Origin of the sequence: Haloparvum alkalitolerans, assembly GCF_050122995.1 — an archaeon.
Taxonomy (GTDB): domain Archaea; phylum Halobacteriota; class Halobacteria; order Halobacteriales; family Haloferacaceae; genus Haloparvum; species Haloparvum alkalitolerans.
Genome location: NZ_JBNLIA010000001.1, coordinates 1 through 222,450, shown reverse-complemented (window position 1 = coordinate 222,450; position 222,450 = coordinate 1). Strand labels below are relative to the sequence as shown.

Genomic DNA, 222,450 nt, shown 5'->3' with positions numbered 1-222,450 from the left:
AGGCGGTCGTCGCGAACGCGATAAAGCCCGCCGCGACGAGGAACCCGACCTCCGTCGAGAAGACGTCCATGATGGACCCGACCGCGACAGGGCCCGCGACCTGCCCGACCTTCCACGAGATGGAGCGGAGCGACATGGCGCTCGCAACCGAGTCGTACGCCTCGCCCTCCTCAACGAACAGCGCCATGCTCGCCGGCAGGCGGATGGAGTCGGCGACGCCCAGCAGCGAGTAGGCGGCGAACAGCGCGAAGAAGGCGCCGCCGAGGGTCTGGGTGTCCCCGAGGTAGGAGACGGTGACGGGGGCGAGCGTTCCCTCCGCGAGCGCGGCGAGCGGTACCATCGCCGTGCCGATGCCGTACAGCAGCGCCCCGACCGCGACGAAGCGGTGCTTCCCGCCGAAGCGGTCCGTGAGGTCGCCGACGTACCCCTGCGTGAGCGCCTTCGTCAGCTTTCCGCCCGCCATGATCCAGCCGATGGCGAACGCGGAGATGCCGAACTCGGTGCGCGCGTAGATGGGGAGGAAGATGATCACCGCCATCTTCCCCACGCTGAAGGTGAACCGGAAGGTGACGAGCGAGCGAAGCAGGGGGAGCCCGATGAGGGAGCGGAACGTCTCGATCCCGCCGGACTCCTCGGGGTCCTTCCGGCCGCCGGGGTTGTCGCGCAGGAACGCGAACACGAGCGCGAACGCCGCCAGCGTGACCACCGTCAGGACGACGTAGGTCGTGGTGAAGTCGTACGCGTACAGCAGGTACCCGCCGACCAGGTCGCCCGCCAGCGAGGAGAAGGAGGCGAACTGGTTGTAGGAGCCGAGCCAGCGCCCGCGCTCGCCGTCGGGACTTATCTCGCCGATGATCGTCGCGCCGGTGATCCAGAGCACGCTCGCGCCGAGCCCCTGCACCATGCGGACGAGGATGACGTGGACCGGGTTCGACACCGCGATGAACCCGAGGAAGACGACGACGTTGAGCAGGAAGCCCGCCAGCAGGTAACGCTTCGCGTTCCCGGTGTCCACCTTCCGGCCGAGCGGGAGGACGATGACGAGTTGGACGAGCGCGAAGGCGGTGCCGAACAGCCCCTCGACGAACCCCGTGGTGCCGAACAGATCCGCGTACAGCGCCAACGCGATCAGGATGGTCGAGTACGCCTGACTGCGCGCGAACGCCGTGCCCGCCAGCGCCGCGAACTCCTTGTCCTTCAGGAGCGCGACCGAGTTGCCGATCCGTGCCACGGAGGATTCCCCTTTCGGTTCGAAACGCCACGCCGGTGCCGCAAAAGGCTCTCGAATCCGGCCGCGGCCGCCGGGTGATCGCGCCGTCCGCGCACGGCGGGCGGCCGTTCAGAGCTCGATCCGCTCGACCAGCACGTCCTCGGCGTCGTCCTTCGTGTTGACCGCGACGATCCGGACCTGCTCCTCCAGCGTCGACCGCTCCAGTTTGCTCTTCAACAGCGAGTCGACCTGGTAGACGCCGGCGGCGTTGTTCATCCGGATCTCCACCTCGACGGGCTTGGTCTCGCCGGCGTGAAGCGTGACGCGCTCGATGGCCTGCGAGGAGATGGTGTTGATCCCGCGGCCACCCTTCTCGTAGGGGATCCGCGACCGGCCGCGCTCCATGTCGAGCCCGTCCGCGATGCGGATGACCCCTGCCTCCTTCGTCAGCGGTTCCTCCTCGGTGTGGTGACAGAGGATGGCGTGTAACACCTCCGCTTTCACGCGCACCGTCTCGGACGTGTCGTAGAACTGCGGGAGGAACCGGTCGAGCAGGTCCGCGGCCAGCGGGATGGAGTAGTAGGAGTGGTCGTCCCGGTGGACGACGTGACCGATGTCGTGTAGCGTCGCGGCGAGCGCGACGATCACCGCCTCGTCGGCCTCCTCGAGCCCCTGGTCGGCGGCACCGTTGAACGCCACGCCGCCGCGCTTCAACAGGTCGTACAGCCGCAGCGCGCGGTTCCGAACGATCTCGATGTGTTTCGCCCCGTGGTCGTTGTATCCCTTCCGCGTGACGGCGTTGACGTTCTGCGCCTTCAGGTACGTATTGATCTCGGGGTCCTCGTGTATCGCGGCCAGCACCTCGTTGACGCGCTCGTCCGGGAACGCGTGGTCCGCGTTCGGGTCGTACGTCCCGCGCTCGTTACCGTCCGGCGTTTCGTCGGCGTTGCTCATCCCGTTCCTCCGATGCGCCGGAAGCGTAAAAATGACCGGCGCGCGGTCGGTGACACCGCCCGGCCGGTCCCGGTCCGCGACTCAGGCGGCGTCTACGGTCGCGGACGCGACCGCTTCCTCGACCGCCTCGTAGGGCGGCTCCTGCCCCGGGTCGTCCGCGAGCCAGCGGTACCGTACCTCCCCCGCCGGGCCGACGACGAAGACGGCCCGGCGCGCGACGGTCTCGACGCCCGTGCCCGCGAAGGAGTCGTCGGCGACGCCGTACGCCGTGACCGCCTCGTGGTCCGGGTCGCCGACGAGGCCGAAGGGAAGGGCCTCCTGCTTGCGGAACTCGCGGAGCGCGAACGGGAGGTCGGTGCTGACCCCGAACACGGTCGCGTCCAACTCGTCGAACCGGGCGAGGCGGTCCCTGAACGTGCACAGTTCCGCCGTGCAGGTGCCGGTGAACGCCGCCGGGAAGAACGCCAGCACCACGACACCGTCGCCGAGGTGCTCGCCCAGGTCGAACGGTTCAACGTCGTCGGTCGCGAGCGACGCCTCGAAGGTCGGAGCGTCGTCGCCCTCCTCGATCATACGGGCGGGTCGGTCGCCCGTGGGTTATCGGTTCCGACCGCGGCGAGGGACGACCCCGTTCGCTGTCACCGGTCGCGACCGACGGCGCTCGAGGCGGGCGGCGCGACCGCTCCGCGTCGTGAGAAAACCCGAGAAGGAAGCCGCGACCGGTGGGTCAGAGAACCGTCCGAGCCGCCGGGGTCACGGCATCGCGATCTCCTCTTCGGCCTCGAGGAGCTCGTGGTAGCGGTTGCGGATGGTGACCTCGCTGATGTTGGCGACCTCGCTCACCTCGCTCTGGGTGACCTTCTCGTTGGTGAGCAGCGAGGCGGCGTAGACGGCCGCCGCCGCGAGGCCGACCGGCGACTTGCCGGAGTGGACGCCCTGCTCCTTCGCGGTCGAGAGGAGCTGTCGGGCGCGGCGCTCGGCCTCCTCGGAGAGGTCGAGGTCGGAGGCGAACCGGGGGACGTAGCTCTCGGGGTCGGCCGGCTTGATCTCCAACTTGAGCTCGCGGACGATGTACCGGTAGGTCCGCGCGATCTCGTCCTTCTCGACGCGGGAGACGTTCGCGATCTCGTCGAGGCTTCGCGGGGTCCCGGCCTGCCGCGCGGCCGCGTACAGCGAGGAGGTGGAGACGCCCTCGATGGAGCGGCCGGGGAGGAGGTCCTCGTCGAGCGCGCGGCGGTAGATGACGGAAGCGGTCTCGCGGACGTTGTCCGGGAGGCCGAGCGCGGAGGCCATGCGGTCGATCTCGCCGAGCGCCTGCTTCAGGTTGCGCTCCTTCGAGTCGCGGGTGCGGAACCGCTCGTTCCACGTCCGCAGCCGCTGCATCTTCTCGCGCTGGCGGCTCGACAGGGAGTTGCCGTAGGCGTCCTTGTCCTGCCAGCCGATGTTCGTCGAGAGCCCCTTGTCGTGCATCATGTTCGTCGTCGGGGCGCCGACGCGCGACTTCTCGTCCTTCTCGGAGGCGTCGAACGCGCGCCACTCCGGCCCGCGGTCGATCTCGCCCTCCTCCACGACGAGGCCGCAGTCCGCACAGACGGTCTCGCCGTGCTCGGTGTCCGTGGCGAGCTGGCCGCCACACTCCGGGCAGACGAGCCGCTCCTCCTCGTCGTCGGTCGTTTCCTGCTCGGTTTCGTCGGCGTGCTCGCCAGTGTACGTTCGGACGTTGTCGCTCATTGTGTGGGTGGGGGTGGGGACCGACAGATGGGTCTGGGTTCCGTGTTCCTCGCTCCAACAAAAGGTTCGAGGACACTTAAACTTGCCGGAGATTTCCGATCTGCAGGATCGAGAAAAATGGATGACTGCGTCGGGGTAGTGAGGGATCATGATGGATCCGCGGTGAATTCGGTGTGAAGGTCACCTCACCCCGGAGGGATATTTAACGGTTGCGTCGAGGCCGCCGCCGGCCCGAGGTTCCGGGAGGCGAACCGCTTTTTGTCCGGCCCGCGGACCCGGGGACATGGATCCCGACCTCTCGCGGCTCGACGAGTACCTCGCGGACGTCGGCGCGGACGGCTACCTGATCGACGCCGACCAGGACGACTCGAACCAGCTCTACCTCTCCGGGTTCACCGGGCCGGACCCGTTTCTTACCCTCTATGCGGACGGCGAGACGCACCTGCTCGTCTCCGGGCTGGAGTACGGCCGTGCGCGGGACGAGGCGCGCGCCGACACCGTCGAGCGACACGCCGACTACGGCTTCGAGTACGGCGGCCGCGACGAGCGGCTCGAGATGTACGCCGACTTCGTCGCCGACAAGGGCGTCGAGACCGCGGTGATGCCCGAGCGCGGCCCGGTCGGCACCGCCGACGGCCTCCGCGACCGCGGGCTCGACGTGCAAGTCGACGCCGAGGACGTGCTCACCGAGATCCGGGCCACGAAGACCGACGCGGAGGTCGAGCACGTCCGCGAGGCCCAGCGGGCCAACGAGGCCGCGATGGCCGCCGCCGAGGACCTGATCGCCGCCGCGGAGGTGGCCGACGAGGGCGACGACGCCGACGCCGGCGTCCTGCTGTTCGAGGGCGAACCGCTGACGAGCGAGCGCGTGACGGAGGCGATAGAGGTGACCCTGCTGCGACACGGCTGCTCGCTCGACCAGACCATCGTCGCGGGCGGCGCGCAGGCCGCGGACCCGCACAACCGCGGCTCCGGGGCGCTCCGGGCGAACGAGGCGATCATCCTCGACATCTTCCCGCGGGACAAGTCCTCCCACTACAACGCCGACATGACGCGGACCCTCTCGAAGGGCGAGCCGAGCGAGACGGTCCGCGAGTGGTTCGAGCTGACCGAGGAGGCCCTCGAGGCTGCCCTCGAGGCGGTGGAGCCGGGGGCGACCGGCGAGGACGTCCACGCCGCCGCCTGCGAGGTGTACGAGGAGGCCGGCGAGCCGACGTTCCGCACGGACCCCGAGACGGAGACCGGCTTCATCCACTCCACGGGGCACGGCATCGGCCTCGACGTCCACGAGCGCCCGCGGCTCGCCAGCGGCGGCGAGGAGCTCCAGCCCGGCCACGTGATCACGGTCGAACCGGGACTCTACGACCCCGCGGTGGGCGGCGTCCGCATCGAGGACCTCGTCGTCGTCACCGAGGACGGCTACGAGAACCTCACCGACTACCCCGTGGAACTCGTCGTCGAGTAGAGCGGCCACCTCGCCCCCGGTGTGGTACCGAGGCGCACGCCGTGCCGCGACCGCAAGCCGCTTTTCCCGACCCCGCGAAAGGCGGTCGTGCGCTGGCGCTACGCCGACACCGCCCTGACGCTGTGTACCCTCGCGTTCTTCGCGACGATGGTCGCCAGGCTGGCGATCAGTCCCGTCGTCCCCCTCATCACCGCGGACTTCGGCGTCACGAACGGGACGGTCGGGCTCGCGCTGTCGGGCATGTGGGCCGCCTACGCGCTCGCGCAGTTCCCCTCGGGAGTGCTCGGGGACCGGCTCGGCGAGCGAACGGTGATCCTGATCGCGGTCGGCGCGACCGCGGTCGCGAGCGTGCTGCTGGCCGCCTCCCCCTCCGTCGTCGCCTTCTTCGCGTTCGCGGTCGTGCTCGGCGGCGGCGCCGGCCTCCACTACTCGGTGGCGACGACGTTCCTCGCCCGGCAGTTCGACGACATCGGCCGCGCCATCGGGTTCCACGTCGCGGGCGGCCCGCTGGCCGGACTGATCGCGCCGCCGGTCGCGGCGCTGATCGGCGCGCGGTACGGCTGGCGCGTCGCGCTGCTGTCGGGCGCCGTCGTCGCCGTGCCGGTGTTTCTGCTGTTCGCGTGGCGGATCCGCCCCACGCCGGCGGCGCGTCCGGACCAGCCCGTCCGCGAGCGGTTCGCGATCGACCCCCTGGTCGAGTTGCTCTCGCGCCCCGCCATCGCGTACACGACCGCGCTGGCGACGATGGGCGCCTTCTCGTGGCAGGCGACCGCGTCGTTCCTCTACACGTTCCTGCTGGTGGCGGGCGAGTTGGACCCCGGGACCGCCGGCCTGCTGTTCTCGCTGTACTTCGTCGTCCACGGGCTCACGCAGCCGCTCATGGGGACGCTCTCGGACCGGCTCGACCGCGACTCGGCGGCGATGGTGACGATGAGCGCCGGCGTCGTCGGCTACGGCGGGCTGGTGCTGGCGACGACGGTCGGCGCCTCGACGCTCGCACTCGCGGGCGCGACGACGCTGGTCGGCCTGGCGATGTCGTGGGGCGCGCCGGTCCAGTCGCGGTTCATGGACAACCTCGGCGCGGCCGAGCGCGGTGCGGGGTTCGGCCTCGTCCGAACCGTGTACATGGTGATGGGCGCGACCGGGAGCGTCGTCGTCGGCGCGCTCTCCGACGCGGCCGGCTGGGGGGTCGCGTTCGGACTGCTGGCGGGCGTGATGGCGCTCGGCCTGACCGTGCTCGCCGCGAACCGGCTCCTCGGCGCCGACCTGTGACCGCCACCGCTCCCGGCAACTGACGTGGGGTTCGGCCCGAAAGGCTACGTGTCTCGATGCCCGATCGGCGTCCACCATGCCGGAATGTCGGAACTGTAGCTCGTTCGTCACGGAGCGCTACGTCCGGGTGTTCTCGCCGCCCGAGGTGGAGGGCGTGCGGGTCTGCCCGGAGTGCGAGGACAAGGTTCGCGACGGCGCGGGCGTCCGCGAGGCGCGGTCGAAGCGCGTGTAGGGCCGGGGCGCTCGGTCCCCCGCTCCCTGACCGCCGTCCCGGGTCGCGGCGGTCGGTCTCGGTGGGCCTAAGTGCGCGTGGCGCCGAATGCGACCATGCGAACCTCCCGACGGGTCTTTCTGTCGAGCGCGGCCGCCGCGGGCGCGACCGGCGTCGCCGGCTGTCTCGGCGGCTCCGGCGGCGGTCCCTCCGAGTACGACTGCGACACCGCCGAACCGGAACCGGTCTCCGAGCTCCCGCAGCCGGTCGCGGGCGACCCGGAGGCGGACGTGGTGGTGGCCGCCTTCGAGGACTTCGGCTGCCCCCACTGCGCGACGTGGGTGCTGGAGGAGTACCCGACCGTCGAGTCGGAGTACGTCGAACCGGGCGAGATCCGGTTCGAGCACTGGGACTTCCCGATCCCGGTCACGGACTGGTCGGTGCCGGTCGCCAACGCCGGCCGCGGCGTGCAGGAGCGCGCCGGCGACGAGGCGTTCTTCGCGTTCGCCAAGCGGGCCTACGAACTGCAGGACGACCACTCCCTCGACGCCGTCGGCACCGCGGCCGAGGCGGCCGACGCCGACCCCTGCGCGGCCATCGCCGACGCCGAGCACGAGCCGTACGAGGCGGTCGTCTCCGGCAACCGGTCGGAGGGCGAACAGCGCGGCGTGGGCGGGACGCCGACGGTGTTCGTGAACGGCGAGAGCGTCCAGCCGACCGCGGACGCCGTCTCCGAGGCGATCGAGAACGCGCTGTAAGCCGATCCCATGAGCGACGTGGCGCATCGGAGCGACCGCCGCCGCCTCGCGGTCGTCGTCTGGGCCGTCCTCGTCTCGCAGGTGTTCCTCTATCCCGGCGTCCCGACGCTCGTGGACGCGCTGGGCGCGCCGAGCGCCGGCATCGACGCCGGCATGTGGTTCCTCGTCGCCGAGTTCGCGGCGTTCGTGGCCTTCGCCGGCGTCTGGGGCGCGATGAGCGACGCCACCGGCCGGCGCGTGGCGCTCGTCGTGGTCGGGGCCGTCGGCGGCGGCCTGACCTACCTCGCGGTACCCGCCTTGCCCGGCCTCGGCGTCGGCTTCGGCGGCGTGCTCCTCCTTCGCGTCGTGGGCGGGGCGTTCACCATCGGCGCCTTCTCGCTCGGCATCACGATGCTGATGGACCTCCGCGGCGGTCACGGTCGGAACATGGGTGCGGCCGGCATCGCCATCGGCTTCGGCGCGGCGGTCGGCTCCGTCGTCGGCGGCCGCCTCGCGGACGCGGACCCGTTCTACCCGCTCTACGCCGGCGGCGCGGTCCTGCTGGGCGCGGCGCTCCTGGCCTCGACCGTGTCGGACCGCACGGAAGCGGCGACCGCGGGTGCGGGCGGAGCGGCGGCGGCGCCGACCGACGCCGACCGCCCCGGATTCCGGGAGATCGCCCGGCGGATGCGCGCGATGCCCGGTCTGCTGGTCCCCTTCGCGTTCGGCTTCATCGACCGCCTGACCGCCGGCTTCTTCGCGCTCGTCGGCGTCTACTACTTCCAGGACCCGGCGGTATTCGGCCTCTCGGCGTTCGGCGCGGGGCTCACGCTCGCGCTGTTCTTCCTCCCGTTCGCGCTGCTGCAGTACCCGATGGGCGTGCTCTCGGACCGGATCGGGCGCTTCTACCCGGTCGTGGTCGGCTCGCTCGCGTACGGCGCGGTCATCGCCGGCGTCGGACTGGCGCCGACCTACCCGGTCGCCGCGCTGTTGATGGTGCTCGTCGGGGTCTGCGGCGCGCTCGTGGCGCCCGCGACGATGGCGCTCGTGACCGACCTCGTCGCGCCGAGCGAGCGCGGGGCGGCGATGGGGCTGTTCAACGTGTTCGGCTCGCTCGGCTTCCTCACCGGCTTCCTCGTCGGCGGCACCGTCACCGAGGGGTTCGACTACCTGACGGCGTTCCTGGTCGTCGGCGGACTCGAACTCGCCATCGCGGTCCTGCTGTTCCCCGCGGTGCGGGTCATCACCGCGGAGACGGGGCCCGGACCCTCGTAGCGACTGCCGGTCGGCCGATCGGCCGGGCAGCCGCTCACTCGTCCTCGCCGGTGCCGCCGCGCGGGGCCGGACCGGTCACCAGGTCACCGTCCCTGGCGCGCCACTCGGTGAGGCTCCCCTCGTAGATCCCCACGTCTCGGAACCCCAGCCAGCGCAACACGACGTAGGTGTGGCTCAGCCGGCGGGCGGTGTTACAGTAGAGGATGACGGGGTGGTCCGGCGTGACCCCGCGCTCCGCGAACAGCTCCCGCAGCGTCTCGCGGTCCCTCACGCCGCGCGTCTCGGGGTCGACCGCCTCGGTCCAGTCGAACCGCACGGCGCCGGGCAGGTGGCCCGCCTCGTACTCCTCGCGGTCGCGCGTGTCCACGAGCACGCCGTCGCCGGCGACCGCGGCCCGCACGCGCTCGGCGTCGACCAGGGGGGAGTCGCGTCCAGTCACGCGCTCCGGCTCCACCGCGACCGGATCCGGCGAGGCGGCCTCGTCGCTGACCTCGTGCTCGCGCTTCCACGAGCTGAAGTCGCCGTTCAGCAGGCGCACGTCGTCGTAGCCGTACACGAGGGCGGTGACCAGAAACCGGGCAGCGAAGACGCCGTTCGTGTCGTCGTACGCGACGAGGGTCCGGTCCCGGGACAGGCCGGCCTCCCCCAGCAGGTCGGCGAACGCCTCGGCGCCGGGGAGGTGGCCGGCGTCGGCGTCGCCGTCGCTCCGGAACGCGTCGAAGGGGACGTTCACCGCGCCGGGGACGTGGCCGAGCGCGTCGTACTCCCAGGCGTCGCGCACGTCGACGACGCGAACGTCGGGGTCGTCGAGCCGACCCGCGAGCCACGACGCGTCGACGATGATCTCGTCCATGCCTGTGCCACGGTCGCGAGGGGTTAGACTCCTCGGCTCCCGACACGGCCTGCCGCGGTCGGGGACGCCGCGTCCGAGGCCAACGACCGCTCCGACGATCTGGCAAAAACCTCCGATTGATCGGACGAGAGGCGGCTTTATCCTCCACAGGGTACACTTTACCCGGGCGGCCCGTACACCGACGCGTATGGTCGACGATTCATACGCGAACGACGTGCTCGTGTCCGCCGACTGGGTCGAGGCGCGTCTCGACGAGTTCGAGAGCGACGACCCCGACCTGCGACTGGTGGAGGTCGACGTTGACACCGAGTCCTACGACGAGGCCCACGCGCCCGGCGCGGTCGGGTTCAACTGGGAGACCCAGCTCCAGGACCAGACGCAGCGCGACATCCTCGAGAAGGACGACTTCGAGGACCTGCTCGGCTCCCACGGCATCTCCGAGGAGTCGACGGTCGTGCTGTACGGCGACAACGCCAACTGGTTCGCGGCGTACGCCTACTGGCAGTTCAAGTACTACGGCCACGACGACGTGCGCCTGCTGGACGGCGGCCGCGAGTACTGGGTCGAGAACGACTACCCGACGACCGACGAGGCGCCCGACTTCTCCGCGGTCGAGTACGACGCCGCCGGCCCCCACGAGAGCATCCGCGCGTACCGCGACGACGTGGAGAAGGCGATCCGACGCGGCGTGCCGCTCGTCGACGTGCGCTCGCCCGAGGAGTACCGCGGCGAGGTGCTCGCCCCGCCGGGACTCAACGAGACCGCCCAGCGCGGCGGCCACATCCCCGGCGCGAAGAACATCTCGTGGGCGGACGTGACCGACGACGACGGCCTGTTCAAGGGCCGCGACGAGCTCGCGGAGCTGTACGCCGACGAGGGCATCGAGGGCGAGGAGACCACCGTCGCCTACTGCCGCATCGGCGAGCGCTCCTCGGTCGCGTGGTTCGCGCTCCACGAACTGCTCGGCTACGACGCCGTCAACTACGACGGCTCCTGGACCGAGTGGGGCAACCTCGTCGACGCGCCCATCGAGACGGGCGACGGCGCGTAAGCGGTTCGGCCCGCTCGTCGGCCCCGCCGATTTCTCCGCCGCCTTCTGTCGTCCCGGCGGTCGTTCCCGCCACCTTCTGCCGCCCCCGCCGGACTTAGGAGCGACCGCGCCGTGGTCCCATTTATGAACGCTGACGCGCTGCTCGATTCGGTCCGCGAGGCGACCGCGACGGAACTGTCCAGGCTCGGCTCCTCGAAGGCGCTGTACGCCGCCACCGGAGGCGACCTCGACGCCGAGAGCGTGTTCCGCGCCGCCGCGACCGCCGAGCGCGCCGCCGCCGAGACGTTCGAGGCGTGGGCCGACGCGGAGTCGACCGAGGCGGCCGCGACCGCCTTCCGCGAGACCGCGGCCGAGGAGCGCGAACACGCCGCGCGCGTCCGCGAGGAACTCGACGGGGACGCGGCCGGGGACGCCGGCGGCACGCACGCCGACGACGAGCCGCCCGCGCTCGCGGCGCACCTCCGCGGCCTCGACGACACGGTCGCACGCGCCGGGGGATTCCTCGGCCGCGTGCTGGTCGCGGACGAGTCGAAGTCGCAGTACGTCGGCTACTTCGTCGGCGACGCGGACCCGCAAAGCGCCGCCGTGTTCCGCGAACTGCGCGAGGACCTGGCTGGCCAGCGCGAGCGCGCGCTCGACCTGCTGGACGCAGTCTGCGAGACCGAGGCGGACTGGGAGCGCGCCGAGGCCGCCGCGGTCGCGGCCGTCGAAGCGGCCTACGAGGCCCACGTCGAAGCGCTCGAGTCGCTCGGCGTGGACCCGAAGCCGGTCTGTTGAGCGCGGACGGGGATCACCCCGCAGCAACCGGAACAAAAATCGCCCCGCAGCAACCGGAACAGAAATCGCCCCGCAGTCACGACGCCGCGGCGACCGCGCCGCTTTTTCCCGCGGGCGCCGCAACGGGGGGCATGAGCGCCGACCTCGAGGAGAAGACGGACCGCTACGAGCGGATGCTGGCCGACGCGCTCGACGCCGCCGAGCCGCGTCCCCCCGCCGACACGCACCTCGGGCGGGCGGCCGCGGACTGCGCGGAGATGGCCGAGTCCTACCTCGCGGACGGCCGGCACTTCCGCGAGGCCGACGACCCCGTGAACGCGCTGGCGTCGTACTCGTACGGCTACGGCTGGCTCGACGCCGGCGTCCGGATGGGGCTGTTCGAGGTGCCCGAGGACACCGAGTTGTTCACGACCTGATCGGGGAGCGTCGGCCGGCCGACCGCGCCGCTACTCCTCGGCGGCGTCCTCGTCGCGCTCCACGATCCCCTCGACGCTCTCGACGATGGCGAGGTCCGCGGCGCGGAACGCCTTCACGACGCGGTGGCAGACGAAGTAGCTCGGCACCGCGGCGACGACCGCGAGGATGAGGTTGCCGACCACCAGCCGGATCACCACGTCGTTGGCCGCCGAGAGGGTCGGCGCGGTCGGCGTCGCCCCCTCGACGGGCCCGAGCAGGAGGGTTCCGAGCGTGAAGCTCGCTCCGTAGACGCCCCACTTCACCGCGGGGTTGAACACCAGCACCGAGGCGAACAGCGCGATCTTCGAGACGCGCTCGAAGAGCCACGCGATGAGGAAGAACAGGAGCACGCCCGTCCCGAGCGTCGGCAGCATCGTGATGAAGACGCCGAGCGCGAAGCTCCGCGAGACCTCGACCGAGGAGTACTCGTCCGCGAAGGCGCGACGGAGCTCCGCCCGGATCCGCTCGGCCCACCGGTCGAGCCGGCGCCGGAGCCGCTCCGTCCAGCGACCGATGCGCCTCCGAATCATTGTCGTCCGATAGCCCGGCTCACCTCAAGTAGCTGTCGACGGCGACAGTTCGTCCGGCCGGGAGGAGACGGGACGCGCCCCGCTACTCGAAGCGGTACGTCGGTCCCTCGGAGGAGTCCTCGACGGTCACGCCGACCGCCTCCAGCGCGTCCCGGAGTTCGTCCGCGCGCTCGTACTCGCCCGCCTCGCGGGCCGACTCGCGGAGATCGAGCACCAACTCGACGAGTTCCTCGGCCAACTCGACCTCGCCGCTCGCCTCGGCGCCGGCCGCGCCGTCCGCCTCGAACTGGAGACCGAGCACGTCGCCGCCCAGTTCCTCGAACGCCTCGACGGACTCCCGGAGGCCGCGGTAGTCGTAGCCGGCGAGGGCGCCCGCGCCGTCCGCCCCCTCCGCCTCGTCGGCCGTCTCCACCGCGTCGACGTGTCTGTTCACGGCGTCGGTCAGGTCCAGAAGCGCCGCGGTCGCCTCGCGGAGGTTGAGGTCGTCGTCCATCGCGCGCTCGAACTCCTCGCGAGTCTCGGCGACGGCCTCGCGGAGGTCCTCGTCGGCCACCTTCGCGCGGGCGTCGACCGAGTCGACCGCCGCGACCGCGCGGTCGTACGTCCGGGAGAGTCGGTCCCACCGCTCCTCGGCCTCCGCGACCGTCTCGTCGGTCAGCGCCTGCTCGGAGCGGTAGGCGGCGCCCGCGTAGAAGGTGCGGAGGACGTTGACGCCGAGCTCCTCCAGCGCGTCCGGGACGGTCCAGAAGTTGCCGATGGAGGAGGACATCTTCTCGCCCTCCATCGAGAGCAGGCCGCAGTGGAGCCAGTAGCGCGCGAACGTCTCACCCGAGGCGGCCTCCGACTGCGCGATCTCGTTCTCGTGGTGGGGGAAGACGAGGTCGCGGCCGCCCATGTGGATGTCGAGCGTCTCGCCGAGGTGCGTCGTCGACATCGCCGAGCACTCGACGTGCCAGCCCGGCCGCCCCTCGCTCCACGGGGATTCCCACGTCTGGCCGTCGGGCGTCTCCGCGCCGTGGTCGTGTTTGGCGTGCTCGCGGGCGGCGGTCTCGCTCACGCCGCCGGCCTTCCAGAGCGCGAAGTCCGCGGGGTTGCGCTTCTCGGAGCGCTCGTCCGGTTCGCCCTGCGCCTCCAGCTCCTCCGGGTCCTGATTCGAGAGCTTGCCGTACTCCGGGAACTCGGTCACGTCGAAGTAGACGGAGCCGTTCGACTCGTAGGCGTAGCCGGCCTCCACTAGCCGCTCGACCAGTTCCACGATCTCCGGGACGTGCTCGGAGACGCGCGGGTACACCTCGGCGCGCTCGAGGTTGAGCCCGCGCATCGACTCGAACACCTCCGCGGTGAACGTCTCGGCCACGTCCGCCTCGCCGGTCCACGCCTCGCGCTCGCCGACGCGGGCGGTTATCTTCTCGTTCACGTCGGTGACGTTCTCGACGTGGCGCACGTCGTACCCCTTGTAGGCGAGCCAGCGGTGCAGCACGTCCGCGTGGAACCACAGCCGAGCGTGGCCCAGGTGCGGGTCGTCCGAGACCGTCAGCCCACAGACGTACAGCAGGACCTCGTCGTCGGCCGAAAACTCCTCGCGGTCGCCCGTCAGGGTGTTGGTCACGGACAGGGTCATCGCCGGAGCGTACCCGTCCGCGAACTTTGAAAGCGTCGAAAGCGCGCCCGCGGCGTCAGCACTCGCCGTACAGCGTGTCGCCTCCGCCGTAGAACTCGGAACTCGCCGCGAGCGACTCGATCTCCCCCTGCACCTGACAGACCGCGTTGACGCCGGAGTCGATCACCTGATTTCCCATCCCGAAGACGGTCGTCGAGACGATCCCGACCAGGATCACCACGATCGCGAGCATCAGCACCGACCCGATCACGGAGTCCACCCCGCGGTCGTCCTTGAGAAACACCCACATGTCCTGATGACGTGTTCGCGAGTAGTTACTTATTTCTGGCGTCCGCTGGCCGCTCTCGCCGACCGGCGGCGGTCGCGGGAAGGGCCCGTTCGGCCCCGGTCACTCCGGGGGCGCGTTTCCGGTCTCGGCCTCCGCGGTCGTGTGGCGCACGTCGAACCCCTCGCTCCGCAGGGCCGCGAGCACGCGTTCGGTGTGGGCCGGCCCGTTCGTCTCCACCTCGAAGACGAGGTCGGCGTCGCCGACCGGGAGGTCCGGACGGCTCCGCTCGTGACGCACCGTCCTGATGTTGGCGCGCTCGGCCCCGATGACCGTCGAGATCTCGCCCATTTTCCCCGGTCCCTCGTCGATGCGGACGGTGACCTCCGCGAGCTGTCGGCGGTCGACCAGCGCGTGGGTCAACACCTCCTGCAGCGACGTGATGTCGATGTTCCCGCCGCACAGCACCGGGACGACCGTCTCTCCCTCCACGTCGAGGGCGTCCGACAGCAGCGCCGCGACGCTTACGGCGCCCGCGCCCTCGACCATCTGCTTGGCGCGCTCGAGCAGCAGCAGGATCGCGGCGGCCACGTCGTCGTCGGACACCTCGACCACCTCGTCGACGTGTTCCCGGATGAGCCCGAGCGTCAGCTCGCTCACGCCGCCGGTCGCGATGCCGTCCGCGATCGTGTCCGGCTCCGCGAGCGAGACCGGTTCGCCCTTCTCCAGACTCGCCGCGACGGTCGAGGCACCCTCCGTCTGGACGCCGACCACCCGCACGTCGGGGTTCCGGGCCTTCACCGCGGTCGCGATGCCGCCGATCAGGCCGCCCCCGCCGATGGGCGCGATGACGGTGTCGGCCTCGGGCACCTGGTCGAGGATCTCCAGCCCGAGCGTCCCCTGCCCGGCGACGATGTCGGGGTCGTCGAAGGCGTGGATGAACCGCACCGCCGGGTCGTCCGCGAGCGTCCGCGCGTGGCTCATCGCGGCCGGGAACGCGCTCCCGTGGAGGACGACCTCGGCGCCGTAGCCGCGCGTGGCCTCGATCTTCGTCCCCGGCGCGGACTCGGGCATGACGATGGTCGCGTCGATGCCGGCCTCCCGCGCCGCGATGGCGACCCCCTGCGCGTGGTTGCCCGCGCTCGCGGCGACGACGCGTTCGACCGGCGGCTCAGCCGTACCGTCGGCTTGGCCGTCTTCGGCGCTCCGGCCGTCGACCAGCCGCGAGACGGCGTTGTACGCCCCGCGCGTCTTGAACGACCCCGTGCGCTGGAGGTGCTCCATCTTCAGGACGACCTCGGCGCCGCACCGCTCGCTCAGCGACCGGCTCCGCTCCGTCGACGTGCGCTGGACGATCTCCGCGTCCGCCGCTCGCTCGGCTGCGCGTTCGATGTCGGAAATTGTCACGCCGGGCATGGTCCTCGACTCTCCGGCGGCGCTCAAAAGGTTGCGGATCGCGGCGTCTACTGGTTCCCCTTCTCGCGGACGTTCCCCTCCCGCGCCTCGATCCCCCGGTAGATCCAGATCGCGACCACGTACACCGCGAGGAACAGCAGGTATCCGGTCACGATCCCCACGAGGCGACCGCGGTCGAGCCCGTCGGGCAGCGTCGCGTCCAAGACGATCAGTCCGACGACGAAGACGACGAAGCTGAAGGCCCCCGAGAGGAGGTAGACGCCCAGGTCGGACGAGAGCAGGCGCTTCACGACGCCACCTCGGGGCGGTCGCACAATAAACGCCCCGGAGGCCGCGGCCCCGACCGGTCCCGCGCGGCCGGACTACTCCTCCCCGACAAGCGCCTCGAACGCGGCCTCGTCGACGCTCGCTCGCCGGACGTGGTCGGAGTCCGTGAGGTCGAAGACCGCCTCCGGTTCGAGGTCGGCCGCCTCGGCCAGGTCCGCCACGCGGTCCGGGTCGAACGCCTCCGCCTCGTGTGGGTCGACTCCCGCCCGGGCGAGCGCGCGTCGAACCGTTTCGTCGTCACGGAGCGAGCGCCGCGTTCCCGTCGACCGGTCGACGCTCCCGAGTTCGCCCTCCAGTTCCGCCTCCCCCTCGACGCGGTCGATGATCGCGGCCCGGACGTCGCTTCGGACGCTGCTCGCCCGGCTCGACAGCACCGAGAAGGCCACGAACAGATCGACCAACTCCTCCGTATCGAACCCGTCGAGCGCCTCGACCCCCTCGGCGCGCTCCTCGGCGACCGCGGCCGCGCGGAACGCCGGTTCGGGGTCGAACGGGTGGTCCGGCTCGTCGCCGTCGGACTCGCGTTCGTCGGGGACGGTCCCGTCCGGCGCTTGCCCGCCCGGTTCCCCAGCCGCCGATTCCGGTCCGGTTGCCGGGGGGAACGCCGCGGCGTTCGGGTACTCGAGCCGGCGCATGTCGTGGTCGTCGTCGCGCTTGCCGCTCACGTGTGCCGCGACCGATTTCGGCGGGCCGGCGTACGAGCACCCCTCGACCGGACAGCGCACGCGGTCGGGGGCCGATCCGGACGCGGAGCCGTCGGCATCGTCCTCGTCTCCCTCTCCGCCGCCCGCGCCGCCGTCCTCGTCGGGCGCGTCGACGACGCCCGACGGCCCGCTCCGCGACTCGGTCTCGCCCGACCGGACCGCCGACAGAAACGCCCCCGGTCCGGCGTAGGGGAGCCGGTCCCAGTCGTGTGCGTCGTCGTCCGTGCCGTTGACGTGTGCGGCCACGAGCGAGGGAACGTCGGAGAACCCGCACTCCTCGACCGGGCAGTCGGCTCCGTTCGCCATGTCCGGCCGTACGTCGGCATCCGGTTTGAGGGTTCGGGCGCGGGGCGGCGGCCGCGCCCGTTGACCCCGCCGAGCGCGGGCAACGATTAACCGGCTCCCGGTGCTCTGCGGTGTATGAGCGAAAACGGGGATTCCGGGCGGGAGACGGGGGACGACGTGCCGGCCACCGACGCCAGCGGCGGTCCGAGGTCGGGGGCCGGGGACGACGATCCCGAGCCGTTCCGGTTCGACCGGGACGTCGACCCGGGGGAGAAGCGGCACCTCAGGTACGAGGTGTCGGAGACGTACCTCGGCGACCCCGTCGCGATCCCAGTGACGGTCATCAACGGCGAGCGCGGCGGACCGACGGTGTTCATGACCGCGGCGATTCACGGTGACGAACTCAACGGCGTGAAGGTGCTTCAGGAGGTCGCGGCGCGGTACGACCCCGCGACGATCCATGGCACGCTCGTGTTGATCCACGTGGCGAACGTACCTGGATACCTCGCACAGCAGCGCTACCTGCCGATCTACGACCAGGACCTCAACCGGTCGTTCCCGGGGCGCGCGCGGTCGAACACGGCCGAGCGGATGGCCAACGAGATCTACTCGCGGTTCGTCTCGCAGTGCGACTACGGTCTCGACTTCCACACCTCGACGCGAAACCGGACGACGATGTACCACGTCCGCGCCGACATGGGGAACCCGGAGGTGGAGCGGATCGCGCGGGCGTTCGGCGCGAACCTCGTGCTCTCGGGCGAGTCGGACCCGGGGAGCCTGCGGGGGGCCGCGACCGCGAACGGGATCCCGACGATCACCGTCGAGATGGGGAAGGCGCACCGGTTCCAGCTCCCCCTGATCGAGCGCGCGCTCGACGGCGTCGAGTCGGTGCTCGCGGAGGTGAACGTCCTCCCGGAGGAGCCCGTCTCGTGGCCCGGCTGGTTCCGGGTGGTCGACGCGACCGCGGACAAGACGTGGGTCCGCTCGGACACGGGCGGGCTCGTCGAGATGGAGTACGACCATCCGCTCGTCTACGAGGGGGACGCGATCTGCACCGTCTCGGACCACTTCTCGACGCGGGAGAAGACGGTTCGGGCGCCGTTCACCGGGCTGCTGGTCGGCGTGTTACAGAACCCGGTCGCCGCGCCTGGCCATCCCCTCTGTCACCTCGTGAGCGTCGACGACGAGACGCTCGCGGAGATCGAACGCGAGATCGAGAACGGGGAGTTCTCGGAGCTCCCGTGGGCCTGAGTCGGGAGACGGTCAGCGTGCTTCGGGCAGGTCGTACGCCACGCCGGTCCACGCCTCGGACCGCTCCCACAGGTCCGCCGCGGCCTCCCGGTCGCGGGAGAGTTCGTTCGACTCGGTGACCTCGGGGGCGCCGCGCATACCGAGCAGTCCGCCCGGTCCGACGAACTCGCCGCCCGACAGGTCGGGCGCGGTCGCCGCGTAGACGGTGGGGAGCGCGCCGGCCGCGGCCGACTGCGCCAGCACCGCGTTCGCGGCCCGCATCGCCAGTCGCTTCACGCGTGAGCCGTCCGCCTCGGGGCCCCGGAGCTGGAGGTTCGTGTCGGCGTACCCGGGGTGACAGGCGAAGCTCCGGACGGACGCGCCCGCGGTCGCCAGCCGCCGGTCGAGCTCGTAGGCGAACAGCAGGTTCGCGAGTTTGCTCCGACCGTACGCGTCCCAGCGGTCGTAGTCGGCCGCGGCGTCCTCGCCGCCCGCGGCCGCCTCGAACTCCGCGTCGCCGCGCTCGTGGAGGCCGCTGGAGACCGTCACGACGCGAGACGGGCCGCGACCGTCGTCGTCCGCCCCGGCGCTCGGGATCCCCTCCCCGGCCCGGAGGTCGTCGAGCAGGTGGCCGGTGAGCGCGAAGTGCCCGAGGTGGTTGACGCCGAACTGGTACTCGAAGCCGTCTCCGGTCTCCTCGTAGGGGAGCGCCATCACGCCCGCGTTGTTGACGAGGAGGTCAAGCCCGTCGTACGCCTCGTCGACGACGGTCGCGAACGAGGCGACGGAGTCGAGGTCCGCCAGGTCCAACTCGCGCACGTCGAGCGACCCGGACGCCGTCGCGTCCCGGATCGACGAGACCGCGTCCGCGCCGCGGTTCACGCTCCGGCAGCCCATCACCACCGTGGCGCCGTGGTCCGCGAGGATCCGGGTCGCCTCGTAGCCGATGCCGCTGTTCGCACCGGTCACGACCGCGGTGACGCCGTCGAGGTCGGACACGTCCGTCTCGTTCCAGCCGCTGCCGAACATGCCCGGGGTTTGGCCCCGAGCAGTATCGGTCTGTCGCCGCCGACGCGGGCGTCGGCTCCTCGCCGGAAGGGTACGCTTTAGGCGACCGCCTCGGAACGCCGGGACATGGAACGAGTAGCGATCATCGGCGCGTCGATGACGCGCTTCGGCGAGCGGGACGGCTGGGTCCGCGACCTCCTCGCGGAGGCGGGGGAAGCCTGCCTGCGGGACGCGGGCGTCGCCGGCTCCGACCTTGACCACCTCTACGTCTCGAACATGGCGAGCGGCGAGTTCGAGGGCCAGACCGGGGTCCCGAACGCGCTCGCACACGATCTGAACGCGATGCCGGCGTACACCGCCCGGATCGACCAGACCTCCTCCTCGGGCGGCGCCGGGGTCTACGCCGCGTGGCAGTCGGTCGCCTCCGGCGCGTCCGACCTGACGATGCTCGTCGGCGGCGAGAAGATGACCCACCGGACCACCGCCGAGGCGACCGACGTCATCGCCTCGCTGACCCATCCGGCGGAGTACAAACACGGCGTCACGCTCCCCTCCTTCGCGGGCATGACCGCGCGGCTCTACCTCGACACCTACGACGCCCCGCGCGAGAGCCTCGGCAAGGTCGCGGTGAAGAACCACAGAAACGGCGTAGACAACCCCCACGCGCAGTTCCGGAAGGAGGTCGACCTCGAGACGGTCCTGGAGTCGCCGATCGTCGCCGACCCCCTCCGGCTCTACGACTTCTGCCCCATCACCGACGGCTCCGCGGCGCTTTTGTTCTGTCCCGCGGACGTGGCCGAGGAGTACGTCCCGAAAGACGACTACGTGACGATCGAGGGGATCGGGGGCGCGACGGACACCCACGTCGTCCACGAGCGCGCGGACCCGACGACGATGGGCGGCGTCGCCGACTCCTCGGACGACGCCTACGAGATGGCCGGCCTCGGCCCCGACGACGTGGACGTGGCCGAACTGCACGACATGTTCACCATCCTCGAGTTCCTCCAGAGCGAGGACCTCGGCTTCTTCGAGAAGGGGAAGGGATGGAAGGCGGTCGAGGAGGGCGTGACCGATCGCGACGGCGACCTCCCGATCAACACCTCCGGCGGCCTGAAGTCGAAGGGCCACCCCCTCGGCGCCTCCGGCGTCGCGCAGGTGTACGAGATATTCGCCCAGCTCACCGGCCAGGCCGGCGACAGACAGGTCGAGGCCGACGTGGGACTGGCGTGTAACGTGGGCGGGTTCGGCAACTGCGTCACCACCGCGGTGATGGAGGGGCACCGATGAGCGACGCGGACGAGGCCGGCCGCGACGAGCGGGGCGCCCCCGCCTTCGAGGCCGCCGAGTACGCCAGCGGCGCGGTGTCGTACCCGCCGCATCCGGTCGGGCCCGAGGGCACCGAGCGCGTCGGGGCCGTGGACCTCTCGGACCGCGAAGCGACCGTGATCACGTGGACGGAGTCGACCGCGACGCCGCCCGGGGTCCGCCAGCCCAACACGCTCGCCATCGTCGAGTTCGAGATGGACGAGGGCTACGACGGCCCGCCGGTGCGCGCGCTCGGGCAGGTCGTCGAGGGGCAGGACGTGGAGATCGGCGACACTGTCGCCCCGACCTACGCGGAGGAGCTGCGCGAGCCGGGCGCCGGCATCCGCGAGCCGGCGAGTCAGGACTGGGACGGCTTCCGGTTCGAGCCGGTCGAGTAGCGCGGGTCAGGCGTCCGCGTCGGAGTCCGCCTCGTCGGAGTCCGTTTCGTCGCTGTCGGCTTTTCTGACGCTCTCGTCGCTGTCGGCTTTTCTGTCACCGCCGCCGCTGTCGGCTTTTCTGACGCTCTCGTCGCTGTCGGCTTTTCTGTCACCGCCGCCGCTGTCGGCTTTTCTGTCACCGCCGTCGCTGTCGCCGCCGTTCCTCCCGTCGGCCTCCCGGCCGCGCTTCCGCCGGTCGAGTTCCCGCTTGATCGAGTCGAGTTCCGACTCCACGTCGACCGTCGGCTGGTCCTCGTCGTCCTCGGTTTCGTCCCCATCCGCGTCCGTATCGCCGTCGCCGTCGCTCTCCCCGCCGCCAGCCGCCTCGTCGGGTTCTCGGACGTCGATGCTCACCGGGCCGGTGTCGCCACGGGACTCGTCGCCGGGTGCAGAGGATCCCCTCCGACGGCGCTCGCCGTCGCGGTCGGCGCGCCGCTCGCGCTCCTCTCCGATGCGGGCCTCTATCTCGGCGGAGAGGTCCCGCGCGTCCTCCAGGATCGACCGCGAGGCGGCGTCTTCCGGAAGGTCGGCGTCGTCGAGCGCGCGCCGGAGCTCGGTGAGCGACCGGGCCAGCCCGCGCTCGGCCTCCGAGCGCACGCCCGCGAGCCCCTCGCGCGTCGCGTCCGTGGCCGCTCGTCCGAGCACGCCGCCGCTCGAGCGCGCGTCGTCCCCCGACTCGCGGAGGTCGCGCTCGGGGTCGACCAGTCTGAGCGTCGCCCGAAGCAGTTCCAGCGACTTGATCGTCGTCTCCAGGGTCGCGATCAGCGTCGGGATGGTGTACTGCTCGGTGAACCGCAGGAGCTCGGAGAGCCGGGGCGGTCGCGGCAGTCCCGGCGGCTTCGGGGGGCGTGGGAGGGGGCTTGTGGTGGGCGGGCCGCGTCGGCCGCGGTCGCGTCGGTCGCGCGTCCGTCTCTCGCTCGCTGCACCGTCCCGGAGTTCCGCCCGGAGGTCGCGGAGCGTCGCCTCCAACTCGTCGAGGCGCGCCGCCAACTCCGCCTCCGTGGGCTGTCGGTCGGAATCGTCGCTGGCGTCCTGCGGACCGTCGGCGTCGTCGCGGGGGCTCATGACCTGACGGTTGGAACGCCGGGGTGAAAGCCCTCCCGGCGAGTCGCTTCGACGGCGCCGCCCGGACGCCTAAATACGGGAGCGCACCAGACGGAGCGTGGTCTGAGAACGGCCCGCGTCGGTCACGGCTGGAGCGCGGCGCGCCGACGCGAGCGACCGGGACACGCGCCGCCTGTTCGCCCTCCACACCGCCAGCTGCGGCTCCGCGTGCGTCGGCCGGGTTATAGCTCCAGCCCGCGGATCGCCACGCCCTCGCCGTCCTCGACGCGGCCGATCACGCGGCCGTCCGTCGCCTCGGCCAGCGCCGCCGCGGCCTCGGGGTCCAGCGCCGCCACGAAGCCGGTGCCCATGTTGAACGTCCGGTGCATCTCCTCGTCGGAGACGTTCCCCTCGGACTGGACGAACTCGAAGACCGGCTGTACGTCGAAGGGATCCTCGACGACGTATCGGTGGTCGCCGAGCCGCTCCAGGTTCGTCCAGCCGCCGCCGGTGACGTGCGCGGCGCCGCGGACGCCGTGCTCGCGCATCGGGGTCAGGAGGTCGGTGTAGATCCGCGTCGGCTCCAGCAGCGCCTCGCCCAGCGTGTCGTAGCCGTCGAAGGGACACGGGTCGTCGTAGCCGTGGTCGCGCGTTACGGCCTCGCGGGCGAGCGTGAGGCCGTTCGAGTGGACTCCGGAGGAGCGCCAGCCGACGAGCGCGTCGCCCGGCTCCGCCGCGCCGTCGAAGACGCCGTCCTTCGCGGCTAGCCCCGCGCAGGCGCCGGCCAGGTCGAGCCCCCGGATCACGTCGGGCATCACCGCGGTCTCGCCGCCGACGAGTTCCACGTCCGCCAGCTCCGCCGCCCGGTCGAGCCCCTCGCCGACCTGCTCCGCGAACGTCTCGTCCGGCTCCTCGACCGCGAGGTAGTCGACGAACGCTACCGGACGGACGCCCGCGGCGACGAGGTCGTTGACGTTCATCGCCATGCAGTCGATGCCGACCGTCGAGTAGTCGCCGAGCGCCTCCGCGACCAGCAGTTTGGTCCCGACGCCGTCGGTCGCCAGCGCGAGGTAGCGGTCGCCGATGTCCAGCAGGCCGGCGTAATCGCTGCCGTCCCCGTCTCCGGCGCCGACTGCGCCCACGAGCGCGGCCGTCGCGGCCTCGCTCGCCTCGATGTCGACGCCCGACTCCGCGTACGTGAGCCCCTCCTCGTCGCCTTCGCTCATGCAGGTGAGGCTGCCGCCGCGCGACTAAAGCGCGTCGGTATCAGCACGAATATCTACAGGTCTACGTCTAAACGAGGACAGAAAAGGCACGTTCTTGGATCGGAGCGGCTACTCCGTCTCAGAGCGCGTACGCCGCGCCGCCGGCCATCAGGAACCCGACGGTCGCGGCCGCGGAGACGGCGAAGGAGACCGCCCACACGGGCTTGCTCCACCCCAGGACGGTCTTCCCGTCGAGCGGGCCGTAGGGGATCAGGTTGAACGCCGCGAGGAACAGGTTGATCGCCACGCCGCGGGCGCCGACCAGCGCCAGCAGCGGCGACGAGACCGCCAGCCCGGCCGCGAACGCCGGCAGGAAGACGACGCCGAGCGCGAGGTTGACGGCCGGCCCCGCGAGCGCGATGTGACCGTGCTCCTCGGGAGTGAGCCGGCCGCGGTGGTGGACCGCTCCCGGCGCCGCGAAGATGAAGCCGATCATCGCGGACATCACGGCCAGGAACAGCATCCCGCGGTCGGCGCGGAACTCCGCGACCTGTCCGTAGCGGACCGCGACCGCCTTGTGGGCCACCTCGTGGAACAGAAACGCGACGCCCGCGGTGAGCAGGCTGACGACGAACAGCAGGGCGCCGGTCGGCGAGAGCAGTCCCGTGACGGCGGCGATCCCGCCGCCCTCGAAGAACACCGCGAAGGCGACGCCGAGCGCGAGCCACGCGACCAGCAGGTCCCGGATCTCGGTCCCGCTGAAGCGCAGGCCAGCGACGGTGCGCCCCTCGGTTCGGGCGCTCATCCCGCGACCACGCTCCAGATCAGGTCCGCGCTGTTTCTGGCCCCCTCGACCATCAGCCGCGAGACGGCCCCCACGCCGCCCAGTTCCGCGCCGAACAGCGGCAGGACGTAGACGGCGAACAGGAAGCTCGCCACCATGCTCCCGACGTTGGTCATCGCGACGACCATGATCAGCCGGAACAGCGGCACGTCGAACATCTCCGAGAGGATCTCGGTGACCGGCCGCGTCTCGTCGCTGAGCAGGTCGTTGAGCGTCCCGATGTCGCCGACGTTGACCCGGAGGTGTCGCAGCTCGACCCAGCCGGCGAACCAGCCCGGTGCGAGCAGCGGGTTGATCGAGGTCATCCACGCGACGGCGCCGCCGACGCCCGCGGAGAGCCAGCGCGCGCCGGCGAGCTTCGCGCAGCCGAACGCGAAGACCGCGTTGATCAGGAACCACGCGCCGAACAGCCGGAGCAGGAAGCCGTCCTGCACGCCGGCCATCGCCAGCAGGACGAAGAACGTCACGAAGGCGATGCCGATGGCGTAGCCGAGCGCCTTCCCCCACGGGAAGCCGCGACCGGTCTCTTCACCCACCAGGTCGTCCATCGGGGGGAGACTCGCCGGGTCCGCGAGGTAGCCCTCGATCCCCTGCCGGTGGCCCGCGCCGACGACGGCGAGCACGTCGAACCCCTGCTCGCGGAGCGCGACCAGTTTGTGGGCGATGAAGGCGTCCCGCTCGTCGATCAGCGCTTCCGCCCCGCCGGGCGAGAACTGCCGGAACTCCTCCATCATCATCGTCACCACGTCGGTGTCGGTGAGGTCGGACATCTCCAGCTCCTCGATGCCGCCCGCGTCGGTCGGCTCCGGCCCGGTTCCCACGAGTCCGATCAGGCCGGCCGCGAGGAGGCCGATGGTGAGCCCGCCGGCCAGCCCCAGCCCGAGGCTCCCGACGATGCGGATCGCGAAATCGCCGAGGGACGCGGCGACGTAGGGGTCGAGGACGCCCGAGAGGGCGACGGCGCCCGCGGTCGCGAGCCCGGTTCCGACCCCGGCGTAGAGCCGCGCGTCCGGTTCCAGCGCGACCGCGCCGGCCTTCTCGACGAGCACTCCCGCGAGCACGCCCGCGGCGACTCCCGCCGTAACGCTCGTCAGCAGGGCGTCGGTGACGCCGAGGTAGCCGCCGAAGAGGCCGATCGCGGGCCCGAGAACGATACCGACGAAGAGCCCGGCCATCACGCCGACGATTCGGGGGTCGGTCACCCCGAACGCGAGTCCCCCGATCATGCGGAGCTTCTCGGGGATCGTCATCCGGGCCCAGAAGCGCTGGATCGTGGTCTGGATGTCGCGGTCGACGAGCGCCACGTCGATCCCGAGCGACTCCGCGGTGTCGACCGCGGCCAGCATGTCCGCGCCCGGCTCGATGTCGAAGCGGTCGCCGAGCTGGGCCTGCACGTACGAGAGCATCCAGTAGGCGAGGAACTGGAAGACGGTGTTCCCGCGGAGCAGGTCGCTCGCGTCGAGGTCCTCCGGCGTCTCGCCCTGCATCTGTCTGTACCGTCCCTCATCGAGTTCGACGGCGACCACGTCGGGGCGCTCCCGCTCGATGGCCTCCTCGACCTCGGTCACGGAGTCGGCTGAGACGTGTGCCGTGCCGACGACGGTGACGGAGCCGTCCCCGTCTCGCGCGGCGGCCGCGTTCGCGGAGGCGGCGTCCGTGGTCGGACCGGGAGGCGGGCCGTCCGCGCCCGGGTCGTCCGGCGTCTCGGTCATTGGCGTCCGCTACTGTTCCCCCGCGTATAGGGGTTGTGAGTCGGACGCGAACCGGTGACACGGCCGGGAGCGGGCGGTCGGGCGGTCGACCGCGCCGAAATCCCCCTCATCCGTCCAACAGATTTGTTACGGTGCACGACCGAGAGGCGGTTATGTCCCGGCTGTTGCCCTCCCCGCCGGACCTCTCGCTCGGCGACCGCGACCCCCGCGTCGTGGGCGTCGAGGACGAGGACGCCGACGAGCTCATCGCCGCCCTCTCCTCCGAGACCGCGCGGAACGCCCTGACCGCCCTCCACGACCAGCCCGCGACCACCTCCGAGCTGGCCGACGAGCTGGACACCTCCCTCCAGAACGTCCAGTACCACCTCGGCAACCTCCGCGATGCCGACCTCGTGGAGGTCGTCGACACCGTTTACTCCGAGAAGGGCCGCGAGATGAGCGTCTACGCCCCGGCCGACGAGCCCCTGGTCCTTTTCGCGGGACGCTCGACGGATTCCGGCGGTCTCAAGACCGCCCTCAAGCGGCTGCTCGGCGGCTACGGGCTCCTCGGGCTCGCGGCGCTCGCCGCTCAGTCGATCCTCTCCGTGACGGTCCCGGGCGGCGAGGCCGGCGCCGGAGGCTACGACGTCCGGTCGACGGACGGCGGCGCGGAGTCGGCCGACGCCGGATCGGGGGGAGACGACGCGGGGATCTCCGCCGAGGAGACGCCCGCCATGACCGAGGAGGCCTCGACCGCGGGCGACGGCGGCACGTTCGAGGTGGTGTTCGACGGGAGCGCGGCCGAGCGGGCGGAGCTGGCCGCCGAACACGCGGTCTCCCTGCTTGAACCGGGCATCGTCTTCTTCCTCGGCGCCGCGCTCGTGTTCACGCTCGCGTGGGCCTACTGGTACCGGCGGGACCTGCGTCGGCCGTCGTAGATCGCCGGGGGCTGAGCCGGCCTCGTAGCCGGGGCTCCCCCCGCCGACGAACCGGGCGGGAGGGACGCGACGCGTAACTATACCCGTCTGCGGTCACAAAATAGGGTATGAACCACGACGCGGAGGTCGTCGCCATCGGCGCCGGCGAGAGCGCGGAGGGGGACAGCGTTCCGGCGGTCGTCCTCGCCGTCCGCGAGGAGGTCCTCCCCATCTTCGTCACGCCGAGTCAGGCCCACTCGATCGGCATGGTGCTCCGCGGGGAACCGTTCGACCGCCCGCTGACCCACGACCTGCTGACGGAGGTGTTGACGGAGTTCGGCGGCGCGGTCGACCGGGTCCGGATCGACGACCTCTCCGAGGGGACGTTCTTCGCGAAGGTCGACGTGGAGCGCTACGACGACGGGCGCGCCGAGCGGTTCGTCTTCGACGCGCGCCCCTCGGACGCGCTGGCGCTCGCGGTCCGGAGCGAGTGCGAGATCGTCGTCAGCGACGAGGTCGTCGACGAGGCGGGGCGTCCACCCGAGGCGATCGGGTTCGACGTGGAAGACGAGATCGACGGCTTCGGCTCCGACGAGGACGACGGTCCCTCGTTCGGGAGCGACCCCGACGACCCCTTCGGTCGCTGAGTCCGCGGCGATCGCCCACATTCTTGCCCCGGCCGCGCCGAGGAGGCCCATGGCCGACTCCGCGACGCTGTCCGACTCGCACACGGAGATGACGGAGCTGCTGTTGCCCAACGACACGAACAACCTCGGGCGGGCGCTGGGGGGCGCCGTGCTCCACTGGATGGACATCTGCGGCGCGATCGCCGGAATGCGCTTCGCGAGCCGCCAAGTCGTCACCGCCTCGATGGACCATGTCGACTTCATCACGCCCATCGAGATGGGCGAGGTCGCCGTCGTGGAGGGGTACGTCTTCAACACCGGACACACCAGCCTCGACGTGAAAGTCGACGTCCGCGCGGAGAACCCGCGGACCGGCGACGAGCGGCGCACGACCACCTCCTACTTCACCTTCGTCGCGCTCGACGAGCGAGGCGAGCCGGCCTCGGTTCCGGAACTGGAGTGTCCCACGGCGGCCGAGGAGGCGCTCCGAGAGGAGGCGGTCGAGGGGCGCCGCGAGCAGCTGGAGGAAGTCGTCGACCGCTACGACCTCTGAGGGCAGCGTCATTCACCGCAACGCAAACCGTTAGGGCGCCGGTGACCGGATCGAAGGGCATGGAACTCACCGACCGACTGCGCGGCGTCACCCCGCCGCTCGTCACTCCCTTCTCGAACGGTGCAGTCGACCACGACGCGCTGACCGCGGTCGTCGAGCACGCGGTCGCCGGCGGCGTCGCCGGCCTCTTCCCGAACGGCACCACCGGGGAGTTCGCCAGCCTCGCGGACGCGGAGCGCGCGGCGGTCGTCGAGACGGCGGTCGCGGCCGCGCCGGCGGACGTACCGGTGCTGGCCGGCGTCGCCGACACCGCGGTCGCGGACGTGCTCGCGCACGCCGACCGGGCGGCCGACGCGGGCGCGGACGCGGTCGTCGTCACGCCGCCGTACTTCCACGGGCCGAACGGCGGACCCGAGGCGAGCCGAGGGGACGGCCTCCGGTCGTTCTTCGAAACCGTAGCCGACGAGGCGACGCTGCCGGTGTTCCTCTACGACATCCCGTCCTGTACCGGGACGGCGATCCCGACTCCGACCGCGCTCTCGCTCGCGGAGCACCCGAACGTCGTCGGGCTGAAGGACTCCTCGGGCGACTTCGGGAGCTTCTGCCGGCTGGTGCGCGAGGCGCCCGACGACTTCCTGGTGTTGCAGGGGTTCGACAACCTGCTGTACCCCTCGCTGCGGGTCGGCGCTGACGGCGGGGTCCACGCACTCTCGAACGTGGCTCCGGAGGCGTTCGCCGACCTCTACGCGGCCGCGACCGCCCCGGAGGCGCCCGCGGAGAACGCGGACGGAGACAGGGCCGTCGCCCTCCACGAGGCCGTCGGCACGCTGTTCGACGCCTGCCTCGACGGGGGGTTCGCGCCCGCGACGAAGGCCGCCCTCGTCGATCGCGGCGTCCTCGAGGACGACGCGGTCCGGCCGCCGCTCTCGACGCTCGACGACGACGGGAGACGTACGGTCGCCGCGGCGCTGTCGACGCTCGACGGCGTCTGAGAGCCGGGAACGACCCGTGGACACCGACGACGCCGGTGTCCGGCGCGGAGGAGGGTGCCTCTGACGACCGCCCTCGGAACCACAGTAGAGGGGACCACGAATAAGAGCCGACCCTACGATGTTTGGGTTCCGTCGCTCTCCAGGTAGGCGGCGACGAGCTTTCGCTGTGCGTGCCGGAGGTGCTCGTGAAACGTCGGCGCCGCGATGTCGAGCAGGTCCGCGACCTCCTCGGCGGTCGACACGCGGGGCCACTCGAAGAAGCCGGCGTGATGGGAGGTCTCGACAGCCTCCCGCTGGCGTGCGGTCAGCGACTCGTCGAGCCCCTCCCGGAACCGCAGCCCCGAGACGCCGACCGGTTCGCCCTCCCGCTGGGCGCGGAGTGAGACCCGGCCGCCGTACGCCTCGTCGATCCGGTCGATGAGGCCCCGAGCGCTCGTCCCGGTCGGCAGGGCCACGGTCGCCGACCCGCGACCCGACTCGGCGGTCCCCCCCGTGAGCGTGCCGCCGTAGTCGGCGACGAGGGCCGCCAGTGAGCGGTCGTCCACGCGGACCCGCACGACGCCCTCGTCGCCGCGCTCCGCAACCGGCGTGACCGCGACGCCCGCTTCGGCGGCGTGGGACCGGAGGTCTCCGACGCGGTCGGCCGGGACTCGGAGGAACTCGACGAGCCCGCCGTCCCTCTCGACGACCCCGTCCAGCCGCACGGCGGCGTCGATCGCCGCAGAGGCGTCCACGTACGTCGCTCCCGGGGCCTCGAGCGCGAGCTCGACTTCGGTGACTGCGTCGGTGAGTAGCGCGTGACGCCGCTCCGCGGCGCTGATCGCGTACCCGATGGTCTCGCCGAGCTCTCGGAGCACGGAGCGCTCGCGGTCGTCGAAGGCGCCCGGTCGCGGTGCGTACACGCAGAGAACGCCGTACGTGCGACCGCGGTACCTGAGCGGGATCCCCGCGGCGGAGTGGTGGCCGTGTTCGACGGCCTCAGCGGGTCGCGCCGCGTTCTCCGCGTCGGCGGTCATCCGATCGACGACCTTCACCTCGCCGTCGCGCATGGCCGCCGCGGCGGTCGCCCACTCCGAGGGCGCGTCCGCTCGTTCCACGAGGTACTCCCCTCCCTCGCCGGCGTGCGAGCGCGGGACGACGCCGTTCCCGCCGTGGTCGAACTCGCCGATCCAGACGAACCGGTACGGCTCGGCGTCGGCCAGTCGCTCGCAGACTGCGGTCTCGATGCCTTCGCGCGTCTCGGTCCGGACGAGCGCCTCGTTCACCTCGCGGATCACCGCGTTGATGTGGTTGAGCGTCTCGAGGCGGTCGGCCTGCCGTTCCAGCACGCGCTCGCGACGGCGCCGCTCGGTGATGTCCCGACCGGTCCCGGCGATCACGGTTCGGTCGTCGCCCGTCTCCAGTACCGCCCCGGTGAACTCGTAGGGGATCCGCTCGCCGTCCGCGGTCAGCAGATCGGCCGTTGCCTGCGTCCGGCCGGCCTCGACCGTCCGACCGATCGCTGTCGCGATGCGGTCGCGGTCCTCCGGTGCGATGAACGACGTCGGCTCCATCGTGGCGATCTCGTCCGGGTCGTAGCCCGTCACCGCGACCAGTCTGTCGTTCCACGACAGCATCGTGCCGTCCGGCTCGTAGACGTAGAGCAGGTCCGACAGCCGGTCGGCCACCGCCGGAAGGAACTCGTCGAACGCGGTCGACGCGCCGTTCTCGAACGCCGTCGTCGATCCCTCGCCCCGCGGCACGGCGGCCGTGTCCGCCTCTCCCGTGTCGGTGCCGGGTGCGTCGGCGAGGGCGTCGAACGCAGCTGCGACCTCGTCCGCCGCGTCACGAAGAGCGGCCGCGGGAGGGCCGTCGGCCGCGTCCGAGGACCCGCCGCTCGGGAGCCGGGTCGCGTGCGACGCGCCGGCCGCGAGCGTCGCGCCCACCTCGCCCGGGTCCTCGTGGAGTGCGACGACCGGGAGGTCGGGGGCGCGGTCGCGAACCGCGCGCACGCCCGCCCGGCCCGCGGCGGGCGCTACGAGAGCGCCGACGACCTCGGTCGACGCGGTCCCGGTCGACACGGCCGCGGCCACAGCGCCCGACAGTTCCGGGCGTCCGGGCCCTTCACTCGGGCCGCCCACCGACTCGACGCGGTACCCGTGTCGTGTCCGAAGACCCTCGTGAATTAGCCGGGTGCGCTCGCTCGCGCCGACGGCGAGCAGCGTCTGCCGCGTGTCCATCGGTCGACAGGTATTCCCCCAGCGACATAACAGTCGCTGGTCCGCGTCTGCGGGACGACGCGAAAATGAGGATCCGAGAGTCAGCCCACCAGCTCGTCGACGTTCGCGTGGTCCGCCAGCAGGTCGGCCATCGTCTCCACGGTGCGTTCGTCCCGAGTGCGGCCGCCCCGGACGATCGACTCCACACGCCCGATGGTCGTCGCGGTGTCGGCGTTGACCGCGAGGACGGGGACCCCCGCCTCTGCGGCCTTGCCGAGCACCGCACCGGAGGGTCGCTGGCCGCCGGTGAGCACCAGACACCGGACGCCGGAGGCGTCGAGCGCCGCGGTCTGGACGTCCGCGCGGTCCCCGCCCGTGATCACGGCGGCGTCGCGGGCGCGTCGGAAGTGGCGCAGCGCCTCCTCCCCGCTCATCGCGCCGACGAGGAAGCGCTCGACGAAGCCGTCGGTCGGGGCGTCGGTGAGCACCTCGGCGCCGAGCTCGTCCGCGAGGTCGCCGACCGTCACGCCGGCCAGTTCGCGGACGCGGGGGAGGACGCCCAGCACGGGGACGCCCCGCCCCTCGAGGAACGGGACGGCGTCCGCCTCCAGCCCGTCGAAGGCGGCGTCGGCGACGCGGTTGAACACGACGCCCGCGAGGCGGTCGCCCAGCGCGTCCGCCGCCGCCAGCACCTCGTCGAGGTCCCCCGGCTCGTCGTAGTCGGTCACGAGCACGACGCGCGCGTCGAGCAGTTCGGCCACGTCGGCGTCGGTGAGGTCGACGACGCCGCCGGTGGTCCACCGGCCGCCCCCCTCGACGAACATCGCGTCCGCGTCGGCCGCGAGGGCGTCGAACGATTCGCGGACGCGGTCGCGGAGCGCGCCGGGGTCCTCGGTACCCCGCACCGCGCCCTCCACGAACGTCGGCGAGTAGACGACCGGCTCCATCTCGTGGACCTCGGCGTCGAGGTCGAGCACCTCGCGCGCGAGCATCGGGTCGCGGTCGAGCGTCTTGCCGACGCTCGACTGAAGGCGGGTGCCCTTCGGTTTCATGTAGCCGACCGTCGCGCCGCGGTCGCTCGCCAGCCGAGCGAGCGCGAGCGTGATGGCCGTCTTGCCGGTGCCGTCGCCGGTCGAGGTGACGAGGGTCGTGTCAGTCATTGTCGGGGAGTTCCGCGGGGTCGACGGTAAGTCTAACGTCGACGGCGGCGACGCCGCGGTCGCCGTCGTCCGGACCGGTCGCTCCGTCCGCACCGCCGTCGGTCGGTTCGCCCTCAGCGGCGGCGCTCGCGTCGCCGGCCGCGTCGCCGCCCGCGTCGGCCGCAGGGAGCGCTACGAGGGGGTTCACGTCCAGTTCAACGATCGCCGGGAAGTCGGTGACGAGCTGGGAGAGGCGACCGATCGTCTCCACGACGCCGTCGACGTCCACCGGCTCGCGGCCGCGAGCACCGCGCAACAGGGGCGCCGACTGCACCTCCTCGGTCATCGTTCGGGCTTCCCGGTCCGAGACCGGCGCGACACGGAAGGTGGTGTCCTCCATCACCTCCACGAAGATGCCGCCGAGTCCGAACATCAGCAGGGGCCCGAACTGCGGGTCGCGGTTCATCCCGACGATGGTCTCGACGCCGTCCTCGAGGTCGACCATCTCCTGGACCTGCACACCGAGGATGGTCGCGTCCGGCTGGTAGTTCCGCGCTCTGGTGATCAGCGTCTCGTAGGTCTCCGCGGCGTCGGCCGCGCTCACGCCGACCGCCACGCCGCCGATGTCGGACTTGTGGAGGATGTCCGGCGAGACGATCTTCATGACCGCGTCGCCGTCGATCTCCTCGGCGACCATCTCCGCGTCCTCCGGGGAGTCGACGATCTCGCCGTCGGGCGTCGGGATGCCGTACGCGTCCAGCAGGTCCATCGCCTCGACGCCGAGGCGGTTGTCGTCCCGCTCCCGGACGCGCTGGAGGACCGAGAGCGCGCGCTCGCGGTCCACGTCGTAGGTCGTCGGCTCCGCGTACTCGCGCTCGCTGATCTCCCGGTAGCGGACGAGCGCGTCGAGGCTCCGGACCGCTCTGGCCGGGTCGAAGTAGCACGGGACGCCGACCTCCTGGAGGCGACGTTTGGGCTCGCGGGTGCGGTCGCCGCCCATCAGGCAGGCCGCGACCGGGACCGCGGCGTCGGCCTGTAGCTCCGCGAGGCTCTCCGCGAGGTCGTCGAAGGAGAGCACCGCGGTCGGCGCGGACAGCACCAGCGCGGCGCCGACGTTCTCGTCGTCGAGGACGATCTCGATCGCCTCGCGGAAGCGGTCGAGGTCCGCGTCGCCGATCACGTCGACCGGGTTGTGGACGTTCGCCTCCTCGGGCATCGCCTCGCGGAGGCGCTCGGTCGTCTTCGCGGAGAAGGAGGCCATCTCCAGCTCGGCGTCGCCGACCGCGTCCGTCGCCATCACGCCGGGGCCGCCGGCGTTGGTGATCACCGCGACTCGGTCGGTCTCGGGCAGCGGCTGGCTGCCGAGGATCCCGGCGGCGTCGAACAGTTCCTCGGTCGACTCCGCGCGGAGGACGCCCGCCTGGTCGAGGCCGGCCTCGTAGGCCTTCTCGGAGCCCGCGAGCGTCCCGGTGTGCGAGGAGGCGGCCTGCGCGCCCGCGCTCGTCCGGCCGGACTTGACCAGCACGACCGGCGTGTCCGCGGTCGCCTCGCGCGCGGCGTCGATGAACGCGCGGCCGTCCTCGATCCCCTCGAGGTAGCCGATGATCACGTCCGTCTCCTCGTCGTCGCCCCAGTGCTCGACGAAGTCCGTCTCGTCGAGGACCGCCTTGTTGCCCAGCGAGACCACGTCCTTGAAGCCGATCCCCTGGTCGTTGGCCCAGTCCAGCACCGCGGTGATGAACGCGCCCGACTGGCTCATGAAGGAGAGGCCGCCGGGGAGGGCGTTCTCCGGTCCGAAGGTGGCGTTCATTCCCGACGGCGTGGACATGACCCCCAGCGAGTTCGGCCCGACGACGTTGAGGTCGTACTCGTCGGCCAACTCCGCGAGTCGGCTCTCGCGGGCGGCTCCCTCGCCGCCGGTCTCGCCGAAGCCGGCGGTGATGACGACCACGTCCGTCACGCCGGCCTCGCCGCAGGCCTCCACCGCGTCGAGGACGATCGTCGGCGGGACGACGACCACGGCCAGGTCCGCGTCGGCGTCGGCCACCTCGGGCACGCACGGTTCGCCCAGCACCGCGTCGTAGTTCGGGTTGACCGGGACCGTCTCGCCGTCGAAGTCGGCGAGCAGGTTCTCGGTGATCGCGCGACCGATCGACCCCTCTCGGGGGGTCGCGCCCACCACCGCCACCCGGTCGGGCGTGAACAGGTCTGTGAGCGTTCCCATCGGTCGACGTTCGTCGGGCGGCGGTTTAAACCCGGTGTCACGGAGATCTATCGCTGATACACCCACGATCGATCAGTATTAATGCGAGGTTAGGGTGGAGATGTGGATCGATACTCCAGAGGCGGCGTGGTCCGAGGTGGGCGGTGTCTCGTTCCGCTCAGTGTGAGTGCACGACGGAGACCTCGATCGACTGCACAGCGTCGGGTTTTCTGTCTGCAAGCGACCTGCTGTGCTTGCCGTCACCAGTCAGAAGTCCCTCGACCGCTCGCTCTACGCTTTTTCCGGATCAGTCGAGCATCCTGCTGTGCTTGGTGCCAACACCCAGAAAGCCCTCGACCGCGGCCGGCCTCGCCCTTTCAGTCCGCCAGGGCCTAGCTCGTGGAGTTGGTCGTCGTAGCCGGTTGCTCGGTGATTTGCCACACCGGCTGTCGCCTTGAGCGTGGCCTCACGCCTCCCCAGCCTCAGCCGACCGCGGCCTCCGCGGTGCTCCGGCCGCGGTCGGGCTTCCCTCGCGCGCGTCAAGTCGCGCGCGCCAAGTGTAGGACAGCCGGCGAAGCGACGCGCCGCAACCGGCGAAGTTGGGCTGCACTCACGGCGGGAGTTCTTCGGGAGCCGCAAAAAACGTTCATCCACCGGCGGTGCGGTCGCAGTGCTGTGGCGGGGGTGTGCGGTCGGCGCGCGCCGCCGCGACCGCGCGAGGTCGCCAGCGCGCTACTGCACGCTGGCTGCTCGAAAATCTCCGATTTTCGGTGGAGGCCGCGGGCCGGGCGCACTGCGGTGCGTTGCGGTTCTGCGCCCGGCCCGTGGCCGAGGCTGGGGAGGCGTGAGGCTGCTGTGCGGTGCGGTCGCGGTGGGACTGAAAGGGGCAGCCGGCTCGATCCGGCCCCGGCACCGTAAGCACCGCAGCGAGCTGTGCGGGGAGCGAGGAGCGCAGCGCGTGTCGCGGCCGGTCGAGCCGGCTGGGGCTTTCTGGGCGTTACTGTCCAGATCAGCAGGAACAGCGGAGACAGATCCAGATCAGTAGTAGCGAGGGTTGTCTCGACCGTCCAACCGCATCCATCGCGATCAGCACCGCCAGTCGCGGTCGGTGTCGTTCAAACGCTCGCACCCGTCCTCGGTCACGACGACCAGGTCCTCGATGCGGACGCCAAACTCGTCGGGCAGGTAGATCCCGGGCTCGACGGAGAGCACCATCCCGGGCTCCAGCTCGCGCTCGTTGCCGGCCACCGCGTACGGTTCCTCGTGAACGTCGAGGCCGACGCCGTGGCCGGTTCGGTGGACGAACGCATCGCCGTAGCCCGCTGCCTCGATGACCTCGCGGGCAGCCGCGTCGACCGCCTCGGCGGGGACGCCCGGGCCGACGGCCGCGACGCCGGCCTGCTGGGCCTCGCGAACGACCTCGTGGACCTCGCGGTATCTCGCCGGGGGCTCGCCGTCGAAGACGAGCGTCCGGGTCTGGTCGGAGGGGTAGCCGTCGACGCGCGTACCGAAGTCGAGGACGATCGGCTCGCCGGCGCGGATCTCGCGGTCGCCGTGGCCGTGGTGCGGCTTGGCGCCGTTCGGTCCCGAGCCGACGATCGTCTCGAAGGAGGTGCCGCTCCCGCCCCGCTCGGTGAGCCGGTCCTCGATGAACGCCGAAAGCTCCGCCTCCGTCATCCCGACCGCGTCCGGGCCGAGGTCCCGAAGGTCGCCGACGACGGCGTCCGCGACCGCGGCCGCGCGGCGCATGGCGTCCAGCTCGGCCGCGTCCTTCCGGACCCGCAGCTCCGAGAGCACCTCGCTGGCGAGGCCGAACGACGCCGCGGGCGCCGCCGCGCGGAGGTCCTGCGTGAACGTCGCCCACATCGTGTCGTCGACGAGCAGGTGGCCGCCCCGAACGCCACAGTCCGCGAGCAGGTCGCGGACGCCCGCGACCGGGTCCTCCCCGTCGCTCCACGTGCGGATCTCCGCGACCGCGGTCTCCTCGCGCAGTTGCGTCTCGTAGAGATCGGGAGCGAAAAACGCCGCGTCGCCGTCGGCGGGCACCAGGAAGAGCAGATGGCGCTCGTCCGGCGACTCCGCGAAGCCGGTGAGGTACTGGAGGTTCCGACTCGGGAAGAGCACCAGCGCGTCGCCCGCGCCCGCCCGAAGCGCGCGCTGCGTCCCCTCGACGCGTCGGCGTCGGAGTTCCGCCTCGGTCCCGTGGTCGTCCGCGTCCGTCTCGCTCATGGGTCGTCGCTGTGGCGGCCGGCGCTTAGCTCCGACGGTACGGTGCGGCGCCGGAGGGTTCTGGACGCTGCCGGACGGTAGAGCGGCGGTTTCGAACCATCGAACCGGCCGTGAATCCCCGGTTCGTGACCGGTAGGCAGTCATTACCCAAGTGAGTGGCGCACGTTGTCACGTCCATGAGCACCGACGCGCCGGCGTTCGACTGTCTCGCCTGCGGAACGCGCGCCAGCACGGAGCGGGTCGAGTACGACGCGCTCGGCTACGCGGTCTGTCCCGTCTGCGGTCGCTCGACCGCGCCAGCCTCGGCACCGGTGCGGACACCGTCGAGTGACGACCGTGACGCGGGGCTTCCGACCGCCGACGGCGCCTTCGAGTGGGGCGAGACACGCTGATCGGAACGCCGAGGCCGTCGGCGCCTCCGACGGCGGACCGCGCCCTTTTACTCGCCCGCGGGCGGACCGCCGGACATGGACTGGAGCGTCAGCCGCGACCGGGACGGCGTGACCGAGTGGGAACGAGGCGACGGGCTCGCGACGGTACGGGTCCGCGAGAAGGGCGGAGCGAGCGGATGGGTCGTCCGGATCGACGTGCTCGAACAGGCGGCTGACGGTCCCGACTACCGCCGGGAGTCGGTGGCCGACGAGGACGACGCCGCGGATCTCGCCGAGGAGTGGCGCGAGGCGTTCGCCGACCCGGCGTGACCGGCGACGCTCCCGAGCGTGACCGGCGGCGCTCTCGAAGTCGTCGTCGGTGTGAGCGCCGGCGACGGTCGCGAACTACTGCAACCGCTCCGTTCGCTCGACGAGCGGATGGCGTGCGTAGTCGACGATCTCCACGTCCGATAGGTCGTCGAGCCCCTCCTTCTCGGCGGTTTTGGCCATGCCGAGGTCGACCGGGTCGTCGAGGACGATAACGTACGCGTCCATCTCCTCGATGTCCAGTTCCGCGGCCGCCATCACGCGGTGGTGGCCGTCCGCGAGGTAGAGCGTGCCGCCGTTGTCGATGACGACCAGCGGCTCCGCGAGCCCCCGCTCGAGCTCGTACTGCCGCCCCTCAAGCTCGTCGGCGTAGACGCGTCCCTGCGTCGGCGTGAGCGCGGACAGGCGGACGGTCCGCCGGTTCTGGTCGAGGGAGACGTCGTGGATCTGCTCGAGCGTCCGCATCAGCTTGCCGACCTTCCCGGGCGTCGCGCGCTCGATCTGCGACCGGATCACGTCCGTGTTCGAGATGATCCCCACGAGGTTGCCCGCGTCGTCGACGACCGGGAGCTTCTGGATACCCGACCGCAGGATGACGCGCGCCGCGTCCGTCACCGCCATCGCCGGATGCGCGACCACGAGGTCGTCGCTCATCACGGTGAAGATCTGCGCGTCCGGGTCGGCCAACAGCAGGTCGCGGGCGCTGACGAACCCCTCCACCTGCCGCCCTTCCGTGACGGGGAAGCCGTTGTGGCCGTCGCTGTCGACGATCCGCTCGGAGACCGTGGCCACGGTGTCGTCCGGCGCGACCGTCTGCACGTCCCGCGTCATGTACTCGCTGACGGTCGGCTTGCCGCTCATAAGCGACCCGTACGCCACGGCTGCGTAAAAAGGCGTCCTCGTCGCCGCCGCGTGTGCGGACGGGCTCTCGACCGCCGTCCTGGGTGGAGTCCCGACCGCCGCCCCCGGCCCGACGTCGATCGGCGCTACGTGACAAGAACTATCTCGCCGGCCGCCCGTCCCTCTTCCATGCCGAAGTTCTCCGACCGCGTCGAGCGGATCTCGATCAGCGGGATCCGCGAGGTGTTCGAGGCAGCCGGCGAGGACGCGATCAACCTCGGGCTGGGTCAGCCCGACTTCCCGACTCCCGACCACGCGCGCGAGGCCGCCGTCGAGGCGATCCGCGCCGGGGAGACGGACGCCTACACCGGCAACAAAGGGATCCTCCCGCTCCGAGAGGCCATCGCCGCCAAACACGAGCGGGACCAGGGGATCGACGTCGACCCCGACGACGTGATCGCCACCGCGGGCGGCAGCGAGGCGCTCCACATCGCGCTGGAGGCGCACGCCGACCCCGGCGACGAGGTGATCATCCCCGACCCCGGCTTCGTCTCCTACGACGCGCTGACGAAACTGACCGGCGCCGAACCGGTCCCCGTCCCGCTCCGGGACGACCTCACGCTCGACCCCGCGGCCGTCGAGGAGGCGATCACCGACGACACCGTCGCCTTCATCCTCAACTCGCCGGGGAACCCCACCGGCGCCGTCTCGCCGCCCGAGGACATCAGGGATTTCGCACGTATCGCCCGCGAGCACGACATCCTCTGTGTCTCCGACGAGGTGTACGAGTACACCGTCTTCGACGGCGAACACCGCTCGCCCGCGGAGTTCGACGACGGCGGCAACACCGTGATCGTCAACTCTTCCTCGAAGCTCTACTCGATGACCGGCTGGCGGCTCGGCTGGGTGACGGGGGCCTCCGAGCGCGTCGAGCGCATGCTCCGCGTCCACCAGTACGTGCAGGCGTGCGCGTCCGCGCCCGCGCAGTTCGCCGCGGAGGCGGCGCTGACCGGCGACCAGTCCATCGTCGCGGAGATGACCGAGTCCTTCGAGCGCCGGCGCGACCTGCTCGTCTCGGGACTGGAGGCGGTCGGCATCCACGTCCCCACGCCGCGGGGCGCCTTCTACGCCATGCCGGAGGTGCCGGAGGGATTCGTCGACGAGTGCATCGAGCGCGGCGTCGTCATCGTTCCCGGCGAGGCCTTCGGCGAACACGGCGAGGGGTACGCGCGCATCTCCTACGCGACGGACGAGGAGGAGCTCCGCGAGGCCATCGACATCATGCAGGACGCCTACGAGGCCGTCACCGCACAGGCGTAGCGCGCCGGCCTACTGGAACATCCCCCGCGTCGACACCTGTTGGCCCTCCTCGGCCGCCTGCTGGAGCTGTTGCATCAGCGCCTCGCGCTGCTCGACGATCTCCTCGGCCTCCTCGACCAGCCGATCGGTGTCGATCGACACGCCCGCGATCGGCTCGATCCCCGCGTCGATCAGTTTCTGTGCGCCCTGCGGGTCGGGGAACCGCGGGTCCGACTCCACCAGCAGCCCCACGGCGTCCACGTCGCGCTCCTTCGCCTCCTGAAGGAACGCCCCGCCCGGCCCCTGCACCATGCCCGTCTGTGCCGGCGGCGGCACCTCCGCGTCGTCCAGGAGCCCCTCCGCCTCGCCGGTGGCGATGCCGTGCACGTCCGGCACCGCTCCCGGTTCCCGTTCCTCCGCGACCCCCGCGAGGTAGATCGGCGTCGCGGCGTTCTCGATGACCCAGTCGGTGAACGCCTCCACCAGTACGTCGGCCTGCACCGCCTCGATGGGGACCGCACTCTGTAACACGACGAGATCCGCCTCGGGCGCCGCGAACAGCCGCATCGGCGACTTCACCGCGCGCTCGTCGTTCTCGAACACCGCCACCGGCGGAAGCCCCTCGTTGGTTATCTCGCCGTACTCGACCATGTCCAGTTCCTCCACCACGTGGTCGGCGGCGATCTTGCCCACCAGGCCGACGCCGGGCAGGCCCTCGACGAGCGTCGGCGACTCCAGTTCCACGTCGTCGCGCGTCCGGATCTCGACCATGCCCGAGGTCACGAGCGCCGGTGAAAAAGGCGTTCGGGCCGGCGGGCCGGTCCGCGCCGCGTCCGGAGCCTCCGTCCGTCTACCGCCCGGATCAGTCCCCGTGCCGCCCGTGTTCCACCTTCAGACACCGGTCCTGCACGACCGCGATCCCCGCGGCCTCGGCGCGCGCGGCCGCCTCGTCGTCGCGAATGCCGAGCTGCAGCCAGAGGCCGTTCACGTCGCCCGCGGCGTCCCGCCGCGCGAGCGCGTCGTCGACGATCCCCGACACCTCATCGCTCGGCCGGAACACGTCCACAACGTCGACGTGGACCCCCTCCGGCACCTCCGTCAGTCGGTCGTAGGCCGGCTCCCCGAGCACCTCGTCGGCGAAGGGGTTCACCGGCACGATCCGGTAGCCGTGCTCCTGCAGGTACCGCGGCACGTCGTGGGCGGCCTTGCCCGCAGTCGTCGAACAGCCCACGACCGCGATCGTGTCGGCCGCGAGCATGTCGCGTATCGTCGCCTCGCTCGCGGTCCCCGCGTCGCCGGCACCGTCGGCGCCGGTTCTCCCGCTATCGGTGCCGCCGCTGTGCTCCGAGTTCTCGTCTCCCATAGCGCCGGATACGCGGCGCGGCGACAAAAAGCTACGACTGGGCCAACCGGACGGTCGGCTCCCCGTCCTCCTGGGTCTCGACGATGCCGTCGAACAGCTGTTTGAGCGTGTTCATCGTCTGGTCGTCGTGGGCGGTCGAGTCGATGCAGAACAGCCCCAACCCGTCGACGCTCTGGATACGGCCGGTGAACACGTGCAGGAACCGGAAGACGGTCTGCAGGTCCGCGTACATCAGCAGCGTCGACAGCGAGTGGACCATGATCCGGTTGCGCTCGATCCCCTGGTTGCGGTAGAACGCCTCGAGGAACTCCGAGAGCTTGATCCCGATCCCGGTCATGTCGACCGGCGAGGAGGCGTACTTGATGCGGTCGTCGTCGCGGACGTCGCTGACTCCCTGCTGGCGCGTGACGCAGTCGACGACCGCGACGGGTTTGCCCTCGTAGCTCACGCGCTTGGCGTAATCCTTGAGGATCCGGTCGGCGGAGTCCTTCGTGGTCACGACGATGGCGGCGTCTCCCCCCTCGGTGCCCTCGGCGAGCAGGTCGAGCGCGAGGCTGCGCTTGCCCGTCAGCGGAGGACCGGTCAGGAGCAGGTTCGTCCCCGGTTCGACCTCCGCGTCGAGGCGCGGACGGAGGTCATACATGTAGGGGCCTCGCCGTCGGACCCGCGGCCTGTCGAGGCACGGTCGAAGGACGCACCATCCTACCGGGAGTCATCAACTGATGTGAACATGCTCTGTGCGGATAATATTCTTTTTGATCGCCCTGTCCGAGACCCGCGGTTACAGCAGTACGACGACCCGCCCGGCGATAAACCCAACGACCGCGATCAGCATGCCCGCTTTCAACTCTCGCTGTGCCGTCCCCGGCGCCGAGAACGACCGCGCGGTCGCACGGAGCATCACCGCGTCCGCGGGCACGACGAACGCCAGATAGACAGCCCCGAACGTCCCGTTCAGGAAGGGGATCACGCTCGCGGCGACCGCGACCGCCATCGCGACCGCCCCCGCCCACAGCGCCCGTCGCTCGCCGATCGCGATCGGGAGCGTGTTGAGCCCCTCCTCGCGGTCGCCGGCCACGTCCTCGACGTCCTTGACGATCTCCCGGGTGAGCGTGGCGATCCCCGCCAGCACGAACAGCACCCACGCCCCGAGCGGCGCGCCGACCGCGGCCCCGCCGAACAGGAACGTCGACCCGGTGAGGAAGCCGACGACGAGGTTGCCGACCCCCGGCAGCCCCTTGAACAGCTTCGTGTACGCCACGAGCAGCAGGAGGTTGAACACCGCGATCGCGATCGCCGTGACCGGGAGGACCGCGGTCGTCGCGACCGCGCCCGCAAACAGCGCGCCGGAGAACCACAGCGCCTCTCGCGCCGACACCGCGCCCCGCGGAATGGGCCTGTCCGGCCGGTTCACCGCGTCGATCTCGCGGTCGAAGTAGTCGTTAACCGCGTTGCCCGCCCCCGTCGCGAACCCCGTCGCGAGCACCGCGGCCGCGACCGCGACCGCGTCCGCGACCGTCGCCCCCGCCACGAACGCGCCCGTGAACGTGAGCACGCCCGCCGCGACCGCGTTCCCCGGCCGGGTCAGCTCGAGGAACCCCCGAGCCCGACTGCGCCACGACATGCACGCCCATGTCCGGCCCGGCGAGTTAAAGGGCGTGGACTCACGAACCCCGATGGCGGAGATCGCGGGAGTTAAAAGGTCGTACGGAGTAGGGACGCGCGTCGGGCGCTTAGCTCAGCCTGGACAGAGTACTTGGCTTCGGACCAAGCTGCCGCGGGTTCAAATCCTGCAGCGCCCATTCGTTTTTCGAATGGATCACATTCGCAAGACGGCGGTACATCGTTTATAAATGAGCCGTCGTGCGCGCGCTTGATTTCATTCGATTATCGAACGGGCCCGCTGCTGTCCTGCGATTCGTCAGTATTTGCTGGGCAACCCGGGACATAGATCTCGGTTCTGACCTCGCGCCCGCCAGAAACGGTAAGCCTCCCACGGAATTGCCACAGATGGTTCCTTTTCTTGCGGAAAAACGTGGTTCCGACCTCGTCTCCGTTATGCTGGTGTGTTAGCTTCTCTGACCAGATTCTGTATTTCGACAAACGTGAGTGGGGAGATTTTCCGACGGTCTCCCGTCTCAGTGTAGAGAATGCTGGTGGTGATTTCTCGATCCGGGTAGACCTCGTTGGCGACGTGGTAGTAGACGCTCAGTTGCTTGCGGTACTCTTTTTCACCGTGTCGCCCACGGTCGGTCTTGTAGTCGACAATCTCGACACGGTCCGGCGTCACGTGAACCAGGTCGACGACTCCAGAGATGGTTACACGTTCTCCATCAACCGTGAGCGGCAGGTACGCGTCCTCCTCGACTAACAACTCGCCGTCAAGCTCATCGAGGAACTCCTTGACGTGCTCTTCGTCAGTATTCCGCGGCTCGACACCCTCACCGAGCACGTACGCCTCGGCGAAGTCGTGGACCTGCGTCCCGAACTCGGTCCCGCGGCCGCCTTCGACGTCCTCAAAGACGTCGTCGCGCATGAGCGTGTGCGGAGTGTGGCCGCGTGGGCCCTCCGGGACCGGCATCTCGACCTGGAGCGCAGTCTGTTCCGTCTCGTCTCGTGTGCTCTCCGCGACGTCGGGGGTGACTGTCTCCACCTCGACTGGGAGTTCTTCGATGAAGGTGTTCGGGTCCTCGCCGGCGGTGAAGACGACGTGGCTCTCGGCACGCGTGATGGCGACGTAGAGGAGCCGGCGCTCCTCGTCGTAATTGCGAGGCAAACACTTCCGGAGGACGTCGGCCTGCCAGTTGTCGTAGACGTGCGGCAGCCCGTGCGCTTTCTCCGAGTACACTTTTCGCTGCCGCAAGCCGACCGGGTCGTCGTAGCGAATCACCCCGCCACCACCGCCACCTGGCGGGAATCGCCCGCTGTTCATGTTCGCGAGGATGACGATGGGGTACTCAAGACCCTTGGTGGCGTGAATCGTCTGGACTGTCACCGAGTTCGTTCCCGCGCCGGCGTGCACTTCGTGGGTACTCCCGGCCTCGATGGCGCGTTCGATGAACCGGATGAGGTCACCACGCGTCTGCGTGGTCGCGTTGTGGACGGACTGGAGCGTGTGCAGGACCACGTCGGCGGTCGGCCCGTCGTAGCCGTAGCGGGCGAACACGCGCCGCGCGACGCCGCCGAGCGTCTCCATCGACCCTAATTCCTCGCGGAACGCCGCCACGTTCTCGGGGTACGCTTCGCGTTCGAGGATCGCGTCGATCTCGTCGAGCGTGTAGCCCGCTCGCTCGAGCACGACCGCCCAGCCGCGGTCGATGTCGTCTTCGAGGATGCGCAGCCAGGCGAGCAGGAGCTTCGCCTGATCAGTTCGGAAGAGCTCGATGCCGCCCTCGTACGCCATCGGCAGGCCGTACTCCTCGGCAGTCCCGAGCAACTCGCGGCCGAAGTCACGAGTGCGCGTCAGGACAGCGATGTCACCGTACTGCGGCGACCGGAGATCCCCGTCCTCGTCCTCGACGCGGTAGTCCTCGTTGCCGACGATTTCCTGTACCTTTGCCAGCACCGCCTCCTGCTCCTCGTCGCTCTGGACGGCCTCGATGGTGGTGTTCTCGTAGTCCGCGTTCGACTCCAGCGAGACGATGCGATCGTCGACCGCCCCGACGTCGACGTCGTCGCGATTCGCCGCAGGGACTCGCAGGCCGTGTTCCGAGAAGTCGAGGATCTCCTGGGTGGAGCGGTAGTTCTCGATGAGTTCGATGGTGGTGACGGGCCTCGTCGGGAACGAGATGCGTTCGTGGTCGCTGTTCAGCTGGTCGACGAACCGATCGAGGCGGGCTTCGAACTCGACGATGTTGTCGACGTCGGCGTACTGGAAGCTGTAGATGCTCTGCTTCCAGTCCCCGACGACGCAGACGTTGTTCGTCCCCGCGAGCAACAGCGCGAGTTTGAACTGGATCTCGCTGGAGTCCTGGAACTCGTCGACCATCACGTACTCGAACGCGACGTCGTCGCGCAGCTCGTGGTTCTCACAGAGGAGGACGAACGCGAACAGCTGGAGCATCCCGAAGTTCAGGTAGTTCCGCCGCAGCGCGAACCGCAGGTACTCGTGGTAGACGTCGTGGACGAATCCCTTCAGTTCCGCCCGTTCCTCCTCGAAGACCCGCTGGGCGAGGTCGTCGGGCACCTGCTTGCCGCTGCCGCGAATCTCCGACTTCTCGGGTGCATCAGGCAGGTAGGTCTTATTTCGACCGTACCGGCCGAGTTTCGACCGGAGCAGCGACTGCTTGCTCCCGCCGTTCCGCGGTTCGTTCAGCTCGTCGAACAGCTGTTTGAACGCGGCGAAGTCGCCGTCGAGGTGCTGCTCGCCGTCACGGTACCAGCCCTCAGCGTCGGGGAACACACCCTTCGCTGCGAGCTGATTGACGAGATCGAGCAGCTCGTCCGGGTTCGAGAGCGCGCGGAAGACGTCGTCGTACTCGGGATGGTCGTCGCTGAACCGGTCGATGAACTCGCCGAACAGCGCTTGCTCGACGAGTTCGTCCTCGATGATTCGCGTCGACCCGGTGATGCGGTCGTCGATGCCGAGATATGTTGGCGCGGCGTGACCGTGCTCTTCGAGGACGTCGTGGCACAGCGAGTGGAACGTCTGGATGGGGGCGTCCGCGAGTTCGCGCATCCCGTAGTGACAGTGGCCCACGATGCGCTCTTTCATCTCCGCGGCCGCGTTGTTCGTGAACGTCACCAGCAGGACGTCATCAGGATCGACGCCGTCCTGGGAGACGATGTTGGCGTAGCGGCGCGTCACGGTGAACGTCTTGCCGGTTCCAGCGCCGGCGTCGACGAGGTGGAGACCGTCCGTGCTATCGATGAGTTCCTGTTGCTGATCGTTCGGTTCGAGGTCGGTCATCGGTCACCCTCCAAGAGTAGATCGCGGTTGTCCACGTAGCGGTAGTTCGGTTCGCCGCCGAGTCCGTCGATCGGGAAGCGCTCTGCCCCAGCGCGTCGTCGGTTCAACTCCTCGAGGCGCTCGTCGACGAACGCCTCGAACGCGTCCAGGTCGTTCTCGAAGAACGTCCGTCCACGGACGCGCGTCAACTGGCGCATCGCCTGCTTGCAGCCCGACTCGACGTACTTGTAGTCGCCGACGCAGTCCTTCATTCGTGCCGTCAACTCCTCGCCGAACGCCGACGCGATGAGTTCGTCGCTGTCAGTTGTGTCCGGGAGAGGGGCCTCGCCGAAGACCGCAGCGTAGTCCTCGTAGGCCACCTGCGAGAGCGTCTTCTGGCAGTTGTTCGCGCCGTCCGCGACCAACTCGTCGAAGAACGTCTTCGAGCGGGCGTACTCGTCGAACGGCATCGGGTGGTACGAGACCGTCGTCAGCGTGTCGTCGAGGTCGACCTCGCCCGCGACGACGTCGTCGAGCGTCTCCAAGAAGTGGAAGAACGTGAACTCCAGTTCCTGGTCGGGGTACTGCGAGCGCCAGTGCGTGAGGTACAGTAGTGCCTGGAAGTTCGGCGAATCGCTCGGCGGGTTGAGTGCCGAGTTCTTGACGACCTGGGAGGCGCTCTTGCGACGGCCGCTCTTGTGGTCGACCAGCCGCGACGGCGAGTGAATCAGGTCGATCTTGCCTTTCAGGCCCAGGTCGTCGTTCTCGAACCACCGTTCAGTGATGGGAGAGTCGACGGGCCGGTCGAAGCGTTCGGCGAAGACGTTGCTTCCCCAGTCGCTTGTGGTGGTGAGGAACTCGCCGTCGACCGGCGTGTTCTCCTCGAAGAAGGCGACGATGGTCTCCAGGCCGGCGCGGTACTTCGTTCGCCTCGTCGCTTCGTCGACCGACCGGACGAACGGTCGCGTCTCTTCGAGAATGTAGTCCACGACGTCGTCGATGACGTCCTCGTCGACGAACTCGGGGTGGTGGATGTAGAACTCGGCGAAGTCGTGGAAGAGATTTCCCTCCGTGAAGTAGTCCTTGTCGGGGCCGTCGACGAGCCTGCCGAAGAAGTGGTCGCGGGGCGAGTTGATGTACGTGCCGAGGCTCGACTGGCTGATCGTCGAGACTTCGCTGGTGGTGGCGTCGACCGGTTCCTTCTCGAAGCCGCCCCCGGAACGATCGAACTGTCGCGTGTGCGTTTCTGAATCCAGGTCGCTGAATCGTTCGAACTCCTCGTCGAGCAGTTCCTCGAAGTAGAGACACGGCGTCACCGGCGAGCCGCCTTTCGCGTCCTGCACGAGGTAGTATTGTGTCGTCCCGCTCTGAAGGAGGAGCTGGAACTGCTGGATGTTGCGCGTGTACTGGGCGTCCTGATCGACCCAGGGACGTCGCGGCGCCGAGTGCGTCCAGTCCTCGTCGAGTCCCAGGTAGAAGACGACCGGGCGATCGACGTACGCGGCCGACTTCGCGTCGGCGAGCAACACCCCCTCGTCGTCGCGGTCGACGGGGACCTCGTAGCTCTGGAGGTAGAACACGAGCTGGTCCACGGCGCGTTCGGTCGCACGCGTGTCGGCGATGCCGAGCGTCTCCAGCTCATCACGGAACGCGTCGAGTCGGCGATCTGCCCTGTCCTCGAACCTGTCGAGTGCCTCGGCGAACGTCCGGTCCCCGATGTGGTCACAGAAGTCGACGACCCAGTCCAGTTCGCGGTCGTCGAGTTCGTACAGCCGTTTTTCGTCGTGTTCGACGTCAAGAGAAACGTCGAGTCGTGCGAGGAGCGGCCGTACCTCGCCGACGCGAGTGTCGGTCCCGCCGTGTGCCGCGCGAAGCAACTGGACGAACGTGCGGTGGTCGGGGTGGTCGACGAAACCGGGGCCACCGTAGAACGGGACGTCGTCAGCCTCGAAGGCGGACTCGACGAGTGCCGAGAACTCACTCCCCTGATCGAGCACGACGGCGACGTCGTCGGCGTTCTCCTCGGTGACGGCGTCGACGACCGTGTCGACGATCGCCGTCGAGGAGTCGAAGATGTGGAACGGCGGTCGGTCGAACTCCCGGTCGTCGAACGTGTCGTACGTATCGTAGTCGTCGGGGAGGATCGAGCGCTCCAACCGGGTCAGCTGGTCGGCGCCGACGACCGCGACATCCCGGTCGGCGTCGATGCGGTAGTCGGTGAGTCGCTGCGACGTCGTCTCGAGGTCGGCGATGTACCCGACGGCTTGTCGTGTCGCGTCGTCGACGTACGCGTCGTAGTCGAGAATCGCCTCGAGGCGGCCGCGGTGTTCCCAGCACTGCAGAATGTTCCCAATGGCGTAGGCGCCGCGCTTCCAGTCCAAATCGGTCTGCTCGACGAGTTCGAGGAAGGCGATGCGGTCCTCGGCTTCTTCCCGGCGGCCCGCCGCGAGACGACGCGGCGTGATCGCGAACGAGCCGAGATGTGGCCGGTCGATACGGCGGTTCAACGCGCTGGCCAGCGGCGCGTCGGGCACGACGACGAGGTCGTATCCGGCGACCTCCTCGTAGAGGCCGTCGATCGATTTTGCCCGGGGAAATGACACGACAGAGACCGTCGGCTATCAACTAATAAAGGTTCATAGAACCACGAGATATCGACACCGCCATCCTGGAATCCGTCTCGGAGGTCTTCCTTAAGCAACGTCTTCTTCGCGTTCGATCGACACGTGTCTCACCTGTTTTGTTGAATCCGATGGCGAGGTCGGGGTCACCGTTTGAGCGCTTGTTCGAGGTCGTAGACTGTGACGGCCAACACGAGTTCGCGGAGCTCGCCCCTGTTAGGTCGAGCGATCCGCCCCGTCAACCGGGGAACCACAGTTAGCCAGTCTCGAACGCGCCCCCGCCAGTAGCGGTGTGACGGCTGCTAACCGTGGAGCGGCGCCGCTTCGAGCGGCGACCGTCGCCACACCCCGGCGAGCAGCGCGGACCAGACGACGCCGATGAAGGAGAACGCGAGGACCGTCGTGAGGACTCTCGGGTCCGAGAACTCGGTCGTCGCGATGAACAGCGCGATCGCCGCGTTCCGGGCCGCGGTCGTCGTCGCCAACACCTCCCGCGTCGCTCGCGCCGGACCGCCGAGGCCGTACCCGGCGAGGAGCGACGCTCCGACGGCGACCGCCGAGAGCCCCAGCGTCCCCGTCCCGACGAGGGACGCCAGGCTGTCGCTGTAGACGACGACCAGCAGAACGATCAGCCCGACGAACGTGTAGTCGGAGAGCCGCTGGACGGGGGGATGGAGCCGGTCCGCGAGCGACGGCACAACGGACGACGTCCCGAGCCCGAGCAGTAGCGGAACCAGCTGGATGCCCAGAACCATCCGGCCGATCGCGACGGGATCGACGGCGGCATCGCCGGGGAGCAGCAGCCACAGGGAGGCGGGGATCGTCACGACCGAAAGCAGACAGAGGATCGCCATGAGGCCGCTCGCGAACGCCACGTCGCTGTCGGAGAGCTCCGCGAGCTTCGGGCCGAACGGGGCTCCGGGCGACACCGCGAGCAGCACGATCCCGGCCGCGAACCCGGTCTCCACGGGAACCGCGTGCACGAGGAGGGCGGCGAGCAGCGGGACCGCGACGAGGTTCACCGCCAGGGAGTTCGTCAGCAGCCGCCGCTTTCGGAGCGCGTCGGTGATCTGGCTGACGGAGAGTTTCACGCCCATCGAGAACATCGTCGAGAGGACGAACACCGTCGTTACGGCTTCGACGACCGCCTGTCCGGAGGGCCCTGCCATTCCTCGTCTCGTACACGTTTCGGTGTCCGGTCGTTTGTCTGCTCCGGTTTTCGATGGTCGGTCCGTTCCGAGGGCTGCGGCGCGGCCGTCGCCGCGAGCAACAGCGTAATGGTCGCCCGGACTGTTTGTCGAGGTGACACGCTCATGGAGGATCCCCGCCGACTCGTGGCGTTCGAGGCCGACGGGTCCAGCCTTCGCGTCCGGGACACGTTACACGGGGAGGCGATCACGCTCCGGGCGGGACGGGACGTGGACCCGAAGCCGGCGCTGACGGACCTGTTCGTCGTGCCCGTCGACGACGCGGTGTCGTTCCGAACGGACGGTCTCCGGATCGGCCCGCACACGGGCGCGATCGTCCGCAGCGACACCGGCGACCACATCGGCGGCTTCTCCGAAGACTGGGTCGACCATCCGCGCGGCACGTACGTCGTCGACATCGGTGGCCCGGTGAAGCTGTACGTCCGGATCCCCGACACCGGGCTGTCGGGCGGGTACGAGACGCTCGAACGCAACGGCGGGACGCTCCACCTCGAGTTCGACGGGGACCGCACGGTGACCGTCGGTGCCCGCTCGCACCACGAGCGACCGGAGGCGCGGATCACCGTCCCGGACGACCCGACCGCGCTCGCGGAGGCGTTCTCCTACCTCGGGTCGTCGATCAAGGAGTTCTCGCCCGAGCGCTCCTGGCCGACCCTCCGCGGCCATCCCCCGGCGATCGCTCGCGGGGACGAACTCCGGATCCCGGACGCGCTCTCGAAGCCGCAAAGCGGGGTGACGGTTCGGGTTCCGCCGACGTACGCGGCCCTCTACGAGGTGGCGCCGCTCGCGTTCTACCTCGGCGCCGAGGTGGTGCCGGGGGAGCGCCCCGAGCTGCACCTCGAAAACGGCTACGTCGAGCCGCTGGAGACCCCGACGGAGCCCCTCGCGGACCGGGTCGACGCCCTGTTGGGCCGCGTGCTGTTGCTGGACTCGGTCGTTCGCGTCGGCGGGTATTTCTCGAACGCCCGGCACGAGTACGACGAGATCGCGGGCGACCTCCCGTTTTACCCCCCGGAGCTGTACGACGCGTCGCTGTCGGCCCAGCTGATGGAGTACCTGGAGGTCTCCCCGTCGCTGCTCGACCCCCACGTCCCGGAGCGACCGCTGCGGGCGACGCTCCGGGACGACCCGGTCGACGCCGAGCTGATCCCCCACCTGCTGAACGACCTCGCGTCCGTCTCGGTCGACCGGGACGGCGAGCGGTCCTCGATCGGGACCGGCGACCGCGACGCACTCGCCGTCGGGCGGACCGGTCGTCCGGTTGCGAGCGGCGAGACGCTCCTCGTCCCCGGCGCCTACGAGGCGGGGCTCGACCGGTCGCCGCGCGAGGTGTCGGACGGTGAGGTGCTGTTCGTCATCGACGGCGAGCAGGCGGCCGCGTGGCGCGGGGTTCGCGATGCGGTGACCGAGGAGTTGGACCCCACCGTCTCGGTCGGCGACGTGCTGGTGGACCCGACCAGCGAGGCGCTCGCGGCCGCCCTCGGCGACGGGTACGACCTCGTCTGCTGTCTGCGTCCGGCGGTCGACGGCGGCGTCGCCTGCGCCGACGGCGTGCTCTCGCCGGACGAGGTCGACGCGGTCGACGCGTGGGGGCTGCTGCTCGCGGGGCCGGAGGCGCTCGACGTCTCGGCGGCGCTCTGTGACCGGGAGGTCGTGACGGCGCTCGCGACGGCCGACCCTCCGACGCCGACGACTGTCCGGCGGTTGCTCCGATGTCTCGTTCGGGGGCACGGCTTCGCGGAGGCCGCGCGGTTCGTCGGGAGCCAAGAGCTCGGCGACCACTGGACCGTGGGCGCGCAGCCGCGGCCGGTGTTCCGGCGCGAGGGCGGGTCGATCCCGATCCGGGTCTCGGTCGAGTCGGAGGCGCCGGACAGCTACCGCCTCTCGGTGTGGACCCACTTCGTCCGGGAGAACCGGCTCGGTTCCGTCACCGCCCTCTACGACGACGCCACGCCCGACGCGTTCCAGCTGACCGGGAGCGACGTCGAGCAGCCCGTCGCCCGGTCGGCGGAGAAGGTCGCCGAGCTCCTCCGAGACCCCGACTACATCGTCCGCCTCGACGGGACGCCCTATCACGGCGAGACGGAGCCGACTCCGGCGTTCGTCCGCGAGTTCGTGAGCGAGCGGCTCGACGACGAAGCGTCGCGCTGACGGGAGCGGTCACTCCTCGAACGACGCCATCCGCGCGAGCGTCTCGGCCAGCCGCGAGCCCTCCGGGACCGCCTCGCGGAAGGCGTCCGTCCCGAACGCGACGCCGTCGTTGACGGTGAGGAAGCCGAGTTCCTCCGGCGGCCCGTCGAGCCCGGTCAGGAACGCCACCTTGCGGACCGCTGGCACGTCCGCGACGCGGCCGCGGCTCTCGACGGAGGCGTACAGCGAGGCGTGTTCGGCCACGTGGTGGACGCAGGTCGGCGTGGGCGCGAACAGCAACAGCAGTTGGACCGCAGGCGTGGTCCGGCCGAGCGTCGGCCGGACGGCGTGGTCCTCGTCGCGGTAGAAGTAGCGCTCCATCCGGCGGTACTGTCGCAGCACCTCGTTGGCGCCGGTCGATCGCCTGACCGCGGCGTCCGCCTTCAGTTCGACGAGGTAGTCGACGCGCTCCGGCGTCCGCGCCCGGACGTACGCGTCCGCGACGCCGTGGGCTCCCTCGGCGTCGTACGGCTCCTCGAGTCGGACCTCGGCGGCGTCCGGGACCGCCTCGAAGTGGTCGACGAGCGCGGTCGCCAGCTCGTCCTCGCGCATTCGTGCGGATCCGCGGCCGCCTCGGATAAATCGGTGTCCATCGGTTGCCCGCCGGTCGCGGGGGGCGGACCCCGCCGGTCGCAAAGGGCGAAGCGTTGACCGCCCACTTCCCCGGTCGCGGGGGGCGGAAGCGCTGACCGCCCACTCCCCCGGCCGCGGCGGGCACCCTTTTGTCCCGGGCGACCGCACGGCACCCCATGACGGCCGTCTGCTTCGACATGTACGGAACGCTGTGTGACACCGGGAGCGTCGTGGACGCGCTCGCCCGCGAACTCGACGTCTCCGACGCGCTCGTGAGCGAATTGGACGCGACGTGGCGGACTCGCCAGCTCCAGTACAGCTATCAGCTCGCGCTGATGGACGAGTACCGCCCGTTCTGGCAGGTGACTCGCGACGCGCTCGACTACGCGCTCGCGCGGTACGACCTCGATCCCGACGAGGAGACGCGGCTCGCGGTGCTGACCGGCTACGAGGAGCTGACGCCGTTCCCCGGCGCGGTCGACGCGCTGGAGACGCTCGGCGACGCCGGCCACACCGTCGCGGTCCTGTCGAACGGCAACCCCGCGATGCTGGAGACGCTCGCGGAGAACGCGGGGCTCGCGCCCCACCTCGACGAGGTGATAAGCGCCGACGCGGTGGAGACGTTCAAGCCCGCACCCGCCGTCTACGAGCACGCCGCGGGGGCGCTCGGGGAGCCGATCGAGGACTGCTGGCTCGTCACCAGCAACGCGTGGGACGCTGCGGGCGCGGGGAGCGCCGGCATGCGGACCGGCTGGGTGAACCGCGCCCGCGACCCCCACGAGCGCATCGGCCCGGCGGTCACCGCCGTCGCGCCCGACCTCCCGGGGATCGTGCCCGAGGTCCTGTGACTACTCCTCGGACTCCGAGTCGGCTTCGTCGGTGACGGCCCCCTCCGACCGGTCCGTCACTCGGTCCACCGCCGCCGCCGCGCCCGCCGCGCCCGCGAGCCCGACCGCACCCGACACGACGCCGAATCCCGGCACGCTGCCGTCGGTCGCACCGCTCCCGGTCGCGTCCGTCGCGCCCGACTCCGTGGCGGTCGACGCCGGCGTCGCGGTTCCGCCGTTCCCGCTCCCGCCGTCCCCGCTCTCGCCCGTACCGCCTGCACCGCCCGCCGACAGATCCTCGCGAGAGAGGTCTCCGACGGTGACGTACGGGAGCACTGCCGGCGAGTCCGGCCCGTACTCGGAGAGCACCGCGGCGCGGTCGACGCCCTCCGGCGTGACGGCGTCCATGACGCGCGGGTCGTTCTCTCCGGTGCCGCCGCCGATGGTGTGTTCGCCCGCCTCGGCGGCGACGGCGCGGAGGCCGCCCTCCCCGAAGCCGTCGAAGGGACAGACGACCGCGGCGAGCGCGACGCCCGTCCCCTCCGTGTCCCAGCCGATGGGGTCCCGCGGGACGCCGACGGTGATCGTCGTCTCGCCAGACGTCACCGTCACGTCCGTGGTGACGCCGTCGCCGGCGGCGTTCTCGACCGTGGCGCCGGACTCGGGATTCACGTTGATCCGGTAGTTGTACGGCGCCTCGAAGGCGACGTTGGTGGCGGTCCGACCCCGCGTCGTCGCCGGGTCGTCCGTCTCGGGGTCATTTATGTACACCTGCGGGAGCTGGTGGCTGAACCCCACGTCGAACCCCCATGGGTTCCGCAGGGGCTCGGCGAACTCGAACTCGAAGCGGACGCGGTCGCGGGACTGGCGGACCGTCAGCCCCGCGAGGTCCCACGCGCCCTCGTAGTAGTCGCCGCCGGTCGGCGTCTCGTAGTTCCCTGGCCCCGGCGGCGTGCCGGTCGGCGCGTCGAACGACGCCACCTCCTCGAACGGCGTCACGAGCGGGACGTAGCCGATTTCGGCGGGCCGGCTCTCCGTGTACTCGAGCGCCTTCTCGCGGTCCACGTCCGCGTCGACCAGCAGGTCCACGACGTTCGGGTTCGCGTCGTCGTCCCGGCCGCCCCCGAACGCGTGGGCGCTCGCCTCGGCGTTCACCGGGACGACGTTTCCGGGCGCGTCGGGGTCGTAGCCGAGCAGGAGCGGGACGACGTTGAGGTCCTCGACGCCGCGCCCCTCGGCCGCGGCGGCGTCGACCGCCGCCTTCGGCACCGACGCGACGACCGCGTCCGTGGCGTCGTTGGTGGCGACCTCTCCCTCGGCGACGACGTTCCCCTCGGAGTCCTCCAGCCGCGCACCTCGCTGACCGTCCACGACGAGGCGACGCCGGTACGGGGCCGCGAGCGTCGCGTTGACGCCCTCGCGCGCCGCCGTCGTGCCGCCGTCCGCCTCGGGGTCGCGGAGGTACACCTGCAGGTGCTGGTGGGAGAAGCCTTCGGGGTAGTCTCGGGGGTTCGTCAGGTCGCTGTCCACCTGCGCGCGGAACTGGTAGGCGTCGGCGGTCTCGCGCACGTCGAAGGCGACGAGGTCGAAGGCGCCCTCGGCGTACTCGTCGTCGGTCGGGTAGGTGTAGCCGCCGGGACCGTGGTCGGTTCCCGAGGGTGCCTCGAAGGCCGCGACCTCCTCGCCGAGGTCCAGCAGGCTCGGCGTCTCCAGCACCGCGACCGTCTCCACCTCAACGGCGGTGGCGTCGGAGGGCGTCTCGACGCTCACGTCGGCGCCGGAGACGAGGTCGGTGCCGCCGACCTCCGGCCTGAGGTACACCGTCGCGGGGCCGTCGTCGAAGTTGATCAGGACGACGACGCGCTCCGGGCCGGCGACGTCGCGGTCGTCGAGGTCGCTCGCGTCGCGGCCGAACGCCAGCACGTCGCCCTGCCCGCTGTGCCACGCGCCCGACAGCGCGGCGCCGGGTTTGAGCGCGTCGAGGTCGTGATACGCGCCGATCAGGTCCCGGTAGAAGGCGAGGTGGGCGTCGTCGTACTCCGTCCAGTTCATGAACGCGCGCTTGCGGCCCCCCGGAGACACGTCGCCGCTTCTGGGGTCGTCCGAGCCCCGGTGGCGCCCCTCGCCGAACTCGGAGATGGCGCGCTCCTGTCCGTAGTAGACGTGCGGGACGCCCGGTAGCGTCACGCCCGCCGCCCACGTCGCGCGCTGGGCCTTCCTCGGGTCGCCCCGCGAGCCGTCGAGCGCCTCGTTGAGCGCGCGGAGCTCGTCGTGATTCTCGATGCAGTTCAGGAACAGCGTGTGGTCCGGGAAGCCGCGGGCGGGGCGGTCCCGGACCGCGTCCAGCAGGGTCTCGCCGCCGGCCTCGCCGCGGGCGACCGCGTGCGCGCCGGTGGTGAACCGCCCGGTGTCGAAGTGCATGTCGAACTCGTTCTCGGCGAAGGCGGGGTCGTTGGGGATCGCCTCGTCGAGCAGGAGGAACTCCGCGTCGTTGGCCCGACAGACCTCGCGCACGTCCTTCCAGAACGAGTGGGGGACGCCCCACGCGATGTCGCAGCGGAAGCCGTCGACGCCGACCTCGCCCGACCAGAAGTCCGCGACCGCGAGCATGTACGCGCGGAGCGCGACGTTGTCGAAGTTGAAGTTGGGGTGGAGCCGCAGGTTCCAGAACCCGGTCGCGTGCGGCGCCGGTTCGACGGTCTCCCCGCCCTGGACCAGCGGCGCGTCGATCCGGTCGAACCAGTCGAACGTGTCGGCGTCGGTCGCCCACGACTCGACGGTCGGCCAGAACTCCGGCTCCGTCGACCGGCTCGCGATGGTCTCCTGAAACTCGGGCATCGAGCGCCCGCAGTGGTTGACCACCAGATCGAGAACCACCCGAATGTCGCGCTCGTGGCAGGCGTCGATGAACTCCCTGTAGGCCGTCAGGGGGTCCGTTCCCGCCGGCGCGAGGTCCTCGGCGACCCCGAAGTAGTCGGTGATGTCGTAGCCGTGCGGGCCGCCGCCTGGCAGTTCGCGCTCGGCGCTGACCGCGGGGTGGATCGGCGTGAGCCACACCGCGTCGACGCCGAGTTCGTCGAGGTAGTCGACGCCGCGGGCGGGCGGGGGCTCCTCGCCCTCGCCGACCGCGTCCGGGTCGACGCTCCCGTCGACCAGCGTCTCGAAGGTGGTCCCGCCCCGGACGCCGGCCCACGAGCGCGTGAAGATCTGGTAGACGACCCCCTCGCGGATCCACTCGGGCGGGCGGTTCGGCAGGTCGACGCTTCCGTCGGGGTGGAGTTCGACGGTGTCGACCACGCTCGTCCGCTCGCCGTCGTGCGCCACCGCGTGGACGCGGGCGGACTCCCCGTCGAGCGCGCTCGCGTCGACGGTCGCGGTCGTTCCTGCGCCCTCCCCCTCCGCGACGACCTCGACGTCGGTCGTGGCGAGCGCGTCGCGGTCGTCCGCGAGGAAGTGCGCCGAGAGGTCGTCGGGCGTCGCGTCGCTGTCGGGGGCGAGTTCGGCGTTCGAGTCGACCGTGAACGTCCCCGCGGCGTCGTCGTAGGTCGCGCCGAGTTCGACGCGCGGCGGCCCGCCGGCTGCGTCGGGGCTCGGCGCCGGCAGCGCCTCGACGGTCAGCCGGTGCGTGCCGTCGGGGGCGTCGAGTTCGAGGACGTAGGTGCCCGGCGCGTCAGCCTCGAACTCCGCGACGTTGTCCCGGCCTTCGTCGTAGCGCGGCCGGTCCTCGTACAGCGAGGATGCGAAGGTGAGGCCGGTCTCTCCGTTCGCCTCACCGTCCCCCTCGCCGCCCGTCTCCGCGCCCGCATCGCTCGCGTCCGGACGCTCGATCACCGACCACTCGAAGTCGTCGGCGGCGTAGCCGTCCGGGTCGCGGGAAGGGGACGGAATTCCGGGCGCGAGGTTGTCGCGGTCGGTGATGTGGTCCGGGCCGACCCACGCGCTGTTCCAGAGCTTCTCCCCGACCGTGACGAACCGGGGATGGCCGGGGTGGAAGGAGTCGGTGCCGGTCGGCGTTCGCGCGGCGGGCGCGGTCCCGTCGGCGTCGATACCGCGGTCGTCGGCGCTCCCGGCCGCGGTGGTCGCACCGGGGACCGCGCCGAACACGCCGAGTCCGGCGATGCCGCCCAGAAGCGACCGCCGGTGGATCGCGGTCGCGTCGCGGTCGCTGCTTCCTCGCGCTACGTCGGTCAGTCGCGTCGCGTCGTCGGTGGGTGGGTCCTCGCTCATGGCTGTGAGCGCGAGCGCCGTGCCAACGCGTGGCGCGCTCGCGGGATACCTTCCGGTCCTCCGGCACCCGGTTAAATCTTTATGTGATTTTACTTCACAAGTACTCGCTCCGGCCGTGCGCATGCGGTGCTGTCGCGGTCGGCGCGCGCCGTGGCGACCGCGAAGCGTGTCGCCGCGGCCGAGGCTGGGGAGGTGTGAGGCAGGGGCGGCGTGAGGCTGTGGAGGCGTGAGGCTTCGGTGCGGTTGCAGGGCGGTTGCGGTGCTGTGCGGAGCGGTTCGGGGTAGGACTGAACGAAGCGGGACGGCGGCGAGCGCGCCGCCCGGTCAGTCCTGCGCCTCCCAGGGCGTCCGCTCGGCGTCGACGAACTCGAACAGGGACGCGTAGTCGTCGGGGAGCTGGTCGCGGAGCTGGTCGGTCTGGCCGCCCGGCAGCTGGTCGGCGACGAGCGCGACGACCGCCTTCGCGTAGAAGTCGGCGTCCGACGGGTCGATGGCGCCGCCCTTGCCGAAGGACACGTCGACGTCGTCGTAGTTGGCGCGGTCGGTCACGCGCTCGATAAATTCGTCATAGTCGAACCGCTGCCCGTGCTCGACCGCGAGCAGGAACCGGTCGATCTCCATCGGGAGGGGGCTGGCGAGGTCGGTCGCCCCGCCGGCGTCGACGCGTTCGCCGAGCGTCGAGAGGACCGCCCGCGTCGCACGCACGGCCTCCCCCTGCGTGCCGCCCTCGATGCGGTGCTGTACCTCGCCGGTGAAGTCGTCGAAGTTCATGGGTGATCCCCCGCTCGGGAGTGCTCCCGACGCGGGCCGGTTCGAGGTTACTCGCCTCGCCGGAAAGGGTTGGTGGCCAGACACGACGGCGGGGCGCGTCGACCGCGGACCGGACCGTCGGTCCGCGACCGGCGTTCACGACCGCCGGACGCGGACCACTTTCGCCCCGCCGCCGGAGAGGTTTTAACCCCCAGCGAGCAAGAACCGCCACAGAATGAGCTTCCAGTCGACCCTCGGCGAGGGGGAGGGGATCGCGGACGAGCTGGCCGAGAACCAGCGCCAGATCTCCATCGCCGAGTTCTTCGAGAAGAACAAACACATGCTCGGGTTCGACTCGGGCGCCCGGGGGCTCGTGACGGCAGTCAAGGAGGCCGTCGACAACGCCCTCGACGCGACCGAGGAGGCCGGCGTCCTCCCCGACATCTACGTCGAGATCACGGAGGTCGGCGACTACTACCGACTCGTGATCGAGGACAACGGGCCCGGGATCACGAAGGAGCAGCTCCCGAAGGTGTTCGGGAAGCTGCTGTACGGCAGCCGGTTCCACGCCCGCGAGCAGAGCCGCGGCCAGCAGGGGATCGGTATCTCCGCGGCCGTGCTCTACTCGCAGCTCACCTCCGGCCAGCCGGCGAAGATCACCTCGCGGCCGAAGGGGCAGGAGGAGGCCCAGTACTTCGAGCTGATCATCGACACGGACGAGAACGAACCGGAGATCAGCGTCGACGAGACGACCACGTGGGACCGCCCGCACGGCACCCGGATCGAGCTGGAGATGGAGGTGAACATGCGCGCCCGCAACCAGCTCCACGACTACATCAAACACACCGCGGTCGTCAACCCGCACGCACGGATCGAGCTCCGCGAGCCGGGGCTCGACGAGCCGCTGAAGTTCGAGCGGGCGACCGACCAGCTCCCCGCGGAGACCGAGGAGATCCGCCCGCACCCACACGGCGTCGAACTCGGGACGCTGATCAAGATGCTCGGCGCGACCGATTCCTACTCCGTCTCCGGCTTCATGCAGGAGGAGTTCACCCGGGTCGGCAAGAAGACGGCCGACTCGGTGCTGGACAACTTCCGCGACCGCCACTTCGGCCGCGAGATGGCGTGGTCGCCGCCCGAGGCGCACGACGACGCGGACGTGGCCCGCGCCGTGCAGTCCGCGGTCTCGAACAAGGGGAAGGAGGCGACCGCGGCGTTCGCGGACGGCGTGGCTGATACGGTCTCGAACAACGAGCACCTCACCCGGTTCGAACTCCGAGCGATCGTCGACAACGTCGCCGACGGGGTCGAAGAGGATACGGGACGCACCTTCGGGGCGACGGTCCGCGAGAACGCGACCGCGGCGGCGTGGGAGGCGATATCGGGCGCGAGCGCCGACGGCGAAGCGGACGACGAGCGGCTGATCCCGGACCTGTACGCGCTCACGGACGAGGCGACGAGCACGCGCAAGGACGACGCCGACGTGGAGGCGCTCGCCGAGGCGCTGGCGTATCGCTTCGCCGACCTCGACGACGACCGCTTCCGGCTGAACCGTGACGACCTCGACCGGCTCGTCGCCGACGCCGCGGCCTTCGTGGCCGAACAGCGCGAGGCCACCTTCGGCGAGACCGCCCGCGAGAACGTCGCCGACGCGCTGTGGGCGCGGATGCGGACCGTGCCCGACGAGACGCCGAACGTGGGATCGGTCGCGGAGGACCGCGACGCGGCGGCCGAGCTGCTGGAGGCGATGCGCGAGACGGACATCCTCGCGCCGCCGACCGACTGCCTGGCGCCCATCACCGAGGAACTGGTCGAGGCCGGCCTGCGCAAGGAGTTCGACGCGGACTTCTACGCGGCCGCGACCCGCGACGCGGAGGTCCACGGCGGCGACCCCTTCATCGTGGAGGCCGGCATCGCCTACGGCGGCGAGATACCGGCCGACGGCACCGCGCAGGTGATGCGCTTTGCCAACCGCGTTCCCCTCGTCTACCAGCGCGGCGCCTGCGCGACGACCGACGTGGTCAAGCGCATCGGCTGGCGCAACTACGGGCTCGACCAGCCCGGCGGCAGCGGGATCCCGAAGGGCCCGGCGGTGATCATGGTCCACGTCGCCTCGACGAACGTGCCGTTTACGAGCGAGTCCAAGGACGCGCTCGCGAACATCCCGGAGATCGAAGACGAGATCGAACTCGCCATCCGGGAGGCCGCCCGCGAGCTGAAGTCGTTCCTCAACAAGCGGCGCTCGATGCAGAAGCGCCGCGAGAAGCAGGACGTGCTCGGCCGCATCCTCCCGGAGATGGCCGACAAGGTCGCGGAGGTGACCGGGCGCTCGCGGCCGGACATCGACGGCGCGCTCGCGCGCATCATGAACAACGTCAGCGTCGAGCGCGAAATCGACGACGGCACCGTCACGCTCCGGGTCGAGAACTACTCCGACACCAACGAGGACCTGGAGGTCACGGAAATCGTCTCCGCGGAGCCGACCGACGCCTCCGACGGGACGGTCGTCGACATGGACGGCGAGTGGTTCCTCCAGTGGAAGCCGACCGTCGCGGCCGGCGAGGAGGCGACCCTGACGTACGCGGTATCGGACGACGCCGACTTCGACGTGAGCGTCGACGGCGTCGAGACTGAGAAACTCACGGTGAACGCCTGATGGCTACCAACGAACAGGAAGCGCGAGAACAGCTCATCGACCTGGCGGCGGAGTTCTACGACCAGTTCGCGGGCGGGCAGATCCCCGAGATGACCCTGCCCACGCGGACCAAGAGCAACATCGAGTACGACCCCGAAAGCGGCGTCTGGACGTACGGCGACCGCACCTCGACGCGCAGCGCCAACTCCGTGCGCGGCGCGCGGAAGCTGCTGAAGGCGGTGTACACGATCGAGTTCCTCGCCGACCAGTTGGAGGAGGACCGCTCGTCGACCCTACGTGAGCTGTACTACCTCTCGGAGTCGTGGGACAACGACGAGGCGCAGTTCAAGAGCCAGGACGAGTCGAACGACCTCGTCGAGGACCTCGAGATCGTCTCCGGGGTCACCCGCGAGGACTTCCACATGCGGCCGGAGGAGTCCGGCGCGACCCTGATGGGGCCGCTGGAGCTCCGCGAGCAGACCCGCCGCGGGGAACGCGAGATCCACTGTCAGGAGGACGTGGGCGAGGGCGGCTACCAGATCCCCAACAACCCGGACATGATCGAGTTCCTCGACCACGACATCGACTTCGTGATGTGCGTCGAGACCGGCGGCATGCGCGACCGGCTGGTCGAGAACGGCTTCGACGAGGCGTACAACTGCCTCGTGGTCCACCTCAAGGGCCAGCCGGCGCGCGCGACCCGGCGGATCACGAAGCGGCTCCGCGACGAACTCGAGCTTCCGGTGGTCGTCTTCACCGACGGCGACCCGTGGTCGTACCGCATCTTCGGCTCGGTGGCGTACGGCTCGATCAAGTCCGCGCACCTCTCGGAGTACCTCGCGACGCCCGAGGCGCGCTTCGTCGGGATCCGGCCCGAGGACATCGTGGAGTACGACCTGCCGAGCGACCCCCTCTCCGACTCCGACGTGAACGCGCTGGAGTCCGAGCTGGAGGATCCCCGGTTCCAGACCGACTACTGGGAGGAGCAGATCGAGCTCCAGCTCGACATCGGCAAGAAGTCCGAACAGCAGGCGCTCGCCAGCCGCGGGCTCGACTTCGTGACCGACACCTACCTCCCGGAGCGGCTCGACACGATGGGCGTGATCTAAGAGGGAGACTCTCGTCGGTGCGGTTTCTGTGACGGTGCCGGGGTCGGATCGGGCCGGCTACCCCTTTCAGTCCCACCCCGTACCGCCCCGCTCCTCCCCCACAGCACCGCAGGCCTCACACCTCCCCAGCCTCGGGCTGGACGCGGCCGCGGAGCCGCAACGCACCGCATCGCGGCCGCGTCCAGCCCTCCCTCGCGCGGTCGCGGCGACGCGCTTCGCGGTCGCCGCGGCGCGCGCCGACAGCACGGCACCGCGACCGCACCAGCACCGCGACCGCACCAGCACCGCGACCGCACCAGCACCGCGACCGCACCAGCACCGCACCTCGGAGGTCGCTGTGGCGACAGTTTCTCGGCCGGACGCAGGTTTTTAAGCGGTCACCCGCCATAGACGAGACGAATAGATGTCGGGGGACGTCCGCCGGGGTGGGGAGCCCGAAGACCGGATCGAGATGCTTCGCCGTCGCGTGGTCCGGACCTGGGAGATGCTTCGCGGCTCCGACGTGGAGGTCCGACCGTTCCGGCCGGGCGAGGACGGCCCGCTCGCCACCTTCTCGGCCCCCGACGGGCACGACGAGGTCGACCGCTACTGGGTGAACGCCCCGTACGCGTACGTCGTGATCACCTACGACCGCGAGGCGAGCGAACACCAGTACCACGCGGTCGAACCAGACCTCGACGACTTCGAGGTGGACCTGCTGCGACGGATCGTCGACGACATCCGCGACCCGCTGCTCTACCGCGAGAGCGTGGGGACCGCCGACGCGGAGACGCTGAAGGACGAACTGGAGAACCTCCTCGAGCAGTACGGCGTGGAGGTGGGGATGGACACGTTCCACACCCTGCTGTACTACCTCTACCGCGACTTCCGCGGGTTCGGGAAGATCGACCCCCTGCTGAACGACGGCCACATCGAGGACGTCTCCTGTGACGGCTACGACCTCCCCATCTTCGTCTACCACACCGACTACACGGACATCGAGACCAACGTCCAGTTCGCCAGCGAGGAGCTCGACAACTACGTCATCCGGCTGGCCCAGCAGTCCGGCCGCCACATCTCCGTCGGCGACCCCATCGTGGAGACGACGCTGCCGGACGGCTCGCGGGCGGAACTCGCGCTCGGGGAGGAGGTCACCCCGCGCGGCTCCGCGTTCACCATCCGGCAGTACGCCGAGGAGCCGTTCACGCCCATCGACCTGATCGACTACGGCACGTTCTCGGTCGCGCAGATGGCGTACTTCTGGCTCTGCATCGAGCACAACAAGAGCCTCATCTTCGCGGGCGGGACCGCCTCGGGGAAGACCACCTCGATGAACGCCGTCTCGATGTTCATCCCGCCGCGGGCGAAGGTTCTCACCATCGAGGACACCCGGGAGCTGTCGCTGTACCACGACAACTGGCTCTCCTCGGTGACGCGCGAGCGGCTCCACGAGGGGTCGGACATCGACATGTACGACCTGCTGCGCTCCGCGCTGCGGCACCGCCCGGAGTACATCATCGTCGGCGAGGTGCGCGGCGACGAGGCAGTGACGCTGTTCCAGGCGATGAACACCGGCCACACCACCTTCTCGACGATGCACGCCGACTCCATCGAGACGGTGATCAACCGGCTGGAGAACGAGCCGATCAACGTGCCGCGCGCGATGGTCCAGTCGCTGGACATGCTGTCGATCCAGACGCTCTCGCGGTTCGGCGACGAGCGCGTCCGCCGCGCGAAGGTGATCGGCGAGATCCACGACATCGACCAGCGGACCGGCGAGCTCGACTACTCCTCGGCGTTCACGTGGAACCCGAGCGACGACGAGTTCTCCTCGAACGACTCGGAGCTGCTCGGCGAGATCCAGGAGGAGCGCGGCTGGAGCCGCGCCCAGTTGCTCCGCGAGATGAACCGCCGCGAGCGGTTCCTCGAACTCCTCGGCGAACTCGGCGTGACTGGGTACCGGCGCTTCACCGCGCTGGTCAACGAGTACTACGCCGACGCCGACCGCGTGATGGAGAAGCTGGAGGACGAGCTCGAGGGCGCATGATCCAGTACGTCCCGCTGGCGCTGGCGCTGGCGCTGTGTGCCGGGCTGGCGTTGCCGTTCGTCAGCCGACGTGCCGACCTGCTGGTCTCCCGCGTCGCGCTCTCCTTCTTCGGCGACTACGTGGCCGACGAGAGCCCGCGCAAGCGGGAGCAGCAACAGCGGATGCGGGCGGCCCACGCCGGCGGGACCCACCGCGTCTACGCCGCGCGGACGCTGCTGTACGCGGGCACGCTCGGGGCCGCGGGGAGCGTCCTCGGCGTCTACGTCGCCGCGGCGTTCCTCGCGCTGCTGGAGGTCGGCGGCGAGGCGATCCGGAGCGCGCTGCCGAGCGCGCTGGGGTTCCTCGCGGACCTCACGCGACTCGAACAGCTCGCGCCCGGCGATCTGTTCGTGCTGCTGCTGTTCTTCTCGGCGACCGTCGGGTCGCTGCTGGCGCTCGGCACCTACTGGATCCGGTGGGAGGTGTTGAGCCAGCGCGCGGTGGCGCGGGCCTCCGAGATCGAGGCCACGCTGCCGCGGACGGTGGCGTTCGTCTACGCGCTCTCGCGGTCGGGAATGGCGTTTCCGAAGGTGATGGACACGCTCGCGAAGAACGAGCGCGTGTACGGCGAGGCCGCCACGGAGCTCGGCGTGGCCGTCCGCGACATGAACACCTTCGGGACGGACGCGCTGACGGCGCTCCAGCGGACGAGCGAGCGCACGCCCAGCGAGAACATGGAGGAGTTCGCGGAGAACCTCGCCTCCGTGCTCGGGTCGGGTCGGTCGCTGTCGGACTTCCTCCACGAGCAGTACGAGCGGTATCAGGAGGAGGCGGAGTCCCAACAGGAGCAGTACCTCGAGCTGCTGTCGACGTTCGCGGAGGCGTACGTGACGGTGCTCGTCGCCGGGCCGCTCTTTTTCATCACCATCCTCGTCGTCGTCGGGCTGGTGATCGAGGACACTCTCCCGCTCCTGCGGATCGTGGTCTACGTCGGCGTGCCCCTCGCGAGCGCCGCCTTCATCGTCTACGTCGACAGCGTCACGCAGTCGCTGCAGTCGCCCGGGGAGGCCGCGCTGCGCGCCGACGAGGACGGCGACCCCGCGAACCCGAACGGGGAGTTCACGCTGCCGGACGGCGGCGCCGTCGCGGACGGGTGGCGGGCCGACCGCGAGCGATTGGCCGAGTACGACCGGTTCCGCACCGCCCTCGACTGGGTCGAGCGGCCGGTCGAGCTGCTGCTCCGGAGCCCGGCGGTGACGGCCGTGATCACGGTTCCGGTCGCGCTCCTGTGGATCGTGAACCGCGCGGCACCGATCCCCATCGACTCGCCGCTCACGGTCGCGACGGCGGTGGACGTGCCGCTCGTGGAGGCGACGCTGTTCGTCCTCGGGGGGTACGGGCTGGTCTACGAGATACAGAAGCGCCGGACGAAGAACATCGAGGCGCAGGTCCCCGACTTCCTCGACCGGCTCGCGTCGATCAACGAGGCGGGGATGGCGGTCGTCGAGAGCTTCGAGCGCGTCACCAACTCGGACCTGGAGGACCTCACGCCCGAGCTCGAGCGCACCTGGCGGGACATCAAGTGGGGCGCGGACGTGGAGACGGCGCTCCACCGGATGGACCGCCGCATCCGGTCGCCGATGGTCGGGCGGTCGGTGGCGCTCATCGTCAACGCGATGCGGGCCAGCGGCGACATCGGCCCGGTGCTCCACATCGCGGCGGACGAGGCGCGGGCGGCCAGACAGCTCCGCCGGGAGCGCAACCAGGTGATGATGACCTACCTCATCGTCATCTACATCTCCTTTTTCGTCTTCATCGGGATCATCGCCGCGCTCACCGTGGCGTTCATCCCGGCCATCGAGCAGGCCGGCGTGGCGACCGACGGCGGCGTGAGCGGCGTCGCGGGCGTCGGGGGCGGCATCACCGAGGGGCTCGGCGACATCGACGTCGCCGCCTACGAGGTCATCTTCCTCCACGCCTCCGTCGTGCAGGCGGTCTGTTCCGGCCTGATCGGCGGACAGCTCGGGGAGGGAACGGTCCGCGACGGCGTGAAACACGTCGTGATCCTGCTGGCGATCACCTACGTGAGCTTCCTCGCGATGGGGCTGATCTGACCGGGGCGATATTCGGCGGACGGTAACACAAGAATTGTATTCCCGGACGCGGACTCCCAGGTAATGTCGGCGCCGCGCCCCTCCGAGCTCCCCGCCCCGCTCGACCGCCTCTCGGACGACGGGCGGACGCTGCTCGCGCTCGCGGGGGTCACGGTCGCGGCGCTACTGTTGAGACTCTACGAGCTCGGCGGCCGCGTGTTCCACTGGGACGAGGGGCGCGTCGGCTACTGGACGCTTCGCTACGCCGCGTCCGGGCAGCTCGAGTACCGCCCGATCATTCACGGTCCATTCTTGCGGATCGTCAACGCGGGCGTCTTCGAAGTGCTGCCGGCGACTGACGCGACCGCGCGGCTGGTGGTGGCGCTCGTCGGCGGGCTGCTCCCGCTGTCGGCGTGGCTGTTCCGAGAGCACCTCGACCGCGGGGAGCTGCTGGCGCTCGGCGGCCTGCTGGCGACGACCCCCCTGCTCGTCTACTACTCGCGGTTCATGCGCAACGACGTGCTCGTGGGCGGGTTCGCGTTCGTCGCGCTCGGGTTCGTCGTCCGCGCGCTGGACACCCGGCGCGTCGGGTACCTCTACCCCGCGTCGGTCCTGCTGGCGATCTCGCTGGCGACGAAGGCGAACACGCTGCTGTACGTCCTCTGTTTCCTCGGCGCCGGAACGCTGGTGGCGGACCACCGGCTCGTCCGGCGCGTTCGCGGCGGCGAGGACCTGTCGACCGCGCTCCGGGCGTGGGGGAGTCGCGGGCTGGAGGAGCTTCGGGCGGCCGCTGGCGACCGGCGGCCGGCCGCGTTCCTCGTGGGGCACGCGCTCGGACTGGGGCTCGCGTTCCTCGCGGTCACCGTCTTCTTCTACGCGCCGCGACCGGACCTGTATCAGGCGTTCGGCGCGCCCGGGATGTGGGGAGGCGTCCTTTCCGAGGCCACCGTCGGCTCGGCCCGGAAGCTGAGCGACCTGTGGCTCTCGGGGAGCATGCAGGACAACCCGTACCTCCAGTACGTCGGCCACGAGGCGGAGACGCTGATCCACACGGCGGGCGTCCTGCTCGCGCTCGCGCCGGTCGGCGTCGCCGCCGACTGGTACGGGCGGGGCTCGCGGGAGGGTGCGGCGGACGCGGGGGCGGACGCTGGCGGTGGCGAAATCCGAGTCCCAACCGGGCGGAACCGTGCGTTCGTCGCGTTCGCGACCTACTGGGCGCTGGCGAGCTTCGTCGGCTACCCGGCCGCGACGGACATCAACGCGCCGTGGTCCGCGGTCCACATCGTCCTCCCGCTTTCGATCCCCGCCGCTGTCGGGCTGACGTATCTGGTCCGGGAGGCGGCGAGCGCGGTCGCGACCGCCGACCGCGAGACCGCGGCGCTCGCGGCGGTGCTCCTGCTGGTGGTCGGCGCCGGGCTGGTCGGCCCGAACGTCACCTACTGGAACTCGGCGAATCCGGACCACACCGAGATGGTCCAGTGGGCCCAGCCGCACAACGACGCGCGGTCGACCATCGAGGACGTGGAGGCGGTCGCGCGAGCCCACGAGGGCGGCACCGACGTGCTGTTCGTGGGCATCGAGCTCCCCTCGCGGGAGGACACCTTCTACGTCGCCGACGAGTCGGCCGCCGACCAGGGCGGCGCGCCGGGCGGCTGGTACGACCGTCTCCCGCTGCCGTGGTACTACGAGCGGGCGGGGGCCGAGGTCGACAGCCTGCCGCCCGACGCGGACTACGACGAGGCCCTCGCGGACGCCCCGCCGGTCGTGATCGCTCACGAGGACGACCGCGAGACGGTCGCGGCCAATCTCGACGGCTACCGCGCCACCGCCCACGAACTCCGCCTCTGGAACTTCGAGGTCGTCTTCTTCGTGGAGGAGGACGCGCTCGAGACGGCCCGCGAGGGCGGCGCGGGCGGTGCGTGAGGCGCGGGGGCGACGAGGGGCGCCGCACCGCGAGCTCGCGGTACGAGGTCGGCCGCCGGTCGCGCGAGCGCACGCGTTCCAAAGCCCCTTTATCCGAAGCCCGCGGACTGAACCACATGACAACTCAGGTCGTCGTGGTCGGCTCCGGGTACGCCGGTGCCGGCACCGTGAAGGCGTTCGAGGACGAGATACGCGACGGCGAGGCGGAGCTGACGTGGATCTCCGAACACGAGTACCACCTGGTGCTCCACGAGGTCCACCGCGTCATCCGCGACCCCGCGGTGGAGTCGAAGGTCACGGTCCCGGTCTCGGAGATCAAGTCGCCGAGCACCGACTTCGTGAAGGACCGCGTCACCGGCGTCGACACCGACGATCGGGTCGTCGAACTCGAGGACGGTGACGGCGTCGACTACGACTACCTCCTGCTCGCGGTCGGCTCCACGACCGCCTTCTTCGGCATCGACGGGCTCCGGGAGAACGCCCACCAGCTCAAGAGCCTCCAGGACGCCCACGACATCCACGAGGACGTCCGCGAGGCGGCGACCGAGGCGACCCAGTCCGACCCCGCGCAGGTGCTCGTCGGCGGCGCCGGCCTCTCGGGCATCCAGACCGCCGGGGAGATCGCGGAGTACCGCGACAAGCACCGCGCGCCGATAGACATCAAGCTGATCGAGGGGCTCGACGAGATCTTCCCGGGCAACGACCCCGAGATCCAGGGCGCGCTCCGCAAGCGCCTGTTGGAGAAGGACGTCGAGATCCTCACCGGCGACTTCATCTCGAAGGCCGACGAGGAGTCCGTCTACCTCGGCGGCGGCGAGGACGAGGACGCCGAGGAGCTGCCCTACGACGTGCTGATCTGGACCGGCGGCATCACGGGGCGCGAGGAACTGGAGAACGTCGACGTGGAGAAGGACGACCGCTCGAACCGCGTGGTCGCGGAGTCCGACTTCACCACCAGCGACGACAACGTGTTCGCCATCGGCGACACCGCGCTCGTGGACCAGGGCGAGGACGACGTGGCCCCGCCGACCGCGCAGGCCGCCTGGCAGGCCGCGGAGGTCGCCGGCGAGAACCTCGCCCGCGCCGTCCGCGGCGCGCCCCTCCAGACGTGGCGCCACGAGGACAAGGGGACCGTCATCTCCGTCGGCGACAAGGCGGTCGCCCACGACGTGCAGGGCGTCCCGATCAAGACGTTCGGCGGCCCGGGAGCGAAGATGCTGAAGAAGGGGATCGCCTCGCGCTGGATCGCGAAGGTCTCCTCGGTCGGACGCGGCTTCGACGCGTTCGGCGACATGTAAGGCCGGCCGCCGGCGTCACCCGCCGCCTTCGGCAGCGTCGTCCCACCGCGAAGTGCCGGGAGGCTTTTTGTGGTCGTTCGAGAACGCGGAGACGTGCCCTCCACCGTATCCGACCCTCCCGTGACGGAACTGCTTCTGGTCATCGTCTTCCAGCTCGGCGTGTGTATCCTGTTTCTCGCGGAGGTCGCGGACGCGGCGCGCGGCTACGAGACGCTGTCGAGTCTCGCCGGCCAGCTCGTCGGCACCGCCACGGCGGTCGGGGGGCTGGCGCTCCTGTTCGTCAGGCGCAGGGTCAGATGACGGGCGCGGCCGGTCACCGTCGCTCGCTCGAGCGGAGCGGACGCTCCCGGCGCTCCGATCTTCTGGCGGACGAGTCCCCGCCCCTCCCACCGACAGTTCCTTGTCGGCCGAGCAGCACCCTCGACCGATGCCCTCCAGACGCGTACTCGTGACTCACGGACTCGTCGCGCTCGCACTGCTCGCGACCGGCGCCGTCGGCCTCGGTGCCGCGGTCGCGCCCCCGCAGGCGGCCTGCCTCGTCTGTACGGACGCGCTCGACGACGCGGCCGCCGACCGGGGCGTGGCCGTCGAGCGCGGCGCGACGAGTCAGACGGTTCGCGTCGGCGCGGACGCGACGACGACGTGGACCGCGCGCGTGGAGTTGGAGACGGGGGCGACGCCCCTGGCGAACGACTCGCTGCGCGATGCGGTCGTCGACGACGCGCTCGACGACCTCCGGACGGCCGCGGAGCCGCGGAACGTGACGACGCGCCTCGCGGGAGAGACGCTGGTGGTCAGCTACGAGGACCCGGACGCGGCGGTCGCGGTCGGCGACGAGGTCGTTCTCGTCGCGTTCCACGCCTCGTCGGGGCCGCCGTGGGCGATCGGCGGCGAGGGGTCGCCGTACGTCGGCGCGGACGTCCTGCGCGTCGTCGGTCCCGCGGACCACGTCGCCTCGGCGGGCGGCGACGCGCGGGTCGACGGCCGGACGGCCCGCTGGAACGCGACCGCGGGCGACGAGCTGAAGCGGTCCACCACGGTCGGATTCGCGGCCGAGTCGCGGCACTTCGCGACGTGTCGCGCGACCGCGGCCCGCTACCGATGGCGGCTCGCGAACTAGCCGCTCTTCCCGCCGCCCCGCACGGTCAGAACCGGCACGTCCGCGGTGCGGACCAGTTTCTCCGTGACGCTGCCGAGCAGGTATCGGTCCAGCCCGCTCCGCCCCCGCGTCGCCATCACGATCAGGTCCGCCTCCGCGTTCGCGAACGACCGGATCTCGCGGAACGGGTCGCCCTCGACGACGTGCGTGACCGCGTCGAGACCCGCTTCTGTCGCGCGGTCGGCCAGTTCTGCGACCGCCTTCTCACCTCGCTCGCGGAGTTCCGACCGAGGCGTTCCCGTGGCGCCCACGTCCGAGTAGGTGGTGTTGACCACGTAGAGGGGGTGCACGCGGGCGTCGAACCGCTCCGCGACCGTCAGCGCGTGGTCGTAGGCTGCGGCGGCGCCCTCGCTCCCGTCGGTCGGGAGCAGGATCTCGTCGTACACGTCAGTCGTCCCCCGCCGGGGCCGCGGTCTCGGTCCGCTCGGGCGCGTCGACGATCCACCCGCCGGTCGTGGCCCGCTCGGCGACGTGCGGGCGGAACACCCACGCGGCCAGCCCGAGGATCGGGACCATCGTCGCTGCTGCGACCGCGTAGCCGACGTGGAGGTTGGGCAGGAGCGCCGCGCCGAAGATCAGGGGGTACAGCGACCCGCCGGAGGAGCCGATCCCGCCGACGACGCCGGTGACGGAGCCGGAACTGTCGGGGAACATCGCGGGCACCTGCGCGAAGATGGCGCCCTCGGCGAACGCGCAGCCGAGGCCGACGAGGAAGCCCGCGGCGACCGCGACGTAGACGTTGCCCGTCAGCCCCGCGCCGGTCATCCCGACCATCGCGAAGACGACGAAGACCAGCGTCGCGAACGTCCACTGCTCGCGGTGGCGGCCGTCGAACCACGGGAGGAGTTCGGTCTCGTTGCGCGCGACCACGTCGCTGACGTAGCCCCCGATGGGACGGAGCAGCCCCGCCGCGACCGAGAACGTCGCCGCGAACGTGGCCGCGATCACCACGTCCCCCTGGCCGAACGCCTCGCGGTAGTAGGTGCCGAGCCAGCCGTTCATCGCGAGCTCGAGGCCGAACGTCATCACGTACGCGGCCGAGAGCGCGACGGCGCCGTAGCGCGTGGCGATGTAGAGCCACTCGCGAACCCCTGCGCTCTCCTTGGTCGCCTGCCGCTTCGCGTCGGACTTCGCCGCCTCGCCGAGGAGGAAGTAGACGACCCCCACGAGCACCGCGAACGCCCCGGTGTAGAAGAACGCCGCGCGCCAGTTGGTCGCGAACAGGGGGCCGTTCCATCCCGCCCCGAAGATTCGGGGGAGCGTGAAGTACGCGCCGAGACCGGCGCCCGCGTTGCCGACCCCTGCGAAGATCCCCTCCGCGAGCCCGAGGTTCTCCTCCTCGAACCACTCGGAGACGTGCTGGATGCCGATGACGAAGGTGATCCCCGACAGCGACGCGACGACCCGCGAGCCGATGAACACCTCGTAGGTCGCGGCGAACGCGCTGATCACCGCGAACGTCCCGACGAGCACCATCGTCGCCCCCGCGGTCACCGGCGCGCCGTACCTGTCCGTGAGCGGTCCGACGACGATCCGACCGAGCGGCACGGCGATCACCGCGGCGCTGGAGACGACCGCGAGGTCCGCCACCGAGAGCCCGAACTCCTCCGCGATCCCGCCGGTGAACGGGGCGAAGGAGAACCAGATGACGAATCCGAGGTTGAACATCACCGTGGCGAGCACCAGCGTCCGCCACTTCCCCTCCATCAGGCGAACACCTCACCACCGACTTCGAGAAGAGGTAAACGATCACCTACGGATGCACTCGGATCATGGATGTACGACCACATTTTCGTCTACCGCTCGCCCGAACACGCACTTAACGGCTGTGTGAGTATCGGTATTACTCGTTGGATCCCTCCCGATATCTCCCGACTCGGCGGGGGATACCCCCGGAATATAAGGCCATCCCCTCACGTTTCGGACGGATTACCGGGATTTACCGACCGTTCGGTCACCAGCGCCGGTCCTCTGAGAACGGCTCGCCGAGAAACGTCCGACCGCGGACGGGGACAAAAGTGGCCGGCGCGGATGGAGACGGGGACAAAAAGGGCCGGCGCGGACGGGGAAAGAGGAGAGGTGAGAAAGGGCCGACGCGGCGGCGCGACGGTCGGCTCGTCGGTGCGCGCGGGGCGCGGGAGGCGGGAGGGCGAGGTCAGTGCGCCGGTTCCTCGGCCGGTGCGCGCATGTCGTCGATCCGGAGGATCAGGATGTTGGCGGTGTCGTCTTTCCCGTCGACGGTGCCCTCGATGAGCAGTTTCGAGAGCGGCGTCGGACCGACGGTGACGGAGTCGCCCTCGTGGAACTCGCGGACCGAACCCTGAATGTGGACCTCCGCGCGGCAGAGCTCAGGATGGTGGACGCTCGAGAGGTCGATCCCCTCGACGTTGACCGACTCGACCGGCTCGCCCTCGTGTTCCAGCGGGACGAACGCGGGCTCGTCCATGCGCTGGACGTCCAGCGCCTCGTAGGCGTTCGCGGTCGGCTTGTAGCCGCCCTTCGGACCGGGGACGCCCTCGACCAGCTGGAGCGCTTTCAGGCTCTGCATCTGGTTGCGGATGGTACCGGGGTTGCGGTCGACTTCCTCGGCGATCGCTTCGCCCTTTACGGCGTCCTCCTCCTCGCGGTAGAGGTTGATCAGCGCAGTCAGAATCGTCTTCTGACTGGACGTCAGCTCGATCGATGACATGCGACCTACTACTCGGCCGGCCCGCTTAAACCCGGTGGAAGGTTCGACCGCCCGACCGGGCCGGCCGGGGGACCGGGGTGCGACCGGTCGTGGAGATGCGGGGGCTTGAAGCCTCACGGCGGTCGAGTGACGGACATGCGCACAGTTCGGATCATCGGCGCGCCGACCGACTACGGCGCGAACCGACGCGGCGTCGACATGGGACCGTCAGCGATCCGCTACGCCGGCCTCGCCGACCAGCTCGCGAGCGCCGGCGTCGACACCGTCGACTCGGGCGACCTCCTCGTCCCGCGCGCCGAGGAGCGCGACCCCGACGCGGAAGCGCCCGCGGAGGGTTCCGCGAAGTTCCTCCGCGAGACGGCCGACGTGTGCCGTCGCCTCGGCGACGAGGTGGCGGCGACGCTCGCGGACGGAGAGGTGCCGCTCGCGCTCGGCGGCGACCACTCCATCGCCATCGGGTCGCTGGTCGGATCCGCGCGCGACGCCGAGATCGGCGCGGTGTGGTTCGACGCGCACGCGGACCTCAACACGCCGACGACGACGCCCTCCGGTAACGTCCACGGGATGCCGCTGGCGGCCGCGCTCGGCGTCGGCGAGTTCGCGGACACCGAGTGGGCGAACGCCGCCGGGCTCAGTCCCGAGAACGTCGTCATCGTCGGCCTCCGGAGCGTCGACGAGGCGGAGGCGGAGTTCATCCGCGAGAGCGAGGTGACCGCGTTCACCATGTCGGAGATCGACCGCCGCGGCGTCACGCCGGTCGTGGAGGAGGCGCTCGCGATCGCGGGGACCGGCGTCGACGGCGTCCACGCGAGCCTCGACCTCGACTGGCTCGACCCCCACGAGGCGGCCGGCGTCGGGACGCCCGTCCGCGGCGGGGTCACCTACCGCGAGGCCCACTCCGCGATGGAGCAGGTCGCCGAGAGCGACCTCCTCCGGTCGATGGAGCTCGTCGAGGTGAACCCCACGCTGGACCAGCACAACGAGACCGCGGAGCTCGCGACGGAACTCGCCGCCAGCGCGTTCGGCAAGCGCGTGCTGTAGCGGTCGGCGCGCGCGAGAAACGCGTGCGAGGGAGGCGGTAGCGCGGCCGCGATGCGGTGCGGTCCCGCGGCCGCGCCGCCGCCGAGGCTGGGGAGGTGTGAGGCTGCGGTGCGGTCGCGGTGCGGAGCGGGGCAGTCGCGGTGCGGAGCGGGGCAGTCGCGGTGCGGAGCGGGGCAGTCGCGGTGCGGAGCGGGGCAGTCGCGGTGCGGAGCGGGGCAGTCGCGGTGCGGAGCGGGGCAGTCGCGGTGGGTGGGACTGAAAGAGCCGGCTGGGGTTTTCTGTATGTTGCCGTCCCCAGCAGCAGGAACTGCAACCGAGACGGACACAGAAGTCGCTCCGTGGCGAGCGTGTCAGCCGATCGCCGTTACAGCGGCACGTCCGCGGGGTCGAGCGCGGCCGGCTCGGGGGCCTCGCCCGCGGTTACCGCGACCTCGCCCCGGACCGGTGCCTCGGCCCCAGTCTCGGCGGGATCCGCGAGTACGGCCGTCCCGCCGACCGACAGCGGGGCGAGGAGCCCGGCGACGACCGCGGCGGGGTCCGACAGGGGCGCGCGGAGGACGACCCGGGAGTCGGCGTCGAGCCCGTACCGCTCCGTCACCTCAGCGGCGGCCGCGAGCCCGCCCCCGTGGCTCACGGCGTCGCGCTCGGTCCCGTCGGCCGCAGTCCCGTCGCGTCCGGCCCGGTCACGGCCCGCCGCCCCGGCCGACAGAAGGAGCGGCGTCTCGGGGTCCAGATCCGACGGCGGAAAGGCGGGGTTCTCGCTCCAGACGGACTCCTCCCAGTCCGTCGTCTCGGGGGCGGTCGGGTCGCCGCCGAAGACCGCGAGCTGCGTTCCGGGTGCCGGGTCGTAGGCGGCCTCCTCGGTCGCGGGGACCAGCAGGACGCGGTCGCCCGCGTCGGCGCCAGCGGCGGGGTCGAACCGCGTCGCCGCGCCGAGTTGGGCCGCGCCGAGGAACGCCAGCACCGGCGGGAGCGCGGGGACGGGCGCGGCCGCCAGCGTGCGCCCGGCGCCGAGTCCGAGGTAGCGAAGGACGTTACCGGCCTTGTAGGCGTTCGTGATCAGCTCGTGATAGCTCCGCTCGCGCCCGTCGGGCGTGACGAGCGCGGGGGCGTCGCTCCGTCGGTCGCGTGCGAGCAGGTCCCCGACGACGTGCATGTGGGGGACGTCGTGGGGAGGGCTCAAGGCTCCGGCGGTCGCACACGAGGGCGCGGCCGAATGCGGAGGGCAGACCGGACCGGTGGGGGCGGGTCAGGGCGCGCCCGCGATGACCATCCGGGAGTCGTCGGCCCCGAAGGAGAGGCTCCGCGTGTCGCTCCCGTCGACGCGCACGGCGTCGCCCGGTTCGAGGTCGACGGTCTCGCCCTCGACGGTCAGCGTGGCCGAACCGTCGACGAGCAGGTACACTTCCTCCTGTCCGTCCTCGGCGTGGTCGTGCTCCATCCCCTCCCAACCGTCGTCGGCCTCGACGAGGGTGATCCCGAGGTTCTCGCAGTCGAGCGCGTCCCGGAGGAAGTGCATGCCGGGCGCGCGCGGGTCCACGTCGGTCGCGGTGACGCTGTCGTAGCTCATTGCGACCGCGTGTTGGGTCGCCGCGAGCAAAAAGGGGACGGCGGGAGCGAGGGCCCGGGAGGCGGGACGGTCGCGGACCCGGCCCGAGAACGGCCGCTGGCTGCCGCCCTCAGAACGTGTTCTTCAGCTTCTCGAAGAAGCCCTGGTCGACATCGATCTCCTCGCCGCCGGCCTCGGCGAACGCCTCCAGCGCCTCGCGCTGCTCCTCGTTGAGCGAGTCGGGGACGACGACCTGCACCTGCACGAAGAGGTCGCCGCGACCGCGGCCGCGGATCTTCGGCATCCCCTTGCCGCGCAGGCGGAACGTCTCGCCGCTCTGGGTGCCCGCGGGCACGTCCATCTCGACGGTGCCGTCGACGGTCTCGACCGGCACCGTGTCGCCGAAGACCGCCTGCGGGAACGAGACCGCCTCGTGGACGTGGAGGTCGGCGCCGTCGCGCTCGAAGCGCTCGCCCACGTCCACGTCGACCTCCACGAGCAGGTCGCCGTTCGGGCCGCCGTTCTCGCCGGGCGCGCCCTCGCCCTCCATGCGGAGGCTCTGCCCGGAGCGGATGCCGGCGGGCACCTCGACGGTCAGCGTCGCCTCGTTGCGCGCGACGCCGTCGCCGCCGCAGGTCGAACAGGACTCGCTGTACGTCTCGCCGGCGCCGTCACACCGCGGACAAGTGGTGGTCTGCTGGACGCGCCCGAGCGGCGTCTGCTGGACCTGCGTCACCTGTCCCTGCCCGCCGCACTGCTGACAGGCGGAGACGTCCGCGTCCTCGGGGTGCCCGCGGCCGTCGCACTCGGGGCACGTCTCCGGTCGCGTGACCGTGAGCTGCTTGGTCGTTCCCTCGAACGCCTCCTCCAGGTCGACGGTGAGGCCCGTCCGGAGGTCCTGTCCCTTCCGCGGCCTGTTGTCGCGACCGCCGCGGCCGCCACCGCCGCGACCGCCGCCGAAGAACTGGTTGAAGATGTCCTCGAAGCCGCCGGCGCCGCCCGCGCCGCCGAATCCGCCCGCGCCGCCCGCACCGCCGCCGGTCGCGCCGTGTTTCTCCGCTTCCTGGAACCGCTCGTGGCCCATCTGGTCGTACTGGCGGCGCTTCTCTTCGTCGGTCAGCACCTCCTTGGCCTTCTGGATCTTCTTGAACTTCTCCTCGGCGTCGTCCTCGTCGCTCACGTCGGGGTGGTACTGGGCGGCCTTCTTGCGGTAGGCCTTCGTGATCTCGTCCTCGTCGGCGTCCCGCGAAACCCCGAGCACGTCGTAGAAGTCCTCGCTCATTCGTTATCGCCCATAGCCAGTTGAAACACTTGAAAAGACGGGTTGCGCGGCGGACGCGCCGGATACCCCGGACCGACCGTCACGTCCGCCGTACCGCACGTCTTGTCACGCGCGCCGCCCGCACCAACCGTGACACCGAAACGCACATTGCGGGTCCCCGTCCGTTCTCTCACATGTTCGACAGCAAAGGCCGGGTCGATGCCGCGGTGCTCGTTCCGCCGAACGCGCCGCGGACGGACCTCCCGGTCGGGCTCGGGCTCGCGGCCGAGCGAAGCGACGCCGAGGTGTCGATGAACACGGACCTCGCCAAGGCCGTGACCGCGTGGACTGGCGGCGAGGAGCCGGCGCCGCCCGCCGACGGCCGGGACATCGCCCACTACGAGTTCACCGTCGCGGGCGGCGGCCTGTTCGGGTCGGAGACGGAGATACGGATCTGGCGGAGCGAGACGGAGGCGAGCCATTTCGACGACGTGGTCGACGGACTCCTGGGGAACGCCGAGGACGACCGCGATCCGGCGAAAGTGTACGGGAGCCAGAGCGAGGACGCCGATCCCGGTCGCCGGCTCGCGGTGCTCGCCCGGAACGTCGACGTGATCCTCGGGACGATTCCGGCGTCGAAGCTTCTGAACGGCGGTGGCCAGAACGGATCGAGCGCGGCCTCCTCCGAGTACGCGCCCGACGGGATCCCCGCCTACGAGGTGCTCTACCGGTCGACCCCGCTGTCGATCGTCCCGGTGCTGACCGACTCGCGGTCGGTGCTGCAGGCCGACGAGGAGTGCGCCCCCGGGGCGGTCCCGTCCCTCCGTGCGTCGTTCCCGCGGCTGGATCGCCTGCTCGAACTCACCGACGAGCGGCTCCATCCCGTCGATCTGCCGGAACCCGGCACCGCGAGCGACGATCACGAGCCGCGGGGCGAGGGGTTCGACAGCCTGCTCTCGAGGCTTCGAGAATAGCGTCCGTCGACCGGGACGGTCTCCGGTCGGTCGACGGTCAGTCGTTCGAAAAAGCTCGCCCGCGAACGGTCGCGGCCGCGTGAAGCGGTCTACTCCTCGTCGGCCTCGTCGTCGACGTCCTCGAAGTCGGCGTCGACGTACTCCTCGTCGTCGCCGCCCTCGGGGCCCGCACCGCCGGGACCGGCTGCGCCGCCGGGACCGGCCGCACCGCCGGGGCCAGCGCCGCCCGGCCCGCCGGCCGCGCCGGCGCCGCCGGCGGCGGCCTGCTCCTGGTACATCTGCTTGCCGATCTCCTGGAGCGCCTCGGAGAGCGACTCGGTTGCCTCCTCCAGCTCCTCGATCGAGGCGTCCTCGTCCTCGAGAACCGCCTCGAGCGACTCGATCTCCGCCTCGATGTCGTCGATCAGGTCCGCGTCGAGCTCCTCCTCGTTCTCGTCGATGAGGGTCTCGGCGCGCTGGACCGCGCCCTCGGCCTCGTTGCGGGCCTCGATGCGCTCGCGGCGCTTCTCGTCCTCCTCGGCGTGCTGTTCGGCCTCCTCCTGCATCTGCTCGATCTCCTCGTCCGAGAGGCCCGCGCCGCCCTCGATGGTGATCGACTCGGCGTTGCCCGAGCCCTGGTCCTCGGCCTCGACGTTGACGATGCCGTTCTCGTCGATGCTGAAGGAGACCTCGATCTGGGGAGTGCCCGCGGGCGCCGGCGGGATGCCGGTGAGCTGGAACGCGCCGAGCAGCTCGTTCTCCTCGGCGATCTCGCGTTCGCCCTGGAAGACGCGGACCTGCACGGAGGTCTGGTTGTCCGCGGCCGTGGTGAACACCTTCGACTCCTCGGTCGGGATGGTGGTGTTCTTCTCGATGAGCCGCTCGAAGAGCCCGCCCTTCACCTCGATACCGAGCGAGAGGGGGGTCACGTCGAGCAGGACGATGTCGTCGACCTCGCCGCCGAGCACGCCGCCCTGGATGGCCGCGCCGAGCGCGACCGCCTCGTCGGGGTTGACGTTCTTCTTCGGCTCCTGGCCGATGAGCTCCTCGACCTGCTCCTGGACCTGCGGCATCCGGGTGGAGCCGCCGACGAGGATGACCTCGTCGATGTCGCCCTTGTCGTAGCCGGCGTCTGAGAGCGCCTGCTCCGTCGGCCCGACGGTGCGGTCGATGAGGTCCTCCGTGATCGACTCGAACGTCGCGCGGGTGATCGACTCCTCGAGGTGGACCGGACCGGAGTCGGTCGCGGTGATGAACGGCAGGTTGACAGTCGTCTCCTTCTTGTTGGAGAGCTCGATCTTCGCCTCCTCGGCCGCCTCGGTGAGCCGCTGAAGGGCCTGGCGGTCCTCGCGGAGGTCGATGCCGTGGTCGTTCTCGAACTCGTCGGCGAGGTAGTCGATGATCGCCTCGTCCCAGTCGTCGCCGCCGAGGTCGTTGTCCCCGTTCGTCGCGACGACCTCGTAGACGCCGCCGCCCAGGTCGAGGATGGAGACGTCGAAGGTGCCGCCCCCGAGGTCGTAGACGAGAACGGTCTGGTCCGAGTCGTCGTCGAGCCCGTACGCCATCGCGGCCGCGGTCGGCTCGTTGACGATGCGCTCGACCTCGAGGCCGGCGATCTCGCCGGCGTCCTTCGTGGCCTGACGCTGCTTGTCGTTGAAGTAGGCGGGGACCGTGATGACCGCCTTCTCGACGTCGTCGCCGAGGTACTCCTCGGCGTCGTGTTTGATCTTCTGGAGGATCATCGCCGAGATCTGCTCCGGCGTGTACTCCTCGTCGTCGACCTCGACCGTGTAGTCCTCCTCGCCCATGTGCCGCTTGATGGACTGGATCGTCCGGTCGGGGTTCTGAACCGCCTGGTTCTTCGCCGGCTTCCCGACGAGCCGTTCACCGTCGTCCGAGAACCCGACGATGGAGGGCGTCGTACGGTCGCCCTCCGCGTTCGCGATGATCTCGGGCTCGCTACCCTCCATCACCGCAAAGGCGGAGTTGGTGGTACCGAGGTCGATACCGAGGATTTTGTTGCTCGCCATCTTGCCCAACAGTATCGGCTAGCGTCGGTTAAACGTTACTAGACGAGGCGACACGCCGCGCGAGTCCATCCCGCCGCTTGCTGTCGGTTTTCTCATTCCGTCGTCTCGTCCGGTCGGTGTATTTATGCCGATCCACAAGCACAGTCGCGACCGGTTCGATCCGCGGTCGGTTCGATCCGCGGCCGGTTCGGTTCGTGCCGTGGAGACGACCGCGGCCGGGGGCGCCGAGCTAATGCACGAGCGGTTCCGACTGCCGCGGCTCCCACTCCAGTCCGCCGCAGTAGTGGACCACGGCGTCGTCCTGCTCGGGATCCACGACGGTCAGCGAGATCCAGCCGTTGTCGACCAGGTCCGCGACCTCCTCGTGCCGGCGGAGGACGTCCGTGACCCGGTCGACCGGGGCGTGGATGACGGTCGTGAGCCGGAGCGGCTGGTGGTACTCCCGCTCGTCGTCCGCCTTGAGCGACTGGAGCGGGAGCCCCGTCATCAGGTCGCCGCCGTTGCCCTGTACGACGCCGATGTTGCCGCGGGGGTTCTGCGTGACCTTGGAGCCGCTCCCGTACACGCCGTTGTCCACGGTCGCGAAGTAGTACTGGTTGTTGATCCACTGGGTGACGACGAGCGGCCCGGTCATGATCGCCTCGAGCGCCTCGCCGTTCTGGTCGGTGGTCCAGTCGTAGGAGTGTAGGAACGCCCGACCGTCGAGGTCCCGGTCTTCGGTCAGCTCCCGGGAGCCGACGACGAACGAGGCGTTGCCGGCCAGCCCCCACTCGGGGCGGGTCTCCGCCCAGTCGGCCGTCCGGCGCTCCGTCTCGCGGACGCCGTCCTCGGGATCCGCACGGGTCATCGATTCCGCGCGCTCGGCCGCGGCGGCGGTCCGCGCCCGCGAGAGGTCCGCACGGAGCCGCTCGAGGTCCTCCCGGTGGCTCTCCGGAACGTCGCCGTCGAACAGCGTGATCTCGTCGGTGGTCGTGTTGTGCTCGCCGGCCAGGAAGACGGTGTCGGCCGAGATGTCGATCCCCCGCTCCCGGAGCGCGTCGCGGACGTCCTCGTCGTTGCAGATCGCCGCGAGGACGCGGGCGTTCGGCCCGCCGGGATTGCCGGCGCAGGCGCCGCAGTCGAGGCTGGAGGCGAACGGGTTGTTCGTCGTCTCGCTCGCGTGCCCCGTGAAAACGACCAGCCGGGCGAACTCCGTCCAGCCCATCAGGTCGAACGCGGCCTCGGCGTAGCCGACCTTCTCCTCGAAGGTCATCCCGCGCGGGAGCCCTCCGTCGGCGTGCTCCTCGGCCGGGCGGTCGACGGCGGGCGCGCAGTACTCGGAGGGGCTCGGGATCCTGTCGTCGACGGCGTCGGACAGGTCGGAGACGGCCCCCGGGAGCAGCGTCCGTGTCGCCATCGCCGCGCCGTAGGCGCTACCCCCGCCCTCGACGAAGGTGAAGGCGGCGGCGATGTTGGTCTTGAGCGCCTTGATGTGCTTGTGGGCCGCCCCGACGACCTGGCTCCACCGCCTGTGAACCGCCTCCTCGTTCCGCCGGTCCGGCCTGGGGCGGTCGATGATGTGGTGTTGCGGTTCGACGATCGGCGGGCAGGCGTCGGTCTCGATCGCCGACCGGTACCCCTGGTACCGCATCGGAATCCCGAAAAAGCCCGCGTAGCCGAACGTCTCGTACGAGCCGGCGGACTCGACGTGACGCCGAATGATCTCCGAGCGAGTGTCGATACAGAAGACGAGCTGTGCGTCCGGCCGCGGGCCGTCCTCCGCGCTCGACGACTCCGTGGCCGTCCGGTCGACGCCCTCGAGGAGGCGGTCGCGGTAGCTCTTCTCCCACGCGGTCAGCCAGATCTCCGCGAGCGGGGGACCGTCCGCGTCCGCGCTCTCGCCGGTGCGTTCGCCCCGCTCCTCGGGGTCGACGGGCGCACCCAGCAGGTCGGCGAGCGTCAGCCGCACCGCGAGATACTCGAGCAGCGAGATCGGCGCCGCCGACTGCCAGCCCCCGGCGGACCCGCTGGCCCGCTGTTTGATGAACCCGGTCCAGCCCGGCAGCGCCGCGAGGTGGCGTTCGAAGATCGCCTCCCAGCGCTCCTCGGGGTGGTCGGCCAGCGCAGCCTCCAGCGCCTCGGTCGGGGTCTCGGGGAGGTCCGACGGCTCGCGACAGTCGGGGACGCTCCCGTCGTACGGCGCGAGTTCGCGCCAGGCGGCGTAGAACCCGCGGTCGCGGTCCGGCATCGGCCACTCCGCCCGTCCCTGGTCGAGGAACGCGGCGAGCCACTTCGAGACGAGCCGGTCGAGCGTCTCCGTCGCGGAGTCCGGCTCGCTCTCCCGGCTCGGCTCGCTCTCCCTGTCCGGCCCGTTCTCCCGGTTCGGCTCCGCCGCCGCCATCTCGTCGAGCAGGGCCTCCGGATCCCCCGAGACGCCGTGTGAGTCGAGCTCAGCGGTCAGCACCTCGGGATCGATCCGGCCGTCCTCCCACGCACGCCGAAAGACGGCGGGATGCGGGTAGCCGCGGCCGCCGAACAGCCGTTCGGCCTCTGCGACCGCACGGTGGAACGGGCGGTCCTCGAAGCCCGAGAGGGGGTTGGCCGTGACGAACGAGTGGAGCGGCCAGACCGAGCCGACGGCGTCGGCCGCGCGGTCGATGCTGTCGGCGAGCGCGTCTCCGTTACGCGTCATCGTAGTCCTCCTTGCTCGTGAGGAGCGTGTCCGGACTCGGCTGTGACACGTTGAGCAGCGCGACGTAGAGCCGCTTGTTGGACCGATGCCAGCCGAGCTCCGTCGCGAGGTACGACGCGACGAACGCGGCGGCGACGCCCAGGTGCACGGCCGTCAGGTCGGTCGGCGCCTGCGCCATCGGTGTGCTCGCGATCACCGCCGAGATGGCGTCGAACAGCACGGCGTAGGTGCCGATGGCGGTCAGGACGACGAGGGGCACGCTGACGAGCCGCAGCGACGGTGGCAGCGCCGTCCGCCGGAGAATGTCCCTGGTCGCGTGCATGGTCGTCACGACGACCACGAACGTCAGGAAGAGCCCGCTGTTCAGTTCCGTTCCCTTCCCGGTGAGGAGGGCGAACAGCACGCCGCCGCCGACGGCCGTGAGGAGGCTGACGGCGACGCTCGGGAGGCTCGTGCCGGCGCGGTGGTGGCCCTCGGGAGCCGTCTGCTCGACGGCGGCCCCCGACGAGAGGAACAGGTACGCCTTGTAGAAGCCGTGAAGGATGAGGTGGGTGATCGCGGCGGCGAAGAACCCGAGCCCGCACTGGAGGATCATGAAGCCCATCTGCGCGATCGTGGAGGCGCCGAGTTCGCGCTTGATGTCCGTCTGGACGAGCAGCAGCGCCTGTCCGAGCAGGGCGCTGAAGGCGCCGACGACGACGAGGAGCGACATGACCGCGGGCTCGTCGGCCAAAAGCGGCGCGAAGCGCGTCAACAGGATGCCGCCGGCGTTGACGAAGCCGGCGTGCATCAGGGCCGACGCCGGGGTCGGCGCCGTCATGGACGACAGCAGCCAGGTGTGAAACGGGAACAGCGCCGACTGGATGATCGCGGCGAGGAAGAGACAGCCGACGGCGCCGAGCGCGACCGGCCGCGGGACCGTTCCGACCTGTCCGAGGATGCCCGCGATGGAGGTCGATCCCGTCGCCCAGGTCAGCGCGACCAACCCCGCGCCGAGCAGTCCGCTGCTCGCGAGGAAGTAGCGGCGGGCGGTCCCGGCGGCGGCCTGCGCCTGTTTCCACCCGCGGACGTGGCCGATGAGCGACGCCATGCAGAGGCCCATCGCCAGCCACATGACCGCGAAGAGGGCGACGTGGTCGGCCGCGGTCATCGTCATGACCGCGAGCGTGAACGCGAAGATCCGCGCGTAGAACCCGTCGAGATGGCGGTCGCCCGCCATGTAGCGGCGGGAGTAGCTGTGGACGATGCCGCTGAAGAAGGTGACCACGACCCACATGATCGCGGTCAGCCCGTCCACGACGAGGACGCCCCCGACCGTCCACCGGCCGCCGCTCGTGACGGCGAGCGCGAGCACGCCAGAACAGAGCAGGAAGAGCGCCCACATCGCGACGGTCGACACCCGCGGAACGAGCGACGGCGACGGTGTCGCTGTTTCGGAGAGTTGTACGGTCTCGTTCGATGGTGGTTGACTCGCCATTATTCGGATCCTCTCCGTGACCAGCACGGGCCGGGCCGTACCGCCGACCGACCGGCGCCCTTCCCGGCGCCACTCGCACGGGCTGGTCGTCTTCACCCTCTCCTATACCAGACTGGTTATTATAGCCACCGGTGGTAACAATTCGTTCGAACAAAGAGCATGAAAGAACATTATGGTCGTGTAAGCGTCACAGCAGCGCCGACCGGCAGGTCCGCTCGCGAGGCGCCACACGAGCGGGGCGGGCTGAGTGGATCGGCCGCGGGAACGGCAGCGGGGAGGGTCGTTCTCTGTTACGACGGGAAGTCGTCGAACGGGGTCGACTCGTGGCTGCGGACGAGCACTTCGTCGGCCACGGTCAGTCCCATGTCGAGCAGTTCCTGCGCGACCGGGGTGATGTCGCCGTCCGTCTCCCCGACGGCCGTGACGAGGAGGTTCTTCTCGCCCGTCACCAGTTCCTGTACCGAGACGACTTTCGGGATCTCGAGTATCTCGTCGATGAGGTCGCCCCGGTCCGGGATCGGCGCCGTACAGAACAGCAGCATTCGGAGGGGGTAGCCGGACCGCTGATAGTCAACCTCGGCGCTGTACCCCTTGATGACGCCCTCCGACTCGAGCCGCTGGATGCGTTTGCGAACCGTGCTCGATGAGGCGCTGGTTCGCTCCGCGATCTCGCCGGACGAGAGGTTGCGAGCGTCTTCCTGTAGCGCGTAGAGGATCTCGCGGTCGACGTCATCGAGTTCGTAATCCGCCATACCCCCGAATTTCCCGCGGAGATTATAAGGAACTTCGCCTGGCCGCGGGTCCCGGCTCCGCACGCGGGACCGGCGACCGTCGTCCCGCTCGCGGCCCCACCGCCGACCGAGAGATCGGAGCCGAAGGGAAGAGGTATCGCTACCGACTCTCCCCCTGCTTCACCTTGTTCAAGGAGTCGAGATTCAGTATCTCGTACCCTGAACGAAAGTTGCGCATTGGGTCGGTGGTCTCTCCCCTCTCAGCTCTTCTTCGAGCGAAAAGGATTTAGATATGAATACGATATGAATACGCATGAGCCGGAGCGAGGAACGCAAGGTCGGTGAACGGGGGCAAGTAACCCTCCCGAAAGAACTGAGAGAGAAACTGGGTATCCGCGGCGGGGACGAGGTACTGGTTCACGAAGAGGACGGGAAAATCACCATCGAGAAACCGCTGACTCGTGAGGAACTCGCTGAGGGGTACCAACGGCGCGCAGCAGAGGCTGAAGCCCTTGCGGAGGAGATGGACGACGTGTCCCGCGAGGCCGGCGAGTATCTCGGTGATGTCCCCGAGTGGTAATCGATGGACGTTCGACGCGGAGACGTCGTCATCGTCAAGCTCGACCCGACAGAGGGGTCAGAGCAACGGGGAACACGACCGTGTCTAGTCGTGCAAAACGACGTTGGGAACGAGAACGCGCCGACGACCATCGTCGTCCCGTTTACGACCTCGCGAGGAGACGAACTGTACCCGTTCGAGGTACTCGTCTCGGCTGCCGAATCTCCGCTCCGAGAGGACTCGGTCGCTCTCTGTAGTCAGATTCGCACGGTGTCAATCGAACATCGCATTAAGACCACTCTCGGTTCCGTGCCGGCATCCCGTCTGGAGGAAGTCGACGAGGCACTCGAATACAGCCTCGGTCTGAGAGAACCCTAACGACTCTCCCGCTGCTCCACTTTGTTCAACTCGATCAGCAGCCGGAAGATCGCCTTCACGAGGTTGGCGTCGACGTCGAAGCGCTCGGCGTTCTCGCCGGCGCGTTCCATCACCTGCTGTTCCTGTCCCTCGTCGGTCGTCGGCAGGTCTCGTTCCTCCTTCACCTGCGCGACCGTGTCTGCCACGTAGGTGCGGCGGGCGATCAGTTCGACGATCTCGCGGTCGATCCCCTCGATCTCCGCGCGTAGTTCGTCGAGCGACATCTCCTCCGGGTCGGGTGTGTTGGTGCTCATGAGTGTCTCTCCTGTGTGGTTGGTTGTCGTGATCAGTCGAGAATTCGGGCGCCGTCGTTGCGGGTCGTCGTGCGGCGGACGTCGCCGGGGCGCTCGCGCCACAGTTCGCCGACGGCGTCGAGGTCGGCGGCCGGGTCGTCGGGGGCCGCGACGGCGACGACGCTCGGTCCGGTGCCGGACAGCGAGACGCCGGTCGCGTGCGGCATCGCCTCCACGGCGGGGTCCGCGGAGAAGCCGAGCGCCGCGGAGAACGCGAGGCCGTTGACGGTCATCGCGGACGCGAACCGCCCCTCGAGCGCGAGGTCCGCGACCAGCTCGGCCATCGGCGCGACGTTCGCGCAGCGCTCGGCGTCCGCGTCCGCGCTGTAGGCGCGCTCCGGCGGCGTCCAGACGAGGGCGTCCCACGCGACCGGCTCCCGCGCCAGCAGCGCGTCCGCGTCGTTGTCGGTGACGGTGACGCCGCCGAGCATCGACGCGGAGGCGTCGTCGAACGCGCCGGTCACGGTGACGCCCGCCTCCCGAGCGGCCCGGACGCCGAGCCGACAGGCCGCCTCGCGGGTGACGTCGACGGCGGGGTCGTCCGGGTCGTCGCCGACGGTCAGCCCCAGCGCGTCGCAGGTCGCGAGGACGGTCGCGTTCGCGGCCGCGCTGGAGCTTTTGAGCCCCGCGGCCATCGGCACGTCGCTGTCGGTGGTGACGGCGCCGCCCTCCCCGGCACCCCAGCGCTCGGTCGCGAGCGCGACACAGCGCTCCACGAGCCCCGTGTCCGCGTCGGGCGCACCCGCGACGGTCCCGTCGACGCCGTCGCTGGCCGGGTCGAGCGTCACCGTCGCACGCGTCTCCACGTCGAGCGCGAACGCCGAACCGGTACCGGTCGCCAACGCGTTCAGCACCGTCCCGGCACCGAGCGCCGCGGCGCGTCCCTCCATACCGGTACGGGGCGTGACGCCGACAAAGGCGTGGCGGTCGCGGCGAGTTCTATCCGACCGTCTCGACGCGCCGAAGCGCCAGTTCGAGGTGGAAGTCCGCGTCGTTGGTCGACCGGTTCGCACGCCCGTCGCGGCGAGCGCGCAGGTTCGTCGCGAGGTCCGCCGTCCCGCTCGCGAAGCCGTCGTCGAAGCGGCGTTCCGCGTATCCCGAGACCACTCGGGTCTCCTCGCCCCCGACGGGGTCGGTGTAGATCACGTCGATCCGCACCTCCAGCCAGCGGTAGGTGTACGAGCCGGTGTTCCGGAGCGTCACCTCGGCGTCGACCCGGGTGTACCCGTCGTCGGCCCGGACGCGGTGGCGGGTGCCGACGACCTCGATCCCCTCCTCGGGGCCCGACGGGGCGCGCGTCTCGATCGACGCCGGCGTCTCCGTCGGCGTGGCCGGCTCCGGCGTCGCCGTCCGCTGTGCCGTCTCGGTCGGTGGGCCGTCGGTCGGCGTGTCGACCGCCCCGGCCGGGTCCTCGCCCGACGTGACGAGGCCGCTACAGCCCGCGAGCCCGGCGGCTGCGAAGACGGCCAACACGCCGCGGCGCGTGCGTCGATCCTCGGACACGCCCCGCAGTACTCGCGGAGCCCCGATAAATCCCTCACCCGAGACGCTGCCCGACGACGCCGGCGACGGCGCCGACCGTACCGGACGCGAGCGCGGCGACCGCTGCCGGCCGAAGCGCCGCGCCCAGGCTGTGCGCCTGCTCGGCGGCGGCGCCCTGCGAGGCGACGACGAGTCCGACCGCCGCCAACAGGAACCCGAACCCGCCGACGAGCGCGCCCGTCCCGCAGACGAGCGCGGCGTCGCTCGCCTCGCGTGCGCGGGAGCCGAAGGAGAGCCCGAGCGGCGCCGCGACCGCCGGGGCCACGGCCATCGCGGTCGCCGACGCGACGAAGTAGAGCTGCGCGACGAAGATCGGACCGAACCGCGCGGCGTCGCCGCCCGCGTCGGTCGCGAAGGTCGCCTCCGCCCAGCCGGTCGTCACCGCGCCGACGGCGCCGACGGCGACCCCCGTCGCGATAAACAGCCCGGCCAGCACCGCGGCCGCGACGGCGCGGGTCATACGGTGGCGAGCCAGCAGTCGGTCAGCGGGCCGCGCCAGCTCACGCGCTCCTCCCACGCGGTCCCGGAGAAGCCGAAGGCGATCAGCGCCTCGCCCGCTCGCGCGACGTATCCGTACATCACGCCGTTCCCGTGGGGGAAGTAGTAGCGGTGCCACGGCGTCGACCCGAGGGGGTCGTCGCGCCCCTCCGTCGCACCAGCGGCGACCACCCTGTCGAGGGCCGCGGCGGCCGCCTCCGCGTCGGTGTACCGCTGCACGTGGACGACCTGTCCGCCCAGTCGGTCGGGATGGCCGTCGAACGGGCGCGTCGGCCAGCGGGCGACGGAGACGTACAGCTCGTCGGTTCGGTCCGCCGACTGCCTGACGGGACCGAGTCGCTCGTCGACGCTCGCCCGTCGCTCCTCGGCCACCGGGTCCCCGCGGAGCCGCATCGGCGCGGTGTCCTCGAAGTTCACGTGCGTCGGGTCGTACGCGAACCCCGCGAAATCCTCGGTCGGGTATCGGAGCCCGAAGACGAACGGGTCGGTCGGGTCGTCGGTCAGCCACCGACGGAGCCGGTTGTTGATGGGGTCGCGCGGGTGGCGCTCCGTCGCCGCCTTCGCGCTGGAGAGGCTCCGGAAGGAGGTCTCCATCCGTTCCAGCTCCTCGACGACGCGTTCGGTGTCCCCGCGCCGCACGAACCGGCGGACGATCTCGAGGTGTCTGTTCGCGGTCTTGTTCAGAAACGCCTCGGGGGAGAAATGCGGCTCAAGCGGGTCGCTCGCGGTCGGGATCTCCTCGTCGGTGGTGCCCGCGAGCGCGTCGACCCACTCCGGGTCGGTCTTGCCGGCCGCGACGATCCGCTCGCGCGTGTCGATGATCGCCTCGACGATCCGGGTGGTCGCCGCGACGTAGGTCCGGATCGCGTCGGGATAGCGTGTCGCGAACCAGTGTATCTCGTCCAGGATGTTCGCGGTCACTTCAGCGAGCGCCTCGTTCTCGACTCTCTCGCCGACGCGCTCGTTGACCGTCCCGTCCGCGGCCGTGTCGGCAGCCGCGCCGCCGGAAGCGGCGCCGCTCTCGTTGTCGGGATACTCGACGCCGGAGCCGCCGCCGAGGCATCCGGCCGACGACGCCCCCGCGAGTCCCGCGCCCGCGGCGAGCAGCCGGCGTCGCGTCGGATCCATGGTCTTGCGTCGTCCACGCGTGCCCTTAAGTCTGCGCCCGAGGACCTGATCGCGCCCGCGGCCCGGCCGTTCCCCGCCGCCGGCCGCTCGCCGCCGCCGGACGCTCGCCGCCGTCGAACGCTCCGTTTTAGGCCGCGGGCGCGCAATCACGTGTATGTCCTCGCCATCGCGAAGCGACGTGTCCCCGCAGACGCTCCCCATCGACCTCGTCGAGGAGGGCGTCGTCGTCGAGTACCTCGACGGCCGGAACACGCTCTACCGCGGCGCGCCCGACCCCGTCGAGGGGACGCTCCGTACCGGCCCCGGCAAGGAGGTCCACGTCCTCGTCACGGACCCCACCGAGACGGAGGGCGTGATGACCTACGTGAACGACTACAACACCCACGACGAGATCCTCGCGGACACCGGCGTCGGCCGCGTGATGCTCGGCGCCGGCGAGTCGGAGGAGCTGTTCCCCGGCGTCGCGGTCCGCGCCGCCGGCGAGCGCGTTCACGTCGAGGCGGACCCGGAGGTCGCGGGCGGCCGCGTGTTCGTCTTCGTCGAGGACGACTGGGGTGAACGGAGCTTCGAAGTCGTCGAACCGCCCACCGATGGCGTCGGGAGCTTCACCGAGGAATGAGCCTCCGCAAGCCGTGGCGGGACCTCGACCGCAGCACCGTCGCCGCGGCGCCCGACGCGCCGGGGGTCTACGAACTCGGGGACGCGGACGGCGAATCGCTGCGGATCGACAGCGGGATCGTCCGCGACGAACTGAAGGAGGCGCTCGCGTACGGCGACGGCGAGGCGGCGCAGGTCCGGTGGACCGTCGCGCAGTCGCGCGACCACGCCGACCGCCTGCTGAGGGAACACGAAGGATAACGGCGCCCCGCCGCGTCCGCGGAGACCGCCGGCGCGCGCCGAGCACAACGCTCTTGCGACCGCTCGTCCAACGGACTCCCATGAGCGACTGGACCGACGCCGTCGTCGGCGAGCGCATGGCCGTCGACCGCGAGTTCAACGACCGCGTGGCGAACTCCCGCTTCTCGAGCCAGGAGTGGGGCCTGATCATGACCGCCGCGGAGTTCGAGATCGAGGACGCCGACGACCCCGAGGCGGCGCGGGTCGTCGCCGACACCTCGAAGCTCCCCTCGATCATGCCGGAGCTGGGGAACATCCGCGAGGGGATGGCCGCCATGGGCGGCGCCCCGAGCGACGGCGGCGGGGGCGGGGACGGCGGCGTGCTCTCCTCGATCAAGGGCGCGCTCGGCCTCGGCGGCGGGGGCGACGACGGCCCGAGCGACGAGGAGCTGGCCGCCGCCGAGGCGCTCGTTCAGGAGTACGCCGACGAACTGCAGGCGCGGCTGGAGGAGACCGGCAAGTGGGAACAGGTGCGGGTCGCGTACCAGGAGTAGCCGACCGCGGGCTGTGGTGCGGGTTTTCTGTACAGCGGCGGTCCCGGCGGCCGCGGCGGGCTACTCCACGTCGCCCCCGTGATGGATCGTCATCTCGTTGGCCTCGTAGATGTCGATCAGCTCGTTGACGAGATCGTCGTACTCCTGTCCGTCGACACGCATCGCGTCGAGGCGCTCGACCGTCTCGTCGTCGAGGTGGACCTGCGGCATACCTCCGAGTTCGGCGTCCCGGCTCATAAGCGCGGGGGCCGAGCGCCCCGCCGGGGGCCGGGTCCGCGGTCGATCCGGAGAGCGGTCACCGCCCGAGCGCGTAGAACTCCTCGTTCGGCCGCCAGTCGGCGAACGTCGCCATGCGGTTCGAGAGGTTGAAGAACGCGGCCACGGACGCGACGTCCCACGCCTCCTCCTCGGAGTACCCGGCCTCCAGCAGCCGGTCCCGGTCCGCGGCCGTGACGGCCGAGGGCGACTCGGTTATCTTGGCGGCCACGTCGAGCATGACGCGGCGCTTCTCGCTCACGTCCGCGGTGCGGTAGTTGGAGACGAGCTGGTCGGCCAGCTCCGCGTCCTTCGCGTAGATCCGGCAGAGCGCGCCGTGGGCGACGTTGCAGTAGAGGCAGTGGTTGAGCCCGGAGACGGTCACGACGATCATCTCGACCTCCGCGCGGTCGAGGTCGGTGTCCTCCACCAGCGCGTCGTGGTAGGCGACGAACGCCCGGAAGTGCGAGGGCTTGTACGCCAGCGCCGCGAACACGTTGGGCGTGAAGCCCGCGCGCTCCGCCTCCTCGCAGATCCGGTCCCGCAGGTCTTCGGGCAGGTCCTCGAACGCCGGCACCGGGAAGTTCCGCTGGGCGTCGTCCGCGAGTGTGGGCGTCGGTCCGTCCGCGTCGGCCGAGCCGTCGGTGGTCTCGTCGTCGCTCATGGCTCTCTCCGCGCGCCCCACCGACAAAAGGGTTCACCGGCGCCGGATCGCGAACGCCTTAGGCCCGCCGACGCGACCATCGGAACATGGACGTGCAGGCGACGTACGACCGCATCGCGGCCCACTTCGCGAAGACGCGCGAGTACGCGTGGCCGGAGGTGGAGTCGTTCCTCGACGGGCGCCGCGCGGACCGCGCGCTCGACGTGGGGTGCGGGAACGGCCGGCACACGGAGCTGCTGGCGGCCCGGGCCGACGCCGCGGTCGGGGTCGACGTGAGCCGCGAGCTCCTCCGCGAGGCGGTCGCCCGCGCGACGGAGCGGGGGTTCGACGCCGCGTTCGTCCACGGCGACGCCGCGGCGCTCCCCTTCGCCGACCGGAGCTTCGGGCTGGCGACGTACGTGGCGACGCTTCACCACCTCCCCTCGCGCGAGGCGCGGGTCCGAAGCCTCGACGAACTCGCCCGCGTGCTCGAGCCCGAGGGCGCGGCGCTCGTCAGCGCGTGGTCGACCGCGCACGACCGGTTCGCGGAGGCGGCGCCCGCCGGTGCCGACGCGGAGACGGGGTTCGACACGACTGTCGACTGGACGCTCCCCGGCGGCGAGACGGTGCCCCGGTTCTACCACATCTACGCGCCCGCGGAGTTCGAGGCCGACGTGGCCGCGAGCGGCCTCGAGTTGGCGTCGCTGGAGCTCTCCAGCGGGAACTGCTACGCGGTCGTGACCCCGGCCGGGGACGGGGCCGACGCGGCCGGGAACGGCGAAGAGTAAAACCCTTATTCCGTGGGGGGTTTCTCCAAAACGCGCGCCGGTGGTCTAGTGGTAGGACCTGAGCCTTCCAAGCTCATGGCCCGGGTTCAAATCCCGGCCGGCGCATCTTTGTCAGACGCAGACCGGGGATCCAACGGGACCTCTTCGGTCGTCTCTTCAGTCGTCGTCTCCGCGATACGCGTCTCCACCGCGCTTTCTGATCGCGACGATGTAGAGAACTCGTTCCTCACGGTCGACGCGACAGCCGAGGCGGAACTGTCCGACCCTGAGCTTCTGGTGTGGCGTCCCCGCCAGCGGTTCGAGGTGATCCGTCGGGTCCCGCCACTGATCGGTGACGACCTCGTCGAGCTTCGAGAGGATACGGTCCCGTGCGTAATCATCGAGCTTGTCGAGTTGTCGCTTCGACCGGTCCGTAAACTTCCAGTCCCACCTCTCACTCATCGATCGCCATCGTCCGCCCCGTACTCGGCTCTGATCTCCTCGCTGGAGTGGGTCCGTCCCTCCTGAATGTCGACCTCGCTCGCGGCGATCGCCTTGAGGTCGGCGCGGTCGAACTCGGGGTGTTTCACCGCGTCACGGAGCACGTCGCGCACGAACTCGCTACGGCTGTTGTACCCGAGATCCTGCCACGTGGCGTCGACGTCCGCCAGAAACGTCTCCGTTATCCGGATGTTGACCGTCGTCTTCTCGGGCGGTGAACTGGCTTCGGACATGCGTCTGTGTTGAATTTGTGTATCAATAACGGTTACGACAGTCCGAATGCCTCCGCGAACCGATATTCCGGCGAGCCCGAGTTCCTTCTCTCGACACCATTCATCCGCGACCGGTCGGGCGCGGAAAACGCACGACCGCGGCGCTCAGAGACGGCCGGCTTCAAACGATATATACCCGCCCGCGGTGAACACCTCCCTGATGGACCTCGGCTCGCGGGACGCCTTCGACCGGATGGGGACGCTCGGCATCGAGGAGGAGTTCTTCATCGTCGACGCCGACGGCGAACCCACCTCGGGCACGGACGACCTCGTCTACGGTTCGGAGCCGCCCGCGGCGATCCCGGAGGGGCTCGACCACGAGCTGTTCAAGTGCACCGTCGAGGTGCAGACGCCCCTCCTCCAGGGGCCCGAGAACGCGGCCGCGGAGCTGGCGACCGTCCGCGAGGCGCTGGTCGAGCACGCCGCCGAGCAGGGCTACGGCATCGCGGCCGCGGGGCTCCACCCCGCCGCGAAGTGGCGCGAACTCGACCACGCGACGAAGCCGCGCTACAAGTCCCAGCTCGACCGGATCCAGTACCCGCAACACCGGAACACGACCGCGGGCCTGCACGTCCACGTCGGCGTGGACGACGCCGACAAGGCGGTGTGGGTCGCCAACGAACTCCGGTGGCACATGCCCGTCCTGCTGGCGCTGTCGGCGAACTCCCCGTTCTGGAACGGCTTCGACACGGGGCTCGCTTCGGCCCGCGCGAAGGTGTTCGAGAACCTCCCGAACACGGGGATGCCCTCGGCCTTTTCGGACTTCGAGGCGTTCCAGCGCTACGAGCGCCGGATGGTAGAGTACGGCTCCATCGAGGACCGCGGCGAGCTGTGGTTCGACGTGCGGCCCCACACCCAACACGGGAGCGTTGAGGTGCGCGCGCCCGACAGTCAGCGCGACCCGGCGGTCACCGTCGCGTTCGCGGAGTACGTCCACGCGCTCGTCGTCGACCTCGCCGAGCGCTACGCGGACGCGGCCGACCCCGACCGCGCCGGGGCCGGTCCCGCGACCGCCGGCACCGACCTCCGGCGCGAGCTCCTCGACGAGAACAAGTGGCGCGCCACCAGACACGGCCACGACGCCGCCTTCATCGCCCGCGACGGCGAGGGAACCGTCTCGCTCGGCGAGGCCGTCGACCGCGAGTGCGACCGGCTCGGCGTCGACGGCATCCGCGACGTGTACGACCGGGAGAGCGGCGCGGAGCGCCAGCGTCGCCTGCTCGAGGAACAGGGGCCCGAGGCGCTGTACGAGGACCTCCGTCTGGATCCCTGACTTTTCGTCGCCTCGCAGCCGACGAGAAACGCTTTTCCGCGCGGAGAGCCGAACGTGAGACATGGCCACAGACGACGACACACCGGAGGACGACGACTCCTCGCCGACGGACCGGACGCGCGAGGAGCTCCGGAAGACGCGGGAACGGCTCGGCGAGGGCGCGGACAAGGCGGTCCAGGAGTTCGACGACGGCGTCGTCGACCTGCTGTCGTGGCTGCTCGACACGGAGACCCGTGCGCGCATCTACGTCTACCTGCGCGAGAACCCGAACAGCACCAGCGAGGAGGTCGCCGACGGCACCGGCCTCTACCCGAGCACGGTCCGCGAGGCGCTCGCGGAGCTCCACGAGGAGGGCACCGTCGACCGCGGCAAACGCGAGTCGAGCGGCGCCGGCAACAACCCCTACGAGTACGTCGCCATTCCGCCGAGCGATCTCGTGCGCGGCGTCGTCGGGCAGGTGCAGTCGGAGCTGAACACCGTCTTCAACCTCGACCGCCGCCTCGGCGACCAGTCCGGGGAGGGCGACGAGGAGCCCGTCCAGATCTCCGTCAGCGGGGCGACGGGGGAAGACGACGACGCGACGGCCGACGACACGTCGACCGACGACGCTGCGAACGCCGGTCCCGACGCCGACGCGGGCGAGCCCGCGGTCGATGTATCGGACGACGACGAACCGACCGACTCCGACGACGCTTGACCGGCCGATCCGGCGACGCCGATCGGTCGCCCAGGTTCGCGACGTTTTAAGGGCCGCGGCCGTCACTGGCGGGTATGAACGTCGCGTTGGGTGGGACGTTCGACCCCATCCACGACGGCCACCGGAACCTGTTCGAGCGCGCCTTCGAACTCGGTGACGTCACCGTGGGGCTCACCTCCGACGAGCTGGCGCCGAAGACGCGCCACGTCGAACGGTACGTCCGTCCGTTCGCGGAGCGCAAACGCGACCTGGAGGCGGAACTCGCGCGGTTCGCCGAGGAGTACGGCCGCGACTTCGAGATCCGCGAGCTCACCGAGCCGACGGGGATCGCCACGGAGCCGGGCTTCGACGCCCTGATCGTCTCCCCGGAGACGGCGGAGGGCGGCGCGCGGATCAACGAGATCCGCCGCGAGGCCGGACGGGACCCTCTCGAACTGGTCGTGGTCGATCACGTCGTCGCGGAGGACGGCGACCGCATCTCGTCGACGCGGATCGTGAAAGGCGAGATCGACGAACACGGCGACGTGACTCCCGACCGCGAGGGGCGGGAGGCGACGCGCCCGGAATGACCGCGGCCGACTCCCGCTCGGACGCCGACGCCGCGGGCCTCCGCGGCACCCTCCTCGGCGCCGGCGTGGCCGAGCGCGCGGTCGCGTGGAGCGCGGTCGGGTTCCTGATCTCGCTGTACCTGACGCCGGTCGTCGCCGATACTCGTCCGGACCTCCTCGCGCCTCTCGGCCTCGTCACCGCCCTGCTGCCGACGCTCGGCGCGGTCGCGCTCGCCGCCCGCGGCCGAGGGCTCCTGCCCGCCGTCGTCCTCCCGTTCGGTCCCCTCGCGGGCTACTTCCTCCGTACGCTCGACCCCGCGCTCCTGTCGGTGCCGTACGTCGAGGCGCTCGGCGCCGCGCTCGCGGGGGCGGCCGCGCTCGGTCTCGCGGCGTACGTCGCCGGGCGCTCGGCGGCGATACTGGAGCAGGCCGGGTAGGCGTCGGCTCCGGACGCCGGCCGCCTCACCACGTCGGCGGCCGGAACCCGGCGCTCTCGAGGATCGGCTTCCAGCCCCCCTGGACCGAGAGCCGCGTCACGTCCATCGCCTCCGCAACCGCCGACTGCGACCGTTCCTCGCCGCCGATCAGCGCCGCGGCGTAGAGGCTCGCCGCCGCCGTCGCCGGCTTCGACCGCTCCGCCTCCGGCACGTGCGTCAGAAAGAGGTCAACCGCGGTCGAGCGCGTCTCCTCGTCGAGGTCGAGCTCGTCCGCGGCCGCTTCCAGCCGCTCGACCCACTCGTCGTTCTCCACCCGGTCGCTCGCTCGGTACACGCTCGTGGTGACGGGCCCGAGGTACAAAAGCGCCGCGCGGCCGGCGCTCCGTTCCGCGTCGACCCCCCGCCCCGCCGGCGGTTCGACAGGTTCTTTGGCGGCTTTCGTGTACCCCGGGACGCGCGCGGGTAGCCAAGCCAGGCCAACGGCGCAGCGCTTAGGACGCTGTCCTGTAGAGGTCCGCCGGTTCGAATCCGGTCCCGCGCATGCGACCCGGCCGACAGTATTTATCGCTAGCCGTACTCACTGATCAGCATGAATCGCCGTCGCTTCCTCGGCTGCTGTGGATCCTCCGTGCCCCTCCTCCTGGGCGGCTGTGTCCGGCCGCCCGGAGCCGGTAACGGGTCGTCCGACGTGACCGTGTCGGTCGCCGCGCGGGCGGAGCAGCCCGACGCGCCGGTCGAGTACGCCGTCGAGACGGTCGCCTCGCGACCAACCGAGGAACAGCCCGCTCGACTCCGCGTCACGGTCACCAACCGGTCGGACGAACCGGTCGTGATGGGCGAGGAGCGGGCGGTCCAGTTCCACCACGTCGCCAGCGCGGAGCGGACGCTCTACCTGCATCCCGCGGGCGACGAGGCGTGGACCGGCCCCGTCGAACCGGGCTGTTGGCGACTCACCGAGGCGGTCGCGGTCCCCGAGTACTACGGGACCGTGGCGCTCGACCCCGGCGAGACGGTCCGCGGCGAGTCGTACGTGTACGGCCATCCCGACCTCCCCGAGGACGCGTGTCTGCCGACGGGCGACCACGAGGTGCGGACGCAGGGGTCCGTCGGTGACGACGAGGAATCGGTCGCCGGCGGGGAGGGCGCGGCCGCGTTCGAGTGGGGGTTCACGCTTCGGATCGAGGCGTAGCCCGGCCGGGGGTCTCGCGGCCCCGCCTCGGCGGCGCTCGGACGGATCACTCCCGGTTCCACGGGGCGTCCGGAAAGTCGACGACGCGCTCGCGTCGGTCGACGTCGTCGATCCGCGCGATCGCGTCGGCGTCGAGCGACACCCCTCGGGTCGCGTAGTTCTCGCGCCGATGTGTCGGGGAAGTCGACCGAGGAATCGCGGCGGTCGACTCCTTCGAGAGCAGCCACGCGAGCGCCGCCTGCGCCGGCGTGACACCGTGTTCCGCCGCGGTGTCGGCGACCGCCGGAACCTCCGTCACTGCGCCCTTCGCGAGCGGCGAGTAGGCGACCAGCGTGTGCCCCTCCTCCCGCGCGAGCCGCCGGAGGTCGCGCTGTGGACGCAGCGGGTGGCACTCGACCTGATGGGCGAAAAGCGGGGTGTCCAGTACCTCGACCGCCTCCCGGAGGAGCGCCGGCGTGAAGTTCGAGAGGCCGACGCGGTCGATCAGTCCCCGGTCGACGAGGTCGTCGAAGGCGGGCAGCGTCTCCTCGGGGTCGTAGCTGTTGATCGGCCAGTGGACGTACAGCAGGTCGATCGTCTCGACGCCGAGCCGCTCCCGGCTCCGGCGGGCGGACTCGATCACGTCCCCGTACGAGAGGTTTCGCGAGTGGACCTTCGTCGCGACGAAGACGTCCTCGCGCGCCACGTCCGCGGCCGCGATGGCGTCGCCGACCGCGGCCTCGTTCCCGTACATCTCCGCGGTGTCGACGTGGCGGTAGCCGACCTCCAGGGCGTGTCGCACCGCGGCGCGACACTCCGCCGCCGAGAGGTCGTAGGTGCCGATGCCGAGCGCGGGAACCCCGTTACCGCCCTCGCTGGCCGTCATCGGGGTGACACCCCTTCTCGACCCGTCCCAACGCGGCTCATGGGTCACGATCTCCCGGTCGTGATAAATGCCTTTCCTGAAGATCGGTCGTGTGCGTGGGGCGCCACCCGCGAACGGTGCGCTTCTCGGGGATCCACCCGTCCCGGACCGACGCGCCTTTCCTCAGCGCCGCCCGCGGTCCGACATGGACGCAAACGGGCACCACGTCGGCGTCACCGTCTCGGACCTCGACCGCGCGGTCGCGTTCTACCGCGACGAACTCGGCCTCGACGTCGCCGCGGAGTTTTCGGTCGGCGGCGAGGCGTTCGCGGACGCCGTCGACGTCCCGGGCGCGAGCGCGGCGTTCGCGCACCTCGACGCCGGGGGCGTCCGACTCGAGTTGGTCGCCTACGACCCCGCCGGCCACGCGGTCGAAACCCCGGCGCTGAACCGACCGGGCGCGACGCACCTCGGGCTCTCCGTTCCTGACGTGGACGCGGTGTACGAGGGGCTGAGCGACGACGTGGAGACGCTGAGCGAGCCGCGGACGACGGAGTCGGGGACCAGGATCTGCTTCCTCCGCGACCCGGAGGGGAACCTCGTGGAGTTGTTGGACGCCTGATCGGGAGCCGCCACCGAACGAGCGGCCGGCGGACTCAGAGAAGGTCCTCGAGCGCCGCGATCATCACGACCTCGTGGCCGTCGCGGTCGTCGCTGGTCTCGCGGTGGGAGAACCCCTTCGCGGCGAAGAACTCGCGGGCGCTGGCCGCGTCCGCCGCCGCGGTCGTGCGGAGCCGCTCGATGCCCTGCTCGCGGAGCGATCGAGCGACGCGTTCGAGGAGGCGCGCCGCGATGCCCTCGCCCAGGAACTCCGGATGGACCCACAGCGAGAGGAGTTCGGCCTCCGCGCCCTCGTGGTCGGGATGGGCCAGCGCCAGCCCCACGGGCCGGCCCCCCTCCTCGACCAGAAAGCAGCAGTCGGCCGCGGCCGCGGCCTCGCGCACGCCGGCCGCGGAGACGTCGAGGATCGGTGCGCCGGTGTCGTCGAACACGGTAGTCTCGCCGCCGCGGGAAACCGCCGTCCGTAGCGTCTCGGCGTCGCCGGGACGCGCCGGTCGGACTCGCATTGTGTGCGTGTGGAGGCGAGACAGCGACGAATACCTTTCGCCCGGTGCAACGGGCGCACACGAGCGAGTGGTGCGGAGCGGCACGCCGCGGGGGACGAGCGCGGAACGCGGCCGGAGGGCATTTATCGCCCGCGGGGCGTACGCGCTGGCGTGGACCCAAACGACGTGCGCCGCGACTGGGCCGAGCGCACGGGCGACTACTCGCCCGCCTACTACGCCGACGAGGGCGCGACCGAGACCAGCGAGTGGCTCCGCTCGATCCTCGACTTCTACGCCGACGAGGACGCCGCGATCCTCGAGGTGGGCTGTAGCTCCGGCCGTCACCTCGAACACCTCCGACGGGCGGGCTTCGAGAACCTGACCGGGATCGACATCAACCCCGACGCGTTCGACGTGATGGCCGAGCACTACCCGGACCTCCGCGAGACCGGGACCTTCCACGCGGGCGCCATCGAGGACCTCCTGCCGGAGTTCGCGGACGGGCGCTTCGACGCGGTCTACTCCGTGGAGACGCTCCAGCACGTCCACCCCGAGGACACGTGGGTGTTCGAGGAGGTCGTCCGCGTCGCCGACGACCTGCTCTGTACCGTCGAGAACGAGGGGAACGGCGCGACGCGCGGCCGCGGCGAGGAGGACGTGAGCTACGTCGAGGGCGAGTTCCCGCTGTACCACCGCGACTGGAAGGCGGTCTTCTCGGAACTCGGCGCGGTCCAACTCGTCGCGGAGCCGAGCGAGCGCGACACGCACCGGGCGTTCCGCGTGCCGTAGCACGCGCAGGCAGTTCGTATCCCGCCGTCAGCGGATCCTCACTCCTCGTCCAGCAGGTCGCGCGAGGAGTTCGTGACGACGAGCAGGCTGCTCGCGCCCATCGCGGCCGCCGCGAACAGGGGGTTCAGCGCGCCCGACAGCGCCAGCGGGATGGCGACCGCGTTGTAACAGAAGGCCCAGCCGACGTTCTGCTTGACGCGCGCGCCGGCGGCCGCGGCCAGGTCGAAGACGGTCTCCACGGAGCCGAGGTCGTCGTCGACGATGGCCACGTCCGCGGCGTCGGCGGCCATCGCCGTGCCCGATCCGAGCGCGACCCCCAGGTCCGCGCGCGCCAGCGCCGGTGCGTCGTTCGTCCCGTCACCGACCATCACCGTGGTGCCGGTCGCGGCGAGCCGACCGACCGTCTCGGCTTTCCCCTCCGGCGGGACGCCCGCGAACACCTGCGAGATGGCGGGGTGGTCGGAGAAGGCGGCCGCCGCGCGCTCGTCGTCGCCCGTCAGGACCACGACCTCGACGCCGCGCTCAGCGAGCCCCGAGAGCACGTCCTCCCAGCCCTCCCGGAGTTCGTCGCCGACCACGACCACGCCCTCCGCGGTTCCGTCGCGCCCCACGGCGACCGGGACGCGGCCCGTCTCGCGCGCCTCCGCGACCGCCCGCGCGACCGCGTCCGGGACTGTCCAGCCACGGGCCGCGAACAGGTCCGGATGCCCGACGACGACCTCGCGGCCGTCGACGACGCCGGAGACGCCCTTCGCGTGGGTTCGGAACTCCTCGACCGACGGACCGTCCCTTTCGGCGCCCGAGGCGTCCGCCGCTCCGGCCTCGGAGGGCTTCGATCCGGACGCGACCGCGCCGCCGTCCGCGGCGACCGCCGCCTCCGACTCAGCAGCGGCCGGGTCGGCGTCGGCGATGGCGGCCGCGACCGGGTGCGAGGACCGCCGCTCCAGCGCCGCGGCCGCCGCGAGCAGGTCGTCGCCGCAGTCGGTCTCGACGACCCGGAAGTCCCCGGTCGTGAGCGTCCCGGTCTTGTCGAACACGACGGTGTCGGCGTCCCGGAGCCGCTCGAACACCGTCTCGTCGAAGACGACGATGCTCCGCCGGAGCGCGTCGCGTAACCCGGACGCGACCGCCAGCGGGGTCGCGAGCCCGAGCGCGCACGGACAGGAGACGATGAGGACGGTGAGCCCGACGAGCATCGCGTCGGGGACCGCGGCGCCGAGCGCGAGGTAGCCCGCCGCCGCCAACACCGCCAGCGCGAGCACCAGCGGGACGAAGACGGTCGCGAGCCGGTCGGCGAGCCCCTGCACGCCGTGGTTTGAGCTCTGGAGGTCCCACACCAACTCGGCGATGCGGTCGAGACTGCTCGTGGCCTCGGCGCCCACTTCGACGGTGATGGCACCGTCGGCGACGACCGAACCGCCGACGACGCGGTCGCCCGGCGCCTTCGCGACCGGGACCGACTCGCCGGTGACGACCGCCTCGTCGACCGGCGCCTCGCCCTCGAGGACCGCGCCGTCGACCGGGATCCGTTCCCCCTCGCGGACGAGCACGCGGTCGCCCGCGGCGAGGTCGTCGACCGCCACTTCCTCGAACGCCGCCGTTCCCGTTCCGTCCCCGTTCACCTCGCTCGTCACCCGGCGCGCCTCGTCGACCTGTACCGCGGTCAGGTCCGAGAGGAGTTCGGTCGCGCGGCGCTTGACCGACGCCTCGTAGTTGTTCCCGACGGTGACGATGACGATGATCGCGACGGTCACGTCGAAGTAGACGTGCGGGTTGTCGGCGACGATGAGCGCCAGCACGCTGTAGACGTACGCGCTGGAGGCTGCGAGCGCCACCAGGAGGTCCATGTTCGGCGACCGCGTCCTGAGGCTGACGTACGCCCCTCTGAGGATCGGCTTCCCGGTGAACAGCAGGACGATGGTCGTCAGCACCCCGACGACGATGAAGAAGTAGTTGCCGCCGGAGGCGCCCATCGCGGACTCCAGGTAGTCGAGCGTCCGCTGGTCGTAGAAGGGGAACGCGAAGTAGGTCGGGTAGATGATGACGATGTACTGGAGCATGACCGCCATCCCGACCATGACGCCCGCGGCGAGGCGGGCGGTCGCCATGTTGTCCGCCTGCCGGCGCGCGAACGCGTCGTCGCGGGGATACGCGGAGTAGCCCAGTCCCGAGACGGCGTCCTGCAGGTCGTCTCCCGAGACCGCGTCCGGGTCGTGATCGATCCGCACCGTCTCGGTGACGTAGCTCGCGCTCGCGGCGGAGACGCCCTCAGTCGAGGTGGCGACCGACTCGATGAACGCCTCGCAGGTCGCACAGTGCATCCCGTCCACCTCGAGGAAGGTCGCCTCGTGGTCGGCGGGGGCGTCCGTGTCGGCCGTCTCTGGGTCGTTCGCGCCGGACTCTCCGGCGCCGCGATCCGCCGCGCGCTCGCGGACATCGGCCGCGTCGACCGCGTCGGTCTCGCCGAGCGCGTCGTGGACCTGGAGACAGCCCTCACAGCAGAAGGGATTGCCGGCGTCGTCGCGGAACGTCTCCTCGTCCGCGGGGAGGTCACACAGCGTGCAGGTGGTGTCGTTCATGGTGTCTCTCTCGATGCGGGCTCTCGGTCGGGTCTCAGTGCGCCATCCCCGTCTCGAACGGGCTGTAGAACGGCACCGGGAAGTGCGGCAGGTGGATCCCGAACTCCATCAGGCCGTGTGAAAGCGGGATGTAGCCGAGCAGCAGGAACGCGACGCCGAGGACGCGGTGGACCCGCCGTCGCCGCGCCGCCGAGACGGAGTCGATCAGCGTGCCGTACGCGAAGACGGTGGGGATCGTTCCGAGCCCGAGCGCCCCCAGCAGGACGAACCCCGTCGTCGCCGACCCGGCCGCGAACGCGTAGAGGTACGCGGGGTAGAGGATCGGGCACGGCAACAGGCCGTGGAGGCCGCCGAGCGCGACGATCCCCGGGCCGCCGGCCAGCCGGTCGATCCGGGTCGTCAGCACCCCGAACAGGCGGTCGAGCGAGAGCCCCGGAACGTGGAGTCCCGCGGCGCTCCGGCCGAGCGCGTAGTTGACCCCGACGAGGATCACGGCGGCGCCGACGAGGACGCCGACCGTCCCCCGAATCGGCGCCGCGGCCGCGGTCAGCTCGTCCGCGCTCAGGAACACCGCGCCGCCGAGCGCGCCCATCAGGCCGCCGATCAGCGCGTAGCTGGTCGCCCGCCCGACGTTGAACAGCGCGTGCTGTCGCACCTCGTAGAGCGTGAGGTGTCCTCCGCGGGCGTCGGTCGCGGTCGTCCCCGAACCGGGGGCGCCCGTCGCCGCGCTCCCGCCGTCGGTCGCCGTCCCGTCCATCCGCTCGGCGTACATCGTCACGAGCGGGCCGCACATCCCCAGACAGTGTGCCCCGGCGAGCAGCCCCACGGCTACGAACAGCAGCACGTCGGAGCCGAGGAGCGCGGATCGTTCGATCATCGCACGGGTGGGTGTCGTCGTTCGTGGTTGTGGTCCATCGCGGTTATGGGTTCCGTCGCCTCACTCCTCGACGACGACGGTGCCGAGCATCCCGCCCTGCTCGTGGGGGATACAGACGTAGTCGTAGGTGCCCGCCACCTCGAAGGTGTGGCTGAACTCGTCGCCGTTCTCCAGCGCGCCGCCGCGGTCGCTCCACCACGCCTCGCGGGCAGTCTCCTCGTCCTCGAAGCCGCCGGTGGCGAAGAACGCGGCGCCCTCCGGGAGCGCGCCCTCGTAGGCGGTCACGGTGTGGGTCCGGGAGCTGTTGTTGTGCCAGACGACCGTCTCTCCGACCGCGACGGTCACCTCCTCGGGCGCGAACGCCGTGGCGGTCATCCCCACGTCGTAGTCGGCCGCGGAGCCGCCCCGCGCCCCGAGACACCCCGACAGCGCACCGGTCGCGGCGGCGCCGACCGCGCCGGCGGCCGCGAGGAAGCGTCTGCGGTCCATACCCCCACGTGAGGCCCGGCGGCGCTTATGTAACCCGGATCGGTCCCACGCGGCGAGAACGCGGTCGCGAGCGTCGGGCGAGGGTCCGCTCCCGAGGGACACCTATGCGTACGCCTCGAACTCCTCGCCGTAGACGAGGAAGTAGCCCGTTCCGACGACGCCGACGACCGCCGCGAGGGTGAACGCGGCCTCGGGGGTGACGAACTCCCAGAGGGCGCCGCCGATCGCCGCGCTCGGGATCACGACGAGGTTCCGGAGCAGGTAGTAGGTCCCGGTGACGCGGCCGCCGGCGCCCCGCTCGGCGGGGCCGACGATGAGCGCCTTATGTGACGGCAGCCCGGCGAACCGGAGCCCAGAGAAGGCGAAGACGAGGACCAGCGCCCACTGGACCGACAGCGCCGGCGAGAGGAGTTCGGGGCCGTAGATCAGCACCACGGGGAACGCGCCGTACACGAGGAACCCGAGCGCGACGACCGGCTTGAGCCCGACGCGCTCGGCCAGTTTCGCCGCGGGCGCCATCGTCAGCAGCGCGACCAGCATCTCGACGCCCAGCAGGTAGCCGAAGAACGCCTGCGGCGAGAGGTCGACGGCGTACGAGAGGCCGCCGACGGCGACGGTCGTCTCCACCCCGACCGCGAACACCTGCGTCACGACGAGCACGAAGAAGACGTACACCATCCCGTTCGCGAAGCGGACGAGCGTGTCGCCGATCAGCAGCGGCCGGAGCGGGGCCGGCATGTCGCGGAGGTCCGCGCGGATCCGCGCGACGCCCTCGAACGACCCGCCGCCGAGCGAGTCCTCACTCGCGTCGTACAGGAGGTGTTGGGCCAGCGTCCCCGCGGCCCCGAAGAGGACGCCCACGGCGAGCACGTACCGGAAGCTCACGGTGAACGCCGGGTGGAGACCGATAAGGACCGCCGCGAGCACGGGTCCGATCAGGAACGCCGTCCGGCGGAACGTCTCGGTGCTGGCGAAGCCGGCCGCCAGCCGGGAGGGGGCCGTCGCCTGCTTGACGACCGCGAACGTCGCGCCGAGGCCGAACGACTTCCACGCCTGCGCGAGGAGCAGCCCCACGAAGACCCAGACCCACGGCTCGACGGTCACGCCAGCGACCGTGACCGCCCCGACGCTCGGGGCGACCAGCCAGACGGCGAAGCCGAGCGTCGAGACCAGCCCGAACGCCGTCAGCGCGTACCGCGATCCGATGCGGTCCGAGATCGCCCCGCCCGGGTACGGGTAGACGGCGGAGATGACGTTACCGACCGTCCCGAACAGCCCGACGACGAACCCGGATGCGCCGAGCGCGACCAGGTACTCCGGGAGGAACCGGCTGGTCATCTGGAAGCCGAGGCTGAAGGCGAACATCGCCAGCGACAGCACCAGCACGTCGCGCTCCAGGGCGAAGAACCGGCGAAAGGCGTCCATCGCCCCCGCCTCGGCGGCGTCGTCCGGCGCGTTGTCCTGATCCATCGTGGCGTCTCGCGGCTCACTCCCTCCGTCGCATGCGGCCGATAAAAACCCCCCGAGGCGACGCCCGCGTCCTCCTCGGTCCGTGCGGCCGGCGGCCGTTCATCCCCGGCGCCGCGTCGGCGGGGCGGGAGTATAAAGACGTAAACCCGCGCTCGGTCACCCAGGGGATATGCAACCGCGGTTCGTTGGGCGACTCGGGCTGGCGGACGCGGTCACGGTGACGAACGCCGCGGTCGGGTTCGTCGCCGTCGTCGCCGCCAGCGTCGACCTCGGCCTCGCCGCCAGACTGGTGCTGTTCGGCGCCATCGCGGACGGGCTGGACGGCGTCGTCGCCCGCCGCCGCGGGTCGACGCCCGCGGGCCCGTACCTCGACTCGCTGGCGGACGTCGCCTCCTTCGGCGTCGCGCCGGCGATGCTCGTCGCGGTCGCCGCGACCGAGGCGTGGACGCTCGCGGACGAGCCGGTCCGGCTGGCGCTCGGCGTCGCCGTCCCGGCGCTGTACGTGGCGATGGCGGTGACGCGGCTGGGGCTTTACACCGCCTACGACGCCGAGGAGGACGAGACGGAGGGCGTGCCGACGACACTCGCGGCCAGCATCCTCGCGGCCGCGGTGCTCGCTGGCTACACGGCGCCGGTCGTCCTGGTGCCCGCCGCCGGGCTCTTCGCCGCGCTGATGGTCTCGACGATCACCTACCCCGACCTCCACGCGCAGGACGCGCTCGTGATGGGCGTCGTCCAGGCGCTCGCGGTGGTGCTGACGGGGCACCTGGGACGGATATTCGCGTTCGCGCTGTTGTTCCTGGCGTCGGCGTACCTCGTTCTCGGCCCGCGGTTCTACTGGCAGGACGCGCTCGGCTACGCGTCCATCGGCGAAAGCCCGCAGCGGAAGTGAGCCGCCGCGGATCCGGGCGCGGGCCGACGGGGATCAGCCGTACAGCAGCACGACCAGCGCCGCGGCGGCCGCGAGCGTGAGGATCATCACGCCGCGGCCGATCCCCGTCCTGATCTCCGCGTCGACGCCGACGCGGCGGGCGGCGGTTCGCGGGTGGGTCGCGGCCCACATCACCGCGCCGGCGACCCCCATCGTGACCCGGTCGACGACCGCCCACACCTCGGTGACGCCCCAGACCGCGCCGCGGCCGGCGTAGAACGCCGCCGGGAACAGCACCGCGTCCACGTCGCGCATGTAGTGCGAGAGCGTGCCCAGCGGTCCCTTCAGCGCGAAGAAGCCAACGAAGCCGGCCGTCAGCAGCCACGCCGACTCGGTCAGGTGGCTCGCGCTGTACGGCTTGAAGTAGACGTCCTCGCTCAAGATCAGCTCCGTGAACGGCATCAGCTCGATCAGCTGGTAGTAGAAGACGCCGAAGAAGAGGCAGGCGCCGGCCGCAAGCGCCATCCCCACGGTCTGGAACGCGGTCGCGTCCCGCGGACTGCTCGTCGCCTCGCCGTGGAAGAAGACGTAGTAGCCGAGCTTGATGAACGACATGAACGTCCCGACGCCGCCGAGGATGAGCAGCCACCAGAGCAGCCCCTCGCCGAACAGCAGCTCGACGTTGTGGACCTCGTGGGCGGAGTCGATCACCATCCCCTTCGAGATGAAGCCGTTGAAGCCGGGGACGGCCGTAATGGAGGCCGCGCCGGCGACGTACAACAGGAACGTCAGCGGCATCTCCCTCCAGAGCCCGCCCATCTCCCTGATGTCCTGCAGGCCGGTGCGGTAGACGACCGCGCCGACCGCCATGAACAGCAGGCTCTTGTAGAGCACGTTGTTGAACAGGTGGGCGAAGCCGCCCGTGACCGCGAACTCGCCGACGTACGTCGCCAGCCCGATGCCCGCGAGCATGTAGCCGACCTGGGCCTGAATGTGGTACGAGAGCAGCCGGCGGGGGTCGTACTGGAGCAGCGCGAAGAACGCGCCGTAGACGGCCATGATCCCGCCGAGGTACGCCAGCCACATCCCGCCCTCGGGGAACGCGCGGTACATCACGTACACCGCGGTCTTGGTCGTGAACACCGAGAGGAACACCGACGCCGCGACGTGCGGTCGCGGGTAGGTGTCCGGCAGCCACGTGTGCAGGAAGACGAACCCGCAGTTGATCCCGATGCCGAGCGCGGCCAGCGTCGTCGCGGCCGGGTGGATCCCGTCCGTCTCCGAGAACAGGAAGATGGCGTCGAGCGGTACGGTGCCGAGCATCGACGCGCCGTGGACGGCGACCGCGCCGAGCAGCAGCGTCCCGCCGATGCCGTGGACCAGCGCGTAACGGTAGCCGGCCCGGACCGCCTCGCCGCCGTAGTGCCAGACCAGCAGCGTCGAGGTGACGGCCATCAGCTCCCACCAGAAGATCAGGGTGAGCCAGTCGCCGGCGTAGATCGTCCCCACGGTGGAGCCGACGTACGCTAACGCGAGCCCGGTCGTCCACCGCGGCGCGTCGCTGCCGTAGGCGTACGCGACCGCCGCGGTCGCGAGGAAGCCGACGACGACGCCCATCAGCCGGGAGAAGTCGTCGACGTGGAGGAAGACGGCGTCGAAGCCGAGGAACGTCGTCGCGAGGTGGGCGCCGTCGCCGATCAGCAGCGCCTGCGCGAACACGAACGCCGTCGCCGACGCGCCCAGCAGGTGCCCGACGCCGCGCGGCAGCAGCACCACCAGCGCGGCCGCGACCGCCAGCACCGCGAACGGCGGAACCGCCTCGAACATCAGGGCATCACCCCCCGAGTCTCGACGATGAGCTCGATCAGCTCGAGGAAGCCCATCCGCGTCGGGATCACCCCGAGCAGCACCGCGAGCGTCATCGCGGTCAGGATCGGCGCGAGCATGAACCACGTCGACTCGCGGCCGAGGACCGCGTCGAGGCCCCGGATCCGGTCCCAGCCGCCGGCCGGCGGGCCGCCGTGGTGGCCGTGGTCGTCGTGGCCGTGGTCGTCGTGCGACGCGTCCGCGTCGTGGACTTCGCGCGTCTCGTCACCGGTTTTCTCACCGCTCGCTTCGTCCGCGGCCTCGACACCCACTCCGAACGGCACGTCCGTGTCGGAGGGCTTCTGATCGACCGCGTAGTTCCCGGTGTCGACGCGCTCGGCGGGCTCCGAGAAGTCCCGTTCGCTCGTGTCGAAGTCCGGGCGGACGACGCCGTCCTCGTCGACGTTCAGGTCGTCCGGGAGGTCCGCGTCGTCGGCGTCCGCGTCGGGGATGTCGGGCGCGTCGTCGGCCGCGGCCGTTTCTGTCTCTTCTCCCTCATCGCTCTCCTCCGGCTCGCGGCCGCCGTCCGTCACCGGGAGCGAGGATTTCCGCTCGCCGCCGAACGGGAAGTCGACCAGCGGCTTCGCGTCGTGGTCGTCCTCCGCCTCGAAGAAGGCGGTGTAGACGACCGGCCAGAAGTACGCGATGTTGAGCACGCCCGAGAGCAGCAGCGCGCCGACGAACCAGTAGGCGACGGGCGTCAGCGTCGCCCCCATCTGCACCCCGCCGATCAGCATGTAGTACTTGCTCACGAAGCCGGCCAGGAGCGGGATGCCGGCCATCCCCGCGGCCGCGACCGTGAACGCGGTCATCGTCAGCGGCATGCGCTTGCCGATGCCGGCCATCTCCGAGATGTAGTCCGTGTGCGTCTCGACGTGGAGACAGCCCGCACAGAAGAACAGGGTGAGCTTCATGAACGCGTGGGCGGGGATGTGGAGCAGCCCGCCGACGAGCCCGTGCCAGCCGAACAGCCCGAGCCCCAGCAGGATGTAGCTGAGCTGGCTCACCGTCGAGTAGGCGAGCCGCTGTTTGAGGTGGTCCTTCCGGAGCGCGATGAGGCTCGCGGCCGTCAGCGTGAACGCGGCCGCCGCCGAGAGCCACAGCCCCACCCCGAGGTCGAAGACCAGTTCGGGACCGAACACGTCCAGCACCAGCCGCGAGACGCCGAAGGCGCCGGACTTGACGACCGCGACCGCGTGGAGCAGCCCGGAGACGGGGGTCGGCGCCACCATCGCCTCGGGGAGCCACTGGTGGAGCGGCATCAGGCCGGCCTTCACGCCGAACCCGACCGCCAGCAGCACGAACGCGATCTTCGCCATGAGCGGGTCGGTGCTCGCGGCGGTCGCGAGCGCCTCGATCCCGCCCTCGCTGAAGGAGACGGTCGGCTCGCCGACGAGGCCGGTGAGCCAGTAGACCACGACGGTACCCGCGAGCACCAGCACGCCGCCGCCGAACATCGTGTACGCGAGGTACTTCCGCCCGGCCGAGCGCGCCTCGGGCGTCTCGTCGTGCGCGACCAGCGGGTACGTCGCGATCGACAGCAGCTCGTAGAAGACGAAGATGGTGACGAGGTTGCCGGCGAAGGCGATGCCCATCGTCGCCGATAACGACACCGCGAACGCGGCGAAGTACCGCGTCTGGTTCGTCTCGTCGTTGCCGCGCATGTAGCCGATGCTGTAGAAGGACGTAACGATCCACAGCCCCGACGCGAGGAACGCGAACAGCATCCCGAGCGCGTCGGCGCGCAGCGTGAACGTCACGTACGGCAGGAAGTCGCCGAGGTGGGAGACGTAGGTCGTCCCCGCCAGCACGCCCGGCAGCATGGAGGCGACGGCCGCGAACTTCGCGACCGCAGCGAGCACCGTCCACCCCTCGCGGAGGTTCGGACGGCGGTACGACGCGACGATGAACCCCGACGCGACGAACGACACCAGCACGGCCAGAAGCGGTCTGAGATCGACTATTTCGCTCATGCGAACACCCTCCCGAGGAACGGCTCGAACGCCTCGGCGGCCGCGAACCCGGCGAAGCCGAGCGCGACGACCCCGAGCGTCACGGCGACGAGCACCAGCAGGCTCGCCGGCGGCACCCGGTCGGGAACGCCGGGCGCGCGCGGCGCGTCGGAGAGCGGAGCGAGCGGGCGCTCGCGGCCGCCGTCCGCCGCGGTCGATGCGGTCTCCGGGCGATCGGCCCGGTCAGCCGGCCGGGGCTCCGGTTCGCCCGCGTCGCCGGCCCCCGCGAAGTAGAGCGCCTCGAGCAGGCGCGCGACGTACGCCAGCGTGAACAGCGTGCTCAGGAAGATGGCCCCGACGACGACGTAGCCCGCGGCGTCGGTGGGTCCGGCGACTGCGCCCGGCCCGCCGGCACCCTCGACCGCGCCGAGCGCGACGTACCACTTGCCGAGGAAGCCGACCGACGGCGGGATGCCGACGAGCGAGAGCCCGAGCACGGCGTACGCGCCGGCCGTGAACGGCGCGCGCTCCGCGAGGCTCGCGAGGTCGCTCACGGTCCGGGCGCCGTAGCCCAGCCCCAGCAGTCCAGCGGCGAGGAACAGCCCGAACTTCATCAGGCCGTGCCCGAGCAGGTGGACGATGGCGCCCAGAAGCGCCGTCTCGTTGGCCAGCGCGACCGCGGCGACGACGATGCCGAACTGGGCCACGGAGGAGTACGCGAGCATGCGCTTGAGGTCCGACTGCATCGCCGCCAGCGCCGACCCGGCGACGATGGAGACCGACGCGACCAGCAACAGCCCGGTCGTGATCGCCTCGTTGGCGGCGAGGAACTCCACCGTGAACACGGTGTAGGTGATCCGGATCAGCGCGTACGCCGCGGTCGTGGAGACGAGCGCCGCGACCAGCGCCGTCACCGCGTCCGGCGCGCGCTGGTAGGCGTCCGGCTGCCACGAGTGGACCGGGAACAGCGCGATCTTCAGCGCCAGCCCCGCGACGATGAAGGCGTAGCCCGCGCGGACCAGGGGGTCCGCGTAGCCCACCGAGGCGATGGCCCCCTGCAGGTCGATCATGTTGAGCGACCCCGTCGCCAGGAAGACGTAGCCGACGCCGATCAGGTACAGCGAGGCGCCGACCGTCCCCAGGAAGAGGTACTTCAGCGAGGCGTACGCGCTCGCGGCCGAGCGGTCGGCGGCGATCAGTCCGTAGGTCGTCAGCCCGACGATCTCGAGGAAGACGAACATGTTGAACAGGTCGCCGGTGAGCGAGAGCCCGAGCAGCCCGCCGGTCAAAAGCAGGTAGCCGGCGTAGAAGGGGTTGCCGCGCGGGCCGGCCACGCGCGCGAAGACGAGCGTCAGAACCGCGACGAGCGCGACGAGCACCGCGACCGCCGCCGACAGCTCGTCCGCGACCAGTTCGATGCCGTACGGGCGCTGCCAGCCGCCGAGCGCGTGGACGAGCCGGTCGCCGGCGAACACCTCGCGGGCGACCGCCAGCGCCATCCCCAGCACCGAGAGCGTCGTGACCGCCGCGATCGGCCAGCCCGCGTCCTCGCGGACCAGTCCGACCAGCAGCGGGAGCGTGGCCGCGATTATCGGCACCGCGACCAGCAGCGGGAGGAGGACGTCGCTCACGCGGTCTCACCTCCCTCGGATCCCCCGGCGGCGTCCGTGCCGCTGGTCCCCGTTGACGGGGTCGACGCCTGGTCGTCCGTATCCGCGGCCGCGTCTGCGCCGCGCAGCCGCTCCGTCTCGCCGGTGGGGAGCGTCCCCTCCTCGCGCATCACGTCGCGGAGGGCGTTCACGTTGAGCGTGCCGTACTCGTCGTAGATCCGGATACACAGCGCCAGCGCGACCGCGGTCAGGCTGACGCCGACGACGATGGCGGTCAGCACGATGACGTGCGGGAGCGGGCTGACGTACAGCCCCTCGGCCGCCTCGCCGGACGACAGGATCGGGATCGCGCCGCCGTCGACGTACGCCGAGGCGATGTAGAACAGGAAGATCGCGGTCTGGAACAGGTTCAGGCCGATGATCTTCTTCACGAGGTGTTCGTTGGCGATCATCATGTAGATCCCGGTACACAGCAGCGCGACGAACGCCGCGTACGCGGTCCGCGTCGCGAGAACGTCGATCAGTAGTGGGTGGGTACTCATTCGGATACCTCCGTCTCGTCGCCGTCGAACCCCGCCGCCAGCAGGAAGAACAGCCCGATCAGCACGCTGGCGACGATGGGCGCGATGCCGAGGATCTCGACCCCCTCCATCCCGTACTTCATCGGCTCGGGGATGGGGAGGAACGAGTAGTCGAGGAACGTGCCGCCGCCCGCGAGACCGACAAGCCCGATGCCCGCGAACACGAGCACGCCGCCGACCGCGAGGCCGACGAGGACCGAGTTCGAGAGCCACTCCCGGGTGGAGTCGATACCGAAGGCGAAGGCGATCATCAGCACGACCGCGGCCACGATGGCGCCGCCCTGGAAGCCGCCGCCGGGCGAGCCGCCGCCGTGGAACGTGATGAACAGCCCGTAAGTGAACACGAACGGGGCGACCGCCTTCACCGTGGTCATGATCACCTGGCTCTCGGTGTAGGGGGTCCCCTGCCGCTCGACTGCGGAGAGGTGCGGGCGCTCCTCGTGGCCCGAGTACTCGGTGCCGAAGCCGCGGTATCCGGTCGAACGCTCGGCTCTGTCCGGTTCGTCCGCCGCGTTCGAATCGTTTTCCGCGGCCGCGTCGTCGTCCGCGGCCGGGTCGTCTCGGCTCACGCGAACACCTCCCGTCGGAGGACCAACATCGTGACGATGCCCGCCGCGAACACGACGACCGCCTCGCCGAAGGTGTCGAACCCGCGGTAGGAGGCCAGCACCGACATCACGGCGTTCTCCACGCCGGTCTCGGCGTAGGCGTTCGCGAGGTAGTACTGGGTCACGTCCGGGTTCGACCAGACCGGCGAGTCCGTGTCGCCGACCGCTGGGAACTCCGCGAGGGTGCTCGCCATCGCGGCGCCCAGCAGGCCGACCGCCCCGACCGCGGGCCAGTGGACCGACTCGAACGCCTCCTCGTGGTCGATCCGGCTCGTCTTGGCGATGGTCAGCAGGAGCAGGACGGTCGTGACGCCCGCGGAGATGGCCGCCTCGGTCATCGCCACGTCCGGCGCGCGGTAGAACGTGTACAGCGCCGCCATCCCGAGGCTGTACGCCCCGAAGACGATGATCGACGAGAGCACGTCCCGGGCCAGCGCGGTCACGACGGCGGTGAGGATCACGAAGGCGAAAAGCGAGACCTCGACCGGCGAGACCGCGAGCGGGACCGGCGCGGCCGAAAGCAGCGCGCTCATCGGCGCTCGTCCCCCTCGGTCCACGGCACGTTTCCGTCCTCGAAGGCGGCCCGCGCGATGGCGTGCGCCGCGGTCGGGTTCGTCACGAAGATGAAGAACAGCAGGAGGACGGACTTGAAGCCCGACCCCGCCCAGCCGACCGTCAGCGCGACGGCGGCGAGCGTGAACCCCGCGCCGAGCGTGTCCGCCTGCGAGGCGGTGTGGGCCCGCGCGTACACGTCGGGCAGCCGGATCACGCCCGTCATGGAGACGAACGTGAAAAAGAGGCCGAGCAGGACGCAGACCACGATGGCCCCGACCCGCAGCGCGACGAGCGGGTCCATCAGAGCACCCCCCCGCGCTCGACGGTGAACTTCGAGATGGCGATGGCCATCAGGAAGTTCAACAGCGCGTAGACGATGGCGATGTCGAGGAACGTCGGTTCGCCCAGCCCCGCGCCGAGCAGCGCGAGGATGACGACCGTGTTGGTGCCGAGGACGTTCACCGCGAGCACGCGGTCCTGCATCGTCGGCCCCTTGACCGCCCGGTAGGTCATCCCGAGCGCGAGCACGACGAATCCGGCCGCGGCGTACAACAGGAAGTCCCCGACCGTGAGCCCGCCGGCGACGACGGTGTCGGCGACGGTCATTCGTCGGTCACCTCGCTTTTGCGCTCCGCCGCGGCCGAGTCCTCGACCCGCTTCCCGCCGTCGGTCTCGGCGAACGGGAGGTCGGCGGTCGCGTCCGGCCCCTGCAGCACGTCGCAGTCGCCGCGCTCCTCCGGCGTCGGCAGTCTGGCCGCCTCGCGACCGTAGAAGATCAGCCGCGTCCAGCGCTCCAGGCTCCCCTCGAAGAGGCCCTCTCGGGCCCACGGGATCAGGGTGTGGACGATCAGGTCCTCGTCGCTGGCGCGGACGGTGAGCGTCCCCGGCGTCAGGGTGATGGAGTTCGCCAGCGTCGTGAGCGGGAGCCCCGAACCGACCAGCACGCGCATCCGGGTCGTCGTCGGCTCGATGGGCAGCGACGGCGAGAGGATGACGCGCGCGACCACCACGTTCGATTTGAGGATCTCCCACAGCAACACCGGGACGTACACCGCACCGCGGACGAGCCGCTTCGGCGTCTCCGCGGTCGGGTCGTGGTCCAGCGTCACCTGCGAGAGCGTGATCGCGACGACGGCGGCGCTCGCGACGCCGGTCACGACGTCGAAGGGATAGGTCGGATCGCCCAACACGAGATAAAACAGCAGGGAGACGACGAAGACGGCCCCGAACCGCAGCCCGGTCAACTCGGAGACGAGCCGCTCGCGCCGGGAGGGGCGGTCGACGGGCGCCTCGCGGACCACCAGGCCGGTCGAGGAGAGCTCGAACTCCATGGGCTGGAGGAGCGCCGTGTTGCCGACCGGCGTGTACTCGGGGTCCAGAAGCACCGTCCCGAGCCCGTTCGCGTCCGCGTAGTCGTGGAGGCGCGCCGCGTACTGGCCAGGGCCGAACAGGTAGGCGTCGGTCCCCAGCGTCGCGGTCTCGACGCGCACGTCGAGCGCGTCGGCGTCCTCGAGGTCGTACTCCGCCCAGACCGCGACCTGTTCGAGCAGGTCCGTCGCGTCCTGCCGCAGCTGTTCGACGTGGGGGTCGTCGTCGCGCCAGGCGGCGAGGTAGACGAAGTGGAGCGCGTCGGCGTCCGCCTCGGCCGCCTCCGCGGCGGCGTAGCCCACGGTGGCCCGCAGCGTCGCCGTCTCCTCGACCGGGACGACGATGCCGTCACCCACCGGGGTCACCCCCGCCGTCGCTGCGTGAGACTGTTCGGGTCGACATTCGTGGTTCTCACCGAAGCCGTCGGTCGGACCACCCAAAACAGTTCTTATCCTCGTGGCGTCTGCCGGAGTTCGCGGCCCGGTCCCGGCGTCCTCCGCGTCGCCGAGGGCTACGCGTCCGGCGCCAGCACGGTCGCGAGCCGGTCGGCCACGCGTCCGCCGACCGCGTGTTTGGGGCCGACGACCTCCTCCGGATCGGTCCCCTCGGCGCCGACCAGCAGGACGCGGGACTCGTCTTCGCCCATCACGCTCGCGTCGTTGGCGACGACGAACGCCAGGCCGACGCGGTCGCGGATCCGTTCCGCCTCCGCGACCATCGCCGCGTCGTCGCCGGAGGTCTCGGCCTTGAACCCGACGATCGGGAGGTCGGGATGGGCCTCCCGCACGGTGTCTATCAGCTTCGGCGTCGGCTCCAGGTCCAGCGAGAGCGGCGACCCGGACCGGATCTTCTCGCCGACCGCGTCGGCGGTGAAATCGGAGATGGCGGCCGCCGAGACCAGCGCGTCGGCCGTGTCGGCGGCCGCGGTCGCCGCCTCGATCATCTCGTCCGCGGTCTCGACCTCGATTACGTCCGCGTATCCCACGTCGGGGCCGTCCTGCACGAGCGTCACGTCCGCGCCGCGGACGTAGCAGGCCCGGGCCACCTCGCGGCCGGTCTTACCGGACGCGCGGTTCGTGAGGACCCTGATGGGGTCGATGCGCTCGCTCGTCGCGCCGGCGGTGACGACGACCCGTTTGCCCGCCAGCACGTCGGGCGTGACCGCGCGGGCGACCTCCGTGAGCACCGTCTCCTCGGCGGCGATCTTCGCCTTCCCCTCCTCGATCCGCGGATCGGCGAACGTCACCCCCCACGCCGCGAGCCGGTCGAGCGCCTCCGCCACGCCGGGGTGGTCGTACATCGGTTCGTGCATCGCGGGCGCCATCACCACCGGTACGTCCGCGCCGAGCGCGGTCGTCGCGCAGGTGGTGACGGGCGTGTCGTCGACCGCGGCCGCGACTTTCCCGGCGGTGTTGGCGGTCGCGGGCGCGAGCAGGAGCACGTCCGCCCAGCCGTCGCGGCCGCACAGCTCGACGTGCTCGACCGCGCCGGTGATCTCGGTGACGACCGGCGCGTCGGTCGCGAATTGGACCGCCCACGGGCCGACGATGTCCGTCGCGGCCGGGGTCATCACCGCGCGCACCGCGGCGCCGTGCCGGCGCAACTCGTGTGCGAGCTCGACCACCTTCACCGCCGCGATGCTGCCCGAGACGCCCAGCGCGACGTTGACCCCCTGAAGCATTGCCCGCCGGTTCGGGCGGGGGTCGTAAATAGCCTCACGAAGCGGGGCGCTCGCGTCGCCCCTCGGCAGCGCCGGCGCTCAGTCGTTCTCGGGCAGCCGCCCCGACTCGTCGTCGACGAGGCTCGGGTGCGTCCGCTGGCGCGAGTCGTGGGGCTCCGCGAAGTACTCCCGCATCGCCGCCATCGACTCCCGCTCGCGCGCGCGCCGCTCCGTCTCGGAGATCTCCTCACACCCCGGCGGCACGTCGCGGCCGCGGTCGGTGAAGTAGCCCTCCGGCGTCACCCAGTCGTGGTAGAAGGGGACCTCGGTGTCGTGGATCAGCGTGATCGCCGTGCGCGCGCCGTCGCCCGCGGCGACGACCGCCTGGTGGTACCGCTCCGCGAGCCGACCCGCGGCGTAGAGCCCCTCGACGGTGGTCCGTCCGTCGCCGTCGTCCTCGAGGTAGGTCTTCGAGCCGGCGTCGCGGGTGTCCGCCTCCAGCGGGTCGAGGTAGCTCGCGTCCGACCACGAGGCGGCGACGACGCGCTCGGCCGCGAGCGCGTACCGCTCCGGGGTGGCGTCGCTCGCGTCGCCCGCGCCGTCCGCGTCGCCCCCGTCCGACCCGCGCTCGACCGTCGCGACGAACCGCGCGTCCGACCCCGCGTCGATCCCGGCGTCGGCCGCCCGGCGCAGTCGCACGACGCGGCCGTCGCGCAGGTCCGCGCCGTTCCTGGTCGCCCCGGAGCGCTGCATGTCGAGGAACAGCCGCGGGTTGACGCCGGCCGGGAAGCCCGGCAGGTTCTCCACGTGGGCGTTGCGGGCGAGGATCGGCTCGCCGGCGTTCACGACGACGGTGTCCAGGCTGGCGCGGGCGGTGAACGTCGCGGCCGAGAGCCCGGCGACGCCGCCGCCGACCACGAGCACCTCGTAGGTGCCCTCAAGCGTCGGGAGTTCGCTCATGCGGGGGCCTCGCGGACGCGGGGATTTAGCAGGGTCGATCCGGCGCGAGAACCGGCTCCGAAGAGACCGATCGCGTCCGTCGCCGCAAAAACGCCTCCTCAGGCGCCCAGAACCGTGTAATTACCGGACCGACTGAGGCAAAAAGCCTATAATCACCACAAGGCTACTCGGAGACAGAGATGGTAGGTACGATTCCCCTGATCGGCCCGATCCCCGGTGGACCGGAGCTGCTCATCATTCTGCTCGTGCTGGTGCTCCTGTTCGGCGCCAACAAGATCCCCAAGCTCGCCCGCTCGACGGGGCAGGCGATGGGCGAGTTCAAGAAGGGCCGCGAGGAAGTCGAGGAGGAGCTACAGGAGATGCAGGGCGACGACCTCGAGGAGGGTGCTGACTCCGACGCGGGCGCCGTGTCCGGCGCGGACGAGGCCGACGAGGAGACCGAGGAAGCGACCGAGAAGAACGAGTAACCCGCCGATTTTCGGGCCGTTTTCGGACCGCTTTCGGACCGCTTTCGGACCGACCACGCCGAGAGCCGTGGGCGCGTGGCCTAGTGGACAGGGCGAGAGGTTCCTAACCTCTAGACCGCGGGTTCGAATCCCGCCGCGCCCGTCCGCCGACCGCGAGCGCGTCGGCGCCTCGACGGCCGGGGAGCGTCACTTCACTTCGGGGAGCCGCCGACGCATCCGGTCGAGTTCCCCCTGGTTCACGCCGAACTCGGAGTCGATCGTCACCTCCGCCGCGACGCCGGAGTCCGGGTTGCGCGCGGAGACGTCGAGGATCCCGTTTTCGTCCAGCTCGAAGGTGACCTCGACCTTCTGTTGGCCCGCCGGAGCCGGCGGGATCCCCCGCAGCGAGAAGGAGTCGAGGAGCTCGTTCTCCGTGGCGACCTGGCTCTCGCCCTGATACACCTCGACGGTGACGACCTCCTGGTTGTCCTCGACGGTGTAGTACTCGTTCGTCACCGTCGCCGGGATCGAGGTGTTCTTCGGGATGAGCCGACTGAGCTGGTTCTCGCGGCCGTCCAGTTGCGCGCGCACGCCGAGCGTCTTCGGCGTGACGTCCAGCAGGACCACGTCGTCGACGCCGTCGGCCTCGTCCGCCGGGACCAGCTCGCCCGGGTCGCCGCTCGGGAGCGCCGACTGCGAGAGGATGCCGGCCTGCGTCGCGGCGCCGAGCGCGACCGCCACGTCCGTGTCGATCCGCTTCGAGGGAGTGTGGCCGAGCGCGTCCTCGACCGCCGCCGCGATGTGGGGGTTTCGCGTCGATCCCCCGACGAGCAGCACGTCGTCCACGTCGTCGACGGTCGCGTCGGTCCGGTCGAACAGCTCGTAGCAGATGTCGATCGTCGCGTCGGTGAGGTGTGCCGTGGCGTCGACGAAGGTGTCGCGGTCGATCCGCATCTCCAAGTCGTAGGCCCCGTCGGCCGTCTCGAAGAGGAACGGGAGCGACACGGTCGCGGTCCGGGCGGCGGAGAGGTCGTGTTTCGCCTCCTTGGCCGCCTGCCAGATGCGCTCCATGGCCTCCGGGTCCTCCGGAACGACGCCGGTGTCCCGCTCGACGCGGTCGAGGATCACGTCGACGAGGCAGCCGTCCCAGTCGTCCCCGCCGAGCTGGGTGTCGCCGTGCGTCGCGACGACCTCGATCACGCCGTCGGAGATGGAGACGAGCGAGACGTCGAAGGTCCCGCCCCCCAGGTCGTACACGAGAACCTCCGCGTCCCGCGAACTGTCCAGCCCGTAGGCGAGGCACGCCGCCGTGGGCTCGTTGATGATGCGCTTCACGTCCAGCCCGGCGATCGTCCCGGCCCGTTTCGTCGCCTCCCGCTGTCGGTTCCCGAAGTACGCCGGCACGGTGATGACGGCGCTGTCGATCCGGTGGCCCAGCTTCTCCTCCGCGTCCTCCTTCAGTTTCGTCAGGATGAGCGCCGAGATCTCCTCGGGGGAGAGGGAGTCGCCGCTCGGCGTCCGGTGTTCGTACTCGCGGTTCCCCATCTCGCCTTTGATCGAGTAGATCGTGTGGTCCGGGTTCCGGACCGCCTGGTTGTCCGCCTCGCGGCCGACGAGAACGTCCTCGCCGTCGAACGCGACCACCGACGGGGTTTTTCTGTCTCCGGCGGCGTTCTCGACGACCTCCGGTGACCCTCCGACCGGCGCGGCGAGCACGCTGTTCGTCGTTCCCAGGTCGATACCGACGGTGATGCCACGATCCATGTGGCGATGTGTTCGCAAGCCAAGATAAAGCTCCTTCGGCGGGCGGCCGCTACAGGCCGATCGCCGCGCGGACGTCCGACCGGCGGTCGGTCGCGAGGAGGTACCCCGTCGCGACCACCGGCGGGACGAAGAGCAACACGACCTCGCCCACGTTGCCGATGCTGGCCTCGCTCAGGAGGGGGAGCGCGATGATCGTCACGCGCGAGGCGGCGTCCCACGCGACCGGCTGGCTCGTCCCCTCCGCGTTGAACCAGTCGCGCACGAGCGTCTCCTTGAAGTACCGGAGACAGAGGAACAGCCCGATCAGGATCGCCACGACGGAGAGTCCCTCTCCCGTCGCGCCCCCGATCTCGAGGCCGAGCACGACGGTGCCCGCGACGACCACCCCGATGCCGACCGCGAGGCGACGGACGACCGTCTCCCACCCCTCCGGCGAGGTCCCCTCGCGGAGGATGCGGTCCGTGTACTTCATCCGCCGGTACTGGTAGTAGACCGGGAGCAGCGCGGCCGTGAGCAGGATCGGACTCACGACGGACGCGAGCCACCAGTAGACCAGCAACGCCGGGTACTTCAGCAGTTCCACGTCGGGGTTCAGGGGGCTCCCGGTCGCGGACGGCTGCCCCCATCCGGGGTTCCCGCGGGCGGAGGCGGTGCTCGTCTCGGCGGTCGACCCGCCCGAACTCGCCTCGGCGGACGAGCCGCGGGTCCCCGTCTCGGCGGTCGACCCGCCCGAGCTCGTTCCGCCGGCGGAATCGGCGCCGGAGCCACCCGAGTCGGCCGTTCCCGACCGGCGGCCGCCGGAGCGGTGGTCGTTCCGCGACCGGCCCTGTCGACCTCGGGTGCGCTGGTGGCGCTGCCGGTACTCGTCGGCCGTCGAGCGCTCCTGCCGCGAGCGGTCGCGGTCCGTGCCGCCGCTCCGGTCCGCTCCGGTCCGGTCGTCGCGGCCTTCGCGGTCGGTCCGGCCCCGGTCTTCGTCCCCGCCGGTCCCGGAGCGACCCGACTCCTCACGCTCGGCGTCCGCGCTCCCCCGGCTCCCGGTCGCGCTCCCGTCGCCGGTGTACTCCGCGTGGCCCACCCGGTCGTACCGCTTCCGCTCGGCGTCGTCGGTGAGCACCTCGCGGGCCTCCTTGATCAGGAGGAACCGCTCCCGCGCGTCCGGGTGGTCGCTGACGTCGGGGTGCCACTCGTGGATCAGGCTCCGGTAGGCGGACTCGATCTCCTCCTCGTCCGCGTCGTCGTCGACCCCGAGGACGTCGTAGTAGGTCTCCGTCATGCGACCTGTTCACCGTCGAGGTAGAGGTCGATGTTGACCTGCAGGAACGGGTCCGCCGCCTCCCAGAGCACGAGCGCCTTCCGCCGGTCGATGTCGTCGTAGCCCGTGACGAAGTTCACGAACTCGTCGCGGACGTCGCCGACCGCGTCCTGTCCCTTGATCGGGAGGAGGTAGACGTGGTCGCGGCCGACGAGGTACGGGTGCGCGTTCTCCCAGGTTCCGACGAACAGCGTCGAGAGATACGTCTGGAACTCGAACATGGCCTCGGAGAGCGCGTCCGCGTTCTCCGTGAGGTAGTCCATCGCGTCGTCGGAGTGTCGCTTCTTCAGCCCGCCGTGCGAGCGCTCCTCCGCCGCGTCCGCGGCCGCCTGCCGTATCTCGTCCGGGTCGAGGATCGTCGGCACGACGTACGTCTCGGCGAACGCCTGCGAGTTCGTGAGCACCTCCTCGTCGCTGACCAGGAACCCCGCGGTGGTGACGTACTCCCGGGACACCGGCTCGCCCGAGTCGTCGGTGACGTCCCAGGCGTGGAGGACGCGGCCGGCGGACTCCATGGGGGAGATGCGCTCGCCCTGCTGGGCCCGCTCGCGGAGTTCACGCCCCGTCAGGGCGAGCCCGTCCTCCGAGCAGATGTACATCATGTCGTCGTCCGCTTGTGGCTCCATCGGTTACCACCCCTCCCGGTCGTCGCACGACTCGGTCGGCGTCTTTGCCCGCGTCGCCGCCGGCGCCTCGGTCGCCTCCGTCGGCCCCGTCGGAACGAGTGAGAAACGCGCCGACATCAGTTGGGCATCTCCAGGTCCCGGATGCGTTCCTGCACGACGGTGACCCACGCCTCCTCGGGGACGCCCAGCGCCGCCCGGCGCTTCCGAAGGTAGTAGATGGCGACCGGGAACGGACCGAAGTAGATGAAGAACGGCGAGACGAGCGCCGCCATGACCCACCGCAACGTCTGCGGCGTCCAGCGGCTGGCCTGCCGAACGTACCGGATGTCGGCGTAGACGACCGCGGCGAACGCGACGCCGATCCCGGCGATCGACCAGAGGATGTAGGTCTCCACCGGCCCCCCGGACCCCGACTCGACCCCGCCCATCGCCGCGTAGAGGACGAAGTACACGAGGAGCGCGACGAGGCTGGCGATCGGAACGAAAGCGATGACCATCCAGTACGGCACGTGCGTTCCCGGAACACGCGGCTCAGTTGGCATGTCATCTTGGTGTATGATAGGCGGTATAAATGTTATTATGGGTGATATCGATGCCGCAAGAGAGAACGGACGGCCGTGGAATTGTCAGCCCGAACTTATATATAATCTATCCACACAAGTTGGCTACCATGGCAACTACTGGGGACGACCAAGACGTGGGCGGTGACGACGGGTTCATCGAGGGTGCCGAGACGGAGATCCTGGAGCAGTACGCGGACGGGAACTGGGGCGTGGTGAACGACCTCGTCGACGAGGCGGAGCCGACGAACCTGGAAGGCGTCGAGTGCACGAAGCGGATCCACCGCACGCTCGCGGTCGACGACGAGGACCGGTTCATCGAACTGGCCCCGAACGAGGCGCAGCGGACCGACGTGCAAAGCGAGTTCATGGACGTCCACGCGGCGGACCGGGACTCGTTCGTTCCGGACGAGTTCGAGTCGCTGGAACTGGACTTCCCGATCCCGGAGTCCGAGCGCGTCGACGTCTGTACCAACTGCGACGGGAACGGGCGGAACCGATGTACCAACTGCGACGGGAGCGGCGCGAACCGCTGTGGACGGTGTAACGGAAGCGGGACGAACAGCGACCAGTCCGCGACCTGCTCGAAATGTGGCGGGAGCGGGACCGTCGTCTGCGACTCCTGTAGCGGCAACGGAAGCACGACCTGCGGGACCTGTGACGGCACGGGGGAGACGTACAAGATGGACTTCGTCCGGCGCACGTACGACCCGACCGAGACGGTCGAGGTCGAGACCGACCGCACCCCGGACAAGTACGTGGAGGACGCCGAGGGGCAGAAGATCACCACCGAGAAGAACGCGCCCGCGGACGACGAGATCCGGAACGAGACGGAGATCCGGGAGGTCCCCGTCTCGATCCTCGATTACGAGTACGACGGCGACGAGTACACGGTCTACCACGTCGACGGGGAACCGCGCGCCCGCTCGTACCCGAAGAGCACGACCAGAAAGGTCCTGCCGTTCGCGGTGGTCGGTATCGGCGTGGTCGTGGCGGCGCTCTGGTACTTCAACATCATCTGACGCGGCTGGCCGCGTCCAGCCGGCGGAACGACCGCGACGCGACCCACGTCGCGAACAGGCTCAGGGCGACGGTCGCCGCCGGCAGGACGAGGCCGGGCTCGTACTGCAGCGGCGGGTGGTAGCCGAACCCGTAGTCGAGCAGGTCGTTGGCGAGCGAGAGCGCCAGCGCCAGCGCCAGCGCGCCGCGGGTCGTGCGACCGACCGCGGGCAGGAGAAGCGCCAGGCCGACGAAAAGCAGGTGCGTCCCGAGCACCCCCCAGTAGTAGACCAGCGCGTCCGGCGCGGCGAGGTAGGTCCCGACCGCGAGGTTCAGCGAGACGAGCGGCCAGAGTCCGTACTTGACGAGCCAGACGAACGCGAGCGTGTGCAGGTACGCAAGCGGGCGGCTCGCGGGGGGGTCCGTCACCGCCCGGTCGAGCGCGAGCAGGGGGAACAGCGTCACGAGCGCGAGCGTCGCCAGCGCGACCGCGGTCGCGGAGTCGGCGTAGAGCGGCCATAGCGCCGTCGGAACGCCCGGCATCGTCGAGACGTAGTACCGCACGCCGACGAGGAACATGAACGCGGTGAAGCCGACGACGGCGGCGAGGCTGCGCGCGTCGCCCAGCAGCACCTCGGCGAACGCGTCGCGGACGCGGCGGCGCACCGCGGGCTCCCGAAGCGGGGCGAGCCGGTCCCTGATCGCGGCGAGACGTGTCACGTGCGGGCATCGGACCGGCGGGCGAAAAAGGCCCCGCGTCCGCGCGGCGCGTGCCTCTCAGGACTGATAACGGTGTGCCCCGACCGCCGCCGACCGGATCGGAGCAGTACCCCACGGATCGGGAGACGGAACCGGGATCGAAGCCGGAACCCCGACCGGAAACGGTTGGGGTACTGACGGGAAACGGTGGAAGGGTTTTTGCCCGGGGACGGAGTTCCATGGACAATGGCAACCGAGGACGACGCCGCGACGCCGGAGCTGGAGGGGGAGACCGCGGCGTCGGGGTCGGCGACGGAGCCGCTGTCGGCGTCCGTCGGCGCGCGGGTGGGCGAGTACACGTGGGACGACTTCCTCCGCGAGCACGGCCACGAGGCCGCCGCGGACGCCCTCTATGAGCGGTTCGACGCGGCACCGGGCAGCGACCGCTGGGGCGAGGCGGACGCGACCGAGGAGCTGACCGCCGAGGACTGGGAGCGGGCGGGGGTCGACCCCGCGGAGTTCCTGGGGTTCCACCCCGACGAACTCCCCCGGCGGCTCCGGGCCGCGGACGCGGTCGGCGAGTCGCTCCGCGAGCTCTGTGCAGCCCAACACCCCCTCGACCGGACGCCGGTCATCAAGGGCTACTACGCGTGGGAGGATTACAAGAAGGAGTACTTCTACGACGAGGAGGGGAACCCGCCCACCGACGAGGAGGGCAACGAGGAGCCGTTCGACCGCGGCGAGGCGCTCGGGTTCGACCCCGACCGGATCGAGAACGCGCTCGCCGCGGGCGCGCAGGCGGCCGAGGAGACGCTGGAGCTGGAGGACGAGCGGACCGTCGACGTGAACGAGGAGCTGAACGAGGACGCGTTCTTCTCGACCGAGTCGGGCGCGACGACGCTCACGAACCGCTACGACCTCGAGCGGGCGGTGCCGATGTCGAAGAAGTCCCACTTCCGCGAGATCGAGCGCTACTGGGTGAACAAGCCCTACTCGTTCGTGATCATCTTCCACTCCACGAAGGAGAACGAGAAGAAGTACTACGCCGTCCAGCCGTACCTCACGGAGATCGAGGCGGACCTCCAGGAGTACCTCACCGGCAAGCTTCGCACCTCGATCAAGTACTCCGACGAGTCGGTCGCGGGCGGCGACGAGGAACACCGCAAGCGGGTGATCTCCGAGGAGACCTACTCGCTTCTGGACCGGTACGACCTCTACAGCCGCGAGTCGGACGGCGGCGGGTTCGTCAGCGACCTCGCGGACCGGTTCGGCTTCGAACCGACCGAGGGCATCGCGGGCCGGATCGCTCAGTCGCTCGGCTACGCGCCCCCCGAGGAGGACGACGGGGAGATCCGCGGGATCGCGGCGCGCCCGGAGCCCGCGGTGCTCGCGGAGGACGCGGCGACGCTCACGGAGTATCAGGTCGAGAAGCTGCTCTACTTCCTGAAGCGGGACTTCATCGGTTACGAGCGGATCGACCCGATAAAGTACGACATCAACGTGGAGGACATCTCCTGTGACGGGTACGACTCCCCGGTCTTCGTCTACCACTCCGACTACGAGCAGATCATCTCGAACATCTACCACGACCGCGACGAGCTGGACGACTTCGTGGTGAAGCTGGCCCAGCGCTCCGGCAAGGGGATCTCGAAGCGCCGGCCGCAGGTCGACGCCACCCTCCCGGACGGCTCCCGTGCGCAGCTCACGCTGGGCAAGGAGGTCTCCGACCACGGGACCAACTACACGATCCGGCAGTTCAAGGACGTGCCGTTCACGCCGATCGACCTGATCAACTGGAAGACGTTCTCGCTCGACGAGATGGCGTTCCTCTGGCTCTGCATCGAGAACCACAAGAGCCTGATCTTCGCGGGCGGGACGGCGTCCGGGAAGACCACGAGCCTGAACGCTGTGTCGCTGTTCATCCCCTCCAACTCCAAGATCGTCTCCATCGAGGACACCCGCGAGGTCGAGCTCCCGCAGCGCAACTGGATCGCCTCGGTCACGCGGCCCTCCTTCTCGGACGACGACAAGGGCGACGTGGACGAGTTCGACCTGCTGGAGGCCGCGCTGCGTCAGCGCCCGGACTACATCGTGATGGGCGAGATCCGCGGCGAGGAGGGGCGCACTGCGTTCCAGGTCATGTCCACGGGGCACACGACCTACACCACGTTCCACGCCGACTCCGTCGGCGAGGTGCTCAAGCGGTTCACGACCGAGCCGATCAACGTCTCGAAGACGATGTTCACGGCGCTGGATCTGGTCTCCATCCAGGCGTCGACGCGCGTCGAGGGGCACAAGGTGCGCCGGAACAAGTCGCTCACCGAGATCAACCACTACGACGCCGAGAACGACGAGATCAACGTCCAGGACGTCTACCAGTGGCAGGCGGAGACGGACGAGTTCCTCCAGATGGGCGACTCCAACACCCTCGAGGAGATCAAGTTCGACCGCGGGTGGACCCAGGGGAAACTGGAGGACGAGCTGTTCAAGCGCCAGGTCGTGCTGGCGTACCTGATCGACCGCGGGCTCAACACCTACTCGCAGGTCGCGGCGACGTTCCAGGCGTTCATCAACGACCCGGAGACGATCCTCGCGCTGATGGCCAACGAGGGGCTCGAGCGGTCGCTGGAGGACCTCCGCGAGATGGAGTCGGTCCTCATCGACGTGGACCCGGAGAAGGAGGAGATGGTCCCGCGACCGAACCCCGACGAGGAGGGGCGCGAGGAGGCCCGCCGGATCCTCGAGAAGGCCGAGGAGCTGTTCGAGGAGTACCGCGGCGAGATGCCGGACTCGGTCGCGGACGCGCTGCTCGAGGTGACGCCGGCCGCGGACGTGGAGGCGTCCGTCACCGAGGGCGAACGGCCCGCCCTGGAGGGGGCGACCGACGAGGCGGCCTCGGTCGAGGCGGGCGACGACGAGGCGCCGGCGCTCGACGCGCCGGGCGAGGACCCCACCGACGAAAGTGCTTCCGACGAGAGTGACCCCGACGAGGACGCTCCCGATGACGGCGAACCGGCCGTCGATCCGAGCGGGCCGGGGGACGAGGAGGACGACGCGCTCGGTGACGGTGCGGTGGACGGTAGCCCGGGGGCGGACGCGGGGGACGCCGTCGGGTCGGGCGGCGACGACGTGGGCGGCGACGACGCGGGCGACGACGGCGCCGGAAACGGCGGCGCGGATCCCGGCGGCTCGGACCCGTTCGACGCGGACACCGGGGGCATACGCTTCGACGCGAGCGACGGGGACGACTCGCCGACCGTGCTGGGGGACGACGGCCCGGCGGTGCCGGACGAGCCGATGATCCTCGGCGACCCGGAGACGGTCGACGACGGGACGGACGGGACCGATGCCGGCGACGGCGCGAACGGGACCGACGAAGCCGGCATCGACCCGCCCGAGTGGAGCGCCGGAGAAGGCGGCGACGAGGGGGATTCGGCCGCCGACGGGTCGGCCGGGTCCGGGGCGTCCGACGACGGCGGCGGTGGGGACGCGCCGGGGAGCGACGAGGACCTGCCGAACGCCGGCGCGGGCGACGAGGCCGCGGACGTCGACGAGGACGATGAGACCGCGGACGTCGACGAGGACGATGAGACCCCCGACGCAGACGAAGGCGACGGGACCCCGGACGCCGACGAGGACGACGAGGCGGAGATAGACGAGTGGGGCTTCGGCGCGGTCGAGGACGAGGAGGACTGACCGTGTCGGGTCCGACCAGTCGGAGGGGAGCGTCGATCGAGGGGGGGTCGGCGTGAGCCTCGATACGGGCTTCGGCGGCGACGACGCCGATTCGGGAGTGCTCGCGGACGCGTTCTACCCGCTGTTCCAGCTGCTTTTCGACCCCGACGGCGACTTCGTCGCGGACGTGGAGACGAAGCTGACCCAGGCGCGGATGGCGGACACCGTCGAGCTGTACATCTCCCGCGCGCTCGGCGTCGGGCTGCTCGTCGGACTGCTGCTTTGGGTCGTCGGAACGCTGTTCGGCTACGGCATCTTCGCGATCGGGCTGATCACGCCGGAGGCGCTCTCGATCGGCATCCCCGCCCCGAGCGAGGGGGCCGCGGAGCTGATGCGGTCGCTCGTGATGCCCGCCGCGGTCCTGGTGAGCGGGCTGTTCTTCGGGAGCATCGGGTTCGCGATGGGGTTCGGCGGCCTGCTCGCGATCCCCTACTCGACGGCGTCCTCGCGGAAGCGGGAGATCGACATGCTGCTGGCCGACTCCGTCTCGTTCATGTACGCGCTGTCGGTCGGCGGGCTCAACCAGCTGGAGATCCTGCGCGCGATGGCGGGCGCGGAGGACACCTACGGGGAGGTGTCCAAGGAGTTCCGGAGCATCGTCAACGAGACCGAGTACTTCGGCACCGACTACCGGAACGCCATCCGCCAGCAGTCGATGGACACGCCGAGCGACGAGCTGTCGCAGTTCCTGACGGACATGCTCTCCATCGTCAACTCCGGCGGGGACATGGAGCAGTTCCTGAAGGACAAGAAGGACAAGCACATGCGGACCGCCAAACAGCAGCAGGAGATGACGCTGGAGACCCTGGAGCTGTTCGGCGAGATGTACATGACCCTCTCGCTGTTCCCGCTGCTGCTGATCATCATCCTCGTCATCATGAGCATGCTGGGCAACGCCAACGACCAGCTGCTGTACGGCACCGTCTACGTCCTCATCCCGCTGACCGGGGTCGGGTTCCTCGTGCTCGTCTCGACGGTCAAGCAGGACGAGCCGGGCGACGGCATGCTCCGGCCGGAGGGGGGGAGCGAGCGGCTCCAGCAGTCGAGCAAGGAGGGGCTGCTCCACCTCGGTCTCGTCGAGGGGTTCGTCGGCCGCTTCGGCGTCTTCGACCGGATCAAGGACCGCGAGGGGACCCACAAGACGAAGGAGCTGCTGTCGGCGCCGCACCTCTTCTTCCGGGACAACCCCCTCTACACCCTGGCGCTGACGGTGCCGGCCGCGCTCGTGCTCGTCGGGGTCGCCTTCGCGACCGGGGCCGCGCCCGTCGCGGTCGACCAGTGGATCGCCGAGCCGATCTGGAGCACGTTCATCTGGATCTACGTGCCGGCGTACCTGACGCTCGTGCCGCTGGCGTTCTTCCACGCGTGGAACGAGCGCGCCCGCGGCGCGATCACGGGCAAGCTCTCCGACAACCTCCGGAAGCTCTCCTCGGCGAACGACACCGGCCAGACCCTGCTGGAGTCGATCGACACGGTCGCGGACACCTCCTCCGGCAAGCTCGCCGAGGAGTTCGAGATGATGTACGCGAAGGTGAACTACGGGATGAGCCTCCGGGACGCGATGGTGGAGTTCAACAACAAGTACCGGATCCCGCGGCTCGCGCGGACGATCAAGCTCATCTCCGAGGCCCAGGAGGCGTCCTCGCAGATCACCGACGTGCTGACGACCGCGGCCCAGGCCTCCGAGAATCAGGACGATATCGAGCGCGAGCGGAAGTCCCGCACCCGGATGCAGGTGGCGATCATCCTGATGACGTACGTGACGCTTCTGGGCGTCATGGCGATCCTCCAGACGCAGTTCATCGACGTGATGGCCGACCTCGTCGAACAGGGCGGCGGCGGTGGGGGCGGAGGCGGCGCCGGCGGGATGGACTTCGGCGGCGGCGTCGACCCGGACCTGCTGTCGCTGCTGTTCTTCCACGCGGTCACCCTCCAGGCGATCCTCTCGGGGTTCATCAGCGGCTACATCCGGAGCGCGGACGTCATCTCCGGGGTGAAGTTCGTCGTGATCCTGATCACGATGGCGCTGGGAGTGTGGATCTATGTCGGTTGAGGGGGGCGAGTCGGCCCGCGGACAGACGACGCTCGACTTCGCGGTCGGGGCCGGGGTGTTCCTGGTCACGCTCGCGGGCGTGCTCGCGGGCGTGTCGGCGTTCTTCGACCCCTTCATCGGCGTGCAGAGCCAGACGCTCACGGTCGCGGACGCGGGCGCGGCACAGCTCGCTGAGGGGCTGCTCGTCGCGGACGGCGCGGAGCCGGGCGTGTTGAGCGGTCCCTGTACGGTCGCGTTCTTCGCCGCGAACGACAGCCTCGCCTCCGACTACAACTGCACGGCGAGCGGAACGACCGACTTCGCGTCGACGCTGGGGATCGAGGAGTACGGCGCTGAGGTCGTGATCCACGAACCGACCGACCCCGTGACGCAGGAGGCGACCGTCGAGATTCCGGTCGAGGGGACGACACACTCCGTGACGCTCCGCCGGTCGAACGGCGACACCGTCCCGACCGACGTCTCCGTGGCCAGGCGGGTCGTCTCGCTCGACGGGACCATCTACCGGCTGACCGTGAGGGTATGGTAGCCGTGGACCGCGCACAGGCGCACACGCTCGAGGCGTTCGTCGCCGCCCTCCTGATCGTCGGCGCGCTCATGTTCGCGCTCCAGGCGACGGCCGTCACGCCGCTGTCGGCCAGCACGTCGAGCCAGCACATCGAGAACCAGCAGCGGACGGCGGCCAACGACGTGCTCGCGACCGGCGCCGCGAACGGCGACCTCACGGAGTTCGTCCTCCACTGGAACCCCGAGGAGGAACGGTTCAACGGGAGCGGGGAGACGGAACAGTACCCGAACCGGCTCCCCGAGGAACTCGCCTTCGGCGACACCCTCGAGGCGACGTTCGGGTCACATCGGATCGCCTACAACGTCTACGTCGCACACCACCGCGAGGGGCGAACCATGTCCGCACAGCGGGTGGTGTACATGGGGTCGCCGAGCGACAACGCGGTCTCGGCGACGCGCTCCGTCGCGCTGTACAACGACAGCACCCTGACGGTGGACGGCTACGAGAACCGCACGCTGGAGGCGGTCGGCTCGTCGGCGGACGAGTCCTTCTACGCCGAGAACGTCGCGCCGGACGAGCTGTACAACCTGGTGGAGGTGAGGCTGGTCGTATGGCGGATGTGACCGACCTCCGGCGAGGCGACCGCGCGCAGCTGTTCCTCGTCGGCGCGCTCGTCATCGCGACCATCCTGGTCGTGCTCGCGGTGCTCCTGAACGGCGCCATCTACTCGGAGAACCTCGCGACCCGGGGGAGCGGCGACGAGACCTCCGCGGCGTTCGCGGCGGTCGGCGAGGTCCGGGCGACGACGGGCGGCGTCGTCGACGCCGAGAACCGGCAGCACTACGACACCGAGACCGACGTGCTGGCGGCCGTAGAGAACGACACCGAGCGGCTGGACGAGCTGTTCGCGAAGGGGTACGGCCGCCGCGGCGTCGTGATCGAGACGAGGACGGTCGACCGCGAGACGGGGCTCTTCATCGAACAGAACGAGAGCGGCGCCTTCGTCGGCGCGGGCGGCACGCCGAGTTTCACCCTGGCGAAGAACGTCAGCCGGACGCGGTCGTTCGTGTTGCGCGTGAACGCCACGGAGGTCGCGGAGACGAGCGACCCCGCCAACGACTCCTTCGCCGTCTCCCGGAACGACAGCGCCAGACAGGTCTACGTCTACCGGAACGCGTCCGACGGCGGGAACCTCACGGTCGCGGTCGGCGACGCCGGCGACCCGGACCCGACGGTCGTCTGTCGCCCCGTGGCGCCCAGCGGCGTCGTCGCGGTGGACCTCACCGACGGCGCCGTCGACGACCGGTCCTGCGGCCGGTCGCTGTGGAACTCCACCGGCACCTACGACGTGGCGTACGACCGCGGCGACGCGGCCAACGGGACCTACGAGCTGACGGTCGCCGGACCGGTCGACGAGGCCGACGTGGACGACGCGCCGCTCGTCTCGCCGGCCGTCTATGCCGTGACCGTCGACGTCGAGTTCCGCAGCGAGTCGGTGGACTACGAGACGCGGATCCGGGTCGCACCGGGTGAGACGGATGCGTGACGCCCTCGCGCGGTTCGGCGACGACACGCGGGGCGTCTCGGTGATGGTCGGCTACGTCCTCAACCTCGCGGTCGCGGCCATCCTCATCGGGGGGCTGATCACCGCGGCCGGCGGGATGATGGACTCCCGCGCGACGCAGTCCGCGGACGCGCAACTCGAGGTGCTGGGCTCGCAGGCGGCCGCGGAGGTCGCGGGCGCCGACCGGCTCGTCGCCGCGAGTTCGAACGCCTCGACACCGACCGTCGCCGTGCGGATCGAGCTGCCGCGAACGGTCGCGGGACGGAGCTACACCATCGCCGTCGAGTCGAGCGGCGGGACCGACCGCCTCGTGATGACGAGCGACGACGTGCGCGTCGCCCACCGGCTGCCGGCGCTCCGGACGCCGATCGAGGAGGGCCGCATTCCGGGCGGTGACGTCGATATCCGGTACGTCGGCGGGTCGCTGGAGGTGCGGTCGGCGTGATCCGCGACGACCGCGGGGTGAGTGACGTGGTGGGGTACGTCCTCGTCTTCGCGCTGATCACGGCGTCCATCGGGACCGTCTTCGCGGCCGGGCTCGGCGGGCTCGACGACCGCCGACAGGCCGAGCAGGTGAACAACGTCGAGCGGGCGTTCGACGTGCTCCACGACAACCTCCGGGACATCCACCGCAACGACGCCCCGAGTCGCGCGACGGAGCTCCGGCTCGCCGGCGGGACGCTGTCGTTCGCGGACGCCGTTTCGGTCCGGGTCGGCGAGTACAACGAGACGGAAAGCGGTTGGGTCGATCCCGCGAACACGACGAACGCCACGATCAGGCCGGTCCGCTACCAGTCCGGCGCCACCAGCTACGTCGTGGAGGGGGGCGCGCTGTTCCGGGTCGACCGCGGCGGAGAGACGGTCGTCCGGCCGCCGACAATGGTTCGCGGGGCGAACAGGACCGCGCTCGTGTTCCTGAGCACGCGGGCGGCGAGTCAGGGGGCTATCGGCGGGCAGACGACCGCCCGGATCGTCGCCGAGCGCGCGTACCGGTCACACGTCCGGACGGTCAACGCCACGGAGCCGGACACCCACGTCCGGATCGAGATAACGTCGCCGCGCGCGGCGGCCTGGGAGCGGTACTTCGAGCGGACGGACGGGTTCACCGTCGAAGCGGCCGCGGACGGGAGCGTCGCGGTGTCGGTCGAGACCGAGACGGTGTACGTCCAGCGGACGCCGATCAACGTCCGGTTCGACCGATAGGGGGACGGGCGGTTCCGACCGGTCGGGCGCCGCGCGCCGCCGGCCGCTATTCGAGCTCGACTTCGACCGTGTTCTCGCTGATGTGGAGGTACGTGATCGTGTTCTCGGTCGAGGTGAGCTCGATCTGGAACTCCACGAGCGACTCCTCGTCGTAGTCGATCTGGACGTTCCCGCCGACGTCGATGTCGTTCGCGTAGAGCGCGCCGTTGAACTGGAGGTTGCCGTTCGTGTCGATGTTCGCGTCCGGCGCGTAGATCACCGCGTCGAACTGGATGTTCCCGCCGCCCGTCGAGTCGTCGACCACCTGGTCGCCGACCAGGAAGACGTTCCGGTCGGCGTCGACCGACGCGGCGCTCGTCCCGACCCAGGCGCCGCCCTGCGCCTTCAGCGAGCCGTTGACGTAGTAGGTGACGCCGTTATCGGAGCCGTCGACCACCTCGACGTCGTTCCCGCCGATGTCGAAGTCGCCCTTCGTGACGATGTTCACGTCGCCGGCCGAGGTGTTGATGTTCAGGTCGCCGCCGAGGGTCGCGTCGCCGTCGATGTAGTACGTGCCCGCGGTCAGCGTGCAGCCGGCGCTGATCCCGGACGTGTCGATACAGGAGTGCTGGTCGTTGTCGTTGCTCGCGCTCGCGTCGTTGACCTCGTCCTGCAACATACCGTCGACTCCCGGCAGCGGCTCACCCTCCTCAACGCGGTCGTCGGTCCCCGCGTTGCCGTTCTCGTTGTAGTTCTGTTGGGCGGAGACGGCGTTATTGACGGTCAGGTCCTCGGGGACGACCAGTTCAGCGACGACGGTCCGGTTGGCGTCGTGGACCGTCACCTCTCCCTCGGCACGCTGGCGGAAGAACTGCGCCCAGCCCTCGTAGTAGTCGCTCTGGACCTCGACGACGATCACGCCCTCGTCGAGCGGGTTGGTGTAGCTCCCGTTCGGGTAGATGGGCTGGCCGACCGAGTCGCTGCTGATCCGCGCGGCGGCGGACCCCGACGCGGTGTCGTTGCCCGTCACGCGAACGATGGGGAACGTGAGCGTGCTGCTCCGGTAGTGGTACTCCGGCGGCGAGATCATTCGCGACCGGCCGTCGGAGACGGACCAGACGCCCCCGCCCTGGTAGGCGACGCGGTCGCCGTCGTTCTCGTACACGACCGCGCCGAGCGTCGTGTTGTGAATCTCGTCGAGGCTCCCGTTCACCCGGTGGTGGATCGTGACGCTGCCGCTCCCGCCGTCGACCGTCACGTCGCCGCTGTCCAACTGCCCGAAGGGGACGCGCTTCTGTCCCGACTCGCCGAGCGCGACCAGGCTCGCCTTCGAGCCGAATTGGGACATCCCGTTCTCCATGCGCTCCGTCTCGACGTCGGAAGTCGACTCCGTGACGAGCGCGCTCCCGATGCCGACGGAGACGAGGATGACCGCGAGCGAGATGCCGAGGACGAGGATCACCCCGATCGGCTCCGATTGCGCACGCTCGCGGCCGTGTTCCATGCTCGTGGTCACGCCGCCGAGACACATAAGTCTCGCCCCGCCGGTGCGGTGCAGACCCCGAGAGGAAGGCCTTTGCCGGCGTCGGCCGTAGCGGCGGCCGTGAGCGATCGGCAGCCCCCAGATTCGGGCGATGCGCGGTCCTCCAGACGACGAGTGCTCGCCAGCGCGGGGGCGGCGCTGTCGACCGGGCTCGCCGGCTGTGCGGGGATCGGCGTCCCCGGAAGGCGTTCGGAGGAGGGGACGGAAGCCGGGTCCACGACGTCGACCGCGACGGCGTCCGACGGCTCGGCGGACGCGGGATCGGAAACGCCCGTCCACCGAAACTACGACAGCACCGAAGTCGTCGTCGCCGCCCCGGACGGCACGGAGCGGGGCCGCGTGACCGCCGCGATCGCGGACACCTCCGACCTGCGGTTTCTCGGCCTGAGCGACACCGAGCGCCTCCCCGAGGACCGCGGGATGCTGTTCGTCTACGAGGCGGCGGCGGCGCGGACGTTCGTGATGCGCGAGATGGACTTCGGCATCGACATCGTCTACGTGGGCGCCGACCGGCGCATCACCGAGATCCATCACGCGCCCGCGCCCGCCCCAGACGAGGACGGCGAGGAGCAGCGCTACCCGGGCACCGGTCAGTTCGTCCTGGAGGTCGTCCTCGACTGGACGACCGACCGCGGGGTCGAGGTCGGCGACGAGGTCTCGTTCGACTTGCGGTGATGACGGCGTGATCGGATCGAGCGCCCAGCAGAGCACCCATAACCGCATCTGGGAGTTTATTTTTGTCCCTGAGCCTGGGGGGATACCCACACGTTATAGTTGATCGGGATACGTCATTCAACCAATGGTCTCGTCGTCGGATCCGATCCGGGTGCTCGCGATCGATGACGACGGCGAGTCCGTCGGGCTGACGGCGGACTCTCTGGAGCGGGAGTCGGACCGGTTCGTCGTCGAAACGGCGACCGACCCGGACGCGGCGCTCGGCCGGCTCCGCGACGGGCCGATCGACTGTGTCGTCTCCGACTACGCCATCCCCGACACGGACGGCATCGAGCTGCTGGAGGCGGTTCGGGAGTCGCATCCGGAGCTCCCGTTCGTCCTGTTCGCGGACGACGGGAGCGAGGGAGTCGCGGCCGAGGCGATCCGGCGGGGCGCGACCGACTACCTCCGGAAGGAGACCGGCTCGAGCCAGTACGCAGTGCTCGCGAACCGGATCGAGAACGCCGTCACGCGCTACCGCGCGGAACGGGAGGCCGAGGAGCCCCACCTGCGATACCGACGCCTGATCGAGGAGTCGACGGACGTCATCGTGATCGTCGACCCCGACGGGACCTTTCGGTACCTCAGCCCGACCGCCGAGCGCGTGCTCGGGTACGAGCCCGAGGAGCTGGTCGGCGAGAACGGCTTCGACTACGTCCACGAGGCGGACCGCGAGCGGACGATGGAGGCCTTTTCCGCGATGGTCGGCGACCCGGACCGGCGGCCGTCGGCGGAGTTCCGGTTCCGGAGCGGCGACGGAACGTGGACCTGGCTGGAAGCCCGCGGCCGGGACCTGCTCGACGACCCGGCGGTCGGTGGGCTGGTGGTGTACGTCCGCGAGATAACCGACCGGAAGCGGCGCGAACACGCGCTGGAGCGGGTCGCTCGCCGAACGGGCGACCTGATCGAGGCGTCCTCGGTCGCGGAGACCGCTCGGATCGCCGTCGACATCGTCGACCGCGCGCTGGACTCGCCGCTCGCCGGCGTCCATCTGGTCTCCGAGGACGGCCGCCGACTGGAGCGGGTCGCGGCGCTCGACGAGGTCCGCGAGGGCATCGGCGTCCCCGAGGCCTACGGCGCCGACGACGAGGCGACCGACTCGCGGGTCGTGTGGGAGACGTTCCGGACCGGCGAGTCGCGGTACATCGCCGACACGCACACGGTCGGGACGCTCGGCGAGGAAACGCCCTCGCGGTCCGCGGTCGTCTACCCGCTCGGTGACCACGGCGTCCTCGTCGTCTCCCGGGTAGAGCCGGAGGCGTTCGAGGCGATCGACCGCAGCTTCGTGGAGATCGTCGGGCGGACGCTCACGGCGGCGCTCGACGCGGTCGGGCGAGAGCGGGAGCTCCGCGACCGCACCGACCGGCTGGAGCGGCTCCACGAGACGACCCGCGAGCTCATGCGGGCCCCCGACGCCGACGAAGTCGCCCGGCTCGTGGTGCGCGCCGCCGAGGACGTGATCGGATTCCCCCTCGCTACCGTGCGGTTTTACGACGCGGACCGCGACGCGTTGGTGTTGGCGGCGGCGACGGAGACCGCGGTCGAGACCGTGACCCCGCGGGAGGCGTTCGAGCCGGGCGAGAGCCTCAACTGGCGGGCTTACGAGTCCGGAACGGCGCAGGTCCACGGGGACGTCACCGAACGCGAGAGCGACGTCGACCCGGACCCGCCGATCCGGAGCCTCATGGTGATTCCGCTGGGCGATCACGGCACCGTCAGCGTCGCCACGACGAATCCGAACTCCTTCGCGGAGAGCGACGCCTTCCTCGGGCGGCTGCTGGCGACGACCGCCGAGTTGACCCTCTCGCGGCTCGAACACGAGCGGGAACTCGTTCGCCAGCGGGACGAGCTCGACCGACAGAACGAGCGGCTCGACGGCTTCGCCAGCACGCTGACCCACGACCTGCGGAACCCCCTGAACGTCGCGACCGGTCGGCTGGAGCTCGCGCGCGCGGAGTTCGAGGGCGACAGCGAGCACCTCGACGCGGTGGCGCGGGCGCACGACCGAATGCGGACGCTCGTGGACGACGTGCTCGCGCTCGCCCGCGACGGCACGCGCATCGAGTCCACCGAGCGCGTGGCGCTGGCCGAGGTCGTCGAGGCGTGCTGGGAGGGGGTCGACACCGCGGACGCCAGTCTCCGGGTCGAGACCACGCGGGAGATTCGGGCCGACGAGGGCCGACTCCGCCAACTGCTGGAGAACCTGCTCCGGAACGCGGTCGACCACGTCGGCCCCGCGGTGACGGTCACGGTCGGCGACCTGTCCGACGGTTTCTACGTCGCCGACGACGGCCCCGGGATCGACCCGGCCGACCGCGACCGCGTCTTCGAGGCGGGCTTCTCGGACGAGTCGTCCGGCTCCGGGCTGGGCCTCCACATCGTCCAGCAGATCGCCGAGGGCCACGGCTGGTCGATCGAAGTGGGTGAGAGCGAGGACGGCGGCGCGCGGTTCGAGATCCGGACCGGGTAGGCCGGGGAAGCGGGGACGGAGTCCCCCTCGGTGACGGATTGAAGAAAAGTCTATACGGCTGCCCGTATTCGGTCGCCGCATACGTGATGAGCCGCAAACAAGTCGAGTGGATCGACGAGAAATTCTCCCGGACCCGAGCGGCCGGCTCCGGCATTGTCGAAAGTGAAGGCGACGACGATGGCGCGGTCGAGGACTCTCACGCCGGGTCGGTTGCTCCCGCCCCAACCGTTACCATCGGCGCGGACGAACGGTCCGGTCTCACACCTGTCTAACGCATGCAAACCGCACTCACCTACCGGACGAACCGCGACCTGTTCTCGAACCATTATCTTGACGAACACCTCCCCGAAACGGAGGCGTGGAACGAGGTGAGCGAGGCCGAACTCGAGGAGGCCCGCGAGGAGATACGAGACCTGTGGGAGGAACAGCGGGGGACCGTCGCGGAGCGGACCGAGTCGGGCCTCGAGGAGAAGTTCATCCGGCCGATGTTCCGGAAGCTCGGCATCCCCTTCGAGGTCGAGGAGACGGTGCAGCGGGGCCAGCGCCGACCGGATTACGGCTTCTTCCCGAGCGAGGAGGTCGCTCGGCAGGCGTTCGACAACAAAAACGAAGGCGGCGACTTCTACGAGAACGCGGTCGCCGTCGCGGACGCTAAACGCTGGGGACGGCCGCTCGACACGCGCGGGAGCGGCGAGCACGAGCGCGACTTCGAGAACCCGAGCTACCAGATCCACGTCTACTTACAGGAGACGCCCGCCCGCTGGGCGGTGCTGACGGACGGGAAGAAGTGGCGGCTCTACTACGGGCCGACGAGCCACCGGCTCGACTCCTACTACGAGGTGGACCTACCGACGGTCCTCGAGGAAGGTGATCTGGAGGACTTCAAGTTCTTCTACCTCTTCTTCCGGCACGAGGCGTTTCTGGAAGATGCGGGCGGCGACTGCTTCCTCGACGACGTGTACGACGAGTCCAACGTCTTCGCCCAAGAGTTGGGCGAGGACCTGCAGGACAACATCTACGAGGCGATCAAGGTGCTCTCGGAGGGGTACCTCCAGTATCCCGACAACGATCTCGAAGAAGCGGATCTGGACCTCGTTCACGACGCCTCGCTCATCTACCTCTACCGCCTGATCTTCGTCCTGTACGCGGAGGCGGAGGGGCGGAACCTGCTGGACACGGACAACGAGATTTACGAGGAGTCGTACAGCCTGAACGCGCTGAAACAGGAGGTCGCCGCGGAACTCGACAGCGGCGATCCGAAGTATCACGACTGGCAGGACGACCTGAGTTCGCGGCTGGAGGAGCTGTTCGCGCTGATCGACCAGGGGAGCGAGTCGCGCGGGATCCCCGAAGATGACCTACACATCCCGGCGTACAACGGCGGGCTGTTTCGGACGGACCCGGACGAGGACGACGACCCCGAGGCGCAGTTCCTGGCGGAACACACCGTGGGGGACGCACACCTCGCGCGGGTCATCGAACTGCTCACGCGGAGCCGGCGGGCCGAGGGCGGCGGGAAGATCTTCGTCGACTACTCATCGCTGGATGTCCGCCACCTCGGCAGCATCTACGAGGGCCTGCTGGAGTACCAGCTCCACGTCGCGGACGGACCGATGGCGCTCGACGACGGCGAGTACGTCGCGGCCGCGGAGGGCGACGATGGTGACGCGGTCGCCGTGGAGGAGGGAGAAGTCTACCTCACGACGGGCAGCGGCGAGCGCAAGGCGACGGGGTCGTACTACACGCCGGAGTACGTGGTGGAGTACATCGTCGACGAGACGCTCGGGCCACTGGTCGAGGAGATCCGTGAGGACCTGGTCGGGCAGACGAGCTACCGGAAGGGCGACGAGGAGGCGGGGACGTTCGCGGACGAGTTCGCGGAGCGCGTCTTCGACCTCAAGATCCTCGACCCCGCGATGGGGAGCGGCCACTTCCTCACGAGCGCGGTCGACTACCTCGCCCGCGAGATCATCGACGCGCAGGAGAAGCAGGCGGCACAGGAGGGGATCGAGACGGTCGAGGAGGACCACGACATCAACTGGGCGCGTCGGAAGGTGGCCCAGCGGTGTATCTACGGCGTGGACCTGAATCCCCTCGCGACCGAGCTCGCGAAGGTCTCGCTGTGGCTCCGGACGCTCGCGGCCGAGCAACCGCTCGCCTTCCTCGACCACCACCTGAAGACCGGGAACTCGCTGGTCGGGAGCGACATCGAGGACGTGCTCGCGGACGGCGAGGAGGACGCGGACGGTGAAGTCGGTACCGAGGGCGGGGGCGAGGTCTCGGACGGTGCCGCGACCGCAGACGGGCAGGTCACGTTCACGCAGTTCTTCGACCACGCGCGCCAGGAGGCGCTCGCGCACGTGATGGACCGGTTCGCGGACCTGCTGTCCATCGACAACGAGACCCTCGCGGACGCCAAGGAGATGGAGGACGTTTACGACGAGGTCCGCGAGGACCCGCTCTATCGGCACCTGCTGGCGATGGCGAACGTCCACACCGCCGACCGGTTCGGCCTCGACGTGCCCGGCGACGCCTACGAGCGCATGGCCCGCGCCCTCCAGCAGAGCGCGTGGGACAGCATCGAGGAGCAAGACTGGTTCAAAAGTGCGCAGGCGATGGCCGACGACGAACAGTTCTTCCACTGGGAACTGGAGTTCCCCGTCGCGTTCTACGACGCGGACGGCGACCGCATGGAGAACGCGGGCTTCGACGCGGTGATCGGGAATCCGCCGTATATACGAAGTCGAAACCTACCTGATGAACAAAAGGAGTACTACAAGTCGAACTACGCTACGGCAGAGGGTGCATTTGACATATATATCCCATTTATAGAACTCGCTGCGGAGATCAGCGATTTAAACAGTTACATCATACCAAATAAATGGACTACGACGGGTTACGGTGAGAACCTCCGTAGTCTCCTTCTTGAAGAAGTCGGCATACACTCGATAACGGATGTTTCTGTTCAGGATGTGTTCCCTACTGCGGACATCTATCCAGTTATTTTACAGACACGTGGAGTGCCCACAGACGTTGTCAGTATCCGGAAGCCAAGGACGGACGAGGGATTGAATGACCTCGTCTCAACAGACATTCGCAGGGAGACGATCCAAGATATCGGTGGGATCATCCCAGTTAATCTGGACCCGGCGGTAGAACCACTCGTATCTGGTATTCTTGAGAGGTGTGCTCGGTTAGGTGATTATGTCGAAATGACCGAAGCCATCCACACAGGAAATGTTCGAGAGAAATTAATAGTTGATGAACCGGTTGACGACACCTGCGAAAAACTAGTAGACGGAAAATCAATCGATCGCTATCTGGCAGAATGGAGTGGCCAATACATCCGGTATGATGAATCACTGATCGATAGTGACAATGGGGAATATGGCGACCTTCGTGATCGAGATTTATTCGACAGAGATGGAAAATTATTCATCAGGGACATAAGCTATCGGCCGGTTGCTGCATTTGACGCACGAGGCCTTTTTGCCCTGAACACCTTGTATAGCGTTACCCCAGAAACCGAAGAAGTTCCTTTGAAGTATCTTTTGGCGGTTTTTAACTCTCAGTTCGTCAATTCATATTATCGCCAGATCTACGGAGGGACTCACGTTAGTGGTGATTATCTTCGATTTAAGCCGATGTTTAGTCTCAGGATTCCAATTCCTCTCCCTGAAACTGCCCGCCAATTGTCGGTCAATGATGAGGAGAACGCACTGCAAGCCCTCGAAAACGCAGCAGACGACATTTATGAAGCCAAACAACGGAAAACCGATCTCAACCTCGACCTCCTCGACTACCTCGGCAACTACGAAGACGGCCCGAGGCTCCCGGACATCGGGCTGTTCCAGCCGGCCGCGTCGGGGGTCCTCGACGCGACCGCAGAGGACTACGAGAAGCTCCGCGTCGGCGACGTGCGCGCCGAGCGCGACGGGACGGCGGTCACGGTCTCCGCGACCGCGCGGTACAAGCCGGAGGACGAGGACGCCCACGAAACAGACACCTACGGCTACACCGAGACCGACTATCTGGAGGCGTTCACGCTGCTGGACCTGTCGGAGACCGAGGCCGCGCTCGTGGAGGCGTTCGTCCCGGTCGCGGTCGACGAGGCCGGCGGCTTCGCCGGCTTCCGCGACAACGCGACGAAGACGAACTCTCCGCTCGACCGCCTGAAGGCGATGACGCTGCCGGACCCCGAGGACGTGGCCGCGGATCTGGACCGCTACGTCGAGACGAAGGAGCGCGCCGAGGAGTTGGACGCGAAGATCGAGAAAACGGACGCGCTCATCGACGAGATCGTCTACGACCTCTACGACCTCACCGACGAGGAGATCGAGATCGTGGAGTCCGCGGTCGCGGACGACTGACCCCGAACTCGCCTTCGAGGTGGTGGACACGGCAGCACGTCTGTGGCGGGTCGGCGGCGTCTGAGACCGGCACCCGGGCGGCTCGCGGAGCGGCCGCGGTCGCCCAAACCCTTATTCGGCATTCCGCACGTATGTATCCGTAATGGCCACGTCGACGAGAGACGGCGACGACCACGAGGACGAGATCCGTCTCTGGCGCGAGGACGACTGGTGGATCGCCAAGGACGTCGAGACGGGCGTGACGACGCAAGGCGAGTCACGCGCCGCCGCGCTGGAGAACCTCGACGAGGCGGTCGCGCTCCACCACGGCGAGGCCGGACGCGAACCGACGGCCGCGGAACTGGAAGCCCTGGGGATCGATCCCGAGGCCAACACGACGGGCGACCGGGAGCCGCCGGACGTACTCGACTGAATGGGTAGACGAACCTTCTCGGGCAGCGAGGTCGCAACAGTCCTCGTCAACGCGGGCGGTTTCGAGTGGCGACGGACGACCGGCGACCACGCGCAACTGTACTACCGCCACCCGACGAACGAGGACGACCGGCGCCACGTCACCGTTCCCTTACACGACGAACTCCGGACAGGGACGCTCCGCGAGATCGCCGACGAGGCTGGCGCGCGCGACTTCGACGCGTTCTGCGACTGGATCGATCGCAACGCCTGATCCCGGACCGACGCGAACTCGGCGACGAGAAGATCGAGATCGCGGAGTCCGCGACCGCGGACGATCCACGCCCGCCCCGGGACGACTCCCCGACCACGACGAGGATTCATCCGTTTCAGACCCCAAGAACGGCGTTTGTGACAATTTTCCCGCATAATCCATATAGTGCTAGAGATGATTTAGCACACCATGCCAATATGTGGGAACTGCAACCAATACGAACTGACACGAAACGACTGGTTCTGCCGCCACTGCGGCGACCGGCGGGAGACCTGCCCCAGTTGTGGGGCGTCGATGGGCACGGAGGAGTGTGGGTCCTGCGGGCAGCCGCGGTACGGTCCCTGCACCGAGTGCGGCGAACTCACGCCGGTCAACGAGGACGCGTGCCGACAGTGCGGGTACGACGACGTCGAGGCGGCGCGGAGCCGGTCGTGGAAGTTCGTCGCCGCGGGGGTTCTGTTGGGCGGCGTCGGGCTGTTCGTACTCCCGGCGGTTCTCGGCACCGTTCTCGGCTACCTGTTCGGCATCCCGATGCTGCTCGTGGGGGTCATCGCCGCCGGGCTGGGGACGTTCGAGCTGTTGGCACCGACGAGGACCGGGCCGGTCGGCGAGATCGGCCTGAGCATCGGCGAGAAAGAGCACATGTCCGAGGAGTACAGCAAGCAGCTGACGAAGGACGCGGTCGAGGCGGTCGGTACCGCCGCGGCCGCCGGCGCGAGCGCGCTGGACTCCTACGCGGAGTACAAGGAGGACAAGCGGGAACGTGAGCAAAAGCGGGAGGCGGCACGCGAAGCCGAGCGCGAGCAGCGGGCGATCGAGCGGGGCCGGCAGCGGATCGAGGACGCCGCCCGGGAGGCGCGGGAGAGCCACCTCACCGTCCTGTGGGAGATGAACTGCGAGGGGTGCGGGATCCCGTGGCTGACCACCCAGAACCGGCACCTCGTTCGCAACGACGAGTTCGACACGGTCGGCTTCACGGTCGTCAACGAGGAGGAGTGGAACTACATTCAGGACAGGGTCCGACTCCAGTGTGACGCCCCCGACTGTACCCGGACGGCAACGTTCACGAAGGACAGCCTCTGGGACCCGTGACTCGCCGCGGGGAGCGGCACCTGATCGGACACCTCCGGTCCGCGATCGCGAGCAGGCGCTCGGCCATCCGCGCACCGTGGACGCCCGCGCGCCGTACCTGCAGCTCGGCCGCGAGCGAGCGAAACGCCTCGTACCGGGAGTCACCGGCATCGGTCGTCGCCATGCCCGGGACGCGGTCGGCCACCGGGAACGGCCTGAGCCACGGGCGCGCCGGAACTGAACGTGAAGCGGCGCGCCGAGATCCGATCGGTGTTCGTGATCATCCGCTCTACGCCGACTTGCCGAGTCCCGTGGGATGGATGACCGACCGGCATCGCCACCGAGAACTTATCCCGGAATACGCGGGTACACTGCCGCAACCACGATGTCGGAACCTCGGACACGAGAGCCACCGGTCTCCGGTACAGGCCGTCCTCCTCGGCGCGTTATCGACCAAGCAGTCGTGGAGCGTGATCGGAGGGCGGGCACCGGGACTACCCCGGGTGGAACTGATGGCGACTGACATCGCCGTTGCCGTACTGGAGATCAGCTCGGTGTTTCTGAGTCTCCTCTTCGTCGCTCTTCAGTATCTCTCCCGTCAGATCACCGGCGAACTGGTGTCGCAGGGACTGCTGATGACGGCCGCGGAGGGTGTCGCGAACGCGTCGCTGTTGGTTCTCGCATCCGGGTATCTCGCATGGATACTGCTGGTGGTCAACCAAAACGACACCCTGGTATCGTTGATGGTCGCGCTGTTGCTGATTGCGTTCGCGTTCATCGCGGCCGCGATTCGAGAGACCGCGAAGGAACTCGCGGATTCCCTTGCGGAAGGAAATGGCGACGCAAACCATAACACCGAAGACGAGAAATCTACGGACGAGGAAGACGACTTATGAACATCAACAACTTCTGGATGACCGCGGGCGAGTTCGACCCGTACAAGGTACTCATCTGGGGTGGGCTGGCTCTTACGCTACTCGTCGGCTTTGCGCTTCTCCTTGGCTGAGCGACTGCTCTCGTTCTCACTCTCGACGCCACATGCGGCTGGGCACGTTTCGTGTCGTTCCTGGAGTGAACAGTACGCAACACCAGCGATGGTTCGCTCCGTCGTAACGCGACCGGACGGAGACGAGGTCCGACCCGACGGGAGTACAGAACGGTACGTGGATTCGCGTGGTTGGGATCCTGCCTTCGTCCGCGCGAACGCTCACGCTCGTCAGTTCTTCACTGCGTTCAGAAATGGACTCGGTGGGATTTGAACCCACGGCCTTCCCCGTGCCAGGGGGATGATCTACCACTGATCTACGAGCCCGCGTTCGCATCCACACGTATCCCGGGTTGAGACATAAGGCCTTCGACTCGTCGGCTCCGCGGGACGGAACCGCACGCGGGCCGGGGGCTGACCGCGGGTCCTCCGGCCCTCAGATCCGGTCCGAGTCGACCCGCACGTCCAGCGAGACGGGGCGGCCGCTCCCCTCCAAGTCCGCGACCGCGCGCTCGACGACGCGCTCGGCCTCCTCCTTGATCAGGGGGATCGCCTTCTTGAGCACCCAGTCGAACGACGCCAGCGGCGGGAGGTCCACGGCGTCCGCGCTCGCGGAGTCGGGGTCGAACCGGATCTCGAGGCTAACCTCGCAGGCGTCGATGGCGGCCGCGTCCGGGTCGGCGTCGTCCGGGAGCTTGATCGCCGCGTCCGCGGTCTCGGGGTCGACCGTCGTCGACTCGATGCGCCAGCAGCCGTGGGCGTCGATGTCCTTCGTCACCCGCCAGTCGATGCGCGTCGGCTTCTCGACGTCCGTGACCGCCGAGCGGGCGGTGTAACCGAGCTTCCACCACGCGAACCGGAGCGCGTACTCGGTCCCCGGCCCGCCGTCGCCCCGTAGCCGCTCCACGCGGTCGAGGTACTCCGAGTACCGGTCGTACCGCGGGAAGTCCAGCAGGAACTCGTAGACGTCCGCGGGCGCCGCGTACACCGTCGTTCGCACGACGAGTTCGTCCACGACCGGCGTTCTCGCCGCTGCGTGTTAAACCCGGCCGTCGCGGTCGCACGCTCGTGTCCCTCCAGCGGTCGACCGAATCCGTGCGCGACCGACCGCGATCCGCCGCGGTCGACCGAGGCCCGGTCGCTGTCGATGCCGACCCTCTCTACCCCTCGTGACCGGGACCCACGACATTCGGTCACGTGGTTAGGCCGGCCTAAAGATCGACGGGGTTTTATTTGTTTAGGGTGGCCTAAACAGTATGACCGACGACCGCATGCGGAGACGGAACGTCCTCACGACCGGCGCCGGCGTCCTCACGGCCGCGTTGGCCGGCTGTACCGGAGGAGACGGCGGATCGACGGCGGAGCAGACGGAGACCGGCGCCTCCGGGGACACCGCGACGGAGGGGACCGCGGCCGAGGAGACGGCGACCGACGCGGACGACTCGTACTCGGTCTCGATGGCGCCGGTCGGCGAGGTGACCTTCGAGTCGGTGCCCGAGACGTGGGAGACGTACTTCCCGGGCTACGCCGACATGGGCGTCGCGCTCGGGCACGGCGACGGGCTGGTCGGCCTCGGGAACATCGGCCGCTACCACACCGACGCCTACGACGAGCTCGACGGCGTGAGCGTGGACAAAGACGGGATCACGCAGGTGCTGGGCGACAGCGGCATCGACCGGGAGATCTACTACGAACTCGACGCGGACGTCCACCTCACCGACCCGCAGTGGCTGACCAACAACGGCTTCTTCGGACTGGAGCAGGAGGACATCGACGAGGTCGCGTCCAACGTCGCGCCGTTCCTCGGGAACACCGTCTTCCGCCGGACGGACCCGTGGCACGACTACCGCTACTACACCCTCTACGAGACGTTCGAGAAGGTGGCCGAGGTGTTCGACGAGCGCGAGCGCTACGAGGCGTTCGCCGAGTTCCACGACGAGGTCGTCGCGGCGATCCAGGCCGACCTGCCGCCCGCCGACCAGCGCCCCAACGCGCTGTTGACGTTCGGTGCGGGCAACGAGCCGGAGCAATTCTCGCCGTACCGGCTCAGCGACCAGGGGACGAACAAGAAGCAGTGGCACGACCTCGGGCTCTCGGACGCGCTCGCCGACACCGGCATCGACGGGCTCTCCACCAGCGAGCGCGGCCAGATCGACTACGAGACGATGCTGGAGGTCGATCCGGACGTCGTCCTCGTCCGCGGACACGAGGACAAGACCGCCGAGGAGTTCGCCGACACCGTCCTCGCGTTCATGGAGGGCCACGACGTGGCCAGCGAACTGACCGCGGTGCAGGAGGGGCGCGTCTTCCGCGGCGGCCCGATCTATCAGGGCCCCATCCAGCACCTGTTCAACCTCGAGCGCGCTGCGACGGCCATCTTCCCGGACACGTTCTCCGGGGAGCTGTTCGACCGCGACGAGCTCGCGTCCATCATCACGGAGGAGCCGTGAACGGAACCGGCACCTCCAAGACCGGCTCGACCCGACGCGGCTACCTCCGGCGGAGCGCGGCCGCCGTGGCCGCCGGCGGGCTGCTCGCCGGCTGTGCGGGCGAGGACGCGCCTGCGGACGACGCGGACTCGACCGCGGACGGGACCGCGACGGACGCCGCGGACGCGACGGCGACCGACGACGCCGACTCCTGGGGCGCCTCGCTGGCGCCGGTCGGCGAGGTGACCTTCGAGTCGGAGCCCGAGAGCGTCGCCGTGTACGACCTGCTCCACGCGGACCTGGCGGTCGCGTACGGCCGCGCGGACGCCGTCAACTCGCTCGGCTTCGACGCCGCGGTCGACGGCGCGACGCTGTCGGCCTACTACGAGCGCCTCGACGGCGTCGAGACCGACTGGGGTGACCTCGCGCAGCTCAACGACGGCAACTCGGGCGTCAACGTGGACGCCGAGCTGCTGTACGAGCTCGACTCGGACCTTCACCTGATCGACCCCGCGCTCGTCACCTCCTTCGACGGGTGGGAGCGCGAGGACACCGCCGAGATCGCCGACAACGTCGGGCCGTGGTTCGGCAACTACTTCAGCCGCACTCACGGCGAGCCCCCGGCCGCGTGGGCCGACGCGTACGAGTACCACACCGTCTGGGAGACCGCGGAGCGGGTCGCCCCGGTCTTCCGGGCCGAGGACCGTTACGAGGCCCTCGCCGAGGTCCGGGCGGACCTCCTCGCGACGATCGAGGAGGGACTGCCGCCCGCCTCGGAGCGCCCCACGGTCGCGGTGACCATCTTCATGGACGGGACCTTCTACCCGACCGCGGCGAACGCGCCCGGCTACGCGACGGCCCACGTCCGCCCGTTCGGCGTCGAGGACGCGTTCGCGGGCGAGGAGATCACCTTCGAGACCAGCTACGACTACGAGGCGATGCTGGAGTTCGACCCGGACGTCATCCTCCACCCGTACGGGCTGGCCTCCTACTACTCCGTTCCCGACGTGCGGACGACCCTTTCGGAGCACGCGGTCGGGAGCGAGCTCACGGCGGTCGCCGAGGACCGCGTCTACCCCTCGGGCAACCCGATGCAGGGGCCGATCGTCAACCTGTTCCAGACGGAGATGACCGCGAAACAGCTGTTCCCGGAGCGGTTCGGCGCGTGGCCGGAGTACGACGGCGGCCCGTACCCCGAGATCCCGGCCGAGGAGCGCCTGTTCGACCGCGACCGCGTCGCGGAGGTGGTCGCGGGCGATGTCTGAGGCCTCGGGCGAGGCGTCCACGTCCGCCCGCGGGCGCGCCGCCGGACTCCTGGAGGGGTTCGACGGCTCGCTCGTCCCCGTGATCGTCGCCAGCACCGCCGTGGTCGTCTTCGGCGGCCTCGTGCAGGTGAGCTTCGGGACGTTCTCGATGACGGTGACCGAGGCGTGGCGGGCCGTCCTCGACCCCGACATCTGGGGGCATCCCGGCCTGCTCGCGGAGTTCTTCCTCGGCGACACGGTCGGCGGCGCGCTGGCCGCGCAGTTCGGCTGGACGACCGACGTGGAGCTGGCCCACGAGACGATCATCGTCTGGACGGTGCGGTTGCCCCGGGTGCTCGTGGCCATCCTCGTCGGCGCCAACCTCGCCATCTCCGGCGCCATCTTCCAGGCGGTGACGCGCAACGAGCTCGCGAGCCCGTACATCCTCGGCGTCTCGTCGGGGGCGGGGCTCGCGATCCTGCTCACGCTGGTCGTCTTCTCCGGGCTGACCGCGTTCCTACCGATCCTCGCGGCGCTCGGCGGGACGACCGCGTTCCTGATCGTCTACGTCATCGCGTGGAAGGGCGGTACCTCGCCGGTACGCCTGGTGCTCGCCGGCGTCATCGTCGGCACCGTCTTCCAGTCGCTCCAGACGGGGATCTTCTTCTTCGCGGACGACCTGGGCGTGGTCCAGTCGGCCATCGCGTGGACGACCGGCTCGCTGACGGGGACCGACTGGGAGCAGGTACGGCTCGCGCTCCCGTGGACGCTGCTGGCGACGGTGCTGGCGCTCGCGGGCTCGCGACAGCTCAACGTCCTGCTGCTCGGCGAGCGCACCGCGCGCTCGCTCGGGATGTCCGTCGAGCGCGTGCGGTTCGCGCTGTCGGCGGTCGCCATCCTCGCGGCCGCGGCCGCCATCGCCGTCGCGGGGATCGTCGGCTTCGTCGGCCTCATCGTCCCGCACATGGTGCGGACGCTCGTGGGCTCCGACTACCGACAGCTGATCGTCGGCTGCCTGTTCGTCGGGCCGGCGCTGATGGTCGGCGCGGACGTCGGTGCGCGGCTCGCGATGGACCCGGTCCAGATCCCGGTCGGGATCGTCACCGGTTTGGTCGGCGGCCCCTACTTCCTCTACCTGATGCGCCGGCAGGAGCAACTGGGTGACCTGTGAGATGACGGGGAACGACGCCGAGACACGGCGGGATTCCGACGGTGACCACTCCGAGGAGTCGGACACGGATCGAGACGACAGCGCCGCGGAGACGACCGGAGAGCGGCGCGCGCGCGACGAGGTCACGGAGCCGGCCCGGACGCCGGCGCTCCACGGCGAGAAGCTCGAACTCGGCTACCCCGCCACGGCGGAGCCGGTCGTCGAGACGGAGCGCGTCGACGTGCCCGCCGGCGAGGTGACCGCGCTCGTGGGACCGAACGGCTCCGGCAAGTCGACGCTGCTCAAGTCGCTCGCGAAGCAGCTCGAGCCGGAGGCCGGCGAGGTGCTGCTCGACGGCGAGTCCATCTCCGAGTACGGGTCGAAGGAGTTCGCTCGCGAGGTGGGGATGCTCTCACAGGAGAACGAGGCGCCCGGAAGCACCACCGTCGAGGAGCTCGTCTACCACGGCCGTTATCCCCACCGCGGCTTCTTCGACGCGGTGACGCAGGCGGACGACGAGGCGGTCGACCGCGCCATCGAACTCGCGGGCGTCGACCACCTGCGCGACGAGCCGGTCGGGGACCTCTCCGGCGGCCAGAAGCAGCTCGCGTGGATCGCCCTGACGCTCGCCCAACAGACCGACGTGCTGCTGTTAGACGAGCCGACGACGTACCTCGACTTGCACCACCAGCTCCGCGTGATGGAGGTCGTCCGCGAGCTGAACGAGGAGGCCGGCGTGACCGTCGCGGTCGTCCTCCACGACATCGCGCAGGCCGCGCGGTTCGCGGACAACCTCATCGCGATGAAGGACGGCTCCGTGTACGACTGGGGCCCGCCCCGGAAGGTCGTCACCGAGGCCCTCCTGGAGGACGTCTTCGACGTGGTCGCGAGCGTCGACACCGACGCTCCCGACGGCCCGCGGATCCATCCGCACCGGCCGGTCGATTGATATCCTCCCCGCCCTGAAGCGCGGGGCTTTCCGGACGGTGCCGTCCCCAGCAACAGGACCTGCAGCAGGAACGGAGGAACCGCGAGAATCCCGGATCGATCGCGCGACGCCCCGCCGCCCGGACGCGGAAGCGTCCCGTCACTCGCCGACGCGGTGACACGCCGCCTCGTGGTGCTCGTCGACGCGCTCGTCCGGGGGCGGGACGCGCTCGCACACCGACTCGAAGGCGGCCAGTCGATCGCCGGCCTCCTCGACGTTCCCGGCCGCGAGCGCTTCGACCGCCGCCGTCAGGGCCGCGTCGAGGTCCTCGTCGCCGACCGACTCCGGGAGGTCGAACGCCTCGCGGACGCCCGCGGACGTGGGCTCGGCCACGCGGTCGGCCAGCGCCTCGCCGCCGAAATCGGGGTCCGCGACCGTCAGCTTGCAGTCGAAGGCGGCGCGCCACGCGTCGGCGTCGCCGTCGAACTCCGCGGGGGGGATCACGACCGGACAGCGCGTGTGGAACCGGCAGCCGGACGGCGGGTTCGTCGCCTCCGGTATCTCGCCGGAGAGGGGCTGTGTCTCCCGCTCCGCGGTCGGGTCGGGCGTGGGGACCGAGTCGATCAGCGCCTCGGTGTAGGGATGTTCCGGGTCGCGTAGCACCGCCTCGGTGGGTCCGGACTCCACGATCTCGCCGAGGTACATCACGTTCACGCGGTCGCAGATCTCGCGGACGACGCTCACGTCGTGGGTGATGAGCAGGACGCTCAACTCGAGTTCCGCCTGCAGATCGTCGAGAAGCGATAGCACCGCCGCCTGAATCGAGAGGTCGAGCGCGGAGACCGGCTCGTCGGCGATCAGCAGGTCCGGGTTGAGCACGAGCGCCCGCGCGAGCGCGGCGCGCTGGCTCTGCCCGCCGGACAGTTCGTGCGGGTAGCGCTCGTAGTGGTCCGCCGAGAGCCCGACGCGCTCGAAGAGGTCGGTGACGACCGCACGCCGCGTCGCCGCGTCGGAGACGCCGTGCACCCGCAGGAACTCCGCGGCCGACTCTCCGACCGTCAGCCGCGGGTCGAAGCTCCCGACCGGGTCCTGAAAGATCATCCCCGTGCGGCGCCGGAACGCGCGGAGCTCGTCGTCGCCGTACTCGCCGACCCGGTCGCCGTCGAAGGTCACCGTTCCGCCCGTCGGCTCCCGGAGTCGGAGCAGCGTCTCCGCGGCGGTCGACTTGCCGCAACCGGACTCGCCGATGAGCCCGACCGTCTCGCCGCGGCGCACGTCGAAGGAGATGCCGTCGACCGCGTGCAGCGACTCGCCGCCGCGACCGAGCAGCCCCTCACCCACGGAGAAGTGTTTCTCGAGGTCGTCGACGCGGAGCAGCGGTTCGGCGTCGCTCATCGCTCGCCTCCGTCCGACGGCGCGGGGTCCCGACCGAACTCGAAGCCCGAGTCGTCGGCGCCGTCCTCCTCCAGTTCGCTCCGGTCGTGGTCTGGCCCGTAGTAGACGCAGGCGGCGCGGTGGTTCGTACCCTCGACCGCGTACTCCGGGGGCTGTCCCCCGCACCGACAGGCGCCCGTGGCGTGGGCACAGCGCGGCGCGAACCGACAGCCCTCCGGGGGGTCTCGCGGGTCGACGGGCTCGCCACCGATGGGGTCGAGGTCCCCGCGACCGGGCAGACACGACAGCAGCGCGCGCGTGTAGGGGTGAGCCGGCCGGTCGAACAGCGCGGAGACGGGGCCGCGCTCCATCACCGTGCCGCCATAGAGGACCACGACCCGGTCGGCGACCTCCGCGACCACGCCGAAGTCGTGGGTGACGAAGAGGACGCCGAGCCCCTCTTCCGCCTGCAGCCGCGAGAACAGATCGAGGATACCGGCCTCGATGGTCACGTCGAGCGCGGTCGTCGGCTCGTCCGCGATCAGAACGTCGGGGTCGGAGGAGAGCGCCAACGCGACCAGCGCGCGCTGCTTCATGCCGCCGGAGAACTCGTGTGGATAGTCGTCGACCCGCGCCGCCGGCTCCGGGATCCCCACCGTGTCCAGGAGATCTATCGCGCGCTCGCGGGCCTCGGCCTTCGGGACGTCGCGGTGGTAGCGGATCGACTCCACGATCTGCTCGCCCACCGTGTAGACGGGGTCGAGCGCGCCCTCGGGGTCCTGGAAGACGTGCGCGATCCGGTCGCCGCGGACCTCCCGAAGCTCTCCGGGTCCGAGCTCCGTCAGCCGCCGGCCGTCGAAGGTGACGCGCCCGGTGACGCTCGCGCCCTCCTCGGCGACGAGCCCGGTGATCGCCTCGCAAGTGGCGGTCTTGCCGGAGCCGGACTCGCCGACCAGACACACCGTCTCGCCGCGGTCGAGCGCGAAGCTCACGCCGTCGACCGCGTCGACCGGGCCGTCGCGGCCGTCGAACCGCACCGAGAGGTCCTCGACGGTCAACAGGGCGTCCGCGTCGCTTCCGTCGCCGATTCGTCCGCCGGTCGAAGTGGTGTTCGCGTCCATCTCAGGGCTCCATCCGCGGATCGAGCGCGTCGCGGAGCGCGTCGCCGAGCAGGCTCAGGCTCACCGTCGTGGCCAGCAGCGCCAGCGCCGGGAACAGCACGACCCACCAGGAGACGGTGGGAAAGGCGCCGTCCGCGAACCCCATGGCGATCGTGTATCCCCACGAGAGCTCCACCTGCCAGATGGAGGCGCGGGCGGCGGGGCGACCGGGGTTCGAGAACAGGTACGCCATCGTCGCCTCGAGCAGGACCACGAGCGGGAGCTGGAGGCTCACCGCCGAGACGACCGTGCTGGAGGTGTTCGGCACGACGTGGCGACGAACGATTCGGAACGGTTGCATACCCGCACTCCGGGCGGCGCGGACGTACCCCGCATCGCGTTTTGTCAGCACGTCCGACCGCACCATCCGGGCGAGGCTCCCCCAGTTCAGCAGCCCGAACACGACCACGAGCAGCAGCAGCCCGCCGTCGTACACGACCAACAACAGCAGGACGATGAAGAACGCGGGCAGCACCTGCTGCACGTCGACGTAGCGCATCAACAGCTCGTCCGTCCGGCCGCCGCGATAGCCCGCGGCGGTGCCGACGCCGACGCCGACGGGGATCATCAGCGCGGCGACGATAGCCGCCACCTTCAGCGCGACGCTAGCGCCGTGGACGATCAGCGAGAGCACGTCCTCACCGCGCAGGTTCGTCCCGAGCGGGTACTGCCACGTGCCGGCACAGCCCGCCTCCACGACCTCCCCGCTGCAGTAGACCGCAGACTCCGGTACCGTCGCGAACACCGGCGGCTGGGAGGGCGCCGGCTCCCGCGGTGCCGCCTCGCCGATCAGCGGCTCGGTCACCGGGCCCGCTATCGAGGGACCGACGAGCGCGACGAGCGCGAACCCGCCGAGGTAGACCAGACTCGCGACCGCCGCCGGGTCCCGACGGAGCCGCCGCCAGTAGAGCCGCGTGAGCGCCGGACGACGGGCGAGCGGGGCGACGACGTACAGCAGGAGTGCCCACAGCGCGCCCCGGTAGAGCCAGTCGACGATCGTTCCCGAGGGGACGCCCGGGAGGACGTTGGCGATCCGCTCGACGCGGAGGTCGTAGGCGGCCGCGGCACCCACCGCGACCAGTCCGACGGCGAGGAGCACGACGCGTCGATCGAGGCGGCTCGGCGACTCACCGTCGTCGAGCGAGACGGTCTCGAAGGTCGGTCCGTCGCTCGTCGCCCGTTCGTTCGCTCCGCCGCGCTCGCCCGGCTCCGCCTCCGTAGTCACCTCGCCTCACCGTTGGAGAGCCGGGGACCAGTTCGTGTATCGTTCACGATCGTCAATGTCGTCCACGCGCGTCGTAATTAAAAGCTTCCACCGGACCGGTGGGCCACCCAGATCTTGCAAACGTTTAACACGGGTCGCGCCGAGGCCCGATCCGATTCAGATGCGTCGCTACGTCGCCAGACGGCTCGGTTGGGCAGCCGTGTCGATCTGGATCGTCTTCACGGCCATCTTCCTGCTGTTCGCGTACACGCCCGACCCCAACGAGGCGATCCTCGCCCATTACTCGGGCGAGGAGGCCGTGGAGGCGTGGGCGGCCGCCCGTAACCGGGACCTCCCGCTGTCCGAACGGTACGCCCGGTGGATCGGGTCGTACCTGACGCTCGACCTCGGTCGGACGGTCGGCGGTAAGCCAGTCGCCGCGGTCCTGAAGCGGTCGCTCCCGATCACCCTGCTGTACGTCGTCCCGGCGACCGTCATCTCGACGGTCGGGGGCGTCGCGGTCGGAGTGTACACCGCCGTCCGGAAGGGCGGGTACCTCGACCGCTTCGGCACCGCCGTGGTCTACTCCGGCTTCGGGCTGCCGGTGTTCTGGTCGAGCGAGATCGCCCTCGCCATCGTGGTGGACGAGTGGGGGCTCGTCTCCGTGGTGTGGAACGACGACGCGCCCCGGTACGCGTTGGAGAACCTCGCCGCGCTCGTGTTGCCGACGCTGGTGATGGCCGTGAACCTGCTGGCGATCCAGGCGAGGTACACCCGCGCGGAGGTGCTCGACGTGCTCCCCGAGGAGTTCATCCGCACGCTGCGCGCGAACGGTGCGCGCTCGCGGGACGTGGCCAGACACGCGCTCCGGAACGCCGCGGTGCCGCTCGTGTCCGCGTTCTGCATCGAGGCGCTCGGTCTACTCTTGGTCACGGTCTACGTCGTCGAGATCGTCTTCGGACTGCCGGGCGTCGGCGCGCTCGCGTACGACGCCCTGTTGAACCGCGACGCGGGGGTCGTGCTCGCGGTAACGATGCTGGTCGCGGTCGTCGGCGTGTTCGGCAACCTCGCCCAGGACCTGCTGTACGTCGCACTCGACCCGCGGATCGACTACGACGAGCGCTGATCCGCCCCCGGACCCGAGCCCGCGGCTCGGACCGCCCGTGCTGCCCCGTCCGCCCCGCCCGCGCCGCCCCGCCTGCGCGCTCCCGACCCTCCCGAAACCTCCCGGTCGTGCGGAGCGCGCGCGAGCCCCGCACGGTCGGTTGACGCCCGTCCATCGACCATATAAACCACATTTCGAAACGGAAGCGGCACTTCGAGTGAAAGGACATATAAGGTGTTAATGTCTCACCCACACCGATTACGTCTGCGGGTTTGATGTTCAGGGACGGTTCCGAGACGCGGACGGACGGGCGGCGAATTCTGTCGTGGCGCAACGTTTTAATAGCTCCTCGCCTCTGGAACGAGACGCGATGACACATCATACGGAGGCTTCGTCGGACACCCCGGCGGATCGAGTTCTTCCAGGGCACGATAGCTTCTAACATCGATATCGGTCCTGTACGGATCTTCGACACGACGTTACGCGACGGCGAACAGTCACCCCGCACTTCGTTCAGCTACGACGAGAAGCGCCGCATAGCGGCGACGCTGGACGACATGAACACCCACGTCATCGAGGCTGGGTTCCCGGTCAACTCGGAGGCGGAGTTCGAGGCGGTCAGCGACATCGCGGCCGCGACGGACACGACCGTCTGCGGACTGGCCCGCGTGGTCGAGGGCGACATCGAGGCGGCGCTGGACTCCGGCGCGGAGATGGTCCACACGTTCGTCTCGACCAGCGACGTCCAGCTGGAGGACTCCATGCACGCCACCCGCGAGGACGCGGTCGAGCGCGCGGTCGAGAGCGTCGAGCGCGTGAAGGAGGCGGGCGTCGAGTGCATGTTCTCCCCGATGGACGCGACCCGCACCGACCCCGAGTTCCTGATCGAGATCGTCGAGGCCGTCAGCGAGGTCGGCGTCGACTGGATCAACATCCCCGACACCTGCGGCGTCGCGATGCCGACCGCGTTCGGCGAGACGGTCGCGGCGGTCGACGCCGCCACCGACGCCCGCGTCGACGTGCACACGCACGACGACTTCGGGATGGCGGCCGCCAACGCCGTGACCGGCTTCGAGAACGGCGCCGACCAGGCGCAGGTCTCGGTCAACGGCATCGGCGAGCGCGCCGGCAACGCCGCCTACGAGGAGGTCGTGATGGCCGTCGAGTCGGTGTACGGCGTCGACACGGGCATCGACACGACCCAGATCACGGAGCTGGCCCGGATCGTGGAGGACGCCTCCGACATCCCGGTGCCGGCCAACAAGCCCGTCACCGGGCGGAACGCGTTCGCCCACGAGTCGGGCATCCACGCCGCCGGCGTCATCGAGAACGCCGACACCTTCGAGACCGGCGTGATGACCCCGGAGATGGTGGGCGCCGAGCGCGAGTTCGTGCTGGGGAAACACACCGGCACGCACGCGGTCCGCAAGCACCTGGAGGAGGCCGGCTTCGACCCGACCGACGACCAGGTCCGGACCGTCACGAAGCGCGTGAAGGAACACGGCGCCGACAAACAGCAGGTCACCGCGGGCGACGTCGAGCGGTTCGCCCGCGAGGCCGACATTCCCGAAACCGAGGAGGCAGTCGCTCGATGACCGCCTCCGCGGTCGCGCAGCACGCCCAGCGACAGCCCCGTCGCTCGGGATCGTTGCCCGACGGCGCCGCCGGCGATCCCACGCCCGAACCGGGCGGATCGCCGAGGGGTCGGTGCAACGATTGCGCGCCGCGACAAGGATTTATAGGCGGGGCGTTCATCGTGAGACGTGATGAACCCGCGCGACGCGGTCCGGCTCGCCGGTCACGGAGCGACGGCGCTCCGACCCACCGGGGAGCCCGCGTCGTCGGTCCTCGCGGCCGAGATCATTGTAGGGGCCTGAGCCCCTACACCACCCACTTCTCACGATTCCGACGCACCGCTTTCCAGCGCCGCTGCCACGCGCCGCGGCGCGTCCCTGGCGTCCCCGTTCGAGCAGCTCGACGCGATCGCGGGGAGACGGCACGAGGACACGACGACCGATCCACGACCCAGATGCGACACCACAACCGATGACGGACCGAGACGAACCACACGAGACGACAGCAGCGGACGGCGCCGCCGACGCGGCGACCGACGGCGGAACGACCGCCGCCGGGAGCACCGCGGCCGGCGAGGCGACCGAACCGCCGGAGCGCGCCGACGACGGCGCGGCGTCGGCCCCGACGACCGGCGCCGAGGCCGTCGTCGCGGCGCTCGAGGCCGCCGGGGTCGACACCGCCTTCGGCGTGCAGGGCGGCGCGATCATGCCCGTCTACGACGCGCTCTACGGCTCGTCGGTCGGCCACGTCACGATGGCCCACGAGCAGGGCGCGGCCCACGCGGCGGACGCCTACGGCGTCGTCGCGGGCGAGCCGGGCGTCTGCATGGCCACCTCTGGCCCGGGCGCGACCAACCTCGTCACCGGCATCGCGGACGCGGACATGGACTCCGACGCAATGTTAGCCCTGACGGGACAGGTGCCGACGGAGTTCGTCGGCAACGACGCCTTCCAGGAGACGGACACGGTCGGGGTCACCACGCCCATCACGAAGCACAACTACTTCGCCGGCGACGCCGACGAGGTCGGCGAGACGGTCGGCGAGGCGTTCGCGCTCTCGTCGGTCGGCCGTCCCGGTCCGACGCTGGTCGACCTGCCGAAGGACGTGACGCTCGGCGACACCGACCGCGAGGTCGGCGCGCCCGAGGCGCCCGCCGGCACCGAACCCGTGCCGGAGGCGAACGAGGAGTACGTCGCCGCGGCCGCGGAGGCGATCGAGACCGCCGAGCGTCCGCTGTGCCTGTTCGGCGGCGGCGTGATCAAGGGCGAGGCGAGCGCGGAGGCGCGGCGGTTCGCCCGCGAGCTCGGTATCCCCGTCACCACGACGATGCCGGGCATCGGCTCGTTCCCCGAGGACGACGACCTCTGTCTGTCGTGGGCGGGGATGCACGGCACCGGCTACGCCAACATGGCGATCAGCCACACCGACTGCCTGATCGCGGTCGGGACGCGCTTCGACGACCGGCTGACGGGCGGCATCGAGACGTTCGCGCCCGACGCCGAGGTGATCCACGTCGACATCGACCCCGCGGAGATATCCAAGAACGTCCACGCGGACTACCCGCTCGTGGGCGACGCGGCGACGGTGCTCGACCAGCTCACCGCCGCCGTGAGCGAGGCCCCGGACGCCGCCGACTGGCGCGACCGGTGCGCGACGTGGACGGAGGAGTACCCCATGACGTACGCGACGCCCGACGACGAGCCGCTGAAGCCGCAGTTCGTCGTGGAGGCGTTCGACGAGGCGACGGACGACGACGCCATCGTCACCACCGGCGTCGGCCAACACCAGATGTGGGCCGCGCAGTTCTGGACCTACACCGAGCCGCGGACGTGGGTCTCCTCGCACGGCCTCGGCACGATGGGCTACGGCCTGCCGGCCGCGGTCGGCGCGCGCGTCGCCGCGGACAACGCCGGCGACGAGGACCGCGACGTGGTCTGTTTCGACGGCGACGGCTCCTTCCTGATGACCATGCAGGAGCTGTCGGTGGCCGTCCGCGAGAACCTCGACATCACCGTGGCCGTCCTGAACAACGAGTACATCGGGATGGTCCGGCAGTGGCAGGACGCCTTCTTCGAGGGCCGGCACATGGCCTCGGAGTACGGCTGGATGCCCGAGTTCGACAAGCTGGCGGAGGCGTTCGGCGCCAAGGGCATCGCGGTCGGCGACTACGACGAGGTCGCCGACGCGGTCACCGAGGCGCTCGAGTACGACGGCCCCGCCGTCATCGACTTCCACGTCGACCCGCAGGAGAACGTCTACCCGATGGTTCCCAGCGGCGGCGACAACGCGCAGTTCGCGCTGACGGAGGACCAGCTATGAGCGACGACGAGACGGGGAGCGCGCCCGCGGGCGGCGAGGCCCCCGAGACGGACGGCGGCGAGGCGGTCCCCGACGCGGGGATGCCGGGTCCCGAACCCGGCGAGCGCACCAGCCCGCAGGGGCGGCGCAACTCGCAGGGGATCCGGATCGACCCCGAGGTCGAGGCCGAACACGAGCCGCGGCGCGCGGTCATCTCGGCCATCGTCGACGACGAGCCCGGCGTGCTCTCGCGGGTCGCCGGTCTCGTCTCGCGGCGCCAGTTCAACATCGAGAGCCTCACCGTCGGCCCCACGACCGTCGAGAACCACTCGCGGATCACGATGGTCGTCGAGGAGCCCGACCCGGGCATCACCCAGATCGAGCGCCAGATGGCGAAGCTCAAGCCCGTGGTCTCGGTCGGCGAGATCCGCGAGGACGCCGTCCGGACCGAGCTGGTGCTTTTGAAGGTCCGCGGCGAGGAGCCCGAGAAGGTCCACGCCGTGACCGAGATGTACGACGGCGAGACGCTCGACGCCGGGCCGCGGACGATCACCGTCCAGCTGACCGGCGACGAGTCGCGGATCGACGACGCGCTGGACGCCTACCGGCAGTTCGGCATCATCGAGATCGCGCGGACGGGCCAGACCGCGCTCGCGCGCGGCGACACCCCGACCGCCCCAGGAGAGAAACCCGGCACGGCCGGCGAACCGACCCAACCCGACACCACAACACACCGATGACGACAGAAACCGACGACGACGACGCGTACAGCTTCGACTCGAAGATCTACTACGACGACGACGCGGACCCGACCGCCATCGCGGGCAAGACCGTGGCCGTACTCGGCTACGGCTCGCAGGGACACGCGCACGCACAGAACCTCGACGACAGCGGCGTTGACGTGGTCGTCGGGCTGCGGGAGGACTCCTCCTCGCGCGCGGCGGCCGAGAGCGACGGCCTGCGTGTGGAGACGCCCGGCGACGCGGTCGCGGCCGCCGACATCGTTTCCGTGCTCGTCCCGGACACCGTCCAGCCGGACGTCTACGAGAACGCCATCGAGCCGAACCTGGAAGCCGGCGACACGCTCCAGTTCGCGCACGGGTTCAACATCCACTACAACCAGATCCAGCCGCCGGAGGACGTGGACGTGACGATGGTGGCTCCGAAGTCGCCGGGCCACCTCGTGCGCCGCAACTACGAGAGCGACGAGGGGACGCCCGGCCTGCTGGCCGTCTATCAGGACGTGACCGGCGAGGCCCACGACGAGGGGCTCGCGTACGCGGCAGCCATCGGCTGCGCCCGCGCGGGCGTCATCGAGACCTCGTTCCGCGAGGAGACCGAGACCGACCTGTTCGGCGAGCAGGCCGTCCTCTGTGGCGGCGTCACCTCGCTGGTGAAGCAGGGCTACGAGACGCTCGTCGAGGCCGGCTACTCGCCCGAGATGGCGTACTTCGAGTGTCTGAACGAGCTGAAGCTCATCGTCGACCTGATGTACGAGGACGGGCTCGGCGGCATGTGGCAGTCCGTCTCCGACACCGCGGAGTACGGCGGGCTGACGCAGGGCGACGAGATCGTCGACGAGCACGCCCGCGAGAACATGGAGGAGGTGCTGGAGCAGGTCCAGAACGGTCAGTTCGCCCGCGAGTGGATCGCGGAGAACCAGGCCGGGCGGCCCTCCTACACGCAGCTCAAGACGCGCGAGGAGAGCCACGAGATCGAGCAGGTCGGCGAGGAGCTGCGCGGCCTCTTCGCGTGGGCCGAGGAGGACGAGGAGAGCGACGAGGAGAAGACGGAGGTGCGAGCCTGATGGGCACCGCGGACGACGACGCGTCCGAGGCCGACGCGCCGGCCGCCGGCGAGACGAGCGACGGCACGGACGGCCGGACGGCCGACCGCGCGACGATGGCGGACGTCTCCCACCGAAACCCCTACACCGGGGACACGATGGGCGCCGTGTTCCGCCGCGGCCCGGCGGTCGCGGACGGCGGCGTCGCGGACGGGTCCGGCCCCGACCGCGGCGGCGAGCCGAGCGACGAGAGCGGCAGGACGCCGATGCGCGAGGTCGACCACACGCCGCGCAACGACGACGTGAACGCGGTCTGGGCCCGCGGCGGCCGGGCGGCCGGCCCGTCGGGATCCCAGACCGGCCCGAGCGTCTCCGGGGTACCGGGTGACGACTGAATGAGCGAGGGCACGCTGTACGATAAGGTGTGGGACCGCCACAAGGTGACGGAGCTGCCGACGGGACAGGACCAGCTGTTCGTCGGGCTCCACCTCGTCCACGAGGTCACCAGCCCGCAGGCGTTCGGGATGCTGAAGGAGCGCGATCAGCAGGTGGCGTTCCCCGAGCGCACGCACGCGACGGTCGACCATATCGTCCCGACCGACGACACCGACCGCCCCTACCGCGACGACGCGGCCGAGAACATGATGGCCGAGCTGGAGGAGAACGTCCGCGACGCGGGCATCGAGTTCTCAGACCCCGACTCCGGCAACCAGGGCATCGTCCACGTCATCGGGCCGGAGCAGGGGCTCACCCAGCCCGGCATGACCATCGTCTGTGGCGACTCGCACACGTCGACCCACGGCGCGTTCGGCGCGCTGGCGTTCGGGATCGGCACCTCGCAGATCCGCGACGTGCTGGCGACGGGCTGTGTCGCCATGGAGAAACAGAAGGTCCGCAGGATCGAGGTCACCGGCGAACTCGGCGAGGGCGTCACGGCGAAGGACGTCATCCTGACGATCATCGGAAAGCTCGGCACCGACGGCGGCGTCGGACACGTCTACGAGTACGCCGGCGAGGCCATCGAGAGCCTCGGGATGGAGGGGCGGATGTCCATCTGCAACATGTCCATCGAGGGCGGCGCCCGCGCGGGCTACGTCAACCCCGACGAGACCACCTACGAGTGGCTACGGGAGACGGACGCCTTCGCGGACGACCCCGAGCGGTTCGAGCGACTGAAGCCCTACTGGGAGTCGATCCGGACCGACGAGGACGCGGAGTACGACGACGTGGTCACCATCGACGGCTCGGCCATCGAACCGACCGTCACGTGGGGGACCACGCCGGGCCAGACGGTCGGCATCACCGAGCCGATCCCGGACCCCGACGACCTCCCGGAGGAGGACCGCGACACCGCGAAGCGGGCACAGAAGCACATGCGCGTCGAGCCCGGCGACACGATGGCGGGCTACGACATCGACGTGGCGTTCCTCGGCTCGTGTACCAACGCGCGGCTGAAGGACCTGCGTGAGGCCGCGAAGTTCGTCGAGGGTCGCGAGGTCGACGACGACGTGCGCGCGATGGTCGTCCCCGGCAGCCAGCGCGTCCGCGACGCCGCGGAGGCGGAGGGCCTCGACGAGGTGTTCACCGAGGCCGGCTTCGACTGGCGCGAGCCCGGCTGCTCGATGTGTCTGGGCATGAACGACGACCAGCTCGAGGGCGACGAGGCGAGCGCCTCCTCCTCGAACCGGAACTTCGTGGGGCGGCAGGGGTCGAAGGACGGCCGCACCGTCCTGATGAGTCCGATCATGGTCGCGGCCGCGGCGGTGACCGGCGAGGTCACCGACGTCCGCGAGATGGAGGAGGTGGCGACCGTATGAGCTCCCCCGAGTTCAGCGACGGCGAGGCACCCGCCGAGAAGGTGACCGAGGTGACCGGGACCGCGATTCCGGTCCGCGGGAACGACATCGACACCGACCAGATCATCCCGGCGCGGTTCATGAAGGTCGTCACCTTCGACGGCCTGGGCCAGTTCGCCTTCTTCGACCAGCGGTTCGACGACGAGGACAACGAGAAGGACCACCCCTTCAACGAGGAGAAGTATCAGGGCGCGAACGTCCTCGTCGTCAACCAGAACTTCGGCTGCGGCTCCTCCCGCGAGCACGCCCCGCAGGCGCTGCTGCGCTGGGGAATCGACGCGGTCGTCGGCGAGTCGTTCGCGGAGATCTTCGCGGGCAACTGCCTCGCGCTCGGCATCCCGACGGTCACCGCGGACCAGGCGGACATCGAGGCGCTGCAGGACTACGTCGAGGCGAACCCCGACGCCGAGGTCGACATCGACGTGGCCGCCGAGACGGTCACGTACGGCGACACGGTCGTCGACGCGACGGTCCACGACGCCCAGCGAAAGGCGCTCGTGGAGGGCGTCTGGGACACGACGGCGCTGATGGGCGCGAACGCGGGCGCGGTCCGCGAGACCGCTCGCTCGCTGCCGTACGTGCCCGACGAGCACGTCCCGGAGCCCGCGGAGGACGAGGCGTGACCCACGAGGTCGCGGTCATCGAGGGCGACGGCATCGGACAGGAAGTGATCCCGGCCGCGGTCGCGGTGTTGGACGCGGTCGCGGAAGCGAACGAGGAGCTCGACTTCGCGTACGTCGAGGCCGAGGCCGGCGACGCCGTGAAAGAGGCGACCGGCGAGGCGCTCCCCGAGGCGACCTACGAGACGGCCGCGAGCGCGGACGCGACGCTGTTCGGCGCGGCTGGCGAGACGGCCGCCGACGTGATCCTCCCGCTCCGGGAGGCGGTCGGCTCCTTCGTCAACGTGCGGCCCGCCCGCGCGTATCCCGGCGTCGACGCCGTCCGGCCGGAGACCGACGTGGTGTTCCTCCGCGAGAACACGGAGGGCGTCTACGCCGGCCACGAGGACCGGCTCTCCGACGACCTCTCGACGTTGACGCGCGTCACCACCTCCTCCGCGTCGCGGGAGCTCGCCGAGTTCGCCTGCGAGTTCGTCGCGGACGGCCGCGGCCCCGCGGGCGACCCCGAGGAGGGGTTCACCGTCGCGCACAAGGCGAACGTGATGCGCGAGACGGACGGCCGGTTCCGCGAGGAAGTCCTCGCGGTCGCCGAGGAGCGCGGCGTCGACGCGGACGAGGAGCTGATGGACGCGTTCGCGACGAAGCTCCCGCTCGACCCGAGCCAGTACGGCGTCGTCGTCTGCCCGAACCTCGCGGGCGACGTGCTCTCGGACCTGGCCGCGGGGCTGGTCGGCGGGCTGGGCCTGCTCCCCTCCGCGAACGTCGGCCACGACAACGCGCTGTTCGAGCCGGTCCACGGCACCGCGCCGGACATCGCCGGCGAGGGGGTCGCCAACCCGACCGCGGCCATCCTCTCCGCGGCGATGCTCCTGGAGTACCTCGGCCACGTCGACGCGGGCGCGAACGTCCGCGACGCTGTCGAGTCGGTGCTGGAGGAGGGGCCGCGGACGGGCGACCTCGGTGGATCTGCGGGAACCGAGGAGGTTACGGCGGCTGTGGTTGGGCGGTTGTAGAACTGTGGCGACTCACGCGACGCTTTCCGAACCGCGAATCCGATGAGAAATCCGCCCGTCCACGAGTGGTGGACTCGTGAGGCCACTACTCGACCGGCTTCTCGCGCAAAAACATCCCGTCGAAGTTACGTTCCGCCGGAGACCACGTCGGAGAGCTGGTCACGGTTTCCACCGGTCGCGGCGTGGATGACGAGAGTCCCTCCGACGGAGCCCGTCGACCCGTTCGTTTCGATGGTCATGTCGACGTCTACGGCGTCCGGCTGCACCAGTTTCGGGAGGTCGTCGACGTCGCTGTAGTCCTCCGCGCGGAGCGACGTTCCTTCCGAAATATCGAGCGCTTCGTCCCCGCTCGCGGTGAGCTCCAGCGTGTCGAGATCGAAGCCGTTCGCCTCGATCACGACCCTCATGTCGCCCTGACCGGCGATGTTGGCGACGCGGAAGACGTTCTCGAAGTTGAATTCCGTGTTGGGGTTCAGTCCCTCACCGTCTCCGTCGAAGATCCCGATACCGCTATCGCCGTTGAAGTTGAGAACGAGTTCGCCGCCGTCCGTTCCGGAAGCGTAGGTTTCGTTCTGAGCGGTCAGCTCGACGAAACCGGACGAGTCAGACGCCACGTTCACGTTGACGTTCCGGTCCGCTTCCGCGGTCGTGAACGCCCCCGTACCGATCGCAGCCGAGCTTCCAGTTGCCAGTGCGCCCAGACCGATCACGAATTTGCGTCGTTCCATGGGTTGTCTACCTCGTTGGGACGCCGCGTTCCGTCGCGGCGCTTACTCACCCCATGGGACGGACCCACTATCGTTATGAGTCGACAGAAGATTCTCCGGTGACTACTGAACGCACTCTGGACGCGGCTGAAGCGTTCTGGTCGGTGCTGAAGCGGGCCGAATGGAGCCCCTGAACCGCGGGTTCGGCGTTCTCTGGACGTTTTTGTACGGCAATGTGAGCGAGAACTGGCCGCGGACGCCCGACTGCAGGTCCCTTGTGTTCGCCGTCCGCGGGATCGGAGTGCTCGCGGTCTCACTCTCGAGAGAAGGTCGCGGTCGAGACAGCGGAAACGTTCCTCAACGGTGTCGACTGTTGGATGCTTCCCGAGGTCGTGAGTCGTCTTCGTGGCGACTCGGAGTGCTCAGTCGTCCGTCGACCAGGCGGGGTTGTCGAAGGCCGATTCCGGAGGGCTCTGCGTCGCGTCGCGGCCGACGAAGCCGTCCGCGTCTCGCTCCGAGCGCGCGAACACCCCGTCGATCCCGTCGATCTCGACGCCGACGATCGTCGGCCCCTCGCTCTGGAGGCCGAAGTCTTTGAGTTTGACGTTCGAGCCGGTGGCCACGTCGTCCCGCCAGTCCGTTCTGAGAACGTCGGTCGAGTTTCCTTTTTTCTCCTCGTAGTAGACGCGTGCTCGCACCTCGACAGGGGACTTGCCCGCGGTCTCGATCCTGACGCGTCCGCTTTCTCCTTTGAAGTTCACCCCGGACACCTGATCGGCCGGACTGGTGGCCTGCTCGTCGTCGCCCTCCGACTCCGCGCCGACGATCGTGAATCCTCGCGTGTCGCCGAACAGCTGCGCGGCGATGTCGCCGTCGACGCCGATGACGAGTACCGTCACCTCGATCTGCACCTCCTCACCCGGATCGATGTCGGCGACTTTCGCCTTGATCACTTCGTAGCCCGCGGGGCTGAACCCGCCGTCGATGTCGTCGAGGCCGTCGGGACGGTCCAGCTCCGCAGTCCCCTCCGCGAACGTCACGTGGTCGACGGGCGTGGACTCCGAGTCCCCCTCGGATTCGGACTGCTGCTGGTCGCTAAGTATCCGTTTCACGCGGTAGCTGTCCGAGTCCAGAGACCCCTGCCCGCGTTCCACCCGTACCCCGACGACCGTGATGTTCTGCGATTCGTTGAACCGGTTCTCGATCCGGACGAGGGGGATCTCGTCCCCCTCCGAGACCCTCTCCCCGTCGGCGGGCGTCGAGTAGCCCACCAGCGCCTGATCGTCGGGGACCACGTCCACGTCGACCCCGCGGTCCATGCGCGCGCTGCTGAACGCGCCGCTCCCGAGGGTCAACGCGCCGGAGCTGCCGCCGCCGAACAGGAGGATGAGGGTGCGACGTTTCATGGCTTGTCGGAGGCCTCGTTATCGGGTCGATGCACGGCACGGCCCATGGTTATGAGCCGGCAGAAGGCTCGAAAGGGGTCCCTGAACCGGCCGCGACCGGCGCAGGTTCGATCGACGCGACGGACCGCGGCCGGTACCGCTCCGGTGGCGGTCCCCGTCGCGGACCGTACCGATCGACTCGAGGGGTGGGTCATCGGAGCTCCGGCGGTTCCTCCGTGTCGCCGACGCGCATGCCGGCGGAGTAGTACTTGTGCGCGACCGCCGAGAAGGCGAACGCGACGACGATGGCGACCGTCCACGCGAGGTCGGACAGCAGGACGAGGGGCCACGCGTTCACCCACAGCGCCGCGACGAGCGCGGTCGCGACGGCCGAGAGCCCCAGATAGTACTCGCTCCAGGGGATCTCGTTGCCCTGCACGACATCGAGGTACAGGTCGACGTCCTCGAGCGCGGGCGTCGACTCGATCATCCCGCGCGACTTGTTGAACTCCACGACGCCCGCGCGGTCCATCTTCGGGAGATGCGACTGCTGGAGGGCGGTGTAGACCCGCTTCCGCTCGTTCCCGGTTATCTCCGCCGTGTCGATGTCGTTCTCCCAGGCGGCGATCTGTTCCGCCATGGCCCCGATCTCCATGGGGTCTTCGCTCTGTTTCAACAGATGCACCGCGAACCGCCGCCGCTCGTTCGAGAGCACGTCGAACAGCTCGTCCTCCGAGAGGTCCGGCGCTGACGGCTCGGAGGTCCCACCCGTGACCTGTTGTGCAGATGCCATGTGTTCGTCAGACACATTTGAACGATACTACATAAATCCACAGGAACCCTAAGATAAGGTGAACTTTCTCGAGAGGTCGTGAAGCAGGATCGACGAGACGCGAATATCGAAGGAGACGCTCCAGTCCGGTATTTCCCTGCCGTTATGGACTGGTTACAAATCCTATAACTACGGATTAAACGTCGGTAATCGTAACAAATAGGATATTTCTTCGCCGTACGGCCCGTTCAGGGCGGGCCTGAATCGGTCACCGCCGAACCCCGAGGCGGTCCGACCGGCCGTCTCCGTGTTCAGGGGGAGTGACACCCGGCTTCAGGCGTCGCATTATCAAGTGGGTGCGGTGGGTAGGGTGCGAGGAGCCATGACGACCCGTCGTCGCACCGCGACCCTCGCCCTGCTCGTGCTCGCAGCGGCGTCGCTCGCGCTCACGACGGGCGCGACGGTCATCGACGGACCGGCGGACACGGTCGCGGGCGACCGCGTCGCGATCCAGCCGGCGGACGGGCCGAACGGCGACTACGCGTACCTGGACGACGACGGCGAGATCGTCGTCGACGTCTCCGCGACGAACCCGAACCTCGCCCCCGAGTTCGAAGGGATCAACCCCGACTCCACCGGGACGATCGAGGACGTGTTCACGATCACCTACACCGCGGACCGGTACGCGCACGTCTGGATCGATCACGACGGCGGGGAGGCGGTGACGTTCCTCGCGGCCGGCGAACCGATCGAGAGCCGGGCGGAAAACGTCACGCTCGCGCCGAACGAGAGCGTCGCGGTCGGACTCGCGTTCGACGCGCACGGAGCGTCCGCGGACGCGCAACTGGGCGCGGACGAGTTCACGGTCCACGCGACGGTCGCGGACCCCGAGACGGTGGAGTCGCGACGGAGCGTTCCGTCGACGACCAAGACGGTCCGGTCCGCCGGGCCGAACGAGCGCGCGTTCGAGGCGCGGGGGATCGGCGCCGACGAGACCGTCGCGTTCGACCTCGACCGAATGGCGCTCGACGGGACGAACGTCACCCTCGACGGGATGGCGGTGACCCGGTCGAGCGCGGGCGAGGCCGCCTTCGAGGCGACCGGGAGTCCGACGGCGTTCGACGAGGCGGGCGCTCTCGACGCGCCCTCCGGAGCGGCCGCGAACGCGTACCTCTCGCTCTCGTACGACCTCGACCCCGACGCGGTCGAGTCCGCCACCTTCCGGTTCAGCGCCGACCGGAACTACCTCGAGGCCCGCGGCATCGACCCCGAGGACCTGACGCTGTACCGCCGGAGTGCTGACGGCTGGACCGAGAAGCGGCTGACCGTCGTCGACCCGGAGACCGCGGACGAGAGGGGGCTCGACGGGGACCGGGTCCACTTCACGGCGACGACCGAGAACCTCTCCGTGTTCGCGGTCGCGACCCACCGGCCGCGGTTCGAGGTGGCCGACGCGTCGCTGGCGGACGACGCCGTCACGGTCGAGGAGGAGACGACGGTGACGGCCACCGTGCGGAACGCGGGCGGCGCGGACGGCGAGCGGACCGTGACCGTCGCCCTTGACGGGGAGACCCACGCGGAGACGACCGTCGAGCTCGGACCCGGAAACGAGACGACGGTGTCGCTGCCGGTCGACCCCGCCGACGGCGGCGTGTATCAGGTCACCGTCGGAGAGACGACCGCCGGAACGCTCGCGGTGGAGGCCCCCGAAGACGGCGACGAGGGGACCGCCGCGGCGAGCGACGGAGGGGCCGCCGCGGCGAACGACGACGGGGGCGATTCGTCGGCCGGAAGCGACGACGGGCCGGGCGCCGACGGGAGGGCCGACTCCCGAGCCGGTCCCGCCCCGGTCGAGGAACCGGGCGGGTTCGGGATCCCGGGAGTGGTCGGGCTGGTCGTCGGACTGGCAGTCACGCTGTCCGCGCTCGCGCTCGCTCGCCGCGTCCCGGGGGTGGACGAGGAGTGAGTCCGGGCCCGACGGTCGGTCCGACCCGGGACAGTCCGCTCGGCGTCCGGCCCCGTCGGTCGCGCGCCGCCACGTCGGGGCCGGCGATACGCCTTTGTGGACGCCGGGCGTCGCCACGGCCGTAACTGTGATCTCGCGCGAGGCCGACGCCGCGGACGGCTTCCGCGGACTGCTCGGTGCGTTTCTGACGCGGTCGCGCCCGGCGGACGCGGTCGCGCTCGCGGTCCCGCCGCTCGTCATGGTCGGCGTGTTCGCGCTGCCCGTCGAGACGCGCCGGGCGCTCGCGTTCCAGTACACCGACCCCACGGTCGTGACGGCGTTTGCGGCTCACTACGTCCACCTGACGGTCGGTCACCTGCTGGCGAACCTGATCGGGTACGGGCTGCTCGCGGGCGTCGGGTACGCGGCCGCGCTTCTGGGCGGGCGCCGCCGGTTCTACCTGACGGCGCTCGCGACCGACCTCCTGGCGTTCCCGTTCGTGCTGTCGGCGCTGAACCTCGCGGTGCCGAGACACGCCGTCGGATACGGGTTTTCGGGCATCAACATGGCGATACTCGGAGTGTTGCCGCTCGTCGCCGCGGCGTACGCGCGGACCCAGCTGCTCGCCGCGTCGGAGCGGGACCTCCGCCCGGCGGCGTTCTTCCTCCTCGTCGGATGGATGGGACTCCTGGCGCTCCCGATCGGCGGCGGCGACGCGCTCGTGGGCACCGCGGCGACGACCGCCAGCGCCGTCATCGGTGCCGGATACCTCTACGCGGCGATACGCGGGACCGAGGGCCGGCGGCTCCCGCGCGAGTGGGCCCGCGCGGTGACGGCGAGGCGGGGGTACGGCGACCTGTTCGCGGTCGCCGGGGCGCTGCTGGTGGCGTACCCCGCGGTCGGGTTCCCCGTCGACCCCGCGACCGGAACGAGCGTGCTCAACCTCTACGTCCACCTGCTCGGCTTCTGTCTCGGGTTCATCGGACCGTACATCGCGCTCGCGGCCGGCCTCTTCGACTGACGCGACGTCCGGGCGCGGCGCCGGCGGGAGGGCGCGTCCCGCACCCCGGTTCGAGTTGTCGCCAGATTGACTCGACCCGCGGATTTATTATGTTCCGATGACACTACCTCGCAGAGGTGAGGCGCCTCAACGAGAACGATGTCCCTTCGACGCTACCTCACGCTGGCGCTTCAGGGGTTCGTGGTCCTCACCGTCGTCTCGCTCCTGGTGGGTCAGTACCTCGGCCAACCCGTCCTGTTGAGTTTCGTCGAGACGGGGAGTATGCAGCCGGTGTTGAACCCGGGCGACGGGTTCATCGCGATCCCCGCCCCGCTCGCGGGGCCGATAGCCCCCGGCGACGTGGTGACCTTCGACGCCCAGGAGATAGACGGCGGCGGGCTGACGACCCACCGCGTCGTCGAGGAGACCGACCGCGGCTACGTGACGCAGGGGGACAACAACCCCTTCACCGACCAGGACGGCGGCGAGCCGATCGTACAGGAGGCCGACGTCGTCGCCAAGGCGCTCACGTTCGGCGGGAGCGTCGTGGTCATCCCGCACCTCGGGACCGCGGTCATGTGGTTCCAGGGGCTGTTGGAGGGGTTCCAGACGTGGCTGACCGTGACGCTCGGCGTCCGGGCCCTGCAGGGGACCCAGGGGCTGGCGTACGTGCTTCTCGGGCTGTCGGCAGTCGCGTACGCGGTCGACTGGTACCTCGCGTCGCCGGGGGGGCCGGACCGCGAACGCGACCGGTCGCGGGAGGACGGGACCTCGGTCGCGTTCGTGTTCGGGGTCCTCGCGCTGGTCCTGATGGCCACGGCGACCGCGGCGATGGTCGTCCCGGCCGGCACCCAGGAGTACGGCGTCGTGAGCGCAGACTTCGAGTCGGAGAACCCGACCGTCGTCGAGCGCGGGACGAGCACCGAACTCGAGTACGTGGTCCCGAACGCGGGAGTGGTCCCGGTCCACGCGTACGTCACGCCCGCGAGCGAGGGGGTCCGGGTCGATCCCGAGCGCGTCTACGTCGGCAGCCGCGAGGAGGGGACGACGACGCTGACGCTGTCCGCGCCCGACGAGACCGGCTACTACCGAATGCTCGTCGTCGAACACCGCTACCTCGCGCTGCTTCCGGCCTCGACGATCGACGCCCTCCACCGGATTCACCCCTGGGCCCCCATCGTCGCCATCGACGCCCTCCTCGGCGGGGGCGTCTACCTGCTCGGACTCGCGCTCGTGCGCGGCGAGCCCGCGCGCCTCAGAAACCGTGACTCGCGACCGAAGACGCCCGCCTACCGCCGCATCCTCCGGAAACTCTACAGAGAATGAACGACTCAACGCCAGACACGACCGACACCCGACTGCGCGTCCGTGCGTTTCTGCACGCACAGTTCGCCCTGCTTCTCGCCGTCTTGCTCGTCTGTGCGGGCGTCGGCGGCGCCGCCGCGTACACCGCGCACGTCGATCCGGGAACGGAAACGGTGGAGCGCCCCGTCACCTCCTGGAGCGTCTCCTCCGAGCACGCCCACTCCGCGGACGTGGTTCGCGACACTCCGGTGTTCGACCGGGGCGACACGCTCACCGACCGGGGCACCTACTTCGCGTCGGTGACACCGGTGCTCGACGTCTCCCTCGCGGCGTCCTACCAAGCCCCCGCTTCGGAGGACGTGTCCGTCGAGACGGAGTCGGTGCTCGTGGTCCGGAACGCCGCGGAGAACACCGTCTACTGGGAGGATCGAGAGACGCTCGCGACGCGGACCGCGACCGACGTCGAGCCGGGCGAGACCGTGCGGACGAACTTCTCGGTCAACGTGACCGCGCTGAGTCAGCGGATCGACCGGATCGAAAGCGACCTCGGAACCGCGCCCGGCGAGACCGAGGCGCTCGTCGTCAGCCGGGTCACCGTCGACGGAGAGGTCGCGGGCGAACGCGTCGAGCACGTCCAGCCCGTGGAACTCGGGATCGCTCCCGGGGGCGACACCTACGGCGTCGACGACGCCGGCGGGCAGACGGAGCAGATCGACCGCACCGTGACCGAGCAGACGCCGCGGTCGTACGGTCCGGCGCGCTCGGTCGGCGGACCGCTCCTGTTCCTCGTCGGCGTCGCCGGGAGCGGAGCGCTGGCGTACGCCCGCCGCGAGCAACTCCTCGCGCTCTCACGCGCGGAGCGGGCCTGGCTCGACTACCGCGACGACCGCTCGGAGTACGCCGAGTGGATCACGCGGGTCGAACTCCCGTCGGACCTGACCGGGACGCCGGCGGGGCGGGCCGAGAGCCTCGGCGACCTCGTCGACTTCGCCATCGACAACGACGTGGGCGTCGTGGAGGAACCCTCGACCGGGCGCTATCACGCGCTGGTCGACGGTCGGCTGTACACCTACGTGCCGCCGACTCCCGAGAACGGCCCCCGCGCCGCATCGACCGACCCTGGTCGGCAGGACGGCGAGTCGGTCTCGCCCGGCGACGCGGCCGGGGGCGACAGTCGAGAGAACGGCGAGTCGGCCTCGTCCGGCGACGCGGACGGGAGCGACGACCCGGCTCAGGATCAGCGCTCCGGCTCGTAGCCGGCCTCGTCGATGGCCGCGGTGACCGCGTCCGGGTCGGCGTCGCCCTCGACGCGAACCGCGCCCGCCTCGTGGTCGGCCTCGGCCGACTCCACGCCCGGAACGTCCGCGAGCGCGTCCTCGACGGTGGTCTCGCAGCCGGTACACGCCATGCCGTCGACGTCGATCGTCGTCATGGCCCGACGTAGGTCGCCGACGCCCTTTGCGGTTTCCCTTGCGGTCGCGGCCGAACGCCGGGTACGGGTTCGAACGACCGGGCTGGCGAGCGCTTTTGGTTCCGGAATGAGAACCGTTCGTCCATGCGAACCCTCGACGAGACTGACCGGGAGATCCTCCGACTCCTCCTGCAGGACGCCCGGCGGCCCTACAGCGACATCGCCGAGCGGGTCGACCTGTCGGCGCCGGCGGTCTCGGACCGGGTGGACCGGCTCCGCGAACTCGGCGTCATCGAAGGGTTCACGCTGGATCTGGACCGCTCTCGGATCTCGACCGGAACGGAGGTGCTGATCCGGCTCGGCGTCCCGCCCGCGGAGGTGGCGGCCGCCGGGGAGGCGCTGACCGCGGACGACCGCGTCGACCACGTCTTCGAGACGGCGGAGGGGACGGTCGTCGCCGTCGCCACGGTCGATGAGGGCGCGGTCCGGGAGCTGCTGGCGGAGACGGTCGGGCTCGAGGCGGTGTCCTCGTTGGAAGTGTCGCTCGTGACGGCGTCGTCGTGGGAGCCGACGCTGGGCGATCCGGAGTTGGCCGTCGACTGCGTGGAGTGCGGCAACACCGTCACCAGCGAGGGGGAGACCGCGACCCTCGACGGCACGCGCTACTACTTCTGCTGTGGCACCTGCCGGGCGAACTTCGAGACGCGGTACGAGCGGCTGGAGGCGGGGTCGTCGTGACGGCCGAGCCGCCGGCCGAACTGCTGCTCGACCACGCCCGGGACAAGGTGGTCGTCATCGACGAGGAGGGAACGGTCACCTACTGCAACGAGGCGGCGCGGGAGGTCGTCGGCTACGGCCCCGAGGAGCTGATCGGCGTCGACGCGTTCGACCTGATCCACCCCGACGACGTCGAACGCGTCCGGTCGACGTTCAGGGAGACGGTCGAGGGGACGCCGCCGGGAACGGGCGACGCGGACGACTACGCCGCGGCGACCGTCGAGTACAGACACCGGACGCCCGACGGCTCGTGGGTGTGGCTGGAGAGTCGCTTCTCGAACCTCACGCACGCGGCCGTCGGCGGCTACGTCGTGAGCTCGCGTGACGTGACCGACCGCGTCCGCGCGGAACGGGAGCGCGACGAGACCGCCGCGCGGCTAGAGGAGCTCGCGGAGAACGCGACCGACGTGCTGTGGTCGTTCACCGGCGACTGGAGCGAGGTCCTGTTCGTCAACCCAGCCTACGAATCGGTGTACGGCGGGTCGATCGAGGAGGTCGAGGCGGACGCGACCGCTTTCCTGGAGCAGGTCCACCCGGAGGACAGGCCCGCGGTGAGGGACGCCATGGCGCGGATCTCGGCGGGGGAGCACGTCGACGTCGAGTACCGCGTCAACCCCGACCGGAACTTCGGTCGCTGGGTATGGGTGCAGGCGAGCCCGATCGTCGAGGACGGCGAGGTCGTCCGGATCGTCGGGTTCTCCCGCGACGTGACCGACAGGAAGCGCCGTGAGAAGCAGCTCGCCGTGATCGACAACGTGTTGCGGCACAACCTGCGGAACGACCTCAACAAGATCCTCGGGTACGTCGACGAGATAAACGGGGATCGAAGCGGCGGCGGCCGGAGCGACAGAGACAGGGGCGGCAGCCGAAGCGCCGGAGAACGAAGCGCCGAAGGCGAGGGGGATCCGGACGACCCGACCGAAGGGGGTAGCCCCGAGACCGGGGTCATCCGACAGGTCGGACTCGACCTCCTTGACAAGGCGGAGAAACAGCGCGAGGTGAACCGCCTGCTGCGCTCCGCGCCGGCGACGCGCCCGGTCGACCTCGTCGCCGCGGTCGAGCGCGCGGTCGAGACGCAGCGACGGCGGACGCCCGACGCGGCGATCGAGACCGACCTCCCCGACGCCGCCACCGTCGACGCGCTCCCGGAGATCGAGGACGCGGTGGCCGAACTGATCGACAACGCCGTGGGCTACGCGGACCCGGAGGCGGACCCACCGCGGGTGGCGGTGTCGATCGCGCTCGAAGGGGACGAGGCCGTCGTCACGGTTCGCGACTGGAACGTCCCGGTCCCCGAGTACGACCGACAGGTGCTGCTCGGCAAGGGCGACGACGACGGAGTGGCACACAGCACCGGGCTGGGCCTGTGGCTCGTCCACTGGGTCGTCGACCTCTCGGACGGGAGCGCCCGGTTCGAGCCTCCCGACGGGACGGGGAATGTCGCCCGGATCAGGCTGCCGCTGGCCGGGGAGTGACGACCCGCGACGGCGGACCGCACCTCACCGACGCCGCGCCGGCTCCGGCCGCGCACGCTACTCCCGGAGCCGGTAGAACGGCCGGAGGACCGCGAGGTGGTAGTCCTCGCTCGGGTCGTAGCGCCGGAACAGCAGGCTGTTCGTCATCACCGACACCGAGGAGCCGGCCATCGCCAGCCCCGCGAGCGCGGGGTTGAGCAGGCCGAGGGAGGCGACGGGCAGCAGCGTCGTGTTGTAGACGAACGCCCAGAAGAGGTTCTGTCTGACCTTCGAGAGCGTCGCCTCGGAGACGCGCAGCGCCTTCAGCACGTCCGCGGGGTCGTCGCGCATCAGCGTCACGTCCGCGGACTCGATGGCCACGTCGGTGCCGGAGCCGATGGCGATCCCGACGTGGGCGGTCGTGAGCGCGGGCGCGTCGTTGACGCCGTCCCCGACCATCGCGGCGCGGCGGCCGTCGGACTGGATGTCGTCGACGGCGTCGGCCTTGTCCTCGGGGAGCACCTCGGATCGGACGTTGTCGGGCTCGATACCGACCTCCTCGGCGACCGCGCGGGCGGTCCGCTCGTTGTCGCCGGTCAGGAGCATGACCTCCACGCCCCGCTCGCGCAGCGCCGCGACGGTCTCGCGGGCGCTCTCGCGCACCGTGTCCGCGCAGGCGACCACGCCGATCACCTCGCCGTCGAGGCCGACCAGCATCGCGGTCTTGCCCTCGCGCTCCAGCCGCTCCATCTCCTCGGCCGCCGCGTCCGCGTCGATCCCGCGGTCCGCGAACAGCTTCCGGTTGCCGACCAGCACCTCGCCCCGCTCCGTCTCCGCCACGACGCCGTGACCGGGAACGCTCTCGAACGATTCGGGACGCTCGACGGCGAGGCCCCGGTCCGCGGCCCCGTCGACGATCGCCTCGCCGAGGGGATGCTCGCTCCCGGACTCCGCGGCCGCGGCCGCACGGAGGACCAGTTCTTCGGCGTCGTCGGCATCGTCGGCATCCTCGACATCTTCGGCCTCGTCGGCGTCGGAGTGCTCGACCGAGAGCGCGCCGCCGTCGGGGGCCGCGTCGCTCCCGTCAGCCGCGGCGCCGCCGTCGGCACGGGTCGCGGTCCCCGCGGCGTCGAGCGCGACCACGTCGGTCAGCTCCATCTCGCCGTGGGTGAGCGTGCCCGTCTTGTCGAAGACGACCGCGTCCACGTCCTTCACGCGCTCCAGCACGTCGGCGCCCTTGAACAGGACGCCGGAGGTGGCCGCGATGGTCGAGCCGACCATCGTCGCCGCGGGCGTCGCCAGTCCGAGCGCACACGGGCACGCCACGAGCACCGCGGAGGCGAACACGATGATGGAGAACTCCGCGACCGGAACCCCGCCCACGACCGGGCCGCCGCCGACCGGCTCCCACAGCGGGAGCGCGGTGGCGACCGCGTACAGCTGGTCGGGGAAGAGGAACCACAGGACGCCCCAGACCGTCGCGTTGAGAAGCACCGCGGGGACGAAGACCCCCGACACCTTGTCCACGACGCGCTGGATGTCCGGCTGGCGCGACTGCGCCTCGCGGACGCGGTCGACGATCTGCTGGATCGCGGTGTCCTCGCCCACCTTCGTCGCCTCCACGATCAGGACGCCGTTCTCGTTGACCGTCGAGCCGACCACCTCGTCGCCCGGTTCCTTCTCGACGGGGACGGACTCGCCGGTGATCATCGATTCGTCGACCGCGGACTCCCCGTCCACGACGACGCCGTCGGTCGGGACCTTCTCGCCCGGCCGGACCTTCATCCGGTCGCCGACCGCGACCTCGCTCAACTCGACCTCGCGCTCCTCGCCCGTCTCGGGGTCGACGAGCGTCGCGGTCTCGGCCTCCATCTCCAGCAGCGCGCGGAGCGCGTCGCTGGCCTGCGCCTTCGAGCGCGCCTCCAGCCAGTTGCCGACGGTGATGAACCAGAGGATGAACGCGACCGCCTCGAAGTAGAGGTCGCCGGTGATCAGGTTCACCATCACCGCGGTCGAGAACAGGTAGCCCGCCGAGGAGCCGACCGCGACGAGCGTGTCCATGTTCACGTCCCGGGACTTCGAGAGCGCGCGCCACGCGCCCGAGAGGAACTCGCGCCCGAGCGTCGCCATCATCACGGTGGCGATGGCGAGCTCAAACCAGCCGCGGTCGATCCCCGCGACCGTCTCGGGGACCGCGTAGAACCCGAGCATGCTCCCCATCAGGACCCAGAAGGGGATCGTGAGGATCCCGCCCCCGATCGCCAGTCGGCGCTGGCGCTCCAGTTCGCGCTGGACCGCGCTCCGGCGCGCCGACTCCCCGGAGCCGCCCCCGTCACCCGCGCCGCTTCCCTCGCCGTCCCCCTCGCTCCCAGCCTCCGCGCCGGGGCCGACCTCGCGGACCGGCTCGTAGCCCGCCCCTTTCACGGCGTCGTAGATCGCGGGGAGGTCGGCGTCGGTCGGGTTGTACTCGACGCGCGCCTCGTCGCTGGCGCTGTTGACCGACACGTCGATCACGCCCGGCACGTCGCTCACGGCGCTCTCGACCGCGTCCGCGCAGTTGGTACACGACATGCCGGTGATCGCGACCGACGCCGACTCCGCGGTCGGGTCGTACCCGGCGTCGCGGATCGCCTCGTAGATCGCGTCGAGACCGACGACCGCGGGGTCGTACGCGACCGTCCCCTCGTCGGTGGCGAAGTTGACCGAGGCCTCCTCGACCCCGTCGAGGGACTCGACCGCCTCCGAGACGGTCTTCGAACAGGTCGCACACGACATCCCGCCGATCTCGATGTGCGCGCGGTGCGTGCTCATGGGTGTTGATAGGGGCTACTACTTCATGCCGGTTATGGCTTCGATCCCGTCCCTCGAACTGCAGGATATTTTGGAACCGAAACTCTGTCGGCGAGATTTTTACGTTTCTGTCTCGGGATGGCTGTCGACCGTCGAACTCCCGTGCTACCATCCCCCAAACGTTTATGGTCGGGTTCCGCGTTGCTTGAGACGCGATGGCGACAGGAACGGTTGCCTTCTTCAACGACACCGGAGGCTACGGCTTTATCGAGACCGAGGACGCCGACGAGGACGTGTTCTTCCACATGGAGGACGTGGGCGGCCCCGATCTCGAGGAGGGACAGGAAGTGGAGTTCGACATCGATCAGGCCGACAAGGGGCCACGCGCGACGAACCTCACTCGAGTATAGCTCGACCTCGGCGCATCGGCACACTGACGAGTCCCGCGTTTTCTTGCCCGCGGAGCGGCCGCGCTGTCGGGGAACCCTCCGTGGCCGCGATGTGCGCGGCCCTACAGCTCCCCGGCCGCGGCACTACAACTCCCCGGCCGCGGCCCGCTCGCGCACCTCGCGGGCGCGGTCCCGGATCGCGGCCCACTCCTCGTCGTCCTTGTCGTCGACGTGGTTGTACATCAGGCCCATGCGGCCGGTGCCGCGGAGCGTCTCCTCGTTCTCCTTCAGGAAGTCCCAGTAGAGCGCGTTGAACGGGCAGGCGCCCTCGCCGGTCGTCCGCGAGACGGCGTAGGGACACGAGGCGCAGTAGTCGCTCATCTCGTTCACGTAGTTCCCCGAGGAGGCGTACGGCTTCGAGGAGAGGGCGTCGGTCGCGAACGACCCCATCGCGACGACGTTCGGCGTCGTCACCCAGTGGTACGCGTCGACGAAGCCGAGGTGGAACCACTCGTTGAGTTCGTGGGGGTCGGCGCCGTACAGCAGCGCGAAGTTCGACAGCACCATCAGGCGCTCGATGTGGTGCGCGTAGCCGAACGCGCGGACGTGCTCGACCGCCTCCGAAAGGCACGTCATCTCCGTCTCGCCGTCCCAGAACGCGGGCGGGAGGTCCCGGTGGTTATCGAGTCGGTTCGCGTCGGCCAGCTCCGGCATCGCGGCCCGGTAGACGTGGCGCACGAACTCCCGCCAGCCGAGGAGCTGGCGGACGAACCCCTCGACCGCGTTTATCGGCGCCTCGCCGCGCTCGTAGGCGTCCTCCGCGGCCCGCACGGCCCGCATCGGGTCGAGGAGACCGAGGTTGATCGCGGGCGACAGCAGCGAGTGCGCGAGCCACGGCTCCCCCTCCACCATCGCGTCCTGGTAGTCGCCGAACGCGGGCAGGCGCTCGGCGACGAACCTCTCCAGCGCCGCCTCCGCCTCCGCGGCGGTCACGGGCCACGCGAAGTCGTCGATCGACGACGCGCCCCACGTCTCGAACGCCGCCGTCACCCAATCGTGGACCTCGCGGGTGAGGGCGTCCGGCTCGAACGTCGCGCGCTCGGGCGGGGCCCAGTCGTCCGGCGGCGTCTCGCGGTTCTCCTCGTCGAAGTTCCACGCGCCGCCCGCGGGCCGCGGCTCCGGATCCCCGTCCGCGGCGTCGGCGTCCTCCTCCATCAGCACGCCCGTCTCGCGGCGGACGTGTCTGTACCAGTCCTCCTGTCGGAACGTCGCGTCGGGGTCGTCGGCGTCCGCGCCGGCCCACGCGCGCCAGTCGTCGGGCGTCGTGACGAACAGTTCGTTGGGGAGCAGTTCGAGGTCGATGCCGCGCTCGGCGGCCAGTTCCCGCAGGCGCTCGCCCGCGCCGTGACTCGCCGGACGCATCAGGCGGAGGTCCGGATCCTCGCGCTCGGCCGCGAACCGGTCGAACCCCTCGGCGAAGTCCTCGGCCCGGAGATACGTCACCGCGCGGCCCCGCTCGCGGAGTTCGTCGCGGAAGTGCCGCATCGCGGAGAAGACGAGGGTGAGTTTGTGCGCGTGGTAGCGCTTGCGCGCCGCGAACGCGCGCGACTCGATCATGAGCACGTCCTCGGCCTCCCCGAGCGCCGCGAGGTCGTGTGAAAGCTGGTCGCCGAGCAGCAGCAGCGTCATACGTTCGCTGCGAGCGCCACCGACAAATACGCGGTGGCGGGTCGGACCCCGCGGCTCGCCTCCCGCGTTCGGGGCTCAGTCCCGGCGACCCCAGCCGTTCTTCTCGACTCCGTCGTCGGTTTCGGCGCCGGCGTCGGGGTCCCGGCGCGCGGCGTCGGCGTCGACGCTGGTGGCGGCGTCCGCGTCCTTGCGCGCGGTCCGTTCGGCCTCGTCCCAGCCGTCGACCGTCTCCCGGTCGCGTTCGTGCTCGTCGCGCACCAGCGCGTACAGGACGAGGGGCGCGACGAGCGCGAGCAGGACCGCGATGAGGAGGGCGGCCTCCGCCACGGTCAGCCGAAGAACACGTCCGCGATGGTGCTCCCGGCGGAGGCCGAGTCGCGGTACAGCTCCGAGTAGCCGCAGTCCGTACACGAGACCACGCGGAACTTGTTGGTCTGGATGTCGAACATCTTGCTGAGGCCGCTCCCGGTCGTGGAGATGGAGCCGACTTCGGCCTCGTCGTGGCCGCACTTGGGACAGCCACCGTCGCCGTGCGCGTGTTCGGTGGAGGGCATGCGGACGCGACTGCGCGGGCGACCCACTAAACCGTATCGGCGGGACGAGCCCCCTCCGTCCGGCGGCCGCGCACCTTTTTCACGCGGGCCGGCGTCGGCCCGGTATGGACAGCATCATCACGAACTGGCTGCTCGCGCTCGTGTCGGCCCTGCTGGCGGTGCTCGTGCTCGACACGACCGGCGAGCAGTTCCTCGTCCCGCTGGAGCCGGTCGCCACGGTCCTCGCGCTCGTCACCTTCCTCTCGTTCGTGCTCGTTACGGGCGCGTTCATGGTCTACACGGCGTCGTTCAAGAACGAGTAGGGCGGAGTGCGGCGACGGCGCTCGCGCGCACGGCGCCGCCGACCACCGGCAACCGCTCCGCCGGCCCACCGATTTTTGGTCCCCGCGGCCGACCGCGTACCCATGGAGTACACCACCCTCGGGTCCACCGGCGTGGAGGTCTCGCGGATCTGTCTCGGCTGTATGAGCTTCGGCGACCCGGACTGGCGCGAGTGGGTCCTCGGCGAGGAGGAGGGGAGGGAGCTCGTCGAGCGCGCGGTCGACCTCGGCGTGAACTTCTTCGACACCGCCAACATGTACTCGGACGGCGAGAGCGAGCGCGTGCTCGGCGAGGCCCTCGCCGGCTACGACCGCGACGAGTTCGTGGTCGCCACGAAGGGGTACTTCCAGATGGACGAGGGGAACCCCAACTCCGGCGGCCTCTCCCGGAAGGCCATCGAGCAGGAGCTGGACAACTCGCTGGACCGGCTGGGGATGGACACGGTGGACCTCTACCAGATCCATCGCTACGACCACGACACGCCCATCGAGGAGACGCTGCGCGCGCTCGACGACGCGGTGCGACGCGGGAAGACGCGGTACGTCGGCGCCTCCTCGATGTGGGCCCACGAGTTCGCGGACGCGCTCCACGCGAGTGAGCGCCTCGGCCTCGAGCGGTTCGTCACGATGCAGAACCACTACAACCTCGTCTACCGCGAGGAGGAGCGCGAGATGCTCCCGCTGTGCGAGAAGGAGGGGGTCGGCGTGATGCCGTGGAGTCCCCTCGCCCGGGGCTACCTCGCGCGCCCGGACGACGACATCGACGCGACCCTGCGCGGGCAGACGGAGGAGCACATGTACGAGCACCCCTACCGCGAGAAGGGCGGTCGGTCGATCAACGCTCGCGTGGAGGAACTCGCGGCCGAGAAGGGCGTGAAGATGGCCCAGATCGCGCTCGCGTGGCTGTTCCACAAGGACTGGGTCGACGCGCCCATCGTCGGGACCACGAGCGTGGAGCACCTGGAGGACGCGGTCGAGGCGCTCGACATCGACCTGTCCGACTCGGACGTGGAATGGCTGGAGGAGCCGTACGAGCCGGTCCCCGTCTCGGGCCACGAGTAGGCGGATTCGGGTTACGGGACACCGGCCGGAACGGCGCTTTTCCGTCACCACGCGGCCGCGGTGCGGTTATGTGTTGAGGTCGTGGTACCGCGGCGGCGCGAGGGCGCGAAGCGCCCGCAGCGCCGACCGCGGCCCCTTTTTGATCGACATTTTTCAAGGCTTGCGAGACCCGTTGGGTCTCGCTGATCCCCGAGCGGAGCTCGGGGAGAGCGGTGAGCGCGGCGCTTGCGCCGCGCGAACCCGACGCAGAAAAAGGTCGAGTTTCAGAACTCGGGCAGTCCCGAGAGGTTGTCCTCGGGGTGGTCGTCGCCGGTGGTGCGGATGAAGCGTTCGCCGTCGGCGTGGTACGTGATCACCTCGTCACCGGGGATCCAGTCGCCGTTCTCGTGGAAGGCGGTCATATAGTCGAGGCCGAGGTCGAGGTCCTGCACGACCGCGCCGCGGGGGACCTCGACGGGGTCTCCGAGGCCGTCGTCGGCCGGGCGGTGTCGTCGGACCGCGTCGATGTGGTGGCCGACGTAGCGCACGTGGGTGATGACGTAGTCCGCGTCGAAGTCGGTCATACCGGGCACCTCGGCCGTGAGGCTCATAAGGTCGGTGGCGGTGCGGTGCTGGTGCGGTGGCGGTGCTGGTGCGGTGGCGGCCGCGGTGCTGGTGCGGTGGCGGTGCTGGTGCGGTGGCGGTGCGGTTATGTGTCGAGGTGGTGGTACCGCGGCGGCGCGAGGGCGCGAAGCGCCCGTAGCGCCGACCGCGGCCCTTTTTGATCGACATTTTTCAAGGAGCGGTGAGCGCGGCGCTTGCGCCGCGCGAACCCGACGCAGAAAAAGGTCGAAGCCAACCCTTTTCGGACCCGAGACGCAACCGGGGGGTATGGCAGACGACGAACCGGCCGAGTCCGGCGACGACGCCGGCGACGCCGCCGACGGCGAGGACGGAGAGGAGAAATCCTTCCGCGAGCGCGTGGAGGAGATCCGCGAACGACGCGAACAGGAACGCGAGGAGGGCGAGCAGCCCAGCCCCGAGGAGATGATGGGCGGCGAGGGCGGCCCCGGCGGTATGGGCGGGGGCAACCCCTTCGCACAGATGATGTCCGGCATGATGGGCGGCGGTGGCGGCCCGCCGGGCATGGGCGGTGGCGGCGGGCCGGGCGGCGCGCCGGGGATGGGCGGCGGTCCCGGCGGTCCGGGCGGCGCTCGCGGCGAGCGCGGCGGCGAGGAGTCGGTCGGCAACGAGGAGCTCGTGCGTGAGGTGCGCCAGCTCCGCGACGAGGTCCGCGACGCGACCCGGCAGCTACAGCGCATCGCGCAGGCGCTGGAAGACCAGTAGCGCGGCCGCGGTCCGCGACGCGTTTTTCTCGGCGTCGGTCGCCGACGCCGGCCTTTCGAGATGATCCCGAGCGCCGCGAGCGTCCGGCGGGACGCCCGCGTTCGCAACGCCTTTCCCGTCCGGTCGCGCGCTTCGCGTATGGGCATTCCCGAGGAGCGCATCGAGCGGCTCCTGTCGCTCGCGCGGGAGGCGGTCGTCGACGGGGAGTTCGACCGTTCGCGCGAGTACGTTCGCCTCGCCCGCCGCATCGCGGAGCGGAACCGCTGCGGGCTCCCGCGGGCGTTCACGCGGCGGACCTGCGACGACTGCGACGTGTATCTGCGGCCGGGGGTCACGGGACGCTTCCGCACGCAGCCGGGACACGTCGTCGTGCGGTGTCTGGAGTGCGGCGCGACCGACAGGTACCCCTTCTGAGTCGGCTCGGGGCGCCTCGCGGACGGACCGCCTCGTGGACCGCCTCGCGGACGGCGGGCGACGGGTCGCTCGCGGCCGCGTACCTCAAGCTTCAATGCGCCGCGCCCTCTTGACCGCGTATGACCGATCAGCAACTCCGAAAGGAGGCGCACGACCTCGACGTGACCGTCTGGGTCGGTAAGGGCGGCGTCGAGGCAGTCGTCGACGAGTTGGCGGACCAGCTGGACGACCGAAAACTGGTGAAAGCGAAGTTCCTGCGGGCGGCCCGCGGCGGGACGACGACCGAGGAACTGGCGGCCGACCTCGCGGACCGGGTCGACGCCGAGCTGGTGGAGACGCGTGGCAACACGGCGGTGTTCCACTGATGGGGATCGGTGCGGCGGGCGGTGCGGTCAGCGGTTCCGGCGGTGCGGCCGCCGGCGACGCGCTCGGCGCGGTTCCGGCACAGGTGCAGCCGGTTGCGGACGCGCTGACGCCCTATCTCGGCGGGACCCTCGCGGCGCCTATCGCGTCGTTTCTCGTCTTCGTCGGCGTGCTCGCGGCCGTCTACGTCCTCAACAAGTCGGTACTCTCTCCGCTCGTCGACCGGCTGCTCGACAGAAAGGGGCTGAAGCCGCACGCGCGCAAACCGCTCAACCGGATCGCGACGGTCGGCGTGCTCTTCGCCGGCATCGCGGTCGCGTTCGGGCTGGCCGGCTACGGAAACTTCCTGCAGTCGATGGCGACGATCGCGGCCGCGGCGACGCTGGCCATCGGCTTCGCGATGCAGGACATCATCCGCAACTTCGTCTCGGGCGTGTTCATCTACACGGACAAGCCGTTCCGCATCGGCGACTGGGTCGAGTGGGGCGACAACTCCGGCATCGTCGAGGACATCTCCTTCCGCGTCACGCGCGTCCGCACGTTCGACAACGAACTGCTGACGGTGCCGAACTACGAACTGACCAGCGGCGTCGTGAAGAATCCGGTCGCGAAGGACACCCTCCGGCTGAAGTTCGTCTTCGGCATCGACTACGACGACGACATCGACGCGGCGACGAACATCATCATCGAGGAGGCCGAGAAACACGACGAGATCCTGCGCGACCCGGCCCCCTCGGTCCGCCTCAACGAGTTGGCTGACTCCTACGTCGGCCTGCAGTCCCGCGTCTGGATCGAGAACCCCTCGCGCGCGGACTTCGTGAAGACCCGCGCCGACTACGTGAAGGCGGTCAAACAGCGGTTCGACGAGGAGGGCATCTCCTTCCCGTTCCCGCAGCGGACGGTCTCCGGCCGCGACGCCTGGAGCGAACCGGACGCCTTCTCCGCCGAGCAGTAGCGGTCGCGAGCGGCCTCAGGAGAGCTGCGCCGCGATGTCGGCCTCGGTGATGATCCCGACGGTCTCGCCGCCGTCGGTGACCATCACCGCCTTGTAGTGGTCCAGCAGGTTGCGGACCTCGTCGACGGTGGCGTCGGGCGCGACCGTCGGGAACGACTCGCTCATCACCTCGCTGACGGGGTGGTCGCCCACGTCCTCGCCGGCGTGGACCACGTCGCCCTGGCTGATCGAGCCGACCGGGATGCCGTTCTGGAGCACCGGGAGCTGGGAGTACGCCTCCTGTTCCATCAGGTCGACCGCGTCCCGGACCGCGTCGTCCGGCGCGACGCTGATCACCGTCTCGTTCATCAGGTTCTCGGCGCGGACGACCTCGCCTTCCGCCTCGTCGAGCGCGTTGACGATGGAGCGGAGCGTCGAGAGCCGGGGATCCACGTCGCCCCCCTCGATGCGCGCGATGAGCGGCTGCGAAACGCCGGCCTCGTCCGCGAGCGCGCTCTGGGTGAGCCCGAGCGCGTTGCGGCGCTCCCGCAGGTCCTGCGGCGTCGGAAGTTCCATATCCCGAGATAACTCGGGGTAATTGAAAAGGTTTCGACGGCGGCCGGACCTGCGTGGCGTCGACGGCGGCCCGGGCTCGCGTGCTCGCGCCGGCGACGACCGAATCCGTAGCTCGGCGGCGGTCGACGGCGTTACTCGGCCTCGTCGGCGTCGGCGTCGGCCTCGGTCTCGACGACCTCGATGACCTCGAGGGGCACGTCGCGGAGCGCGCTGCCGACCTCGCTCTTGGCGATGCGGGAGGCGTGCTCCTCGCCCTCGGCGTTGAAGATCTCGATCTCCAGGAGAAGTCCCACGAGCGCGGTGCTCGCCGCGATGAACGTCGCGTCGAACGGCTCGCCGCAGGCGGGACAGCCGGTCACGCCGACCTCCACGTCGACGTACTGCTTGTCGGTCTCGTTGAGACGCTTCCCGGCCTCGCTGACCGCCACGCCGATCGCGTCGTCGGCGTCCTCGACGTCCCGCACCAGCCACGCCGCCTCCATGGCGACTAGATAGTTGCTCATACCCGACTCGAAGGGGCGCGGGGTTTCGTGTCTTGTGGTTCGCCCGCGCGGAACGGTCGCCGACCGACCGGGGGTTCCATCGGTCGCGCCGAGTCGCGTGCGTTCGCTCGCGTCGTCCGCGGCCGTCGAATAGGCGCACGAGTCCCCGCGCATCTTCATAAGTTATCGATACGTTTGCCTTGGGGACCGACACGCTTCGCCCTCGCACCGGGTTCGCGACCGGGACCCGGCCGGGGCGGCGCTGGATGACCGGGAACGGGAAAACCACACGCCTGCGGCGACGTGCGCCCGTCTGACGCTCCGATACCCTTATGTACGGCGGTCGATCCCTGATGGTAGAGACCCAATGTTCACCCGTGCGTACCAGTCCGCGATGTTCGGGCTACACCAGCTGACGGTCGCGGTCGGGATCGCGCTGTTCCCGCTCGCGCTCGCCGCGCGCCGCTCCGGCGTTCCGTCCGCGATCCGGCGACTCGTCGAGGCGACCGGCGCGGCCTACGAGCGCGCCGCGGATTGACATCCTCCCCGCCCTGAAGGGCGAGGATTCCCGCGTTGGGATATTGTGGTTTACGACGTGACCCGTTCTTGAGGTGCGAACGCACCAGTCTCCTTGTCAAACAGGAATGTCGATGGCTGTGCCAACCAGCCGTTACTCCTATCGCCGCCATCCGTGGCGGGACTCGGAGATACCTTCTGTCGAATGTTCTCTGCACCGTTCACATCTGCGTTCGCCACCATCCCACACGCATCACAGACGTACAGCCCACGCTCAACACGATTCGCGTCACGTTCACGACCACAGCAGGAACACGATTTCGACGTATCTCGCTCTGATTTCTCCACAACCGAGATGCCTTGCATCTCTGCTTTGTATTCGAGGAGATCGGTGAAACGGTCGAACGCCCATGAGTGCAGGTCGAGGTTGCCGTGTTTGCCCCAGTTCTTCGCTTCGCCGTTCTCATCATCCTCGCGGATACCGGAGAGATCGCCCACCACAACCGTCTCAACACCCTTCTCGACGCATCGCTGAACGATGTGTTTCGAGAGCGTGTGGAAATAGTGGGTGCGGCGAGCTGACTTCTTCTGATTCAGCCGCGTGGCTTGCTCGGAGTTCGAGTCGTCACATCGAGCGATCCGCTTGCTGAAGTAGTAGTCATCTTGCTTCAGACAGTTCAGCGGGTACAGCTCGGCGTGGCCGTCCTCGTAGGCGAGTGCAGCGAAGTTGGTGATGCCGAGATCGACACCAACAGTCTTCTCGCCGCGGGCTTCGGACACGTCGATTTCGACCTTACACACAAAGTGTAGTTCCCATTCATCCCCCGTCCAAATGGCCCTGACTTGCTGGACGCTCTCTACGGTCGAGAGGTCAACGTCGGGGCGAGTCTGGTATTCACAGAGGATGAAGTCCGACCAGTACTCCTTGAGATTCGACCCTTTGGAAAGTCGAACACGGTCGTACTGGGTGTCGAGTTTGAAGCCAGCGGCTTTGAACGTGACCGTGCTTCGTGGATGGTCGTCGTCGTGTTTGCGGTAGCCGGGCGGGTTCGCGCTCGCGTCTCCAGTGCGTCGCTTCCCGTACCAGCCGTCGAACGCCTCAGCGAGTTCTTGGAGGACTCGCTGACTTGACTGAGAATGCAGGTCATCATAGCGTTCGTGGCTTTTGAGGTACGCGGTGAGTTCTGCGTGACTGGGAATGTGACCAATCTCTGACCAGACGCGGTCACACGTCCACCGTCCGACGTTCCAGAGTTTCGAGGCAGCGAATCCGAGCGAATCCAGGTCGTCTTGCACCCGTGACTGGTTCCTGATGGACGCAGTATAGGTGCGGGTGACGACCTGTTTCGCCATACATAATCTATGTAGACAAATCGATTTGAAAGTATGGATTACGCAGCGTGGAATATCCTCCCGTGCCCTCGAACGGCCGTTCGTGACCGGTATTGTCGGATTCATCCCCGCCCTAAAGGGCGGGGCTTTCTCCTCGATTCTCCGTAAGCGGTCACGATCCGGCGACTCGTGAGGCGGCGGTGCCCCCGTTTGCCCCCGTTGACACGGTTCTGTCTATCGGTTTTACGTCCCCCTCGCGGAAGGGGCAACGAGGGGCCGAAGGGTTGCCTTTATCAGCGCGCCGGGCTAACGAGACGGTAATGCGAACACCGACAGGCGATCTCAGCGGCGAGCTTTCCGACGTCGACCAGCCGGTCTTCGGGCCGGAGCTCGGCGAGTTCGACCAGAGCGAGCAGCGCGCCGCCTCCGCCGGCGAGGGCGAGGGCATGAAGACGGGGACGACGACCGTCGGCATCAAGACGGCCGAGGGCGTCGTGCTTGCGACCGACATGCGCGCCTCGCTCGGCGGCATGGTCTCCTCGAAGGACGTTCAGAAGGTCGAGCAGGTCCACCCGACCGGCGCGCTCACCATCGCGGGCTCGGTCTCGGCCGCGCAGAACCTCATCTCCACGCTGAAGGCCGAGACAAGCCTCTACGAGGCCCGCCGCGGCAAGGACATGTCCATGCAGGCGCTCTCCACGCTGACCGGGAACCTCCTCCGCTCCGGCGCGTTCTTCGTCGTCCAGCCGATCCTCGGCGGCGTCGACGAGGAGGGCTCCCACATCTACTCCATCGACGCCCTCGGCGGTACGACCGAGGAGGAGTACACCGTCACCGGCTCCGGCTCCCAGTACGCGCTCGGCGTCCTCGAGCAGGAGCACCGCGAGGACCTCACCGTCGACGAGGCGACGACCGTCGCCGCGAAGGCGATCAAGTCCGCCGTCGAGCGCGACCTCGCCTCCGGCAACGGGATCAACGTCGCCGTCGTCACCGAGGACGGCGTCGACGTCACCCGGCACAAGGAGTTCGACGAGCTGCTGTAAGCCGCGAAAAAGTTCGTTCTCTCTCCGTTTTTGCCCGTCCACCAGCGCGACGCTCGTCGAAATAGTCCGGAACGCGAGACGCCGGGTCCGCGACCTCACCAGTCCGCGAGGCTGCCCTCGATGAGGGTGTCCGTCTGCTTCCTGATGTACGCGCGCTGGGCGGCGTGGACCGCCTCGTCGACCGAGGCGCCGTCCGCGACCGCCTGGCGGAAGCGGTCGCGCTTCCAGCCGGCGGGCGTCGTCCAGCGCTCGACGCGCCAGCGCAGGGGCGCGAGCCAGCGGGCCGCCTCCTCGAAGGAGCACCCCGCGTCGCGCAGTCCGGCCTCCGCCGCGTCGAGCAGGTCGTCGTAGATGGCCTCGTTGGCCTCCGTGTGTCGCCCCTCGGCGTCGACCCACTGCATGTCGGCGTCGATGCCGTCAGCCACGACCGCGTAGAAGTTGTCGCGGGCGGTCTCCCACGGGAGTTCGATGACCGGATGCTCGCGGTGTGGCAACCCCTCCATCAGGCCGGCGAAGGCGGCCTGGAACGCCACGGAGTCGCGGACGGTGGGCTGTGCGGCCACCGGCCGGAACTCGATCCGCGCGTTCGCGGACGAGCGCGAAGCGCCCTCGAACACCGGTCTGACCCAGCGCCAGTAGGTGCCGTGTTTGAGCCGGAACGTGGCGAACTCGTCGTCGAAGCGGTCACCCTCCGAGACGGGCATCGGGACGATGGTCTCGTCGGCCGCCACGCGGTCGACCGCCTCCTCGACCGTCTCCAGGTCGCGCGGGAACCGAACCTTGTCGGCCTCGGTGCGTCCGTTGAGCACCGACTCGAAGACGTGGACGCGGTTCTCGTGGGCGCCCTCGGCGAGCACGCGTTCGGGGTCCTCGCGCCAGTCGTCGTCGTACAGCTCCGGCGGGAAGAACGGCGAGTTGACGCCGAGCGCCAGTAGCGGGGCCGCGACGCGGAGCGCGTACCGGAAGTGCTTCGGGAGCGTGGCGGCCTGCGCCACCTGATAGTGCGGCTGGATCGAGGTGATCAGGCTCTCGGGCATCACGGTGTCCGCCGTGAGGCTCACGCCCGGCGCCTCGAGCCGCGTCACCTCCCCCGCGTCCGCGTTCGCCTCTGCGGAGTCGTTGGCCATCGCGTGGTAGCGGTCGGCGGCGCTCATGTTCGTCGCCACGGTGACGCCGTCGAGGTCGACGCTGTCGGTGAGGTACTCGGCGGCCCCCTCGCCGGCGGGCGGGATGGTCCAGAGCCCGTCCGAGACGAGCCGCATCCCCTCCGCGGAGGCCGGCGCGAGCGCCGCGGCGAGGCGCGCGCGGACCTCCGCCTCCTGCGACTCCAGCCCGTGGTCGGAGAGCGGCTGCGGGCTGGTGGACATCTCCGCGTTGTGGAGCCCGAGCTCCTTCTCGAACCCCATCAGCTCCAGCAGGCGGCGCGGGACGCGCATCAGCGCGTAGTCGCCCGCGCGCGACTCCTCGCTCCACCGCCCGTCCGCGACCGCGTAGAACTCGTACTCGAAGCCGACGATGGACTGGTGGTTGTCGAACGCGCCGTCGCGGAGGTGCTGTTTGACAAGCTCCGCCTCCGCGGCCGCTCGGTCGGCGAACGCCTCGGCGTCCACGTCCAGCGCCGCACGCACGCGGGCCGCGAGGTCGGGCTCGGTGCTCATGCCCGTCCCGTGCGGCCGCGAGCTTATAAATGACGGCGGCCGAGGCGGCGCTCGCGGGAGGGCGTCACGGTCGCGCGGGCCGGCGCGACCGCCCACCATCGGGGCGCTTTTGGGCCCCGCCGGCCGAGGGCGACCGTATGGAGTTCGCCGCGTTCGCCGCCCGCGCCGAGGAGTTGGAAGCCGAGCCCGCGGACCTGGAGACGGTGGCGCTGGTCGCGGACCTGCTCGCGGAGGCGGGCCCGGACCTCCCGACCGTCACCCGCTTCCTGCTCGGACGCGTCTTCCCGGCCCACGACACCCGGACGCTGGACGTGGGGCCGGCGCTCTGCTACGAGGCCATCGCACGGGCCGCGGGCCCGAACGTGGACGCGGCCGACGTGGAGACCACACTCGCGGAGCTGGGGGAGATCGGCGCCGTCGCCGCCGACTACGACTTCGGCGGCCAGCGCGGCCTCGCGGCGTTCGCGGGCGGCGGTGACGGAGCGGACGGCGGTGACGGAGCGGGGAGCGGCGGCGGAGCGACGGCCGGCGCCGGGCTGACCGTCGCCGAGGTCGACGCCGAGTTGCGGGCCCTCGCGGCGGCCTCGGGCGCCGGCAGCGAGTCCACGAAGCGCGACGCGCTGTTCGGCCTGTTCAACCGCTCGGAGCCCGCGGAGGCGAAGCTCATCGCCCGGCTCGTGCTCGGCGAGATGCGCCTCGGCGTCGGCGAGGGCGCCGTCCGGGACGCGATCTCCGAGGCGTTTCTGTCGGCCGGGGACGCGGCGGCCCCCGAAGAGGGGTCCGACGAGCCGGTGGTTCACGCCACCGACGAGGAAGTTGCGACCGTCGAGCGCGCGCTTCAGGTGACCAACGACTACGGGCGCGTCGCGGTGCTGGCCCGCGAGGAGGGCGCGGCGGGCCTCGACGAGGAGGGACTGGAGGTGGGTCGCCCCGTGCAGGCGATGCTCGCGCAGGCGGGCACGGCCGCGGACGCGCTCGAGGAGTGGGGCGAGGCGGCCGTCGAGACCAAGTTCGACGGCGCGCGGGTGCAGGTCCACTACGACCCCGCGGTCGAAGAGGGGACGAAGACGGGCGACGCGCTCGGGCCGGCACTCTACTCCCGGAACATGGACGACGTGACCGACGCCCTCCCGGAGATCGTCGAGTACGTCGCGGAGCGCGTCGACGTGCCGGTCATCCTCGACGGCGAGGTCGTCGCGGTCGACGACGCGGGCGACCCGCTCCCGTTCCAGGAGGTCCTGCGCCGCTTCCGACGGAAGCACGACGTGGACCGGATGCGCGAGGAGGTGGAGCTCCGCCTCCACGCGTTCGACTGCCTGCACGCCGACGGCGACGACCTCGTGAACGCGCCGCTCCGCGAGCGCCACGACCGTCTCGCCGCGCTCCTGCCCGACGCGGCCGCGGACGTGACCGTGACCGACGACCCCGACGAGATCGCGGCCGTCGAGGCGGCGGCGCTGGAGGCGGGCCACGAGGGGATCATGCTGAAGGACCCCGACGCGGCGTACACGCCGGGCGACCGCGGGCGCAACTGGCTCAAGCGCAAGCCGGACGTCGAGACGCTCGACCTCGTGGTCACCGGCGCGGAGTGGGGCGAGGGGCGGCGCGCCTCACTGCTCGGGACGTTCGAACTGTCGGTCCGGGCGGGAGGGAGCAGCGGCGGGGACGGCGGAGACGGCAGGGACCGAGGAGCCGACGCCTACGAGACGATCGGCAAGGTCGCGACCGGCATTACCGACGCGGAACTGGAGGAGCTGACCGACCTGCTGGAACCGCACGTCCTCGCGGAGTCGGGCACCGAGGTCGACATCAGGCCCGCGGTCGTCTTCGAGGTCGGCTACGAGGAGATCCAGCGCTCGCCCACCTACTCGTCGGGCTACGCGCTCCGGTTCCCGCGGTTCGTGGAGGTCCGCGCGGACAAGGACCCCGTCGACGCGGACTCGCTGGCGCGCGTCGAGCGGCTGGCCGGCGACGCCGGCGACTGACGGAGCCCGGCGCCCTCGTCGTCGAGCGGTCGTCCGCCGCCGGGATGGCCACCCTCAAGGCGGTCGCCCGCGCAGGGGCGCACATGACGGTTCGCTACGACGGGTTCACCGTCGACTGGCTCGGCTACGCGACCGCACGCGTCGAGACGCCCGACGGCTACGTCTGCTACACGGACCCCGGCCGCTACGGCGTCCTCGACGACTACTGGGCGAAGGACGGCGACCTCGTGCTCGTCACCCACGACCACCACTACGACAGCGACGGCATCCGGTCGGTGGCCGGCGAGGACGCGACGCTGGTGATCTACGAGGGCGTCGACCCGGCGGGCATCGACCGCGACGTGGAGCCGATCGCCGACCTGGCGGCGGACTACGAGGTCGTCCGCGTCGAGGAGGAGGACGAACTGGAGGTCGCGGCCGCCGGTGCGGCGGGTGACGCGTCCGCGGACGCGGGCACGGTCGACCCCGACGCGACGGTCTGGTCGGTGCCGGCGTACAACGACCCCGAGGGGCCGAACGCGAGCGCGGACGGCACCGTCACGCATCCGAAGGGGCTCGGCTGCGGCTTCCTCGTCGCGCTCGGCGGCAAGCGCCTCTTCTGGCCGGGCGACTCCGACGCGCTCGACGGCTTCGCGGAACTGGACGTCGACCTGTTCCTCGCGAACATCGGCGGGGGTGGCATCGTCTCGGACGAGGCGGCCTCGGCCGAGTTGGCCGACGCGATGCGGCCGGAGCTGGTCGTCCCGATCCACTACGACACGTTCGAGCAACTGGAGGCGGACGGCGAGGCGTTCGCCGCGGATGTGGCCGTCCGGAGCGTCGCCGTCGCGCTGGACGAGCGGTCCGCGAATCAGTAGCGGTTCGCGGCGCTACGCGTCCTCGCCGGCCGGCCCCTCGTCGAACTCCATCGCCACCGAGTTGATACAGAAGCGCTTCCCGGTCGGTTCGGGGCCGTCGTCGAAGACGTGCCCGAGGTGGGAGTCGCAGTCGGCACACCTGACCTCCGTCCGAACCATCCCGTGGCTGGTGTCCTTCCGCGTGGTCACCGACTCCTCCTCGGCGGCGTAGAAGGCGGGCCAGCCGCAGCCGGAGTCGTACTTCGTCTCGGACTCGAACAGCACCTCGCCGCAGGCCTTACACCGGTAGATCCCGTCCTCGTCGTGGTCGACGTAGTCGCCCGAGAACCGGGCTTCGGTGCCCGCCTCGCGCAACACGCGGTACTCCTCGTCGGTCAGCCGCTCGCGCCAGTCGGCCTCGCTCTCCGGGACCTCGTCCGCGGGTCCGTCGCCGGTCTCCGTGTCCGCGTCACTCATGGCCGGCCCTACGGGCCGTGCCCGCAAGGCCCTTGCGGCGCACGGGTCACGGCCCCGCCGCGCCCTCACGCAGCGCCTCCAGCACCGCCGCGGTGCCGTCCATGTAGCCCGCCTCGAGCACGCGGTCGGCGGCCTCGCGGGCGGCCTCGTCGGCGTTGGCGACCGCGTACGACTCGCCCGCGACCGCGAACGTCGAGACGTCGTTGACGCTGTCGCCGACCGCGACGAACCGCTCCGGGTCGACCCGGAGCGTCTCGCAGAGCGTCTCGAAGGCGGCGCCCTTGCTCACGCCGGGCGTCTTGACGTGGTACGCGTAGCCCGTGTCCACGACCTCCAGGTCGTAGCCGGCGGCGACCTCGCGGAGCAGGTCCTCGTCGGCGTCGTGCGAGGCGGCCACCTCCGTCTCGCGCCAGCGGTTCACCGTCGAGCGCGTCCCCCATCCGAGGTCGCCGCCGCGGCGGTGGAACTCCTCGACCGCCTCCCAGCAGGCCTCCGCGTCGCCCGCGAGCGTCGTCTCGCCGTCGGCGTACACGACGCCGCCGTTCTCGGCGACCACGTTCTCGGGCAGTCCCAGGAAGTGCGCGAGCGCGACCGGATAGGGGAACGACTTCCCGGTCGCGAACACCACCGGCGCGTCCCAGCCGGGCAGCAACTCGAAGACCCGACGGTCGACGCGGTGCTCCGGCGTCGTCAGCGTCCCGTCGATGTCCAGCACGAGGGGCGGAACCATGGCCGAACATCGCGGCCGCCGCGGCAACTACCTTGCGCCCGCGCGGCGGCGTCGGAGACGCCCCCGCAACCACCCCGGCCGCGCGCCGTGTTCCTGATCGCCGGCCGCGGGTCACTCCCGCAGGTCGTCCAGGCGCCGGAACGCGGTGGGCGGGAACCGGAGTTCGACGCGGCTCGGCGGGCGGCCGCGCCCGCTCGCCTCCTCGGCGCGCACGCGGGCGATGATCCCCGCCTCCGCGAGCTCGTAGAGGAACCGCTTGACCGTCCCCGCGGAGAGGTCCACGTCGGGGTCGGCCGCGATGGCCTCAGTCGTCTCGGTGACCGACGCGCGCTCGTCCTCGTCGAGGGTCACGAGCGCGCGCAACACGGCGCGGCGGTTGTCCTGCAGCGCGAGGACGCGGCCGAGCGCCGCGCACGGCTCCGGCATCTCCGCGATGGCGGCGTTGACGTCCGCCTCCGAAAGCCGGGTCCCGCCCTCGCGGTCCGCGCGGACGGCCGCGACGAACAGCACCGTCAGCGCGTCGTGGGCGTCCCCGTCGGCCCACTCGGCGATCCGGCGGGCGAGCGAGTGGTCGAGCGCCCCGCGCGCGAGCCCCGAAGACGCTCGCGAGGTGAGGATGTCGACGAGGATCTGCTGGCGGTAGCGGTCGACCGCGAGCGTCGTCGCGGTGTACTCCGACAGGGACGTCTCCGCGGGCGGCGTCCGCCCGACGGCGAGCCAACTCGCGTTGCTCGGCAGGCCAGCGAATAACTCGACGGGGTCCGGCCGGTCGTCCGCCTCCGGGTCGTCGACGTGGTCGACCGCCACGACGGCCCCCGGCGTCCCGGTCAGCGTCTCGCGGAGGCGGTCGCGCAACTCGTCGGTGCTCACGCCGTGGCCGGGCACCGACTCCTCGACCACGCCGTCCAGCACCGCGCGGTAGAAGCCGAACGCGCTGGTCGTCTCGCGCATGTCGACGCGGACGAACTGCGGGAGCGTCGTCGGCACCGCGCGCGTGCTGGTGTGGATCCCCGTCCGTGTCTCGGCGGAGGTCCGTCGGAGCCGATCGAAAAGCGCCGTCACGACCGCGGACTTCCCGGAGCCGGCCGGGCCGTGCACGTAGGCGTTCGGCGGGATCGTCCCCTCGAAGGCCGGGTCGAGGTGGTCGAGGATCCGCTCGAGCGTGGGGCCGCGGTCGACGGGCTCGTCCGCGTGCGCGGTGGGAGCGATCGCCGTGTAGTCGCGCACCAGCCGCTGGCCGTCGTCGCCGCGGCGTCGTCGGTCGATCCGTGCGTCGATGTTCATGGCGGAATGGCGTCGGCGTCGTCAGCGTCTCGTCGCCCCCCGGTCAAAAGAATCGCGGTCGCGCACCCGCGAGCGGTCGGGGATCGGAGGGGAGCGTGACCGACGCGACGACTCGCGACGGCACGGGGACCGGGCGTCGGCATCGCCCTCAGAGGTAGCCGGCGTTCGGAAGCACGCCGACCAGTGCGAGCACGCCGATGACGAGCATCAGGATCGCGATGGCCATCGCCGGCGGGTCCACGTGCGTGGAGCCGTGCGCGTAGAAGAGGCGCTGGGTGGCCTCGCCGAGGAGACCGCTCAGGGCGCCGACCAGCCCCGCCGCGACCAGGACGACCGGCGCGCTGCCGGTCATCGCGGCGACGACCACGGCCGCGGTCGATCCGAGGAGGGTGATGTGGTGGGTCACGGGGATCTTCTCCACGCCGAGGTTCAGGAACAGCAGGCTCATCGCCGAGATGGCGTAGCCGAGGAAGATGCTCCCCGTCTCCAGCCAGAGGTAGCCGCCGAGCACCCCGCCGATCAGGCCGATGGTGGCGACCCCGGACCACTTGTACTGGTGGGGGAGCCACGGTTCGGTGACGAGCGCCTCCTTCCCGCCGTCGGTCATGGCCCGGGTCTCGCCGCGCGCGAACGGCGTCATGTCGAGGAAGCCGTCGCCGCCGGGCGACCCCACGAGCGAGTAGCCGAACGCGACCCGCGCCAGCAGCGCCGTCGCGACGACCGAGATGGCGATGGGGTCGCTCGGGAACCCGACCGCGCCGAGCAGGCGGGCGATCAGCATCCCGGCGACGCCGGTGACGGCGCCGACCGCGAGGATGTCCGGCTTCGTGCCGAACGCGTAGAGGATGTTCTTCCCGAAGTGGTAGTCCCACCCCTCGGGCTCCATCTCGGGGTACTTCTTGGCCGCGTACGCCGTGGCGGCCACGCCGCCCGCGAAGGCGACGTGCGGGCCGGTCACCATGCCGAAGCCGATGACGCCCGTGATGCCGGCGGCGAGCTCGCCGTCGGGGACCGCCTCGATGGCGTCGAACTCGCGCTGGAGGATCGCGATCCCCTCGCCGAGGAAGACGACGAAGCCGGTGAAGATGAACGACGGCAGCGCACCGAGCGCGGCGCCGAAGGCCCCGCCGGCCATCGCCGCGATCACCAACACGAGGAACCGCTCGACGGTCACGTCCAGGAGCGGAACCTGGAGCAGGAGGTCGAACATCGGTCACTCCTCCCGCGCCCAGTCGAGCGAGCGCTCGACGGCGTCGTCCCACCGGTCGTACATCCTGTCGGCCTTCGCCTCGTCCATCTCCGGCTCGAAGGTGCGGTCGACCTGCCAGTTGTCGCGCAGCTCGTCGAGCGACTCCCAGTAGCCGACCGCGAGGCCGGCCGCGTACGCGGAGCCGAGCGCGGTCGTCTCGTCGACCTCGGGGCGGACGATGTCCGTCTGGATGATGTCCGACTGGAGGCCACAGAGGAAGTCGTTCTTCACCGCGCCGCCGTCGACGCGGAGCGAGGTGGTCTCGACCCCGGAGTCGGCCTCCATCGCCTCCGCCACGTCGCGGGTCTGGTAGGCGATGGACTCCAGCGTCGCCCGGACGATGTGCTCCTTGCGCGTGCCGCGCGTGATGCCGACCATCGTCCCGCGGGCGCGGCCGTCCCAGTGGGGCGCGCCGAGGCCCGTGAACGCCGGGACCATGTAGACGCCGTCCGTCGACTCGACGGAGCGCGCCAGCTCCGCGGTCTGGGCGGCGTTGTTGATGAGGTCGACGTCCTCCAGCCACTCGATGGCGGCGCCGGTGATGAAGATGGAGCCCTCCAGCGCGTACTGGACCGGCTCGCCGGACAGCTGGAACGCGACGGTCGTCAGCAGGCCGTGGTCGGAAGTGACCGCGTCCGTCCCCGTGTTCATCAGGTAGAACGAGCCCGTGCCGTAGGTGTTCTTGGCGTCGCCCGCGTCGAAGCAGGTCTGGCCGAACAGCGCGGCCTGCTGGTCGCCGAGCGCGCCCGCGACGGGGACCTCGGCGCCGAGGAAGCCGTCCGGGTCGGTGTGGCCGTACAGCTCCTCGTCCGAGGAGGGGCGCACCTCCGGGACCATCTCCTCCGGGACGCCGAACGTCTCCAGCAGGTCGTCGTCCCAGTCCATCTCGTGGACGTCGAACAGCATCGTCCGCGAGGCGTTCGTCACGTCCGTGATGTGGTTGCCGGTGAGGTTGTAGACGAGCCACGCGTCGATGGTGCCCATCAGCAGGTCGCCGGCCTCGGCGCGGTCGCGGAGGTCCTCGCCCCGCGAGCTCTGCAGCTTCAGCGGCTCCGCGTTGTCGAGGATCCACTCGGTCTTCGTCGCCGAGAAGTAGGCGTCGACTTCGAGGCCGGTCCGCTCCTGGATCCACTCGTCGTCGCCCGCTTCCTGCAGCTCCTCGACGCGGTCGGTGGTCCGGCGGTCCTGCCACACCAGCGCGTTGTGGACCGGGCGGCCGGAGTCGGCGTCCCAGACCACGGTCGTCTCGCGCTGGTTGGTGATCCCGAGCGCCGCGAGCTGGTCCGCGTCGATGCCCGCGGCCGCGAGGCCGTCGACGACGACGGACTGCGTGTTCTCCCAGATCTCGACCGGGTCGTGCTCGACCCAACCGGGATTGGGGTAGATCTGTTCGTGCGTCTCGTAGGCGTTCGCGACGACCTGCCCCGCGTGGTCGAACACCATGAACCGCGTGCCGGTCGTTCCCTGGTCGATCGCTCCGACGTACGTGTCTGACATGTGGTTGGCTCTCCCCCGCGACAATTATTTATCTCTGTTGCCGCGTTACCAGTAAACAAAATACTGAATCATTATAAAGGTTTGTGAAAGACCACCACACCGGCGGCTCGCCATCGGCGGTCCCCCGGCCTGGAGTCGTCTGCCGAGACGCGGCCCGATAGGACAGAACGGACGAGGTGAGCCACCTACGGCCGTTCTTCGCTGGCCGCTCTGCGAGGGGAGCGGTCGTGGACGGTCGCGACGACGCGCCTCCCGTTCCGGATCCGGGTCGGCTGTCCGCGGATGAGCGCCCGCGATCGAATACGTTACGCTCGACTCGCCAGAGGCGATAAGACAAAGTGGGTCCGATCCGTAGGTGAGGTAACGAATGGCATCGACACCACACGTCGTCGTCGTCGGCGGGGGGTCGACGGGCTGCGGGATCGTCCGCGACCTCGCGACCCGCGGGGTCGACGCGACGCTCGTCGAGAAGGGGAACCTCACCCACGGGACGACGGGGCGGATGCACGGCCTGCTCCACAGCGGGGGGCGGTACGCCGTCTCCGACCAGAAGTCCGCCCGCGAGTGCATCGAGGAGAACACGGTCGTCCGCGACATCGCCGCCCACTGTGTCGAGGAGACGGGCGGCCTGTTCGTCAAGCGCCCCGAGGACTCCGAGGAGTACTTTCAGGAGAAACTGGCGGGCTGTCGCGCCTGCGACATCCCCGCCGAGGTGATCGACGGCGTGGAGGCGCGCCGCCGCGAACCGTACCTCGCGCGCGACGTGGAGAAGGCGATCACGGTGCCGGACGCCGCGGTCGACCCCTTCCGGCTCTGCGTCGCCAACGCCGCGGACGCGATCGAGCACGGCGCCCGCGTCGCGACGCACGCGGAGGTGACAGACGTGCTCGTGGAGGACGGCGCGGTCGTCGGCGTCAAGGTCGAACACGGGGACGGTCCGGGAAAGCGGAGCGACCGCGGTTCCGAGACGGGGAGCCGTCCCGCGCCGGGCGAGACCGAGACGATCCGCGCCGACCACGTGATCAACGCCGCGGGCGCGTGGTCCGGCGAGATCGGCGCGATGGCGGACGTCGACGTGGCGGTCCGCCCCTCGAAGGGCGTGATGACCGTGATGAACGTCCGGCAGGTCGACACGGTGATCAACCGCTGCAAGCCGAAGGGCGACGCCGACATCGTCGTCCCCCACGAGACCGCCTGCATCCTCGGCACGACCGACGAGGAGGTCGACGACCCCGAGGACTACCCCGAGGAGGAGTGGGAGGTCGACCGCGTCATCGACGAGCTCGCCGAACTCGTCCCGCCGCTGGCGGACGCCCGGACGCTCCGCTCCTTCTGGGGCGTCCGGCCGCTGTACGAACCGCCGGGGACCGGCACCGACGACCCGACCGACATCACGCGCGACTACTTCCTGCTCGACCACGACGAGCGCGACGACCTGCCCGGGCTGACGACGGTCGTCGGCGGGAAGCTCACCACCTACCGGCTCATGGCCGAGTCGATCACCGACCACGTCTGTGAGAAGTTCGGGGTCGACGCGGACTGCGTCACCGCCGACGAGCCGCTCCCCGGCTCCGAGGACTTCTCGGTCCTGCGCGACTACATGGACGAGTTCGGCCTGCGCTCGCCGGTCGGCCGGCGCTCGACGCAGCGGCTCGGCTCCCGCGCGGACGAGGTGTTGAAGACGGACGAGCCGAACCCCGTGGTCTGCACCTGCGAGGGCGTCACCCGCGCCGAGCTCCGCGACGCGATGACGGGCGAGAACGGCGCCGGCGCGGACCTCAACGCGGTCCGGCTCCGCACGCGCGCCTCGATGGGCAACTGTCAGGGCGGCTTCTGTGCCCACGCCATCGCGGCGGAGCTGCACCCCGACTACGACGAGCCGACCGCCCGCGCCGCCCTCGACGAGCTGTACCAGGAGCGCTGGAAGGGCCAGCGGCACGCGCTGTGGGGCGAACAGCTCTCGCAGGCGACGCTCTCGCGGACGCTCCACGCGCTCACGCTGAGCCGCGACGCGGATCCCGCCACGCTCGACGACGGCGTGGACTTCGGCGCGTTCGACGACGGATCGGAGGACGGAGCGCGCTGGGACTCTGCCACGGGGGCGGACACGGGAGGCGGTCGCTGATGGCCATCGAGAGCGACGTGCTGGTGGTCGGCGGGGGGCTCGCGGGCGCGACCGCCGCGCTCTCGGCCGCGCGCGAAGGCGCGGCCGTGCGTCTCGTCTCACACAAGGACTCCACGCTGCGGCAGGCGTCCGGCCTGATCGACGCGCTCGGCTACGTTCCGCCCAGTCGGGCCGCGGGCGACGCCGGTCCCGGGTCGGACCCGACGCTGGACCCCACCGCGGGGCGCACGGGCGCGCTCGCGGAGCGACGACCCGACCCCGAGGGTCCGCTTCCGAACCCCTTCGAGCAGGTCGACGCACTCCCCGACGGCCACCCCTACCGGCTCGTCGGCGCGTCGGCGCTCCGGGAGGGGCTCGCGCTGTTCGACGACGCCGCCGGCGACCTCTACCGCGGCGCGCACACGGAGCGCAACGCGCTGGTTCCCACCGCGGGCGGGACGGTGAAGCCGACCGCGCGCTACCCCGCGTCGATGGCGGCGGGCCTCGCGAGCGACGACGCGCCGGCCCTGATCGTCGGCTTCGAGAGCCTGCCGGAGTACGACGCGCGGCAGCTGGCGGCCCGCCTGCGCGCGGCCGGCGTCCCGTTCCCGGTCGCGGGCGTCGAGATCGCGTTCCCCGGCGAGTTTCGGGACGACGCCCGGCTCACCCGACTCGCGGGCGCGCTCGACCGGAACGAGGCGCTCGGCGGCGACGACGCGGGGCGGGGGACGCCCGCCCGCGAGGCGCTCGCGGACGCCGTCGAACCGCACCTCGACGCGGTCGGCGCGGTCGCGGACGGCGACGGCAGTGACAGAAGGACCGCGGCCCGCGTCGGCTTCCCCGCCATGCTCGGCGACGAGCGCGCCGCCGCGGTCCGCGCGGACCTCTCGGACCGACTGGGCGCCGCGGTGTTCGAACTCCCCGGCGGCCCGCCGAGCATCCCCGGACTCCGGCTGGAGGACCGCCTGTTCGACGCGCTCGACGAGGCTGGCGTCCGCGTCGAGACCGGGAACCCCGTCGTCGGCCGCGAACTGGACGAGGACGGACGCGTCGCGCACGTCCTCGTGGACAGAAAAGGGCGAGAGATACCCTACGCCGCGGACGCGTTCGTGCTCGCCACGGGCGGCGCGGTCGGCAAGGGGATCGACGCCGACCGTGAGGGGGTCCGGGAGCCGGTCCTCGGCTGTCACGTCCCTCACCCCGACGACCGCTACGAGTGGTTCGTCGACGACGCGTTCGGCGACCAGCCGTACGCGCGGTTCGGGGTGGCCGCGGACGGCGCCCTCCGGCCGCTCGACGCGGACGGCGCGGTGCAGTACCCCAACGTCCGCGTGGCGGGCGCGACGCTCGGCGGCGCGGACGTGGCCCGCGAGAAGTCCGCCAGCGGCGTCTCGCTGGCGACGGGCGTGGTGGCGGGACGCGGCGCGGCGGCGGTGGCACTGGACGGAGCGAACAGTACCGACGACGCAGCCGGCGACATGACAGAGGAGAACGCATGACCGACGACTCATCACACGACGACAACGACGACGATCGCGAGCGTCCGGCGCCGGGCGTCCCGCGACTCGGCAGCGACGAACAGCCCGCGGTGTACGTTGGCGCTGACGCGGACGACCCCGCGGGGGAGTACCCGGCGGAGGAGTTCGGTCCCGAGACGGCCACGGACGGCGGGACGGCGGCCGACGGCGACGCCGCCCCCGCTCCCGGCCCGGACCCGGACGCCTACGACCCCGTCGACGTGTTCGAGGGCGGCGACCTCGACCTCCGGGAGGGCGCCGACTCCTGTTACAAGTGCACCACCTGCGACACCTCCTGCCCGGTCGCGGAGGTCGACGACGAGTTCCCCGGGCCGAAGTTCCAGGGGCCCGAGCAGTGGCGGCTCAAGCGCAAGGAGGACACGGAGATCGACGACTCGATCACCTCCTGTTCGAACTGCATGCGCTGTGACTCCGCGTGCCCCTCCTCGGTGCCGCTCTCGCAGATGCACAACGAGGCGCGGGGCGAGTTCGTCGAGCGGCAGATGAGCAAGCTCTCGCGTGAGTACGTCCGCAACCGGATCCTCTCGAACTACCGCTTCTTCGCGTCGATCGCGAGCAAGGCGCCGCGCCTGGCGAACGCCGCGACGAAGGTCCCGGGTGCGATGTGGCTGGCCGAGAAGACGCTCGGCGTCACGAGCGAGCGGGAGTTCCCCGAGTTCGCCGAGCAGACCTTCCGGGAGTGGTGGCGCGAGCGCGGCGGGGCCGCCGTCGAGAACCCCGACAAGCGCGTGGCCTACTTCCACGGGTGCTACTCCAACTACAACACACCCGAGGTGGGGAAGGCGATGGTCCGCGTCTTCGAGCAGTACGGCTACGAGGTCATGGTCCCGCCACAGAAATGCTCCGGGACGCCGATGTTCGCCAACGGCATGCTCTCGGACGCCCGCCGCGCGGCCGAGACGAACGTCGAGAACCTCGTCGAGGCCATCGGCGAGGGCGCGGACGTGATCGCCTCCTGTACCTCCTGTTCGCTCTCGCTCAGACAGGAGTACCCGGAGCTGTTCGACATCCACGGCATCGAGGACCTCTCGGAGAACACCTTCGAGGCGCTGGAGTACCTCCGGATCTACGAGGACGTGGAGGCCGACGTGGCCGAGGCGGAGGTCGACTCGGGCGCCTTCGCCTACCACGCGCCGTGTCACGCCCGCAATCAGGGCCTCGACCGGCAGGCGCTGGAGACGTTCCGCGACCTCGACGGCGCCGCGATAGAGGACGTGGGCGATTCCTGTTCGGGCATCTCCGGCACCTACGGCTGGAAGGCCGAGAAGTACGACGTCTCGATGGAGATCGGCGCCGACATGTTCGACCACATGGAGGACGCCGAGGGCGAGACCGGGATGACCGAGTGCCCGACCTGCGCGATGCAGATGGAGCACGGCACCGGCTACGAGGTCGAACATCCCCTCCAGCTGTTGGAGCGCGCGCTCGTCGAGGGGTCGTAGGGGGCGAGTCCCCGCTCGACGGGAGCCGGAACGCCCCCGCTGAGCACCCCGCCCGAACCCGTGAGTACTTCCCTCCGCAGCGGTGAGGGACGGCCATGCTTCGAGCCGTCCCGGACCTGCTCGAGGACGCCGCCCCGGTACGGGGACGCGGCGTCGCGGTCACGCCGGGACGGGAGGGCCCCCTCGTGTTCGTCGGCGGCGACGGGGAGCCGAACCGCCTCTACGCCCGCGAGGGCGACGCCTACGTCGACACCGCGACCGGCATCGTCGCGGACCCGGACAGACACGCCGCCTGCGTCGTCGCCGCGGACCTCGACGCGGACGGCTGCGAGGAACTGTACGTCCACAACACGGACGTCGACGCCGGCCACACGCCGGAGACCGACCTCCTGCTGGACCGGTTGGAGCGGGACCGCTACCGCTGGACGGACGCCTTCTCGCTCCCGGTCAACCGCGACCGGCGCAACCATCGCGTCGGGCGGGCGGTCGCGGCGGTCGACCGCTACGGCACCGGCAGATACGGCGTCGTCGTGGGCTGTACCGACTCCCCGACGCGGTTCTACGAGATCGGCGACGACGGCGAGGTGACCGACCTCGCGGCCGCGGTCGGCATCGAGGTGGAGGCGGACGTGCGCTCGGTGGTCGCCGCGCCGGTGCTCACCGACGGGATGGACCTGTTCGTCGGCGCGGCGGACGGCGGCAGCCGGCTGCTGTGCAACGAGTCGGGGCACTTCGCGGACGCGGCCGGGCCGTCGCCGGCGGACGGAGCGCCGGTCCGCGCGGCCACGCTCGTCGACGAGGGCGACGCCCTCGCGCTCGTCGCCGCGACCGAGACGGGGCTCGAGCGCTACCGACCGGACGGTGAGGGGGGGCTCGTCCCGGTCCCGACGCCCGCCTTCGAGGGCGTGACCGACGTGCGCTCGCTGACGACCGCCGACCTCGACAACGACGGCCGCGAGGAGCTGTTCTGTGCGACCGCCTCGGGGTCGAACAAGCTGTTCGCGCGGCGCGACGGCCTCGACGCGGACGGCGACCGTGACTGGGGGCGCGTCGACGCGGGCGACGCCGAGGCCCCGGCACGGAGCGCCGGCGCGACCGCGGTCGCGGACCTCGACGGCGACGGCGCGCTCGAACTGCTGGTGCTGTGCGACGAGACCCCCCGCCCGCCCGCCCTGTTCGAGTGCCCGGTCGCGAGCGGACGGGACTGGCTCCGGGTCAGACCGACGACGCAGTACGACGCGCCCGCCCGCGGCGCCGTGGTGCGACTGCGGACGACCGCGGGCGTCCAGCGCCGCGTCGTGGAGGCGGGCTGTGGCTCCCCCGGCGGCTCCGAGCCGGTCGCCCACTTCGGCCTCGATGGCGCGACGCCCAAGCGGCTGATCGTCCGCTGGCCCGACGGGCGCGAGCAGGCGATCGAGGACCCGGAACCGAACGTCGAGCACGGGGTCGACCACCCGGTTGCCCCGCGGTTCTGAACCGCCCGGTCGCGCCACGGGTCTGAACCGACCGCGCGTCCGAGCGCGTCGCCGCTCCGCGGGGCGACCGGCGACGCGCGCGGCGAGCCGAACCGTTTTCACCGCGGATCCCCGACCGCCCCTGTGAAGCTCTCCGCCGTCGACCTCTCCCCGGTTCCGGCCGACGGGACCGCGGCCGACGCCTACCGGAACACGATCGAGGCCGCCGAACAGGCCGAACGACTCGGCTACGAGCGGTTCTGGGTCGCCGAACACCACGGCCGCGGCGACACGCTCGCCGGGACGACTCCCGAGGTGTTGCTCGGCCGGCTCGCGGGGGCCACCGAGGAGATCCGACTCGGCTCCGGCGCGGTGCTGCTCAACCACTACAGCCCGTTCAAGGTGGCCGAGACGTTCGGGGCGCTGGACGGGCTCGCGCCGGGCCGCATCGACGCCGGGCTGGGACGGGCGAACGGCTCGCCGGCGGTCGACAAGGCGCTCGGGACGGACCGGCGCGTCCGGGACCCGGACGCCGACCACGAGGAGAAGATCGAGGCGGTCGTCGCGCACCTGTACGACGACTACCCCGAGGGACACCCCTACGCGGACCTCTCGGTCCCGCGGTCCGACGCGGCGCCGCCGACCCCGTGGGTGCTCGGGTCGAGTCCCTCCAGCGCGGCGCTCGCCGGGGGGCTCGGACTCCGGTACTGCTTCGCGGCGTTCATCAAGCCTGACAACGCCGAGGCAGCGTTCGAGCGCTACCGCGACGCGTTCGAGCCGTCGCGGCTCCCCGGCGGCGTCGACGAGCCGACGGGCATGGTCGCGGTGAACGCCGTCTGCGCCGAGACGGACGCCGACGCCGCCCGGCAGCGCGCGGTCGCCGAGGCGTCCTTCCGTCGGTTGCGACGGGGCGAGGTCGGCCCCCGGCCGTCGGTCGAGGAGGCGATCGCGGAGCTCGGCGGCGCGCCCGAACCGACCCCCGCGACGCTCGACCCCGGCGAGTGGCCGCGAGCGATCTCGGGGGACCCGGACACGCTCGCCGGCCTGCTGGACCAGCTTGCGGGCCGCGTCGGGGTCGACGAGGTGATGGTCCAACACGCCGTGGGCGACCACGCGGACGCGCTCCGGTCCCACGAGCTGATCGCGGACGGGGTCGGCCTGACACCTCGTTGAACCCGCCGACGCCCGTACGCCTTTATGTGACTCCCTCGAACACCGGGCGATGACAGCGATCCGCGCCGACGGGCTGGAGAAGCGCTACGGCGACGTGGCCGCGCTCGACGGGCTCTCCGTGACGGTCGAGGAGGGCGAGCTGTTCGGCTTCCTCGGGCCGAACGGCGCCGGCAAGACGACCACGCTGCGGGTGCTGACCGGGCAGCTCCGGCCGGACGCCGGCAGCGCCGAGGTGCTCGGCGTCGACCCCGTCGCGGAGCCGGTCGCGGTGCGCCGGCGCGTCGGGATCCTCCCCGAGGAGGGGTCGCCGCCGAGCTTTCTGACCCCGCGTGAGTACCTCTCCTTCGTCGGGCGGGTCCGCGAGATGGACCCGGAGACGGTGACCGAGCGCACCGAGGCGTGGGCCGACCGGCTCGGGTTCGCGGGGAAGCTCGACACGCTCGCGACCGACCTCTCCCGCGGGCAGGGACAGAAGACGATGTTCGCGGCCGCGTTCCTCCACGAGCCTGACCTGGTGTTCATCGACGAGCCGCTGGCGAACCTCGACCCGATCGTCCAGGAGCGCGTGAAGCGCTTCCTGACCGACTACGCCGGCGAGCACACCGTCTTCGTCTCGACGCACAACATCGAGGTCGCCGAAGAGCTCTGCTCGCGCGTGGGCATCGTCGCCGACGGGCGCGTGGTCGCGGAGCGCGAGACCGCGTCCCTCGACGGCTCCCTGCTCGACGCGTTCCTCGACGAGGTGGACCGGGCCGGGGCGCGCGACCTCCCGGGCGTCGAGGCGGGCGACGCGGTCGCGGACGGCGGCGCGGAGCCCCGGGACGACGACGGCGCGGGGGTCTGAGATGGCCTCGCTCGACCGCGCCCTGCTGGCGACGCTGTGGCGCGAGGAGTGGCGCCTCCACGCGCGGCTGTTCGGCGGCGGCCGGTTCGCGACCCTGCCGCTCGTCGTCCTGACGATGTCGACGCTCGGGGGGCTCGGGCTCGCGGCCGTGGGGACGGAGGCGGCGACGATCGAGCGCGGGATCCGCGGGGTCGCGCTGCTGTTCGGACTCTACGCGGGCACCGCAGCGTTCGTGGGCGGCGACCGGACCGACGACCTCTTCGACGACCTCTCGCTCGTGCTGTCGACGACGGAGACGCTCCCCCTCGACCGGACCCGGATGCTCGGGCTGTTCCTGCTGAAGGACGCCGCGTTCTACGCCGTCGTCTTCGTGCTGCCGATGGCGGTCGGGACCGCGCCGCTCGCGGCCTCGGCGGCCGGGTTCGGACTGGTCGAGGGCGGGAGCGCCGCCGTTCCGGCATCGGTGGGCGCGGCGCTGCTCGCGGTCGTCGCCTCCGTGGGGCTGCTGTGGGTCGAGGCGGTCGCGCTGTTCGCGCTCGGGATGGCGCTCACGGTCGCCGCCATCGCGACGCGCACCCGGGGGATCCCCCGGATCGGACTCGTCGCCGGGGCCGTCGCGCTGGCGGCGCTCGCGTGGGCGACCGGCGCGGCTCGACTCGCGCTCGCCGGGGGGAGCCTCGCGGTCGGCGCCGCGGCGCTCGCGCTGGCGCTCCTGGTGGCGGCGGGCGCGCTCGTCGTCCACGACCCGACGCACCGCCCGGCCTCGCGTCGCTCCGCCGCCCGTCTCGGCGCGCTCGCGGACCGGATCGGCGACGCGGACGGCCTCGTGGTCAAGAGCCTGCTCGACCTCTCGCGCTCGCGCGGCGGGCTCTGGAAGCCGGTCGTCTCCGCGGGGATCCTGCTGGCCGTCGTGGCGGGACTGCTGGGGCTGGTCGAGACCATCGTCGCCGTCCGACCGGCACCGGGCGCCTTTTTCGGCGCGGTGCTGTCGCTGTCGGCGTTCACGACGTACAACTGGCTGACGAGCGTCGACGCGCTCGCGACCTACGAGATCCTGCCCGTCGCGCTGCCGGCGGTGTTCCGCGCGAAGCGGCGCGCGTTCGCGATCGTGGGGATCCCGGCGGCGCTTTCGGCGTACGCCGTCGCGCTCCTTCTGTACCCGACGACGCTCGGCGACGCCGCGCTCGGCGCGCTGTGGCTCGTCGCGGCCTCGGCGTACTTCTTCGGCGTGACCGTCTACCTCGCGGGGTTCGACCCCAACGAGTTCCTGTTCGACCCCGCGCGGTTCGGCGCGTTCGGCGCCGCGGTCGCGCTCGTGGTCGTGCCGGCGCTGCTCGGCTCGTTCCTGCCCGCGGCCGGGATGGTCCCGACATGGGCGCCCGCGGCCGCGGTCGGCGGCGCGGTCGCCGTCGGCGCCGCGGGCGTGCTGCTGGCCGTGCGGGCGGGCCCGCGGTGGGCCGAACGCGCGCGTGCGGCGTGAGGAACAGAAAAATCGCGGCTCGGAGGAGACGGCCGAGAAAACCTCGGCTCCGCGGACGCCCGCAGTCCGCCGCCTTCTCCAACAGTTAAGTCCCGCAGGGGCGACCCAATAGGTAATGTTCGACCCCGAGGAACTGGCGGCGATCCGCGAGGGCCACGAGTCGTGGGAGTCCGAGACCTACGGCCCGACGGTCGAGCGGTTCGGGGAGCGCAAGGACGAATTCACCACCGACACCGGGGGGCAGGCGGTCGACCCCCTCTACACGCCCGCGGACGTGGCCGATCTCGACTACGACGAGGACGTGGGCTTCCCCGGCGAGGAGCCGTACACGCGCGGCGTCTACTCCACGATGCACCGCGGTCGGCTCTGGACGATGCGGCAGTACGCCGGCATGGGGACCGCCGCGGAGACCAACGAGCGGTTCAACTACCTGATCGACCAGGGGTCGTCCGGCCTCTCGATGGCGTTCGACCTGCCGACGCAGATGGGGTACGACTCCGACGCCGCGATGGCGCAGGGCGAGGTCGGGCGCTCGGGCGTCGCCATCGACACGCTCGACGACTTCGAGACGGTGTTCGACGGCATCCCGCTGGACGAGGTGTCCACCTCGATGACGATCAACGCGCCCGCCTCGGTGCTCTTGGCGATGTACATCGCGATGGGCGACCAGCAGGGCGTCGACCGCGCGGAGCTCCGCGGCACCATTCAGAACGACATCATGAAGGAGTACATCGCGCGGAACCTCTACATCTACCCGCCCGAGCCCTCCATGCGGCTGATCACGGACATCTTCGAGTTCTGCGCCGCGGAGGTGCCGAAGTTCAACACCATCTCCATCTCCGGCTACCACATCCGCGAGGCCGGGTCGACCGCGGCCCAGGAGGTCGCGTTCACGCTCGGCAACGGCATCCAGTACGTCGAGGCGGCGCTCGACGCGGGGCTTGACGTGGACGACTTCGCCCCGCAGCTCTCCTTCTTCTTCAACGCGCACAACAACATCTTCGAGGAGGCCGCGAAGTTCCGCGCCGCGCGCCGGATGTGGGCGCAGATCATGGAGGAGCGGTTCGACGCCGAGAACCCCAAGTCCAAGCAGCTGAAGTTCCACACCCAGACCGGCGGGTCGACGCTCACCGCCCAGCAGATCGAGAACAACGTCGTCCGCGTCGCGTATCAGGCGCTCGCGGCCGTCCTCGGCGGCACGCAGAGCCTCCACACGAACGGGAAGGACGAGGCGCTCGCGCTCCCGACCGAGAAGTCGGTCCGGACCGCCCTGCGGACCCAGCAGATCCTCGCTCACGAGTCGGGCGCGGCCGACACCATCGACCCGCTCGCGGGCTCCTACTACGTCGAGAACCTCACCGACGGCATCGAGGAGGAGGCGTTCGAGATCCTCGACGAGGTCGCGGAGCGCGGCGGCATGCTGGAGGCGGTCAAAAGCCAGTGGGTCCAGCGGCAGATCCAGGATGTCGCCTTCGAGCGGCAGGAGGAGATCGAGGCCGGCGACCGGATCATCGTCGGCGTCAACGAGTTCGAGGTCGACGAGGAGCCCGAGATGGACTTAGAGGAGGTCGACCCCGAACAGGAACAGGAGCAGATCGACCGCCTGGAGGCGGTGAAGGCCGACCGCGACGCCGAGGCGGTCGAGGACGCGCTCGCGGCGGTCCGCGAGGCGGCGCGCGGGTCCGAGAACGTGATGCCCCACATCGTCCACGCGGTCAAGCAGTACGCGACCGTCCAGGAGATCTGCGACGTGCTCCGCGAGGAGTACGGCGAGTACAAGCCGGGGCGGTGAGGGGAACCGGGGCGGCCGACCCCTCTCGGACCGCGCCCGCGACGCCTCGCGGGGCTTATGCCCCGGGCGGCAGACACCGAGGTATGGAGTTCGACCACGTCGGCGTGGCCACGGACGATGCGGCCGCGCTCGCGAACCTGTTCGACGACCTGCTGGACGCGCCGGTCGCTCACGAGGAGACGTTCGACGGCATGCGCGTCGTGTTCCTGGAGCTCGACGGCGGCGGCTACTTCGAGCTGCTCGAACCCCGCGAGGGCGGGGCGATCGCGGACTACCTCGACCGCGAGGGGCCGGGGGTCCACCACGTCGCGCTGGCGACCGACGACGCCGCCGCCGCGCTCGACCGCGCCCGCGGCCTCGGCATCGACCTCGTGGACGAGGAACCGCGGCCGGGCGCGTGGGGCCACGACGTGGCGTTCCTCCACCCGCGGTCGACGGGCGGCGTGCTCGTGGAGTTCGTGGAACACTGATCGGTCGGGGTACGGCGGTCGGACCGACGCCGGAGATCCCGAGAGCACCTGCGACCGCTCCATACAGCACCTGCCCCACGAGCACCGTCCAGCGTCGCACAAGCACCGTTCAGCGTCGCACCACACCGCGGCGCAGTGCCGCGAAACCGCCCTTTATGGTCCCGGGCCGGGAGCCACCCACCGATGGCTCTCGATCCGCGCCGCCGGCTCGCCGACCGCGTCTACTACGGCTGGGTGGTCGTCGTCGCGTGCTTTCTGGCGTCGATGGCGACGTTCGGGTCGACGTACGCCTTCGGCGTCTTCTACGACTCGCTGCTCGAGACGTTCGACGCCTCCCGGACGGCGCTGGCGGCCGCGTTCGGGCTCCAGACCGCACTCATCTACGTCGCGGGCGTCGGCGCGGGGCGCGTCGTGGAGACGCAGGGCGGCCGACGCGTGGCGGCCGGTTCGGGCGCGCTGCTCGCGGGCGGGCTCGCGTGGACCGCCGTCGCGCGCAGCTACGCCGAACTGCTCGTCGCGTTCGGCGTCGTCGCGGCGACCGGCATGGCCGGGCTCTACGTGGTGGGGTACGCCACCGTCCCGCGGTGGTTCGGCCGCCGCCGCGGCACCGCGGTCGGCGTCGCCTCCGCGGGCCTCGGTGTGGGGCTCGTGGCGGTCCCCGCGGCCGCGGACCGGCTGATCGCCGCGGTCGGATGGCGCCCCGCGATGGCGGCGCTCGCGGCGACGGTCGGCGTCGTCGCCGCGCTGGTCGCGCTGCTTTTCGCCGACGATCCCGCCGACGTCGGCGCCGAGGCCGGCGAACGCGCCGAGTTCTCGTCGACCGGTGCGGGCGGCGACCTGAGCCCCTCCGGGGTCGCCCCCGACGCCGGGACGACGCTGCGGTCGCCGGCCTTCCTGCTCGTGACCGCGGGCTGGATCCTGACGTTCGCGCCGCTGTACGTCGTCTTGAGCCACGTGGTGCTCCACGCCAGCGACGCCGGACTCGGGCGAGCGGTCGGCGTCGCGGCGATCACGACGCTGGGGCTCGCGACGACGGTCACGCGGTTCGGGATCGGCGCGCTCTCCGACCGCGTGGGACGGACTCGGACGTTCGTCCTCTGTGCGGCGCTCATGGGCGCGGCGACCGCGGGGTTCGCGGTCGCCTCCGGACGGGCGACGTTCCTCGCCGTCGCGGTCGCGTTCGGCGTCGCCTACGGCGGCTGCGGCGGTCTCCTCGGCGCGCAGATCGCCGACCTGTTCGGCGAGGGGGCGCTCACTACGCTCTTTCCGGTGGCCTCGCTGTCGTTCGGCGTCGCCGGGCTCGCGGCGCCGCCGGCCGCGGGCGCGGCGTTCGAGGCGCTCGGCAGCTACGACCCGGTCCTGCTCGCCGGCGGCGCCGCTGGGCTCACGGGCGCGGGCTGCGTGGCGCTGGCGGGCCGGCTGGCGGGCGGCGGCGAGGAGAGGATGCGTGCGCCCGACTGACGGGCCTCTTACGATGCGTCCTTCAGCGTCTCCAGCGCCTCGGGGTTCTCCATCGAGGAGAGGTCGCCGGGGTCCTCGCCCCGGTACGCCGCCTCGATGGCGCGGCGGATGATCTTCCCCGACTGCGTCTTGGGGAACTCGTCGACGAACAGCACCTCGCGCGGGCGGAAGGGCTTGCCGTGCTCCTCGCCGACGAGCGTCCGCAGCTCCTCCGCGAGGTCGTCGCTCGGCTCCGCGTCCGGCTCCAGCACGACGTAGGCGACGACCGCGGTGCCGGTGGTGTCGTCGGGGACGCCGACGGCCGCGGCCTGGTTGACCGCCTCGTGGTCGATCAGGACGCCCTCGATCTCCGCGGGACCGACCTTCCGGCCGGCGACGTTGAGCGCGTCGTCCGCGCGGCCGTGGAGGAACCAGAAGCCGTCCGCGTCCTTCTGTGCGAAGTCGCCGTGGTCCCACAGGTCGTCGAAGGTGGACCAGTACTCCTCGAGGTAGCGCTCGTCGCCCGACCAGAGGCTCTTGGTCATCGAGGGACAGGAGTCGCGCGCGACGAGGTAGCCCCGCTCGCCCGTCTCCCTGATCGAGGCCCCCGTCTCGTCGACGATGTCGATGTGCATCCCGAGTCCCGGCCCGCCGAGCGTGCAGGGTTTGAGCGGCCGGTCCGGCATCGGCATCAGGAAGCAGCCGAAGATCTCCGTCCCGCCGGAGATGTTGATTATCGGGCACTCGCCGCCGCCGACCGCGTCGTGGAACCACCGCCACGACTCGGGGTCCCACGGCTCGCCGGTCGATCCCAGGATTCGTAGCGAGGAGAGGTCGTGGTCCTCGACCCACTCGTCGCCGTGCTTCCGGAGCGCTCGGATCGCGGTCGGCGAGATGCCGAACGTGGTGATCCCGTGGCGGTCGATCATCTCCCAGAAGCGGTCCGGCTGCGGGTGGTCCGGCGCGCCCTCGTACATGACGACGGTGCCGCCGAAGGCGTGGTTGCCGATCAGCGTCCACGGCCCCATCATCCAGCCGATGTCCGAGACCCAGAAGAAGCGGTCGTGGGGCTTCTGGTCGAAGCCGAAGTGGATCTCCTTGGCCGGCTGGACGAGCGCGCCCGCGTGGGTGTGGACGATGCCCTTCGGCTTGCCCGTCGTCCCCGACGAGTAGAGCAGCAGCGACTCCTGGTCGGCGGGGAGCGACTTCGTCTCGTAGTCCGGGTCGGCGGTCCCGACCGCCTCCTCGTAGGTCCGGTCGCGGTCGGGGGTCCACGGGACGGGGTCGGTGCCGCCGTCCTCGCCCCCGCTGCCTCCGCTTTCGGCCCCTCCGGTCGCGGACGTGGCACCGAACCGGTCGTAGACGACCGTCTCCTCGACGTGGCCGGCCTGCTCGATGGCGGCGTCGGCGTCGGCCTTCAGTCGGACCTCGTTCCCGCGGCGGTAGAAGCCGTCCGCGGTGAACAGCACCGAGCATTCGCTGTCCGCGATGCGGGTCGCGGTCGCTTCCGTCCCGAAGCCCGAGAAGATGGGGACGGCGATCGCGCCGACCTTCAGACAGCCGTAGAGGATGGGGACGACCTCCGGGACCATCGGCATGTAGAGGCCGACCGTGTCGCCGACCTCGATCCCCGCGGACTCCAGGTAGTTGGCGACGCGGTCGGACTCGCGGGCGAGCTCGTGGAACGTGTACTCGCGGACGTCGCCGTCCTCGCCCTCCCAGATCAGCGCGACGCGGTTCCGGTTCGGGGAGTCGACCGCCGCGTGTCTGTCCACGACGTTGTGCGCGACGTTCAACTCGCCGCCGACGTACCACTCGGAGAACTGCGGCCCGGCCGAATCGTCGCGGACGGCGTCGTACGGTTCGTCGAACTCGAGGTCGAGGTAGTCGACGATCTCGTCCCAGAACCAGTCGACGCCCGACTCGGGTTCGCCCTCGATCCCCTCGGTCGTGCGGGCGATCAGCTCCTCGTAGTCGTCGATGCCGTACTCGTCCATGAACGCGCGGACGTTCGTCGCCGCCGCGAACTCGGGGTCCGGCTCGTGGACCACCTCGTCGATCGCCTCGTTGCCCTCCATGATTATCGGCAGTTCCGACCGCCCGGGTAAGTAACTTTCTCGAACCTGCCGGAACGATCCGGAGGATCCGTGGGACACCTTCGCGGCCGTGGTGCGGCCGCGGGAGAACCGCTTCGGACGGGCTTGGACTCCGAGGACCCGTTTCGGACGAGCGTGGACTCCGGGGAACTGCTTCGGACGAGCGTGGACTCCGGGGAACCGTTTTGAGTGTGGGCGTGGTACGACCTCTCATGTACGTCCGCGACGCCAAGAACCGGGACGAGGCGTGGCTGCTCGACCACATCGAGGCGATGGGGCTCGACGACGCCGCCTTCAGGTCGCGGGACTACGTCATCGCCGTCGACCAGGAGTCGAACGAGCGCGTCGGCTTCGGGCGGCTCCGGATCCACAAGACCGACCCCGAGCGGTGCGAGCTGACCGGGATCGGCGTGCTGGAGGGCTGGCGCGGACAGGGCGTGGGCGCGCACGTCATCGAGCGGCTGGTCGATACCGCCGAGATCGAGGGGTTCGACTCGGTGTACACGCTGACCGACGAGGCCGAGTACCTCGAGCAGTTCGGCTTCGAGCGCGTCCCGGAGGCGGACCTCCCCGAGCGCCTGCGCGAGCGCCTCTCGGAGAAGCGGGAGACGGTGAGCGAGGACGTGGTGGCGCTCGAACTCCCCGTCGAGGCGTTCTCGATGGCGGACCACCTCCGCGAGGCGTTCAAGCGGGCCAGCGAGGGGGCCGGCGAGGAGGCGGAGCCCGAACCGGAGGACGCCCCGGAGGACTTCGGCATCGACCCCGACGAGGCGACCTACAAGTACGACACCGGCGGGTGAGCGTCCCCGGAGCCCGGCGAGGCGGTCGCGCCGCGTCGACCCTGCACTGCCCGTCGCCCGTGCGCGGGCATCAGTCGCGGAAAGCACCCGTTACCGGACCGTGAGCGTCGCGTGACCACCTGCGCGCCGCGTCCTCGCTGGGACGCCGTACGGCGCATCCCGACGGACACCGACATCGTGCACACCCAGATCCGGCCGCCCTCACCAGTAACGACACCCTATCACGCCGTGCTCGCGTGAACGGTACCACACATTCATTACCCAGTCTACATGTAGTTCTCGCCGATCAGGAGGTTGGGTGGTGTGGAGCTACAGCGGAACGCCATCGAGGAGATCGAGTTTCTCGCGCGCTCCCCCGTTCGCGTGCGCGTCCTGTACGCGCTGCGAACGGACGGGCCGGTGAGCAAACGCGAACTGAAAGACGAACTGAACGGCGTCCGCACGACCGTGCAGCGCAACCTCAACGCCCTCGAGGAGCGGGGGTGGATCGAGTACACGACGGACGGGTACGAGATCACCAGCTGCGGACGCATCGTCGCGGACGTGCTGCTGGAACTCGTCGAGCGGACGTCGCTCGCGATCAAGCTCCGGCCGGTGATCCGGTGGATCGACATCGACGACGTGGACCTCGCGATCGAACACATCGAGAACGCCGACGTGATCCGCGCGGACGCCACGAACCCCTACGCGCCCGTGGACGAGCAGATCGACCTCCTCAGTCGGGCGACGTCCGTCCGCGTGATGTACCCGACGCTGAACCGCGGACTCCTGTCTCAGTGTCGCCGGCTCGGATCGGCGGACGGCAAGGATCTCGAGGTGATCGTCACCGCCGAGACCGTCGACCGGTTCCGCACGGACGACCGGTACGCGGAGCTGTTCGAGGCGATCCTCGAGGAGGCCGACGTCTTCGCGTACGACGGCGACCTCCCCTTCTACCTGGGCGTCACCGACGAGGCGGCACAGATCGGCTGTACCGACGCCGACAACGTCGTCCGCGTCCTGCTCGAACTCGGCAACGGGGACGCCTGCGAGTGGGCCCACGGGGAGTTCGAGAAGTACCGGCGGGCGTCCCGGGCGCTCTGAATCCGGCCGCTCCGACCCCAGCGGATCCGAATCCGGCCGCTCCGAACCCGATCGGGAGCCACTCCGAAGCGGGGTCCGAGGCCGGCGAGCGCCGGCTGCACACGACGGCCGACGACGCGTACCGCTCGCCTGCAGTCGCGGGTTTTCACGGTGCGTGAACGGTCGGGCTGCCAGCCCGAGCCACCGGTGTGAGCACGGTCCGCTCGCGTGCACGGGGCATGAAGCTCCGCGCGCGCCGAACGTGTGCGTCGTGTTCACACGCGCAGCCGCCGTGTTCGTGCAGCGTCGTCGTCGTCCCGTTAGCGTGCACTATCGCGCCGAGATCGGAGCAAGTGCACGACGTGCGCCGAATACGTTGATAGGAGAGTTGTCTAAACACTACAGATGGCTCCGAGCTGACACTCGGGGGTGGAGAGGATGTATACGAAACAAGACGACACGACGAACGCGGTCGGGGCGGTACTCCTGGCCGCGGTCATGGTCGTATCGATGGTCGCGATGGGTGGTGTCGCGGCCCAACCAGCATCGACACAATCAGTACAGCCGGCAGTCGACGACGGTCCGGAGCTCGCCTCACACGCGATCCCGGCAGCGGGTGATCTGGCCTCTGACGAGTTCCGCGTCGACGACGACTACGAGCCCGGCGAGGTCGCGGACAACGACCTCCTGTATCCGAACATCACCGCCGCGATGGACAACGCCGGTGACGGATACACGATCTACGTCGCGGAGGGCACCTACGACGAAAGCGTGACAGTCGACAAGCAGGTCGACCTCATCGGTGCGGGCCCCGACGCAGTCGAGGTTACGGGCAACTCGGTCGTGCTCACGATCACGGCCGACTCGACGACCGTCCACGGCTTCACGCTCGTCGGTGACGACGGCGACAACGTCGTCGAGGTGCTCGCCACCTCGCCCTCGCACGACGTGAAGAACCTCGAGTTCACCGATAACCGCGTGATCGTCGGCGACGACGCGAAGGGGCTGTACCAGGAACCGATGGAGCAGGACACCCCGTCGCACACCGAGACCCTCATTCAGGGGAACGAGTTCACGGTCCGGGACCCGGACACGTCGCCCTCTAACCCGGCGACCGCGGTGAACTTCGTCCACATCGACGCGACGACGGAGGCCATCCCGCACCACGTCACCATCGACGACAACCGGTTCTACACGCCCACGCACAAGGGTGAGCACGTCGGACAGATGCGGAAGTCCGTCGTGCTCCAGGCGAACCACAGCCAGGTCACGAACAACCGGCTCGACGCCCGGGCGAACCCCGACACCTTCGAGAGCGCGCAGATCTGGGTCGGAAGCCAGGGCGAAGGCGTCGTCACCGAGGGCAACCTCGTCGACGGGAACCACGTCGAAGCGAACTGGGCCTGGTACGGGATCGTCGCCAACTACGACGGCGGCACCGACCTGACCGTGTCGAACAACATGGTCACGGAGTCGCAGGAGGCCGGCGTCATCGTCGCCCGCTACGACGGGGCGGTGATCGAGGGCAACAACGTTCACTCGAACCACGGGCCCGGGATCTGGGTCTTCGCGAGCGAGAACGTCGAGGTGCTGTCCAACAACGTGGACAGCAACCAGCGGATCGGCGTCTACATGAATCAGGTCGAGGAGGCCCTGATCCACGAGAACGTCATCACGAACACGATGGGCTCGAACGGCCTGCTGCTCGATCAGGTGTGGAACGTCCAGGCCACGTACAACACGCTCCAGAACAACGGCGTCGGAGCGAACGTGACGGGTAGCGACACCGCGAACGTCGAACTGCGGAAGAACGAGTTCATCGACAACGCGGAGGTCGGCGTCCACGTCCACGACTTCGACGAGAGCGTGCCCGAGGACGCCCGCCCGGTCGTCAACTACAACGACTTCTCCGCGCAGGACCACGACGTCGAGAACGACGTCGAGGTCCCGATCGACGCCCGCCTGAACTGGTTCGGCGTCCACGATCACACGATCGCGGACGAGGCCAGCGTCGAGGGCATGGTCATCTACGACCCCTTCCTGACGGAGGCGCCGTGGGACATCGAACAGGAGAAGCACAAGACCGAGGCGTTCGCGCACGACTTCACGGTCCAGGAGAGCACCGGCCCGGTTCACGCGGTCGGCTTCCCCGGCCCGGTCGACCGGACCGTCGGTGAGGTCTTCGCGGACCTGCCCAACAGCAGCGGGCTGTACATGTACGACGCGGACGCCGGTCAGTGGGTCACCCCGAACTCGGGCGACTCCATCGACCCGCTCGACGCGTTCGTGATCACCGACCTTCCGGAGGGCGAGACCGTGACGCTCGTCGCGGGTTACGAGGGTGACGGCGCGGCCGCCCCGCAGAACGCGGACCTCGCGGAAGGCTGGAACCTGGTCGGTGCGCCCAAGAAGGGCCACTCCGAGGACACCATCGTCGACCGGTCCTCCGCGACCATGACGGTGGTGCAGCACAGCTACCAACAGCCCGCCAGTCAGCCGACGTTCCTCGACGGCACCAGTGCTCGCGGCGACGAGAAGAACTGGGACCACACGGTCGGCACGGGCGACGACAAGTGCGTCAGCCCGTACGCCGGCTACTGGGCCTTCGTGGACGACAGCGACACCGGGTCGCTGCCGGCGGCACTGACGGCCGGCACCACCTACCAGGGCGAGATCGACCAGCTCGAAACCGACGAGAAGTGTAAGTAACGATGACTGCGACACGTCGCATCGCGCTCGTAATCGCCCTCGTGGTCGCGGGAGCGGCCGGTGCGGGCCTCGCGGCCGCGGACCAGCCGCAGCCGCCCGCGGCCTACTACGGGTCGGTGACCGTCGGGGGCGAACAGGCACCCACCGGCGTGACGATACAGGCGCTCGTCGACGGCGAGGTCGTCGGCGACATCACCGTCTCGGAAGAGGGTTCCTACGGGGGTCCCGACCCCTTCGACGACCGGCTCGTCGTCGACTGCGACTGTAGCGGCGACACGGTCGAGTTCCGCCTCGAGGAGACGGGAGAAGTGGCCGACACGACCGTCGACTGGGAGTCCGGTGACGTCCGCCAGGTCGACCTCTCGTTCCCCGACAGCACCGTCGATGACGGGGGAGACGGAAGCGATGACGGGAACGGAAGCGACGACGGAGACGGAGCTGACGACGGGACCGGAAGCAATGACGGAGACGGAAGCGATGATGGAGACGGAACTGACGACGGAGACGGAACTGATGACGGGACCGGAAGCGACGACGGAGACGGAACTGACGGGACGAACGACGACGGGAACGGGAGCGACGAGACGGACGCCGACGCCGGCGACGACCAGAACGACGCCGGCACCAGCGGTGGTACCGGCGGCGGTGGCGGCGGTGGCGGCGCATCCACGGCCGACGAAGTCTCCGTCTCCGTCACCGACCTCGACCGCGGGGCGACCGCGGCGATCGAGGACCCGCCGACCGACGACAAGGCCGAGGTCGACCTCGGGGACGCGGTCGCCAGCGAGGGGATCTCCATCCGGGGGCTCCTGCTCGACCACCGCATCACGCCGGAGGAGTACCGCGTCGAGGTCGATAACCCGCAGAGTGAGGCGCCGTCCGACGCCGACGAACTCGACGGTGCCGACGCGATGGGCTACTTCCGTGCCGAGGCGATCGGCACCGAGGAAGTCGACGAGGTGACGTTCACGTTCACCGTCAACGAGAGCGGACTTCCCGACGGGACCGACCCCGGTGCGGTGACGATGTTCCGCTACGCCGACGGCGAGTGGCAGGCGCTCGAGACCGAGCACGTTGCCTCCGACGGCGGGGTGAGCACCTACGAGGCGCGCTCGCCCGGCTTCTCGTACTTCGCGGTCGGCGCGGGGCGTGCCGACCTCTCGGTCACCGACGCCTCGCTGGCGGACGCCGAGGTCGCGACCGGCGACTCGGTGACCGTCGAGGTGACCGTCGAGAACGACGGCGCCGCCGAGGGGACGAAGACCGTCGAGCTCCGGTTCGACGGCGAGACAGTCACCACGTCGGACGTCACGGTCGCCCCCGGCGACTCCGAGACGGTCGACCTGGTCGTCCCCGCCGAGGAGGCCGGCGAGTACGCCCTCACGGTCGACGGCGTCGACGCCGGGACGCTCCTCGTGGAAGACGGGAGCGACGACTCGACGACCGAGACCGGCGACGGCGACCAGACCGGAGACGGAGCGGCCACCGAGACGGACGTGCCCGTCGAGGAGGAGTTCGGCGTCAGCGTCCCCGGATTCACCCCGGTGTCGGCGCTGATCGCGCTGGCCGTCGCCGGACTGCTCGCGCTTCGGCGACCGGTCTGAACCGCCGCGCTCTTTTTTCTTCCCGCGAGTGAGCCATCCGGACACCGACCGCGGGGTCTCGACGGCCGCCTCTCGCCGCACTTATCGGCGTCGGCCGCGACGCCCGGGTTATGGAGACGGACCCACTGGTCGAGACCGCTCGCGAGGCGCTCGCGGACGCGTACGTTCCCTACTCCGAGTACCGCGTCGGCGCCGCGCTGCGGACCGCGGACGGCACCGTCTACACGGGCTGTAACCTCGAGAACGCCAACTATTCCAACAGCCTCCACGCCGAGGAGGTCGCCATCGCGGAGGCGGTCAAGAACGGGCACGAGTCCTTCGAGCGCATCGCGGTCTCCTCCGGGGTCCGCGACGGCGTCACCCCCTGCGGGATGTGCCGACAGACGCTCGCGGAGTTCGCGGACGACGACCTCGTCGTCGTCTGTGACGAGGGCGGCGGGGAGACCAGCGAGTACACCCTCGGCGAGTTGCTCCCCAACACGATCAGCGAGCAGACGCTGGCGGACGCCGACCCCGGCACCGGAACGAACGCGGAGTAGCGACGTCGAGCACCGGCCCGGAACGGGCCGGGCGGGCGCTCGCTCCGAACCGACGCCATATTTAACCGACCACCTCGAAGCCCGAGGACATGACCGACGACAGCGAGGACCCCAACGACGAGGTCCAGTACCACCTCGAGGTGAGCGCGGACGACGTGGCGGACGCCGTGCTGCTGCCGGGCAACCCCGAGCGCGTCGACAAGATCACGGCGCTGTGGGACGACCACGAGGAGCGCGCACGGCACCGCGAGTACCGCACCGCGACCGGCACCTACGACGGCGCGCCGATCTCGGTCACCTCGACCGGCATCGGATCGCCCTCCGCGGCCATCGCGATCGAGGAACTGGCTCGCGTCGGCGTGGAGACGTTCATCCGCGTCGGCTCCTGCGGCGCCATCCAGCCGGAGATGGACGTGGGCGACCTCGTCATCACTCGCGGCGCGGTCCGGCAGGAGGGAACCAGCGACGAGTACGTCCGCGAGGACTACCCCGCGGTCGCCGACGAGGAGGTGGTCGCGGCGCTGGTCGCGGCCGCCGAGCGCCTCGGCTACGACTACCACGTCGGGCTGACGATGAGCGCGGACTCCTTCTACGCCGGGCAGGGTCGCCCCGGGTTCGAGGGGTTCGAGGCCGCCGGCTCCGACGAACTCGTCGCGGAGCTGCGGAACGCGAACGTGAAGAACATCGAGATGGAGGCCAGCGCCATTCTCACCATCGCGAACGTCTACGGCCTGCGCGCCGGCGCGGTCTGCTCCGTCTACGCAAACCGGATCACCGGCGAGTTCCGCACCGAGGGCGAGTCCCGCGCCGCCGAGACGGCCAGCCTCGCGGTGAAACTGCTCGCGCGCATGGACGAGGTGAAGGCCGAGGCCGGCGCCGACCGCTGGCACGCCGGCCTGAGTCTTGAGTAGCACGGCGTGCGAGAAGAACGCGAGCGATACTTAGTGGAGTACGGTGGCGGTTCTGTTTTTCTGTCGGATTGTGCTTCTGTAACTGCTGTTGAGCCTGCTGCTCCAGACAGCAACGTCTAGAAAGCCCCAGCCGGCTCGACCGTGCCGGGTTCCGGCAGACGGTCCGGGCTGCCTGCAGTAGCGGGCTGCCGGGCTGCGACTGCCGTCGTCCCACTCGGCAAGCTCGCGGGACCCTCGCTGCGCTCCTCGCTCTCCGCTTGGC

203 protein-coding genes and 5 tRNA genes (1 of these 208 only partly in view) are annotated in these 222,450 nt (G+C 70.3%); 110 read left to right on the top strand and 98 right to left on the bottom strand.

The features are described 5' to 3' along the window. The 4 genes from ACQE3L_RS01040 to ACQE3L_RS01025 all read right to left on the bottom strand — a co-directional run. A protein-coding gene (locus ACQE3L_RS01040; protein ID WP_426961948.1) for an MFS transporter crosses the window boundary here: on the bottom strand, positions 1-1,231 show its 5' portion. It extends 71 nt beyond the left edge of the window; the window shows 1,231 of its 1,302 coding nt (coding positions 1-1,231); the start codon lies at positions 1,229-1,231; the stop codon falls past the left edge of the window. A 108-nt stretch (positions 1,232-1,339) separates the two neighbouring features. After that, entirely contained in the window at positions 1,340-2,164 is an 825-nt protein-coding gene (locus ACQE3L_RS01035) for an HD domain-containing protein (RefSeq protein WP_426961947.1), read from the bottom strand. Between the two features lie 81 nt (positions 2,165-2,245). After that, a complete protein-coding gene (locus tag ACQE3L_RS01030) occupies positions 2,246-2,737 on the bottom strand; it encodes a redoxin domain-containing protein (RefSeq protein ID WP_426961946.1) in 492 nt (163 codons plus the stop codon). Positions 2,738-2,917: 180 nt separating this feature from the next. Continuing rightward, positions 2,918-3,895, bottom strand: a complete 978-nt coding sequence (locus tag ACQE3L_RS01025) for a transcription initiation factor IIB (protein WP_426961945.1) — start codon at positions 3,893-3,895, stop codon at positions 2,918-2,920. Positions 3,896-4,178: 283 nt separating this feature from the next. On the opposite strand from ACQE3L_RS01025, the gene ACQE3L_RS01020 reads away from it, so the two are divergent. The 5 genes from ACQE3L_RS01020 (at position 4,179) to ACQE3L_RS01000 (ending at position 8,855) form a co-directional block, all read left to right on the top strand. After that, the gene (locus ACQE3L_RS01020; protein WP_426961944.1) at positions 4,179-5,360 is read left to right on the top strand and encodes a M24 family metallopeptidase; all 1,182 of its coding nucleotides are present in this window, start codon (positions 4,179-4,181) and stop codon (positions 5,358-5,360) included. Between the two features lie 87 nt (positions 5,361-5,447). Continuing rightward, positions 5,448-6,632 carry an MFS transporter gene (locus ACQE3L_RS01015; protein WP_426961943.1) on the top strand — a complete coding sequence of 395 codons (1,185 nt, stop codon included), beginning with the start codon at positions 5,448-5,450 and terminating at the stop codon, positions 6,630-6,632. Between the two features lie 76 nt (positions 6,633-6,708). Further along, the gene (locus tag ACQE3L_RS01010; RefSeq protein WP_426961942.1) at positions 6,709-6,864 is read left to right on the top strand and encodes a DUF7563 family protein; all 156 of its coding nucleotides are present in this window, start codon (positions 6,709-6,711) and stop codon (positions 6,862-6,864) included. 95 nt (positions 6,865-6,959) lie between these two features. Continuing rightward, entirely contained in the window at positions 6,960-7,601 is a 642-nt protein-coding gene (locus ACQE3L_RS01005; RefSeq protein WP_426961941.1) for a thioredoxin domain-containing protein, read from the top strand. A 9-nt stretch (positions 7,602-7,610) separates the two neighbouring features. Then, positions 7,611-8,855: an MFS transporter gene (locus tag ACQE3L_RS01000; RefSeq protein ID WP_426961940.1), complete on the top strand. Its 1,245-nt coding sequence runs from the start codon at positions 7,611-7,613 to the stop codon at positions 8,853-8,855. A gap of 34 nt (positions 8,856-8,889) precedes the next feature. Here ACQE3L_RS01000 and ACQE3L_RS00995 read toward each other — a convergent pair whose 3' ends face one another. After that, positions 8,890-9,708: a sulfurtransferase gene (locus ACQE3L_RS00995; protein ID WP_426961939.1), complete on the bottom strand. Its 819-nt coding sequence runs from the start codon at positions 9,706-9,708 to the stop codon at positions 8,890-8,892. A 187-nt stretch (positions 9,709-9,895) separates the two neighbouring features. On the opposite strand from ACQE3L_RS00995, the gene ACQE3L_RS00990 reads away from it, so the two are divergent. The 3 genes from ACQE3L_RS00990 (at position 9,896) to ACQE3L_RS00980 (ending at position 11,952) form a co-directional block, all read left to right on the top strand. Further along, the gene (locus tag ACQE3L_RS00990; protein ID WP_426961938.1) at positions 9,896-10,759 is read left to right on the top strand and encodes a sulfurtransferase; all 864 of its coding nucleotides are present in this window, start codon (positions 9,896-9,898) and stop codon (positions 10,757-10,759) included. A 123-nt stretch (positions 10,760-10,882) separates the two neighbouring features. Continuing rightward, complete coding sequence (locus ACQE3L_RS00985) at positions 10,883-11,536, top strand: rubrerythrin family protein (RefSeq protein WP_426961937.1); 654 nt, start codon at positions 10,883-10,885, stop codon at positions 11,534-11,536. A 131-nt stretch (positions 11,537-11,667) separates the two neighbouring features. Next, positions 11,668-11,952, top strand: a complete 285-nt coding sequence (locus ACQE3L_RS00980; RefSeq protein ID WP_058364985.1) for a DUF357 domain-containing protein — start codon at positions 11,668-11,670, stop codon at positions 11,950-11,952. Between the two features lie 30 nt (positions 11,953-11,982). Here the strand turns inward: ACQE3L_RS00980 and ACQE3L_RS00975 are convergent, their stop codons facing one another. The 6 genes from ACQE3L_RS00975 to ACQE3L_RS00950 form a co-directional block, all read right to left on the bottom strand. Continuing rightward, a complete protein-coding gene (locus ACQE3L_RS00975; protein WP_426961936.1) occupies positions 11,983-12,522 on the bottom strand; it encodes a DUF2062 domain-containing protein in 540 nt (179 codons plus the stop codon). Between the two features lie 82 nt (positions 12,523-12,604). Beyond that, the gene (gene cysS, locus ACQE3L_RS00970; protein ID WP_426961935.1) at positions 12,605-14,143 is read right to left on the bottom strand and encodes a cysteine--tRNA ligase; all 1,539 of its coding nucleotides are present in this window, start codon (positions 14,141-14,143) and stop codon (positions 12,605-12,607) included. A gap of 55 nt (positions 14,144-14,198) precedes the next feature. Beyond that, positions 14,199-14,432, bottom strand: coding sequence for a DUF7266 family protein (locus ACQE3L_RS00965; RefSeq protein ID WP_426961934.1), 234 nt, complete (start codon positions 14,430-14,432; stop codon positions 14,199-14,201). Between the two features lie 99 nt (positions 14,433-14,531). Then, entirely contained in the window at positions 14,532-15,824 is a 1,293-nt protein-coding gene (gene ilvA, locus ACQE3L_RS00960; RefSeq protein ID WP_426961933.1) for a threonine ammonia-lyase, read from the bottom strand. 47 nt (positions 15,825-15,871) lie between these two features. Then, the gene (locus ACQE3L_RS00955) at positions 15,872-16,114 is read right to left on the bottom strand and encodes a hypothetical protein (RefSeq protein ID WP_426961932.1); all 243 of its coding nucleotides are present in this window, start codon (positions 16,112-16,114) and stop codon (positions 15,872-15,874) included. A 72-nt stretch (positions 16,115-16,186) separates the two neighbouring features. After that, the gene (locus ACQE3L_RS00950; RefSeq protein ID WP_426961931.1) at positions 16,187-17,161 is read right to left on the bottom strand and encodes a DUF7983 family protein; all 975 of its coding nucleotides are present in this window, start codon (positions 17,159-17,161) and stop codon (positions 16,187-16,189) included. 114 nt (positions 17,162-17,275) lie between these two features. Between ACQE3L_RS00950 and ACQE3L_RS00945 the strand changes: the two genes are divergently transcribed. Beyond that, positions 17,276-18,391, top strand: a complete 1,116-nt coding sequence (locus ACQE3L_RS00945) for a succinylglutamate desuccinylase/aspartoacylase family protein (protein WP_426961930.1) — start codon at positions 17,276-17,278, stop codon at positions 18,389-18,391. A gap of 12 nt (positions 18,392-18,403) precedes the next feature. Here the strand turns inward: ACQE3L_RS00945 and ACQE3L_RS00940 are convergent, their stop codons facing one another. Next, positions 18,404-19,399 carry an oxidoreductase gene (locus tag ACQE3L_RS00940; protein ID WP_426961929.1) on the bottom strand — a complete coding sequence of 332 codons (996 nt, stop codon included), beginning with the start codon at positions 19,397-19,399 and terminating at the stop codon, positions 18,404-18,406. A 105-nt stretch (positions 19,400-19,504) separates the two neighbouring features. On the opposite strand from ACQE3L_RS00940, the gene ACQE3L_RS00935 reads away from it, so the two are divergent. Next, entirely contained in the window at positions 19,505-20,665 is a 1,161-nt protein-coding gene (locus ACQE3L_RS00935) for a thiolase family protein (RefSeq protein ID WP_058364992.1), read from the top strand. Next, entirely contained in the window at positions 20,662-21,081 is a 420-nt protein-coding gene (locus tag ACQE3L_RS00930; protein ID WP_426961928.1) for a PhlB family protein, read from the top strand. The genes ACQE3L_RS00935 and ACQE3L_RS00930 overlap by 4 nt, the downstream gene beginning before the upstream one ends. A gap of 6 nt (positions 21,082-21,087) precedes the next feature. On the opposite strand, the gene ACQE3L_RS00925 is transcribed toward ACQE3L_RS00930, so the two are convergent. From ACQE3L_RS00925 to ACQE3L_RS00910, 4 genes are all read right to left on the bottom strand, one after another. Then, positions 21,088-22,185, bottom strand: a complete 1,098-nt coding sequence (locus tag ACQE3L_RS00925; RefSeq protein WP_426961927.1) for a DUF7547 family protein — start codon at positions 22,183-22,185, stop codon at positions 21,088-21,090. Between the two features lie 221 nt (positions 22,186-22,406). After that, the gene (gene purM / locus ACQE3L_RS00920) at positions 22,407-23,390 is read right to left on the bottom strand and encodes a phosphoribosylformylglycinamidine cyclo-ligase (RefSeq protein WP_426961926.1); all 984 of its coding nucleotides are present in this window, start codon (positions 23,388-23,390) and stop codon (positions 22,407-22,409) included. Positions 23,391-23,508: 118 nt separating this feature from the next. Further along, entirely contained in the window at positions 23,509-24,174 is a 666-nt protein-coding gene (locus tag ACQE3L_RS00915; protein WP_426961925.1) for a zinc metalloprotease, read from the bottom strand. Continuing rightward, positions 24,171-25,925: a TraB/GumN family protein gene (locus ACQE3L_RS00910; RefSeq protein WP_426961924.1), complete on the bottom strand. Its 1,755-nt coding sequence runs from the start codon at positions 25,923-25,925 to the stop codon at positions 24,171-24,173. Before ACQE3L_RS00910 ends, ACQE3L_RS00915 begins: the two co-directional genes overlap by 4 nt. 152 nt (positions 25,926-26,077) lie before the next feature. On the opposite strand from ACQE3L_RS00910, the gene ACQE3L_RS00905 reads away from it, so the two are divergent. The 4 genes from ACQE3L_RS00905 (at position 26,078) to ACQE3L_RS00890 (ending at position 28,992) form a co-directional block, all read left to right on the top strand. Beyond that, on the top strand, positions 26,078-26,842 hold the full coding sequence (locus ACQE3L_RS00905) for an ArsR/SmtB family transcription factor (RefSeq protein ID WP_426961923.1): 765 nt from the start codon (positions 26,078-26,080) through the stop codon (positions 26,840-26,842). A gap of 107 nt (positions 26,843-26,949) precedes the next feature. Beyond that, complete coding sequence (locus tag ACQE3L_RS00900) at positions 26,950-27,468, top strand: bifunctional nuclease family protein (RefSeq protein WP_426961922.1); 519 nt, start codon at positions 26,950-26,952, stop codon at positions 27,466-27,468. A gap of 49 nt (positions 27,469-27,517) precedes the next feature. Further along, positions 27,518-28,000, top strand: coding sequence for an acyl-CoA thioesterase (locus ACQE3L_RS00895; protein ID WP_426961921.1), 483 nt, complete (start codon positions 27,518-27,520; stop codon positions 27,998-28,000). 59 nt (positions 28,001-28,059) lie between these two features. Next, positions 28,060-28,992: a dihydrodipicolinate synthase family protein gene (locus tag ACQE3L_RS00890; RefSeq protein ID WP_426961920.1), complete on the top strand. Its 933-nt coding sequence runs from the start codon at positions 28,060-28,062 to the stop codon at positions 28,990-28,992. A 113-nt stretch (positions 28,993-29,105) separates the two neighbouring features. Here the strand turns inward: ACQE3L_RS00890 and ACQE3L_RS00885 are convergent, their stop codons facing one another. The 4 genes from ACQE3L_RS00885 to ACQE3L_RS00870 form a co-directional block, all read right to left on the bottom strand. Continuing rightward, entirely contained in the window at positions 29,106-31,211 is a 2,106-nt protein-coding gene (locus ACQE3L_RS00885) for a bacterio-opsin activator domain-containing protein (protein WP_426961919.1), read from the bottom strand. Between the two features lie 80 nt (positions 31,212-31,291). Then, positions 31,292-32,350 (bottom strand): phosphotransacetylase family protein, encoded by a 1,059-nt coding sequence (locus ACQE3L_RS00880; protein WP_426961918.1) that lies wholly within the window; start codon positions 32,348-32,350, stop codon positions 31,292-31,294. Then, positions 32,343-34,553 carry an acetate--CoA ligase family protein gene (locus ACQE3L_RS00875; RefSeq protein WP_426961917.1) on the bottom strand — a complete coding sequence of 737 codons (2,211 nt, stop codon included), beginning with the start codon at positions 34,551-34,553 and terminating at the stop codon, positions 32,343-32,345. Before ACQE3L_RS00875 ends, ACQE3L_RS00880 begins: the two co-directional genes overlap by 8 nt. Before the next feature lie 1,065 nt (positions 34,554-35,618). Next, the gene (locus ACQE3L_RS00870) at positions 35,619-36,761 is read right to left on the bottom strand and encodes an aminopeptidase P family protein (RefSeq protein ID WP_426961916.1); all 1,143 of its coding nucleotides are present in this window, start codon (positions 36,759-36,761) and stop codon (positions 35,619-35,621) included. Between the two features lie 176 nt (positions 36,762-36,937). Here ACQE3L_RS00870 and ACQE3L_RS00865 point away from each other — a divergent pair, with 176 nt between their 5' ends. Continuing rightward, complete coding sequence (locus ACQE3L_RS00865) at positions 36,938-37,153, top strand: hypothetical protein (protein ID WP_426961915.1); 216 nt, start codon at positions 36,938-36,940, stop codon at positions 37,151-37,153. Positions 37,154-37,228: 75 nt separating this feature from the next. Continuing rightward, entirely contained in the window at positions 37,229-37,462 is a 234-nt protein-coding gene (locus tag ACQE3L_RS00860) for a DUF7543 family protein (protein ID WP_426961914.1), read from the top strand. A 75-nt stretch (positions 37,463-37,537) separates the two neighbouring features. Here ACQE3L_RS00860 and ACQE3L_RS00855 read toward each other — a convergent pair whose 3' ends face one another. Then, positions 37,538-38,320: a CBS domain-containing protein gene (locus ACQE3L_RS00855; protein ID WP_426961913.1), complete on the bottom strand. Its 783-nt coding sequence runs from the start codon at positions 38,318-38,320 to the stop codon at positions 37,538-37,540. A gap of 168 nt (positions 38,321-38,488) precedes the next feature. Here ACQE3L_RS00855 and ACQE3L_RS00850 point away from each other — a divergent pair, with 168 nt between their 5' ends. Continuing rightward, the gene (locus tag ACQE3L_RS00850; protein ID WP_426961912.1) at positions 38,489-39,619 is read left to right on the top strand and encodes a pyridoxal phosphate-dependent aminotransferase; all 1,131 of its coding nucleotides are present in this window, start codon (positions 38,489-38,491) and stop codon (positions 39,617-39,619) included. A gap of 9 nt (positions 39,620-39,628) precedes the next feature. On the opposite strand, the gene ACQE3L_RS00845 is transcribed toward ACQE3L_RS00850, so the two are convergent. From ACQE3L_RS00845 to ACQE3L_RS00830, 4 genes are all read right to left on the bottom strand, one after another. Beyond that, positions 39,629-40,369 (bottom strand): proteasome assembly chaperone family protein, encoded by a 741-nt coding sequence (locus ACQE3L_RS00845; protein WP_426961911.1) that lies wholly within the window; start codon positions 40,367-40,369, stop codon positions 39,629-39,631. Positions 40,370-40,460: 91 nt separating this feature from the next. Continuing rightward, positions 40,461-40,856, bottom strand: coding sequence for a CoA-binding protein (locus tag ACQE3L_RS00840; protein WP_426962105.1), 396 nt, complete (start codon positions 40,854-40,856; stop codon positions 40,461-40,463). 136 nt (positions 40,857-40,992) lie between these two features. Beyond that, entirely contained in the window at positions 40,993-41,604 is a 612-nt protein-coding gene (locus ACQE3L_RS00835) for an RAD55 family ATPase (protein WP_426961910.1), read from the bottom strand. Between the two features lie 138 nt (positions 41,605-41,742). Continuing rightward, on the bottom strand, positions 41,743-42,585 hold the full coding sequence (locus ACQE3L_RS00830) for a geranylgeranylglycerol-phosphate geranylgeranyltransferase (RefSeq protein WP_426961909.1): 843 nt from the start codon (positions 42,583-42,585) through the stop codon (positions 41,743-41,745). Between the two features lie 103 nt (positions 42,586-42,688). Here ACQE3L_RS00830 and ACQE3L_RS00825 point away from each other — a divergent pair. Beyond that, positions 42,689-42,763: transfer RNA gene (locus ACQE3L_RS00825), tRNA-Arg, on the top strand. Positions 42,764-43,017: 254 nt separating this feature from the next. On the opposite strand, the gene ACQE3L_RS00820 is transcribed toward ACQE3L_RS00825, so the two are convergent. The 3 genes from ACQE3L_RS00820 to ACQE3L_RS00810 all read right to left on the bottom strand — a co-directional run bounded on the left by ACQE3L_RS00820 (position 43,018) and on the right by ACQE3L_RS00810 (position 49,639). Next, on the bottom strand, positions 43,018-45,870 hold the full coding sequence (locus ACQE3L_RS00820; protein WP_426961908.1) for a UvrD-helicase domain-containing protein: 2,853 nt from the start codon (positions 45,868-45,870) through the stop codon (positions 43,018-43,020). Next, positions 45,867-48,452, bottom strand: coding sequence for a PD-(D/E)XK nuclease family protein (locus ACQE3L_RS00815; protein WP_426961907.1), 2,586 nt, complete (start codon positions 48,450-48,452; stop codon positions 45,867-45,869). The genes ACQE3L_RS00820 and ACQE3L_RS00815 overlap by 4 nt, the downstream gene beginning before the upstream one ends. 320 nt (positions 48,453-48,772) lie before the next feature. Further along, positions 48,773-49,639, bottom strand: a complete 867-nt coding sequence (locus ACQE3L_RS00810; RefSeq protein WP_426961906.1) for a bile acid:sodium symporter family protein — start codon at positions 49,637-49,639, stop codon at positions 48,773-48,775. A gap of 144 nt (positions 49,640-49,783) precedes the next feature. Here ACQE3L_RS00810 and ACQE3L_RS00805 point away from each other — a divergent pair, with 144 nt between their 5' ends. After that, positions 49,784-51,829 (top strand): hypothetical protein, encoded by a 2,046-nt coding sequence (locus ACQE3L_RS00805; RefSeq protein WP_426961905.1) that lies wholly within the window; start codon positions 49,784-49,786, stop codon positions 51,827-51,829. A gap of 9 nt (positions 51,830-51,838) precedes the next feature. Here the strand turns inward: ACQE3L_RS00805 and ACQE3L_RS00800 are convergent, their stop codons facing one another. Next, complete coding sequence (locus tag ACQE3L_RS00800; RefSeq protein WP_426961904.1) at positions 51,839-52,420, bottom strand: hypothetical protein; 582 nt, start codon at positions 52,418-52,420, stop codon at positions 51,839-51,841. A gap of 197 nt (positions 52,421-52,617) precedes the next feature. Here ACQE3L_RS00800 and ACQE3L_RS00795 point away from each other — a divergent pair, with 197 nt between their 5' ends. Further along, positions 52,618-53,289 (top strand): haloacid dehalogenase type II, encoded by a 672-nt coding sequence (locus ACQE3L_RS00795; RefSeq protein ID WP_426961903.1) that lies wholly within the window; start codon positions 52,618-52,620, stop codon positions 53,287-53,289. Here the strand turns inward: ACQE3L_RS00795 and ACQE3L_RS00790 are convergent, their stop codons facing one another. Next, positions 53,290-57,495, bottom strand: a complete 4,206-nt coding sequence (locus ACQE3L_RS00790; RefSeq protein WP_426961902.1) for a glucodextranase DOMON-like domain-containing protein — start codon at positions 57,493-57,495, stop codon at positions 53,290-53,292. A 324-nt stretch (positions 57,496-57,819) separates the two neighbouring features. After that, positions 57,820-58,266, bottom strand: coding sequence for a DUF2267 domain-containing protein (locus ACQE3L_RS00785; RefSeq protein WP_426961901.1), 447 nt, complete (start codon positions 58,264-58,266; stop codon positions 57,820-57,822). A 214-nt stretch (positions 58,267-58,480) separates the two neighbouring features. Here ACQE3L_RS00785 and ACQE3L_RS00780 point away from each other — a divergent pair, with 214 nt between their 5' ends. From ACQE3L_RS00780 to ACQE3L_RS00745, 8 genes are all read left to right on the top strand, one after another. Further along, complete coding sequence (locus tag ACQE3L_RS00780; protein ID WP_426961900.1) at positions 58,481-60,901, top strand: DNA topoisomerase VI subunit B; 2,421 nt, start codon at positions 58,481-58,483, stop codon at positions 60,899-60,901. Continuing rightward, positions 60,901-61,989 (top strand): DNA topoisomerase IV subunit A, encoded by a 1,089-nt coding sequence (locus ACQE3L_RS00775; protein ID WP_426961899.1) that lies wholly within the window; start codon positions 60,901-60,903, stop codon positions 61,987-61,989. The genes ACQE3L_RS00780 and ACQE3L_RS00775 overlap by 1 nt, the downstream gene beginning before the upstream one ends. 403 nt (positions 61,990-62,392) lie before the next feature. Then, the gene (locus ACQE3L_RS00770) at positions 62,393-64,015 is read left to right on the top strand and encodes a type II/IV secretion system ATPase subunit (protein ID WP_426961898.1); all 1,623 of its coding nucleotides are present in this window, start codon (positions 62,393-62,395) and stop codon (positions 64,013-64,015) included. Next, positions 64,012-66,108: a type II secretion system F family protein gene (locus tag ACQE3L_RS00765; protein ID WP_426961897.1), complete on the top strand. Its 2,097-nt coding sequence runs from the start codon at positions 64,012-64,014 to the stop codon at positions 66,106-66,108. The genes ACQE3L_RS00770 and ACQE3L_RS00765 overlap by 4 nt, the downstream gene beginning before the upstream one ends. A gap of 63 nt (positions 66,109-66,171) precedes the next feature. Continuing rightward, positions 66,172-68,010 (top strand): flippase activity-associated protein Agl23, encoded by a 1,839-nt coding sequence (locus ACQE3L_RS00760; RefSeq protein ID WP_426961896.1) that lies wholly within the window; start codon positions 66,172-66,174, stop codon positions 68,008-68,010. Between the two features lie 116 nt (positions 68,011-68,126). After that, entirely contained in the window at positions 68,127-69,308 is a 1,182-nt protein-coding gene (locus ACQE3L_RS00755) for an NAD(P)/FAD-dependent oxidoreductase (RefSeq protein WP_426961895.1), read from the top strand. A 93-nt stretch (positions 69,309-69,401) separates the two neighbouring features. Next, complete coding sequence (locus tag ACQE3L_RS00750; protein ID WP_426961894.1) at positions 69,402-69,608, top strand: hypothetical protein; 207 nt, start codon at positions 69,402-69,404, stop codon at positions 69,606-69,608. 127 nt (positions 69,609-69,735) lie between these two features. Further along, a complete protein-coding gene (locus ACQE3L_RS00745; RefSeq protein WP_426961893.1) occupies positions 69,736-70,428 on the top strand; it encodes a hypothetical protein in 693 nt (230 codons plus the stop codon). Here the strand turns inward: ACQE3L_RS00745 and ACQE3L_RS00740 are convergent. From ACQE3L_RS00740 to ACQE3L_RS00730, 3 genes are all read right to left on the bottom strand, one after another. Continuing rightward, positions 70,425-70,853 (bottom strand): universal stress protein, encoded by a 429-nt coding sequence (locus tag ACQE3L_RS00740; protein WP_426961892.1) that lies wholly within the window; start codon positions 70,851-70,853, stop codon positions 70,425-70,427. The genes ACQE3L_RS00745 and ACQE3L_RS00740 overlap by 4 nt on opposite strands. Position 70,854: 1 nt before the next feature. Next, on the bottom strand, positions 70,855-72,177 hold the full coding sequence (locus tag ACQE3L_RS00735; protein WP_426962104.1) for an MFS transporter: 1,323 nt from the start codon (positions 72,175-72,177) through the stop codon (positions 70,855-70,857). Positions 72,178-72,622: 445 nt separating this feature from the next. Further along, positions 72,623-73,156 carry an Rrf2 family transcriptional regulator gene (locus tag ACQE3L_RS00730; RefSeq protein ID WP_058365838.1) on the bottom strand — a complete coding sequence of 178 codons (534 nt, stop codon included), beginning with the start codon at positions 73,154-73,156 and terminating at the stop codon, positions 72,623-72,625. A 135-nt stretch (positions 73,157-73,291) separates the two neighbouring features. Between ACQE3L_RS00730 and rocF the strand changes: the two genes are divergently transcribed. Then, entirely contained in the window at positions 73,292-74,197 is a 906-nt protein-coding gene (rocF, locus tag ACQE3L_RS00725; protein WP_426961891.1) for an arginase, read from the top strand. A gap of 364 nt (positions 74,198-74,561) precedes the next feature. Here rocF and ACQE3L_RS00720 read toward each other — a convergent pair whose 3' ends face one another. The 3 genes from ACQE3L_RS00720 to dnaJ form a co-directional block, all read right to left on the bottom strand. Continuing rightward, positions 74,562-75,353, bottom strand: a complete 792-nt coding sequence (locus ACQE3L_RS00720; RefSeq protein WP_426961890.1) for a hypothetical protein — start codon at positions 75,351-75,353, stop codon at positions 74,562-74,564. Positions 75,354-75,446: 93 nt separating this feature from the next. Then, complete coding sequence (locus tag ACQE3L_RS00715; protein ID WP_426961889.1) at positions 75,447-75,767, bottom strand: cupin domain-containing protein; 321 nt, start codon at positions 75,765-75,767, stop codon at positions 75,447-75,449. Positions 75,768-75,876: 109 nt separating this feature from the next. Continuing rightward, positions 75,877-77,028 carry a molecular chaperone DnaJ gene (dnaJ, locus tag ACQE3L_RS00710; protein ID WP_426961888.1) on the bottom strand — a complete coding sequence of 384 codons (1,152 nt, stop codon included), beginning with the start codon at positions 77,026-77,028 and terminating at the stop codon, positions 75,877-75,879. Between the two features lie 173 nt (positions 77,029-77,201). Here dnaJ and ACQE3L_RS00705 point away from each other — a divergent pair, with 173 nt between their 5' ends. Further along, positions 77,202-77,981, top strand: coding sequence for a hypothetical protein (locus ACQE3L_RS00705; protein WP_426961887.1), 780 nt, complete (start codon positions 77,202-77,204; stop codon positions 77,979-77,981). A gap of 89 nt (positions 77,982-78,070) precedes the next feature. On the opposite strand, the gene dnaK is transcribed toward ACQE3L_RS00705, so the two are convergent. From dnaK to ACQE3L_RS00685, 4 genes are all read right to left on the bottom strand, one after another. Next, positions 78,071-79,990, bottom strand: coding sequence for a molecular chaperone DnaK (gene dnaK / locus ACQE3L_RS00700; RefSeq protein ID WP_426961886.1), 1,920 nt, complete (start codon positions 79,988-79,990; stop codon positions 78,071-78,073). Between the two features lie 229 nt (positions 79,991-80,219). After that, positions 80,220-82,661 (bottom strand): DUF2309 domain-containing protein, encoded by a 2,442-nt coding sequence (locus tag ACQE3L_RS00695; protein WP_426961885.1) that lies wholly within the window; start codon positions 82,659-82,661, stop codon positions 80,220-80,222. After that, positions 82,651-84,138, bottom strand: coding sequence for a proton-conducting transporter transmembrane domain-containing protein (locus ACQE3L_RS00690; RefSeq protein WP_426961884.1), 1,488 nt, complete (start codon positions 84,136-84,138; stop codon positions 82,651-82,653). Before ACQE3L_RS00690 ends, ACQE3L_RS00695 begins: the two co-directional genes overlap by 11 nt. 290 nt (positions 84,139-84,428) lie before the next feature. Beyond that, on the bottom strand, positions 84,429-84,890 hold the full coding sequence (locus ACQE3L_RS00685) for an Lrp/AsnC family transcriptional regulator (protein WP_058366065.1): 462 nt from the start codon (positions 84,888-84,890) through the stop codon (positions 84,429-84,431). Between the two features lie 292 nt (positions 84,891-85,182). On the opposite strand from ACQE3L_RS00685, the gene ACQE3L_RS00680 reads away from it, so the two are divergent. After that, positions 85,183-85,449, top strand: a complete 267-nt coding sequence (locus ACQE3L_RS00680; RefSeq protein WP_058367500.1) for an AbrB/MazE/SpoVT family DNA-binding domain-containing protein — start codon at positions 85,183-85,185, stop codon at positions 85,447-85,449. 3 nt (positions 85,450-85,452) lie between these two features. After that, positions 85,453-85,806: a type II toxin-antitoxin system PemK/MazF family toxin gene (locus ACQE3L_RS00675; RefSeq protein WP_426961883.1), complete on the top strand. Its 354-nt coding sequence runs from the start codon at positions 85,453-85,455 to the stop codon at positions 85,804-85,806. Here ACQE3L_RS00675 and ACQE3L_RS00670 read toward each other — a convergent pair. The 5 genes from ACQE3L_RS00670 to ACQE3L_RS00650 are packed head-to-tail and all read right to left on the bottom strand — an operon-like array spanning position 85,803 to position 89,306. Then, positions 85,803-86,099 (bottom strand): chorismate mutase, encoded by a 297-nt coding sequence (locus ACQE3L_RS00670; protein ID WP_426961882.1) that lies wholly within the window; start codon positions 86,097-86,099, stop codon positions 85,803-85,805. The two genes, ACQE3L_RS00675 and ACQE3L_RS00670, sit on opposite strands and share 4 nt — an antisense overlap. 32 nt (positions 86,100-86,131) lie before the next feature. After that, positions 86,132-87,028: a shikimate kinase gene (locus ACQE3L_RS00665; RefSeq protein ID WP_426961881.1), complete on the bottom strand. Its 897-nt coding sequence runs from the start codon at positions 87,026-87,028 to the stop codon at positions 86,132-86,134. 49 nt (positions 87,029-87,077) lie between these two features. Next, complete coding sequence (locus ACQE3L_RS00660; RefSeq protein ID WP_426961880.1) at positions 87,078-87,641, bottom strand: hypothetical protein; 564 nt, start codon at positions 87,639-87,641, stop codon at positions 87,078-87,080. 34 nt (positions 87,642-87,675) lie between these two features. After that, on the bottom strand, positions 87,676-88,140 hold the full coding sequence (locus ACQE3L_RS00655; RefSeq protein WP_426961879.1) for a hypothetical protein: 465 nt from the start codon (positions 88,138-88,140) through the stop codon (positions 87,676-87,678). Beyond that, positions 88,137-89,306 (bottom strand): hypothetical protein, encoded by a 1,170-nt coding sequence (locus tag ACQE3L_RS00650; protein ID WP_426961878.1) that lies wholly within the window; start codon positions 89,304-89,306, stop codon positions 88,137-88,139. The genes ACQE3L_RS00655 and ACQE3L_RS00650 overlap by 4 nt, the downstream gene beginning before the upstream one ends. A gap of 154 nt (positions 89,307-89,460) precedes the next feature. On the opposite strand from ACQE3L_RS00650, the gene ACQE3L_RS00645 reads away from it, so the two are divergent. The 3 genes from ACQE3L_RS00645 to ACQE3L_RS00635 all read left to right on the top strand — a co-directional run bounded on the left by ACQE3L_RS00645 (position 89,461) and on the right by ACQE3L_RS00635 (position 90,697). Then, positions 89,461-89,925 carry a DUF5796 family protein gene (locus ACQE3L_RS00645; RefSeq protein ID WP_426961877.1) on the top strand — a complete coding sequence of 155 codons (465 nt, stop codon included), beginning with the start codon at positions 89,461-89,463 and terminating at the stop codon, positions 89,923-89,925. Further along, positions 89,922-90,164, top strand: coding sequence for a DUF7508 domain-containing protein (locus ACQE3L_RS00640; protein ID WP_426961876.1), 243 nt, complete (start codon positions 89,922-89,924; stop codon positions 90,162-90,164). Before ACQE3L_RS00645 ends, ACQE3L_RS00640 begins: the two co-directional genes overlap by 4 nt. A gap of 80 nt (positions 90,165-90,244) precedes the next feature. After that, the gene (locus tag ACQE3L_RS00635) at positions 90,245-90,697 is read left to right on the top strand and encodes a DUF5799 family protein (RefSeq protein WP_426961875.1); all 453 of its coding nucleotides are present in this window, start codon (positions 90,245-90,247) and stop codon (positions 90,695-90,697) included. Between the two features lie 60 nt (positions 90,698-90,757). Here ACQE3L_RS00635 and ACQE3L_RS00630 read toward each other — a convergent pair whose 3' ends face one another. Both ACQE3L_RS00630 and ACQE3L_RS00625 read right to left on the bottom strand, forming a co-directional pair. Beyond that, positions 90,758-90,907, bottom strand: coding sequence for a DUF7557 family protein (locus tag ACQE3L_RS00630; protein ID WP_426961874.1), 150 nt, complete (start codon positions 90,905-90,907; stop codon positions 90,758-90,760). Between the two features lie 85 nt (positions 90,908-90,992). Next, positions 90,993-91,616: a peroxidase-related enzyme gene (locus ACQE3L_RS00625; RefSeq protein WP_426961873.1), complete on the bottom strand. Its 624-nt coding sequence runs from the start codon at positions 91,614-91,616 to the stop codon at positions 90,993-90,995. A gap of 86 nt (positions 91,617-91,702) precedes the next feature. Between ACQE3L_RS00625 and ACQE3L_RS00620 the strand changes: the two genes are divergently transcribed. Together ACQE3L_RS00620 and ACQE3L_RS00615 are read left to right on the top strand one after the other, a co-directional pair. Further along, positions 91,703-92,383, top strand: a complete 681-nt coding sequence (locus ACQE3L_RS00620; protein WP_426961872.1) for a class I SAM-dependent methyltransferase — start codon at positions 91,703-91,705, stop codon at positions 92,381-92,383. 34 nt (positions 92,384-92,417) lie between these two features. Further along, positions 92,418-92,488: transfer RNA gene (locus ACQE3L_RS00615), tRNA-Gly, on the top strand. A 51-nt stretch (positions 92,489-92,539) separates the two neighbouring features. On the opposite strand, the gene ACQE3L_RS00610 is transcribed toward ACQE3L_RS00615, so the two are convergent. Both ACQE3L_RS00610 and ACQE3L_RS00605 read right to left on the bottom strand, forming a co-directional pair. Then, the gene (locus ACQE3L_RS00610; protein WP_426961871.1) at positions 92,540-92,824 is read right to left on the bottom strand and encodes a type II toxin-antitoxin system RelE family toxin; all 285 of its coding nucleotides are present in this window, start codon (positions 92,822-92,824) and stop codon (positions 92,540-92,542) included. Further along, on the bottom strand, positions 92,821-93,096 hold the full coding sequence (locus ACQE3L_RS00605) for a ribbon-helix-helix domain-containing protein (protein WP_426961870.1): 276 nt from the start codon (positions 93,094-93,096) through the stop codon (positions 92,821-92,823). Before ACQE3L_RS00605 ends, ACQE3L_RS00610 begins: the two co-directional genes overlap by 4 nt. A gap of 199 nt (positions 93,097-93,295) precedes the next feature. Here ACQE3L_RS00605 and ACQE3L_RS00600 point away from each other — a divergent pair, with 199 nt between their 5' ends. The 4 genes from ACQE3L_RS00600 (at position 93,296) to ACQE3L_RS00585 (ending at position 96,090) form a co-directional block, all read left to right on the top strand. Next, positions 93,296-94,408, top strand: a complete 1,113-nt coding sequence (locus ACQE3L_RS00600; protein WP_426961869.1) for a glutamate--cysteine ligase — start codon at positions 93,296-93,298, stop codon at positions 94,406-94,408. A 61-nt stretch (positions 94,409-94,469) separates the two neighbouring features. Next, positions 94,470-95,105, top strand: coding sequence for a helix-turn-helix domain-containing protein (locus ACQE3L_RS00595; protein WP_426961868.1), 636 nt, complete (start codon positions 94,470-94,472; stop codon positions 95,103-95,105). 74 nt (positions 95,106-95,179) lie between these two features. Beyond that, positions 95,180-95,674 carry a phosphopantetheine adenylyltransferase gene (locus tag ACQE3L_RS00590; RefSeq protein ID WP_426961867.1) on the top strand — a complete coding sequence of 165 codons (495 nt, stop codon included), beginning with the start codon at positions 95,180-95,182 and terminating at the stop codon, positions 95,672-95,674. Then, positions 95,671-96,090, top strand: a complete 420-nt coding sequence (locus tag ACQE3L_RS00585) for a hypothetical protein (RefSeq protein WP_426961866.1) — start codon at positions 95,671-95,673, stop codon at positions 96,088-96,090. The genes ACQE3L_RS00590 and ACQE3L_RS00585 overlap by 4 nt, the downstream gene beginning before the upstream one ends. Before the next feature lie 25 nt (positions 96,091-96,115). Here the strand turns inward: ACQE3L_RS00585 and ACQE3L_RS00580 are convergent, their stop codons facing one another. Then, complete coding sequence (locus ACQE3L_RS00580) at positions 96,116-96,424, bottom strand: transcription initiation factor IIB family protein (RefSeq protein ID WP_426961865.1); 309 nt, start codon at positions 96,422-96,424, stop codon at positions 96,116-96,118. Between the two features lie 122 nt (positions 96,425-96,546). Between ACQE3L_RS00580 and ACQE3L_RS00575 the strand changes: the two genes are divergently transcribed. Continuing rightward, positions 96,547-96,631 (top strand) — tRNA-Leu (locus ACQE3L_RS00575). A gap of 48 nt (positions 96,632-96,679) precedes the next feature. After that, complete coding sequence (locus tag ACQE3L_RS00570; protein ID WP_426961864.1) at positions 96,680-97,279, top strand: hypothetical protein; 600 nt, start codon at positions 96,680-96,682, stop codon at positions 97,277-97,279. Between the two features lie 46 nt (positions 97,280-97,325). Here the strand turns inward: ACQE3L_RS00570 and ACQE3L_RS00565 are convergent, their stop codons facing one another. After that, positions 97,326-98,144, bottom strand: a complete 819-nt coding sequence (locus tag ACQE3L_RS00565; protein WP_426961863.1) for an aldo/keto reductase — start codon at positions 98,142-98,144, stop codon at positions 97,326-97,328. Positions 98,145-98,328: 184 nt separating this feature from the next. On the opposite strand from ACQE3L_RS00565, the gene ACQE3L_RS00560 reads away from it, so the two are divergent. Beyond that, positions 98,329-98,745, top strand: coding sequence for a VOC family protein (locus ACQE3L_RS00560; RefSeq protein ID WP_426961862.1), 417 nt, complete (start codon positions 98,329-98,331; stop codon positions 98,743-98,745). A gap of 34 nt (positions 98,746-98,779) precedes the next feature. Here ACQE3L_RS00560 and ACQE3L_RS00555 read toward each other — a convergent pair whose 3' ends face one another. Beyond that, positions 98,780-99,250, bottom strand: a complete 471-nt coding sequence (locus ACQE3L_RS00555) for a GNAT family N-acetyltransferase (RefSeq protein ID WP_426961861.1) — start codon at positions 99,248-99,250, stop codon at positions 98,780-98,782. Between the two features lie 150 nt (positions 99,251-99,400). Here ACQE3L_RS00555 and ACQE3L_RS00550 point away from each other — a divergent pair, with 150 nt between their 5' ends. Continuing rightward, on the top strand, positions 99,401-100,018 hold the full coding sequence (locus ACQE3L_RS00550) for a class I SAM-dependent methyltransferase (protein WP_426961860.1): 618 nt from the start codon (positions 99,401-99,403) through the stop codon (positions 100,016-100,018). Positions 100,019-100,056: 38 nt separating this feature from the next. Here ACQE3L_RS00550 and ACQE3L_RS00545 read toward each other — a convergent pair whose 3' ends face one another. From ACQE3L_RS00545 to ACQE3L_RS00530, 4 genes are all read right to left on the bottom strand, one after another. Further along, on the bottom strand, positions 100,057-102,597 hold the full coding sequence (locus tag ACQE3L_RS00545; RefSeq protein WP_426961859.1) for a heavy metal translocating P-type ATPase: 2,541 nt from the start codon (positions 102,595-102,597) through the stop codon (positions 100,057-100,059). Positions 102,598-102,631: 34 nt separating this feature from the next. Then, positions 102,632-103,471 (bottom strand): sulfite exporter TauE/SafE family protein, encoded by an 840-nt coding sequence (locus ACQE3L_RS00540; protein ID WP_426962103.1) that lies wholly within the window; start codon positions 103,469-103,471, stop codon positions 102,632-102,634. Between the two features lie 63 nt (positions 103,472-103,534). Next, positions 103,535-103,963 (bottom strand): cupredoxin domain-containing protein, encoded by a 429-nt coding sequence (locus ACQE3L_RS00535; protein ID WP_426961858.1) that lies wholly within the window; start codon positions 103,961-103,963, stop codon positions 103,535-103,537. 102 nt (positions 103,964-104,065) lie between these two features. Next, positions 104,066-105,433 carry an MFS transporter gene (locus ACQE3L_RS00530; RefSeq protein WP_426961857.1) on the bottom strand — a complete coding sequence of 456 codons (1,368 nt, stop codon included), beginning with the start codon at positions 105,431-105,433 and terminating at the stop codon, positions 104,066-104,068. Between the two features lie 169 nt (positions 105,434-105,602). On the opposite strand from ACQE3L_RS00530, the gene ACQE3L_RS00525 reads away from it, so the two are divergent. Beyond that, entirely contained in the window at positions 105,603-106,325 is a 723-nt protein-coding gene (locus ACQE3L_RS00525; protein ID WP_426961856.1) for a protein sorting system archaetidylserine synthase, read from the top strand. 33 nt (positions 106,326-106,358) lie between these two features. On the opposite strand, the gene ACQE3L_RS00520 is transcribed toward ACQE3L_RS00525, so the two are convergent. From ACQE3L_RS00520 to ACQE3L_RS00470, 11 genes are all read right to left on the bottom strand, one after another. Beyond that, positions 106,359-108,131 carry a Na(+)/H(+) antiporter subunit D gene (locus ACQE3L_RS00520; protein WP_426961855.1) on the bottom strand — a complete coding sequence of 591 codons (1,773 nt, stop codon included), beginning with the start codon at positions 108,129-108,131 and terminating at the stop codon, positions 106,359-106,361. After that, positions 108,131-110,143: a cation:proton antiporter gene (locus ACQE3L_RS00515; RefSeq protein WP_426961854.1), complete on the bottom strand. Its 2,013-nt coding sequence runs from the start codon at positions 110,141-110,143 to the stop codon at positions 108,131-108,133. The genes ACQE3L_RS00520 and ACQE3L_RS00515 overlap by 1 nt, the downstream gene beginning before the upstream one ends. Continuing rightward, the gene (locus tag ACQE3L_RS00510) at positions 110,140-111,753 is read right to left on the bottom strand and encodes a proton-conducting transporter transmembrane domain-containing protein (RefSeq protein WP_426961853.1); all 1,614 of its coding nucleotides are present in this window, start codon (positions 111,751-111,753) and stop codon (positions 110,140-110,142) included. Before ACQE3L_RS00510 ends, ACQE3L_RS00515 begins: the two co-directional genes overlap by 4 nt. Continuing rightward, entirely contained in the window at positions 111,750-112,274 is a 525-nt protein-coding gene (locus tag ACQE3L_RS00505; protein ID WP_426961852.1) for a cation:proton antiporter subunit C, read from the bottom strand. Before ACQE3L_RS00505 ends, ACQE3L_RS00510 begins: the two co-directional genes overlap by 4 nt. Further along, complete coding sequence (locus ACQE3L_RS00500) at positions 112,271-112,882, bottom strand: MnhB domain-containing protein (RefSeq protein WP_426961851.1); 612 nt, start codon at positions 112,880-112,882, stop codon at positions 112,271-112,273. The genes ACQE3L_RS00505 and ACQE3L_RS00500 overlap by 4 nt, the downstream gene beginning before the upstream one ends. Beyond that, positions 112,879-113,454, bottom strand: coding sequence for a DUF4040 domain-containing protein (locus tag ACQE3L_RS00495; RefSeq protein ID WP_426961850.1), 576 nt, complete (start codon positions 113,452-113,454; stop codon positions 112,879-112,881). The genes ACQE3L_RS00500 and ACQE3L_RS00495 overlap by 4 nt, the downstream gene beginning before the upstream one ends. Beyond that, positions 113,451-113,777 (bottom strand): monovalent cation/H(+) antiporter subunit G, encoded by a 327-nt coding sequence (mnhG, locus tag ACQE3L_RS00490; RefSeq protein ID WP_426961849.1) that lies wholly within the window; start codon positions 113,775-113,777, stop codon positions 113,451-113,453. The genes ACQE3L_RS00495 and mnhG overlap by 4 nt, the downstream gene beginning before the upstream one ends. Next, positions 113,777-114,082: a cation:proton antiporter gene (locus ACQE3L_RS00485; RefSeq protein WP_426961848.1), complete on the bottom strand. Its 306-nt coding sequence runs from the start codon at positions 114,080-114,082 to the stop codon at positions 113,777-113,779. Before ACQE3L_RS00485 ends, mnhG begins: the two co-directional genes overlap by 1 nt. Then, on the bottom strand, positions 114,079-115,200 hold the full coding sequence (locus tag ACQE3L_RS00480) for a monovalent cation/H+ antiporter subunit E (protein WP_426961847.1): 1,122 nt from the start codon (positions 115,198-115,200) through the stop codon (positions 114,079-114,081). The genes ACQE3L_RS00485 and ACQE3L_RS00480 overlap by 4 nt, the downstream gene beginning before the upstream one ends. Positions 115,201-115,355: 155 nt before the next feature. Further along, on the bottom strand, positions 115,356-116,525 hold the full coding sequence (gene coaBC, locus ACQE3L_RS00475) for a bifunctional phosphopantothenoylcysteine decarboxylase/phosphopantothenate--cysteine ligase CoaBC (protein ID WP_426961846.1): 1,170 nt from the start codon (positions 116,523-116,525) through the stop codon (positions 115,356-115,358). 78 nt (positions 116,526-116,603) lie between these two features. Next, positions 116,604-117,464, bottom strand: coding sequence for an FAD-binding protein (locus tag ACQE3L_RS00470; protein WP_426961845.1), 861 nt, complete (start codon positions 117,462-117,464; stop codon positions 116,604-116,606). Positions 117,465-117,643: 179 nt separating this feature from the next. Between ACQE3L_RS00470 and ACQE3L_RS00465 the strand changes: the two genes are divergently transcribed. Next, positions 117,644-117,931 carry a Sec-independent protein translocase subunit TatA/TatB gene (locus ACQE3L_RS00465; RefSeq protein ID WP_426961844.1) on the top strand — a complete coding sequence of 96 codons (288 nt, stop codon included), beginning with the start codon at positions 117,644-117,646 and terminating at the stop codon, positions 117,929-117,931. A 69-nt stretch (positions 117,932-118,000) separates the two neighbouring features. Continuing rightward, positions 118,001-118,073, top strand: a tRNA-Arg gene (locus tag ACQE3L_RS00460). Between the two features lie 44 nt (positions 118,074-118,117). Here ACQE3L_RS00460 and ACQE3L_RS00455 read toward each other — a convergent pair. From ACQE3L_RS00455 to ACQE3L_RS00440, 4 genes are all read right to left on the bottom strand, one after another. Next, complete coding sequence (locus ACQE3L_RS00455; protein WP_426961843.1) at positions 118,118-119,674, bottom strand: Hsp70 family protein; 1,557 nt, start codon at positions 119,672-119,674, stop codon at positions 118,118-118,120. Positions 119,675-119,723: 49 nt separating this feature from the next. Then, positions 119,724-120,947 carry a DnaJ domain-containing protein gene (locus ACQE3L_RS00450; RefSeq protein ID WP_426961842.1) on the bottom strand — a complete coding sequence of 408 codons (1,224 nt, stop codon included), beginning with the start codon at positions 120,945-120,947 and terminating at the stop codon, positions 119,724-119,726. Beyond that, a complete protein-coding gene (locus tag ACQE3L_RS00445) occupies positions 120,944-121,612 on the bottom strand; it encodes a hypothetical protein (RefSeq protein ID WP_426961841.1) in 669 nt (222 codons plus the stop codon). Before ACQE3L_RS00445 ends, ACQE3L_RS00450 begins: the two co-directional genes overlap by 4 nt. 116 nt (positions 121,613-121,728) lie before the next feature. Continuing rightward, entirely contained in the window at positions 121,729-122,154 is a 426-nt protein-coding gene (locus tag ACQE3L_RS00440; protein ID WP_426961840.1) for a hypothetical protein, read from the bottom strand. Between the two features lie 128 nt (positions 122,155-122,282). Here ACQE3L_RS00440 and ACQE3L_RS00435 point away from each other — a divergent pair, with 128 nt between their 5' ends. Then, on the top strand, positions 122,283-123,194 hold the full coding sequence (locus ACQE3L_RS00435; RefSeq protein ID WP_426961839.1) for a hypothetical protein: 912 nt from the start codon (positions 122,283-122,285) through the stop codon (positions 123,192-123,194). Here ACQE3L_RS00435 and ACQE3L_RS00430 read toward each other — a convergent pair. Further along, a complete protein-coding gene (locus ACQE3L_RS00430; RefSeq protein WP_426961838.1) occupies positions 123,187-123,891 on the bottom strand; it encodes a DUF1405 domain-containing protein in 705 nt (234 codons plus the stop codon). The two genes, ACQE3L_RS00435 and ACQE3L_RS00430, sit on opposite strands and share 8 nt — an antisense overlap. 225 nt (positions 123,892-124,116) lie before the next feature. On the opposite strand from ACQE3L_RS00430, the gene ACQE3L_RS00425 reads away from it, so the two are divergent. From ACQE3L_RS00425 to ACQE3L_RS00395, 7 genes are read left to right on the top strand one after another with little or no spacing between them, the layout of a single operon-like run. Next, a complete protein-coding gene (locus ACQE3L_RS00425) occupies positions 124,117-127,566 on the top strand; it encodes a type II/IV secretion system ATPase subunit (protein WP_426961837.1) in 3,450 nt (1,149 codons plus the stop codon). A gap of 52 nt (positions 127,567-127,618) precedes the next feature. Beyond that, entirely contained in the window at positions 127,619-129,658 is a 2,040-nt protein-coding gene (locus ACQE3L_RS00420; protein ID WP_426961836.1) for a type II secretion system F family protein, read from the top strand. Then, positions 129,648-130,184: a DUF7287 family protein gene (locus ACQE3L_RS00415; RefSeq protein WP_426961835.1), complete on the top strand. Its 537-nt coding sequence runs from the start codon at positions 129,648-129,650 to the stop codon at positions 130,182-130,184. Before ACQE3L_RS00420 ends, ACQE3L_RS00415 begins: the two co-directional genes overlap by 11 nt. Continuing rightward, on the top strand, positions 130,178-130,786 hold the full coding sequence (locus tag ACQE3L_RS00410) for a DUF7288 family protein (protein WP_426961834.1): 609 nt from the start codon (positions 130,178-130,180) through the stop codon (positions 130,784-130,786). Before ACQE3L_RS00415 ends, ACQE3L_RS00410 begins: the two co-directional genes overlap by 7 nt. Further along, a complete protein-coding gene (locus tag ACQE3L_RS00405) occupies positions 130,774-131,709 on the top strand; it encodes a DUF7261 family protein (protein ID WP_426961833.1) in 936 nt (311 codons plus the stop codon). Before ACQE3L_RS00410 ends, ACQE3L_RS00405 begins: the two co-directional genes overlap by 13 nt. After that, positions 131,702-132,172, top strand: coding sequence for a DUF7266 family protein (locus ACQE3L_RS00400; protein WP_426961832.1), 471 nt, complete (start codon positions 131,702-131,704; stop codon positions 132,170-132,172). Before ACQE3L_RS00405 ends, ACQE3L_RS00400 begins: the two co-directional genes overlap by 8 nt. Beyond that, on the top strand, positions 132,169-132,930 hold the full coding sequence (locus tag ACQE3L_RS00395) for a DUF7289 family protein (RefSeq protein ID WP_426961831.1): 762 nt from the start codon (positions 132,169-132,171) through the stop codon (positions 132,928-132,930). The genes ACQE3L_RS00400 and ACQE3L_RS00395 overlap by 4 nt, the downstream gene beginning before the upstream one ends. 46 nt (positions 132,931-132,976) lie before the next feature. Here the strand turns inward: ACQE3L_RS00395 and ACQE3L_RS00390 are convergent, their stop codons facing one another. Further along, positions 132,977-134,413, bottom strand: coding sequence for a DUF7289 family protein (locus tag ACQE3L_RS00390; protein ID WP_426961830.1), 1,437 nt, complete (start codon positions 134,411-134,413; stop codon positions 132,977-132,979). A gap of 99 nt (positions 134,414-134,512) precedes the next feature. Between ACQE3L_RS00390 and ACQE3L_RS00385 the strand changes: the two genes are divergently transcribed. The 7 genes from ACQE3L_RS00385 (at position 134,513) to ACQE3L_RS00355 (ending at position 144,637) form a co-directional block, all read left to right on the top strand. Further along, entirely contained in the window at positions 134,513-135,127 is a 615-nt protein-coding gene (locus ACQE3L_RS00385) for a DUF192 domain-containing protein (protein WP_426961829.1), read from the top strand. Between the two features lie 124 nt (positions 135,128-135,251). After that, positions 135,252-137,636 carry a receiver/sensor box histidine kinase gene (locus ACQE3L_RS00380; RefSeq protein WP_426961828.1) on the top strand — a complete coding sequence of 795 codons (2,385 nt, stop codon included), beginning with the start codon at positions 135,252-135,254 and terminating at the stop codon, positions 137,634-137,636. A 275-nt stretch (positions 137,637-137,911) separates the two neighbouring features. Next, a complete protein-coding gene (locus ACQE3L_RS00375) occupies positions 137,912-142,006 on the top strand; it encodes an Eco57I restriction-modification methylase domain-containing protein (RefSeq protein WP_426961827.1) in 4,095 nt (1,364 codons plus the stop codon). Between the two features lie 142 nt (positions 142,007-142,148). Then, on the top strand, positions 142,149-142,418 hold the full coding sequence (locus tag ACQE3L_RS00370) for a type II toxin-antitoxin system HicB family antitoxin (protein ID WP_426961826.1): 270 nt from the start codon (positions 142,149-142,151) through the stop codon (positions 142,416-142,418). Continuing rightward, complete coding sequence (locus tag ACQE3L_RS00365; RefSeq protein ID WP_426961825.1) at positions 142,419-142,670, top strand: type II toxin-antitoxin system HicA family toxin; 252 nt, start codon at positions 142,419-142,421, stop codon at positions 142,668-142,670. It begins immediately after the preceding gene. Positions 142,671-142,964: 294 nt separating this feature from the next. Continuing rightward, on the top strand, positions 142,965-143,762 hold the full coding sequence (locus ACQE3L_RS00360) for a hypothetical protein (protein WP_426961824.1): 798 nt from the start codon (positions 142,965-142,967) through the stop codon (positions 143,760-143,762). Positions 143,763-144,253: 491 nt separating this feature from the next. Beyond that, complete coding sequence (locus tag ACQE3L_RS00355) at positions 144,254-144,637, top strand: hypothetical protein (protein ID WP_426961823.1); 384 nt, start codon at positions 144,254-144,256, stop codon at positions 144,635-144,637. 344 nt (positions 144,638-144,981) lie between these two features. On the opposite strand, the gene ACQE3L_RS00350 is transcribed toward ACQE3L_RS00355, so the two are convergent. After that, positions 144,982-145,053, bottom strand: a tRNA-Ala gene (locus ACQE3L_RS00350). Between the two features lie 109 nt (positions 145,054-145,162). Further along, positions 145,163-145,741 carry an SRPBCC family protein gene (locus ACQE3L_RS00345; protein ID WP_426961822.1) on the bottom strand — a complete coding sequence of 193 codons (579 nt, stop codon included), beginning with the start codon at positions 145,739-145,741 and terminating at the stop codon, positions 145,163-145,165. A gap of 241 nt (positions 145,742-145,982) precedes the next feature. Between ACQE3L_RS00345 and ACQE3L_RS00340 the strand changes: the two genes are divergently transcribed. The 4 genes from ACQE3L_RS00340 to ACQE3L_RS00325 are packed head-to-tail and all read left to right on the top strand — an operon-like array spanning position 145,983 to position 150,498. Then, entirely contained in the window at positions 145,983-147,176 is a 1,194-nt protein-coding gene (locus ACQE3L_RS00340) for an ABC transporter substrate-binding protein (protein WP_426961821.1), read from the top strand. Next, the gene (locus tag ACQE3L_RS00335) at positions 147,173-148,420 is read left to right on the top strand and encodes an ABC transporter substrate-binding protein (protein WP_426961820.1); all 1,248 of its coding nucleotides are present in this window, start codon (positions 147,173-147,175) and stop codon (positions 148,418-148,420) included. Before ACQE3L_RS00340 ends, ACQE3L_RS00335 begins: the two co-directional genes overlap by 4 nt. Beyond that, positions 148,413-149,570: a FecCD family ABC transporter permease gene (locus ACQE3L_RS00330; protein WP_426961819.1), complete on the top strand. Its 1,158-nt coding sequence runs from the start codon at positions 148,413-148,415 to the stop codon at positions 149,568-149,570. The genes ACQE3L_RS00335 and ACQE3L_RS00330 overlap by 8 nt, the downstream gene beginning before the upstream one ends. Position 149,571: 1 nt before the next feature. Then, a complete protein-coding gene (locus ACQE3L_RS00325; RefSeq protein WP_426961818.1) occupies positions 149,572-150,498 on the top strand; it encodes an ABC transporter ATP-binding protein in 927 nt (308 codons plus the stop codon). 138 nt (positions 150,499-150,636) lie between these two features. Here the strand turns inward: ACQE3L_RS00325 and ACQE3L_RS00320 are convergent, their stop codons facing one another. From ACQE3L_RS00320 to ACQE3L_RS00310, 3 genes are read right to left on the bottom strand one after another with little or no spacing between them, the layout of a single operon-like run. Then, positions 150,637-151,872, bottom strand: a complete 1,236-nt coding sequence (locus ACQE3L_RS00320) for an ABC transporter ATP-binding protein (RefSeq protein WP_426961817.1) — start codon at positions 151,870-151,872, stop codon at positions 150,637-150,639. Continuing rightward, positions 151,869-152,972, bottom strand: coding sequence for an ABC transporter ATP-binding protein (locus tag ACQE3L_RS00315; RefSeq protein WP_426961816.1), 1,104 nt, complete (start codon positions 152,970-152,972; stop codon positions 151,869-151,871). The genes ACQE3L_RS00320 and ACQE3L_RS00315 overlap by 4 nt, the downstream gene beginning before the upstream one ends. A 1-nt stretch (position 152,973) precedes the next feature. Continuing rightward, positions 152,974-154,236, bottom strand: a complete 1,263-nt coding sequence (locus ACQE3L_RS00310; protein WP_426961815.1) for an ABC transporter permease — start codon at positions 154,234-154,236, stop codon at positions 152,974-152,976. A 199-nt stretch (positions 154,237-154,435) separates the two neighbouring features. On the opposite strand from ACQE3L_RS00310, the gene ACQE3L_RS00305 reads away from it, so the two are divergent. From ACQE3L_RS00305 to ACQE3L_RS00265, 9 genes are all read left to right on the top strand, one after another. Continuing rightward, the gene (locus ACQE3L_RS00305) at positions 154,436-155,341 is read left to right on the top strand and encodes an ABC transporter permease (protein ID WP_426961814.1); all 906 of its coding nucleotides are present in this window, start codon (positions 154,436-154,438) and stop codon (positions 155,339-155,341) included. 356 nt (positions 155,342-155,697) lie between these two features. Next, on the top strand, positions 155,698-156,915 hold the full coding sequence (locus tag ACQE3L_RS00300; protein ID WP_426962102.1) for a LeuA family protein: 1,218 nt from the start codon (positions 155,698-155,700) through the stop codon (positions 156,913-156,915). A 451-nt stretch (positions 156,916-157,366) separates the two neighbouring features. Continuing rightward, positions 157,367-159,214, top strand: a complete 1,848-nt coding sequence (gene ilvB, locus ACQE3L_RS00295; RefSeq protein ID WP_426961813.1) for a biosynthetic-type acetolactate synthase large subunit — start codon at positions 157,367-157,369, stop codon at positions 159,212-159,214. Further along, positions 159,211-159,933: an acetolactate synthase small subunit gene (ilvN, locus tag ACQE3L_RS00290; protein ID WP_426961812.1), complete on the top strand. Its 723-nt coding sequence runs from the start codon at positions 159,211-159,213 to the stop codon at positions 159,931-159,933. The genes ilvB and ilvN overlap by 4 nt, the downstream gene beginning before the upstream one ends. Further along, positions 159,930-161,000, top strand: a complete 1,071-nt coding sequence (gene ilvC / locus ACQE3L_RS00285; RefSeq protein WP_426961811.1) for a ketol-acid reductoisomerase — start codon at positions 159,930-159,932, stop codon at positions 160,998-161,000. Before ilvN ends, ilvC begins: the two co-directional genes overlap by 4 nt. After that, positions 161,000-161,374 (top strand): DUF7989 family protein, encoded by a 375-nt coding sequence (locus tag ACQE3L_RS00280; RefSeq protein ID WP_426961810.1) that lies wholly within the window; start codon positions 161,000-161,002, stop codon positions 161,372-161,374. The genes ilvC and ACQE3L_RS00280 overlap by 1 nt, the downstream gene beginning before the upstream one ends. Continuing rightward, positions 161,375-162,796: a 3-isopropylmalate dehydratase large subunit gene (gene leuC / locus ACQE3L_RS00275; RefSeq protein ID WP_426961809.1), complete on the top strand. Its 1,422-nt coding sequence runs from the start codon at positions 161,375-161,377 to the stop codon at positions 162,794-162,796. It abuts the gene before it with no gap. Next, a complete protein-coding gene (gene leuD, locus ACQE3L_RS00270) occupies positions 162,793-163,458 on the top strand; it encodes a 3-isopropylmalate dehydratase small subunit (RefSeq protein WP_426961808.1) in 666 nt (221 codons plus the stop codon). The genes leuC and leuD overlap by 4 nt, the downstream gene beginning before the upstream one ends. Continuing rightward, positions 163,455-164,468 (top strand): isocitrate/isopropylmalate family dehydrogenase, encoded by a 1,014-nt coding sequence (locus ACQE3L_RS00265; protein ID WP_426961807.1) that lies wholly within the window; start codon positions 163,455-163,457, stop codon positions 164,466-164,468. Before leuD ends, ACQE3L_RS00265 begins: the two co-directional genes overlap by 4 nt. Before the next feature lie 125 nt (positions 164,469-164,593). Here ACQE3L_RS00265 and ACQE3L_RS00260 read toward each other — a convergent pair whose 3' ends face one another. The 3 genes from ACQE3L_RS00260 to ACQE3L_RS00250 form a co-directional block, all read right to left on the bottom strand. Further along, positions 164,594-165,196, bottom strand: coding sequence for a DUF1102 domain-containing protein (locus ACQE3L_RS00260; RefSeq protein WP_426961806.1), 603 nt, complete (start codon positions 165,194-165,196; stop codon positions 164,594-164,596). 401 nt (positions 165,197-165,597) lie between these two features. Next, a complete protein-coding gene (locus tag ACQE3L_RS00255; protein ID WP_426961805.1) occupies positions 165,598-166,581 on the bottom strand; it encodes a hypothetical protein in 984 nt (327 codons plus the stop codon). A gap of 190 nt (positions 166,582-166,771) precedes the next feature. Further along, positions 166,772-167,353, bottom strand: coding sequence for a DUF7344 domain-containing protein (locus tag ACQE3L_RS00250; protein ID WP_426961804.1), 582 nt, complete (start codon positions 167,351-167,353; stop codon positions 166,772-166,774). 361 nt (positions 167,354-167,714) lie between these two features. On the opposite strand from ACQE3L_RS00250, the gene ACQE3L_RS00245 reads away from it, so the two are divergent. The 4 genes from ACQE3L_RS00245 (at position 167,715) to ACQE3L_RS00230 (ending at position 172,838) form a co-directional block, all read left to right on the top strand. Then, positions 167,715-169,298, top strand: coding sequence for a DUF1102 domain-containing protein (locus ACQE3L_RS00245; protein WP_426961803.1), 1,584 nt, complete (start codon positions 167,715-167,717; stop codon positions 169,296-169,298). A gap of 127 nt (positions 169,299-169,425) precedes the next feature. Then, positions 169,426-170,298 (top strand): hypothetical protein, encoded by an 873-nt coding sequence (locus tag ACQE3L_RS00240; protein WP_426961802.1) that lies wholly within the window; start codon positions 169,426-169,428, stop codon positions 170,296-170,298. Positions 170,299-170,436: 138 nt separating this feature from the next. After that, complete coding sequence (locus ACQE3L_RS00235; RefSeq protein ID WP_426961801.1) at positions 170,437-171,603, top strand: signal peptidase I; 1,167 nt, start codon at positions 170,437-170,439, stop codon at positions 171,601-171,603. Next, positions 171,600-172,838 carry a DUF5305 domain-containing protein gene (locus ACQE3L_RS00230; protein WP_426961800.1) on the top strand — a complete coding sequence of 413 codons (1,239 nt, stop codon included), beginning with the start codon at positions 171,600-171,602 and terminating at the stop codon, positions 172,836-172,838. The genes ACQE3L_RS00235 and ACQE3L_RS00230 overlap by 4 nt, the downstream gene beginning before the upstream one ends. On the opposite strand, the gene ACQE3L_RS00225 is transcribed toward ACQE3L_RS00230, so the two are convergent. Next, positions 172,820-173,014 (bottom strand): heavy-metal-associated domain-containing protein, encoded by a 195-nt coding sequence (locus ACQE3L_RS00225; RefSeq protein ID WP_426961799.1) that lies wholly within the window; start codon positions 173,012-173,014, stop codon positions 172,820-172,822. The two genes, ACQE3L_RS00230 and ACQE3L_RS00225, sit on opposite strands and share 19 nt — an antisense overlap. A 123-nt stretch (positions 173,015-173,137) precedes the next feature. Here ACQE3L_RS00225 and ACQE3L_RS00220 point away from each other — a divergent pair, with 123 nt between their 5' ends. After that, entirely contained in the window at positions 173,138-173,731 is a 594-nt protein-coding gene (locus tag ACQE3L_RS00220) for a winged helix-turn-helix transcriptional regulator (protein WP_426961798.1), read from the top strand. Next, positions 173,728-175,245: a PAS domain S-box protein gene (locus ACQE3L_RS00215; protein ID WP_426961797.1), complete on the top strand. Its 1,518-nt coding sequence runs from the start codon at positions 173,728-173,730 to the stop codon at positions 175,243-175,245. The genes ACQE3L_RS00220 and ACQE3L_RS00215 overlap by 4 nt, the downstream gene beginning before the upstream one ends. 57 nt (positions 175,246-175,302) lie before the next feature. Here ACQE3L_RS00215 and ACQE3L_RS00210 read toward each other — a convergent pair whose 3' ends face one another. Then, the gene (locus ACQE3L_RS00210) at positions 175,303-178,035 is read right to left on the bottom strand and encodes a heavy metal translocating P-type ATPase (RefSeq protein ID WP_426961796.1); all 2,733 of its coding nucleotides are present in this window, start codon (positions 178,033-178,035) and stop codon (positions 175,303-175,305) included. 194 nt (positions 178,036-178,229) lie between these two features. Between ACQE3L_RS00210 and ACQE3L_RS00205 the strand changes: the two genes are divergently transcribed. Continuing rightward, the gene (locus tag ACQE3L_RS00205) at positions 178,230-178,424 is read left to right on the top strand and encodes a cold-shock protein (RefSeq protein WP_426961795.1); all 195 of its coding nucleotides are present in this window, start codon (positions 178,230-178,232) and stop codon (positions 178,422-178,424) included. A 123-nt stretch (positions 178,425-178,547) separates the two neighbouring features. Here the strand turns inward: ACQE3L_RS00205 and ACQE3L_RS00200 are convergent, their stop codons facing one another. From ACQE3L_RS00200 to ACQE3L_RS00190, 3 genes are all read right to left on the bottom strand, one after another. Next, positions 178,548-180,092: a cryptochrome/photolyase family protein gene (locus tag ACQE3L_RS00200; protein ID WP_426961794.1), complete on the bottom strand. Its 1,545-nt coding sequence runs from the start codon at positions 180,090-180,092 to the stop codon at positions 178,548-178,550. 75 nt (positions 180,093-180,167) lie between these two features. Then, positions 180,168-180,419 carry a DUF8143 family protein gene (locus ACQE3L_RS00195; RefSeq protein ID WP_426961793.1) on the bottom strand — a complete coding sequence of 84 codons (252 nt, stop codon included), beginning with the start codon at positions 180,417-180,419 and terminating at the stop codon, positions 180,168-180,170. A 2-nt stretch (positions 180,420-180,421) separates the two neighbouring features. Continuing rightward, the gene (locus ACQE3L_RS00190) at positions 180,422-180,646 is read right to left on the bottom strand and encodes a zinc ribbon domain-containing protein (protein WP_426961792.1); all 225 of its coding nucleotides are present in this window, start codon (positions 180,644-180,646) and stop codon (positions 180,422-180,424) included. A gap of 104 nt (positions 180,647-180,750) precedes the next feature. On the opposite strand from ACQE3L_RS00190, the gene ACQE3L_RS00185 reads away from it, so the two are divergent. Continuing rightward, positions 180,751-180,948, top strand: a complete 198-nt coding sequence (locus ACQE3L_RS00185; protein WP_058366845.1) for a hypothetical protein — start codon at positions 180,751-180,753, stop codon at positions 180,946-180,948. A 102-nt stretch (positions 180,949-181,050) separates the two neighbouring features. After that, complete coding sequence (locus ACQE3L_RS00180; protein ID WP_426961791.1) at positions 181,051-182,028, top strand: aldo/keto reductase; 978 nt, start codon at positions 181,051-181,053, stop codon at positions 182,026-182,028. Between the two features lie 263 nt (positions 182,029-182,291). Here ACQE3L_RS00180 and ACQE3L_RS00175 read toward each other — a convergent pair whose 3' ends face one another. Further along, complete coding sequence (locus ACQE3L_RS00175) at positions 182,292-182,591, bottom strand: DUF3892 domain-containing protein (protein ID WP_426961790.1); 300 nt, start codon at positions 182,589-182,591, stop codon at positions 182,292-182,294. Positions 182,592-182,898: 307 nt separating this feature from the next. Between ACQE3L_RS00175 and ACQE3L_RS00170 the strand changes: the two genes are divergently transcribed. From ACQE3L_RS00170 to ACQE3L_RS00155, 4 genes are all read left to right on the top strand, one after another. Then, positions 182,899-183,354 (top strand): hypothetical protein, encoded by a 456-nt coding sequence (locus ACQE3L_RS00170; RefSeq protein WP_426961789.1) that lies wholly within the window; start codon positions 182,899-182,901, stop codon positions 183,352-183,354. Between the two features lie 138 nt (positions 183,355-183,492). After that, positions 183,493-183,768 carry a ribonuclease P protein component 4 gene (locus ACQE3L_RS00165; RefSeq protein WP_426961788.1) on the top strand — a complete coding sequence of 92 codons (276 nt, stop codon included), beginning with the start codon at positions 183,493-183,495 and terminating at the stop codon, positions 183,766-183,768. A gap of 119 nt (positions 183,769-183,887) precedes the next feature. Beyond that, the gene (locus tag ACQE3L_RS00160; protein ID WP_058366849.1) at positions 183,888-184,133 is read left to right on the top strand and encodes a YhbY family RNA-binding protein; all 246 of its coding nucleotides are present in this window, start codon (positions 183,888-183,890) and stop codon (positions 184,131-184,133) included. Continuing rightward, a complete protein-coding gene (locus ACQE3L_RS00155) occupies positions 184,133-185,086 on the top strand; it encodes a mechanosensitive ion channel family protein (protein ID WP_426961787.1) in 954 nt (317 codons plus the stop codon). The genes ACQE3L_RS00160 and ACQE3L_RS00155 overlap by 1 nt, the downstream gene beginning before the upstream one ends. A gap of 15 nt (positions 185,087-185,101) precedes the next feature. Here the strand turns inward: ACQE3L_RS00155 and ACQE3L_RS00150 are convergent, their stop codons facing one another. Next, a complete protein-coding gene (locus ACQE3L_RS00150; RefSeq protein WP_426961786.1) occupies positions 185,102-185,641 on the bottom strand; it encodes a CBS domain-containing protein in 540 nt (179 codons plus the stop codon). A gap of 131 nt (positions 185,642-185,772) precedes the next feature. Continuing rightward, positions 185,773-186,144 (bottom strand): DUF555 domain-containing protein, encoded by a 372-nt coding sequence (locus ACQE3L_RS00145; protein ID WP_426961785.1) that lies wholly within the window; start codon positions 186,142-186,144, stop codon positions 185,773-185,775. Positions 186,145-186,490: 346 nt separating this feature from the next. Here ACQE3L_RS00145 and ACQE3L_RS00140 point away from each other — a divergent pair, with 346 nt between their 5' ends. Further along, complete coding sequence (locus ACQE3L_RS00140; RefSeq protein ID WP_426961784.1) at positions 186,491-186,661, top strand: hypothetical protein; 171 nt, start codon at positions 186,491-186,493, stop codon at positions 186,659-186,661. Between the two features lie 50 nt (positions 186,662-186,711). Here the strand turns inward: ACQE3L_RS00140 and ACQE3L_RS00135 are convergent, their stop codons facing one another. Next, positions 186,712-187,992: an RNA-guided endonuclease InsQ/TnpB family protein gene (locus ACQE3L_RS00135; RefSeq protein ID WP_426961783.1), complete on the bottom strand. Its 1,281-nt coding sequence runs from the start codon at positions 187,990-187,992 to the stop codon at positions 186,712-186,714. A 299-nt stretch (positions 187,993-188,291) separates the two neighbouring features. On the opposite strand from ACQE3L_RS00135, the gene psmB reads away from it, so the two are divergent. Continuing rightward, complete coding sequence (psmB, locus tag ACQE3L_RS00130) at positions 188,292-189,014, top strand: archaeal proteasome endopeptidase complex subunit beta (RefSeq protein ID WP_426961782.1); 723 nt, start codon at positions 188,292-188,294, stop codon at positions 189,012-189,014. 95 nt (positions 189,015-189,109) lie between these two features. On the opposite strand, the gene ACQE3L_RS00125 is transcribed toward psmB, so the two are convergent. Beyond that, a complete protein-coding gene (locus ACQE3L_RS00125; RefSeq protein WP_426961781.1) occupies positions 189,110-190,672 on the bottom strand; it encodes a glutamate-cysteine ligase family protein in 1,563 nt (520 codons plus the stop codon). Between the two features lie 137 nt (positions 190,673-190,809). Between ACQE3L_RS00125 and ligA the strand changes: the two genes are divergently transcribed. Together ligA and ACQE3L_RS00115 are read left to right on the top strand one after the other, a co-directional pair. Further along, complete coding sequence (gene ligA, locus ACQE3L_RS00120) at positions 190,810-192,657, top strand: ATP-dependent DNA ligase LigA (RefSeq protein WP_426961780.1); 1,848 nt, start codon at positions 190,810-190,812, stop codon at positions 192,655-192,657. Positions 192,658-192,740: 83 nt separating this feature from the next. Further along, positions 192,741-193,514 carry an MBL fold metallo-hydrolase gene (locus tag ACQE3L_RS00115; protein WP_426961779.1) on the top strand — a complete coding sequence of 258 codons (774 nt, stop codon included), beginning with the start codon at positions 192,741-192,743 and terminating at the stop codon, positions 193,512-193,514. A 12-nt stretch (positions 193,515-193,526) separates the two neighbouring features. On the opposite strand, the gene msrB is transcribed toward ACQE3L_RS00115, so the two are convergent. The 5 genes from msrB to glpK all read right to left on the bottom strand — a co-directional run bounded on the left by msrB (position 193,527) and on the right by glpK (position 198,730). Next, entirely contained in the window at positions 193,527-193,970 is a 444-nt protein-coding gene (gene msrB, locus ACQE3L_RS00110; RefSeq protein WP_426961778.1) for a peptide-methionine (R)-S-oxide reductase MsrB, read from the bottom strand. A gap of 46 nt (positions 193,971-194,016) precedes the next feature. Continuing rightward, positions 194,017-194,700 (bottom strand): phosphoglycolate phosphatase, encoded by a 684-nt coding sequence (locus tag ACQE3L_RS00105; RefSeq protein WP_426961777.1) that lies wholly within the window; start codon positions 194,698-194,700, stop codon positions 194,017-194,019. Between the two features lie 111 nt (positions 194,701-194,811). Further along, positions 194,812-195,984, bottom strand: a complete 1,173-nt coding sequence (locus ACQE3L_RS00100; RefSeq protein WP_426961776.1) for a Cdc6/Cdc18 family protein — start codon at positions 195,982-195,984, stop codon at positions 194,812-194,814. Positions 195,985-196,132: 148 nt separating this feature from the next. After that, positions 196,133-197,194, bottom strand: a complete 1,062-nt coding sequence (locus ACQE3L_RS00095) for a DUF7973 family transport facilitator (RefSeq protein WP_426961775.1) — start codon at positions 197,192-197,194, stop codon at positions 196,133-196,135. 3 nt (positions 197,195-197,197) lie between these two features. Continuing rightward, entirely contained in the window at positions 197,198-198,730 is a 1,533-nt protein-coding gene (glpK, locus tag ACQE3L_RS00090; protein ID WP_426961774.1) for a glycerol kinase GlpK, read from the bottom strand. 367 nt (positions 198,731-199,097) lie between these two features. Here glpK and glpA point away from each other — a divergent pair, with 367 nt between their 5' ends. From glpA to ACQE3L_RS00040, 10 genes are all read left to right on the top strand, one after another. After that, on the top strand, positions 199,098-200,855 hold the full coding sequence (glpA, locus tag ACQE3L_RS00085; RefSeq protein WP_426961773.1) for an anaerobic glycerol-3-phosphate dehydrogenase subunit GlpA: 1,758 nt from the start codon (positions 199,098-199,100) through the stop codon (positions 200,853-200,855). Then, complete coding sequence (gene glpB, locus ACQE3L_RS00080; protein ID WP_426961772.1) at positions 200,855-202,333, top strand: glycerol-3-phosphate dehydrogenase subunit GlpB; 1,479 nt, start codon at positions 200,855-200,857, stop codon at positions 202,331-202,333. The genes glpA and glpB overlap by 1 nt, the downstream gene beginning before the upstream one ends. Further along, the gene (locus ACQE3L_RS00075; protein WP_426961771.1) at positions 202,330-203,814 is read left to right on the top strand and encodes an anaerobic glycerol-3-phosphate dehydrogenase subunit C; all 1,485 of its coding nucleotides are present in this window, start codon (positions 202,330-202,332) and stop codon (positions 203,812-203,814) included. The genes glpB and ACQE3L_RS00075 overlap by 4 nt, the downstream gene beginning before the upstream one ends. A 95-nt stretch (positions 203,815-203,909) precedes the next feature. Further along, the gene (locus ACQE3L_RS00070; protein WP_426961770.1) at positions 203,910-205,289 is read left to right on the top strand and encodes a CRTAC1 family protein; all 1,380 of its coding nucleotides are present in this window, start codon (positions 203,910-203,912) and stop codon (positions 205,287-205,289) included. 123 nt (positions 205,290-205,412) lie between these two features. Then, positions 205,413-206,441 (top strand): LLM class flavin-dependent oxidoreductase, encoded by a 1,029-nt coding sequence (locus ACQE3L_RS00065; protein ID WP_426961769.1) that lies wholly within the window; start codon positions 205,413-205,415, stop codon positions 206,439-206,441. Between the two features lie 49 nt (positions 206,442-206,490). After that, positions 206,491-207,285, top strand: coding sequence for an ABC transporter ATP-binding protein (locus ACQE3L_RS00060; RefSeq protein ID WP_426961768.1), 795 nt, complete (start codon positions 206,491-206,493; stop codon positions 207,283-207,285). Position 207,286: 1 nt separating this feature from the next. Then, complete coding sequence (locus tag ACQE3L_RS00055) at positions 207,287-208,765, top strand: hypothetical protein (RefSeq protein WP_426961767.1); 1,479 nt, start codon at positions 207,287-207,289, stop codon at positions 208,763-208,765. A 115-nt stretch (positions 208,766-208,880) separates the two neighbouring features. Next, positions 208,881-210,557, top strand: coding sequence for an acyl-CoA mutase large subunit family protein (locus ACQE3L_RS00050; RefSeq protein ID WP_426961766.1), 1,677 nt, complete (start codon positions 208,881-208,883; stop codon positions 210,555-210,557). Positions 210,558-210,640: 83 nt separating this feature from the next. Further along, a complete protein-coding gene (mce, locus tag ACQE3L_RS00045) occupies positions 210,641-211,027 on the top strand; it encodes a methylmalonyl-CoA epimerase (RefSeq protein ID WP_426961765.1) in 387 nt (128 codons plus the stop codon). Between the two features lie 183 nt (positions 211,028-211,210). Then, entirely contained in the window at positions 211,211-212,488 is a 1,278-nt protein-coding gene (locus ACQE3L_RS00040) for an MFS transporter (protein WP_426961764.1), read from the top strand. Positions 212,489-212,496: 8 nt separating this feature from the next. Here the strand turns inward: ACQE3L_RS00040 and ACQE3L_RS00035 are convergent, their stop codons facing one another. Further along, on the bottom strand, positions 212,497-214,545 hold the full coding sequence (locus tag ACQE3L_RS00035; protein ID WP_426961763.1) for an AMP-binding protein: 2,049 nt from the start codon (positions 214,543-214,545) through the stop codon (positions 212,497-212,499). 230 nt (positions 214,546-214,775) lie between these two features. Here ACQE3L_RS00035 and ACQE3L_RS00030 point away from each other — a divergent pair, with 230 nt between their 5' ends. The 6 genes from ACQE3L_RS00030 (at position 214,776) to ACQE3L_RS00005 (ending at position 222,188) form a co-directional block, all read left to right on the top strand. After that, on the top strand, positions 214,776-215,363 hold the full coding sequence (locus ACQE3L_RS00030) for a GNAT family N-acetyltransferase (protein ID WP_426961762.1): 588 nt from the start codon (positions 214,776-214,778) through the stop codon (positions 215,361-215,363). 303 nt (positions 215,364-215,666) lie between these two features. Continuing rightward, positions 215,667-216,446, top strand: a complete 780-nt coding sequence (locus ACQE3L_RS00025) for a helix-turn-helix transcriptional regulator (protein ID WP_426961761.1) — start codon at positions 215,667-215,669, stop codon at positions 216,444-216,446. 417 nt (positions 216,447-216,863) lie between these two features. Next, positions 216,864-219,134: a right-handed parallel beta-helix repeat-containing protein gene (locus ACQE3L_RS00020; RefSeq protein ID WP_426961760.1), complete on the top strand. Its 2,271-nt coding sequence runs from the start codon at positions 216,864-216,866 to the stop codon at positions 219,132-219,134. Positions 219,135-219,136: 2 nt separating this feature from the next. Continuing rightward, positions 219,137-220,738, top strand: coding sequence for a PGF-pre-PGF domain-containing protein (locus tag ACQE3L_RS00015; protein ID WP_426961759.1), 1,602 nt, complete (start codon positions 219,137-219,139; stop codon positions 220,736-220,738). Positions 220,739-220,848: 110 nt separating this feature from the next. Continuing rightward, a complete protein-coding gene (cdd, locus tag ACQE3L_RS00010) occupies positions 220,849-221,277 on the top strand; it encodes a cytidine deaminase (protein ID WP_426961758.1) in 429 nt (142 codons plus the stop codon). A gap of 89 nt (positions 221,278-221,366) precedes the next feature. Then, a complete protein-coding gene (locus ACQE3L_RS00005; RefSeq protein ID WP_426961757.1) occupies positions 221,367-222,188 on the top strand; it encodes a nucleoside phosphorylase in 822 nt (273 codons plus the stop codon). Positions 222,189-222,450 lie beyond the last annotated feature (262 nt).

What these genes read in the sequence shown, in the direction of transcription:
- ACQE3L_RS01035 (WP_426961947.1), bottom strand. Translation starts at nt 2,164, where the DNA reads ATGAGCAACGCCGACGAAACGCCGGACGGTAACGAGCGCGGGACGTAC.
- ACQE3L_RS01030 (WP_426961946.1), bottom strand. Translation starts at nt 2,737, where the DNA reads ATGATCGAGGAGGGCGACGACGCTCCGACCTTCGAGGCGTCGCTCGCG.
- ACQE3L_RS01025 (WP_426961945.1), bottom strand. Translation starts at nt 3,895, where the DNA reads ATGAGCGACAACGTCCGAACGTACACTGGCGAGCACGCCGACGAAACC.
- ACQE3L_RS01020 (WP_426961944.1), top strand. Translation starts at nt 4,179, where the DNA reads ATGGATCCCGACCTCTCGCGGCTCGACGAGTACCTCGCGGACGTCGGC.
- ACQE3L_RS01010 (WP_426961942.1), top strand. Translation starts at nt 6,709, where the DNA reads ATGCCGGAATGTCGGAACTGTAGCTCGTTCGTCACGGAGCGCTACGTC.
- ACQE3L_RS01005 (WP_426961941.1), top strand. Translation starts at nt 6,960, where the DNA reads ATGCGAACCTCCCGACGGGTCTTTCTGTCGAGCGCGGCCGCCGCGGGC.
- ACQE3L_RS01000 (WP_426961940.1), top strand. Translation starts at nt 7,611, where the DNA reads ATGAGCGACGTGGCGCATCGGAGCGACCGCCGCCGCCTCGCGGTCGTC.
- ACQE3L_RS00995 (WP_426961939.1), bottom strand. Translation starts at nt 9,708, where the DNA reads ATGGACGAGATCATCGTCGACGCGTCGTGGCTCGCGGGTCGGCTCGAC.
- ACQE3L_RS00990 (WP_426961938.1), top strand. Translation starts at nt 9,896, where the DNA reads ATGGTCGACGATTCATACGCGAACGACGTGCTCGTGTCCGCCGACTGG.
- ACQE3L_RS00985 (WP_426961937.1), top strand. Translation starts at nt 10,883, where the DNA reads ATGAACGCTGACGCGCTGCTCGATTCGGTCCGCGAGGCGACCGCGACG.
- ACQE3L_RS00980 (WP_058364985.1), top strand. Translation starts at nt 11,668, where the DNA reads ATGAGCGCCGACCTCGAGGAGAAGACGGACCGCTACGAGCGGATGCTG.
- ACQE3L_RS00975 (WP_426961936.1), bottom strand. Translation starts at nt 12,522, where the DNA reads ATGATTCGGAGGCGCATCGGTCGCTGGACGGAGCGGCTCCGGCGCCGG.
- cysS (WP_426961935.1), bottom strand. Translation starts at nt 14,143, where the DNA reads ATGACCCTGTCCGTGACCAACACCCTGACGGGCGACCGCGAGGAGTTT.
- ACQE3L_RS00965 (WP_426961934.1), bottom strand. Translation starts at nt 14,432, where the DNA reads ATGTGGGTGTTTCTCAAGGACGACCGCGGGGTGGACTCCGTGATCGGG.
- ilvA (WP_426961933.1), bottom strand. Translation starts at nt 15,824, where the DNA reads ATGCCCGGCGTGACAATTTCCGACATCGAACGCGCAGCCGAGCGAGCG.
- ACQE3L_RS00950 (WP_426961931.1), bottom strand. Translation starts at nt 17,161, where the DNA reads ATGGCGAACGGAGCCGACTGCCCGGTCGAGGAGTGCGGGTTCTCCGAC.
- ACQE3L_RS00945 (WP_426961930.1), top strand. Translation starts at nt 17,276, where the DNA reads ATGAGCGAAAACGGGGATTCCGGGCGGGAGACGGGGGACGACGTGCCG.
- ACQE3L_RS00940 (WP_426961929.1), bottom strand. Translation starts at nt 19,399, where the DNA reads ATGTTCGGCAGCGGCTGGAACGAGACGGACGTGTCCGACCTCGACGGC.
- ACQE3L_RS00935 (WP_058364992.1), top strand. Translation starts at nt 19,505, where the DNA reads ATGGAACGAGTAGCGATCATCGGCGCGTCGATGACGCGCTTCGGCGAG.
- ACQE3L_RS00930 (WP_426961928.1), top strand. Translation starts at nt 20,662, where the DNA reads ATGAGCGACGCGGACGAGGCCGGCCGCGACGAGCGGGGCGCCCCCGCC.
- ACQE3L_RS00925 (WP_426961927.1), bottom strand. Translation starts at nt 22,185, where the DNA reads ATGAGCCCCCGCGACGACGCCGACGGTCCGCAGGACGCCAGCGACGAT.
- purM (WP_426961926.1), bottom strand. Translation starts at nt 23,390, where the DNA reads ATGAGCGAAGGCGACGAGGAGGGGCTCACGTACGCGGAGTCGGGCGTC.
- ACQE3L_RS00915 (WP_426961925.1), bottom strand. Translation starts at nt 24,174, where the DNA reads ATGAGCGCCCGAACCGAGGGGCGCACCGTCGCTGGCCTGCGCTTCAGC.
- ACQE3L_RS00910 (WP_426961924.1), bottom strand. Translation starts at nt 25,925, where the DNA reads ATGACCGAGACGCCGGACGACCCGGGCGCGGACGGCCCGCCTCCCGGT.
- ACQE3L_RS00905 (WP_426961923.1), top strand. Translation starts at nt 26,078, where the DNA reads ATGTCCCGGCTGTTGCCCTCCCCGCCGGACCTCTCGCTCGGCGACCGC.
- ACQE3L_RS00900 (WP_426961922.1), top strand. Translation starts at nt 26,950, where the DNA reads ATGAACCACGACGCGGAGGTCGTCGCCATCGGCGCCGGCGAGAGCGCG.
- ACQE3L_RS00895 (WP_426961921.1), top strand. Translation starts at nt 27,518, where the DNA reads ATGGCCGACTCCGCGACGCTGTCCGACTCGCACACGGAGATGACGGAG.
- ACQE3L_RS00890 (WP_426961920.1), top strand. Translation starts at nt 28,060, where the DNA reads ATGGAACTCACCGACCGACTGCGCGGCGTCACCCCGCCGCTCGTCACT.
- ACQE3L_RS00885 (WP_426961919.1), bottom strand. Translation starts at nt 31,211, where the DNA reads ATGGACACGCGGCAGACGCTGCTCGCCGTCGGCGCGAGCGAGCGCACC.
- ACQE3L_RS00880 (WP_426961918.1), bottom strand. Translation starts at nt 32,350, where the DNA reads ATGACTGACACGACCCTCGTCACCTCGACCGGCGACGGCACCGGCAAG.
- ACQE3L_RS00875 (WP_426961917.1), bottom strand. Translation starts at nt 34,553, where the DNA reads ATGGGAACGCTCACAGACCTGTTCACGCCCGACCGGGTGGCGGTGGTG.
- ACQE3L_RS00870 (WP_426961916.1), bottom strand. Translation starts at nt 36,761, where the DNA reads ATGAGCGAGACGGACGCGGACGACCACGGGACCGAGGCGGAACTCCGA.
- ACQE3L_RS00865 (WP_426961915.1), top strand. Translation starts at nt 36,938, where the DNA reads ATGAGCACCGACGCGCCGGCGTTCGACTGTCTCGCCTGCGGAACGCGC.
- ACQE3L_RS00860 (WP_426961914.1), top strand. Translation starts at nt 37,229, where the DNA reads ATGGACTGGAGCGTCAGCCGCGACCGGGACGGCGTGACCGAGTGGGAA.
- ACQE3L_RS00855 (WP_426961913.1), bottom strand. Translation starts at nt 38,320, where the DNA reads ATGAGCGGCAAGCCGACCGTCAGCGAGTACATGACGCGGGACGTGCAG.
- ACQE3L_RS00850 (WP_426961912.1), top strand. Translation starts at nt 38,489, where the DNA reads ATGCCGAAGTTCTCCGACCGCGTCGAGCGGATCTCGATCAGCGGGATC.
- ACQE3L_RS00845 (WP_426961911.1), bottom strand. Translation starts at nt 40,369, where the DNA reads ATGGTCGAGATCCGGACGCGCGACGACGTGGAACTGGAGTCGCCGACG.
- ACQE3L_RS00840 (WP_426962105.1), bottom strand. Translation starts at nt 40,856, where the DNA reads ATGCTCGCGGCCGACACGATCGCGGTCGTGGGCTGTTCGACGACTGCG.
- ACQE3L_RS00835 (WP_426961910.1), bottom strand. Translation starts at nt 41,604, where the DNA reads ATGTATGACCTCCGTCCGCGCCTCGACGCGGAGGTCGAACCGGGGACG.
- ACQE3L_RS00830 (WP_426961909.1), bottom strand. Translation starts at nt 42,585, where the DNA reads ATGTCGTGGCGCAGTCGGGCTCGGGGGTTCCTCGAGCTGACCCGGCCG.
- ACQE3L_RS00820 (WP_426961908.1), bottom strand. Translation starts at nt 45,870, where the DNA reads ATGACCGACCTCGAACCGAACGATCAGCAACAGGAACTCATCGATAGC.
- ACQE3L_RS00810 (WP_426961906.1), bottom strand. Translation starts at nt 49,639, where the DNA reads ATGGCAGGGCCCTCCGGACAGGCGGTCGTCGAAGCCGTAACGACGGTG.
- ACQE3L_RS00805 (WP_426961905.1), top strand. Translation starts at nt 49,784, where the DNA reads ATGGAGGATCCCCGCCGACTCGTGGCGTTCGAGGCCGACGGGTCCAGC.
- ACQE3L_RS00800 (WP_426961904.1), bottom strand. Translation starts at nt 52,420, where the DNA reads ATGCGCGAGGACGAGCTGGCGACCGCGCTCGTCGACCACTTCGAGGCG.
- ACQE3L_RS00795 (WP_426961903.1), top strand. Translation starts at nt 52,618, where the DNA reads ATGACGGCCGTCTGCTTCGACATGTACGGAACGCTGTGTGACACCGGG.
- ACQE3L_RS00790 (WP_426961902.1), bottom strand. Translation starts at nt 57,495, where the DNA reads ATGAGCGAGGACCCACCCACCGACGACGCGACGCGACTGACCGACGTA.
- ACQE3L_RS00785 (WP_426961901.1), bottom strand. Translation starts at nt 58,266, where the DNA reads ATGAACTTCGACGACTTCACCGGCGAGGTACAGCACCGCATCGAGGGC.
- ACQE3L_RS00780 (WP_426961900.1), top strand. Translation starts at nt 58,481, where the DNA reads ATGAGCTTCCAGTCGACCCTCGGCGAGGGGGAGGGGATCGCGGACGAG.
- ACQE3L_RS00775 (WP_426961899.1), top strand. Translation starts at nt 60,901, where the DNA reads ATGGCTACCAACGAACAGGAAGCGCGAGAACAGCTCATCGACCTGGCG.
- ACQE3L_RS00770 (WP_426961898.1), top strand. Translation starts at nt 62,393, where the DNA reads ATGTCGGGGGACGTCCGCCGGGGTGGGGAGCCCGAAGACCGGATCGAG.
- ACQE3L_RS00765 (WP_426961897.1), top strand. Translation starts at nt 64,012, where the DNA reads ATGATCCAGTACGTCCCGCTGGCGCTGGCGCTGGCGCTGTGTGCCGGG.
- ACQE3L_RS00760 (WP_426961896.1), top strand. Translation starts at nt 66,172, where the DNA reads ATGTCGGCGCCGCGCCCCTCCGAGCTCCCCGCCCCGCTCGACCGCCTC.
- ACQE3L_RS00755 (WP_426961895.1), top strand. Translation starts at nt 68,127, where the DNA reads ATGACAACTCAGGTCGTCGTGGTCGGCTCCGGGTACGCCGGTGCCGGC.
- ACQE3L_RS00745 (WP_426961893.1), top strand. Translation starts at nt 69,736, where the DNA reads ATGCCCTCCAGACGCGTACTCGTGACTCACGGACTCGTCGCGCTCGCA.
- ACQE3L_RS00730 (WP_058365838.1), bottom strand. Translation starts at nt 73,156, where the DNA reads ATGTCATCGATCGAGCTGACGTCCAGTCAGAAGACGATTCTGACTGCG.
- rocF (WP_426961891.1), top strand. Translation starts at nt 73,292, where the DNA reads ATGCGCACAGTTCGGATCATCGGCGCGCCGACCGACTACGGCGCGAAC.
- ACQE3L_RS00720 (WP_426961890.1), bottom strand. Translation starts at nt 75,353, where the DNA reads ATGCACGTCGTCGGGGACCTGCTCGCACGCGACCGACGGAGCGACGCC.
- ACQE3L_RS00715 (WP_426961889.1), bottom strand. Translation starts at nt 75,767, where the DNA reads ATGAGCTACGACAGCGTCACCGCGACCGACGTGGACCCGCGCGCGCCC.
- dnaJ (WP_426961888.1), bottom strand. Translation starts at nt 77,028, where the DNA reads ATGAGCGAGGACTTCTACGACGTGCTCGGGGTTTCGCGGGACGCCGAC.
- ACQE3L_RS00705 (WP_426961887.1), top strand. Translation starts at nt 77,202, where the DNA reads ATGTTCGACAGCAAAGGCCGGGTCGATGCCGCGGTGCTCGTTCCGCCG.
- dnaK (WP_426961886.1), bottom strand. Translation starts at nt 79,990, where the DNA reads ATGGCGAGCAACAAAATCCTCGGTATCGACCTCGGTACCACCAACTCC.
- ACQE3L_RS00695 (WP_426961885.1), bottom strand. Translation starts at nt 82,661, where the DNA reads ATGACGCGTAACGGAGACGCGCTCGCCGACAGCATCGACCGCGCGGCC.
- ACQE3L_RS00690 (WP_426961884.1), bottom strand. Translation starts at nt 84,138, where the DNA reads ATGGCGAGTCAACCACCATCGAACGAGACCGTACAACTCTCCGAAACA.
- ACQE3L_RS00685 (WP_058366065.1), bottom strand. Translation starts at nt 84,890, where the DNA reads ATGGCGGATTACGAACTCGATGACGTCGACCGCGAGATCCTCTACGCG.
- ACQE3L_RS00680 (WP_058367500.1), top strand. Translation starts at nt 85,183, where the DNA reads ATGAGCCGGAGCGAGGAACGCAAGGTCGGTGAACGGGGGCAAGTAACC.
- ACQE3L_RS00675 (WP_426961883.1), top strand. Translation starts at nt 85,453, where the DNA reads ATGGACGTTCGACGCGGAGACGTCGTCATCGTCAAGCTCGACCCGACA.
- ACQE3L_RS00670 (WP_426961882.1), bottom strand. Translation starts at nt 86,099, where the DNA reads ATGAGCACCAACACACCCGACCCGGAGGAGATGTCGCTCGACGAACTA.
- ACQE3L_RS00665 (WP_426961881.1), bottom strand. Translation starts at nt 87,028, where the DNA reads ATGGAGGGACGCGCCGCGGCGCTCGGTGCCGGGACGGTGCTGAACGCG.
- ACQE3L_RS00655 (WP_426961879.1), bottom strand. Translation starts at nt 88,140, where the DNA reads ATGACCCGCGCCGTCGCGGCCGCGGTGCTGGCCGGGCTGTTTATCGCG.
- ACQE3L_RS00650 (WP_426961878.1), bottom strand. Translation starts at nt 89,306, where the DNA reads ATGGATCCGACGCGACGCCGGCTGCTCGCCGCGGGCGCGGGACTCGCG.
- ACQE3L_RS00645 (WP_426961877.1), top strand. Translation starts at nt 89,461, where the DNA reads ATGTCCTCGCCATCGCGAAGCGACGTGTCCCCGCAGACGCTCCCCATC.
- ACQE3L_RS00640 (WP_426961876.1), top strand. Translation starts at nt 89,922, where the DNA reads ATGAGCCTCCGCAAGCCGTGGCGGGACCTCGACCGCAGCACCGTCGCC.
- ACQE3L_RS00635 (WP_426961875.1), top strand. Translation starts at nt 90,245, where the DNA reads ATGAGCGACTGGACCGACGCCGTCGTCGGCGAGCGCATGGCCGTCGAC.
- ACQE3L_RS00630 (WP_426961874.1), bottom strand. Translation starts at nt 90,907, where the DNA reads ATGCCGCAGGTCCACCTCGACGACGAGACGGTCGAGCGCCTCGACGCG.
- ACQE3L_RS00625 (WP_426961873.1), bottom strand. Translation starts at nt 91,616, where the DNA reads ATGAGCGACGACGAGACCACCGACGGCTCGGCCGACGCGGACGGACCG.
- ACQE3L_RS00620 (WP_426961872.1), top strand. Translation starts at nt 91,703, where the DNA reads ATGGACGTGCAGGCGACGTACGACCGCATCGCGGCCCACTTCGCGAAG.
- ACQE3L_RS00610 (WP_426961871.1), bottom strand. Translation starts at nt 92,824, where the DNA reads ATGAGTGAGAGGTGGGACTGGAAGTTTACGGACCGGTCGAAGCGACAA.
- ACQE3L_RS00605 (WP_426961870.1), bottom strand. Translation starts at nt 93,096, where the DNA reads ATGTCCGAAGCCAGTTCACCGCCCGAGAAGACGACGGTCAACATCCGG.
- ACQE3L_RS00600 (WP_426961869.1), top strand. Translation starts at nt 93,296, where the DNA reads ATGGACCTCGGCTCGCGGGACGCCTTCGACCGGATGGGGACGCTCGGC.
- ACQE3L_RS00595 (WP_426961868.1), top strand. Translation starts at nt 94,470, where the DNA reads ATGGCCACAGACGACGACACACCGGAGGACGACGACTCCTCGCCGACG.
- ACQE3L_RS00590 (WP_426961867.1), top strand. Translation starts at nt 95,180, where the DNA reads ATGAACGTCGCGTTGGGTGGGACGTTCGACCCCATCCACGACGGCCAC.
- ACQE3L_RS00585 (WP_426961866.1), top strand. Translation starts at nt 95,671, where the DNA reads ATGACCGCGGCCGACTCCCGCTCGGACGCCGACGCCGCGGGCCTCCGC.
- ACQE3L_RS00570 (WP_426961864.1), top strand. Translation starts at nt 96,680, where the DNA reads ATGAATCGCCGTCGCTTCCTCGGCTGCTGTGGATCCTCCGTGCCCCTC.
- ACQE3L_RS00565 (WP_426961863.1), bottom strand. Translation starts at nt 98,144, where the DNA reads ATGACGGCCAGCGAGGGCGGTAACGGGGTTCCCGCGCTCGGCATCGGC.
- ACQE3L_RS00560 (WP_426961862.1), top strand. Translation starts at nt 98,329, where the DNA reads ATGGACGCAAACGGGCACCACGTCGGCGTCACCGTCTCGGACCTCGAC.
- ACQE3L_RS00555 (WP_426961861.1), bottom strand. Translation starts at nt 99,250, where the DNA reads ATGCGAGTCCGACCGGCGCGTCCCGGCGACGCCGAGACGCTACGGACG.
- ACQE3L_RS00545 (WP_426961859.1), bottom strand. Translation starts at nt 102,597, where the DNA reads ATGAACGACACCACCTGCACGCTGTGTGACCTCCCCGCGGACGAGGAG.
- ACQE3L_RS00535 (WP_426961858.1), bottom strand. Translation starts at nt 103,963, where the DNA reads ATGGACCGCAGACGCTTCCTCGCGGCCGCCGGCGCGGTCGGCGCCGCC.
- ACQE3L_RS00530 (WP_426961857.1), bottom strand. Translation starts at nt 105,433, where the DNA reads ATGGATCAGGACAACGCGCCGGACGACGCCGCCGAGGCGGGGGCGATG.
- ACQE3L_RS00525 (WP_426961856.1), top strand. Translation starts at nt 105,603, where the DNA reads ATGCAACCGCGGTTCGTTGGGCGACTCGGGCTGGCGGACGCGGTCACG.
- ACQE3L_RS00520 (WP_426961855.1), bottom strand. Translation starts at nt 108,131, where the DNA reads ATGTTCGAGGCGGTTCCGCCGTTCGCGGTGCTGGCGGTCGCGGCCGCG.
- ACQE3L_RS00515 (WP_426961854.1), bottom strand. Translation starts at nt 110,143, where the DNA reads ATGAGCGAAATAGTCGATCTCAGACCGCTTCTGGCCGTGCTGGTGTCG.
- ACQE3L_RS00505 (WP_426961852.1), bottom strand. Translation starts at nt 112,274, where the DNA reads ATGAGTACCCACCCACTACTGATCGACGTTCTCGCGACGCGGACCGCG.
- ACQE3L_RS00495 (WP_426961850.1), bottom strand. Translation starts at nt 113,454, where the DNA reads ATGAGCGCGCTGCTTTCGGCCGCGCCGGTCCCGCTCGCGGTCTCGCCG.
- mnhG (WP_426961849.1), bottom strand. Translation starts at nt 113,777, where the DNA reads ATGGACCCGCTCGTCGCGCTGCGGGTCGGGGCCATCGTGGTCTGCGTC.
- ACQE3L_RS00485 (WP_426961848.1), bottom strand. Translation starts at nt 114,082, where the DNA reads ATGACCGTCGCCGACACCGTCGTCGCCGGCGGGCTCACGGTCGGGGAC.
- coaBC (WP_426961846.1), bottom strand. Translation starts at nt 116,525, where the DNA reads ATGCTTCAGGGGGTCAACGTCGCGCTGGGCGTCTCGGGCAGCATCGCG.
- ACQE3L_RS00470 (WP_426961845.1), bottom strand. Translation starts at nt 117,464, where the DNA reads ATGAGCGAACTCCCGACGCTTGAGGGCACCTACGAGGTGCTCGTGGTC.
- ACQE3L_RS00465 (WP_426961844.1), top strand. Translation starts at nt 117,644, where the DNA reads ATGGTAGGTACGATTCCCCTGATCGGCCCGATCCCCGGTGGACCGGAG.
- ACQE3L_RS00455 (WP_426961843.1), bottom strand. Translation starts at nt 119,674, where the DNA reads ATGGATCGTGGCATCACCGTCGGTATCGACCTGGGAACGACGAACAGC.
- ACQE3L_RS00450 (WP_426961842.1), bottom strand. Translation starts at nt 120,947, where the DNA reads ATGACGGAGACCTACTACGACGTCCTCGGGGTCGACGACGACGCGGAC.
- ACQE3L_RS00445 (WP_426961841.1), bottom strand. Translation starts at nt 121,612, where the DNA reads ATGGAGCCACAAGCGGACGACGACATGATGTACATCTGCTCGGAGGAC.
- ACQE3L_RS00440 (WP_426961840.1), bottom strand. Translation starts at nt 122,154, where the DNA reads ATGCCAACTGAGCCGCGTGTTCCGGGAACGCACGTGCCGTACTGGATG.
- ACQE3L_RS00435 (WP_426961839.1), top strand. Translation starts at nt 122,283, where the DNA reads ATGGCAACTACTGGGGACGACCAAGACGTGGGCGGTGACGACGGGTTC.
- ACQE3L_RS00425 (WP_426961837.1), top strand. Translation starts at nt 124,117, where the DNA reads ATGGCAACCGAGGACGACGCCGCGACGCCGGAGCTGGAGGGGGAGACC.
- ACQE3L_RS00415 (WP_426961835.1), top strand. Translation starts at nt 129,648, where the DNA reads ATGTCGGTTGAGGGGGGCGAGTCGGCCCGCGGACAGACGACGCTCGAC.
- ACQE3L_RS00410 (WP_426961834.1), top strand. Translation starts at nt 130,178, where the DNA reads ATGGTAGCCGTGGACCGCGCACAGGCGCACACGCTCGAGGCGTTCGTC.
- ACQE3L_RS00405 (WP_426961833.1), top strand. Translation starts at nt 130,774, where the DNA reads ATGGCGGATGTGACCGACCTCCGGCGAGGCGACCGCGCGCAGCTGTTC.
- ACQE3L_RS00400 (WP_426961832.1), top strand. Translation starts at nt 131,702, where the DNA reads ATGCGTGACGCCCTCGCGCGGTTCGGCGACGACACGCGGGGCGTCTCG.
- ACQE3L_RS00390 (WP_426961830.1), bottom strand. Translation starts at nt 134,413, where the DNA reads ATGGAACACGGCCGCGAGCGTGCGCAATCGGAGCCGATCGGGGTGATC.
- ACQE3L_RS00380 (WP_426961828.1), top strand. Translation starts at nt 135,252, where the DNA reads ATGGTCTCGTCGTCGGATCCGATCCGGGTGCTCGCGATCGATGACGAC.
- ACQE3L_RS00375 (WP_426961827.1), top strand. Translation starts at nt 137,912, where the DNA reads ATGCAAACCGCACTCACCTACCGGACGAACCGCGACCTGTTCTCGAAC.
- ACQE3L_RS00370 (WP_426961826.1), top strand. Translation starts at nt 142,149, where the DNA reads ATGGCCACGTCGACGAGAGACGGCGACGACCACGAGGACGAGATCCGT.
- ACQE3L_RS00365 (WP_426961825.1), top strand. Translation starts at nt 142,419, where the DNA reads ATGGGTAGACGAACCTTCTCGGGCAGCGAGGTCGCAACAGTCCTCGTC.
- ACQE3L_RS00360 (WP_426961824.1), top strand. Translation starts at nt 142,965, where the DNA reads ATGGGCACGGAGGAGTGTGGGTCCTGCGGGCAGCCGCGGTACGGTCCC.
- ACQE3L_RS00355 (WP_426961823.1), top strand. Translation starts at nt 144,254, where the DNA reads ATGGCGACTGACATCGCCGTTGCCGTACTGGAGATCAGCTCGGTGTTT.
- ACQE3L_RS00340 (WP_426961821.1), top strand. Translation starts at nt 145,983, where the DNA reads ATGACCGACGACCGCATGCGGAGACGGAACGTCCTCACGACCGGCGCC.
- ACQE3L_RS00330 (WP_426961819.1), top strand. Translation starts at nt 148,413, where the DNA reads ATGTCTGAGGCCTCGGGCGAGGCGTCCACGTCCGCCCGCGGGCGCGCC.
- ACQE3L_RS00325 (WP_426961818.1), top strand. Translation starts at nt 149,572, where the DNA reads ATGACGGGGAACGACGCCGAGACACGGCGGGATTCCGACGGTGACCAC.
- ACQE3L_RS00320 (WP_426961817.1), bottom strand. Translation starts at nt 151,872, where the DNA reads ATGAGCGACGCCGAACCGCTGCTCCGCGTCGACGACCTCGAGAAACAC.
- ACQE3L_RS00315 (WP_426961816.1), bottom strand. Translation starts at nt 152,972, where the DNA reads ATGGACGCGAACACCACTTCGACCGGCGGACGAATCGGCGACGGAAGC.
- ilvB (WP_426961813.1), top strand. Translation starts at nt 157,367, where the DNA reads ATGACGGACCGAGACGAACCACACGAGACGACAGCAGCGGACGGCGCC.
- ilvN (WP_426961812.1), top strand. Translation starts at nt 159,211, where the DNA reads ATGAGCGACGACGAGACGGGGAGCGCGCCCGCGGGCGGCGAGGCCCCC.
- ilvC (WP_426961811.1), top strand. Translation starts at nt 159,930, where the DNA reads ATGACGACAGAAACCGACGACGACGACGCGTACAGCTTCGACTCGAAG.
- ACQE3L_RS00280 (WP_426961810.1), top strand. Translation starts at nt 161,000, where the DNA reads ATGGGCACCGCGGACGACGACGCGTCCGAGGCCGACGCGCCGGCCGCC.
- leuC (WP_426961809.1), top strand. Translation starts at nt 161,375, where the DNA reads ATGAGCGAGGGCACGCTGTACGATAAGGTGTGGGACCGCCACAAGGTG.
- leuD (WP_426961808.1), top strand. Translation starts at nt 162,793, where the DNA reads ATGAGCTCCCCCGAGTTCAGCGACGGCGAGGCACCCGCCGAGAAGGTG.
- ACQE3L_RS00260 (WP_426961806.1), bottom strand. Translation starts at nt 165,196, where the DNA reads ATGGAACGACGCAAATTCGTGATCGGTCTGGGCGCACTGGCAACTGGA.
- ACQE3L_RS00255 (WP_426961805.1), bottom strand. Translation starts at nt 166,581, where the DNA reads ATGAAACGTCGCACCCTCATCCTCCTGTTCGGCGGCGGCAGCTCCGGC.
- ACQE3L_RS00250 (WP_426961804.1), bottom strand. Translation starts at nt 167,353, where the DNA reads ATGGCATCTGCACAACAGGTCACGGGTGGGACCTCCGAGCCGTCAGCG.
- ACQE3L_RS00245 (WP_426961803.1), top strand. Translation starts at nt 167,715, where the DNA reads ATGACGACCCGTCGTCGCACCGCGACCCTCGCCCTGCTCGTGCTCGCA.
- ACQE3L_RS00235 (WP_426961801.1), top strand. Translation starts at nt 170,437, where the DNA reads ATGTCCCTTCGACGCTACCTCACGCTGGCGCTTCAGGGGTTCGTGGTC.
- ACQE3L_RS00230 (WP_426961800.1), top strand. Translation starts at nt 171,600, where the DNA reads ATGAACGACTCAACGCCAGACACGACCGACACCCGACTGCGCGTCCGT.
- ACQE3L_RS00225 (WP_426961799.1), bottom strand. Translation starts at nt 173,014, where the DNA reads ATGACGACGATCGACGTCGACGGCATGGCGTGTACCGGCTGCGAGACC.
- ACQE3L_RS00220 (WP_426961798.1), top strand. Translation starts at nt 173,138, where the DNA reads ATGCGAACCCTCGACGAGACTGACCGGGAGATCCTCCGACTCCTCCTG.
- ACQE3L_RS00210 (WP_426961796.1), bottom strand. Translation starts at nt 178,035, where the DNA reads ATGAGCACGCACCGCGCGCACATCGAGATCGGCGGGATGTCGTGTGCG.
- ACQE3L_RS00205 (WP_426961795.1), top strand. Translation starts at nt 178,230, where the DNA reads ATGGCGACAGGAACGGTTGCCTTCTTCAACGACACCGGAGGCTACGGC.
- ACQE3L_RS00200 (WP_426961794.1), bottom strand. Translation starts at nt 180,092, where the DNA reads ATGACGCTGCTGCTGCTCGGCGACCAGCTTTCACACGACCTCGCGGCG.
- ACQE3L_RS00190 (WP_426961792.1), bottom strand. Translation starts at nt 180,646, where the DNA reads ATGCCCTCCACCGAACACGCGCACGGCGACGGTGGCTGTCCCAAGTGC.
- ACQE3L_RS00185 (WP_058366845.1), top strand. Translation starts at nt 180,751, where the DNA reads ATGGACAGCATCATCACGAACTGGCTGCTCGCGCTCGTGTCGGCCCTG.
- ACQE3L_RS00180 (WP_426961791.1), top strand. Translation starts at nt 181,051, where the DNA reads ATGGAGTACACCACCCTCGGGTCCACCGGCGTGGAGGTCTCGCGGATC.
- ACQE3L_RS00175 (WP_426961790.1), bottom strand. Translation starts at nt 182,591, where the DNA reads ATGACCGACTTCGACGCGGACTACGTCATCACCCACGTGCGCTACGTC.
- ACQE3L_RS00170 (WP_426961789.1), top strand. Translation starts at nt 182,899, where the DNA reads ATGGCAGACGACGAACCGGCCGAGTCCGGCGACGACGCCGGCGACGCC.
- ACQE3L_RS00165 (WP_426961788.1), top strand. Translation starts at nt 183,493, where the DNA reads ATGGGCATTCCCGAGGAGCGCATCGAGCGGCTCCTGTCGCTCGCGCGG.
- ACQE3L_RS00160 (WP_058366849.1), top strand. Translation starts at nt 183,888, where the DNA reads ATGACCGATCAGCAACTCCGAAAGGAGGCGCACGACCTCGACGTGACC.
- ACQE3L_RS00155 (WP_426961787.1), top strand. Translation starts at nt 184,133, where the DNA reads ATGGGGATCGGTGCGGCGGGCGGTGCGGTCAGCGGTTCCGGCGGTGCG.
- ACQE3L_RS00150 (WP_426961786.1), bottom strand. Translation starts at nt 185,641, where the DNA reads ATGGAACTTCCGACGCCGCAGGACCTGCGGGAGCGCCGCAACGCGCTC.
- ACQE3L_RS00145 (WP_426961785.1), bottom strand. Translation starts at nt 186,144, where the DNA reads ATGAGCAACTATCTAGTCGCCATGGAGGCGGCGTGGCTGGTGCGGGAC.
- ACQE3L_RS00140 (WP_426961784.1), top strand. Translation starts at nt 186,491, where the DNA reads ATGTTCACCCGTGCGTACCAGTCCGCGATGTTCGGGCTACACCAGCTG.
- ACQE3L_RS00135 (WP_426961783.1), bottom strand. Translation starts at nt 187,992, where the DNA reads ATGGCGAAACAGGTCGTCACCCGCACCTATACTGCGTCCATCAGGAAC.
- psmB (WP_426961782.1), top strand. Translation starts at nt 188,292, where the DNA reads ATGCGAACACCGACAGGCGATCTCAGCGGCGAGCTTTCCGACGTCGAC.
- ACQE3L_RS00125 (WP_426961781.1), bottom strand. Translation starts at nt 190,672, where the DNA reads ATGAGCACCGAGCCCGACCTCGCGGCCCGCGTGCGTGCGGCGCTGGAC.
- ligA (WP_426961780.1), top strand. Translation starts at nt 190,810, where the DNA reads ATGGAGTTCGCCGCGTTCGCCGCCCGCGCCGAGGAGTTGGAAGCCGAG.
- ACQE3L_RS00115 (WP_426961779.1), top strand. Translation starts at nt 192,741, where the DNA reads ATGACGGTTCGCTACGACGGGTTCACCGTCGACTGGCTCGGCTACGCG.
- msrB (WP_426961778.1), bottom strand. Translation starts at nt 193,970, where the DNA reads ATGAGTGACGCGGACACGGAGACCGGCGACGGACCCGCGGACGAGGTC.
- ACQE3L_RS00105 (WP_426961777.1), bottom strand. Translation starts at nt 194,700, where the DNA reads ATGGTTCCGCCCCTCGTGCTGGACATCGACGGGACGCTGACGACGCCG.
- ACQE3L_RS00100 (WP_426961776.1), bottom strand. Translation starts at nt 195,984, where the DNA reads ATGAACATCGACGCACGGATCGACCGACGACGCCGCGGCGACGACGGC.
- ACQE3L_RS00095 (WP_426961775.1), bottom strand. Translation starts at nt 197,194, where the DNA reads ATGTTCGACCTCCTGCTCCAGGTTCCGCTCCTGGACGTGACCGTCGAG.
- glpK (WP_426961774.1), bottom strand. Translation starts at nt 198,730, where the DNA reads ATGTCAGACACGTACGTCGGAGCGATCGACCAGGGAACGACCGGCACG.
- glpA (WP_426961773.1), top strand. Translation starts at nt 199,098, where the DNA reads ATGGCATCGACACCACACGTCGTCGTCGTCGGCGGGGGGTCGACGGGC.
- glpB (WP_426961772.1), top strand. Translation starts at nt 200,855, where the DNA reads ATGGCCATCGAGAGCGACGTGCTGGTGGTCGGCGGGGGGCTCGCGGGC.
- ACQE3L_RS00075 (WP_426961771.1), top strand. Translation starts at nt 202,330, where the DNA reads ATGACCGACGACTCATCACACGACGACAACGACGACGATCGCGAGCGT.
- ACQE3L_RS00070 (WP_426961770.1), top strand. Translation starts at nt 203,910, where the DNA reads ATGCTTCGAGCCGTCCCGGACCTGCTCGAGGACGCCGCCCCGGTACGG.
- ACQE3L_RS00060 (WP_426961768.1), top strand. Translation starts at nt 206,491, where the DNA reads ATGACAGCGATCCGCGCCGACGGGCTGGAGAAGCGCTACGGCGACGTG.
- ACQE3L_RS00055 (WP_426961767.1), top strand. Translation starts at nt 207,287, where the DNA reads ATGGCCTCGCTCGACCGCGCCCTGCTGGCGACGCTGTGGCGCGAGGAG.
- ACQE3L_RS00050 (WP_426961766.1), top strand. Translation starts at nt 208,881, where the DNA reads ATGTTCGACCCCGAGGAACTGGCGGCGATCCGCGAGGGCCACGAGTCG.
- mce (WP_426961765.1), top strand. Translation starts at nt 210,641, where the DNA reads ATGGAGTTCGACCACGTCGGCGTGGCCACGGACGATGCGGCCGCGCTC.
- ACQE3L_RS00040 (WP_426961764.1), top strand. Translation starts at nt 211,211, where the DNA reads ATGGCTCTCGATCCGCGCCGCCGGCTCGCCGACCGCGTCTACTACGGC.
- ACQE3L_RS00035 (WP_426961763.1), bottom strand. Translation starts at nt 214,545, where the DNA reads ATGGAGGGCAACGAGGCGATCGACGAGGTGGTCCACGAGCCGGACCCC.
- ACQE3L_RS00030 (WP_426961762.1), top strand. Translation starts at nt 214,776, where the DNA reads ATGTACGTCCGCGACGCCAAGAACCGGGACGAGGCGTGGCTGCTCGAC.
- ACQE3L_RS00020 (WP_426961760.1), top strand. Translation starts at nt 216,864, where the DNA reads ATGTATACGAAACAAGACGACACGACGAACGCGGTCGGGGCGGTACTC.
- ACQE3L_RS00015 (WP_426961759.1), top strand. Translation starts at nt 219,137, where the DNA reads ATGACTGCGACACGTCGCATCGCGCTCGTAATCGCCCTCGTGGTCGCG.
- cdd (WP_426961758.1), top strand. Translation starts at nt 220,849, where the DNA reads ATGGAGACGGACCCACTGGTCGAGACCGCTCGCGAGGCGCTCGCGGAC.
- ACQE3L_RS00005 (WP_426961757.1), top strand. Translation starts at nt 221,367, where the DNA reads ATGACCGACGACAGCGAGGACCCCAACGACGAGGTCCAGTACCACCTC.